The following is a 212369-nucleotide window of genomic DNA, read 5'->3' as shown; positions in this document are numbered from 1 at the left end:
AACAGCTGTTAAAATATCGGCGATACGCATTAATATTTCATCCGTACGCTTGCCAAGATAACCAGCTAAACCACCCCAAATGATACCGATAATTAAATCAATTGTTGCAGCAGCTAAACCGATAAACAACGAAATTCGTGCACCATGCCAAATTCTAGTAAACACGTCACGACCTAAGCTATCAGTGCCAAACCAATGTTCACTTGAAGGTGCTTTGTTCGCTTGGGTTAAATCATTTGTAGCATAATCATATGGGGTCAAGCTTGGACCAACCCATGCCATAATTCCGAGTATGAACAATAAAAAAATACCGAATACAGCTAATTTATTGCTTTTAAAGCGTAGCCAAACATCTTTCCAAAATGTGATGCTTTTCCCTAATTTTTCTGCTTCATGTGCTTCAGATTTTGTTCTTTCGAATAATTCTTTAGGTAAGTTTTGTTGTATCGTTTGTGATTCTTCTAATTGTTTATCCATATTAATCCCCCTTCTCTTGAGCAAGCTTAATACGAGGATCAATTAATCCATATAATATATCCACTAAAAGGATTGAAACGAGTAACAATATACTATAAAACACAGTTACACCCATAATCGTTGTATAATCACGATCTGTAATCGACCGAACGAAGTGGCTACCTAACCCAGGAATACCAAATATACTCTCGATAACGAAGCTACCTGTTAAAATCCCAGCAGTTAGTGGACCCATATAAGAAACTACAGGCATTAAAGCATTACGAATCGCATGCTTGACGACGATAACCGTATTCTTTATTCCTTTTGCTTTCGCCGTTCTTATATAATCTGAAGCTAAGACTTCAAGCATGCTTGACCTAGTAAGTCGTGCGATAAATGCCAGCGGTGTCGACGCTAAAGCAATCGCAGGTAAAACATGGTAAGAGAATGATTCAAATCTTGCGACAGGAAATACCCCTAATTTTATCGCAAACACATATTGTAGGACCGATGCCATGATAAAGCTTGGTACAGATATCCCTAATACCGCTAAAATCATTACAGAATAGTCTTGCCATTTATTATGCCTGAGAGCTGAAATAACACCGAATAGTACACCAAAAGCAAGTGCTAGAAAGATAGCCTCCAGTCCTAGTATTAACGACACAGGGAATCCTGAATTAATAAAGTCATTTACAGATTGACCTTTGTATTTAAATGATGGGCCGAAGTCCCAGCTAGCCACTGAAACTAAATAATCAAAATATTGAACATACAATGGTTGATCAAGCCCATAATATTCATTTAATTTTTGCTGGATCTCCGGTGGTGGTGGCTTTTCCGAAGTAAATGGACCTCCAGGTGCTGCCTGCATGAGAAAGAAAGTAACCGTAACAATTAACACAAGTGCTATTAACATAAAGCCTAAACGCTTTACTATATATTTAAACAAGGGTTTACACCTCCACAATATTCTGACAAAACCCTAATCGTAAAGAATGGTATACGGAGAAATTCTCCATATACCATTACTTATTAATGCTATAAAACAGCTAATGATGTACATTTAATCATTTTAAAAAATATTATTCTTCTACGAAATAAGCCCATTTATATTGTGCATCACCTAAGCCGGATACTACAACATCTTTTAAATTATCTTTTTTCACGTACTTATTTGTGTAGTAATAAATTGGCATTGCAGGCATTTCTTCCATGAAGATTTCTTCAGCTTGTTTTAACAGATCTTTACGTTTTTCTGGATCAGTTTCAGTATTAGATTGGTTTAACAAGCTTTTATACTCTTCATTTTCCCAACGAGTGTCGTTGTTGCCACCAATTTCTTTGTAGATTTCTAAGAAGTTCATTGCATCGTTGAAATCACCTAACCATCCAAGACGAGCGATTTGGAAATCACCAGCATCCATTGCATCAAGGTGAACTGCAAACTCTTGGTTTAACAATTCAACTTCTACGCCTAGATTTTTCTTCCACATATCTTGAATAGCTTGAGCAATCTTTGCATGTGCTTCAAGAGTGTTGTATGAAAGTGTTATTGAAGGTAAATCATCAACACTTGCAAAACCTTCTTCAGCTAACCCTTCCTCTAAAAGCTGTTTAGCTGTCTCAATATCAGCATCTTTAAAGTAACCTTGATCTTCAGCTTCAGGGAAGATTGTCGGTGGTATAATTCCCAATGCTGGAATTTCTCCACCTTGAGAAATATTATCTACTATCGCTTTACGATCAATTGCATACGCGAAAGCTTTACGGATTTTTGCATTATTAAATGGTGCTTCTGATGTATTAAACTTGTACCAATAAACACCAGCAATTGGATTGATTGATAAATCACCTTGTTCCTTAAGGGTTGGCAGTGCTTCTGTAGGTAAATTACCTGTTGGGTTACCAGCCCAATCTAATTCGTCATTATCAAACATCGTTAATTCAGTATTTGCATCATTAATCATTACTATTTCAATTGTTTCAAGCTTAACATTATCCGCATCCCAATAATGTTCGTTCTTTTCTAAAATGATCTTATCGTTATGTTCCCAAGTAGTCATTTTGAAAGGACCGTTTGATGTATAGTCGTCTCCAGCATCTAAAGCCCAATCAGCGTTAGCTTCTGAGATTTTGCTATTTACCGGATAGTAAGTATAAAATGCTGTTAATTCTAAGAAATAAGGTGTTGGATTTTCTAATTGAACTTCAAGTGTCTTATCATCAATTGCTTTGACACCCACTTCATCAATAGACACTTCACCTTTTGAAGCTGCTTCAGCATTTTTTACATAATATAATTGATATGCATAGTTTGCTTCGCCTGAATTAAGGACCCATTTCCATGCATATTCAAAATCATTAGCCGTTACAGGATCTCCATTTGACCATTTAGCGCCATCACGTAGAGTAAATGTATAAGTAAGTCCATCATCCGAAACTTCTATGTTTTCAGCCATAGCTTCTTCAGGGCTACCTTCTTTACCAATACGAGTCAATCCTTCAAACGTCTGTAGCAATACTGCTGAAGAAGTCGTATCTTCTGCTAAACCTGGATTTAAAGTACTAGGCTCAGAATTATTATTAATTCTTAAAGTTTGGTTTTCTGCTAAAGCAGCTTCACCAGTAGTACCCGTATCTTCTTCTTTAGCAGGTTCTTCTTCTGCTGCACCACATGCAGCTACGAACACGCTCAAAGCAAGAATCAATGTTAGAAGTAATGACTTTTTTGTCTTCTTCATGTTGTGTTTCTCTCCTTTTCATTCATTTTTCATGTTGAGTAGTTTTAAAACCACAGAATTTATTATACAATTTTTCCTCTTGCTATGCATAAATTTTGATACGATAATGATTGATATCCCTGATACATTTACCATTTGACACGAATAAATAGTTCTATATACCTATAAAATAGTTGTGCTTATATTGTTTATTTTTGTATCTTCTTCAAAAATAAACCAATGAAATGTTTCCCTATTTGTCTTCTCCTTTCTAAATATGTATTTTTTCTCATATTAAATTGAATAAAAAAGTTCATAATTCTTTTACTGCAATAAGTTTTTTACTTACTCGGATTTACAGTCTTTAGTATGCTAATTTTCTTTGTTTTTATAATATAAAGTTTGCATTTACTATTTTTTTTTTATATAATTTTGCAATACTTATAATAATGTTAAAATGCTGGTTTTTCGTGCTTTAAACTAAAGATGATTAAATGATCAAACATCTTGCTTTTTTTCTATACATAATTCATTTTGTCATCTTGACATATTCAATTGTTCATTTTTTAGGAACTTAAATATAAGGAGTAAAATGATATGAAAACAATTTTTTCAGGCATACAGCCGAGCGGATCCATCACAATAGGAAATTACATTGGAGCAATGAAACAATTTGTAGAATTGCAGCATGAGTATCAATGTTATTTCTGTATTGTGGACTTACACGCAATTACTGTACCACAGGACAGATTACAATTAAGAAACAATACTCGAAGCTTAGCAGCTCTTTATTTAGCTGTAGGCATAGATCCTCAAAAGTCCACACTGTTCATACAATCCGAAGTACCTGCACATGCTGAAGGAGGATGGATGCTCCAATGTATTGCTCATATTGGTGAGCTAGAGCGTATGACACAGTATAAAGATAAATCATCAAATCGTAATGATGGAGTTTCTGCTGGCTTACTAACGTATCCACCTCTTATGGCTGCTGATATATTATTGTATAATACTGATCTCGTTCCGGTTGGGGAGGACCAGAAGCAGCATATTGAATTAACACGTGATTTAGCCGAACGCTTTAATAAAAAATATAATGACATCTTCACCATCCCTGAAGTTCGCATATCTAAGCATGGGGCTCGTGTCATGTCACTTGTAGATCCTACAAAAAAAATGAGTAAATCTGACCCAAATTCAAAATCATTTATTACATTACTTGATGATCCAAAAACAATTGAGAAAAAAATAAAAAGTGCAGTAACTGATTCAGACGGGATCGTAAAATTTGATAAAGAACAAAAACCAGGAGTTTCAAATTTACTTACGATTTATTCCGCACTAACCGATCTACCAATCTCATCAATTGAGCAACAATATGAAGGGAAAGGTTATGGAGTATTTAAATCTGAACTAGCTGATATCGTCAAACAGTCACTAGTACCGATACAAGAAAAATATTATCATTTAATGGAATCTAGTAAATTGGACGACATATTAAATGAAGGTGCTGAAAAAGCAAATGATACAGCAAATAAAATGCTAAGAAAAATGAAAAATGCGATGGGGTTAGGTCGAAAGATAAGATAGATTAACAGATCTCTCTTTACCTCCACTCAACAAAAGGTGTGACGTATTAAGAATCTAACGTCGCGCTTTTTGTTTGCAAAAAACTAAACGATTAATCCACTTCTATTTACCTTCCACACATAAGTAATTTTTCGATATCAATAGTTCCCTTTTCATAAATAATGGTATAATTGCTATAATTGATTATTTTAAGGGGGATTTTTGTGTGCGAAAAAATAAGAACACGATGAAAATAGCAAAAAAACAGCCAAATCGTACAAAAACAAAGATAAATATACACGGAATTGGCATTAAAATAAATTTGCTATTTTTAGTGTCTATGATTACTACTGGTTTGTTACTTATATTAATTATTACACCCTACGTCACAAAAAAAATGGAAGAAAATATACAAACTCAATCATTGATGGTTGCTGAAACTCAGTTACAATCATTACAGGGCTACGTTAATACAACAGTTGAAGAAATAACACTCATGTCAGAAATGCTAAAAAACGAAACTGATCAAAATATTAGTAAAGGTTATTCTAGAATGCGCTCTTCAAATTCTAAATTTTTAGATATTTACCATATTAACGATCGTGGAAATGAAGAGTTGAGACAAGGGTATTCTATCTCACCTTCAGATCGAAGTAATGATGAAGCATATCAGAATGCTATGCAAGCAGGTCTTTTCGTTGGCAAGGTTAAAGAAAGTAACTATACATTGGGACCCGTATTTACATTAGAAGTGTCTAAAGTAGTAACAGATTTAGTAAAAAAACCGATAGGTGTTATTGGTACATACATAGATATCCGTACTGCTTGGAGGGAACTTAGAGGAACTGCATCAAATACAGACCAAAACATGTTTCTCGTGTCATCTGATGGCTTTGGAGTTGCCTCAGATGAACAATCTCAACTGGAAACCAATGATCAGGAATTGATGTCATTTCTTGATCACGAAGGTGTAAGTGATATGGTTGCAAAAGTAGAAGGGAACGAGTTTGCGGAAGATGCTTCCCTATTAAGTGGGGTCGGAGTGTTTAAAGATGAAAATGGTGATGAGCAAGTAACTTCTTATGTATATGATCATGAGCTAGGAATTGCCGTCTTTGTAGATACACCTGTGTCAATCGCTTTTGGAGTAGTAACAGAAATACGAAATGTTATAATTCTTATCATCGTTATATCACAAATTGTGATTACATTTATTGCGTTTATCTTTTCAAATCGACTTGTAAAGCCATTGAAGAAATTGATGAACGTAGCTCAGCGTATTGCAAAAGGTGACTTAACGAATACGACAAACATCATGCGTAAAGATGAGATCGGTCAATTGGCCAAGTCATTTGATGATATGATTATTAGTTTAAATGGTATAGTTAGAAATACTAAAGAAGCCTCAAACGTAACCCTTAATACATCAGAACAATTGAGACAGACAGCTAACGAAGTCGCTATCTCATCTGAACAAATTACAGCAGCCATCGATGAAATTGCACAAGGCTCAGAGTATCAGGCTGCCATTAGTCAAGAAACTGACGACAAAATAGATCAGTTTATGGAGATTGCTACTCAAATAGATAAGCAAAGAAATGAGGTTGTTACTACAGCCGAAGAAACTCAAGATACGATTGTTGATAATCAAACGATTTTGGAGGATGTCATCACTGGTGTTCAAGCATTGGCTAATGCGACAGATCAATCTTCTACTGAAGTAAAAATACTAGAAGATAGGACAAATCAAATTCGTACAATTCTTGAAACTTCAAGAGATATCGCTGATCAAACAAATTTATTAGCGTTAAACGCGAGCATTGAAGCTGCACGAGCTGGTGAGCATGGTAAAGGCTTTGCAGTTGTTGCTGATGAAGTACGAAAGCTTGCAGAAGAAAGTAGAAATGCCTCTAACAAAGTAGAAGAGATTATTTCAAGTGTGCTTGATTCCATATCGAATGTGAATAAAACAATGATACAAAGTATTGAACAAGCGCAAAAAGAAACTGAGGCAGCCGCAAAAGCAAAAACGGCTTTACTACAAATAAATGCATCGATGGATAAAGTTGTACTTACGATCAATTCTATGAATGATTTATTAGGAGAACAAAAAACAAGTGTCACTTCAATTCAAGACCATTCAAAGCAATCTTCATCTTATGCGATGGAAACAACTTCAAGTACGGAGGAAGTTGCAGCTTCAGCTACTGAAACAGCTGCTAATATGGCCACTGTTAGTGAACAAATTGAGAATTTATTGTCAATGTCACAAGAACTAAATAAATCTGTTGAACGATTTAAAGTAAAGCAAGACAACTAGAAAAATTAACGCATTCATGTGTCTTGTATAGCTCAAAAATAGTCAGTCCCGATTCGCTATATTCATATATAGGACAAGGGACTGACTATTTTTAAGTTCTCCTTCTTATCGAGCTGATTTTGGGTTAAAGGCATCTTTTAAGCCCTCTCCTATAAAATTAATAGATAAAATAGTTAACGTTAATATTGTTGCAGGAGGCACCCAAATCCATTGCTTGTTTTGAAGTGTATCCGTTTCTCTAGCAACTGACAACATATTTCCCCAACTTGGGACGGTTTGTGGAACTCCAAACCCAAGAAAGCTTAAACCTGTCTCGGCAACGATCATACTTGCAAATAAGAGCGATGCTTGAACAATAATTGTTGATGCTACATTCGGGAGCAAATGCCTTATAATAACTTTAATTGGTGAACACCCGATTGATTGTGCTGCTAAAATATACTCATTTTCTTTTTCAGCAAGTATTTTACTCCGTACTATTCTTGCAACGCCTCCCCATGCTAGTACACTAATAATACCAATCAATACCCAAACACCATTTACTTTCCCTATAAAAATAGAATTTACTACAATTACGAATACTAAAAAAGGAAAATTCAAAATAAAGTCAGTAAATCTCATTAAAGCTCCATCAACAAAACCTCCGAAATACCCTGCAATCGACCCAATAATTGTTCCTAGCAATATGATCAAAAATGTACACGACATACCAATCACTAACGATATTCTACCACCATAAAGCAAGCGAGTGAAAACGTCGCGCCCGCTTTTATCAGTTCCAAACCAATGATCTGTTGAAGGGGCAAGTCCCATCTCCCCTACATTCACTCTTGTAATATCAGCAGTCGTTACATACGGTGCTAAAAACGATATGATACATATGAAAACAAGAAAAACAGCGCTGATCATGGCAAGTTTATTCTTTAAGAATTTACGACGAGCAATGGCCCAAGGGGATTGATTCTTTCTTGCTTTTTTCACCTTGGTTGTTTGATCGGTTTCTACTTCCATACAACCATTCCTCCTACTCTACTCTAATTCGAGGATCGACTATACCGTATAAAATATCTGCTATTAAGTTCCCTATTAACGTTAATAGTGACAACATCATTACGATCGCCATCACAACTGCATAATCTCTACTATTTATAGATCCTATGAATAAATTACCTATACCTGGATAAGAAAAAATTGTTTCAGTAATAATTGCACCACCTACAAGTGCTGCAAAATCAAACCCTAAAAAGGTAACAAGCGGAATGATTGAATTTCTTAAAATATGTTTATTATAAATTGTTGATTCTTTCGTCCCCTTCGCTCTAGCTGTTCGAACAAAATCTTTTCGACTACTTTCGATAATATCATTACGTAAAAACTGCGTATACGACGCCGTACTAAATGCTCCTAGTACGATTGCGGGTAATAAGACATGATGTAATCTACTTTGCCAATATGCTAGTGTACCTTCTTCTAGACCGATCGTGACTGAACCATGTGAAGGAAACCAACCGAGTTCAAATGCAAAGAAATATATTGAGACGATAGCGGCAACAAATGAAGGAATTGCTAAAACTAAATAGTTAAAGCCACCTATCGTATGGTCAGCAATTGTATAAGGCTTTCTACCCGCATAACTTCCCATAAAAAAAGCGAGGATATACGTAATTAATAAAGAAGTAACGCCTAGCAAAATTGTATTAGGTAAACGCTCAAAAATGACTTGTTCTGCTGGAATTTTATATTTTGTAGATTTTCCAAAATCACCTTGAACAAAGTTAGTTATCCAACGCTGATACTGAACAGGAATTGGATCATTGTATCCTAGTTTTTCTCTCATTTCCTCAATATACTCTGGATTAGTATTTGACGGATCTATTTCTCCACCAAGTGGATCCCCTGGCATGAGCATTGCCAGGGAAAACACTACAAAGGAGATAAGGAGTAACATCGGTATCATGCCAAGTAATCTTCTTAGTATGAATTTAATCATCATCATTCTCCTTATCTAGCATTATTGAAAATTGTTACTCTGAAATATACCAAAGGTGAACATCATTTTGTGCACCTATTGAGTTAATATGTGTCCCTTGAAGCCTATTATTCACTGCCCATAGGTCATACAACTCCATAATTGGTAACACCGGCACTTCTTCATTAAAGAATTGCTGCCATTCTTTATAGATTTCCATGCGTTTTTCCGTATCAGTACCTACAATTTCCATATCTAATGCATCGTCTAACAGTCGGTCATTTTCAGCATCTACCCAACGAGTGTAATTGAACTTAGCATCCGACCCCCATAATGGTGATGGATCTGGGTCTGTCCCGGTATACCAACCACCATAGAAGACTTCAAGCTCTCGGTCATCATTTTCAAGCATGTCATAATATAAATTGACTTCAATTAAACCACCAGTCGCAAACTGAGCATCAAGCCCAACGTCTTGCCAATATTGAAGGATTGCTTGTGCACGTGCTTCATAAGTCGGATTACTCGTAGCATAATGTCCAAACTTAACGGTGAATTTTTCCCCAGATGGATTATCTCTCAATCCATCACCATCAACGTCAACATAACCTGCTTCATCTAGTAACTCCATTGCTTTTTCAGGACTATATTCAAATTGATTCGTTAATATGGCATTTTCAGCAGCAATCCAGTGCACAGAAGGAACGGGTCTATTAACTGGTTGTGCTAAGCCACTGAAAAATGCATCAACCCAAGCTTGACGGTCAATTGCGTACAACATCGCTTGCCGTAGTTTTTTATCCTGATATTTCTCAATATTCATGACGTTTTTATCGCCATCCCACTCTCCCATTTTGAAGCCAATATAGTAATATGATAATCCTGGTATTTCTAATAGATCGATGTTATTTAATGCTTCAACTTCGCCTAAATTTGAAGGGTGAACACCCATCATATCTACTTCGCCATTCTCAAGTAAGCCTTTCGTTAACGAGCTGTCTATCACTTTAACTACAACCCCATCTAAATATGGCCTTCCTTGATAATAGTCATCAAAGCGCTCCATCTCAACATATTCGCCAGGAACAATTTTTTTTACTTTAAATGGACCTAATCCAACTGGATTTTGACGAACCTGAGGTGATCCAGACATATCTTTCACTTCGATTCCTGCAAATTCAGTTCTATTCATTGGATATGTCCATAAATTCTCTAAATTATTGACTCGAGCCTTATCAAATGTAATTTCAATCGTATAATCGTCAATGACATTTAAGCCGCTTATATTGTCAGCTTCTCCAGCACGATATTCTTGCGCACCTACGATATCACTAACATTCACAAAACGAACTCCGTCATAGTCTGGATGTGCGATCGTTTCCAATGAAAATACCCAATCGTGAACAGTCAATTCATCTCCGTTATGCCATTTTACGCCTTGTTGGAATGTGAAAGTGTAGTTAATGTTGTCGTCTGTTGCCCAGTCAGCTATACCTGGAACGTATTGAAGATTATCGTCAACACCAATTAAATTTTCATCAAAAAAAGATAAAATATCACCGTCAACAGACCCATCATAAAAAGCAAAGTTAAATAAACCATCAAATTCTGATTCTACAGCGTACGTTGCCACTCCACCTTCAGTAGGCCCCTCTTCTACCACTTCTTCTTCATTTTCTTCTGTCACTTCTTCTTCATTTTCTTCTGTCACAGGATCCTGACTATCTCCGCTTTTTGATTCACCATCATCACCTCCGTTACACGCAGCTAGGAAAAATGAAAGTACTAATAGCAATGACATAACAGTTAACTTATGTTTTTTCACAAAAACACCCCCGAGTTATAATTTTTCCCCTAAATTCACGTTGCTTAACTTGGCTGTTTTCTTATGAGATATTGCTTTAATACAGAAAGATAGCTACATATATCGAATGGTTGATGTCATCTTGCCGTCTCTAAAATAGTTGTATATTCTTATCCTCATCTAGCTAATAAATAGTGAAAAAACGAAAAGAGCCTTTAATATAGATGACAAGCAACTGAATGTCCTTGTTTCACCTCCTTTAAAGACGGCTTCACTTGTTCGCACTCCGGCTTTGCGTGTACACAACGAGGGTGAAATGGACAGCCTGTTGGAGGATTTGCCGGACTAGGGACATCTCCATGTAAAATAATACGCTCTTTCTTTGCCATAGGGTCTGGTTGTGGAATTGCTGATATAAGTGCTTGTGTATATGGATGTAGCGGCATTGAGTATAAACTATGATTTTCACCGATTTCTACTATTCTACCTAAATACATTACTCCAATCCGGTCACTCATATGTTTCACTACACTTAAATCATGTGCAATAAATAAATAAGTTAAGTTGAAAGCACTTTGTAGTTCTTTAAGTAAATTAAGGACTTGTGATTGCACAGATACATCTAGCGCAGATACAGGCTCATCAGCTATGATAAATTTTGGCTTTAATGCTAGCGCCCTTGCGATGCCAATACGCTGCCTCTGACCACCAGAAAACTCATGGGGATATTTGAAATAACAGTCCCTAGGTAAGCCGACTTTTTCTAGCAGATTCATAACCTCATCTTTTAAATCTCTTTTAGTAATTTTAGAATAATTTCGTATAGGTTCAGAAATGATATCACCAATCATTTGTTTCGGATTTAATGACGCATATGGATCCTGAAAGATCATTTGAAAATTACGTCTTAATTTTTGTAATGAACTTCCTGCAACTTTAGTAATATCTTGTCCTTCAAATACAATACTTCCATCTGTTGGGGCTATCAACCTTAGCAACGTTCGGCCAGTTGTAGTCTTCCCACAGCCTGATTCTCCAACGAGGCCAAATGTTTCACCTCTTTTGATAGCAAATGATACATCGTCAACTGCTTTTACTTGCCCAACAGTTCTACGAAAAAACCCTCCTTTTATTGGGTAATATGTTTTTAAGTTCTTAATTTCAACTAGAGAGTTTTCATTATCCATTGCTCTTAACATGTCTTACCCTCACTTCTTTAATTGACTAGTTTCATATAGTAAACACGAAACAAAATGTGATTGATCAGTTTCTACTAACTGTGGAGCTACAACTTTGCATTGTTCTTTCACTTCTTGACAACGGTTCGCAAACCTACATCCGACATCAGGCATACGAGTAATAGAAGGAACGATCCCTTCAATAGAACCTAATTTCTCAACTACGGTATCCATTTTAGGGATGGATTCCAATAGAGCTTTTGTATATGGATGCTGTGGTTTACTAAATAACGTCTCAACGTCCGCAGATTCTACAATCTTTCCAGCATACATTACGAGTACTTCATCACACATCTCAGCAACAACACCTAAATCATGAGTAATTAATATAATTGACATATCATTTACTTCTTGAATATCCTTAAGCAATTCTAAAATTTGTGCTTGCACAGTAACATCCAAAGCCGTCGTAGGTTCATCTGCAATGAGAAGTTTTGGTTGGCATGCAATTGCCATCGCAATCATGACCCTTTGTCTCATTCCTCCTGACAATTGATGTGGATATTCATCAACCACCTTTTCCGGTCTAGAAATTCCAACGCTTTTCAAGAGGGCAATGCTTTTATCTCTTGCCATCTTCTTAGAAATCTTCAAATGATTTAACAGAACTTCCTGCACCTGGGACCCTATCGTAAAGACTGGATTTAGCGCTGTCATAGGTTCTTGAAATATCATAGTTATGTCTTTTCCTCGAATACTATTTAGCTCCTTGTCACCCATCTTCTCTATATGTTTTCCCTCAAAAAAAATCTCACCGTTAATTTTCCCGATACCCTTCGGTAACAGTGACATAATAGATAATGACATAACACTTTTTCCACAGCCTGATTCTCCAACAATACCCACAATTTGCTTTGGCTTCACAGTAAATGACACTTGATCCACAGCATTATAGTATTCTCCATCTACTTGAAAAGCTGTCTCTAAATTTCTTACTTCTAATAGTGGTGATACCGTTCTTGAATGAGAATTAATACCCATAGTACACCTCAATTTTTTTTGACTCTTTTCGGTATTTTGTGGGGTTCTTCTTATTAACTACAACAACTAGACTAAAATTTCCGATTGAATAATAGCTATAAACTCTAGTTGTATAACTGTCGATTCCAAGTTCGAAAATAGTCATTTTTTATGTGAAATTTCATAATTTTCAATTCACATTCAATATATTACAAGCATTACAAATACATTACAAAATTTAGTTATTTATCAAAAATTTGTGAGATTTATATAAGTAGAGAAGGTATAATCCACCCATTATCCTATTCTTTATTACCCATTGTTAAAGCATATTTTTCGATACAAAAATCTAGGCTCTTTTCGTAAACTTTGATAATATTATTATCGAACTAATATGAATTGTGATTTACATTGTTAGTCATCGTGGTACAGAAAAAAGTTGCCACGCACTTTAGTTGTGTACATGTTTATTTCAATTACAAAAAATAATGTGAGAAAAGCAAAATAAAAAGTAATCGGATCATAGCCCGATTACTTTGTTAATTTACTTTTGACTCTTGTTCTAGCTCCCACAATTTTTCAAAAAATGGTTGTCCTTTTATTAAGTTTTCACATAAGAGCTCATGTTTACTACTCCAGCCCGTTTTTGCTTCCTCATATAAACTATACCAAGCTTCTTTAAAAGTCATTTGTTGTATATTTTCATAATGTTGTGGTTTCCATTCAGTATACCAATATCTTATTTGTGCAGCATTTTTCGTTTGATATAGCTGATCTAAGGCCATAAACAATAGCTGTTTAAGTTGTCTTTCTTTTCTCGTTAGTCCGCTCATCAGCTCCGGTTCAAGCGAAAGAATATGGTATTCCTTTTCCTCATTATGATGAAGTTCTATCGCATATGTGTCTTGTTCTTTATCTTGGACCATTTCATATACCAATTGCTCTTGTCTTGGTATAAGCCTGCTTTTTCTTATAGGTATATGATATCCTATTGTATCAATCGCAATAATCCCTGACCCATCTGTTACAACAAAACAATACTCTAATTGTTTCCGTTCATGATTTTTCCGAATGAATGCTTTCTTATGTACATCTTCTAGCAGTTGTGCAGGTAATTCCATCAAATCATTTTCAATATAAGCATAGAGAAATGGATCAACCTTAATCAATGGAACTTGATCTAATAACTCCACACTATCGTCACTTCTCCATTCGTGAAAGTGACATACATTATATCCGTTCTCTTCACCTTCAAACCAGTTTACCCAAACATCATGAAGATACAACATACTTTTACCCCTCACTTCACTACTGTTTGTCAACAGTATAGGCAGAGTACTATAAATTTATTCCATAATTTGAAACTAATCGATGCTGTTTTTCTACTTATACATATTTTAGAAAGTAAAAGTGACCATTATCTGTTAACATAATTACTATTCTTCATTATCAAATTGTAAATAAATGCTAAGCCAAATAATACAGATTCCTATTACTAATAAATAACTTTCTACCCTTTTGCTAATAAATATGACATAGTCAATAACTCCTACACCGAGTGTGAGCAAATTCAAGTAAGCTATAATACTAATTCCCCCGGCAACACAAAGACCAAATCCTACAAGAAACAAAAACAGGCGGTACATAATTTAGCTCACACTCCTCTTATTGTTATTAACACCAAAATTATTGTCAATTGATATAAATAGTGAAAAGGTACATTTCTGTCGAATATAGCAAATAACTGTAAACGGATTAATACTTGTCCTATGGAACTTATTCATATATATGAAACGAAAATAAAAAAAAGTAGTCAAAAAAAAATCTATCACTATTAAAGTGATAGATTTTTTTAATTATCGGCTAGATTTCGGATTAAATGCATCCTTCAAGCCTTCACCCACAAAATTAATTGAAAGAATCGTTAAAGCAATTGCTAAACCTGGTGGAAGCCATATCCACCATTTATATTGTAAAACATCTGGGCTACGTGCTTCTTGAAGCATGTTACCCCAGCTCGGAGTTGTCATAGGAACACCAAAACCAAGGAAACTTAAGCCAGTTTCAACAACTATCATTACCGCCAATAAGAGTGTTGCTTGTACGATAATAATAGACATGATATTTGGAAATAAGTGCTTTCTAATAACTTTCGCTGGTGAACAACCAATTGATATTGCACTAAGAATATACTCATTTTCCTTTTCAGCTAATACTCGTCCTCGGACTATACGAGCCATACCTGTCCAGCTTAATATACTAATAACAAAAATGAGAACAGCAATACCTGATTCAATAAAAATCGCTTTCAATACGATTACAAACGGTAAGAACGGAAATATTAGAACAAAATCCGTAAATCTCATAAGTACTGAATCAACCTTACCTCCGAAAAATCCAGAAGTAGCACCAATAATTGTACCGACAATAGTAAGGATTAGCGTAATTGAAAACGCGAGTAATAATGATGTCTTTCCTCCGTGAAGAACACGGTCAAATACTTCTCTCCCAGCTTTGTCAGTACCGAACCAATGCTCAGATGATGGTTCCTGACTAAGTTGACTTGTGTTGATAATATTCGTTTCTTCCATCGGTACCGTTAACGGTTCAGCTAACATACTTACAGTAGTAATAAATAGCAAGAATATTAAGCTAATCATAGCTGGCTTATTACGTAAAAATTTTCGTCGAGCTATTGCCCACGGTGATTGATTTTTGGGACGTTTTGTTTGTGGTATAACAGAGTTTGCTTGATTTGACACTGATGGTTCCATCTTTTTCACCTCACTAACCTAAACGGATTCTCGGATCAACTATCCCATAAAGTAAATCCGCTAATAAATTACCAATTAACGCCATCATTGACAGTAGCATAGTGATTGCCATTAAAACTGAATAGTCTCGGCTATTCATCGACTCAAAAAACAAGTTACCAATGCCTGGATATGTGAAAATTGATTCAACAATGATTGCCCCACTTAATAAAGATGCGATATCAAAACCTAATAATGTTACGATCGGTATAAGAGAGTTGCGTAATATATGCTTATTATAAATAGTACTCTCTTTTGTACCTTTCGCTCTCGCTGTACGAACGTAATCTTTACGTGAGCTTTCGATAATATCATTTCGTAAAAATTGCGTATAACTAGCTGTAGACATTGCACCTAATACTAAAGCAGGTAAAATCGTATGCTTTAATTTACTCATATAATATTCCAGAGTCCCAGCTTCTACACCAGCACCGATACTACCAGTTGCCGGTACCCAGCCTAATTTAATAGCAAACACGTAAATAGCAACTAATGCCGCAACAAAACTTGGAATCGCTAAGGCAATATAATTATAGGTTGAGATAAAATAATCTCCTTTTTTATAAGGATATCTTCCTGCATGTCTCCCCATCAAAAATGACAAAACATAAGCAATTAGAAGTGCAGATATTGCGAGTAAGAGTGTGTTTGGAAAGCGAGAAAATACTAGCTCAGATACATCACGTTTATGAACAAATGAATCTCCGAAATCTCCTTGTAGAACGCCGCTTATCCAACGAAAATATTGCTCGTGAATTGGGTCATTTAAACCCATTTTTTCACGCATCTCTGCAATATATTCAGGATCAGAATTGAGCGGATCAACTTTACCCGAAAGGGCATCCCCTGGCATTAGCTTAGCCAGGGTAAATACCACTACGGAGATAAGGAAAAGTAACGGAATCATTCCTAATAGTCTACGAATCGTATATTGTAGCATGTCGGATCTCCTTATCGTACAATTTCAAATAGATTTTATTACTCTGTAACATACCATTTTTCGAAATCGAGTACGCCAAATGGTGTAACTGTTACGCCTTTTAAGCGCTTGTTAATCGCCCAAGCATCTTCACGTTGTTCAAAGAAAATAACAGGTAGCTCTTCGTTAACAAGTTTTTGCCATTCGTAATAAATCTCTTTGCGGTGCTCAAGTACATCTTTGCTTGGATCTTCTGGGAATTGGATACCAGCTTTAATTAGTTCGTCAGATTCTTCATTATACCAGCGCCACATGTTCCACTTATCAGTACTTAACCAAATACCTGACGGATCTGGATCTGTAGCTAGTCCCCAAGCACCATGGAATGTTTCAACAGATGGATCATCTGCTTCAATCGTATCATAGAATAAGTTGAAGTCTTTTAGTGCTCCACCGTTTAATTGAGCATCAAGTCCAACATTTTGCCATGCTTGTAGTACGTATTGAGCACGAATCTCAGACGTTTCTGCACCACTCATCGCGTCAAAGTTAATCGTGAATTTATTTCCTTCTGGATCTTCACGGAAGCCATCACCATCAACATCGACATAGCCAGCTTCATCTAACATTTCCATTGCTTTATCTGGATCATAATCATATGTGTTAATTTGATCATCAGGAATTTTTGCCCAAGAAACAGATGGGAAAGGAACATTTAATGGTTTTCCAAGTCCATTTCTAAAGCTATCTACAAATTCTTGTCGATTAATCGCAGTAGCCATTGCATGACGTAACGTTTTGTTTTGGAATTTCGGGTTGTCACTTACTACTACGTTGTTTTCAGTATCGTAATAACCCATATCAAAAGCGATATAGCTGTATGATAAAGCATCTACTACTTCATTCTCAAGGTTTGGTAAATCTTTAATAATCTCCCACTGGTCAGAAGGTGCTGTGATAATGTCGATCTCACCACTTTCAAGCAAACCTGAAGCTAATGCGCCATCTATTACTTTATACACAACACCATCTAATAAAGGTCTGCCATTCCAGTAATCGTCAAAACGCTCTAATTCAACCATCTCACCAGGTACGATGTTTTTCACTTTAAATGGTCCAAGACCAATTGGGTTTACACGAACTTGATCAGAATCAGGTACTTCTTTAGATGATAAATCTCCGAAATAATGTTTTGGTTCTGGTACTGTCCAGATGTTATCAACTAAGTTAACAGATGGTTCTGTTACTTTTACTTCAATTGTATAGTCATCTACTACTGTAATACCTGAAATCGTGTCAGCATTACCTGCTTGGTAATCCTCAGCACCTTCAATCATTGCTACGTTTGAAAAACGAGCTCCTTCATAAGTAGGGTCAGCAATTAAGTACCAAGCATATTCCATATCCTCAGCAGTTAACTCTTCGCCATCATGCCATTTAACACCTTGCTTTAACTTAAACGTTAACGTTAGCTTATCTTCAGAAAGCTCCCAGTCTGCTAAGTTTGGTACAGTTTGTAAGTTTACATCAGTAGCAGTTAAGCCCTCCTGCATAAACTGTAAAATTTCTGCATCATCAGTTCCTTCATAATATGCATACGATAATACACCTTTAAACGGTGATGTAAAACCGTATGTCACAATTCCGCCTTCTTTAGGACCTTCTTCTTCTGTAACTTCAGTATCGTTGGAATCAGTTTCTTCTGTGTTATTATCATCTGCTGGAGCTGAAGCGTCATCCCCGCCACCACAAGCAGCTAAGAACAATGCTAACACAAGCATTAATGAAAACAGCCATAATGATTTTTTCATAGTTCTCCCCCTAATTAATCAGTTTCGTTAATATAAGTGACATGCTACTTTATGACCTTTTTTCACCTCCTTCAAAACAGGCTTCACCTTCTGACACTCCGGTTTAGCATGGGCACAGCGTGGATGGAAAGCACAGCCTTCAGGTGGATTTGCTGGACTAGGTACGTCCCCTTCTAAAATAATGCGCTCTTTTTTCTTCCTTGGATCAGGTTCAGGAATCGCAGATAACAGCGCTTGGGTATACGGGTGTAAAGGTTCAGCATACAAGCTTTCTTTATCAGCAAGCTCTGCGATCCCACCTAAATACATAACACCAATTCTATCACTCATATGTTTCACTACACTTAAGTCATGTGCGATAAACAAATACGTTAAATCAAATTCATCTTGTAATTCTTTCAACAAGTTTAATACTTGTGACTGCACTGACACGTCAAGTGCGGACACAGGTTCATCGGCAATGATAAGCTTTGGGCGAAGTGCAAGCGCTCTAGCTATACCGACACGCTGTCTTTGTCCACCTGAAAATTCATGTGGATATTTATAGTATGCATCAGGAGGTAGCCCAACCTTCTTCAGCAAATCCATGACATCTTCTTTTAAATCTTCTTCAGAAACTTTTTTGTAATTGCGAATAGGCTCTGATACCAAACTTCCGACCATCATTGTAGGATTTAGTGAAGCATAAGGATCTTGGAAAACCATTTGGAAGTCTTTACGCATCTGTCTTAGGGATGCACCTCTTAACTTCGTAATGTCTTGTCCATCAAAAATAATCTTGCCGTCTGTCGGTTCCAACAAACGTAAAATCGTTCTACCTGTTGTTGATTTACCACATCCAGATTCTCCTACAAGCCCGAATGTTTCACCCTTCTTAATTTCAAAGGATACATCGTCAACTGCTTTAACATTGCCTATCGTTCTACGTAAAATTCCACCTTTAATAGGATAGTAAGTTTTCAAATTTACTATCTCTAGTAAACTTTCTTTTTCTTCTAAAGTTGATTGTTGGCTCATTTACTCACCTTCACCCTTTCAGTAGGAAAGCTGTTTTCATATAACAAACAAGCTACCTCATGATTAACATTATCCTCTTTCAGCTGTGGTGTTAATTCTCTACATTCTGCCATTGCTTGTGGACAACGGTCAACAAATTTACAGCCAGTTTTCGGCATATTGACTAGGGAAGGTACAATTCCTTCAATAGAACTTAACTTTTCAACTTCCTCATCTAACTTAGGAATGGAACCCATTAATAGCTTCGTGTACGGATGCTTCGGGTTGTAAAACAGTTCTTCTGCACTAGCTCTTTCAGCAATTCTACCTGCATACATAACGATTACTTCATCGCACATCTCTGCAACGACACCTAAATCATGCGTAATAAGAATGATTGACATATCATTTACTTCTTGAATTTCCTTAAGCAATTCAAGAATTTGGGCTTGTACAGTTACGTCGAGTGCAGTTGTAGGCTCATCAGCGATCAACAATTGTGGCTGACAAGCGATAGCCATTGCTATCATTACCCTTTGTCTCATTCCACCTGAAAGCTGGTGAGGATATTCTTCGACAATTTGCTCAGGTCTGGAAATTCCGACACTTTTTAATAAAGAAACACTTTTCAAGCGCGCTTCACGTTTAGAAATATTCATATGGTTAAAAAGTACTTCTTCAAGTTGAAAGCCGATTGTGAAAACTGGATTTAGTGCAGTCATCGGCTCTTGGAAAATCATAGAAATATCTTTTCCGCGAATTGTATTCATCTCATTATCATCTAAATCTTGCAATTCCTTACCTTTAAAATCAACTTGTCCACTTCTAATTTCTCCGTTGTGCTTTGGTAACAGCTTCATGATGGAAAGTGACATAACACTCTTTCCGCATCCTGATTCTCCAACAATTCCGACAATTTGCTTCGGCTTTACTGAGAATGACACATTATCAACGGCATTGTGGTATTCACCATCAATTTTAAAGGCTGTTTCTAAATTGCTCACCTTTAATAAAGGTGTTTCAGCGTTTTGACGAGAATTTGAACTCATAGTACACCTCTAATTAGTAATATATTTAATATGAATTTTTAAACATAATATTATAATAAAATATATTACAGATTCTTTACAAAATCAATATATTTTTTAAAGTTACAATATTTTCAAAATATAAAAAAAAGAAAAGTAGCTAGTATACTAGATTTTCTACTACTCCTCTTTAAGCATTTAATAATGATTAAAAGTCTGAATATTTAACGATGTCATTACTTTGGAAAGATAACAAAGTCTTTATCGCATCACCTTGATGATCTATACACGATTTCACTAATTGATATCCAACATTATAGCCTACCATTTTTGGAAAAAGTCCATGACCATATAGAAGCTGATCATGAATCCGGTGACTTCTTAACACATTCCTTTTCGGTTTTATTATTTTATTCCAATAATATTGAGCTTCATCCTGAGAGTAATAATTCGTCCATGCAGCAGCATATTTATCCCCAAGTCTTTCCCTAACAGCATTTTCAGCGAGCCCCTCTAAGATAATCGTATCCAATAGAGTATAACTGTCATCATTTTTTTTGTACTTTGATAACCTACAAACATGATTATATTCATGTGTAAATAAAGCACGAATTTCATTTTTCTCATTTTGTGGAGAGACGAATAAAAATAGCTTATCTTTAAAAGCAACACCAGATTTACCATTGTATTCGCGCAAGCCTGGATTTGATGAATCGGCTGGAAAAATGATGATCGGTACATCTTCACCCGCCCATTCTTTTTGTAAAAGTTGATGCTCTTTTTTTACAATTTCCCATACTTTATTCTCCTTGAGCTCATGTATACATTCCTTACCATTCCTTGAGGGGCGATACATTCCAAAGGAACGAAGATATGAATAGATAGACCTCTCAGATGTTCCTCCAAATAATTTTGCTAATTTTTCACACAGTTTATATGGTTCGTCGTACCATTGATCCAGCCATTCATAGGTAGATATTACAGGCATCTTTTTCACCCTTTTATTGTATGATTAATATTAACAATATGCGCTGTTTTCGCATTAATTGATGTATCTCGTATCTCGTATGAAGAATAAATAGTCTTAGAGACTATTTTCTTTATGAGATGAATGTTGTAAAACCATCAGTTTGTTAACTTTTTTAAAAAGGCTGTTTTCGCATTGGTTGTTCTATTACGTATTAAGAAATAAACACGTAATACACAACTAGAGTTCGTGACACCTTTTCTTCTGTACAACGATGGTTAACATATAAAACTTCTTTTTATGGCACTAATTTTGTAACAATGGCTACAAAATATACGAAAAGAGCCTAATCATGTTATTAATCACTTCTTAAAGAAGAATACAGTTTTCTTTTCATCATATGACAAAATGTTAATGTGAGTGCATAGGCCATATAAGCACAAAAAACTGGCATATAAAAATAGCCAGTTTTTTGGGTGATCATATTATTATTCATAACTTTTAAAGACTAATACTGCGTTATGACCCCCGAAACCTAATGAGTTACTTAACGCTACAGATACTTCCTGTTTTCTAGCTTCATTCGGAACGTAATCAAGGTCGCAATCAGGGTCAGGAGTTTCCAAGTTAATAGTCGGAGGAATGATTCCTTCCTTAATCGATAGGACTGAGAATATTGCTTCTATCCCACCTGCAGCACCTAGTAGGTGGCCTGTCATGGATTTCGTTGAGCTAATTGGTAGTTTTTCGGCATACGAACCAAACACTTCTTTAATCGCCATTGTTTCAAATTTTTCATTGTATTGTGTGCTCGTACCGTGAGCATTAATATAATCAATTTGTTCTGGTGTAAGGTCAGCATCCTCAATTGCTTGCCTCATTGCACGAACACCACCTTCTCCACCTGGTGCAGGTGCTGTAATATGATAGGCATCTCCAGTAGAACCGTAACCGACTACTTCTGCATAAATTTTTGCCCCTCTTGCTTTAGCAAACTCTAGCTCCTCTAGGACAATGATTCCAGCTCCTTCACCCATTACGAAACCATCTCGATTTTTATCAAAAGGACGGCTCGCTGTATCTGGATCTGGATTTGTTGACAACGCCGTATTAGCACAAAATCCAGCCATGGACATTTTCGTAATTGGTGCTTCCGCGCCACCTGAAACCATTACATCCGCATCTCCTCGCTGGATGACTTTAAATGCATCACCGATAGAATTCGTCCCAGTAGCACATGCTGTGACAGTACAAGAATTTATCCCTTTGGCACCGAGAGCAATTGACACTTGACCTGCTGCCATATCAGGGATAATCATCGGTACAAAAAACGGACTCACACGACGATAGCCTCGTTTTTGAAATGTTTCAAATTGATTTTCAAATGTTTCCATACCACCTATCCCAGATCCGATCCAGACACCAACTCTTGGAGCAATATCATCTGTGATTGTTAGGCTGGCATCTTTTACTGCCATCAAAGATGCAGCTAACGCAAATTGCGTAAAACGATCCATTTTTCGTGCATCTTTCTTTTCCATAAAATCTTCAGGGTTAAAGTCTGTTGCTTCACCTGCTACCTTAGCAGGATAATCATCTGGGTTCACGCGCGTAACAGTTCCAATACCCGAAACACCTTTTATTAAATTTTCCCATGTTGCTTCCACTGATGATCCAAGAGGTGTAACAGCACCTAAACCTGTAATAACAACTCTACGTTTATTCATTGTAAGCATCTCCTTTGTCCATTTATACATGAATTACTCAACATTTATTTAAATAATTTAATTTTTGTTATTTCCCCCAACGGAAAGCAATAGCTCCCCAAGTTAAACCTCCGCCAAAGCCGACCATGACGAGCAAATCATCATCTTTGATCTTACCAGCCTCTAGCTCTTCAACGATGGAAATTGGGATTGAAGCAGCTGAAGTATTCCCATATTTATGCACTGTTTTTGACATTTTTTCTTCTGGTAGTTCGAGCCTTGTTCTCGCTGATTCCATAATACGAATATTCGCTTGATGAGGAATGAGAAAGTCAACATCTTCTTTTGTCAATCCAGCTTTTTCCAATACATTGACACTAGACTCACCCATTTGCCTTACCGCAAATTTAAAGACTTCACGTCCATTCATAATGATATATTCATCTTGGTATAAATGGTTTGCACCGGTTCCATCCGCTCCTAGTTCAAAAGAAAGTAAGCCTCTACCTTCTGAAACAGGCCCCATAACGACGGCACCAGCCCCATCCCCAAATAAGACAGCCGTATTGCGATCTTCCCAGTTAGTAATCTTAGACAATTTTTCAACACCAATGACTAACACATGCTTATAAGTCCCGGTAGATATAAATTGTTTGGCGGTTACCATGCCATACATGAACCCAGCACAAGCAGCACTTATATCCATAGCGTTCGCTTTACTTGCTCCTAACCTCTCCTGAATTCTGCATGCTACTGATGGAAATGGCTGATCTGGTGTCACCGTAGCAACTAAAATCATATCTACTTCATCAGCTGTGATTTCCGCATCTTTTAACGCTTTTTCTGCAGCAAAAAATGCCATGTCTGACGTATCAATATCATCATTGGCAATTCTACGTTCCTCTATCCCTGTGCGTGTACGAATCCACTCATCAGATGTATCCATCATCTTTTCCAAATCAGCGTTTGTCAACACACGTTCGGGTAAATATCGACCAATTCCTAAAATACCTGCATTCATATGCTAATCTCCTTTTTATTAATGGCTTTTTCGCATCGATTGATGTTTTTTGTATTAAGACAAAAACACGTATACAAGAAACATGGTATCTTTTCTTCAAGACTATGGCATTCATACAAAAACTCATTTAGCTTTAACTATTTTGTAAAGATGGCAACAAGATTTATGAAAAGAGCCCTTATTAATAGTAAATATTATTACTTGGTACTAATTTTACTCCATATTGTTCCCTTTTAGCAACTTTATTGTCTCAAAAAAATGGACGTTCACCTAAGTATCATTATGATATCCGTCTACGAAATTTGTTTTAATAAAACATATGCTATAAGTAAGGTGATTTTCGCATACATTGTGGTTTGCTTATTAAGAACTTAAAAATATTTCCAAATAATTTGCGCGAAACCACTGCTAAGTTCAGGTTAGCTCCTAATTTAACTATGTTAAATTAGGAACAATAGCAGCAACAGTTACGAAATGATCCACGAGTATTAAAGCACATGAAGTGGGGTGATACTATGGAAAAAGAAGAACAACATTCGAGGGGTGCTGAAACAAGACCGGTTGATCCTTTTTCAAGGTCTTTATTCGGCCCACGAAGAGACAGAGACAGACAAACTCAAAATTTCAGAGAACAACAACCAAGTGTCAATCAGACACCACAACAACAAAATGATGAAATAGACTATGTGAAAATAATGGAACAATTGAATGATATTTATAACTCATATAATCAACTTAAACCAATGATGAAAGAGCTCACTCCGTTATTTAACTTTTTTAAAAAATCAAAAAAATGATTCAAGAATTACGAAGCTACCGCCTTTCATGAAAGAGCCTATTTACTTATTACTAAAACACCAGCAGTTTTTACTCTTATATTCACACTTTTAATTATTCAATTTGATTAGGTAGCTTCCCCGTATCTTTATAAATCTGAATATAGCTATTTATTTTTTTCTGATAAGCTTGATCTATCTTTGGGCTAAATACCCCCATGGTAATAACTTCATCCTGAAAATCGAAATATAAATTTCCTGATTCAAGCGTTCCATCGTTATACCTTTCCGCAACAAGTTCATATAATATATCAACGTTTTGAACCGTACTCGTTAACACCGTTGCCTGTCCTAAATCTGATTGATCTGAAACGTAACCAATTGCATACAGTCCATTTTCTTTCAGCCTCTCAATAACAGGAACATTAAACCCATCACCAGCAGGATAGACAACATCAACACCTTCACTAATCATTCTATCGACAACTTGTAATGCTAAGTCAATATCATTCCAATTTTGTACATATTCAACTTTTACCTCAACTTCATCGTTCGTTTGAAATAGTGCACCTTCAAAAAAACCATCTACCTCTGGCTGCCAATCAAACGCAGCTATAACCCCAACCTTATTGGATTGAGTCATTTTCCCAGCTACCATACCACCAAAAAAACCCATCGCATTTGCTTCAAAATTAAGGCTCGTTATATTTTCAATAACGGCATCACCATTAAAATATATAAAATGTATATTTGGGTATTGAGGAGCTATTTTATTAAAGTATTCCACATATTCATTCCCATGACCAAATATTAGATTTACGCCTTTGGCACTGAGGTCCTCAACTGCAACCTTTACAACAGCTTCGTTATTCATTCCTTCTTTTAAAAAAACATCTACATTAAAGTTAGACTGAATCTTTAACATCCCTTTATAACCCTTTGTCCCCCATACTTGATCATTAACTGTATCAGGTACGAGAAGACCAACATTGTTGATTTTATTGCCCTCTGAATTCTCACATCCTGCAATCATGAAAATATAAAGGAAAATGATTACTGTTAACAGCTTAGGCATTTACAGCAACTCCTTTAGCGACATAGGTGTAGTACTATTTATTCACTTCTATGTAACTAGTATACAAGCTTGAATTTATTTTACTTGATTACTATATCAAATTGATCATAGCTAACTCTTATTTTACCTTGACGTTTGCTCATTTGTAAAAGGGGAATTTTTTTACAATTACTAAATCAAATGTTTCATTATTTTTTTTGTGTGTGCTACCTGCTTCTTAATTCCTTCATCTATTGTTGTTTGTGGATAAAAATTTAATAATTTCCTTACCTTTGTCGTATCTATGATTGGGTATTTGTACTCATTTCTCAAAGATGATTCTTGTTCATAAATTAACTTATAACCATTAAACCATTCACTTTCATTACCGCTTGCAAAATGGATGATTTCGTTTGATAAATTATTTGACCCAAGAACATATAAACTATTTAATAAATCACGAATATATAAAACATCACTTGTGTCTTCATGTATAGTGGGGTGATCAGAGTGGAGATCAGTAGTTACAATCCCATGCTGAAACGCCATTTCCATAGGTTGCCACGGTCCATATAGCGTTGGTAAACGGACAATAATGTATGGAAATTCTAGATCATTTTCTTTGTTCATCACTAATATTTCTTCACGATGGTGTAATAATCCGTTCAATGATTTAGGTGTTGGTTCTGTTTCTTCATTAATTACTTGCTCATTACGATTAAACATATCAAGTGTAGATACGAGGATTAATTTACATTTGCGCTGAGCACAAAAATTAATTACTTTCGTTAATAAAGTGAGTGACTTTTCTATATACTTTTGTTGATAAAATTCACTTTTTATATGAATTGTAGGATCAAACAAGCAATAATATATCGCGGAGCTTGTGTCGATATCGCCCTTGTGAATGAAAGGTGAACCCTCTTCATGCTCAAGTAAATGAAAATTAGCATTTCTACCCAAGTGCAACATTTTTTGTTCAATAAATTTATCACACTTTTCAATTAAAGGGTTTCTCACACCAAATACTTCCATCCCTTCTTCCAGAAGGTAACAACTAAGATTGAATCCAACAAAACCCATCGCACCAAATACCATCGCCTGCTCCAATCTTTCCCCTCCTCCGACCATTTCCTCATTAATTTGATTTCACTAAACAGTATCAATTGTTACGCAATTGTTAAAAAGCCTTTTCATACAAAGGTTTATATAGTCTATACAAAAATGTTTCTTGCCTTTTTTTCTTCTATTTAAAATAACCACTTATAAATCCACTTTGCAATTCTAACTTAATAAAAGAAGCAGCGAAGTTTATTTAAATAACCACTCTAAGCAAATCTTATATTAATGCTGTTTTCGCATTGATTGTTGGTGTTCGTTATAAGATAATAGCACTTTTACATCTAGCGTTCTTGGCATTTTTTCTATTTTACATTTATTGAGCTACAAAAAACTCATCATATAATAAACAACAAATTTTCCTGTATTAAAGGACCTTTTCATTCTCTCTATAAAACCGTATGATAGATTGAGCAATGCTATTACGCTTTTCTTGTAAGTGATAAGCAAGTGTAATAGGAGCACTCATACTTTTTCTTAATTTCTCATACTTTCTACAATGGATCATTGGATTATAATAATAGTTGTCTACTGACTGCCATATTTTAATATTTGTACTATTATTTTTATACTCATGTTTAAGGTTCATTAAATGAACTTCTGCATTTTTTTCATCAATATCATGTGCTGCTGCAAATTCTTTTAAAAAACGTTTGTAAAAAAATTTGTTGTCTTTTTCCGCATTTGCCTGTGCAATTAAATCAATACATGGGTTTAATAAAACCGTAGAACGAATTTTAGCTGCATCATCCTCCATTAATTGCAAAGCTACTAAAGCTCCCATCCCTTCTGCTAAAACATGAATACGTTTATTTAAAATCTCTTTACGCATAATTATGTGATACAACCTTTTTGCTAACAATAGTGCTTTTGGACTTCCCCAATGTTCATTATATAAGTTGGAATAAAACACCGTATATCCATTGTTAGAAAATGAATCTAATAACAAACTTCTACCCATATTTTGCATCCAAAAACTCGTCTGTTGATCTACATAATGGTTTTTATCACCTATCACAAATACACCAAAACCATTCGGTTTATATGGAATATGGACAACGTTCCATTCTTTATCTAATTGTAGAAAGCGTTTTAGTTCTTCCATAGCTCCCCCGCCTCACACTAATCAAGCTGTTATTCATTCTTTACAATGTATGATTGTATTTACCAAAATGTAAGTCGTAACATCTATTTATTCTATATAATATTTATGATATGATTAACTTAAAATGCATAATAGTGGGGTGATAATATTGCGTTATTTTTGGACTTTTTTCTGGACATTTTTATTAGTACATATGGCTACTTATGTAGGCAGCTCAATGCTTGGTGCTGTATATAGCTTTACAACAGGTACCGTATTAGCTGTTGCATTTACCCTTTTTGTATATATCATTGGGGAAGCACTTCCAATCGAGCCTACTGAAAACCATTAAAGAAATTCGATTTCGTGAAAAACTTCGGAATCGATTGAATATTTAGGGCTTTTTTCGAACGTTAATTATATACGTGCTTAACTCTTATAACATAAAGCAACAATTAATGCGAAAACAGCCCTATTTAGTAAATAAAAAAGGCTTGGGATTAACCCAAGTCTTTTTTATTTTTTTCTTTTCTAAAGGCTCTTTTCATAATTTTTGTTCATACTTTAGCAAAAATAGAAGAAAAGAAACCTTGTATTCTTGACTATTTTTTAATTTTAAAAAACAGTGTTTCTATATGTCCATCAATTTACTCGGTAAAAATGAGTTACAAAATCTAACTAGCCTATAAATAATTATAGATACGTTTACAAATTCTCACTCACTACTGATGTTGATTTGTCCATTTTTTGCATCAATTTTCACATGATCATGATCGTTTATATGACCAGCAATGATTTCTTTTGCCATTAGTGTTTCTACATGTTTCTGAATAAACCTTTTTAACGGCCTCGCTCCGTATACTGGATCGAAGCCTGCTAATCCTATATATTGTTTTGCTTCCGCTGTAACTGAAATTGATATGTGCCTCTCTTTTAGTCGAACTTGCAGCTCGTTAATCAGTTTTTCAACAATTCGATTGATAGACGCTTGAGAAAGTGGTTTGAACAAAATGATATCATCAACTCGGTTAAGAAATTCCGGTCGGAAATGTCCTCGTAGTTGATCCAGAACTTGATTTTCAATAACATCATTTATTTGCCCAACCTCATCCATCCCATCTAACAGAAACTGAGACCCTATATTTGAGGTCATTATTATTACTGTATTTTTAAAATCAACTGTTCGACCTTGTGAATCTGTAATCCGTCCGTCATCTAAAAATTGTAACAATATATTGAATACTTCTGGGTGTGCTTTTTCAATTTCATCTAACAATACTACTGAATAAGGCCTTCTACGAATCGCCTCAGTTAATTGGCCCCCTTCTTCATACCCAACATAACCTGGAGGTGCACCAATAAGCCTTGAAATCGCATGCTTTTCCATATACTCAGACATATCAATTCTGACCATCTGTTCTTCACTGTCAAATAATGCTTCAGCCAATGCTTTTGCAAGCTCTGTTTTTCCTACGCCAGTTGGACCTAAAAAAATAAATGAGCCGATCGGTTTATTTGGATCTTTTATTCCTGCTCTTGCCCTTAGTACTGCATCAGCAACCAGTTCAATTGCCTTATCCTGACCAATGACCCTTTTCCCTAATATGCCTGCAAGTCTCAGTAACTTTTCCCTTTCACCTTCAACAAGCTTTGTTACTGGAATACCCGTCCACTTGCCTACAATATTTGCTATTTCTTCTTCTGTTACTTCTTCCCGTAATAAACGATTCTCTGGTTGTTGGTCATTTAACTGCTGCTCTAATAATTTATATTCCTTTTCTAATTGTGGGATTAGTCCATGTCGTAGCTCTGCAGCTTTGTTTAAATCATAATTATTTTCAGCTTCTTCAAGATCTCTTTTTGCTTTTTCAATTCGTTCTCGTAACAACTGAATATTTTGCAACCCTTCTTTTTCAAGTTGCCACTTGCCTTTCATAGCTGCAGCTTTCTCTTTTAAATCTGACAGCTCTTTTACTAAAATTTCAAGGCGGTTTTTACTAACGAAGTCCGTTTCTTTTCTTAAAGCGGCTTCTTCAATTTCAAGTTGCATCATTCTTCGAGTGACTTCATCTAATTCAGCAGGTAAAGAATCAATTTCTGTTCTTATTTTTGCACAAGCCTCATCGATAAGATCAATTGCTTTATCTGGTAAAAAGCGTTCAGATATATACCGATCAGATAATGTTGCAGCAGCAACAATTGCTCTATCATGTATGTTCACCCCATGATGAATTTCAAATCGTTCCTTCAATCCTCTTAATATGGAAATGGTATCTTCTACAGTGGGTTCATTAACAAGCACTTGCTGAAAACGACGCTCTAATGCAGGGTCTTTTTCAATATACTGGCGATGCTCATCAAGCGTTGTAGCACCAATACAATGGAGCTCACCTCTAGCTAACATCGGCTTTAGCATATTCCCAGCATCCATTGCCCCTTCTGTTTTCCCTGCACCAACAATCGTGTGCAATTCATCTATAAACAACAGAATTCTACCATCGCTTTTTTTCACTTCTTGCAATACAGCCTTTAATCTTTCTTCAAACTCTCCACGAAACTTTGCACCTGCTACAAGCGAGCTCATATCTAATGTAAAAATAGTTTTATCCTTCAAACCTTCTGGAACATCTTTACGCACGATACGTTGCGCAAGACCTTCAACAATCGCTGTTTTCCCAACACCTGGCTCTCCGATTAAGACTGGATTATTCTTTGTTTTTCTAGATAAAATTCTAATAACTCTTCGAATTTCACTATCACGACCAATTACCGGATCAACTTTCCCTAAGCGTACTTCAGCAACGAGATCACGCCCATATTTTTTTAAAGCTTCATAAGTAACCTCTGGGTTTTGACTTGTCACTCTTTGGTTCCCCCTTATCTCAGCTAAAACCTTTAATAATGAATCTCGAGTAACACGGTGTTGTATAAACAGATCCTTCATTTCTGATGATGCCTTTTTGTTTACGATAGCTAATAACAGATGTTCAATAGAAATATATTCATCTTTAAAAAAATCAGCTTCCTCTTTTGCATATATAAAAAGCTGTTGTAACTGGTGAGTTATATATACTTTACCAGCCTCAACCCCTGCTCCAATTATTTGAGGTTTCTTATGTAACAGTTCTTCTACTTGCTGTTTAATAAGTTGGATTTTAATATCTAAGTGTTGAAAAATCGTCTTTACTAGCCCATCTTCTTCATTTAAAAGTGTATACAATAGGTGAACAACATCTACCTCCTGATGATGGTTTTTAATAGCTAATGTTTGGGATGACATAACAGCCTCTTGTAGCTTTTGCGTCATATTATTTAGCTCCATCTAAATCCCCCCAAAAAAGTAGTTTGACTTTTTTTGACCTTTAATCATATTATATATGGATTCTTGTGGAAATAAAAGTATATGGCAAAAAATCTCCTTTAACATAGACGTTACAAATGTTGATTGTGTAGTCTAGTTAAAGGAGATAGTATGATATTCACACTGGTTTCTTTCGTACAAATTGTTGCTACAAGTATTAACATATGATGCGCGTGCACCTAGATTTCGTGGACATTTTTTACTTTTTAAAAATTTTGGGGCTCGGACAAAGCCCCAGCTTACTTTACATGATTAATTTACGAATAGAACCTTCGGATTTTATCAGTATTTAAGGTTTTCTTTTGTATGTCCAATGTCTATTATGATTTGATGCTTCTGGGAATGGATCTCCTGCTTTTAATCTAATCTTCTTTGGATTTTTCACATTATCCCCTGTCTCCCCTACTTCAACATATTCTCCATTATTCGGAGCTCTTTGCCCTGATCTAAAGCGATGACTTTGTCCCATCTTTCTCACTCCTTAAAACAATTTATCTCAGCAAGAGCATGAAAAGACTTTGGAAAGTTCCTTCTTTCTCATTCACACTCTTTTCCACATGCAGTATTACTATTTCCTTTTAACTACAATTTCATGTTTTCTACATATCATTTTGAAAGAATATTTCTTATTTCATGTGAATACATCTTTTATGTGACGAGCTTTTTAATTTACACAAGACCTTCTCTTGAAACTAAAAATTAGACAGTATGTGCATCATTTTCTGAAAAAATGCTATAAAAGCTAATTTACAAAGCGTTTATTGGCTATATAAGAAAATAATTACTAAGTAAAACGAAAGCAGCTCATTAAAACAACAATCTTTGTAAGAACAGCCTTTACATAGAAATTAACTCTTTACAGCCATACAGAAAGTATAGTTAAATGAATAAATAGTAGCATCAATATTGGAGGATTTTATACGTGGATTCATTTGAAAAAATATTTCTCTTACTTAAATATTTATTGTTAGGAATATTCCAAGGGTTCACAGAACCAATTCCTATTTCATCAAGCGGCCATTTATTTTTAGCAGAGACTATTTTTGGAATAAAAACTGAAGATATGTCATTCGCATTACTTGTCAATACAGCATCTCTTATCGCAGTCCTACTCATCTATAGAGAAGATTTGATTCGTTTAACAACTAATGGCATTGCATATGTTATAAAAAAAGATGAAAGTGCAAAATCAGATTTTCGTTTTATCATTTATTTAATTATCGGAACAATTCCTGCTGGAGTCATTGGTGTATTATTTGATGATTTCATTTCTTATCATTTGAAGAAAATTTATGTTCTTGGAATTGCTTTATTAATTACTGGTATCGCACTATGGACGATTCGTAATTTACGCGGGAGAAAAAATGATGCTGAGCTTACACTTAGAGATTCCATTATTGTAGGGTTTGCCCAAGCTGTTGCACTCATTCCTGGAATTAGCCGATCTGGAGCAACGATTGTTGCTGCTATGTTACTCGGCATGAAGCAAGAAACTGCGTTACGTTTTTCTTTCTTATTATATATTCCAGTCAGTACAGGTGGGATGGTATTAGGCTTTACAGATATTTTAACTGACGAGAATTTAAAAACATTAGCCATACCATATACAGTTGCCTTCTTTGCTTCACTATTTGCTTCTTACTTTTCTTTAAAGTGGTTTATGGGCATCATGGCAAGAGGAAACTTGAAATATTTTGCAATATATTGCTTTATCGTAGGAACGCTCGTAACAATTTATGCGTTATTTTAAGCTCACATACTGAAAATATAACAAACCAAAAAGAAGGTATAGAAAAACTCCCAATTAATATTATAATAGGGAGTTTTTTACTACGATGTTTATGTTAACTAACTAACTGAGTATCTCTTGCAATAATGCTTTTTGAACGTGTAAACGATTCGCAGCCTGTTCAAATACTACAGAGTGATTGCCATCTATAATTTCAGCAGTAACTTCTTCACCTCTATGTGCAGGTAGACAATGTAAAAATTTAAAGTTAGACTTAGCTTTCTTGATTAAATTTTCATTCACCTGAAATTGTTGAAACACTTGTAACCGCTCTGCCTGCTCCTTTTCTTGGCCCATACTTGCCCACACATCAGTGTAAACAAAATCAGCCATTTCTATAGCATGATATGGGTCATGAGAAATGTCAATCGAAGCCCCGCTTTCTTTAGCAAATTGAGAAGCTAGTTTAAAAATTTCACTCTCAGGTTCATATCCTTTAGGGCAAGCTATGACACAATCTAAACCTACTTTAGCCGATGCTATCATTAATGAATGGGCCACATTATTCCCGTCTCCAACGTAAACTAGTTTAACATCTTCAAAAGTTTTGTTCGTTTCATAGATTGTTAATAAGTCAGCTAATGCTTGACATGGGTGAAATTGATCTGTAAGACCATTAATGACAGGAATTTTAGCATGTAACGCTAATTCTTCAACTGTGCTATGAGCGAACGTTCTAATCATAATGGCATCTGCATATTGTGATAATACTTTTGCGGTATCTGCTATTGTTTCTCCTCTACCTAATTGTAAATCATTACTATTCAAAAATAGCGCGTGACCACCTAATTGCGTCATCCCTACTTCAAACGACACACGCGTTCGTGTTGAAGGCTTGTCAAATATCATAGCTAATGTTTGACCATCTAGTACCTTACTATGCTTACCGCTTTTACTTGCCTTCTTCAAATATAATGCAGTGTTTAATAAATACATGATTTCGTCGATATTCAATTCACTTAGTGTCAGCAAATCCATACCCTTTAATTGAATATTGGTCTTCACTTTTGGTAGAGCTGCCATTATATCACCACTTCCTGCGTTAATTTAGATTTTTCTTGCCACTCTTGTATCGAATGCATCGTAAATTTCTTGTGAGAAATTGCTGTAAAAAACGCTTTCACTGTCTCATATTGAGTGAATACTTGTTTACTATGAGCGATAGACTTTATGCGATTAGTCAATGCTTGTTTTCCTTCATTTATACTAATCACTGCTAATGCTTCTTTTTTCTTCAGCCAAACATCAATATTTACATCTTCTACTGCTATTAAACCAGCTGCTTCAATCTCGTGATATAGCGTGTCCTTTAATTCATCTTGTTCGTCATCAAGGTCAATAAATATTTCATTACTTCCTTCGTGTGACTGAAGATAAGAATGAAATGTCTTTGCGAGTGCTTCATTTATCGTTAACGCAATGCTAATCCCTTCTCCAGTAGCTTTCATTTCTGGTCCAACAGTCGGGTCGACCCCATTCAACTTGTTTATGGAAAAAACAGGGGATTTCACAGTGTAATACGGTTGATTCTCTAGTAACCCTTTGTTGCCATACAGTTGATCTAATGTATATTTCCCAAGCAATAATTTTGTCGCAATTTGTATAATAGGTATATTTGTTACCTTACTCACAATAGGAACTGTTCTACTAGCCCTTGGATTAACTTCAAGTACAAAAACATCACCTTTGTTTATGACGAATTGAATATTCATCACACCTGTGAAAGATAGCTTTTGAGCAATTCTTTCCGTATAGGCAACAATTTTGTCTCTTTCTTCTCCTGTTAAACTATATGCTGGTAAAACAGCATAACTGTCACCTGAATGAACTCCTGCTCGTTCAATATGTTCAATGATCGTTGGAATGACTATATTTTTCCCATCCGATAACACGTCAACCTCCACTTCTTTGTCAGGGATAAAGGCGTCTATTAATACCGGGTACATTCTCTGTGTTTGTTTATTCATATATTTTTTTAATTCCTGCTCTGATGAATACGTGACCATGCCCTTCCCACCAATAACGTATGAAGGTCTCAGTAAAATCGGATAACCTATTTCACGCGCTTTCTCTAATATGTCATACTCATTTAACGCTATTTTGCCAGGTACATGTGGTACATCAATTTCCGATAGAAGCTTGTAAAAAAGATCTCTGTCTTCTAACAGGTTTACTCTATGATGGGAGGTTCCAACAATTTCAACACCATAACTTTCTAACTTTTGAACAAGATTAATTGCAGTTTGACCACCAAACTGAACGATTACTTTTTCGACACCTTCTGCTTCTATAACATTTAATACATCTTCAAAGATCAATGGCTCAAAATATAAACGATCTGCTGTTTCATAATCGGTGCTTACAGTTTCTGGGTTATTGTTTATCAAAATCGTTTCATACCCTTCTTGTTGTAAGGCAAAACAAGCATGAACTGAACTATAATCAAACTCGATTCCTTGACCAATCCGTATAGGACCAGAACCAATAATGAGTACCTTTTCTTTTGAAGAAGCTGCTAGTTCGTTTTCTCCAAAATAGCTGGAATAATAATAGGCTGTTTTCGTCTTAAATTCAGCTGCACAAGTATCTACTATTTTATAAGAAGGAACAATTCCTAACGACTTTCTTTTACTTCTTACATCAAGCTCATTGACATTCCATAACAAAGCGATGTACTCATCTGAAAAGCCTTTTTCTTTCATCTGTTGCATTTCTTCTTTTGTAACGCTATTTAATGACATTTGTTTTATTTTCTGTTCAAAGTCAATTAGTTGCGAAAATATATGCAAAAAGAAATAATTAATCTTCGTATGCTCAAATATAACATCGACTGAAATTTCCCTGCGTAATAATTCAAGAATTACGAATAACCTCCTATCATCAGCTTCCTTTAGAAGTTTCAGGAGAGGTTCTGTAGCAAATTCACATAGCTCTTTTAACAACAATCCGATGCTTTCAAGTTCAAGTGATTGAATTGCTTTTTGAATGGCCCTTTCAATATTCCGGTCAAGTGCCATGACTTCTCCTGTTGCCTTCATTTGTGTACCTAATGTCCGATCCGCAGCCGGAAATTTATCAAACGGCCATCTCGGGATTTTAACCACAGTGTAATCTAAACTTGGTTCGAAGCTTGCAAAAGTATAACCAGTTACTGGATTGGTTAATTCTGCTAATGAATAGCCAACTGCGAGTTTAGCGGCTATTTTTGCAATTGGATAACCTGTAGCTTTTGATGCTAATGCAGATGAACGACTAACTCTTGGATTAACTTCTATTAAATAATATTGCTTACTGTATGGATCAAGTGCAAATTGAATATTGCACCCACCGACAATACCTAAAGCTGATATGATCTTTATAGATGCTGTTCTTAGCAATTGATATTCATTGTCAGAAATTGTTTGAGAAGGTGCAACAACGATTGAATCCCCTGTGTGTATTCCGACAGGATCAATATTTTCCATATTACAGATCGTAATACATGTTCCCGTTGAATCACGCATTACCTCATATTCTATTTCTTTAAAGCCAGCTACACTTTTCTCAATTAAACATTGAGAAATCGGGCTCGCTAATAACCCATTCGTTACGAATGACTTAAACTGTTCTTCATTGTAGGCGATACCACCACCTGTTCCTCCTAATGTATATGCAGGGCGTATAATTATGGGAAAATCCACTTTTGATGCAAAACCTAGAGCACCTTCCAACGTTGTGACAATTTCACTTTCAGGAACTGGTTCATCTAGTTTTTTCATAAGTTCACGAAATTCTTCTCGATCCTCACCCTTTTTTATCGATTCAATTGAAGTGCCTAATAAGCGAACACTATATTTTTCTAATGCACCTTCTTCATATAAGGAAAATGCAAGATTTAACCCAGTTTGACCACCTAGTGTTGCTAACAATCCATCTGGTCTTTCTTTAGCAATAATTTTTGTTACGCAGTCAACTGTTAATGGTTCAAAATAAACAACATCAGCATACAAATCATCTGTCATAATTGTTGCCGGATTGTTGTTAATTAAAATCACTCGGTACCCTTCTTCTTTTAATGCTTTACATCCTTGTGTGCCTGAATAATCGAATTCTGCTGCCTGACCAATAATAATTGGACCTGACCCAATGACTAGGATGCTTTGAATTGTTGTATCTTTAGGCATACACTTTCTCACCCCTAACCGCACAAACACTATCTATAAATTCGTCAAAGACCCATTCACTTTCAACAGGCCCTGGATTAGCCTCAGGGTGGTATTGAACTGTTAATATTGGTAACGTTTTATGTGTTACACCTTCTATCGAACGATCATTTACATTGACAAAACGTGGTTGTAATGAAGTTTCACTGAGACTATGTTCATCCACAACATAACTATGATTTTGTGATGTCATAAAAACTTTATTATTTGTTAAATCACGCACTGGTTGATTAGCACCGCGATGACCAAAAGATAACTTTAATGTATTCGCTCCAAATGTTAAGCAAACGAGCTGATGTCCTAAACAAATTGCTAAGGTCGGGTAATTAGATAATATTTTTTTTAATTCACTTATGATGTTTTCAAGTGCCTTTGGGTCTCCTGGACCATTAGATAACAATATACCATCAGGTTGAATTTCAGTAATTGTGTTATAGTTTGTATGATATGGTACGATCGTTACCATACAGCCACGTTTTATCAATTGTTCAACAATTGATTGTTTGTATCCAAAGTCTATAACTAAAATGTGTGGAAATCCCGTACCTAATGTTTGATTGTTCTTAGTAGATACTTCAGCAACAGCCAACTTTTCTTCATGTAAATGCTTTATTTTGCTAAAATGCGTATGTGGTATATGAGATATTTGTCCTAACATAGTGCCACTATCCCGAATTGTTTTGACGATGGCCCTCGTATCAATATGTGTAATTAATGGAACATTCCATTTCCTTAAATACTGTTCTAGTGTTTTCTCAGCTTCAAAATGATTTAATGATTCTTTCGCTTCGTACACAATTACTCCAGCAACATGTGGTTTGTTACTTTCAAAATCTACAGCGTTAATTCCATAGTTCCCTATTAAAGGATAAGTAAAAACAATAATTTGTCCTTTATACGAAGGATCAGTGAGAACCTCTTGGTATCCTGTCATTCCTGTAAAGAACACAACTTCACCAGATATATTAGTCGAAAGAGGTGATTTTATGTCCCCTTCGTAGACATTCCCATTCGTTAACGTTAAATATGCTTTCATGCTACACCTCTTTTTGTATTTTTATTTATTTTATTGAATTTTTATGCATTTCGGATTAAAAAAATAACCCGATAGTTATTTAGCTACCATTGTTATATCTGATACAACTTTACTAATGATATTTATTGCATAATTTATTTCATCATAGCTTACTGTAAGTGGTGGTAATAGCCGAATCACTTGTGGACCTGCTGGTAATACAAGTAGTCCTTCCTCACGGACTTTCGATATAATATCTGTAACATTGATATTACAAGCAATCCCTATCATCAATCCTTCCCCGCGAATTTCTTCTATGAAGCTTACATGCTTACAAACATCACTCAGTTTATTCTTTAAATAGACTGCTTTTTGTTCAACTTGCTGTAAAAAAACATCATCAAATATGATTTCTAATGTTGCTTTTGCTGCAGCGATAGCTATTGGATTTCCACCAAATGTTGAACCGTGAGAGCCTGGACCAAATGTATTGATTAGATTCTCAGTCCCAATCATTGCACCGATGGGTAAACCACTTCCTAACCCCTTGGCAACAGTAATAATATGTGGTGAAATACCAAATTTTTGATATGCAAACTTAGATGCCGTTCTACCAACCCCTGTTTGTACTTCGTCAACAATAAGGAGTGCTCCATACTTGTTACATAATTCCTCAACCCTTAGTAAAAAATCACGCTCAGCTGGTACAACTCCACCTTCACCTTGAACAATTTCTAGCATAATGGCTGCTACATGACTATCAATCACTTTTTCTATCGCTTCGATATCATTAAATGGTAGATAAAGAAACTCTTCTAATAAAGGTCCAAATCCATCATGAACCTTATCCTGCCCTGTAGCCGTCATCGTAGCAAATGTTCTGCCGTGAAATGACTGTTTAAATGTAATTATTCTTGATCTATTCGTATGTTTTCTTGCTAGTTTAATTGCTGCCTCATTTGCTTCAGCACCACTGTTACAGAAGAAGACTGCTGAACCGTTACTATTTTCAACAAGTAGACGTGAGACTTCTTTCTGTGAGTCAACATGAAACAAATTTGAGACGTGCCAAAATGTTTGTAATTGTTTTTCTATTGCTTGTTGAACTTTTGGATGACGGTGACCTAGATTACATACGCCTATTCCAGACACAAAATCTAGATAACTTTTGCCCATTTCATCAGTGATATGTGAACCTTCAGCTGAAGCAACATGAATGTCCCAACGCTGATAAGTAGGAAATAATGTTTCTTTCGTCATTGTAAGCTACCTCCCAATTAGAAAAGCGCAAGCGACTGTATCATCCCCGACAAGCACTGGACACATTTCACATGAAGGCGTCTTTTTTCCTTCGGTTGAAATGGCGAAGTGGTCTCGAGGGATAGGTGCTAGAGCTAGATATAGATAACCCCTGTATAGCGAATGATTCTCTGCAAAAATATTATACTTTCCATTTATTAAACACATTCTTATAATGCACTCTTTATTGATCAAGAGTTATAAAAAACTCTTACATTTTTCTTATTTTCGTTCCGTGCAACGACCCGCTGGCAGATAAGATGCTATTTTTCCCGCTGACAATCATCACTTCTTGTAGTTTGTCTGATAATGAGTGAATTGCTGCTTTGACCTTTGGAATCATACCTCCATAAATCGTCCCATCACTTATCATGCCATTAATTTGGTTTTCAGATGCTTCTTCTAAAAGAATACCATTTTGTAATATACCTGGAACGTCTGTAACAAACAATAATTGCTTTGCATTGAGTGCTTCAGCAATACTCCCTGCTGCTGAATCAGCATTAATATTGTATTTCCCCCCTTGTGAACTCATGCCTATTGGTGCAACAACTGGGATGTAGTCATCGTTAAGTAGCGTTATAAGCAAATCTACGTTTACATGATCAACTTCACCTACGTAACCTAACTTCTCAAATTCAATAGGCTTCACTAGCAACATTTGTCCATCACAACCTGATAGTCCTACAGCTTTGAGACCATATTGAGATAAATTAGTCACAAATTGTTTATTAACCTTTCCAGCTAAAGTCATTTCTACTACATCTAACACATCTTTTGTCGTTTTACGTAAGCCATCAACAAATTCCACTCGTATGTTCATTCGTGACAATAATTGGTTAATAATTTGCCCTCCACCGTGTACAATAACCACTTTCTTTCCTCGTTTTTGAAGTTCATGGAGCCCTTTAAAAAACTGTGCTGAAAGCTCTGTTATAACACTTCCTCCACATTTAATTACGATGATGTCATTACTCATCCCCATCCTCCTTACGTTCGGTAGCTTGCATTAATTTTGACGTAATCATAAGTTAAGTCACAGCCCCATGCTACTCCTTCGCCATCACCTATATTCAAATGTACCTCAATATAAATATCATTATTTGCTAAATATGCTGTTGCTCTTTCCTCGGAGAACGGCTGTGGTTGACTCGCAATTAACATCTTTATTGAACCGACCGTAATATCTACAGTATTTGGATTAACTGATGCACTACTATGTCCAATCGCCCCAATTATTCTTCCCCAGTTCGCATCATTACCGTAAATCGCTGTTTTAACAAGGTTAGAACCGACAATTTGTTTAGCCATTTCCCTTGCTTCATCGTCGTTTACTGCACCTTTCACTTTCACTTCAATAAGCTTTGTTGCTCCTTCCCCATCACGAGCAATTTGTTTAGCTAAATCTTCACAAACATGCATTAAAGCTGTGTAAAACTGCTTCCATTCAGAGTGTATTGGGGTTAATGGTTCATTATTAGCTAGCCCATTAGCCATCACAATAACCATGTCATTAGTAGATGTCTCACCATCAACAGTTATTTGATTGAATGATTGATTCGTTATTATTCGTAAAGTATTTTGTAAAATTGCTGAATCAATATTGGCATCAGTCGTAATAAATGAAAGCATAGTAGCCATGTTGGGGTGAATCATACCAGAACCTTTAGCTACTCCACCTATTGTCACTGTTTTTCCATCAATAACTGTCTGATAACATGCCTTTTTTGTAACGGTATCAGTCGTTAAAATAGCTGATTCAAAATGCTGTGCATTTTTTTTCGTTTTGTTAGGTTTAAGTTTTTTTATTCCAGAACGGATCTTATTCATTTGTAATAATTCACCTATTACTCCTGTTGAAGCTACTGCAATGAGGTGTTCTCGCATCGAAAATTGTGTAGCACATAAATGTCTCATTTCATATGCATCCTGCATACCTTGTTCACCGGTGCATGCATTGGCACAGGCGCTGTTTACAACAATAGCTTGAAGCTTGTTTTCAACTGCAATACTTTGTTGCGTAACTTTTAATGGAGGTGCTTGAAAATGACTTTGTGTATATACTGCAGCACATGTGGCTGGTACTTCACTGAGAACAATACCTAGATCATTTTTTGTGTATCTTAAACCTGCATGAACCCCATCCGTTTGAAACCCTTCAGGAGATGTTATCGTTCCTTCTGGCAATACATTAACAGTACCTACTTTTGTTTTCATATTAATCAAACTTATTCCTCCATTATTTTTTTCGTAAGAGAAAGAAAAATATATATGACATCTATGGATAAACAGGTAGTAAATCTAAGCCAGTATGTTCATCCATACCTAGTAAAATATTTAAGTTTTGAATAGCCTGACCTGCTGCTCCTTTAACTAGATTATCAATCACTGAAACAATTGTAATTCTTCCTGTTCTTTCATCATTCATCAATGCAATATCACAATAGTTTGACCCATAAACTTCCTTCGTTGATGGAAATGCATCCTTTACTCGTACAAAATAATGCTCATCATATGCACACTTATAAATATCATACAGCTCCTCCGTTTTGAGCTGTTTTTTAGGCTCAACATACATTGTCGCCATAATACCTCGAGTCATTGGAACAAGATGGGTGCTAAATGTAATTGGTTGAATGCTACCATTCCAATTAAGGAGCATTTGCTCTATTTCTGGAATATGCTGATGTTGATTTACTTTATAGATTTTTAGATTCTCATTTGTTTCAGCAAAATGAACAGCGGTAGCTAAACTTCTTCCTGCACCCGAAACACCTGATTTTGCATCAATAATGATCGATTCTTCCTTAATTAAATCCATCTGAACTAAAGGTGCTAAACCTAGTAGTACCGCCGTAGGGTAACAACCGGGATTTGCAATAATCTTAGCTTCACTAATTTTATTGCTATTCCACTCGGATAATCCATATACAGCTTCCTTGACAATTTGAGATGGAGCTGGAGTCTTGTTATACCATCTTTCATAAGTTTTATTATCTTGTAGCCGCAAATCACCTGATAAATCAATGATATGTGTATCATATTCACTGAATTGTGATGTCAATTCACTAGATACACCAGCTGGTGTTGCCATAAATACCACATCTACCTCACTACCAATTTTGTCAATATCAATACTTTCTAACTGAAATTTCAAACTTCCAGATAAATGTCCATACATCTGCCCTAATGGTAATCCATCATTAGAAGATGAATGAACAGAATGAACATTAACGACTGGATGTTGCTGCAATAAACGTAGTAGTTCTACTCCTCCATAACCTGTTGCACCGATTACAGCAGCTCTCATCTGCGATCCCCCTCTATTTCTTAGACAGCATTGATTCACTCAATTCAAAGCTACACCTCTGTCTTTGTCATGTTTTTTTGAACATCACGTAAAATTAGTTTTCATTATAATACTGAATAAATATAAAATCAATTGTATTTTTATAAATAAATTATAAAAACCATAAACTATTATATAAATACTATTAATTACGCTGTAAAAATAGAACAAACATTAAATCTACCTATTTTGTAGCTTAGTTGAATATTGACCTTATGAAATAAAAAGAGCTAACCTTTAATAGGTTAGCTCTCATTATAAATACGATATACATTTCAATGCTATTTTAGACTAACACTACAACGACTAAGAAAAAATAAACAGCATTTATAATTTCCCAGATACCTACTTTCAAAACAGAAACATTTTTTCCATAAAAGTAAAAAGCACGGACTACACTCGGTATATACGCAATAATAAACCAAGGGTAGCCACTTACAAATAATATAACTATGATTCCTAGATGGTATCCCCAAGAAAGCCAACGGTATGCATTATTTTTCTTCTCTCTTATCATTGTTTTCACATAAAATGTACTTCCTATAAAGAAGAACATTGATAGTAACAAAATACCAATAGCAACAAAATCTATCGTACCAGTCCCCCCATAATAACTAGCTACTCCACCGATGCTAAATGATGTAATTGCACTCATGTCATTTAGTAGTGCACGTTCTTGGTTTTTCTTTGCAAAATACACATTTACCACGAAAAAAGGCAACATGACGATGCCAAAATAAATAAGTTTATAATTAATAATTAATGCTACAACTAAACAAATTAGAGCTGGAAACATATAAATAAATGTCCATTTGAGATAAAATTCGCGTCGCTTTCCTTTCAAAAACATGAGCAAAGGATATGTACCTAAATAAAGTAATAGCCAGCCACCAAATAAGGGGATATGTATCATAGAAGGCTGCCCAGCAAATATTCCTACCAAAAATGGGATGAGTAACATAGCCCATGCACCGTGTTGTTTCGGAATCAAAGGTTTCATACTCGTTCACCTCACCTAAACTTTCTTAGATGTTATTATAATGAAACAACATAAAACAATAAGTGAGATAAATCACAAAGTTACAGTCCCTTCCAAGGCATCTTTGACTTTTTATTAACAATTTACAAAAATGTTGTGTATAGCCTAATTGTAAGCTCTTAAAAGGCTAGAATAACTTCTGGTCCTAGCCTTTCAATAGAGTGGTTATGATAAGGGTTGTTGTTTTCTCACGCTGAAAATAAGCGTAACTAAAGTTTCGTGACACCTTTCCGTCTATTAAGGTTGAAAATAGCAAAAAGGTTAAAGTCATGGGTAACCTTCCGATATTTTAACTTCATTAGATGAGAGTGATGTCCATGCAGCATGTTTTCCTTTGGCTGTTTTCACATTTTCGTTATAAGATTTAAGCACGTATACATTTAGCGTACGTGATAACTTTTTAATTATTGTGCACCTATACAACTCATCATACTGTCCATTTTTAGTAATGCTGTTTTTGCATTGATTGTTGATTTTCTTATTAAAAAATAGTCAACTAGCGCTTTTCTGCTGTACATAGTTGACTAACATATAAACCACTTATATAGTACTTGGTAATAATTTGATAACAATAGCAACAAAGTTTACGAAAAGAGCCTTTAAGCTAAACGAGCGTTTCAGACAACCTACCTTTAGCTAAATGATACTCATTTTGCATTTCCTCAATAATTTCAGCAACTGTTTGAGCTCTACTTATCTGACCAACTCCTTGCCCTGCTGAAAAAATATCCTTCCATGCTTTCGCATTTGTTTGGTTCATAAATGAAAAGTCAACAGTTTGTTTCTTTTCAAGTTCATTTATATCAATACCAGCATTTAAAATACTTTCCTTTAGGTAATTAGCGTATACACCACTAATGGCATCAGTATAAATAAGATCATCTACAGAAGCATCTATTAACATATCTCTATAATCTTCACTTGCAAAGCTCTCCTTTGCACTTATAAATCTCGTTCCAATGTAAGCCATGTCCATACCTAAAGCTTCAACTGCAAGAATATCACGTCCCGTCGTGATGCAACCTGCCAAGACTGTAATGCCATCCCAAAATTTTCTTACTTCTCCTGCAAAAGCAAAGCTATTAATTGTTCCAGCATGCCCTCCTGCACCTGAACATACTAGAATTAAGCCGTCAACTCCCGTTTTCGCAGCTTTGCGAGCATGAGGAATGTTACTTACATCAGCAAAGACAAGACCACCGTATTGATGAACAATTTCAACAACAGCTGACGGATTTCCAAGTGATGTAATAACAATTGGGGGCTGATATTTAGTTATTAACCGTAAGTCTTCTTCATATCGCGGATTTGTTTGATGAACGATAAAATTGACAGCCCATGGTGCAACTTTCAGTTGAGGATCTTCTTTTTTTGCAATAGCTAGCTCTGTTGAAATTTCAGCCATCCAATCTTCTAATATATCTACTGTTCTAGCATTTAATGTTGGAAACGAACCTATGACACCTAACTTACAACTTTCAATAACTAACTTTGGACTTGATATGAGAAACATTGGTGCTGAAATGACTGGTAAAGTTATATTTGTAGTCATATGTTTCGGCAGTTTTTCGTTCATTATCTTTCTCCCCTTTTTAATTCATACACTAATTACCTACCAGAAAATTGTGGTTGTCTTTTCTCAAAAAATGACGTTACTCCTTCTCTATGATCTTTCGTTGTAAAGGCAATACCTTGTGCCATAGCTTCTTCAGCTAAAATTTGATCAAAGCTTGATTCAAAACTATGGTTTAAAATTGACTTAGCCAATGCAATTGCATTTGGAGCACCTTCTGTTATTGTTTTCGCAAATTCAACTGCTCGTTCCATTAAATGTTCTGCAGATACTAATTCAAGCACAATACCATATTCAAACGCTTCTTTTGCAGTAATTTTTCGTCCTGAATACATAAGCTCCTTTGCCCTTTGTAACCCAACGGTGCGCGGTAAAAGAAACATTCCTCCCATATCAGGAACTAGACCAATTTTTGAAAAAATTTGAGAAAAAACAGCTTTCTCTGAAGCTAAAACAAAGTCACAACAAAGAGCTAAATTAAACCCTCCTCCAACTGCTAATCCATTGACAGCTGCAATAACTGGCTTTTCTAAAGCATAAATTCTTTTAAGTAAATCATGTCCCTCTATCAAATATTTACGCCCGTTCACTGCATTCAAATCTGGAAAATCAGTTACGTTCCCTCCTGAACTAAATGCACGACCAGTACCTGTCAAAATAATACTTTGCACATTTTCATCCTTCTCCGCTTTTCGAATAGTCCCTTCAAGTTCCTCAATTAAATCAAAAGACAGTGCATTTAGCTTATCAGGATTATTCAACGTAATTACAGCTGTACGATCTAGCAATTCGTATAATACTAAATTATTCATCATTTTATGTTCCTCCTTTTGTTTCTCTTATAAAACTAAGACAGTTTAAGTACTATCACAGCATGCTTCTTAGTTGAGTTTTTAACACTTTGCCAGTTGCATTTCGAGGTAGATTGGAAAGTAGCTCTATATGTTTAGGAATCTTATAATTCGCGAGCTTTCCATTACAAAATGTTGTGAAGTGTTCGATTGTCAAATTTTTGTCGGTATCATGTAGGACAATATATGCCCTAGGGACCTCACCCCATGTCTCATCTACTGCCCCAACTACGGCAACTTCTTTGATATCAGGATGCTTATATAAAACTTGTTCCACTTCTGCAGGATAAATATTTTCTCCACCACTTATAATCATATCTTTCTTTCTATCTACAATATAAATAAAACCCTCATCATCCATTCTGGCTAAATCACCTGTATAGAACCAACCATCTTTAATAGCCTTCTTCGTTTCAAGTGGCTTATTCCAATATCCAGCAAACACATTAGGGCCTTTGACTAATAATTCACCAACTTCACCATGTTCTACACGGCTTCCTAAGTCATTAACAATTTTCACTTCCGTGTGTATAGGGTTCTTACCAACTGAACCCATCTTTCGATAAGCATTTTTAGCATCTAGTAAGCTTACAAATGGAGCTGTTTCAGTTAATCCAAACCCTTCATATAACGGTACTTGTCTTTGCTGAAAAAATTCAATCACTGTGAGAGGACATGGTGCGCCACCAGAAATGCAAAATCGAAAAGATGATACATCATAGTCATTAATGAGGTTAGAATGTAAGAGAGCCATCCACATTGCAGGAACAAGAAATAGACTAGTTACTTTATAAGCTTGGATCGCATGTAGTACCTTATCTGGTTGAAAATGGTCTTGAAGAACGACAGTCCCTCCTTTATATAGTACAGGGGTCGTAAGAATATTCATCCCACCAATATGGAATAGAGGTGCCACAGTTAAAGTAATGTCATCTTCATTGAAAGCCAAAAATTGAATCGCATTAATTGCATTCCATTGTGTATTTCCGTGAGTTAACATTGCTCCTTTTGGTTTTCCAGTCGTACCAGACGTATACATCATCATATGAACATCATTTTCGCTCATTTCAAATTCAGGCTCATTCCCCAATGACTGATCTATTAAATTTTCGTAAGATAAATCTACTAAATCTGGAGAGTGACCAACATGGATGAAATAATTTAAGTCTTTTATTCTTTCACGCAATGCATTCACTGCTTGAGTCATTCTTTCATCGTAGATTAAATGACCTGCTCCAGAGTCTCGAACAATGTATTCAATTTCATCAATGCTAAGACGAAAATTTATCGGTACAAAAATAGCACCAATTTTAGCGCAAGCATACATCGTTTCCATACATTCATTTGAGTTAAAAAGGAGAGCATTAACTCTATCTCCAAATCGAACTCCTAGCTTAAGAAAACTATTAGCCAGTTTATTAACTCTAATATTTAACTCCTTATACGTGATTGTTTTATCTTTGTATATGAGAGCAGCTTGTTCAGGTCTCTGTTCACTATGATATGTTAGCCATGACCCTATTCCTTTGTTCATTGTGTTAACCCACCTTTCACTTATTTATTTATTACTTAGTCTTGTTTCGAAAAAATGTTTTTGTCAGAGTGAATGGTATTTTTTATTAAGACTTCGCGTGAGCATAGTGTTCTTGATATTGTTTTCGAATATGATGTTTCTGTATTTTTCCAGTGGATGTCATAGGTAATTCATTTACGATAACGACATCCTTAGGAACCTGGAATCCTCCTAAATATTGCTTGCAATATGCAATAATTTCTTCAGCCGTTAAATCCATTCCCTCTTTTGGAATTACAAACGCAGTCACTGCCTCACTCCAGTGCTCGTGTGGCAACCCTACAACTACTACATTTTGAACTTTAGCGTGATTAATAATTGTTTGTTCTACCTTTATAGATGCCACATTTTCTCCACCAGTTTTAATCATGTCTTTTTTTCGATCTACAAAAACCATTTGTCCCTCATCATCCCAATAACCTAAGTCTCCTGTATGATGCCAATCAAACATACGCGTTTGCTCGGTAGCTTGTTTATTATTTAAATATCCATTCATGACGTTCGGACCACGGTGGACGATTTCACCGACTTGATTTTTACTGAGGATGTTACCTTCGCCATCCATAATCACTGTATCGTTAATTAAACTACTCGTACCCCAATAAGATCCGAATCGGCGTAACTGTTCTTCTGGTTTAAAAAACATCGTACCTGGATACATTTCTGTTTGCCCAGTACCTAATAAAAAATTTGCATTCAATTCGGTTATGCCTTTTTCTAAAGTAAACTTATCCATAGGAGCCATCCCATACATACACGTTTCGAGAGATGAAAGATCATAGTGTTCTCTTTTTGGATGATGAATAATGGCTCGATACATAATAGGTAAGGCAAACATAACCGTAACCTTTTCCTCTTGGACTGTTTGCATAAAAGCCTCTGGTTCAAAAGCTTTATAAATGATATTCTTTGCCCCTATATTTATAAACGATGTAAGAAATGCATGTTGCGCACAATGAAACATCGGTAACATAATCGTTACGACATCCTCTTGCTTCAATTTGTTTTCAATAATGTTTGCTAAGCTTGATACATAGACACTCGTATGACTGATCATGACACCTTTCGGGTTTCCTGTCGTTCCACTCGTAAACATAATTTGAGCTACATCACGATCATGAATATCAACTACCGGTTCATCTGTAGATTCGTCATTGAAAGCAGCAAGAAATGCTAATTCTTCTTCTGAGGTGTTATTAAAATATAATAAGTGTTTTGCCTTTAAGCTCTCATAATCTTGCCTTAACAACGGTGCATCACCAAGGATGATCGATGCCTTCACCTCATCGAGAATATATAGCTTTTCTTGGATTGATATATGCGGGTTAATGGGTACCCATGTTAATCCTGCTTTTGCTATACCAAAAATAGCGATTACATGTTCGTAGGAATTCCCAGCAATGGTAGCTACACAATCACCTTTGTTAAATTCATTATTTAACAAATAGTTAGCAAATTGATTAACTGCATTGTCTAGTTGTTTATACGTTAACTCAACGTCACCATCAACAAGGGCTATTTTTTCAGGCACTCTGTTAGCTGTTCTTCTTAACATATCCCCAATGGCAATTCTGTTGATCTCGTTAATCATCATATGAACACCTCTTTTTTTGATATTTAAGCCATACTTATCCATAACCAGCTTGCTATTATAGAGCAGATACTTACATTTAACATAAAATATTAAAGCGCTTTCATTAACTGATCTATTAATGCCTTCATTTCTTAATTTACTAATCTACTATTTGTAGTTGCTTTGATAGAATTTCATTCATAATTTGTGTCGTACCACCTCCAATCGATTGGACTCTAGCATCTCGCCAATAACGTTGTACATCATATTCCATCATGTACCCTGCCCCACCAAAGATTTGCATAGCTTCATCACAGACCCTATTTACCATCTCTCCAGCATAAACTTTCGCAAATGTCGCTTCAGTCGTGATGTCTTTACCTTCATTGAATAAATATAACGCTCGATAAGTCATATGCTTTGCTTTTTCAATATCTACAGCCATATCAACCATTTTGTGTCGATTCACTTGAAATGCTGAAATTGGTTGATTAAATTGTATTCTTTCGGAACTATATTTCATGCTTGCCTCCAGTGCCATTTCCGCCTGAGCTACACATGCTAACGATAAGATGATTCTTTCCCATTGAAAATTTTTCATAATATAATAAAAGCCATCGTTCACTTTTCCAATTAGATTTTCTTCAGGTATTGCTACGTTTTCAAAGAATAACTCCCCAGTATCAGAGCTTCGCCAACCTAGTTTTTGCAAAGGCTTTCCAACATCGAAGCCATCCCATCCTGTTTCAACGATAAACAAGCTAATATTTTTATGCAGTGGCTCATTTCTCGTTTTGGCAGCAACTACGACATAATCGGCATTTACACCATTTGTAATGAACGTCTTTGATCCATTTAACTCATAATATCCATCTTTTTTTGTAGCAGTCGTACGCAGAGAGGAGACATCACTTCCAGCGTTTGGCTCAGTTATCCCAAGGGCTCCCACCATATCCCCAGCAATCGTAGGTTGAACATATTTTGTCTTTTGATGATCGTTACCAAAATTCAAAATAGGAGTCATGGCAATTCCAATGGAGCCTCCAATCGCAGCACCTACACCACCCGAGCCACATTTTGTTAACTCCTCAAGAAAAACGGCTTCAGTAATATAATCTAAACCTAATCCTCCATACTTCTTTGGCACTTTAATACCTAAATAACCTAGGTCTCCGATTCGCTTAAAAAGGCTGCGTGGGATTTCACCTTCCTTTTCCCACTCATTAACATAAGGCTTGACTTCCTTTTCCACAAACTTTCGAACGGTTCTACGAAATAATTTGTGTTCTTCAGTGAAGATCCAGTGAGTCATGAACAATTCACCCCCAAAAAAAATTGAAATTCAAAAAATAGCACACACCTCACCAACACATGCACTGTCGTCATTTCTGTTCGCTTCGAATGAATGACTTGAGTTAAGTTTTTCTAGACAAGTGAGCTAAAGACGTAAAAATAGTTGAAACAGCTAGAGAGGTTCGGTTCAGTAGCTAAACAGTTAGAAAAGCTTTCGATACAGCAAAACTCTTTCTTATAGCTCCATTTGCTTAGCGATAATTTCTTTCATAACCTCATCGGTTCCTCCGCCAATACGATACACTCTAGAATCACGCCAAATTCTTTGAATTTCATTTTCTAGCATATATCCGCTTCCTCCGAAAATTTGTAATGCTCGATCTGCTACCCAATGACACATTTTTGCTGATGTTAACTTTGCCATGGATATTTCTTTACTAGGTACTTCACCATTTGCAAATCTGTACGCAGTAGCATAGGTTAATTCTCTACAAAGCTCTATTTCAGTTTTCATTTCTACCAACAAGTGTGAAATGACTTGATTATTGTTAATAGTTTGATCGAATTGCTTTCTCGTTTTGGCATATTCCAGAGCTAAATTATACGCATGATCAGCCATACCGATTGCCCCAGCGGCAGCTATTAATCGCTCTCCTTGTAGTTCCCACATAATTTGTGCAAAACCTCGCCCTTCTTCCCCTAACAAGTTTTCATGTGGTACACGTACATCCTCAAATACAAATTCAGCAGTATCAGATGAGCGCATACCTACCTTGTCTAGCTTTCTACTGACAGTACAGCCAGGACGATTCGTTTCAACTAAAAACAGACTGATACCTTTATACCCTGGACTATCAGAAGTTCGTGTAACGAGTGTAATAAAATCAGCACTCGGACCATTTGTAATAAACGTTTTTGCTCCATTGATAACCCATTCGTTCCCATCTCGTTTAGCTCTCGTTTCAATAGAAGCTACATCAGATCCGTGATTTGGTTCTGTAATCCCAATTGAAGCGATTTTTTCACCTCGTAACGCTGGCTTCAAATACTTTTGTTGCTGTTCCTCTGTACCAAATTCCAATATTGGTGGAGTTGCCATATCAGTTTGAACAGCAACAGCCATTGGAAAACCACCAGCTCCACATTTCGCAAGCTCTTCAGCTAACACAATACCAGAGAAATAGTCCCAGCCTTGCCCTCCAACTTCTTCAGGGTAACGCAGTCCTAAAAATCCGAGCTCACCCATTCTTGCCATCATTTCTCTAGGAAAGCCGCCTGCTACTTCCCACTCATCTACGAAAGGAATTACTTCCTTTTGAACGAATTTTTTTATCGTCTTTCTTAACTGTTCGTGTTCATCTGAAAAATACGGTTCATACTTAATCATTACCACTCCTTTCTTAATGAAATATGTAAAGATTAGTTTTTGAGATGCTGAATTTTAAAAACGTCGATACTTCATAAATCTTGAGATATATCAATTTCTAACCTCAGTAAATTGGAACCAAAACATTTTCCGAGGTTATCTAATCGTAATGAGTTTGATCCGCCCCCATCTAAAGCATTAGTACATACAAAGTTAAGTGAGTGTATGTTTGGTAGTTCATACCTTGTTACATTTCCAAGTACTATTCCCTCAAAATGCTCCTTCACCTTTGCACTCGTTACTTGGTCAACGAGTATGTCATACCATTGTTCCTCTTTAGCAATAAGTCCTATATTTACGGTGTTGCCTTTATCACCTGAACGAGCTTGAGCTATTTCTGCAAGTAGTATCTTCGACATCCTTTACACCTCCTGAACCGTAACAGAAATCTTAGCCTCTACAAGGTGTCGAGGTATAAGCGTTGCCCACATACCAAATAGCTTTCTAGGTGGGATGTTTCCTATGTACGCCCCCATACTCGGTGGGCCATTTAAAGCAAGTGGTGGAAATAGCCTTGAAAAAGAAATGGCGTCTCTTTTAGATTTTGTACGTATGGCCATTCTAAGAAAAATCTCATTTGAATCGGTACTCACTTCTGTTGCCAAAGGACCATGTAGCGCGTTGTAACCGATGAAATCAGTTTTGATCTCATCAAATTGAAGTTTGCTCCTCTCTGCTTGAAGGCGAATAATTTCATCTGCTTTTTTCGCTTTTTCCAGTGCATTTGGCCAAGCAAAGCCAGTTATTACTTGCCCCATATAGCCATTGTCAAACCCCATAACGACTTTTAATTCAGCTGGTTTAGCTTTGCCTTTCACACCTGTGACTAAAACCTCATTTTCAGCAACTTGTTCGAGCTTCACATTCATTAAATCAACAACAACATCAGGCGTAATATATGCTGATGGATCATGGATTTCATACAGCATTTGTTCTTTCAGAGTATTTGGTGTAATAAGACCGCCGCGCTCCTTTACCTTACTGACGATAAACTCTCCATTTTCTTGACATTCAGCAATCGGATAACCTATTTCGTCCATTTGAGCAACTTCATGCCATTCACCGCTATAATTTCCCCCAGTTGATTGCGCAGAACACTCTAGTAAATGGCCCATAAACACACCACTTGCAAGCTTATCCCACTCCTGATCTCCCCAATTATATTCATATATTAAGGGTGCTAAAAATTGCGCGGTATCTGTCGTCCGTCCAGTGATTACAATATCTGCTCCTTCTTTCAATGCTTCTACGATGGGCTGTGCGCCGAGATAAGCATTTGCAAACAATACTTTATCTTTTACTGTACGAAAGGACTCATTCGTCTCAAAATGATCAAGAGAAACCCCTTGTTCTATTAAATCCTCTAAATCTTCATAAATATGATCTCCAGTGACGACAGCAACCTTTATGTTTTCAAACCTATTTTGCCTTGCAATTTGAATGACTTCTTGTTGAGCTCTTAGTGGATTCAAACCTCCCGCGTTTGTAAGGATCTTCATTCCTTGTTTCTTCACATATGGTAACAGTGCTTTCATTGATAAAGTTATATCCCTTGCATATCCTAGATGAGGATCTTTTTGTTGGTCCTTTAATAATATTGCCATCGTTAATTCTGCTAGGCAGTCAAAGCATAAATAATCGACATTACCGTGCTTTGCTGTTGCAATTGCTGATTCAATTGTATCCCCATAAAAGCCTTGAGCAGCGCCTATTCGAATTGACTTCACATAACCACCTCCCTAGTCTTCCATTTCTATAACAATATCACTTTCTTGTACAAAATCTGTTTCACTAGCTATTACTTTTTTTACTGTCCCTTCAGCTGTTGCTTCGATTGGAATTTCCATCTTCATAGATTCCATTATGATAAGAACATCACCAATTTGGACATGGTCGCCATCCTCCACTAAAACCTTCCAAACATTCCCACTTATAGGAGCTTCATAATTCACTGTTTATACCCCTTTCCAATCGGGCACTCGTTTCTCTAAAAATGCTGAAGCACCCTCTTTTAGGTCCTTGCTCTTAAAAGATACAAGCCTTAAGTTTGATAAATAATCAAAGGATTTCATAAAATCCATCTGTTCAGTCGTAAAATATGAATCTAGTGCTAGCTTTACAGCAAGTGGACTATGAGATGCTATTATTTTTGCAGTATTCCAGACTTCTTCATCTAATCTCTCTGGTTCCACAACTTGATGAACTAAATGATATTTACATGCTTCTTCAGCGGTTAACACTTCTGCCTTAAGCATCATTTCCATTACTTTACGGTTTCCTACTGCTCTTCTTACCCATGGCAAAATGACAAATGGAACAATACCTAGCTTCAGCTCTGTTAAGCCTAATTTTGCACTAGTGGATGCAATAGCTATATGGCACATTGCAACTAGACCTGTTCCACCACCAAGTGCCGCACCGTTTACAGCAGCAATCATCGGTGTTTGTACCGTTGCACCTAGTTTAAATAACTCTGTACTACTTTTTCCTTCAAAATATAATGTAGGAACATCCTTTTCAGAAGTCCGCTTAAATTCATTCAGATTTCCACCTGCTGAGAAGGATTTTCCACGCCCTGTTAAAATCATGGCTTGAACTTGTTCATCTGAGTCAGCTAGCTTTATCGCTTGGATAAGCTCTGTAACTAACTTCTCTGTTAATGGATTTCTCACTTCAGGTAGATTAAGAGTAATCGTTGCAATATGCTCTTTCACTTCGTATAAAATTGTTTGGAATTCCACTATTACACCTCTTTTCTATACTGGATGAATCGCGTTTCTCTTTTCGGGCACATGTACTTTTTTCGTTTTATATAATGCAAACCTACGAATAACTGCCGACCTTAACTCTTCAAAGCCGATTAAATCATCTATAATTAACTCTGAAGCTAGCTTATGGATATTAATATTCTCTGCATATTCCTCTCGCTTAGCTTGAACAAAAGCCTGGCGTTCTTCTTCAGGAAGCTCGAGTATTTTATTTAAATATACTGCATTTACAGCTGCCTGCGGTCCCATTACAGCTATTGATCCACTCGGCAGCGCTAACACTGCATCTGTTCCAAACGCAGGTCCAGCCATCGCATATAATCCAGCACCGTAACACTTTCTTACAACGACACAAATTTTTGAAACTGTTGCTTCTGATAATGCAGAAATCATTTTTGCACCATGCCTAATGATTCCGCTTCTTTCCACTTTTGATCCAATCATATAGCCTGGAACATCTGATAAAAACAACAGAGGAATACTATAGGCATTACAAATTTTTATAAAGCGTGCTGCTTTGTCTGGCGAATCTACAAATAAGGTGCCACCTTTTACCTTTGGTTGGTTTGCAACTAACCCAGTTACTTTTCCACCAATCCTACAAAAACCAGTTATGAGCTCTGGTGCAAATAACTTCTTATATTCAAACCAGCTATCTTCGTCAATTACTTGATTAATCAGTTCATACATATCGAAAGGAACGTTTTCATTTTGAGGAATAATTTCTTCTATCTTTCTTCCTGTTACTGGTTCTTTACTTACGCCCTCATCCGGCACTTCTTGCCAATTTTGTGGCATAAATGTTAAGTACTGCTTACATGTTTCGATCGCTTCATCTTCAGTTTGAACGAGAACATCACCAAGTCCACTCACTGAGCAATGCATTTTCGCACCACCCATATCATCCATCGTCGTTTTCTCACCGATCGCCATTTCAACCATCCTTGGAGATCCCAAATATGCTGAAGCATTTTGATCAACCATAATCACCAAATCAGAAAAAGCAGGTACATAGGCAGCACCAGCTGGTGACGGTCCAAATAAAATACATATTTGCGGTACGGATCCAGACATTTGGATTTGGTTATAAAAAACCTTTCCACCTTGTCTTTTCCCAGGAAAAACTTCCAATTGCTCAGTTATTCTAGCTCCTGCAGAATCAATAAGGTATAACATTGGTACTTGTAGTTCCATCGCTTTTTCTTGAATTCGTATATTCTTTTCGACTGATTTTGGTCCCCATGACCCTGCTTTTACTGTGGAATCGGCAGCCAAAAAACATACCGTTCTCCCGTTAATCTCACCTATACCAGTAATACATGCGTCAGCAGGTAATTCAGGTTCCTCCGCATTGGCAAATAAACCGTCCTCAACGATTGACCCCTCGTCAAATAGCTTCGATAACCTACTTCGAACGAACATTTTGCCTTTACTTGCGTTATACTGATGATATTTTTCTTTCCCACCTTTTAAAATTCTTTCTTTTTCTCTGAAATATAGTTCATAATCTTCTCTCATTAATTAGCCCCCTTATAAACAAGAAAAATAAGTAGATGGATATAAAAGAAATCCTACAAATAGCTATATGCAAATGTTGTGCCAAATAAGTAAATCAGTGAATTTGACCGATAAATATAGTGATTTAGCTCATATAATTGAATTTTTGACCTGTAAATATTGTAATTTGACCCATATAACTGAGTTTTTGACCCGTAAATATTGTAATTTGACCCATATAACTGAGTTTTTGACCCGTAAATATTGTAATTTGACCCATATAACTAAGTATTTGATCCATAAATGTGGTGTACTTAACTCATACGACGGAATTTCATACACAAATATTCCTTAGAAAATATCGATTATATATTGCTGTTAGCATCGTTACATATGTCCGTAGTAACTTACGACTGTACAGAAACCGGACAAATATGTTGAATATTCAAAAATTTTTTAATACAATTACAACATATGGAAAAGGGGGTTATCCTTATAGAAATTCGTCAAATCACTTCATTTCAATTTATCAAAGTAGTACCTACGAGCTCCGTTCGTGAAGTTCTTCAAGCTTTTTTACACTTTCGTCAGGATATCGCTTGCGTATTAAATAACAAAAAATTCGTAGGAATTGTCACCAAATATTCTCTCTATCGTTGTTTACTTGATTCAGGAGATTTAGCAAAAGAAATCACTCCCTACATAAAAAAAAACGTAGTAACACTTAATGAAAATGATAATGTATATTATGCAAAAGACTTGCTAGTGCAAGAAAATGTTGGTCATGCCATCGTTCTAAACGATCAACAAAGAGTGGTAGGCGTACTTACAAAGTCTGAACTCATTCGAGGATTAATAACAGAAAGTCAAAGCTTAACAGAACGTCTCAATTTATTAATTAATAACTTAGAAGAGTCGGTTATCTCTGTTAACTTAGATCTCACAATTACATCCGTTAACACATCTGCAACTAATATCCTTAACTATGAAAAAAACCAACTTATAAATCACTCTATAGAAGAAATCTCTCCAGCAATTTCAAATTATTTAAAATCTACAATTCAATCTAAGACCATTATTAAGCATAAGCAACTATCGATAGGTACAACATCAGTGATTGCTTCTTTTATTCCTCTGCTACAATGGCAAACAGTTACTGGGGGAATGGTAGTTTTAAAGGATATTACTGATTATGAGCAGGTTGCTAGAGATTTAGTATCTACGAAACAAAGCGCAAATTATTTTACACACATTATTTCTCGAAGTGAAAGAATGGAAGACTTAAAACAACAAGCACTAATAGCCGCACAATCATTTTCTACTATTCTAATTTCTGGAAAAAGTGGCACAGGGAAAGAATTAATAGCAGATGGTATCCATTTTTCATCAGGCAGAAAAGGGAAATTCATCAAAATTAACTGTGCAGCCATTCCTGAAGAGCTGTTAGAAGCAGAGATTTTCGGCTATACTTCTGGTGCCTTTACTGGTGCGAAAAAAGGAGGAAAACCAGGTAAATTTGAATTAGCCCATGAAGGTACCCTGTTTTTAGATGAAATAGGTGATATGCCCTTATCTCTCCAAGCAAAGCTATTACGTGTTTTACAAGAAAGAGAGTTTGAAAGAGTTGGTGGCACAAAAACGATCAAGGTTGACGTGAGAATTATAGCAGCTACAAATAAGAATTTAATTGAGTTAATAGCTAAAGGAAATTTTAGAGAAGATTTATACTATCGAATAAATGTCATTCAACTCCATATCCCTCCTTTAAATGAACGTATGGAGGATATCCCTTTACTATGTAATCACTTCATTGAAAAATGTAATGCCAAAACAAAGCGCACTATCGTTGGTATTTCAAACGGTGGCATTGAAAAGCTTCAACAATATGATTGGCCAGGCAATGTACGACAACTTGAGAATATTATTGAACGAGCTTATCACTTTACTAATACAAAATGGATTGAGCCACTACATATTCAATTTGAAGAGCTTACACACGGACTTCAACAAACACAACCTACTTTTCATAGCTTTAATAATGGATATTTTACTAATCAAAAAAATCTACTGAAAGAGTCTGAAAAATCACTGATCATTCAAGCGCTTATCCAAACAAACGGTAATCGAACTAAAGCCGCTCATTTGTTAGGAATTAGTCGCTCCACGCTTTATGAAAAAATAAAAAACTATGCTATAAAAGAGCAAACCCATTATATGTAAGAAATATCCTCCTATAATATAGTCGTAAAATTCTCGATCCAATAACCCCAGACTCATTCTTTCATGGGAGTATTGGATTTGTTTTCGTGTAGATAAAGAGCTCATTAGAAATGGTTGGAGTGTTCATTTTATATGGTTTATATATCGTTGGTCATAATCTAATTCCAACTTAACTTTCTCTTTATGATTTTTTCCATCTTTGGTTCTCCAACTAAATTCAAAAATAGTTTGCTCCATAATATCTTCAAAAGACAAGCTATTATCAGGATAAGCCCCTCCACCACCTCTTTTAATTGAGACATATTTCACAAACTGTTCCGCATCTGTTTCTCCTACACTGTGAGGTACAATGCCATCTCTAAAATAATCATATACTTTTACTTCAATTTTTCCTTCTAGTTGCTGAGGATCTCCCAGATAGGTTATTTCTTCGCTACCTTCAATTGCTCCTTTATTAGATTCCATGCAATTTGATAATCTTTCACCTCCCAATACTCACCCTTACCTGCGAGTTTAAATAGATAATTATTTTTTATAACTGTTGTTGGAAAAAAAACCTTAACACAATAAAAGGTAGCTAAGTTAGTTAAAATGACTATAATAATAAGATTTTTCCAGCTAAACTTCATCCTTCTCCCTCCTTTCCCTAATCGTTCAAAAGATGTAAAACCCCAATTATAATATTTTAATAAGCTTCGAGTACTTCTTCACTTGATGCCGTTTCAATGTCAGAAGTTATTCAGAATTCTTCACTACTTGTATCATTTTGGCTCAGTTCAACCAAAATAATTTATGGAAAGATTAAAGTAATATTAGATAGAGCAACAATACTGGCTCTACGGCTATAATCTGAGAGATTTCGTTATAAAAAATCCATTAGTATTTTTTCTCACTACATAATATATACGAATATCCTGATACACTAAAATAGATAAGTAAAATAAGATATATCTAATTATCCTTTTTCATTTTCCAACTCACTTTCTGCCCCTTTTTTAATGTACATTCCAAAATGTTCCTCTAAAACAGAGTATAGCGTATTATATATCTCTATCATTTGTACATTTTCTGAATTCTCATTATAAATGGGATAATGCTATATAAGAGAAGGTTAATCAACATAACACTTATGAAATATTGGCTAACAAAAAAGTGAGTCATCAGTCGACTCACTTTTTCTGGTGGTTAATATAATCTTTATTTTCACCCTCCGCTTACAGGTGGAATAAGTGCAACAATATCCCCTGCTTGGATGACATCATTTACTTGTGCATACTCTTCATTTATAGCAAACATTAATTGTTCTACATTTTGTAGTTCAAATTGGTCTGATAGCAATACTTTTAATTCAGCAATTGTTAGAGGTGCCTTATCTATCGTTATCGTTTCTTTACCTACCTCATCCTGCAAATGTGCAAAAAGTAAAACTTTAATCATTGATATGCTCCTCCTCAGGTTGTCCTGTTGGGTATTCATTTTGTTCCAGTTGATCTCCAATCCATTTTTCACCATTTTCCCAATGCTCTTTTTTCCAAATAGGAACAATTTGCTTTATACGTTCAATCGCATACTCATTCGCCTCATAAGCATCTTTTCTGTGAGGCGTTGATACAGCAATGACCACTGCAATGTCTGATATTTCTAACCTGCCAATTCGATGAGTGATCGCTACTGTAGCATCAGGCCATTTCTCTGTTATTTCTTCACCTATTTGTGCTAGTTTTTTTTCAGCCATCGTAACATATGATTCATATTGTAAAAATAAAGTTCGCTTTCCCTTTGTAAACTCTCTCACTGTACCGATGAAAGTAGTTACCGCTCCTGCTTCACGCCTAACTACTTTATCTATTAATTCTTGAACTCGAATTGGATCTTCAGTCACTGAAAAATTTTTATTGTCCATGTCGTCTCCTCACATTTTGTAAAATCGTCGGAATATATTTTTCTTGCTCACCAATATTGAACACCTTATATTGAAACTCATCAAATTGATGATGATCGAACCATTTTACAATAGCTAACACGTTCGTTAATTCGTTACATAAATGGATATCTTCTATCGATCGTAATAAAACGATTTTCGGAAATTGTGCTTGTTTATATCCCTCTACAAAAATGATGTCTAGGCCAAATGGATTATACATTTGTAGTAATTGCTTCAAGGAAGTTTCGTCATTTTCAATATGAATGTGAACAGTCCCTTCCCCCTCAACCCCAGTTATGACTGCACCAGCTTGCCGGTGACGATATGTGTCTTTCCCTACATCATTTGCCTTTGGTTTGCCACCGTGTCCGTGATGTTTAATTGTGCCAACCTTTAAACCTTGTTTGACTGATTCATGCACAAAGCGTTCAACTAAAGTGGTTTTCCCACTATTCTGATACCCTACTATTTGTAAAATTACTGGTGTCTTCACCACGGCCATTGACAACCTTCTTGATCTTCAAGTAACAACACGTCTACCAGCATTCCTTTTTGAAATCCTCTAGTGCCACCTGGTAACATCATTAACGCATTCGTAGAAGCTAAAGAAACAACTACATTTGATTTATCTAAACCACTCGGCGCTACAAAAACTTTTCCTTCATGGTATGACAGCTTACTCCTTACAAATCTCGTGAAAGGATTAGCTTTAGGGAAGTCTTCATTAAGCGTAGCTTGAATTTTTTGAAGGTGTGGACGTGCTGAAAATAATAGGCTCCTTATGATTGGACGAGCATATAGTTCAAAACCAACATAACAGGCTGATGGATTCCCAGATAAGCCAAATAATAGCTGACCATTTAACTGTGCAACTGAAGTCACACTGCCAGGTCGCATTGAAATTTTGTTGAAAAGGAGTTCAGCTCCTAGCTTGTTATAAATTTCTTGTATGTAATCAAAGTCTCCTACAGAAACACCGCCTGTGGTAATAAGAATATCAACATGTTGAAGTGCATTTTTCATCGCCTCGTAACATGATTGAAAATCATCCATGAGCTTTCCAAGATAAACGGCCTCTCCACCACAACGTTCTATTTGATCGCAGATCATGTAGGAATTACTATTTCGTATTTTTCCTGGCTCTAGAGGCATATCTACATCAAGTAGTTCTGACCCTGTTGCAAACACACCTACTTTTGGTTTTTTTCCTACTTTTACAGTACTATAACCAAAAGTAGCTAATAACGCTTTTATACCTGGATTTATAACATGTCCTTTTTCAACTAATACAGTACCTTTTTTTGTGTCTTCACCTTTAAAAGAAACGTTATCACCTTCTTTAAAAGGTCGCTTTATAGACATATACTTTTTTCCATCACGTTCGTATTGCTTAGTTAATTCGAGCATTACAATCGCGTCTGCAGTCGAAGGCATTCGTGCTCCGGTCATAATTCGTATCGCTTGGCCTTCTGTTAATGTCTCTGATGCTACCTGCCCGGCACCTATTTCTTCAACCACTTCAAATTCAATAAGATTATGTTGATTCGCATGTATGGAATCTACTGCTCGTATCGCAAAGCCGTCAAAAGCAGAGCGATCAAAATGTGGTACATCGTGATCTGCAACAATCGTTTCTGCAAGAAAACGACCATAGCAATCATCTATTGATACTTCTTCTATTTCACCATGCTTAGCATGTGCCATAACCTTACTAACAGCTTCTGATACTGGTGTTAATTGTCTTTTTTCCACCATAGGCCTACTCCTTTATAGTTATTTCTAACAGACTTTTATACATTCTAATTATTTACGGGTATACAACAAAAGTTTCCAACATCTTTTCTTCTTTTTAACGATAGCTTAAAGCTTGTTTAGCTGAACTCATTACATAAAATGATGACTTAAGTTGATGAAACTTTTTTAATAGAAAAGTCCTTGACCACGACTGCCAAATTACTAAATTGGTTTATTTTCTCATCCTTGTTAAATCTCCTCTAAAAGAAACCATGCTCCTCCATTATTTAACTGTATGCTCTTCTGGAGCTTGTGAAACTTCATCATGTACTGTTGAAGTATGATCACATGGAAGCTGGCAAGCACTTGAACAATTTGCACATTTTCCTTTTGAGCTACGTTTTAATGATTTTAAGAGCATGAATGCCGCATAACCGATAATCAATGTTCCAAGGACAATATTTATTACCATTTTATCACTTCCTTTAATATTTAGTCAGTGATCTATACTTACTACTATAAAAACATTTTTCCGACTTGATAAATAAGTAAAGAAATTACATAAGCTATTACTAGGGCATATCCAACTGAAAAAAGTGTCCATTTCGTCGAATTCGATTCTTTTTTTATCGTAGCTACTGTTGCAAGACAAGGTACATATAAAAGGACAAATGACATAAAGCTAATAGCGGAGATTGGTGTATAATATTCTGATAGCATGCCTTGTAAAGAGTCTGTGTTAGGCGCATAGTAAATAATATTCATCGTCGATACGACAACTTCTTTTGCAAAAAAACCTGTCATCAACGAAGCGGCAGCTTGCCATGTGCCAAATCCTAAAGGGGCAAATAAAGGAGCTATATAACCACCTATTAAAGCTAAAAAGCTATTATCCATTTGTTCAGCGACACCACTTGGTCCAAAGTATGTTAACAACCAAATAAAAACAGAACCTGCAAAAATGATTGTTCCCGCTTTTTTCAAAAATCCCTTTCCCTTCTCCCACGTACTACGTGACAATGTTAACAATTGAGGGATGCGATAAGGAGGTAGTTCCATGACGAACAGTGATTTTTCTCCTTTGAAAAATATACTAGAGAACAATTTTGCTAGCACCATCGCAACAACAATTCCTAATACATACAATGAAAATACGATGACAGCTTGATGTTTAATAAAGAACGTCCCTGCAAACAACGCATATACAGGTAATCTTGCTGAGCAAGACATTAAAGGAGTTAATAATATTGTTAACAGTCGCTCTTTCGGTTGCTCAATTGTTCTAGCTGCCATAACACCTGGAACATTACATCCGAAACCAATAATCATAGGAATAAATGCCTTTCCATTTAAACCAATTGCCTCCATTAATCTATCCATCACTACAGCTACTCTCGCTAAATATCCTGAATCTTCAAGGAATGAGATTAATAGAAACAAGATAAAAATTTGTGGTACAAATACTAATACTCCACCAACCCCTGCCACAATGCCATCAAGTACCAACGATTGAATAAACTCCGAAGCACCGATTACCTCAAGTCCATTTGCTAACAATGATGATATTGGTCCTGAAATAAAGCCATCCAACAAATCCGCTAAAGGCGAACCGAGCCAATCAAAAGTTAACATAAAAATGATATACATAAATAGTAAAAATAGTGGTAACCCGAAGTATTTATTCGTGACTATATTATCAATTAATTCCGTTGTAGTTCTTTCCTTTGTCTCAGACACTTCCATTACGTTTACTATTAAGCCACCGATAAACTGATCACGTATATGATAGATGAATTGACGTATTGTTCCACTTTCTGTAACTTTTGATATCATCTGTTCCGTTTGGTGCTTTATTTGCTCAAGTATATTTGGTTCTAAAAATTGTCTAACATAGGATTCTACTTGTTTGTTACCTTCCAAATATTGTATAGCTAACCACCGTTTTGATATGGATAAATTGTCGGGTAGTATTTCTTCAATTTGCTGAATTGCTTCTTCTAAAATAGCGCCATAATTTAATGTAAATATTCGTTCATTAGATTCATTAAGTAACGCAAGATTAGCTGTAAGTTCTTCACAGCCCATTCCAGTTCTAGCAATAATAGGAGCTACTATGACATCAAGCTTATCAGCTAATTTTTCAGCATTGATTATCAAGCCTCTTTTTTTTGCAACATCAACCATATTTAAACCGATAATGATAGGTTTCTCGAACTCTAACAACTGCACTGTTAAGTGTAAATTCCGCTTTAGTTGAGAAGCATCAACAATATTAACAATTTTTTCAAATGATGCTGTCAGCATAAAATTTGTGACAACTTCTTCATCCTTTGAAAGTGGATTTAATGAATACACTCCTGGGAGATCAATGAGCTGGCCTTGTTTATCTCTTAAGATACCAATTTTCTTCTCAACGGTCACCCCACTCCAGTTGCCAACGTATTCATATGATCCTGTCAAATTATTAAACAGTGATGTTTTTCCCGTATTAGGATTCCCGAATAGTGCAATTTGTGAGGACAATATCATCCACTCCAATCTTCGCTGCCTCATTACGTCTAATGCTTATACATTGTCCGCAGCACTCAATCAATACTGGACCTCCAAATGGCATGACACACTTTAAGCAAATATTTTCACCTTCTACGACGCCCATGTCTAATAACCGTTGCTTCACAAGATCACTTGCTAATGACAAATCAATAATTTTTGCTGTAGAGCCTTTTTTCAAGTTAGCCATGTTCATATGATATTCCTCCTGAAATAGCTGAAAAGTTCTTCATAGCTAAATTTACAAATTATTATCTTATATGATAATGATAATTCTTCTCATTGTAATTTCATCATATAATAGATTTTTTTATTTTTGTGTAATATTTGTCACAATACAGTTGCGATATTATGAAAGATGTGTGACGTCAATTGTCAATTTACCCAATTGACACCGCATTTCCTGTCCATAAAGTTACATTCAATGAAAGACCTGTGATCTCAATCACCACGCTACGCATTTGGATTGTCTATGCTATACGTAAGAATTTATTTTTTAGGCTCTTTTCGTAAACTTTGTTGCTATTATTATGAATTTAGTACCAAATATTGTTAGTCATCTCTGTACAGAAGATAAGATGCCACGACCTCTAGTTGGGTACGGTTTATTATTTAATACGAAAAACAACAACCATTGCGAAAACAGCCATCTTTATTAATGAGGAGGGAATAGAAATGCCAAATAAATTTGATGAAAACATGATTGTAGGGGAAGTTGTAGCAGAATTTCCTAAAGCTAGTGATATTTTTAAATCGTATAGGATTGATTTTTGTTGTAATGGGAATAGACCTATAAAAGAATCAGCTCTTGAAAGAAATGTTTCTACAGAAAAAATAATTGCAGAGCTAAACAAGTTATATGAAGAGAAAGAAAACGATTCAAGTTCTCAACACAACTGGAATTCAGCATCTATTACCGAACTTATCAACCGCATAATAGATAAACATCATCGTTATTTAGGAGAGGAGCTTCCACAATTAAGCCCGTATGTAACAAAAGTGATGAGGGTCCATGGACAAGCCCACCCAGAACTTATTCAAGTTCATAAGCTATTCAACACGTTAAAAGCAGATTTAGAAGAGCACCTTATGGGTGAAGAAACTGAGCTATTTCCATCATTTTTAGCGTTCGAGCACGATCCTTCTAATAGTAATCGAGACAAAATCGTCAATATTCTCGAAGCTACGAAAAATGAACATGAAACTGCAGGTGATATCTTAAAGGAACTACGTACCGTTACGAATAATTTCACGCCACCATTAGGTGCATGTAGAACGTATCAATTAGTATTTAATCGCTTAGAAGAGCTAGAATCTGATTTATTTGAACATATTCATCTAGAAAATAATATTTTATTTAATAAGATTTCATAAATTAAAACCCTCTGCCAAATTGTGTCAGAGGGTTTGTTATTGAGTTTGCTGCTTTGCATGATATGAAACCTACAGGGCTTATCTGCTTGTTTTCATAAGCCAAACCATATGAAGGTTAACAAGCGACTTTTCATCCCACTCTTCTTTGCTTGGCGGGTATGTTCAGGATACTTACCCTTTTCTTCTCACCCACCAATGTAGGACATTTCGATTTTTTCTCTCATTTTTGCTGAATGTTCAGTACGTTCATCTGAATAACGATCGTGTCGTGCTCCCCACACCTTTTTAATTTCCTCTATAATTGTTTCGCTTGATGCATTAGCGCGTAATATTTTCTTAAAATCGTGGCCCTTCGATGCGAATAAACAATTGTACATTTTCCCATCTGCTGATATACGAGCCCTTGTACAGCTAGAACAAAATGACTCTGAAACAGATGTAATGAACCCTACTTCTGTATCTGTGCCTTTGTGACGATAGCATGTTGCTACTTCGCCAAAATACCGTTGCTCCACTGGTTCTAATTCAAAGTGTTCTTCTAATTGGTGAAATATTTGTTTTTTTGTTACCACTTGATCATAATTCCAGCCATTTGTGCTACCGACATCCATAAACTCAATATAGCGAATAGGAATCTCTTCCTTTTTAAAATATTTCGCCATCGGTATGATTTGTGAATCATTTAAGCCCTTTTTAACAACCATATTAACTTTTACGATTAGGCCCTCTTTTTTAGCAGCTGCTATACCTTTTAAAACTGGTGATACACCTACAGATCTGCCGTTCATATCTTTAAAGATTTCATCTTCAATAGCATCTAAGCTTATATTTACACGCTGTAAACCAGCTTGCTTTAACTCTTTCGCATATTTTGGTAAATATATTCCGTTTGTCGTAAGAGCAATATCCTCAATCCCATCTATTAATGACAGTTGCTTAATTAAAATATGAAGATCCTTTCTAAGTAACGGTTCTCCCCCAGTTAACCTTACTTTCTTCACACCAATCTCAGCAAAGCATTTGACGAGTCTAGAAATTTCTTCAAACGTCAATAGTTCTTTCCTTTGTAAAAATGGAAAATCAGGGCCGAATATGTCTGCTGGCATGCAATATGAACAACGGAAATTACATCTGTCTGTAACTGATATTCTTATATCCCGCAAAGGGCGATGATGTTGGTCTTGAATTGATATTGCCTGATTGACCATAAGCAATCTCTCCCCCATAAATTATTTAAGTCAGTAATAGCATATTTAACCTATTATATACATATTAAAGCAAAATATATTTATAAACAATGTGATGCTTGTCACTTAAAGAAATTAACTTGTCGTATACACTTTAACTGGGAAATATTTTTTTGGAGCGATTTCTCCTATTATTACTTTATTATCTCAGTTAAGGAGGTTTTAACATGTATGTCCAGATGTTACGAAAAATAAATATATTTCAAGATTTACCAGAGCAATCATTAGCCTTTATTTCGGAAAATCTTAAATCTCAATATTTTAATAAGGGAGAGATTATCTTTTCTGAAGTCGAGGAAGCTACATCAGTTTTTTTTGTGAAATCTGGCATTGTTCGCCTCACAAAAGGAGACCAGACTGGAAAAGAGATTGTTGTTTGTTTAAAAAAAGCCGGAGATATATTTGCTGAAGCAGCGTTATTTAGCGAAGAAGGAACAAGATACCCTGCAACTTCTCAAATGCTTCAAGAGGGGGAAGTTTTATACTTAGACACGAATCATTTGCAAGTTGAATTGATGCAAAACCCAGACATAGCTGTTGAAATGATTCGTTATATGAGTCGGCAGCTACGTAGCTTTACATCAATCATAAGAGATATCGCCTTACTGGATGTATATAGTAAAACAATTTCAACATTAGATCGATTAGCAAAAGAATTTGGAAGTAAAAAAAGTAAAGGTGTTCAAATTGAACTCCCTTTAACAGTACAAGAATTTGCAAACATAATTGGAGCTACCCGTGAAAGCGTAAGCCGAGTTTTTTCAAAATTAAAAAGTGAACATATTATAGACATTGAAGAAAAGAAAATCATCATTTGTGACTGGAATCAATTTTCGACGATGTATAAACACTAATTCTTGTCGCACAGTTGAGCAATTAATATTCTCATAATTAAAATCAAGTGGAGTGCTCCTCCACCTGATTTACTCTTTAAATATGGCGTTAACCTTATTGTTGTTTTAAAATATTTTCCGTTAAATCAAGTACAGGGTTTTCAGGTGACCTCTTATTAACTTGATGCATGCTATAAATCCAGTTTTCTCCTTTTCCGTCCTCAACAGCAAATAATATTCTATTTTCATCTGAATTATATATATAATCTACGCCATTTAGGTTTCTCTTCTCTGATTGCTCTAATTCTTTATCACTCATATGCCATGTAGAGCCATTTGTACTTGAAATTATATTAATATAAACCTTTTCGTATAGTTCGTTTTTTAAGGTCATTGAAATTACAACTATGTTAGAACTTAGTTCTCCTTCTTTTGTAACAAACTCTAGACCCTTACTTTTACCCTCTTTATACATTTCTTCATATACATTTAAGAGGTTTTCTTCACTTTTAATAGTGTATTGTATTTGTCCTTTATCTAGTTCATAGGCTCCAGGAAATTCAGTTGGTAATAAGACTTTATTTTCAATAAAGTTTTTCATATTTGTATAATCAGAAAAATATGTATCATTTTTAACAGTTCGTACAGCACTTGGACCATATCTTTCGTATTGATCAATAGGTAGAAAATAAAGAGAATCACCTGGTTCAAGCGTATTTTTTAACTCATCGATTTTATCATCATATTGTTTCAAACTTGGATGATCCCACTCTTCGTTTGTAACCTCTAGCATCGTTTCACCTTTTGTATTTAACAACGACCAGCCATTTAATTTTGCAGCGACACCGACTGACGTTGTTAAAATAATGAGTAATACCGTTGTCATTAACACTAGCCTTCGGTTAACAAAGAAGCTAGTTCTTTTACTATCTTTCTTGTAAAACACAGCTTCATGTATTTGTTGTTCATTCATTGTAGGGATTTGTTCATTTTTCAATGATCGTTCAAAGTCTTCAAAGGAATGAAATTTCTTCATCTTTTATCCTCCTATTCTCGTTTGCTAGTAAATATCTTTTTAGCTTTTTCCTAGCCCGCTCATAGCATTTGCGCACTGCGGGTTGATTACTACTCATAATTTGCTCAATTTCAGTGTATGAAAGCTCCTGAACTGTTTTTAAAATAATAATCGTACGTTCTTTTGCTGATAATTCTCGTAAAGCATCTGAAATCTCTTCACTAAACTCTGTTTCATGCATTGTTGTATTATTATGAGCTAGCGGTTCATTATGAGGTTGAAATGGTGTAAATTTGATTAACCTTTGTCTTTTTATGACATTCAAACAATGATGATATGCAATTTTGTATAACCAAGCAGATAGATTGGTTTCATTGGTTATTTTATGCAAGTTATTATAAGCCTTCACGAACACTTCTTGAGTAGCATCTTCAGCATCTAGGACATTTCTAAGCATATGAAAACAATATGTATGAATCCTTTGATAATTTGTACTAATCAATTGGCTAAAATCAACGTTATAATCGTTCAATATTTTATCTTTGTTTTCTGCTACCTTTTTCAACTTCCATCCCTCCTCTTTTCTTTGATAAAGGCAATCTTCGCATTGACTGTTGTTTTTTCGTCCTTATAATTAAAAGTTATGTTCAAAGCTGTTTTAAATCTGTTTACTACATGTAAAAAACAACCGTTTGTAGCATCTTTTCATTAGCACTTACGGCAATGCTACAATACTTATTGGTATTTCTAATTTAGTGACAATGACAACTAAGTTTACGAAAAGAGCCTGATAAATAAGCGTTTCATAATTAAAACAATTTTACTCATCAATTTGTGACATTTTATGAAAAATTTTAATTAATTTTAAGTTAGAATGAATGAGGTAGTATAAATTAAGTTCAATCAAACTTTATAATACTATTATCTATGTTGTACAACATCAAAAAAAAATCATAATCCTTTCGATAACCCAGTAGAATGATAATATTTACGTTGCAGTTTTGAATGTTTTCATATTTAATAGAAGTAACAACTAATTCTTCCATAAGGTAGGTGGTAACAATAAAAACTCAACCCCAGCCTACAAAACCGACCATGTCTGTTGAGCTAAAAGAATTGTTGAATTCCTCTGAGTACACCGTGAAAGTTAACAAAGGCTCATACCTTTTTCAAGAAGGGATGGAGGCTACAGAACTTTACATCATTCGTTCCGGAAGAATACAAATTAGTAAAATTTCTGCAGATGGACGTGAACTTACATTAAGAATATGTCGACAAGATGACATCGTAGGTGAGCTTACACTTTTTACAGATGATGCAAAATATATTCTCAATGCAAAAGTGCTTGAGGATTGTGAAGTAGCTGTCATAAAAAAAGACCATCTCGAGACGCAATTTTTTCAAAATAGCCAACTTGCATTTGAATTTATGAAATGGATGAGTGATCACTTTCGGAAAACGCAAACGAAATTTCGCGATTTAGTTCTAAATGGAAAAAAAGGTGCGCTATATTCTACTCTTATTCGTATGTCAAACAGCTATGGAATTAAGAAAGAAGATGGAATTTTTATTGACTTACCTCTTACGAATCAGGAGCTGGCAAACTTTTGTGGTACAACTAGAGAAAGTGTCAATCGCATGTTAAATGACTTGCGACGTCAAAAGAAAATATCAATGAATAAAGGATTTATTACGATTCTTGATTTAGAGTTCTTAAAAACAGAAATTAATTGTGAAGAGTGCCCTGCTATTATTTGTAGTATTGATTAACTCTTCTTATTATCTTTAATGTTATTGGGGCATTCTTTTACAACTGGCAAGATACCACGAACAAGGGAACTCCAAAGGGGAGTTCCCTTGTTTTCTTTATTAATTAGTCTAGTATTTTACAAAGAAGCTGGAAACTTTAAATCTAGTTTTTCTCTTCTAACTGTATCGTTTCTCCTGGTTTTACTTCTAATTTATTTTCCACCTCGAATTTCTCAACATTTTCTTCATTATAAATGCCAGGTGCATCTGTATGAATAGGAATGACATGATCAGCATTAATCATTATTGCTGCATCTATCGCCTCCTCTACATTCATATTATCATATGTACCGTCCATACCTAATAAGGCATAATTTATATTTTTATCAGACAATAAATTCATTTCTTCTATTTTTCCAGTATCTCCTGCATGATAAACTCGCAGTCCATCAAACTCTAGTACATAACCATAGGATAAATCTATAGGATGGTGATCATTATAAGCTGCGACTGCACTAATATGAATACCTAATACCTCAATATTTTTACCAGGTAAGTCACTCTCAATCTTTTTATTTTCAAAATCGTAAAATTGTGTAATAATTTCTGTTTGATCTTTTTTCGTTACTTTTGACAAATCACTGTGATCATAATGTCCATGAGTAGATAGAATTATATCTGCTGGTTCAGAGTAATCCTCCTCATCACCTGCCCATGGATCTATGTAAATGACTTTACCATCGCTCGTTTTAATTTTCACACTGGCGTGGCCAATTACTTGAAGTGATGGAGGTCCCTCTGTAGTACTAGCATCCTCCTTACTACAGCCAAATATAAATAGTAAAGTGATTAATAAACATGCAAATATAGTAACTTTCCGCTTTGAGAACAAATACATTCCTCCTAAAATGTTAAATTTTTCACATTGATTTTACCATAAAATACATATAAATCATACTTATATTCATAATTTTCAGATTATTAATTGTTCCGCAAGCTTATTTGTTGTGATTTTTACTACGCATCATTATGGAAATTTTCATAATTTAGTGCAGCGGCTAACTTATACAAATTTTAAGATCATGATAAATAGTGAAGAGTTCTTATAAATTCCATAAAAAATTCCGAATTTACGTTACAAAATATAGGCATACTTTCTTTTTCAATTTTATTAACAGCTTTACTACGGCCGTTATTAGTAATTTCATTATTGAAGGATTTTGGTCGTTTCTCACGTAGAGAAAAAATTAAAGAACATTAAATAATCCCTTTTTCTCTACCAAAATTTAATAATGCTTCGTAAGAATCTCCAGATAGACCTAAAATTTCACAAAATGCTGGTTCAGTCTTATATCCTTTTATTTTTAGATTAATGACTTGTTCCCTTATACCTGGAAACTCTTTTAGTATAAATCTCTCTATAACCATGTGTTGGTAAGCATATTGTTGTAAAACTGGCTGAGATTGCCCAAATATTTCAAATTCAAAGCCGTGAAATATAAAATTGGCCTTGACCACTTCCAAATTTCTAATATTTTTTCTGGTGATCTTAAAATCGATTTCATTCTCATAAAGTTTTTTTACTTTATTTTCAAATCTTAGTTTATGTAAATGATCAACTTCCATAATAATGTCTAAATCAGAATCAATTACATCAACACCAATTGGTATCGTTCCACATACTACAGGATCATACTCAACTAAGTCTTTCATAATTCCTAAATTTTCTATGGCACTATATGCTTTACGCTGTTTTGCTGTTCCCATTTTTAAACTTATCAGAGAATTATACACCGCTTCCCTCCTAAAAACATGTCAATAATATTGTCGTGGTTATATACATTTCATCATGACATAACTAGAAATCAATATAAATAGCAACAAAGTCTACCGAAAAGGTCCCTTTTAGTTTATGTTTTTCTTATAAGACATTAAACATGTTTAAAATTAAGTATTCAAGCTGTTTGCTTTAGGTAAAAAAACAATAACTTAATAATACAAAGTTATATGTCGACCTGACACCTTTGATCGAATAAGAAAAAATCCTGCCAATATTTCAACAGGATTTATATTATAGCACCATCTTATAAGCTCCATCTAAAAGCTTTCAGTATTGATATTTATATTTTGACAAGTTGATCAAAGCATCCTTGTTAAAATGAGAAAATTAACGAAAAGAGCTCTTCTCACCTAATCTATTTATATATCCAGATAAAAACGATAGCATGACATGTACGCCTGCTTTGACAGTTGAATTTACTTGATCCTTATGTGGATCGAGACAAACAATATCCATTGCCTTCACTTTGTCACTTTGACCAGCAATATAAACTGCATCAAACAACTCATCTGCTCTCATCCCACCTGGTGTTGCAGCCGGTGCCCCAGGTCCAGCAGTAATATCTAGTACATCCATATCAACAGTCAAATATATTGTATCTACCTGATTACTCAGTTCATCTATTGCTCGCTTTACTACGTGTTCAATCCCTTGCTTACGTGCCTCACGTAGTGTCGTATAATTCAGCCCACACTCGTCCGCATAGTCCTTTAATGATTTCGCATTAAAGAAACCGTGAAGGCCTATATTATATACATGCTTACCTTCTACTATCTCGTTTTCAATAAGATTTCTAATTGGAGTACCGTTTGCTGGACCAAATTCATCTACATCTCGTAAATCAAAATGAGTATCAAACTGTAAAATACCTATTTTCTCATTAGGATGTGACTGCTTCCACCCTTTCACTAGCATTGCAGTAATAGAATGATCTCCACCGAGCATGATTGGGAACACATGTGGATGATGTTGACGCATTGCTACCATTGCATCGGTAATATTTTGATGACACAATGCAATGTCTGTAACATGCTGTTTGACATCACCTAAATCTACTACAGAAAGGTCCGTTAAATCAATGTCATAATCAATATTATATGTCGTAAAAGACTTCCATTCTCTGCGCATCGCCTCAGGATTCTCACTCGCGGCTGATGCACTAATTGATGATCGTGAAAGAGGTATTCCTAAAATAGAAATATCAAAGTTCTCCCACTTAACATCATGATTTACGGGTAATGTTTCAATCCATTCATGTACTTTAGGTTCTGTTATATTCTCGTTTCTATCCCAGCTAAATGGTGGTCGCTTAAGCAACGGGTACGGATAATTAGACACAAAGCTTCCCTCCATCAACGACAATTTTACCGTTTTTAATAACTGTATCAGTATGGTTCATGCCGTAATGGTATGGTAATTGCATATAATTCGGTACATCGACAATTAATATATCTGCTTTTTTACCGACCTCAATACTACCTATTTCTTGTCCTCGTTTAATCGCATGAGCAGCATTGATTGTTGCAGCACAAATGACTTCAGCAGGAGTCATGCCCATTTTTAAACAGCCTAGATTCATAATAAATGGCAATGAAACAGTAGGTGAAGACCCAGGGTTACAATCAGTAGATAAAGCTACTGGGACACCTTTATCAATCATTTTGCGCCCATTTGCAAATTCAGCCATGAGGAAAAATGCTGTTCCTGGGAGCAACACGCCTATAACATCATTTTCTGCCATCATGTCCATACCTTTTTCCGAAGCTTTAAGCAAATGGTCAGCCGATACTGCTCCAACTTCTGCTGCAGTTTCTGCTCCGCCATATGGCTCAATCTCATCTGCATGGATTTTAGGAAGTAAGCCATGTTCCAATCCAGCTTGTAAAATACGCTTTGATTGCTCCGGTGTAAACACACCGTGTTCACAAAATACGTCATTAAATTCAGCAAGTTTTGTCTGAGCAACCTTAGGGATCATTTCATTTACAACGATATCTACAAACTCATCAGGTCGATCTTTATACTCGGCAGGTACTGCATGTGCACCCATAAAAGTAGAAACAATGTCAATGACGTGATCTTCATTGAGCTGTTTTGCTACTTCAAGCTGCTTTATTTCATGCTCTAATGCTAAGCCATAGCCACTTTTCGCTTCCACAGTCGTAACACCATGAAGTAAAAACTGATCTAGTCTACGTTTACTTTCCACATATAATTGATCATGACTAGCTTCCTTCGTTGCTTTTGTCGATGCATGAATGCCACCACCAGCATTCATAATATCCATATAGCTCGCACCTTTTAGGCGCATATTAAATTCATTTTCCCGACTTCCTGCATGCACTAAATGTGTATGCGGATCTACTAAGCCAGGTAAAATCACTTTGCCTCGCGCATCAATCACTTCTGCTTCATCAATTCGATTCTTAAATTGTTCATGTAGTTGTTCATCCGTACCAACAGCTATGATTTTGTCGTTCTCCAACCAGACACTGCCGCCTTTAATTACTTCAAGGTTTTCCATTTGCTCTAACTTACGTGGATGTTCTGAACTACCTTTCAGCGTTATCACTTCATTTGCATTTCTAATAAAAAGTGGTTTCATAATTACCCTCCTCCCCTTAATCCATCATTGGAATGTGTATACCTTTTTCTTTTGCTGTCTTTTTCGCTAAATCATACCCCGCATCTGCATGACGAACAACACCCATACCAGGATCTGTCGTTAACACACGTTCAAGCCTTTTTGCAGCTTCTGGTGTTCCATCAGCAACGATGACCATACCTGCATGCAATGAATATCCCATTCCTACACCACCACCATGATGTACAGACACCCAGCTTGCACCACCGATGCTATTTATTAAGGCATTCAAAATTGGCCAATCAGCTACTGCATCACTTCCATCCATCATGCCTTCAGTTTCACGATTTGGTGAAGCTACTGAACCGGAGTCTAGATGATCACGTCCAATAACAATTGGTGCTTTCAACTCACCGCTAGCAACCATGTCATTAATAATTTTCCCAAATTTAGCGCGCTCTCCATAACCTAACCAACAAATACGAGATGGTAACCCTTGAAATTGGATTTTTTCACGAGCCATTTTAATCCAATTGCATAAATGTTTATTGTAGCTAAACTCACGTAAAATGACTTCATCCGTCTTATAAATATCTTCTGGGTCTCCTGATAAAGCAACCCATCTAAAAGGCCCTTTTCCTTCACAAAACTGTGGTCGAATATAAGCTGGTACAAAGCCAGGGAAATTAAAAGCTTTGTCCACTCCTTCATCCTTTGCTACCTGCCTAATGTTATTTCCATAGTCGAAAGTAATCGCACCTAGTTCCTGCATTGTTAACATCGCTTTTACATGTTCAGCAATACTCTTCTTAGATTCACTCTCATATGCTTTTGGATCCGCTTTACGTAACTCATCTGCCTTCTCTAGTGAATAGCCTAAAGGTATATATCCATTAATTGGATCATGTGCGGACGTTTGATCTGTTAGTACATCTGGAGTAAATCCTTTGCTAATCATTTCTGGTAATACTTCTGCAGCGTTTCCTAATAAGCCAATCGATAGTGGTTTCCCCTGTTCCTTCGCTTCACGTGCCAATTGAATAGCTTCATCAATACTTTCTGTCATTATATCTAGATAGCGTGTTTCAATGCGTCGTTGAATTCTAGTTCGATCTACCTCAATAGCAATACAAACACCTTCATTTAAAGTGACAGCTAAAGGCTGTGCTCCACCCATACCACCTAATCCGGCTGTTAGAGATATCGTTCCTTTTAGTGTACTATTGAAATGCTGGCGTCCAAGTTCAGCAAACGTTTCATATGTGCCTTGAACGATCCCTTGGCTGCCGATATATATCCAGCTTCCAGCTGTCATTTGTCCATACATCATTAAGCCTTTTTTATCAAGCTCATGGAAGTGGTCCCAATTTGCCCAAGCTGGCACAAGATTTGAGTTTGCAATTAACACTCTCGGTGCGTCCGTGTGTGTTTTAAACACCGCAACTGGTTTCCCAGATTGAACAAGCATCGTTTCATCGTCTTCTAAATTGTGTAAAGTTTTTATAATCGCATCATAGCTTTCCCAATTACGAGCAGCTTTGCCAATACCTCCATATACAACGAGATCTTCAGGTCTTTCTGCTACATCCTCATTTAAATTATTCATGAGCATTCTTAATGCTGCTTCTTGAACCCAACCTTTTGCATGTAATTCTGATCCTGTATAATTTTCAATGCTACGCTTATTTGTACTCATCATAAACACCCCATTATTCATTTCTTATGAGTAAGTATACTAGGGGAAATTTCAGAAAAATAGAACAAAACTTTGTGAAATTCAAGACGATATCAAGTTGGCATCATTAAAATAGAAGGATTTACGTGAAATAATAGTAATTTATTTTGTTATTAGTATTTTTTTTTGATTTTAGATGTATTCATCGTTTTGCCATTTTACAGATAACACATATACAAATAGGGGTTCATGTTCTTATCATCGTTTGAAAGAGTAAAGGTGCAGCAAAACTAAAGTTGTTTATTTCTTAGTGAGAAAAATCATACTATGCGAAAAACTCTTTTCGTACACTTTGTTGCTTTGTACCATTAGAGGCTGCTTTATATGTAAGTCATCATTTTGCAAAAGAAAAGATCCCCCCAACGCCAGTTGTGTATGTATTAATTATCTAATAAAACAACATGTTATGCGAAAACAGTCATTATGAAGAGTGACTATACATAGCTGTTTTCATTCAATAACATGACAGCAAAGCTCACTCACTAATACACCCGTGTTAAAACATAGACCTAATTTAAATCTATATCTTTCTCCATTCTATACTCTCTAGGAGTAACACCCATCACCTGCTTAAAAATTCTACTGAAGTAATTTGCATTTCGAAAACCAGCTTTATTTGCAACCTCTTTAATTGATAAATCTGTTTCCCATAACAATCTCTTCGCAGCGTGAACCCGAAGGTTGGTCACAAGCTGAATAAAAGATATGTTCATTTTTTTGTTAAGTAAATGGCTAAAATAGCTGGGGCTTCTACCTGTGTATTTAGCAACGTCCTCTAATGATAAATTTTGATGGTGATAATTCCTTTCAATATATGCCACGCCTAGTTCGACGACATCGTGACGTGAAGATTCTAGTTGATTTTGAGCACCATCAAATAATTGACCCGTAAACAGAATCATTTGTTGAACAGAGCGGTATAAGACTGGACTATATAAAATTTCTTCAAAAACCTTATGGTATAACTCTTCGTACACCCCTTGATCTAAATAAAACGATTTCATATATCGACGTATTTGTGCTAGTATGCTTGTTAATCTAGTTCGTACTAATCCTGGTTCGGGAAAAGGCTCTGAAATTGATAGAAAATGGCGGTACATCCATGACTTAACCATATCCTTATCCTTATTATTAAGCATATCTATCCATTCTCTTTGCTCTTGAGGAGTTAAAAAAGGGTCAATAGTATGCCATTCAACATTTTGCTTTACATGTATAAGTTGCCTGTATCCTTTAAAGTATGTTACTTGTAATGCCCCTTTTGCTTGCATGTATGCTTCGTGAAGTGACTTAATTATCCCTTGGCTATGAATAACGATAGCCATTGGTTCATTTTTTTCTTCATCCCAATCTTGAAGGAGTCGATTTCCAACTGCTTCTAACTGTTTTGTATTTTTGTTTTGAAAAACTAATACAATTAAATCACTGACAGGTAATAGTAATACATCCTCCATTACATAATAGGTTTCAAGAAATAAGCGAAGCTCAGCTAACTTATTTTGATCTTCAGTTTGTAATACCATTAAAGAATCAGCCGTTTCATTTTGGTGGTCTTGGATAAAAAGCGAACGATAAGTTGTAGTATTATACTTATTAGCTTGACGTTGTTTAGAGCTATGTTCCGCTCTTAAAACATTAACTGAACGATACAAAGTTTTCTTTAATGACTCTGGTGAATTTGGTTTTACTAATAAATCAACAGCTTGCAGCTCTATCGCTTGCTTTGCACGCTCATATGTCGCTTCGGCTGAAACAGCTATGACAATTTGTGTATATTGTTTTATCCTACTCAATAGTATGTTCCAGTGCTCTCTTGGGATCATATCAAGCTCTATGATTGTTACTTCTGGAACATCATTTTCAAGGTTGATAATAAGCTCGTCAAATGAACTAGCTAGCAATATTTGCTCAAATGAAAATGAGTTTGCCGATACTAACCAACGTATCCCTATCCTTTCATCTTGATCACGGTCTGCAATAAGTAATTTCATATGACTTCTCCTTATGTAAGTCTCTTTTTTACATTATAAGAAAACTAATTTATATGATAAAGTAATGAGAGATATATTTTTATTAAGAGAGGAGATTTAAGATGAATACATACCCAAACACAAATGCAACAATTGAGCTTATTAAAGAACTAGTATCTATTCCAAGTCCATCTGGCCATACAGACAACATCATTCAATTTATTGAAGATAAACTTACTAACATTGGGGTCGAGAATAGCCGCAATAGAAAAGGTGGACTGCTTGCAACTCTTCCTGGAACTGACGGCACGAAACATCGAATGTTAACAGCACATGTAGATACACTTGGTGCTATGGTTAAAGAAGTCAAGAGTAATGGTCGGTTAAAACTTTCGATGATCGGAGGTTTTCGGTGGAATTCTGTTGAAGGAGAGTATTGTCAAATTGAAACCTCGGACGGACGGACATATACAGGTACCATTCTGATGCATCAAACGAGCGTACATGTATATAAAAATGCTGGTGAAGCTAAACGAAATGAGGAGAATATTGAAGTTAGAATTGATGAAAAGGTAGAGAATGCAGAGGACGTTCGCTCTCTAGGTATCGAAGTTGGAGATTTTGTGTCATTTGATCCTAGAGTTGAAGTTACTTCAAGCGGGTTTATAAAATCTAGACATTTAGATGATAAAGCAAGTGTAGCTATCTTACTACAACTAATTGAACATATCAAAAAAGAAAACATACAGCTACCACATACAACACATTTTCTTATTTCCAATAACGAAGAAATTGGCTATGGTGGAAACTCTAATATTACACCTGAAACCGTTGAATATTTGGCAGTTGACATGGGAGCTATTGGAGATGGTCAAGCTTCTGATGAATATACAGTGTCTATTTGTGCGAAGGATTCTAGCGGCCCGTATCATTATGGCCTTAGAAAAAAGTTAGTTCAATTAGCTAACGATAATAATATTGACTATAAGGTTGACATATATCCTTTTTACGGATCTGATGCATCCGCAGCTATACGTTCAGGATTTGATATTGTTCACGGACTTATTGGCCCTGGTATTGAATCATCACACGCCTTTGAGCGTACCCATCAAACTTCAATAATTAATACTGAAAAGCTACTTCTTTCATATGTTCAAACAGCAACAATATGTTAAGACTTGTATAGTAGGTGGAGCTTTACTCCATCTACTCTTTTTTTTCCTTCATTTGTCGGTTAAGATTCATCCGTACATGTTTTCCTCTGTGAAAAATGGGTAGTCATTATCCGCATATGTCTGTATCAACTCTTTCATTAAACCCATATACATAACCTAAAATAGATTACACATTTTTGGAGATGAAGGATTGATGCTAAAAAAAACTGTCTTAATTATTGCATCCCATCCTGATGACGAGCTGCTTGGTTCGGGTGCAACTATAAAAAAATTAATAAATGGTGGCTATGAAGTTATTACTGTAATAACTGCTCAAGGCCGTAACAAAGAAGATGAATATATCACCAACTGCTGTATAGAAGCAAATAAAGAGTTAGGTGTAAAAGAAGTTATTTTCCTCGAGTATCCTAATTTAGAAATGGAAACTTTCCCACTTCACCTTATTAATAAGAAAATTGAAAAGTTAATTACAATATATCAACCTTGTAAAATATTCACTCACCATTATGGCGATTTAAATAAGGACCATCAAGTTACATTTCAAGCTGTTATGACTGCTGCACGTCCTATAGCTGGAAGTGCCCCAATCGACATAATTTGCTTTGAAACAGTTTCATCTACCGAATGGACTCACCATACCAATGATCAAACTTTTAAACCAAATTACTATGTTGACGTAACTGATACAATCGATAATAAATTGAATGCCCTTAAACATTACGATGTTGAAATGCGCCCTTTCCCCCACCCCCGTTCGTTTGATGGAATAAAGTTTTTAGCAAGGTATAGAGGGATGACAGTTGGTGTACATTATGCTGAGGCTTTTGAAATTATTAGGAGGATCCAACATGAAGACAATTGGTGATTTTTCAAATAAACAGATAACAATTTCCAAGTTAGCGAAACTACAAGTTCCCGCACCAGATTTACTTGCCATGATGGATCATCATTTCCAACAACAGATACTTAAGAAAGACAAGAAAGATCCATTCGAGGATTCAAATAACGACAACATTCAATCTTCAACAACATGAAACATGATGACAAATCAAACTAGAGGGCACAAAGGGGAAGTGGACATTGAGAATATTACTAACGACTTTCTGGAACTATCCTCATGTTGGAGGTTTATCTAACTATATCACTAATCTAAAACACGGCTTGGAGAATCGTGGCCATGTCGTTGAAATTACATGTCCAAACGAGTTTGATGGTTATGTAAACACAAAGAACAACATAAGTGACTATTTGTGGAAATTTTATCAACAACGCTACGGTAAAGATAAGAAGAAGTTTTTTCAGCTTGACGTTAACTTTTACACATATTTAACACATTTAAGTCAACAAAACCTTGAGGGTTATGATATTTTACACGCTCAGGATTTAGCAACTGCGTATATTTTAGGTATGCTTAATGAACATTATGAAAAACCACTACTTTATACTCCTCACGGGATTTTAAGCCTCAATAGAATAAAATTTAAAGAAGTAGACAAAGATTCACTTTCAGCAAGGTACTTTATTGAAATTGATAAAAGGGCTGTTCAATCTGCGGATAAGATTATCATCCTATCAGATCATTTCCGTGAACCGCTAAAGCAACTAGGTGCACACGATTCAAAAATGCTAACAGTTCATACAGGAATAGAAGAAAATGAAGAAATAGAGTACACCAAAGGTGCAAACCGTCATCAAACGATCATTTCTTGTATTGCTCGCCTTACTCAACGTAAGGGTCACCATATTTTGTTAGAAGCCCTAAACATGATTAAAGAGCATTTAGATCATGTAGAAATTAGGATTATTGGTGACGGTAAGACGAGAGAGGATTTAGAACAACAAGCACAACATTTACGTTTGTCAAATGTAGTGTTCTTAGGAAGTAGAGACGACATCCCTCAGCTATTAAAGGAAACGGACATTTTTGTTTTACCTACTATAAATGATAGTCTACCAATTTCTATCATTGAAGCGATGCATATGGGGTTACCTATCGTTTCATCATATGTAGGAGGAATCCCCGAATTAATTCATCATCAGAAGGAAGGTTTACTTTCAACACCAGGTGACATTGAAACACTCTCAAAGCATCTGCTACTACTTATCCAAAATCCCTCTTTAAGAAACGAACTAGGGGAAAATGCCCGCAAGTTTGCACAAGCTGAGCTAACAGTTAACGAGATGTCAAGAAAAATTGAACAGGAGTACCAATCTTTATTATAGAAAGGTAGTTGAAATATGGTTGAGCGTAAGCATCCTGCAATCGTTCTTGATTTAAGTGCAAATGGAATTGGTATTGTAAGAAGTTTAGGTAGAAAAGGAGTGGATGTATACGCCTTTGATACAGGAAAAAAATACAAAATCGGCAAAACATGTTATGCAACATGTAAGAGTTGTCCTGACCCTATTAAAGATGAAGACGGCTTGCTTACCTTCCTATTAAATTTAGGTAAGACATTTTGTTGTAAAGCTGTGCTATATGCTGGTTCAGATGATTTTCTCTATTTTATGTCAAAGCATAGAGAAATATTGTCTATGTATTATTTATTTTTATTACCTGAGCACTCAACTATTCATGCATTAATCGATAAACGTTTAACGTATGAACTAGCTACAAAGTATAATATTCCATGCCCGACAACTTTTTTTTTAGATCAGGAAGAGGAATTGGAAGATATTCTTAACAAATTAACATTTCCGTGTATTATAAAGCCTGTTTATGGACATAAGTTTCGTCAACATATTAATAAAAAAATTATCATGGTTCATAGTGCAGAAGAATTAAAAACTGTTTTTCCTTACTATCGGCAATTTGGTGAGTTAATGCTACAAGAATTTATTCCCGGTGATGACAGCACTTTTTACAAACTGGCGACTTTTCTTGATGAAGATATGAATGTAAAGGCTCTTTTCACACTACAAAAAATTCATCAATTCCCGCCAAATATGGGTACAGGTGCCCTCATTATTAGTAAAAGAGATGAAGAAATTATTGATGTTGGCTTACCATTTCTAAAAGAATTGGAGTGTAGGGGAGTAGCCATGGCCGAATTTAAAAAAGATCCCCGTGATGGTGAACTTAAGTTTATTGAGATCAATTCTAGATTATGGCTTTCTCATAGTTTAACAGAGGCTTGTGGTATAGATTTTGCTTATTTATACTACCTATACTTAACAGGTCAAGACCCTGAACCGCGATTGTATCAAATAGAAGACATTAAATGGATTTATCTTGTACGGTATTACCTTGCCTACCTCCAAAAAAGGGAATATGGTGAAATGACTTTTAATGACTTCAAGAAGGGACTATCTGGAAACAAACAATATGCACTATTCGCATGGGATGACCCGATGCCATTTTTGCGCAGTACATTTTCTCATCTTTATAATTCATGGAAAACTAAAAAACAGGAAGAAAACACATAATGGATATCGCCAACATTAAAAAGGTTTTTCAAAACACCGATTTTCATCATCAAATAAAACTTAGGTTTGGCAAATTTAAGTCATTTGTTCCTGATTCAATTCAGCAATTAAGAGCATCTGCGAAAAGTGTAATTTATAAATTAGACATCTCAACAGAATTTGGTATTCAACCAATTATTTTTAAACGTTATATAGGGTCAAAAAATAGAAATACTGTAGAAATCAATTTATATGAAAAAGCTCTCCCCTTTCTAAAAGAGTTCATGCCAACAATATACGCAACTAAATCAAATATATTTGATAACGAAACATGGATGTTAATAGAATATATTGAGCCTTTGCGTGGACGAATACCTCCTCCAAATCATTTTGACTATATCATACCAACAATTGCAAAATTACATGCCCACTCATATGAGCAAAATTTCTACGATAATATCGATTTGTTTAACCCCTGGTTTCCAACATTTCATTCGAAGAAAATGAAAACACGAAGACAAGCTAAAATACAAAAAACAAAATTGTATCTTATTGATGCGTTACACCATAAGCGCTTAAAGAAAATGATAGAACCTACGCACAGCATGATACAACAAATATTAAGTGAAAGCTCTTTATCATTTTCTGAACTAGTAAAGAATGGACAATGCATCGTACACGGTGACCTTCATTTACAAAATATATGCTGCAATCATTTTCATCAAAATACTAACAACCATATTCAAATGATTGATTGGGAATCGTCTAGATTTGCATCAGGTTGGTTTGATATCAATTTACTAGTTGAAAGATATCTTGGGTTACGTAATTCCGAGAAAAACAATGATGATAGCATTCGAAACCATTGTGTTCAATTATATACTAAGGAAATGAACAAAAGAGGAATCTCCTTTCAAGGTGACCCTATGATATTATATAAAATGTCTTATTTACAGTACGTCCTTGAAACTGGCTTACTAGTACAATTACAAAAAGAGTTTGATGGTAACAAAGGTGTATTGCTTACCTATTATCTAGACAAAGTTTTGATTTGGGGTAAAGAACTCAATTTGTATAGCTAATGCTTTTCTAGATGTTCAAACAAAACGTTCGTTAAAAAGGCACTATTCAAAAATTATAGATTGTACGAAATTGCTATCTTGTTAACGAAGAAAAGCTACAGTTAACGCTAGTTATGAAAAGAGGCCGAGCTTTAACATAGCTACATACAAAAAGGTGTATCCCACTCAAAGATATAGAGGAAGGCTACACCTACTTCAGCTTGTTATATTAAGTATTCACTGATTTTGACCGCAATGCTTTCGGTATATACACACAGAATGGTTCACTTTCTAAAAAATTTCCAGTCACTGCATACGATCTTGCACGTGAGCCACCACAAACAAAGCGGAATTCACATACACCACATTTCCCTTTAAATTTGTCTGGATTTCGCAAATCTTTGAAGATAGGAGAATTTCTATAAATATCCGCTAATGTCTTCTCTCTAATATTTCCAGCTTTGACAGGCAGTAATCCACTAGGAAATACATCACCAATATGAGATATAAAAACAAAACCATTGCCGTCATTGACACCTTTTGGTGCTCGACCTAAACCATCAATTTGACCCGTTTTTCCTTCGTTTAAGGCATCTGCATAACGAATAGCTCGATCTGTATCTTTTGCTTCTTTCATTTTCTGTTGAATAACGACACGACGATAATGTTGTGCTGCTGTTGTTTTAATATCAAACGGTACCTTTTTACTTAATTCATATAGCCAGTGAAAAATCTGTTCGTGTTGTACTGGGGATACCATATCTGACTCTTTCCCCCTTCCGGTAGGAACGAGAAAAAATACACTCCACAGGACGCATTTTAACTCTTCTACAACCTTAGCCATCTCTTCTAGCACATCAACATTGTAGCGAGAAATCACTGTATTAATTTGCACTGGAATTTCTAACTCGTGTAAATATTTTATGGCATTCATTGTTAAATCAAATGATCCTTTCGTTCCACGAAAATGATCATGTACTTCAGCAGTTGGACCGTCTAAACTAAAAGCCCACCGTGCTAAACCAACCTCTTTTGCCTTCTCAATCGCTTGTTTAGTTACATTGGGAGTGGCACTAGGTGTCATGGATACCCTTACACCTTTTTTTATCGCATAATCTGCAATATCATATACATCTTCCCTCATCAAAGGGTCTCCACCTGTAAACACCAACATTGGATTATCCATTTCATAAATCTGATCTATTAATTGTTTACCTTCCTCAAAGGATAATTCTCTAGGGTCCCGTCTAGTTTGAGCTTTTGCTCGACAATGCAAGCAGTGTAATTGACAAGCACGCGTTAATTCCCAAATGACTATAAATGGATTTTTATAAAAATCTCGATCAAACATAAGGACTACCTCCTCAACATTCATGTAAATATTGTAATTATTTTGATTTGAGTATGTATGTGATATGCATCACATATTCTTGTGGACAAATTGTGAATGGTAACTATTGAAAAAATTATTAACAAGTGAACTGAATCACACCAAACTTAATTGAAAATTATTATCATTAAATCAAAGGATATGACGAGGAGGAATAAAAAATGAACGATATAAAAGCAAAGAACATCGTTGAGTTAGATGTGAGAGAAGATATAAATAAAAAGCTTCAGCCATTTCAAAAAATAACAAATACTGTTTCTTCATTGAAAGATGATGACATTTTTATATTACACGCACCTATTAAACCTACACCGCTACTTACAATTATGAAAACAAAAGGTTTTACTTATACCGTTGAGAAGGTAGCAGCAAAGCATTGGAAAGTGACCTTCGTGCGAGGTGAGAAAAATGATTCTTGATAATAGAGGTTTAGAGCCTCCCCAACCAATGATGAGAACACTTGCAGCATTGGAAAAACTTCAAGATAACGAAGTTCTTTCAATTATTAATGATAGACGACCTATGTTCTTATATGAGCAATTGGATGAACTCAAATATACGCACCATACTAAACAGCTAGACGATGGTACTTATCAAATTGATATTAGAAGATGAAAACGGGTGATACTTTATGTTTCCAAAGCAAGCTACGACTGAAACGAATATAAAGCTTCCATTTTTATTTATTTTTTTTAGTTTATTAGCCTTTCTAGCAAGTCAATTTATTCTGGTTTTTCAAGGTGAGAATATCGTAAAAGGTTTATATAGAATACCTGAAATATGGAGTAGTGCACATTTGCTTATTCTCGGATGGGCAGTGATGGTGGCTATGGGGGCAATGTACCAACTTGTTCCTGTTGTCTTCCTTACTCCTATTTGGAGTGAACGCTTAGGCTTTCTTCAATTTTTCTTAAGTGCTATAGGAGTTTCTAGCCTGGCTTTATCATTTGTATTTGCACCTAAAACAATTCTATACAGTGGAAGTATTGCTTTATTTTCAATATTATTATTTATCTTTCAAATGTTGATGACTATGAAAAAACAAGAAAAATTTAATATACTTACATTGTTTGTTGGCAGTGCACTCATTTGCTTATTGCTTACATTAGCTTTAGGAATATTGTTAGCATATAATTTGCAGTTCGAAACAGTATTATTTCAACATATCCCACTGTTAAAAACACATATTTTATTTGGAATCACAGGCTGGTTTACTTTATTGATTTTTGGTTTTTCTTATAAAATGGTGCCGATGTTTGCTCTTGCACACGGATTTTCAATGAAATTAGCCGCTTGGGTATATAGTGCTTATGTATGCGGCTTATTTTTAACAGCATTATCTTTTTTACTAGATATTTCAACTTTATTACCAATAGGTGTCAGTGGATTATTCATTGGCTTTAGTCTATTTACAGGGCATATTTATACCATTCTAACAAAAAGAATTAAGAAGAAGCTTGATAAACCTTTTATCTTTTCATTATTAGCTATTATAAATGGGTTTTTCATTCATTTTTTTGCAATGATTATCTCTTTTTTCCCTAGTCTCCATCATTGGTTTCCAATACTTATATTACTCTATATTATCGCTTGGATTGTGTTAAGTATTATGGGATACCTATACAAAATAGTTCCGTTTTTATGGTGGACGCATCGATATAGCAAAGAGATAGGTAAAGAATCTGTTCCTACGTTAAAAGATATGATTAATGAGAAAATGAGCATACCTACTTTTCTTGCTTTTCTAATAAGCATTGTTGGAATAGCTTTATCTATTATCGTAAAGAGTGTTCCGTTATATACGATCAGTCAATTAGTAATGTTATTAACTACTGCCACCTTTTGTTTTTCAATTGGCAACGTCATTCGGAAATAAGGAGGAGATTTTAATGAGCTTAACAGAAAAAGTGTACAGTCGTCTATATGAAGTAATTGATCCGGAGTTAAACATAAATATTGTTGACCTCGGTTTGATTTATGATGTTACTATATCCACAGCTAATGATGTGTCAATTATCATGACATTAACTACCCCTGGTTGCCCTTTACACGATAGCATTGTAAATGGTGTTAAGCATGTTATCGAGCAACTGGGAGAGGTTCATACAGTTAACGTGCAACTTGTATGGGAGCCAGCATGGACACCGCAACGCATGTCACAAAGAGCATTACAAACTTTACAAGGAATATAGTGTCTGCATGTAAATAAACTCGAACTCGGTGAATCAGGTGGTAACTCTCCTCCACCTGATTGGTTGTTGAATCTTAATAGCAGGCTGTTTTCGCATTGATTGTTGCTTTTCGTTAGCACGTATATATCTAGCCTTCGTGGCATCTTTTCTACTTATACAATTATTGAGTCTCATAAAAATCGTAATTTAGTCCATTTTAAATTAAAATAGCAACTAAGTTTGCGAAAAGAGCCTTTAATAAACATGCACACAACTTGGGTTTGGGGAACTTTTCTTCTATAACATGATGACTAACATTTAAGCTACTTCTTATAGTACAAATTTGTTAAGAATAGCATCATATTGAAACTGTGATGCTAGCCATTTACCCTAACAACATTACTTTTGAAACAAGAAACAATTCCGCTCTTAGCCAAGGGCTTTTTTTCATGAATTGTTATTTTTTTCATAAGAAATAAACAAAGTTGCATCTTTCCTTCTATATATCGATGACTAATGAGTAGTAAAACAACAATTTTATCTTATAGATTAGGCGTAAAAGTAACAAAGCTAAGTCATTTTTTCGGCTAGAATAGAAAAAAGCTAAACTAATGGCAGCATAAAGAGAGATGAAGTTATTTAATCTCCACCTCTCTTACAATAATATCTAAAATATTTATACATCAGATGTATTTTACTACATGATTATCCATGAACTCCTAAAGCAATTTTTGCATATCTTGACATGCGATCTTTACTCCAAGGTGGGCTCCAAACAATACTAACTTCTGTCTCTTTTACTTCTGGTATATCCGCTAAATTTCTCTTTACATCTTCAGAAATAGTTCCTGCTAATGGGCATCCCATAGAAGTGAGAGTCATTGTAACAGTCGCAGTCCCATTATCATCTATATCAACACCATACACTAAGCCTAAATTAACAATATCAATACCTAACTCTGGATCAAGCACATTTTCAAGTGCGCCCATTATATTTTCTTCTAAAGCTTTATCCATGTTTTTCACCCTTTCGACCTACTTGAGAATCATTTTCATTATATCATATATGTACTAATTAGCAAAAAAATTACTTCTTTTCAGTACATTTTCTTATAGAAAATATGAACGATTTGTTACATTTATTGTCGCAAATACTAGCGATATGAGAATGAATTAACATCGTCAGATATTAATGAATCGTACTTGCTCTTATTATTTTTCATTTTATTACAAAATAGTGGACAAATTTTTTCCATTCAAGGTACACTTAAAACAATCGATGATTATTTTCTATTATGTAAATAGTATAATAAATGTTTTATTATGTAAGATAAATTATTTTTACAAAGGAGATATTATGAGCTTTCAACAACATTTAATTGCATTAGATTTAGACGGTACTTTATTAACTGATGATAAAAAGATTTCCTCATATACAAAAGAAATGATCATGAAGGCTCAAATGGCAGGTCATATTGTTGTTATTGCAACTGGAAGACCCTATAGAGCTAGTGAAATTTATTATAATGAGCTTAATTTAAAAACACCCATTGTTAATTTTAATGGTGCCTTCGTTCATCATCCAATCGATCACAATTGGGGATTATATCATACCCCACTTCATTTAAATACAGCGAAGGATATCGTGGAAGCTAGTGAGCAATATGATATTAAGAATATTTTAGCTGAAGTGATGGATGATATTTATTTTCATTATCATGATGAAAAGTATTTAAATATCTTTAACTTCGGCAACCCGAAAATTGAAACAGGTGACTTAAAGCAAATTTTAACTCACGACCCTACGAGTATTTTAATTCATGCAGAAGAGAGCCACGTACAAGAAATTCGTTCCTATTTATCAGATGTACATGCAGAAATGATTGATCATCGCAAATGGGGAGCACCGTGGCACATTATAGAGATTGTAAAAGCTGGATTAAATAAAGCCGTTGGTTTGAAAAAAATTGCTGACTATTATCAAATTCCTCGCAGCCGCATAATAGCTTTTGGCGATGAAGACAATGATTTAGAAATGATTGATTATGCTGGATTTGGAATTGCTATGGGAAATGCGATTGATGAATTAAAGTCCCTTGCTAAAGATATTACCACTACAAACGAACAAGATGGAGTCGGTAAGGCTTTAGCTAATATATTAAAACTTGATAACTAAATGATAATGGTTATTTAATGTTCTAACTAACATTTAAAACCCTATAACAAATGAAATTTTTTCATTTTTTGTTACCTAATGTACGTTTAAATAAAGACTTACTTGAGCACCTTGTCTTTTACCCAATCACGTCTAATAATATTTTTTACAAATAACAACAAAGTATATAATAAGAGCCTTAACCTAATCATTCATGTATATATAAACAATTGTTAGCCAAAATATAAATGATACTGACTCAATCAATCGAGTGTAGCTGAAGAGAATCCAAGTAACATTTTCAATATACACCTAGAAATCGATTTTGTTGAGTCAGTTTCTTCAGGATGATTAAAGGGGGGCTACTGATGGGTAAACGTAATAAATCCAAACGCTTCGTTCAACAAGGTGTTGACGCTGTAGAAAAACATGATGAACGGATCCCTTATCACACGACATATGCAGAGGCAGAGGAAAGGCAAAAAATTTCAAATGTTAAAGAATCATCAATTGGTGGGGCATAACGATGGGAAATCAATTATTTCAACAAGCTCGAGAAGCAGTTCAATTAGCTGAACAGGCTGCTCAATCTGAAGATGCCTTGTCAGTGGCAAAAAACGCACTGTCCTCAGCATATGCAAACTCAACGATTGCTGAAAAAAAGCAGTTAAGAGAGCTTCAAAATAGGTTAGACAATTTACAACATTAATTAATTGTTAAAATATTTATTTCGGTGTAAGGGTAGGAAATAAGCTAAAAAGTAGCTCTTGATTTCCTACCCTTTCTAATTGATTATTCTTTTCGAAATAAGCCAAAGATACCTGCTGTTTGAACAATATTAGTAAATGCATTCTCGTCGACCTTTTTGATGATTCTTTCTAAATCATACAATTCATACCTCGTGATTACGATAATCATCATTTCTTGACTTTCATTTGAAAAGCCACCCTTTGCAGGTACTGTCGTAATTCCCCTCACTAGCTTTGAGTGAATTGCCTCTTTTAGCTCATCTGCTTTTTTTGTAATGATCATCGCTGTTAGTTTTTCATGTCTAGTATGTATTGAATCAATCACTCTTGTCGCTACATATAAGGTCACTAACGTATATAGTGCGTATTCCCAACCATATAAAGAACCGGTTGTGATAATGATTACGGCATTTAATGAGAAGAAATATACACCAATAGGACGATCATTGATTTTAGATAAAACTAGCGTGATTATATCAAGACCACCTGTAGAAGCGCCATATTTCAATGTGAAACCAATCCCTACTGCTTGAATGACTCCACCAAAAACTGCATTCAATAAAATATCTTCAGAAACATGAACGATAGGTAATATTTGAAGAAAGAATGACATCGATACGACACTTAAAAAACTATACAGGGTAAACCTTTTCCCTACTTTTTTCCAACCTAGGATCGCAACTGGCACATTTAGTAAGAACAGAAAAATACCTGTTGATATTTGAAATGGTGTGAATTGTCCAGTAATGCTCGATAGTAACTGCGAAAGACCTGCAAAGCCTCCAGCATAAATATTGGCAGGAATTAAAAAGAAATTAAGTGCTAATGCATTTAATAATGCACCTAAGATGACTATTACAAACTTTTTTACTTCATGCATAATTACTATGATTCCCCTTTATAAGCTAAATTTCTACTCCCAAAACTTGAATATTCTAACGGTTCATTTTATGAAGCTGTACGTTTTATTTGTTGTTATTCTTAGTAAAATATAAACGATTAACTATATAAGTATAGTAGCTACAAATTCTAAATAAAGTGTCTTTATTAACTATTTTCACTGCTGTGATGTATTAAATTAAACATATTCTACCCAAACTTGCAATACTATAATTTCTTTTGTCATGATAAACTTATTGAGTAGGCTTAAATTTATTAATGTAGCAATTTATTTAAAGAGGTGCTTGGATGAATACAAATATTATTGCAGACAGCGGCAGTGACTTACCGCTTGATTTTTATCGGAATTCAAATGTAGATTTAGTTCCTTTATGTGTTAATGTTGATGGAACAGAATACGAAGATTTACTCTCTATCAAACCTAAGCAAGTATATGATGCGATGCGACAAGGAAAGGTAGCAAAAACATCACAAGCCAAGCCTAGCGAGCTAAGAAAACTATTCTTAAACTTAGCAAAACAGCAGAAATCATCAATTTATATCGCTTTTTCTTCTGAGCTGTCCGGCACATATCAAACAGCAATGTTAATGAGAGAGCAAGTTTTAGAAGAATATCCAAATTTTGAACTTACAATTATTGATTCAAAATGTGCTTCTTTAGGATACGGATTAATTGTAGAAAAGGCTGTAGAGCTATCAAAAACACTAGCATATCAAGATCTCATAGAAGCTATCCAGTTCCACTGTAAGCATATGGAACACATATTTACAGTTGATAACTTAGAATATTTGGCTCGCGGAGGAAGAGTTAGTAGAACCTCTGCTTTTGTAGGAGGTTTACTAAATATTAAGCCTTTATTGCATGTTGAGGATGGAAAGCTAATTCCATTAGAAAAAATTAGAGGTAACAAAAAAGTGATCAAACGTATGATTGATCTTATGAGAGAACGAGGAGTTGATTTATCGACTCAAACGATCGGTATCAGTCACGGAGATAATGAAGAGGGAGCACTATTGTTACAAGAAAAAATTAAAGATGAGTTTGGCTGCGATCAATTTTTAATAAATACAATAGGCTGTGCGATTGGAGCACATGCTGGACCAGGGACACTAGCGTTATTTTTCTTGAATGATAAGTATAGTTAATAAGCTACATACATTCTCACTAACGCGGACAAGCTAATATAGATTATAACTAAAGGCTCTTTTCCTTTCATTGTTGTTGTATTGACTGTAACGAGAAAAAATTATCCAGTTATATCGCATACCAACAGTCAATTTGAAATCAGCCGATTTAAAAGGAGTGTCTCTTTATGCCGCATACGAGTGATAATGACAAAAAAGCAAAAGATAATAATGCACTGCACCACAAACAAAATTTACAAAAAGAACAAAATCGTAAACGTGGTGAACGCCAATATTCACAGGATACAGATCATAAATAAGCATTACAAACACTGCATTACATTTCCAAATTCCAAATAAAGAGTTATTACCCAACTCTCGGAGGCTGCCCTCTGAGGGTTTTCTGTTTAAGCTAAATTAATGATAAAATTATAAAGGCTAGTAGTTATTCATAATAATCTTCTATACAGCTAGAGGTTCGCAGTATCTTTGCTTGTCAAATTTACTTAACTTGCTGTGCAAATTAAATAACAATAACATCCGTGTTTACAATATAAAAACAGCCATCACTCGATGAGTAAATGGCTGTTTTGTATGTTAGTATTTCGTTAATCAACCAGTTGCTTTACTACTTGCTGAACCAGCTTGATTCAATCTTTCAATTAATCCAGAACCAAATTCCGGAGAAACAGGATTATGTTGATCTGATAAAATACCTTCTCGTAACTCATAAGCTGTTGAACCGTGCTCAGCAAAATCTAAGCCGCCGATCTCTTCTTCACGAGATACTCTAATTGATCCAAGACGAGTCATAATGAATAGTGCAACACCTAATGTGGCAACGGTCCATACGATTACTGCTGTAATTCCTAAGGCTTGAATACCAAGTAATTGAACTCCACCACCGTAAACTAATCCTGCTTGAGTATCGAAGAAGCCAACTGCTAATGTTCCCCAAATTCCAGCAACTCCATGAACTGCGATTGCACCTACTGGATCATCAAGCTTTAACTTACGATCAATAAATTGTACTGCTTCAACTAAGATGATACCTGACACTAGGCCGATAATGATTGCACCAACTAAAGAAACGTTTGCAGTACCAGCTGTAATCCCAACTAATCCAGCTAAAGCACCATTTAAAGTTAATGAAGCATCAATTCTTTTATAGCGTAAGTTTGTGTAAAATGCAGATGCTAGAACACCGCACGATGCTGACAATAAGGTAGTTGTTACAACATGAGGTATTAATTCTGGATCAGCTGCTAAAGTACTTCCTCCGTTAAAACCAAACCAACCAAACCATAAAATGAATACACCTAGTGCCCCTAGTGGGATATTATGACCAGGAATGACATTTACTTTACCCTCAGAGTATTTGCCAATTCTTGCACCAAGAAAGAATACTGCAACTACTGCACCAAGTGCACCTGTTAAATGAACAACTGTTGATCCTGCAAAATCGACGAAACCTAATTCAGCTAACCATCCGCCATTCCAAATCCAATGTCCAACTACAGGATAAATAAAACCTGTCATTAAAATCGTAATTAATAAATAGCTAGATAGCTTAATTCTTTCTGCTACGGCTCCTGAAATAATCGTTGCACATGTAGCTGAGAAAACTGCCTGGAATAAGAAGAATCCAACGTCAGCTTCATGACCATTTAAGGCAAATCCACTTGTACCGATAAATCCACCAGCACTTGATCCGAACATAATTCCATATCCAACTAGAAAATAAAGCACTGATGCGATTGAAATCGTCAACATGTTCTTCATTAATATATTTAATGCATTTTTAGAACGTGTAAATCCACTTTCTACCATTGCAAAACCAGCATGCATAAAGAATACAAGCAACGCTGCAACCATGATCCACATCATATCCATCGATGATTGTAATGCAGTGGTGGTTGGACCCTCAGCGAAAGCAACAGACGACATGAATAAACTAATAATAAGTGTTAAAAGTGCTGTTCTTTTCATTCTTCTCAACTTAATCTCTCCCTTTCAATATTGGTTTTATCGAATTATAGTATTGCTTGCTTTCCAGTTTCACCTGTACGAATCCTAACAGCATCTTCGATAGGTATGATAAAAATTTTCCCATCTCCCACACTGTTCGTACGACATATCGATTGAATGATGTTAATGATTTCGTCTACCTTTTCGTTTTCAACGACCATTTCTACTTTAATTTTTGGTACTAATGTGATTTCAAATTTACTTCCCCTAAATACCCCTTTTTGACCTTTTTGCTTACCACATCCAGCAACCTCTGAAACAGTAAGCCCATTGACACCGATAGTTTCTAATTTATTGCGTAGATCCTGAAAGTGTTCAGGACGAAAAATCGCTTCAACTTTTTTCAATTTCATATCCCCCTCTAACCTACATGTTATATAAGTTAACGCCATCGTGTTATATTATGTATCTTATTCTAAGTGAAGTTTCAGAAAAAAGCAACAATTTTTTTGCGTTTTATGTTAGAAAATATAACATGAATTAAATTTTACAAATAAAAGCACATTCTTCTGTGAAGCATATCGCTAAAATATTGACTACCTACTACTAGTGGAGATAATCTAGTAAAGGATATATTTTATATATGATCATTTAAAATGAATAAAAGGAGTTTAATATTAATGAAAAAAAGGTTGCTCGTTTTCCTATTTATACCATTCATCCTTATACAAGGCGTATTAGTCCAAGCTGAAAATAATGAGGCTCCAACTTTGGAGGATGAAACGATCTATTATGTAATAGTGGAGAAATTCTTTAACGGTGATGTATCAAATGATCAAAAAGTTCCAAATGACGGTTACGGGGGTGACATAAAGGGCGTTATACAAAAACTCGATTATATTGAAGAAATGGGTTTTAGTACTATAATGTTATCATCCATTTTTAACGATGACTTTAGTAACGATAATGAAAATCTCACTATCAAGGAATACTATGGTACGAAAGAGGATTTAATAGCGTTAGTAGACGAAGCTCATAAACGGAATATGAAGATAATTGTAGATGTTGAAACAACAATGGAAATGCCAAATAATATTGCGGAAGCTTACATATCTTTGCAAGAAGAAACAGATATTGATGGTTATCATATATTAAATATTGGCTTGTACCCTAGTGATTTCTGGAAGGAATTTATTAACGATATCAAATCAAGCAATCAAAATTTATTCTTGCTTGCAGATGAACTAACTATAGAATCTCAACTTGAACACACGTATAACGGTATAGGCTTTGACGCAATTGTAAGTCGTTCCTATTACGAAGAAGCTTCTAGTAAATTTGTAACAATTGATCTACCACTTGATACAATTAATAATGTATTTAACGAAACAAATAACAACCAGGAACAATCCGAAACGACAGTGAAAATGATCGATAGTCCTCAAACAGATAGATTTACAAGGAAAGCCACCGCACTGGATCAATATCCCGTTACAAGAATCAAACAAGCTTTGGTTCATTTGTATACAACACCTGGGGCGCCTGTTGTATTATATGGGTCTGAAATAGCATTAGATGGTGGTAATGGAATTCCTAATCAACTACTAATGAATTTTCGAACTGAGAAAGAATTATCTGATTATATAACTAAATTAAGTGAACTTAGAAGCACACTACCTTCATTAACCTATGGAGACTTTGAAATGTTATATGAGGAAGATGGCATGCTAGTCATGAAGCGGACATATAAAGAAGAAACAGCTATTGCTGTTATCAACAATACCTCCGAAACAAAGACAGTACACATAGATACAACTACGCTTGAAGATGGAAAAGAACTTAGAGGATTATTAGCTGGAGATTTAATTAGAAGTGATGAACAGGGATACAAGGTAACTATTGACCGGGAGGAAGCAGAAATTTATGTTCTTGCTGAGAAAACCGGTGTAAATTTACCATTTATGCTAATGGTCTTTGCTGTTCCAGCCTTGTTTTTACTATTTTTATTTGTGAATAAAAAGGTCCATAACAAATAAGAGGATATTCTAAGTTCAGAAATTAACATGAGTGATTTAGACAAGCGCCTCGACGCCCAATGAATGTATTAGAAGGGCTATTCTACGAGGCGCTTTGTTCTAAAAACCTGCTTATAGAGCCATTAAAATGGCTTTTTTACTTTAACGGTAATTCATAAATTGTACATCAACTGTTAAATCAGCCTCTCGAATGGCTGTAATTACCTTTTGCAAATCATCTTTATTCTTCCCAGTAACCCTCACTTGATCATCTTGAATTTGGGTTTTAATTTTCAAACCTAGTTGTTTAATAATCGCGTTAATTTTTTTAGCATTTTCTTTATCTATTCCCTGAATAAGCTTAGCTCTTTGTCTAACAGTCCCACCTGAAGCACTTTCAACTTTACTATAGTCTAAATTTTTTATCGGAATACCCCTTTTAACCATTTTACTCACTAAAACATCCTTTAACTGATCTAGCTTGAAATCATCGTCAGACAGTAGCACAAGATCTTCTTTTTCAAGTGAGATGTTACTTTTACTTCCTTTAAAATCATAACGGTTTTGAATTTCTTTCATAGCTATATTTATTGCATTTGTTACTTCCGAAAAATCCACTTTAGACACAATATCGAACGAGCTTTCCTTCGCCATGATAACACCTCCAAAATATCTATTGAGTTTTGTCTCCATTATAGTAAAATTAAGCAATTAGGACAACTTGTGACATAATGTATATTAGTGCATACAGATATCATATACCACTTACAAAAGCTAGAAACAGGTTATAATGTAAACTATATGATAATTTTTGTAGAAAGAAGGAAACAAAGATGAACAACGTAAAAGCAGGCAACATTGTTACTCTTGTTGTAGAGAGAGAATCAGATTTTGGATTTTTTTTATCAGATGGTGAGACAAGCATTCTTCTTCATAATAGCGAAATAACTTCTGACATTCAGTTACAACAAGAAGTAGAAGTATTTTTGTATTCTGATCACCAGGGACGTATAGCAGCAACTACAACATTACCAAGTATTACATCTGAATCATACGGATGGGTAAAAGTTGTAGAAGTAAAGCAAAACCTCGGAGCATTTATAGATATTGGTATTAAAAAGGATATTCTCGTTTCAGGTGATGATTTACCACTGTTGGAAAATATTTGGCCTGAAATCGGCGATCAATTGTATTGTTCATTAAAAACTGATAATCGTGGACGATTACTTGCTAAACTCGCTACGGAAGAAATCATTGAGGAAATAATGAACACTGCTCCAAAGGAACTTTCCAACAGAAATATAAAAGGCACTATTTATCGTTCCTTAAAAGTCGGCTCATTTTTACTTACAGATGAAGGGTACCGAGGCTTTATTCATCATTCAGAGCGAAAGTCAGAACCAAGGTTAGGTGAACATGTCGAAGGTAGAGTCATTGCAGTTAAGGATGATGGAACAATTAATGTATCATTATTATCTAGAAGCCACGAAAGCATGAATGATGATTCACTAGCTATTTATAAGTATATGGAAGACCGTGGAGGAGCAATGCCTTATTCAGATAAAAGTGCACCTGAAGATATAAAACAACGGTTTCACATGAGTAAAGGTGCATTTAAAAGAGCATTAGGTAAGTTAATGAAAGATGAAAAAGTGTATCAAGAGGATGGTTGGACTTATTTTAAAAAATAAAGGCTCCTTTCGTAAACTTTGTTGCTATTTTTATTAACAATGGACAATGTGATAAGTTTTATTAGAGCTTAATAATTGTAAAAGTAGTAAAGATGCCAGTTACACTAGATGGATACGTGCTTCTATATATTAGAACGTATAGCAACATCTAATGCGAAAACAGCCAAAATAAACCATCACCTTCTGTGGTATAACAAATAGCTCTTGCACCTATCCGACCATTAATATGAAAAGGATAGGTGCAAGACCCATATATTGATTTATTAATATGATAAAGGTTTTATCGGCCAATATTGATGTTTCACAGATCTAACACTTTGCATGCGCGTCAAATTCTATGCTTTATCGATCTAACTTTGTTTACATGTTAAATTCTGTTTTTTTGGCTCTAATTTGGTGTTTTACGGGTCAATTTCGGTGTATTACGGGTCAAATACTGTAATTTCCGGGTCAATTTCGGTGTTTTACGGGTCAAATACGGCATTATACGGGTCAAATCAAGTGTTTTATCGGTCAATTCTGTATTTTAGTGGTCTAACACTTTGCATGCGCGTCAATTTCTATGCTTTATCGATCTAACTTTGTTTACATGTTAAATTCTGTTTTTTGGGTCAAGTTCGGTGTTTTACCGGTCAAATACTATAATTTTCGGGTCAAATTCGGTGTTTTATGGGTCTAATACGGCATTATACGGGTCTAATCAAGTGTTTTATTGGTCAATTCTGTATTTTAGTGGTCTAACACTTTGTTCACGCGTCAATTTCTATGCTTTATCGATCTAACTTTGTTTACATGTTAAATTCTGTTTTTTGGGTCAAGTTCGGTGTTTTACGGGTCAAATCCAGCACTTTATGGGTCTAATACTATGATTTTCGGGTCAAATCCACCATTTTATCGGTCAATTCTGGTTTTTATCCATCTATCACTTTATTTACGCATCAAACCGCTGTATTTTTTATTTATTGCCAGTTTAGCTACTCTTTTACTTGTATACCGTATTCGTTAAACCAAACGTGGATTTGAGCTAAATATGCGAGTAACTGTGGTCCAGTCATTAATTGTCCAAACCATGGAACTCGAAATGCTTTACCTTCGGAGTCAACAATTTCTTTTAATTTATCTTTATTAAAAAACTCATAAAGCACAGATGATTTATCTTCTAATATATTTTCTAACCAATTTTTCACAAGTGAACTATATAGAGGGTGGTGCGTTTTAGGATAAGGACTCTTCTTCCTATAAAGCACTTCACTTGGTAAAATCCCTTCTAATGATCTCCGTAAGATGCCTTTCTCTCTATTGCCATACATTTTCATTTCCCAAGGGATATTCCAAACGTATTCAACGAGCCTATGATCTGCAAATGGTACACGAACTTCAAGGCTAGCTCCCATACTCATGCGATCCTTACGATCTAATAATGTTGTCATAAACCATATCATGTTTAAATAAAACATCTGTCTTCGATTCGCTTCAAGTGGGTTTTCACCTTCAAGCATCGGTGTTTCTTTTACAGTTTGTTCATACTTTTCTTGAACGTAGTCTTTTAATTTTAGCTTTTTATTCCATGAATCTTGCAATAGCTCAATCCTTGCATCTAAGGAACGCATCCACGGAAATCCAGCATTTTGTAATATATCCGTGTTGTGAAACCAAGGGTAACCACCAAAAATTTCATCTGCACATTCTCCAGACAACCCAACAACAAATTGTTCTTTAATTTGTTTACAGAACCATAATAATGACGAATCGATGTCTGCCATTCCAGGTAAATCTCTTACATATACTGCTTCTGTTAAATAATTCACTAAATCCTGTTGAGAAATGACGCATCGATGATGTTGTGTTTTAAATTCAGTCGACATTTTCTCAATCCAAGGCACATCTGAATTCGGTTGGAAATCATTTGCTTGAAAGTATTTATCATTCTCTTCATAGTCTATTGAATACGTATGCAAGCTTCCTTTTCCCTCTTTTGCATACGCTAATGAAGCAAAAGCAGTGATTGCACTAGAATCTACCCCTCCAGATAAAAATGTGCATAATGGTACATCTGACACAAGCTGCCTTGTCACAGCATCTTTGAGGAGAAAGTGTACTTTTTCAGTCGTTTCATCTAATGAATCGGTATGTGGTTTACTTTTTACATTCCAATAACGCCACATTTTAATGCCTTGCTTCGAAAATACAAGCGCATGACCAGGTCGTAGCTCATTAATTTTATTAAATACACCATGACCGGGAGAACGCGACGGACCGAGACCAAAAATCTCTGCTAGCCCTTCGACTCCTAGCTCTGCTTTTACAGATGGATGTGCTAAAATGGCTTTTAATTCAGACCCAAATAATATACTAAACTCATCCATCCTATAAAATAAGGGCTTTACTCCTAAACGATCACGAGCAAGAAATACTTGTTCTTTCTTTGCATCCCATACAGCAAACGCATAGATACCATTTAAATAATCAACACACCGCTCCTCCCATTCAATATAAGCAGTTAGCAACACCTCAGTGTCAGAGTGCCCTTTAAATGTATAGCCACAAGAAGCTAACTGTTTTCTAATATCCTCAGTATTATATAGCTCTCCATTATAACAAATAGTATATGTGTTTGAATGATTGGAACGAGACATTGGTTGAATACCACCTTCAGGATCAACAACAACCAATCTTTTATGACCAAACCCCGCATGAAGTGATGTCCAAATATTCGTATCATCTGGACCTCTTTTTCTTAGTGTTTCTGTCATTTTTGATAGGGTGGTATGTTCGTTTCTTAAGTCTCTGTTATAGTCAATCCAACCTGTAATTCCACACATTTCTTACCAGCTCCTCTTCATTACTAACATGAACCATTCTTCGTATAAGCATGCTATCATTGTATGCAATTATCGTGAATTGGATGAATCGTCCTACATAAATAACAACATTATACATATTTTTATTCAACCCAATGATTCATAGTTTAAAGAGAACGAAAGTTGTCTAAACAAGATAAAGAAATACATGACTCAATTTTTTTCAAAGGCGTGTTTATAAACCTTGTTTATTTTTAAAAATGACATTTTCACAAATAGACTTTCTATGATCTTCATCGTTTTATAGAAACTAAGATACCACGATAGCCTAGTTGTATACGTATTTATTCTCAATGCACAACCGCTTGTTGTATAGTCGCTCATCAAAAAATACAACTCCATCTGTATTGGTGGAGTCAAATATAATAAAAAGTATGGTTAACACATAGTTGGAGGATTTTCTGCATGAATATACAGCATAGACTGCAATTAATAAAAGAACAACAAAGAGCATTTATAAATGGATCAATTGAATATATTGGTGATGAATGGATTTTTTTTGATGATGAAGATGATGTTGCTTCAAATTTTGAAGATATTGTTCAAGACGAGTTCGAAATATGGTTGATGGACCGTTGGCTCAAAGGAAGCATCATTGAGTCTGGAGTTGTTGAACTCTCCAAATTCACATATTTCTTACAACATGGAGATAAAGTAAGGATAAACAAGAAGCTGCTGCTTAACTACTCAGAACTATTGCAATCGCTCAATGAAGAAAGCTTTATTAGATTTATCCATTGCTTAAACCAATTGTCTTTTTCTATGTATGATTGTATTTATTCTCATAATGTATTAAGTTTTTTTGAGATGAATAATACAAATGCTGAAGGTGTAAACTTCCTCATCTTCGATAATTTGGAGACAATATGTAACGTGCAGCATCATTTCTTTAGAGGGTCTCATTCAACTGATCGTTTTGAATATACTACCAGTAGTGGGAAACGTTTACTTTCACAACATATATAAGAAATGAAAAAAGCATCTATTATAAATACAGATGCTTTTTGTTAATTACATATCTTACATATTATGTAATTGATTGTACTTAAAATATAATCTAGTATGATTACAGCCGAGTAAAATCTCCTTTTGCTGTTCTGTTCATAGAAAAGAAAAGATCCTACCTATTTAAAACTGAGTACCTTGTGGTAATGTAAACCCTAAATATAATACAACTATAAAACTGATAATTAATAATACCCAAGCAATGTTTGTTGATTTTTCTTTTGAAGAACGGACTAACACCATTTCCATTGCAGCTATAACGATAATTCCTAACGTAGCCTTCACGTGGTAAAGTCCTGGAATTTCTGCCCCACTTGAATAAAGCATACCTCCAGTTGCGATGATAAGTAAATAGAATAGGCGTAAACTCATGTGAGAAATTTTTGCCCCTTTATTACTTCCCTTTTTGTACATAGAAAATGCAACGAAGAATAGAATAAGAGCTACAACCCAAGAGGTAAGATGTGCATGTATCATTTTAATTCCTTCCTTTCTTTTTTCATCTTAGTTTGTAAAAGTTTTTAGACCTCCATCGTTATTGATGGAATCTTTCTATCAGGTAGCGTATAGTCTCTTACCTGACACGGCGATGTTCAAGTATACTAGAACAAGCTTACTCCTTCAACATCATAGCATATTTTCGACTAAAATTCTAAAATAATGAATAAAGAAAATTACATGAAGTGTTATGAAAAGAAATATTTTACATCATTTCCTCATTCATCATATGTAGAATATTGCATTATTTTGTAAAAACAAATCTTCTTTTAGCGAACGCATTCCATTTCATGTATAATCATGTATAATATACACATACTTAAGTCCTATCAATAAAATAAGATGGTGTGGGATAAATGATTCAACACATAATTGAAGAAAAAAGACAACAAATGATTGACCTTGCAGCAACATTCGGTTATACAGCAGATGAAACAGTAAAATGTAGTCAGGAATTAGATGATTTATTGAACGTGGAACAAGAAATACTAGATTCAGCTGACTTTTAACTTGGCATATGCCAAGTTTTTTTATTTAATAAACAAGATTATAATTCTTCCTCACAATAAATTAGGGTCACTCATACTATGCCTATAACAGATTGTAAAAGGGTGTTTTTTATGCCTGCTATAGTTGGTGTCGTAAATGTAACTGACATTGGGTCAAGTGCAGTTTTTCATATAGGTGACGTTTATTCAATTTCACCTATAAGCACAGCTAAAACCTTTGCTGGAGCAGGTTCATTTAATACAGGTGATTATTTATATATTAACAACACTCAAAGTGTAACTAATACGTATGATGCTGATGTAATTGATCAACCACTAGCTGCAAATCTGTAGAAATTGAATCTGAATGAATTCTCAAAAAGGTCGAGTTTTTAAAATGATGCTTAGATCTGAAGGATTTACAAATCAGGTGGGGTTGAGTCTTCACCTGATTGCTTGTTGTAAAGCTTTAAAAGTACATTTACTAAATTTGTTCTATGAAAGAGAGGAGGTGTGGGAATTTTGAACTTTTATATTAACCAAAGTATTATTATTCACCAACTAAGAGTTGATGGTGTTTCGAACTCTTCTGTGTTACAAATAGGAAGTGCTGGTAGTATTAATGCATTATCAAATTTGTATAATACCGGTGCATATACAGAACCCGCTCCCGAAGCTCAACAACCTACAGGTTTTCCAGGCACGGGACAACTTGTACCATTACAGGGACCATAAAAAAATTTTTAAATTCAAAATGGGCTAATCACCTATTTTTTTTTTTCACATATGATAAATAACAAAGCGCATGCACCTTATTTTTAGTGCGTTCCGAATATTTGAAAGGTACTTAACAATAGGCTATTTACGCATTAATAGTTGTTATTCAAACTAAGAATATACACATCTAAACTTAGTAGAAAAACATGCCAGTTGCATAGGCCGCTTTAAGCTGAATAAATTCAAAAAAAAAATAGCAACAGAGTTTAACTAAATCATGTGAATACCCTAAAGAAAGGAAGGTTTGAATGTATTTTCAAGATGAATTCTACCAGTATATGCGCCAACTTCATTCATTTGTGGAATCTCAAAATGAAAAGATTAAACAAATGGAATCAACCATAGATCAATTGCAAAATGAAGTGGAAGAGCTAAAAAACGAAAAACACACGACGATTGATAAGATTGAATACAAATTTGATCAATTAAAGGTTGAAACTCTTTCAGGAACATTAAATATTGGCTTAAACCCACAAGATTCTAATGCAATTGAAGATTTTGCAGTAACTCAAGATCAATTCCAAGTCCCACCAATCGAACAACTTCCTGAAGGTTTTTCACAACAAGTATTTAACGATGTACATTCATTTTTAGACCGGAATAGCGTTGAGCTAATTAAAAGGATTGAAAAACAACAAGATTTTGCTCTAGACGACTCATATCGACAATTCATGATTGAAGATGTAAAGAAACAAATTAACCCCCGGATAAATTATTACATCAATAAACTTACACCTGCTGATATACAAAATCCAACCCAAGCAAAAAGAAGTATGGAAAGGATCGTTTCATATGTTAAAAAAGATATTGAAAACTCATTTCTCGCTTTCATTCAACATTTTCCAAGAAACATAGGAGGAGAAGATAAATGAATTTTACTGTAACAAACCGGAATTTATGTGTAGGAGACATAAGAATGATTGGTGTATCTAGTTCTTCAGTTTTTTTAGTCGGCGACACACACTCAATAACTTTATCATCCATATTTGATACCCCACCAGAATCATTAATAATCGGCGCAGTTGCACCATTCGTTCCATTTGTTCCTACCGCGCCACCTTCAACTGCACTTTGAGGATAACAAGATGCTGCGTAGAGTATCTGTTGTTAACAAAATAAGAATTGTTGATGTGTCATTAAGCTCGGTATTTCATATTGGTGATTCTGTGTCCTTCACGCCGCTTGCTAGAATTTTTGCAGTTAGACGAGAATATCCGCTATTTTTTTCAAATGAAGGTAATTTCGAAGACGAAATTTACTCACAGGTTATCCCTAAACCACCAGACCGAGAGCCTGTTTCTGTTGCTTTTCACAACGAAAATCCAACGATACACGTACGTAACATTAGAATCATCGGGATAGCCGCTTCATCTTTAGTTCAAATAGGTTCGATTGATGAAATTGATGCCGTTGATCGTGTGAAGAACATTCGACAATTGGAAAGTAATGAGGAGAATCAATGAACATTTATAAGCGAAATGCATAACATAAATATTGAAATGACAAGTTATACATTCACACATAAATAAGATAAGGAAGATATACTACTCATTCAACATGTTGAACTAATTTGGATACTCTAATAAAGGGTGTAGTCTATGCCTTCAATCGTTGGACCCGTTAATATTAATACTGTATCTGGCGGAGTGATAAACTTTGGAGATTCCTTTTATATATCGCCGAAAACACAGGAAAAATCTTATACTGGTTCAGGTTCTTCAGTTTCAGGTAACTTCTTCATTGTAACAAACGGAATTAGCTTTACAAATACTGGTGATCCAGATTTAGTAGATCAGCCGCAAACAGCAAATGCATAGCAACTCTTGAATTTCTACGAAGAGTTGCTATGTATTTTACATGCGTATTAGATGTGACCCATCAAAGAAAAATAAGTAGCATTCATCTATTTTTCGTTGCCATATCTGTTCAAGTGCATGTCGGTATAAATCTATTTGAGTACGATAACGCTTCGTTAATATTGGTTCAGCTTCTTCAAACCCGTTTGCAAAACGACCGGTAATTGTATCAGTTTTATAATCTAGTAATACAACTCCTTGATCATCTTCAAATACACAATCAATCATTCCTTGAACAAGAACAGCCTCTTCGTCTTGTATTTGCCATTTTGGATAAGCTTCCTTCGCTGGTAACGCAAGGCTAAATGGTAACTCTCTCTTCACCATCGTAGCATTAACTAGACGTTCTCCCAACTCAGTTTGAAAAAAGTCATGGATATGTTCTATAGAAATGGCTGTTGATTGCTCTTCTGTAATGATCTCATGAACAACCATTTTAGCAAGCTGGTCTGACAATCCTTCAATCGTTATAGGCTCATGTAGTTTGATTTGCTGCATGAACAGATGCATCGCTGTTCCTCTCTCAGCAGAAGAAATTGATTTTTCTTGTAAAAATAATGGACGTTCAGCAATAGGTAGCTGTTTTTGTGCCAACAAAGATGTATGACTAAACTCATCTAATGATTCACGCATACGCTTTATTTCTGATACTGCCTGCTTAGATCGATACTTTGTAGCATCTACGTTTGGATACTCCCATGTTAAACGGTTAACCATTTGGTCCTGATATGAACTTCCTAAATCTATTGATTGGCCGTTACGAATTGCTGATAAGATTTGTTCATCTTCTATAGGATTGTTCAAATCTTGTTCTAAAAAATCAGTTGATTGTTTAATCTCTATCCGAAACTTTGCAGGATAGTCAGTTAATTCTTCGGGCAATTTATCAATGTTTTCGTCATTTCGTAAAGCTTCATTATGTCGGTGACGTATCAGTGTAGGTCCAAGCCAATCTAAATATGATTTTGCATATACCCTATCATAATCTGAAAGTAACCATTGGTGATTTAAAAGTTGACCTTGCCATTCATTAATCACCTTTGATGCTTGTTTCACAGTGCCGACCAAGAATAACTTTTCCTTGGCTCGTGTTAACGCGACATATAAAACTCTCATTTCTTCAGCAATTAGTTCCATTTTCATTTTCATTTTTAATGTTAATTGCGGAAGAGTCGGATAGCTAATCCTAAGCGAAGGGTTAATATATTTTGAAGCAAACCCCAAATTTTTATCTAACAAATACGATTTGTTTAAATCTTGTCTATTAAATTGTCTTGACAAGCCACTTACAAAAACAATTGGAAACTCCAAACCTTTACTACTGTGAATGGTCATTAAACGAACAACATCCTCTTGTTCCCCAATAGCTCTTGCCGTACCGAGATCGTCTCCACGGTCTTGCATACGATCAATAAATCGTAAAAATCGGAACAATCCTCGAAAAGAGGTTGCTTCATATTGCCTTGCCCTATCGTACAATGCCCGTAAATTTGCTTGACGTTGTTTTCCACCAGGTAAACCACCTACATAATCATAATACTGTGTTTCTCTGTATATTTTCCATATAAGATCAGAGAGTGACCCATTTCTCGCTTTCATGCGCCATGTTTGAAGACTTTCATAAAAATTACTTATCTTCTCATGTAACTCTTTTTCGTATTCATCAGGTGCACCCTTCAAAAAGCTTGTTAATGCTTCATAATAAGTACCTTTTTTCTTTTTCAAGCGAATATTTGCTAGTTCCTCCCCATTCAGTTGAACGATTGGTGAACGAAGCACAGACGCGAGTGGAATATCTTGCAAAGGATTGTCGATCACTTTAAGCAAGGATAGCATAATTGCAACTTCTGTCGCTTCAAAATAACCTGTTGATAAATTCGCGTATATTGGAATGCCTTGTTGCTTAAACTCTTCCATAATTTGAGGCGCCCATGTCATTGAACGAAGTAAAATAACGATATCTCTGTATGCAACACGACGGTTCATTTTTTTCTTGCGATCAAACACTTCAAATGGCTCATTAATAAGTTCCTTAATTTTACTAGCCATAAAACGTGCTTCTAACTGGGCTGTCTCTAACTCAACCGGATCAAAAGAATGAACACCTTCTTCTTTGGTGCTAAGATGTGTTGGTCCTTCCACATCGTCTTGATCTTTCTCAATTAACGTAAATTCTGTATCCATTTTATCATTTGATGGATAGTCAAGTGCACCTAGCTTTAATTCTGCATCACTGTTATAATCAATTTCACCTACAGATTCATTCATCAATTGCTTAAATATATAATTTGTTGCATTTAATACTTCTGAACGACTTCGGAAATTTTTCGCTAAATCGATTCGTAGACCACTTTCTTTCCCTACCGTACTGAACCGTTTGTATTTACTTAAAAATAGTAACGGTTCCGCAAGGCGGAAGCGATAAATGGATTGCTTCACATCACCTACCATAAACAAGTTACCGACATGTTCTTGATTCGTTGTAACAAATTGAATAATTGATTCTTGGACCATGTTAGTATCTTGGTATTCATCCACTAAAACCTCTTGAAATTGCTCACGATAGTCGAGAGCAGCTTCAGATGGTATGAATTCTTCGACAGCACTGTTTGTTTTCCGTAAAATTTGCAAACAATAATGTTCTAAATCTGCAAAATCTACAAGGCCTTTTCCTTGTTTGACACTCTCAAATCTTATTGCAAATTCTTTAACTAAAGTAACGAGCGTTTTTACCGTAGGCTCCATTTCTCGAATATCATTTAATAACAATTCTTGCTTACGTCTAAACAATTCATCATGAAGTTTTTCAATGATATCTCTAGCTTTCTTTCGAAGCTTTGTCACTTTTTCTATGAGTATGTCATCAAACTGATCACCACGACAAACTTTTGCTCGAGAAAACGATAAACCTTGCATTTCTTCATATAGTTCATTCCACGAACGATTCTTAGCACGATCAATGCGATTAAGCTGCTCTAAGTCATCTTCAATATTTGTTGCTCTAGGTGCAGGCCCTGACGGTTGTTTTGTAATTGTTAACGCTTGTTCTAGTAAACCTCTTGCACCTTCAAGCTGAATATTAATATCTGCTAATAAATAGTTATAGTATGGCAAGTCTTCGATAGAGGTATTTTCTGTAATCTCGTACATTTTAATGACTGAGTTTAGCCAATCATTAGGTGATGGGTGTGACCGAGAAAAATCATACATTTTTTTTATTAATACTTGCACATCAGCATCATTTCGATCATTTGAATAACAATCGACTAATTGAAAAAATTGGTCATTGTTTTCCATCCCGTAATACTCTTCAAACATATCCTCAATAACTTCTTCTCTTATGAGCTCGCCTTCCACTTCATCAGCAATGCGAAAGCTTGGATCAATATCAATTAAGTAATAGTATTTACGAATCACTTCTAAACAAAATGAGTGTAATGTTGATATAGATGCACGATTTAACAAGCTTAGTTGTTTTCGTAAGTGAAGTGAACTAGGATCTTCCTTAATCGCCTGCTCAATAGCTTCACCGATCCTACTACGCATCTCAGCGGCTGATGCATTTGTAAATGTCACAACGAGTAATCGATCAACATCAATCGGGTCTTCAATAGAAGTGATTTTTTTTATGATCCTTTCAACTAATACTGCTGTTTTCCCAGATCCCGCCGCAGCAGCAACCAATGTACTTTGTCCTTTCGCAACAATTGCTTGCCACTGCTCATCTGTCCATTGACTTTCAGTTGGTTTTGGAGGGAGATTATTAGTCATTCTCTTCAACCTCCTTACTAATTTTTTCTAAAATCCGATGATCTTTTTCATCTGATAATATTCGATATTGATTTTCTTTAAATGACTCATCAAATTGGCAGAACGGTTTATAAGAACAAAATGTACAAGGGGTTTTCTCCTTTAACTTATAAGGCGAAATTGATACATCTCCGTCCATAATATGTGTTCCTATATCAGTAAATATGTTTTTCACATGTTTACGTAAGTTTGAGAACTCCTCTGCTGAAGCTATTGATGAACCAGCATAGAAGCCACCACCTTTTTTAATACCAGCACTTACAATATCGGAACGACCAACTTCTAACGATTGATCCATTAAACGTATGGACTCTTCATCCCCAAGAAGCAAGCCCTTCATTTTAAATTGTTTCAATAACTCTTTCTCAATATCATTTGCAGCTAGCTTACCTTTTGTTTGAAGCATTGGATTATGCACATGAAAGTAAAGAACCCCAGCCGGGTTCGCTTGCTGTCCTATCCACTTTGTAGAATGGGTAATAACTATATCTAAATATGTGAGCATTTGTAGAGCTAAACCATAATAAACTTCAGCTAAATTTAACTCCTTTGCACTGGATTTATAATCAACTATTCGAAGTAATACTCCTTGTGAACCAACCGCTTTATCAACACGGTCAATCCTTCCGACTAATTCCATTTTTGTTTCATTCGGTAACTGAAACGTAATAGCAGGCAATTCTTCACCTGCTCCAAATGGTAGCTCTAAGCCAACTGGTGTAAATCCACTTGCTCTTGCGTGCTCACTTAAAACGACCGAAGCACGAATGAGCACATGCTGCAATTTACGCTTCACATAATGATGTCGATTCGAACTCAATAAAATTTCATTTTGTAATCGAGGAGCTAGTTTTTCGACAGCTTCAATAGCTAACAGCTGACATTGCTCTTGTGACAACTCTGACCAATCTACGTGTTGATTTCGAAGCTTATCAGAAATCATTTTTAACGCTGAATGAAATAATTGACCTATATCAGGTGCCTCTAAACGAAATAACTGCCTCTCCTTCAATTTTAAACCGTGTGAGGCAAAGTGCGAAAACGGGCAACCTTTGAAACGTTCCATTCGAGATACGCTTGCTTTAATTGTGTCACCATAGAGCTTTTTCGTTGTTTCAATCTTTAATGGCTGTTCTTTGTTCTCATAAAAAAGACTTTGAAATACTCTATTTCCTCTTGTTTTCCAGTAGGCATCACTAACAATAAAGTTGTATACATCCCACCAAAGTGGTTCTACAGGATATCCTTTCTTCCATGCTTGTAATTGAGTAGCAACATGAGGTAGCGTGACTGTTGGACTAGTTACAAAAGCTAGCTGCTCTTCAGCAGTTGTTAGCTCACTCGTATCACCCACAAGCACTTCTTCTTCTAACTCTGGATATAAATCCTTTATTCTATTAATTAAACTGGAAGGGATGAGTGATTTCCCCTCATCATTCGCCAAAGGATAGGAGATATACAAATATTCATTTGGAGATGACAATGCCATATATATTTGAAAAGACTCGTCTAAGAGCTGTTCCCGACCACCAGGGGCTAGCTCTACTCCTATTTCATGAAGCATTCCTCTTTCAACCTCTGATAAAACACCCTCATCTGTAGGCTTTAAAGGGATGACACCTTCATTTACCCCAAGAATAAATGACCCTTTAATATTAATATAGCGAGAACGATCAAAATGTGCGATGAGGACCTGGTCTATCGCTGGTGGCACTAGGGCAAACTGCATACTTTCTAATCCAGTCTCGATAATACTCGTAAATACATGTAATGGTAATGCCTCTTCCCCTAATACCTCTACATACTGGTCAAGTAAATCTATTACAGCCTTCCAAACCTGACTATGTTCACTACCCTCTACTAAATGCCCGTCAGCTTCAGCTTGATCTCTCATCTTTGTAAGCTTAGCAGGAATGTGAAGCTCTTCTAAAAAGGTATAAATTGCTTCACACATCTCTCGACCACATTTCGCTTTGGTAAGTCTTTTTTGCAGGCTATTTAACGATGGTACAATCATATTACGTAAATCATTTACTCTATTTTCAAATAATACATCTTCATCCGTCTTCACATATGAATCTAAATCCAGTCCCTGAAAACGGCGATACTCCCAACGTTTCTTATTCGTCCATTTATCCCCATGAATTCCGTATGCTAACACATAGTTTTCTAGATAGTCCATTTCTTCACGCAACGCATTGATATTGGCATCCTGAGGAAATAATAAATCTGTTTTTACACACCGAAATACTGCATCATAGCGCCAATTAGCTGTCACTACCTCTAAGCTCGAGCGAATTAATTCAATCAACGGATGATGGAGCATTGAACGTTTTTGATCAATAAAAAATGGGATGTGGTGATCTGTGAATACCGTATCTAGTAAATCATAATAATCATTTGAATTACGAATGAAGAGCGCTATATCACGATAACGATACCCCTCATCTCTTACGAGTCTAGTAATTTCTCTAGCGACGCCTTCCACCTCTGCTCGACGATTAACAGCTTGATATAATGTAATATTTGAACGTTGTTGAAATGGTATAGAAGGCCGAGACTCAAGTGATTGCTCTAAATGATGTAATGAAGGTTGTAAAGCATGTCTCATATTTTCGACTAAGCGAACAGGTGACTCAATGTCGATGGAAGCCTCTTTTGCTAATCGAGTAATGGTTTGATATGTCCTCCCTGTCATTCTAAATAGATGTAAATCGTGAGGGGGGTAGTCGTCATATTGTTCATCTGTAGTCAATGTAATAGAAACCCGCTTACTTGTTTTCATCATTTGTACTAGGACATCGAGCTCTTGGGGTGTATAGTTATGAAAACCATCCACATAAATATGCGCATTTTGTAAGTAAGATGATTGTGCCATTTTTTCAGCTAATAGCCTCAAATAATCTTCTGAATCAATATATTTCATTAATAGATGCGCTTCTAAATCTTGATAAATCATTTGTAAATCGTATAATTTGTCAGCTAGTACTTGTTTATTAGGTTGATCTTCCTTTAGAATCAACTGTTCATGAGTTTGTTTAAGTTCATTTGCATCTATACAATAACGCTTTAACTCTGTGAGCATTCCTTCAACATGAGTAATAAAGCCTGATTTTTCTGCTGCCTTTGAGAACACCTTCAGTTCGCTCTTCCTATGCTCAATGATCTTTCTAAGCAGCATTGATACACCTACAGTCGATAAATGGTATCTACTAATTCCCCCCGTCTCTTGAAGTACACGCCATGCAAGTCTTGAAAAACTATACACTTGAGCACGAATCATGCCTTTTATCCCTGGCCTATTAATTAATTCATACTCCGATTGAAACGTCATTTGATCCGGTACTAAGTAAATGATCGGATCTCCCATTGGATCGTTAATCAACAGTTGATGAATCTCATTTATACATGTCTGTGTCTTTCCAGAACCACTTCTTCCAATAACAAAACGAAGAGACATAAAATCTCCCCTCCCAGTAATCTTGTATACTATTTATTATTTTACTTTATTTACAATAAGATAACCACCATAGCAGGTTGTTAGCCAATGCATGTCATTAATCACTTTAACAAGGCTGCTTTCACGATGCCTGTATATTTTCCAACACTATATAATGATGAAAAAAGTATAAAACCACCAGTTATCTGTCCCTTTTTAGTTAAAGGCTCTTTTCGTAAACTTTGTTGTTATTTAAACAAAAATTACGACAGTAAAAAGAAGTCTTATATAATTATCTTTATATTGTAGAAGAAAAGATGCAACGAAGCTATTGTTGTATCCGTGTTATATCTTAGAACGACAAGCAACAATCATTGCGAAAACGGCCTAACTAAAATAACAACATAGTTAAAAAGAGTTATTTTTATCATATCTCCAAAATTCTTGAAGTGCATTGAGAAAAATCTGGTTAAACGGTTCATACTCTTCACATTTCGAAGCAGGCTGGTTATGAACAACTCTTTCAATTGTAATTAATAGTTGTTCAATAAATTGTACGAGCGTTTTGGAACCCCCTCTATTAATGACACCTTTTCGCTTCATATTAATTAATTTAGCTATTTCTTCAATTAACCCTTCTTTTGAAATTGTCGCATACATCATCTTTTGAAATTGGACAGGTGGTGGTGAGTGATGCATTTCGATCCACTTACAGCATAAAAGAGGTTGTATAATTTGAAGATATTGTTTTGCAGTGACACTTTCTTTGGACAATATGTTATGGTAATTTCTTTTCGCCATATGTAAATAATGATACATGCATTTTTTTTCAGAAAATGCATATGAAATCATTTTCCGAAAACCTTTCATTACTTGGTCATGTTCAGCATAAACAATTGATGATTGTAACCACTCAAATATGGAAGGATTTGATTTTTTGTAAAGCTGTAATGCCTTGCGAATATCCCATCCACTAATATCTAATAAATCGGATACAGGCTTGCTTATGACATCCCTCTTATGTTCAATGGACAAATACCAGTCTGTATGATGAATATAAAAAAACCTCACATCGAAATCACTATCATTCGAGTGAAGCCCCCACGCCCTGCTGCCTGCTTCACAAGCAAAAATTATTTTAACTTGTTCCTCCCTCTCGATTTGTTCTAGTTCTGATATAATTTGAGTTCGCACGGTATTAACACACCTCATTTTACGAAGTATAAATGTTATAACAATATAAGTACTGTTCTAAGAAATTAATCAATTCATGAATTAAGATTATTTTTAATTAGTTATTTTCATAAGGCTCTTTTCGTAAACTTTGTTGCTATTTTTACTAAAGGCGGACAGTAGTTAGATGAGTTTTATAACACCTCATCAATTGTAAAAGTAGATAAGATGCCAAGAACGTAAAAAGAATACGTACTTATATAGTAGAACGCAAAACAACATTCAATGAGAACACAAGCTTTAGTATACTTTAGAACTGTAAGATACACCTTTACAAATTTCACCCTTTAGAGCGATGATAAGCTATCAAGGGAGTTAGTTAATTAGCAATAATAAATACGAAAACAGCTTTCAGAAACTTTGTTGTTAATGAATTTAATGTGAACAACTAGAGGTGTTTTTATGCGATTGTCATCGCCTTTAATAAGAAAAGGTACTAAGTGCGTGCTTTGTTTGTTTCTTAGAACACAACTACTATAAAAACCTTCAACAAATACAGTGCACTTAGTAAACCTATTTTATTTATGTTCATTTGCTAGTAAACTAGTCGTCAATTCTTCACCTCTTTGTCAATAGTTCATCCATTTCATCATATTGAAGCAACAGAGCTTAAGTGTATTACTTTGTATAGAACTAAAAAAAGCCAGGTACATCACCTTGGCTTTTATTTATTCGTTTTTTGGATCGAAAGCATCTCGTAATCCATCTCCTACAAAATTAAAACATAATACTGTTATTAGAATCATTAACCCAGGAAATAATGGATACCACCATGCTTTTAACATGATCGTATAGTTTTGGGCATCTTGTAGCATATTACCCCAGCTCGGCTTCGGAGGTTGTATCCCCAAGCCTAAGTAGCTTAATGCGGCTTCGATTAATATAACCTGGCCAATGTTTAAAGTTGCCACAACAATAATTGGCCCTAGTGCGTTAGGTAATATATGCGAAAAGATAATAGTCCACGATTTTGCACCAATCGTTTTAGCAGAAAGTACAAATTCACGAGTTCTTAGCGAAAGAAACTCACCTCTTACTAAACGTGCAGTGGTCATCCACCCTGTAAAAATAAATATGAGAATTAATTTATCTACACCTGGTTGAAAGATCGTAACCAAAGTAATTAATAAGAAAATCGTAGGAATTGAAAGAAGTATATCGACAAACCTCATAAGAAATGAATCAATACGTCTACCAAAATAGCCAGCAATCGCTCCTATGAAAGTTCCAATTGTTATTGCCCCTGCAATTGATGAAAAGCCAACAAGTAATGAAACTCTACCTCCATACAATAATCTCGTAAATATATCCCTGCCAAATTTATCAGTCCCTAATAGATTCTCGCTACTCGGTGGTTTAAGCTTATCTATTAAGCTTTGTTTATTTGGGGAATATGGTGTTAAAAGTGGTGCAAATATTGCTGCAAGTATGATGATCGTAAGCACAACTGCCCCAAATACTGCGAGTTTATTTTTCAAAAATTTTCGAGCGAAAATTTTTGTATACGTATCCGGCTTTTCGTTAAGAATGGGGTTCAATAGCTGTTCTCTAGTCGGTTCAGGCATACTATTCATTTGTGACACGATAATCCCCCCCTATTTATACTCAATCCGTGGATCAAAGACCGCATATAATATGTCTGCTATCATATTACCAATAATAACTAAAACGGCAGATAAAACAGTTAATGCCATAATAACTGGATAGTCTCTTTTAAAAGCTGATTCAAAAAATAAACGACCAAGACCAGGCCAAGCAAAAACTTGTTCAACTATAACTGATCCACCGATAAATGTCGGCAGCATAACTCCAAAAATAGTAATAACTGGTGTTAAGCCGTTCCGTAAACCGTGTTTATATATAACCGTACCTCTCTTTAACCCTTTTGCCCGTGCAGTTCTCATATAGTCTTGTTTCGTTACATCAATCATACTTGAACGTGTATACCTTGTTAAACTAGCCATATCTGCTGAAGCTAACACGAATGCAGGTAATATTAAATGATGAATGCGGTCCCATAAACCTGACGGACCTGTGAGATTCGCAACACCACCGGTAGGAAACCAGCCAAGTTTTACCGAAAAAAACATAATCAAAATAAGTCCTAACCAGAAATTTGGAGTAGCAAGTCCTAAAAAAGAAGTTACAGTAATTCCATAATCTAATTTTGAATAAGGCCTCGTAGCTGAGTAAACACCTAATGGGATTGATATTAAAAACGCTAACACTGTAGCTACAAGCATTAACAATAGAGTATTAGGTAGTCTGTTCATGATCATTTCAGATACTGGAGTTCCTTTTTTTAGTAAAGATGTTCCGAAGTCTCCTTGTAACATATTTCCAACCCACTTTAAATATTGGACATGAATAGGGTCGTTCAAACCGTAATTTTCTATCATTTTTGCTTTATCAGCCGGGCTAATACTTGGGTCTATTAACAAGGCAGTAGGGTCTCCAGGAGCCATTTGGATAATGACAAAAGAAATAATTGTTATACCTAACAACAAGGGAATAGTCATGAAGAGTCTACGGACGATATATGCTAACAAGTTGCACCTCCCTCTCCTTTTCATACATAATCGCTATATCTATCATTAAAGTATTATTAAATTTTACAATTTGTATAATACTTTGCCTTCAATAATAATAAAGGGGAGGGAAGCCCACCCCTCTTTTAATAGAAATAATTATTTATTCCTGTTTTAACCACCATTTATATGGATGATATACATCAAGCCTTGAGTGGAAGGTATAATCTTGTAAGTTTGAAGGAATGGCTTGATATCTTGTAGGATAATACAAGAATGTGTAAGGTTGGTCTTCCGCAACAATTTTGTAAATTTCAGCATATGCATCCTTATATTCATCTCTATCAGTTAGTGATTTTGCTTCTTCTAATAAAATATCCAATTCAGGGTTTGAATACCAAACAAAGTTCATCCCTTGTTCTCTTTGACTTGAGTGGTAAATTTCATTTAGATCTGGGAATGTGTTTAGAAGCCAACCTAATATTAGCGCATCATAATCCCAGTTAGGAGCGGTAATGGATGTAACAAAAGCACTGAATTCCATAATATTTGGTGTTACTTCAATACCAATCTCTTCTAATTGTTGTTTTAAAATAACTGTTATATCTTCTCTAATTTTATTACCTTGGTTCGTTTTAACTTCAAATGCAAACTTTTTACCATCTTTATCTAAGAATCCATCACCATCAGTATCCTCCCATCCAGCTTCTGCTAATAATTGCTTCGCTTTTTCAGGGTCATACTCAAATACTGGAACATCATCACTATATGCCCATGATAATGGGCTTTCTGGTACGTGTGCTATTTGTCCGCCACCATTCAACACTGCTGCAATAATACCTTCACGGTCTACAGCATGCGTAAGTGCTTGACGAACTCTTTTGTCTTGAAACATCTCATTTTGTTGGTTATAAGCAATAAAGTTATACTGTAATCCAAGACCATCTTCAATGACAACGCCAGCACTATCAGCCCATCCCTTTACCGTGTCAATTTCACTTTCTGGAACAGAAGGGTAATAGTCCACATCTCCCGCTTGAAGTTGTGCTAGTAACGCATTTTGATCAGGAACAATTTTGTAAATGATCTCTTCAAGATAAGGCGCGCCTAAAAAGTAATTATCGTTCCGCACAACTTTCACGTACTCTCCGTCTCTCCACTCATCAAAAATAAAAGGTCCTGAACCAATGGGATTTTTCGTATTGAACTCATGTGAGCCTAATTCTGCAATCGGTACATCTTTTAATATATGTTCAGGTAAAACCTGGTAGTTTAATGTTGTTGGAATAAACCCTACATTTACTTCATTTAATTTAAATTCAACAGTATATTCATCGATTTTTGTAATGCTTTCTATTGATTCAAAATCTCCACCTCGCGGACCAATATATTCATCACTTATAGGAATACTGTATGTGAATACTAAGTCATCTGCGGTAAGTGGCTCACCATCATGAAACTTTACATCATCTCTAAGTGTTACAGTAACTGTTAAGCCATCTTCAGAGCTTTGAATATCTGTTGCTAAATCATATTCCACTTCAAGGTTAGGGTTAGCAATAACTGGTGAAGAGAAAATAAGATTTTGAATATCTCCACTTGAAGCATCTTGAGAGTAGATGGAATTAAATAAAGTTGGACCGCCTATAGAGCCCATAATTAACGTCCCACCAGATTGTGGTTCATTAGTTGTTGCTGGTTCTTCAGTTTCTTCTACTTCCTCTTCCTCTTCGCCTTCACCATCACTTGTTGTTACTGGATCTTTTTGCGCAGTAGATGGCTCATCTGCTTCATTTCCACACGCTGCTAAAAATAGTGCAAATACTAACATTAGACTTAATAAAAGCCAATTTGATTTACTCAATTTCACGTTTTTACTCCCCCCTAAGAATTAATTAAAGTCATGACTTGAATTATTTATTAAATCTTATCTCCCCCCTTCTAAGAATTTGTGTCCCTAAACTTATTTATATAAGTGGCATGCAACAAAATGATCTTTTTTCACTTCATTTATTTGAGGTACAATCTTGCTGCATTCATCTTTTGCTGCCGGACACCTCGTATGAAATACACAACCTGCCGGTGGATTAGCCGGGCTTGGCAAATCCCCTTGTAGAACGATTCTTTCCCTTGGAACAGCTCCCTTATTCTTTGTTACGGGTACAGCAGAAAGTAAGGCTTGTGTATATGGATGAAGTGGTTCTGAATATAAGTTGTTTTTTGGTGCTAGCTCCATTAAGTTCCCTAAGTACATTACTCCAACTCTATCGCTTATATGTCTAACAACACTTAGATCATGTGAAATAAAGATATAAGTTAAGCCAAATTCTTCTTGCAAATCCTCTAATAAGTTGATGATTTGGGCTTGTACAGATACATCTAATGCCGAAACAGCTTCATCAGCGATTATTAAATCTGGATGTAATGCAATGGCTCTGGCAATCCCAATACGTTGACGCTGTCCACCTGAAAATTCATGCGGATAACGATTGATATAGGAAGAATTTAAACCCACCTTTTCTAATAATTGACCAATATATTCATCACGTTCTTTTCCACTATACAAGTTGTGGATTTTCAAAGGTTCTCTTAATATTGAACGAAGTGTTTTTCTTGGATTTAATGAAGCATATGGGTCTTGGAATATCATTTGGATATCTTTCCGAACACTTTGCCTTAATTCATTTTCACGCATATGTGAAATATCTTGACCTTTAAATATGATTTTTCCATCTGTAGGTTCATACAGTCTAATTACTGTACGACCAATTGTAGACTTTCCACAACCAGATTCGCCGACTATGCCTATTGTTTCTCCCTTGTTAATGGAAAAACTTATCCCATCAACTGCTTTTAAGTGACCTGCTGTTCTTTGTAAAATGCCACTCTTTATAGGAAAGTGTTTTTTTAAGTTGTGTAACTGAAGTATTGGTGATGTTTGTTCGTTTTGAACCGCTTCGCTTTTTTCAACTGATGTTACACTCATACTCCTTCCTCCTCTTCTTCATGTAAAAAACAGCGTACAGATCTGGAAACTTTTTTCGTTAATAAGGGTATCTCGTTAAAGCATTGGTCAAATGCCTTTGAACAACGTGGTGCAAAACGACAGCCTTTCGGTAAGTGCTCTGGGGAGGGAACAGTCCCTTCAATTGATTGTAAGCGTGTTATTTCCCCATCTATGGAAGGTACAGAATTAATTAGACCTTCAGTATATGGGTGAAGTGGATTATCAAATAATTCCTCTACATTTGCTTCCTCAACAACTTGGCCGCAATACATCACTACAACTCTATCTGCTATATCTGAAACAACACCTAAATCATGTGTAATTAATAGAATTGAAGTGTTAAATTTTTTGCTTAAATTTCTCATTAAATCCAATATTTGCGCTTGAATAGTAACATCTAATGCAGTTGTAGGTTCGTCCGCTATTAATAACTTAGGATTACAGCTCATAGCCATTGCAATCATTACTCTTTGTCTCATCCCTCCTGATAATCTATGAGGGTATTCATCTATGATTTCAGCTGCTCGAGAAAAACCAACCATATCTAATAATTCGATTGCCTTAATTCTTGCTTCAGTCTTTGACATTTTTTGATGGTAGATTAAAACTTCTGTTATTTGTTCACCAATCTTCAACACAGGATTTAATGATGTCATCGGCTCTTGGAAAATCATTGAAATGTCATTTCCTCGCACTTTCAGCATCTCTTTTTCTGGTATTTCCACCAGATCTTTTCCATCATAAAGAATTTCACCATCCACTATTTTTCCGCCAGGACTCGGAACTAGTCTCATAATCGATAGCGATGTTATACTCTTACCTGAACCAGATTCGCCAACTAAGGCTACTGTTTCTCCTTTATTAATTTTTATATCAACCCCATCAACTGCTGGAATAGCTTTCTTTTTACGAAAGAAGTATGTCTTTAAATTTTTCACTTCCAATAACGTTGACATTTAATAGTTTCACCTTCCTACTCTAGGTAACTACAATTGCTACTTTTATACTATTCTGAGTTTTTATTTGTTATTACAATTACGTCTCTATTACAAATATTTTCTTTATTTTATTACTATAAGAGAATTCTCAATTAATTATTGACTATCGTAAGAGAACTCTTTTTTTATGCTGAAATTTCTGTTTATTGACTGATTAAAGGTTGAAATTCTATACTAAAGAATATGTACAAAAATTATTGGATTTAGACTGATTTTTAAAGAAGGCTCTTCTCGATTATTTGGTGATTGCTTTTTCTCATCACTTTGTGGAAGAAAAGTAGTATACGTATTTTAACAACCATCAAAGCGAAAACAGCCTTGAAGAAAGAGGGGTACATACATGGACAGGATCTATACGATAACCGAGTGGATTACACGGTTCTTACTACTTAATCTTTATTGGATTTTATTTTCATTAGTTGGTTTAGTTTTTTTGGGTGTATTCCCTGCGACAACCGCGATGTTCTCTATTTCCAGAAAGTGGATTAAAGGCGATATAGACATCCCTATTTTCAAGACTTTTTGGAGTTATTTTCGAAGTGATTTCTTGAAGGCAAATATGTTAGGTTTTTTACTAATTATCTTAGGATTTGGGTTATACGTAGACTTTGTATACGTGAAGTCGCTTAATAGTGCTTTAGGTATAATCTTACTTGGAAGTACATTGTTACTTACTGCATTGTTTATCATTACGATTCTAAATCTATTTCCAATATATGCTCATTATGAATTAAATATATTCCAATATATTCAACGTGCATTTTCTATAGGCATCCTACATCCGATTAGAACGATTATGATGGCACTTGGAGTAATTGGCATATACTTCATTTCAAGTGCCTTTCCAGGGTTCATCATTTTTTTCAGCGGTAGTTTATTAAGCTACTTGATCACCTGGATTGCTTCTAGAAATTTTTCAGATGTTATAGAAGGTAACTAACTTAGTACATTTAAGTTAGTTACCTATATCAATACTTGCTATTAAACTAAGAAGGTATAATCTACGATAATTAAGTAGTTATACCTTTCCATTAGCATTTCAAGAGCTGTAGCACTATTTATGCCTCTATTTTTTCTTAAACCTCGTAGTTATTTTCACATTGGGAGTAAGTATTTATAATCTCTTTATTGGCTGTTTTCGCATTGTACTACGAAAAAAATACAGATAAAAAAGCGTTCATTTAAAATGAGGTCAATTTCATAATATTATTTTTGATGTATATAGTAATCTCAATAACAACAAAAAAGGCTTCTTAAAATAATAATAGGCTTTGTCAGATACTATTTAATCTCAGGATCACCTTTCATCCTTTTTTGCTAATGAGCCTCTTTGTCTTTGACATAATCATTATGGACGTTCCTCACCGTTTTCTCATTCACTCCTATTGCTCTAGCGACGTCTATAAATTTATTCTTCAAAGTCTCCCTTTCTATAAATTTCACAAGCCTTGTCGTCATCAGTCTTTTTTGATCAACACTTTCTAAAGGTTCCCAAAAGCTTGTAAAGCATTCTTTACACTTATATCTTTTCCTGTTAATCTCTAAAATTACTTGTTTTGAACGAATAGGGATATCGACAATCATGTGTTTTCTAGTTCCATATTTATATAAGTTAGCTAAGGACAGACAATACGGACAATGTGAAGGAAGGTTCTTTTTGGTTACCTGAATAATAATATGATGTTCATTTTCGTGACCTTCTATTATATTAAACTCGCTTAATACCTTTGAATAACTCATCCGTTCTCCCTCTTATTCATGTGTATTAACCTCTTTAGAATGAGTATTTGAAAGTTTGTATAAAGGAATTAAGTATATAATGAAGAGAATACTTAACATTGCATAGGCGATCGTAAGTCCAAAGGATGCAGTCAATAGGCTTGCTATTAATGGACCAACAATCATACCAAACGAATATGCAGTATTGAAGACTGCGAATATGATACCTTGTGAAGTAACTCCGGCTTGTTCTGATATATCAGCCAATTTAGGAAGAGCTGGTGTGAGTACGATTCCAAGGCTACCACCTAACAAGGCAAGTGTGACAGCTTGATACCCGATGGATTGAGGCAGAGCATTTAACGGTAATACAACTGCAACTAGTACAATACCTAACATGACCGATTTCACATGTCCTATTTTAGTAGACAAAATCCCAATAATAGGTGCTATTATTCCATAAGCTAGTGGTGGGATAACGAAGAGTAATCCAATCATTCCTGGCGAGGCATGTAAGTTATTTGTTATGTGTATCGGTAAAGTTGGCTCAATACTCGCAAAAACTGCTGCACCTATTGCTGCGATTCCTGCGATGATAAGAATTTGTCTTTGACGAAGTATGCCAAAAGATGAGACGAACCGCTCAGATTTTGTCTCTGTTATACTCCGAAGACAAAAAAAGCTAAGAAGTGCAGTCAATAAGCTAATCCCACCTGCCACAAAAAAAGGCAACTTATATCCACCTAATTCAAAAAGCCAGCCTCCAAATAGAGGGCCAAATAATACACCAGCTGATTGGCCTGATATGGCAATTCCCATCGCTTTCCCCCGTTCTTCACTTGGGAAAACATCCGCAACAAACGCAAGCCCTGCAGACCAAGGAATTGAGGCTGCAACTCCTTGCAAAGCACGTGCAATAACAAGGAGCCACAATGATGTAGACATAGCAAATACTATTGTAGTTACCCCTAAGCCTAGTAACCCTATCGTAATCATTTTTTTCCTTCCAATTCGATCTGCCAAGGCTCCAGAAAATGGGGTAGCTATAAATAAAGCAATAGCATAACTAGCAAACAATATACCTACGAAGGATTGAGATGCTCCTAGATCAGTAGCATAAATCGGCAGAAATGGTACAACTAAACCATACATTAACATATCTGTAAATATCGCAATTGACACGATGAATAGCACTGTTTTATTTGATGTTTTTTGCTTGTTCTTTATCACTCTTTTCTCCTCCCCTCGCAAACTCGATCATGTCATTAATACATTTCAGTTGCAATTCACATTGGCTATACATATTGTCAAATATTATTTTCACTTGATGTGGTACAGACCCAAACATTTTTTCTTTCTCTGCATAGCCTGACTTCATCGTTTCATAAATATAAATGACTTCGTTTTTCTGTTTTTCTAATGATAATAATATTTCATCATTTGATATATTGTCTATAAACGTTAACGATGTATATAAAGCTGTCGGAAATACTACCGAAGATGTTGCCAATGACTCAATGAGTAAACGATTTAATTCAGCTTCTCCTTTCGTTGTAATTCTAAAAATAGACTTCGTTCTTAAGCCTGTTTGTTCAACTTTCTCTAATTCAATCTTTGCTTCTTTTTGTAGTTTTTTCAATGCATGGTAAATGGAAGCAGGTTTCACGTTTGCCCACATTTCTGTATTCGATGATTCCATCATTCGTTGAATTTCGTAACCTGACATTGGTCCATTAGATTTAAGAAGCCCAAGTACCATTGTTCGTGTCATTTAATCACTCCTTCATCTAACTAAACATTTAATACTAAATGTTTAGTATTTGTTAAACATTATAAATACACGCTATGCAAAAATAAAGATATATCTTCATTTCTACTAGATAATCCGATATATCTTTTATAAGAACAATGATCATGCTCTTATTTTTCTAGCATTTCATTCACAAAAACTTGTTCAGCCATAGAAAATGAATGATTGGTTTGATGAATAAATGATAGCGTTCTTGTGAAATGTGCTTTATTTATTGAAATCGCTACGAGTTCACCACGTTCTAATTCTTTTTCCACTATAATATGTGACAGAATGGCAATGCCAAGATTATTCAAAACCGCTTCCTTAATCCCTTGACTTGAATTAAATATGTAAGAGCGCATAATAGATAAATTCCATTCCTTGATTAAATAATCACTATATGCTCGAGTTCCAGAGCCAATCTCTCGCAATATCCAAGTTTGATTATTAAGCTGAGCTGGTAAAATATTATCTTTTGAAGCGATTGGTGATGAAGGAGATGTAACAAGAACCATTTCATCCTCTAAAAAGGGCTTTACAACAAGATCATTGTTTTCGATCTTACCTTCTATCAGCCCAATATCCAAACGAGCTTGTCTTATTAATTCTGTTATTTCTTCTGTATTTTTAATCACAACTTCAATATCAACCTCTGGGTGCGCAGATGTAAACTGCGCTAAATACTTTGGTAATAAATATTCACCAATTGTATAACTTGCTCCAATCTTTATGCTCCCACTTACAATATTACTTAAATGGTTAATTTCATCTTTCGTATTGCTATACAATGTTAAAATTTTGTTTGCGTTTCTATACAACACTTTACCAGCCTTTGTTAATTCAACATATTTTGGAGAACGATAAAGAAGCTGTTCGTTAAATTCTTCTTCTAAATTGCGTATATGTAAACTAATAGTCGGTTGTGAAAAGTTTAAATGTTCAGCAGCTCGAGAAAAGTTTTTGTACTTTGCTACTGTAACAAAAATTTTTAACGCATCAATATTCATCTCTTATCCTCACTTTCCTTTTGAACTGCTAACTTAACATGCTAGAAAATTGTAACAGCGTTTAACTTATTACAACTATACAAGATTTTGTAAAAATAAGCAGTTAAAATAAATTATGTAACTTCAGCTTTTATCATATGAAGTTAAATCGATGTACACACTTGTAGAAGAAGACTAGGCTGTTATTAGAATTTCCTATGATTATCATAATAATATCTCATTTCCCCTTTTCTTATTATCAACGTAAGATGGGGTTAAGAAATGAGGTGGTCATTTTGACATTACTGCAAGAAAATCAGCCACAAATTCACAGAAAATCGCGTATAAAGGAAAATAATAGAGCATTTATTATTGGAGTTTTTTTAACGTTTTTACTTGCAACCGTTGCTAAATTCCTATCGACTCTACCATATTTAGAAATAGTTGGTGCATTAGTCATAGCACTAATTTTAGGGATCGTGTGGCGCTTAGTTTTAGGCGTTGAACAAAATTATTCTGCTGGAATTGAATTTTCTAGCAAAAAACTACTTCGGTTAGGTATTATTATTCTTGGAATTCGTCTTAACATAAAATCAATTATTGAGATTGGGACAAATGTTCTAAGTGGCATAATAATCATTGTTATTATAACGATTATTGTAATAGTAATACTAAGTAAAAGAATGAATGTAAACAACAATATTGGGTTATTAACTGCATGTGGGACTGGGATTTGCGGGGCAGCCGCAATTGTTGCAATTGCTCCACAGATGAGAGCAAAAAATGACCAAATTACCATTAGTATTGCTATAATTGCATTATTAGGAACTTTATTTACACTTATATTTGTACTTTTTTCAGCTAAGTTGCCTTTATCAGATATACAATATGGAATATTGTCCGGTTTATCACTTCATGAGTTAGCACATGTAGTTGCTGCCGCAGATGTTCGTGGTAAATCCGCCACGGATATCGCGGTCATCATTAAGCTTACTCGTGTACTGTTATTGGTTCCTATTGCAATTATCATAGGTCACATGTATCGTATGAATAATAATAATTCAGCAGGAAACAAGCTACCATTTCCTTGGTTTATCATAGGATTTTTATCTATGAGTATGTTAAATACGTTTATTAGTATTCCTGTTCATATAAGTGATTTTCTAGTAATGATTGCGTATATTCTTATAGGAACAGCAATGGCTGCCCTCGGTCTTATGATTGATACACAGTCATTCCGTTTGTATGGGATAAAAGCTTTTATTGCAGGTTTGATTGGGACTATTTTTATGGTTGCGATCGCGTATGTCTTTGTCACAATATCAACTATGTAAGTGAGCAGGAATATTATAAAATTAACTAAATACTCCTGAAATGTCTATCAAAGAAGCCTACCTTTCACCAACTTGGTTTGAATGGAAATGACTCTCTAAAAAACATAGCCAACTAAAAAAGCAGAAACATATTGTTAAATCCAATACGTTCCTGCTTTTTATCATTAATATGATGTTAAGTTATTTTAATACCGGTTGTACGATGGCATTTTCTTTCATAACATTTGTAAACCATTTAGCACTTTCCTTCGGAATACGCTGTTGTGTTTTATAATCAACATATACCATACCAAAGCGTTTTTCATAACCAAATGCCCACTCAAAATTGTCCATAAATGACCATAAATAGTATCCCTTTAAATTCCCACCTTCTTCAATGAAGCGGTGGCATGCTTCAAGATGTGATTGAACATAGGCAATACGGTCCTTATCATCAACTACTCCTGCCACTAACTCATCTTTCATTGCAGCACCATTTTCAGCGATGTAGATTGGTAGCTCAGTATATTCAGATTGCAGACGTTTAAGTAATACATATAATGATTCAGGGTGTACTTCCCATCCCATATCTGTATGCTCACCCTCTTGTGGGATGTGATTTAGCTTTAATAGTTGGTTTTCTTCTCCAGCTGCAACAACTGATCGACTATAAAAATTGACCGCAAGAAAGTCACCTGGGTTATTTATTGTAGCTAAGTCATTTTCTTTAATAAAGTCATATTCACCAACTTCATTTTTAAACCATTCAAGCATATCAGTAGGGTACTTACCGTAAAAAATTGGATCCAAGAACCAGCGATTACTATAGCCGTCTTGTCTTTTTGTTGCTGCAATATCCTCTTCAGAATTAGTTGCAGGGTAAGCAGGCTGAAGATTTAGTACAATCCCTATTTCGCCAGGTAGGTTCATTTCTTTATATTTCTGTACTGCTAAGCCATGTGATAAAAAGATATGGTGCGAAGCAATAATCGCTTCTCTCCAATTTTGATGTCCAGGTGCATGGACACCTTCACCATATCCTAAAAATGCTGCACACCAAGGTTCATTATGTGTGAACCACATTGGTACTTCATTACCAAACTCATTGAATAGAGTAGTAGCATACTCCATATAATAATCAACTATGTTTCTATTAACCCAGCCACCTTCATCTTGAATCCATTGAGGCAAATCCCAATGATAAATAGTTAATGCAGGTTTAATATCGTATTTTTTCAACTCTGCTAATAAGCGCTTATAAAAATCTAAACCAGCTTGATTTACAACTGATTTTTGCGGGAATATTCTAGGCCATGCAACTGAAAATCGGTAATGTTTGATGCCTAAATCTGCAAGTAATTTTACATCTTCTTCAATTTTATGGTAATGATCACATGCGATATCACCGTTATCTCCATTTACAACTTTGCCAGGTACTCTACAAAAGGTATCCCAAATCGATTCTGAACGTCCGTCTTTTTCAATGGCTCCCTCAATTTGATATGAAGAAGTAGCCGTACCCCACACAAAGCCTTTAGGGAATGATTTTTGTGCTAACATAATATTCATCTCCTCTTTCATTAAACGACCTATTGTTGACATAGAAATACAAATATTTTTGTTTAGCAAAAGGTCATCTTATTGTCTATTCACCATCTTATGCAGTTTTCAGTATTCGAAAAAGAGTCTCAACATAATTTATTATAATTACAGTATTCGTTACAATTATCTTAACCCTTTACCAAAGCAACGAAACCGCTTTCGGTTTATAGTATAATTATCGACGGTTTTTATAATAATGTAAAGGTGTTTTTTAAAAAAAACACTGATATTTCAGCTTTTTTAACATGACTAAATTCACGAATTTTTTTCGTAACATCCTAAAATAGATGCGTAACAATAATTATCCTCTTATCAAAACAAACTTACCTATTTTGGTTATGTGTTAATTAGAGTTGTAACATTATTGGAAGACTAGAGTATCGTTGCTCACTTAAGTCGAAGAACTAGCGCGGACAACACAATCATTATTTTCATTTACGTAGGATGACAAACGATATTAAAACCTGCTTTTATTAAGGCTCTTTACTTTAGCTTTCTAGCTATTATTACCAAATTTGAAAGCTGGTCTCACCGTTATAATTAGAAAAGATGCCACGAACTCTATTTGAGCATCTGTTTAGAATTCTAATATAAAAAACAACAATCAATGGGAAAATAGCCTTTACTAAACAAAAAGGTAGGATGCGCTCCTACCTCACGTTATGATTTTACAGCTCCAGACATCGTACCTTCAATAATATATTTTTGAAGGAAGATATATAAGATTAATAGTGGAGCTGCCACGATTAAAATACCACATGATAGCAATGGCCAGTTATTACCATATTGTCCTTGGAAATTTAATAAACCTGCTGAAATCGACCAAAGTTTACTATCTGATAAGTAGAGGATTGGTCCTAGCAAATCGTTCCATGTTCCAATGGCAGTTAATACGATTCCTGTAGCAATAATCGGCTTCATTAATGGCATGATGACGGAAAACATGTATCGACCGTAGCCACAGCCATCAATACTTGCTGCTTCATCTAATTCCTTACTAATCGATTTAATATAACCAACAAACAAAATGAAAACGACACCAAATCCTGTTGAACGAATTAAGATGTAACCAAGTTGAGTATTATATAGCCCTGTCTCAACCATCATTCTAAATTGAGGAACAATTGGGTTTGGTAGAAACATCGACATTGTAAAAAAGATATAAAGCAATCCACTCCATTTTACATAACCTCTAGCAATTGGGAATGCAGCAAATATCGAAAAGATGATAACGATAACAGTTGAGACACCAGTATACAGTAAGGTATTCCATACGTATGTCGAGAAAGCTCCTTGTTCCCATGCATCTAAAAAGTTTTTAAAATTAAAGTTTTCTGCAATTGAGTTTGGACTAATAATAAACTCTGCATTTGTCTTAAAAGCTGTATTTACAACTAAGAGAAGTGGCACAAGATATAGTACTAGCATGATAAACACGGAGAAATAGCTTAAAAATTTTATTGATTTGGATGTTTTCATGTCTTATCCCACCTCTCTCTTTCGTAAATAATGCTGTGACACAACGACAAAAATGAGAACGATTAAAAATTGGATCATCGATAAAGCTGCTGGTAATCCTAAATCAATCGTATTACTTCTAAATGTTTCGCTGTAAACATCGAATCCTATCGTACTCGTATTAAAGTTCCCTCGTGTTAAGACGATAATGATGTCATAAGTTTGAAGTGCTCCAATAATTGATAGCAAAATATTTACTGTAAAAGCAGGAGCAATCATCGGGAAAGTAATATTTTTAAATGACTGCCAACTATTTGCACCATCAATGTAGGCTGCTTCGTATAAATCTTTTGGTACAGTCTGTAAACCAGCAAGGAAAATGAGCATTGAATAACCCATATACATCCATATTTGTACAAACATAATATACTCAAAAGCATGTTCAAAATTTCCAAAGAATGTGTCCGAATAACCAAATAAACCGTATATTTTTTGAACAGGTCCATTAATAGGGTTAAACATTAGCTGCCAAATTAGACCAACAACTGTTACCCCTAACAATACAGGAATAAAAAATACTGATCTAAAAAACTTATCACCTTTTAATTTTTGATTTAATACTAAGGCCATAAGTAAACCAACAGAGTTTTGAATAACTGTTACAACAATTGCGAAATATATAGTTCTCTGAATTGCTGCATATCTTTCTGGGGTATTCGAAGAGAAAAATATTTCTTTATAATTATCTAAACCTACAAAAGAAAACCCCTGCCCAGGTACACTAGTAACATCAGTAAATGAAAAGATTACTGTGAAAACTGAGGGACCAAATAAAAATGCAACATATAAACTTAAAGGGAGTAACAAAAAGAGATATGGATACAGTCTAGATCTCCCTTTTCCAAAAGGATACATAAGTCTCACCTCACGAGCTTCAAAAGCTAGTAGTTTTTGGGATAAATTAAGGGCCTGATTTCAGGCCCTTAATTAGCAGTAATATTTTTAATAGAAGGGCTTAGTTGCCTTCAGCGTCTTCCCATTCTTGTTGTTGAATTTCCGCTAATTCTTGAGCTGTTTCGATCGGTCCACCTGGTGCAATATATTCAGCATGAACACCTGCATTCGCAATGTGCTCACCAGCGTTTGGTCTATTGATGAATAATTGCTCATAACCAAGCTTGAACTCTTGTAAATATGGAGAGATCTCATTTACAAATTCACTGTCAGCTACTACATTTGGTTGAACTGGCAGCATTCCTGATGCATTAACAAACTCTGTGTAATTTTCTGGTTGAGAGAAGAACTCTAACCATTTAATTGCATATTCTTTATTTGGAGCATTTTCTGCTACTAAATATGTCATATCATACTTACCAGCTAAGCTTTTATTATCCTCAGCGTTGTCACTACCAGGGATTGGGAAGTATCCAAAATTCAAATCAGGAAAGTCTTTTGTTAATTCTGGTGCTTTCCATGCACCATCACCCATCATTGCTACTTGACCTGATGTAAATAATGAAGGTAATGTTGCATAATCAATTCCCATAAATCCATTGATTGCGTATCCCATCATTTGTTGAGCTTTTGTTAATACTTCTAGAGGTTTTTCATCAGTAAATTTGCTTTCACCAGTCCATAAGCCTCTGATAAACTCTAATTGATCACCTAAAATTGAAGCTTGTAAGCCTTGAACAGTGATTGCTAATGGCCACGTATCTTTACCTGCAAAAGCAAGTGGAGTAACTTCATTATCTTGTAATGTGTCTAACACGTTTATGAACTCATCCCAAGTTGTCGGAACTTCTAAACCATGATCTGCAAAAATGTCTTTGTTATAGTATAAGCCTGTAAATGCAGTTGTACCAACTGGCACACCATACACTTTACCGTCAAACATTCCACCATTTTCGATGTCAGAAGCGTTATAGTTATCTAAGAAAGATTCACCAGTTAAATCAGCGATTTGTCCAGCTTCAATCCATTGTTGCCAGTTTGGCTTTTCAGCTCCCGGCGACCACTCTTGTGGTGATAAGATAAAACCAGATAAGTTAGGGAATAGGTCAACATCTTCAGCAGCTAATCTAGATTGCATTAATTGCTTATACACGTCGTCTGATGCAGTGACTGTGTATTCAACCTCTACCTCAGGGTATTCCTCCATGAATGCTTCGTTAAGTTCTGTAATATAATCATTTACCGCTTTATTTGTCCAACCTAACATTTTTAATGTAACTTTATCTTTTTGCTCTTCTTGGTTGCTATCATTAGTAGCTGTTTCATTACTTGTACCTTCACTAGAGCCATTTGAAGCGCCATCATTACCAGAACAAGCAGCAACACTAAAAATAAGTGCAATAGCTAATGTAAACATTGCAAATTTCGAAAACACTTTCTTACTCATGTTTCTCCCCCTCAAATATAATTTGTGTATAAAATACTATGTTTTCTGCCTTCATCACTGAAAGCGGTTTCGTTACAATTTCATTATTACTCAAAAATGCCTACTTGTAAAGTGATTTTTTTAAAAAAATTATAGTAAAATTACCTACTATCTAAAAAAGAACTCTATTTATATATTAAAATAAAGAAAAAAGTCGAAAACGGTTTAGAAATCTCCAAAAGTACATTTATAGGCTCAACAGTTTAATTAAACTCAGTAACCACTATGTAAACTTTCATCAACTTGTCTATACTCTCCATCCAATTGATACACTCGTACGTAATCAATTAGGAATTGTTGAGGAAACAAAGTTGTTTCATCTGGACTACCTGGCCAATTCCCACCAACAGCTAAATTAAGCTGTATATAAAAATCACGATTAAACGGTGCCGGATAGTTAAATTTGTCATTTGCATCTGACAGTTTTGAAAACCACTTTTGTTGTTTTAAGTATAAAATACCATCAACATACCAACGTATTTCACCTGGTTCCCATACAATGGAGAAAACATGGAAATCATCTGAAAATTTCTCCTCATTTGGCAATGTAAAAAAGCCTCCTGTATGCGTCCAAGGTACACCGTAATGGATTGTTCCGTGCACAGTTCCTGGTTTATGGCCCAACAGCTCCATAATATCAATTTCTCCGGATGAAGGCCATTTCCCATACATTTCATAATCGCTTGGCATCATCCAAATGGCAGGCCAAATCCCTTGTCCTTCTGGCAATTTAGCACGAATTTCAAATTTGCCATATGTCCAGTCACCTTTACCTTCGGTTGTTAATTTGGCGGAAGTATACTCCCTTTGTTCATAGTTTTCCATATGTGCTTCAATAATTAAGTTGCCCTTCCCATCCAAACGTGCATTTTTTTGTCTTGAAGTATAAAACTGAAGTTCGTTATTACCAAAGCCATTTCCAGCTTCAATATAGTTCCATTTACTGATATCTATGTCTTCCCCATCAAACTCATCAGCCCATACTAAATCCCACTTTTCAGGAGTGATTTGGTGCTTATTTAGCTGAACTAATGCGGCTTTCACAACTTGATTCCTGTTATTTGCTTCATATACAGCTATGTATTTATTAATGCTGGCATCCACACCTGAAATATCGTCACCCGATTGATATGGATTTATGGCCATTTTCCCGGTCGGAACGAACTCCCCTTCACTTCGTTCTAAAACTTTGTCCTGTGAAATGAGTACAACCAAATGGTTACCTTTCTCAGCATTAGCAATCACTTTCGTTGAGCCATGTGTAGAGCCAGCTTCAACAGCTATCTCTAAGTTATTTATATTCATGCCTTTAGCATATCCATTGTCCAAGATCCTTAACTCCCCTCCACCGCTCAATAAATCTTTTATATAAACGAAACTTATAATGATAAACATAATAATTGCAATGAATGATATTTTTTTCATAAAAGTCCTTCTCTCGTTCATATAGCTTTTTTAAGTGGCTAAATAGAGCTTATATTACTGTGAATTCACATGAAACTGACCAAGGAAAAGCAGAACATCAATTAATGTTCTGCCAAATGAGAGCCACAAGATTTTCGAATGACAAGTTCTGGTTCGACCATTAAGTTAGTTGATTGGACATGATCTTCTATTAAATCTACTAGCATATAGGCAGCTAATTTACCTATTTTACTCTTGTCTTGCTTAATAGATGTTAATGGAGGTTCAGTGTATTTACATGCATCGATATCATCGCACCCAACAATCGCAATATCTTCTGGCACGCGCAATCCTCTTTCTTTAACAGCTCTTAGTGCTCCAAATGCCATCAAATCAGAGGCTGCAAATATTGCTCTAGGTAATGTTTTCGCTTGTAATATCTTCAGCATACATTGGTAGCCACTTTCCTCAAAATAATCTCCGTAGGTAACCCAGTCTTCATTTTCAACTAACCCAAAGTCAGCCATTTTTTTCTTAAACCCTTCCAAACGATAAGCTGTGACAGGTGAATTTTTCATTCCACCTATGAAACCTATATCTCTGTACCCCGATAAATAAAAGTGCTCTACTACCTTTTTTCCTACTTTCACATTGTTGCTCATAATATAAGAAGAACGTTTGCCATCTAATTGCAAATCAACACCAATACACGGTATCTCACTTTTAACTAAATCAAATATGGAGGATTGGATTTCTTCTCCACTAATCACAATGCAACCATCTACTTGGTAGTGACGACATCTTTCTAGATAGTTTTCGTTACCACCATTAAATTTTTCATTGGAAAAAAATAGTAAATCATATCCTAATGATCCAATAGACTTTTTAAAGGAATTCATGACCTCAATAAAAAATGGATGATTAAAATCAGCATTAACGTTACCTGCATAAATGACTCCGATAATGTTAGACGTTTGCATAGCAAGAGATCTAGCCGAATAAGATGGACGATATCCCGTCTGTTCCATAATATCGAGCACTTTTTGTCGTGTCTCTTCACCTACATCCTTATAATTATTAATAATTTTCGATACTGTTGCCGGTGAGACACCCGCCATTTTTGCAATATCTTTAATAGTTACTTTCATAGCCAGTTCCCTTTTCTAATAAGATTGTCAGTAGTACTGACATAAATAAAATCTTGAAGAAAACGTAAAAATGTTAATAAAAAGTCTAGTCTAATAAAGAAGGCTCTTTTCGTAAAATTTGTTGCTATAGTTCCCAAATGGATAGTAAAAAGATGTCGTTTTACTCATCAGTCATCGTTTTATAGAAGAGAGATGCCACGAAATCTAGTTGTATATGTGTTTATTTTTTCGTATGAAAACAACAGTCTATACGAGAACAGTCAATAAGAAAAAGCAGCATATTTGATATTAGACCAGGTTTAACATTTATTTATTTTTTCAGTTATCCTTCACCTCCGAATAGTTTCGTAAATTATATAATATTCATAAATAAATTAAGCGTTTCCATAGTTTAAGGTTAACAGTTTTTTTTATTTTGTAAAGGCTTTTTCGTTACTAATTTAGGCTTTTTCCTCTATTATTCATCCTAACTTTACGAAACAAAATTCACGAATTTTTTTCGTTTAATTTTTGTTACTTTGTAGCTATTCCAAAACTTGAATAACAATCTATTATCGTTTTTTCAGTAGCTTTATTCTATTTGATGAAAATGACTTTTAAGCATGTCCCACTGTCATAATCAATTATCAGCAAAATATAATGTAGCGTAGGCTTATCTCTTCTTATTTGACTATAAAATTTAGGAATGGAGGATTACCGTGACAAACAAACATGAGTTAGGTGCAATCATTTTACGGATCGTTTTAGGTGTTACTTTTTTTATTCATGGACTCGACAAGTTTCAAACAGGAATTGATCAGGTTTCAACTTGGTTTGACGGTATGGGTATCGCTGGTTTCTTTGCTTATGTTGTAGCTTTAGTTGAAGTAATCGGAGGTGCTGCACTCATATTAGGCTTAGGAACAAGAATTACAGGCAGTCTCCTATGCATTATTATGATTGTAGCAATATTTAAAGTAAAACTCGATGTTGGTTTTACGGGTAATGGTACTATGGCTGGCTATGAATTAGATCTTGCATTACTAGCTATGGCATTATATTTAGCGATTAATGGAAGTAAGCAATGGTCACTAGATGGTTGGTTTAGTTCATTAAAAGAGTCAAAAGTAAATAAACCATCGTAGTAAATATTATTTGAACTCAAAGTTTATTTTCAAAAATTATAGACGGATAACAGTTATGTTATGCCGTCTCTTTATTTTTGGCTATTTCCCTACTATCTGTTAGCCACATATATAATAGTACAAATTTCATAAACCTGTCATCTAACTATTCCAATGAGATTATATATACAAGAGGCTATTTATTAATCTTTGTTGTTATCGTTCCTAAACCAGAAGATAAAGAAGTCCTTTTCTCAACAGTCATCGATTTATAAAAGAATTTACACGGCGAAACTTAGTTGTGTTCGTGTTTATTTAAAAAAACGCAAAACAACTATCTATTTAATAACAGCATAATTAAAAGACTGGAGGTTTGACAATTGAAAAAGTATATCACTCTTTTATTTTGCGCTTTTTTAGTTGGAATAACGATCAATTTTCATCAATCATTCGCTTCAAGTCATTATCCAAACGATTTTAAATTGTTACAACATAATGTTTTTCTTATGCCTACTTATGCTTCCAGCTGGGGGCAAAAAGATCGAGCAACTTTTATTAGTGAGGCAGACTACATAAAAGGTCAGGATGCAATCATATTTAATGAGCTATATGATAATAACTCTTCGAAAATATTACTTAATAACATAGCGGAAGAGTACCCGTTTCAAACGCCTGTTTTAGGAAGAAGTAAAGATGGCTGGGATGAAACGCTAGGTCATTACTCAAATATAGTGCCAGAAGATGGGGGTGTTGCAATTATTTCTAAATGGCCAATTCTTGAGCAAATTCAATATGTATTTGAAGAGGGCTGTGGTGTAGATTATTTCGCTAACAAAGGATTTGTTTATGTAAAGGTTGAAAAGGAAGATGATTATTATCATATTATAGGTACTCATGCCCAAGCTGATGATACCGGCTGTGGCACTGATGAGGCAAATAGAATTCGAAAAACACAATTCCAAGAAATAGCAGAATTTATAACAGACAAGGACGTTCCCTTAGATGAGGTACTGTTTATTGGCGGTGATTTTAATGTAAACAGGTATAATGTTGATGAGTATCAGTCTTTGATTGATACTTTAAATGTCAACGAACCTACACAATTTACTGGACATAGCTCAACATTTGATCCGGAAACAAATGAAATTGTTGCCTATAAATTTCCTGATGGATATCCAAGGTATTTAGATTATATATTCTTAGAAAAAAATCATAAACAACCTGATTTTTGGACAAATGAAGTGCTTAATGTTAAATCACCAACATGGACAGCAATTATAAATAAGTACAATGAATTTTCTGATCACTACCCCGTATATGGATATTCTAATATTGAAGATAACTCTCAACAATAGTTAACATGTATATCGTTAGCATATTTAAAGCCTTCATTGTATACTTACTAAGACATTATATGTAAAAAATTATAAATGAAGGTGAAAAAATGACTGTAAAGATGAAAGTATATTCAGATTTTGTTTGTCCGTTTTGTTTCTTAGCAAAGAAACCACTTCTAGAAGCAACGAGTGGAAAAGATGTTGAAATCGAATGGATGCCATATGAACTCCGTCCAGGAAATAGCGAACCACTTAGACCAGAAAGCAATTATATTCAAACAGGATGGCAACATTCAGTAAAACCTCTTTCTGAGCGTATTGGTGTAGAAATGGTCTTACCCGAAATGTCTCCACACCCTCGAACTCATTTAACACATGAAGGGTTGCAGTTTGCAAAAGAGAGAGGTAAAGGAAATGAGTATGCTGACGCAGTCTTCCGTGCTTTTTGGCAACTTGAACAAGATATAGGTGATGTTGAGATATTAACTTCAATTGCTGAAAATGTTGGTCTTAATGCAAATGAATTCAAAGAATCACTCGTTTCAAGAAAATATGAGCAAGTTCATCAAAAGCAACTTCAACACGCTTATACAGAAGCGAATATTCGTGCAGTACCAACAATCCAAATAGGAAATCAACAGCTATCAGGTGTGCAATCATCAGACTCAATTGAACGTGCTATTAATAAACAATTAGAAACTGCTAAAACTCCTTCAACTGGGATGAATTGTAGTATAGATGGATGTGAATAGACAGTCATCTACAGTAGCTTATATAGAGCCGTACCCAATAATATCTACTTAAGATATTATTGGGTACGGCTGTTTTTACGTTGAACAGTGTTTAGCTACAAAAAAATTAACGCATGTACATGTAGTGTCTTTTCTGTTGTTTAGCACTAACGTTAAATCAAATATGCACCATAAATGAAAGGTTAGGATCAATATTAGGTTATCATCCTTCTGCTGCCCAATGTTATGTTGATAAAAATAACTCCGGTTTCTATATAATTACTTATTATGGATTGGTGATTTCTACATTACTAGAAATGGTTGCTGGAAATATCGTTTGGTTAAATAACAGATACGAATTAATTGAAGATAAACAGGAAGATTTTTAGAAAATGAAGATGATAGTGAGTGGTTGGAAAACAAAATAATGATTTCGATGTGCTTTTAAATTTGAATGACTTGTAATTCCAACCCGCTTCAGTTAACAAACTAAGCTAAAGTTTCTCATTTCTCTAAAGGAAGATCTAGGTAGAAGCTGAATAATTTTGTAATTTTTTTCAATTCGTCAAATAGTCTATCCTTTGCTAGAATAATAGTAATTTGACAAGTAGCCGATTGGATTCTTGGAATTTAGAAAGGATGTTCATAAGTGAGTTTTTCATTTATTGTCGCTGTAAGTAAAAACGGAGTAATTGGTGTAGATAACAAACTCCCTTGGAATCTATCAAATGACTTAAAATATTTTAAGAGCAAAACTACAGGCAAAAACGTGATTATGGGTAGGAAAACATTTGATTCGATTGGGAAACCTCTTCCAAACAGGGAGAATTATATTTTAACAAGAGAGAGAAATTATCAACAAGAAGGATGTCATGTCTATCATTCTATTGATGAGATCATAAAGTATTTACCCGTTGATAAAGAAAATATGGTTATCGGCGGTGGTGAAGTATATAAATTATTTAGCCCTTATGTTGATAAAATTTATTTAACTAAAGTGGATGTAATTATAGAAGGCGATACATTTTTTGAAGTCCCTAAAGGGTTCATAGTAACCGAAGAAGAAAAACATTATGATGAAAACCAGGGAATCCATTATTCCTTTGTAACAATGGAAAAAGTATAAGGATTGCTTTGTTAAATCATAATGACTCGAATACTTAAATTTCGTAAGAAAGTGGAGGAACCACAAAACAAACAGTACATTGGGGTGTACTGTAGCTTGTGGTTTTTTATTTCCATTAAACTGTATTTTGTGAAAGGTGTTGTTGGATAATGCTTTATTCCAAGAGATTTAAATTAAGCGATGCTCATGATTGGGTGGTTTTTATTCATGGTGCGGGAGGAAGTTCAACAGTATGGTATAAACAGTTAAAAGCATTTAAGGAGCACTTTAATGTACTACTGATAGATTTAAGGGGACACGGAAAGTCAAAAGATAGAGGGATCTTAAAGAGAAATTACTCTTTTTCCGATGTAAGTTTAGATATTATTGAGGTATTAAATGACTTAAACATTAAAAATGCACATTTTGTGGGAATATCATTAGGAACGATATTAATTAGAAATATTGCAGAAATTGAGCCCAATAGAGTTAAAACTATGATTTTGGGTGGTGCTGTTATACGGTTAAACACCCGTGTAAAAACCTTAATGTTCTTGGGGAATGTAGGGAAAAAAGTTGTTCCGTATATGTGGTTATATAAATTATTTGCTTGGTGTTTAATGCCTAAAAAAAGACATAAGGAATCTCGGTTGCTTTTTGTTAATCAAGCAAAGAAGCTATGTCAAAAAGAATTTGTTAAGTGGTTTAAGTTAACGAAGGATGTCGTTCCATTGTTGGTGCAGTTTGAAGAAAATGAATTGGATATTCCTACCTTGTATGTCATGGGGCAAGAAGATTATATGTTCTTACTTCCAGTAGAGGAAGTAGTGAAGAGAAGCAATCATGCGCAGCTTGAAATTATCGAGGATAGTGGTCATGTTGTGAACGTTGATCAACCAGATAAATTTAATGTAATGTCAATTAGATTCTTGAATACTCTAAAAGGTGATAATAGATATGTCGCAAGTAGATAAATAAAATATGAAGTTAATAAAGATTAGATTAGAAGCACGGGTTATAAAGCGATAGGACAACCGGGAGCAACAGAAACAAGATGGGTATTTAACTAAATCATTAATAACCTTACTCTTAGATATGAGTAAGGTTATTTACTATACATAAATTATCCTAAATAATCATATAGTACATTTCCTTTTGACACATGCTTTGAAAATTGTTAAAGAACAAATTTGTATTCTCCTATAATCAGTAATTTGCACAATCATCATGTCGCAAAAACTGAACATAAGAATTAAAGAAAACAGAATTAGATTTCTAACATTGTAGATAGAACTTTTACTTGAAGGGTGATATCGAGCTTCTCTGTTTAAATAATAATAGTCATTTTTAATTTTTTTATTCTTTTCCAAGTGGATGTAGAAATCAATACCTTATTTAAGCAAATTAAGTAAACTGCACGTAATTTACTGATAATCTTACTTTATAGTAAAACATCTGATTTATATAATCAGTTACAACTTGTGGGAACAAGTAACTCAATATAAAAAAAGAGTAACACCTCATCACAAAGTAAATGAAGGCGTTACTCTTGTTATTATTGATATTTTTGTAGAATTGACTGTAGTTTTAACGCAAGAGATAAATCTCCCTTGATTTTTAGTTGTCCCATCATGAAAGCTGATGTTGCATTCAATTTACCGTGTATCAGCTTTACTAGATTTTCACCAGATAACTGAATTGTACAAGATGGATCTTCAGCTTCACCTTCATTGTATGCTAGCTCTCCATTTGAAAATGCTACTTGATATGCCCCTTCATCTTCCCCAGATACTTGAAATTGATAAACATAATCAAGTCCTTCAATGTGTTCAGGATTTTCATTAATTTTGTCAGAAAGATTTTTCAACTCTTCTTTTACAGCCATATATTCCACCCCTTTATTAAAATACCAATATAAATACTGGTAATTTTATTGTAAATGAATACTCATTCATTTACAATAAAATTTGATTATTTCGAATTATTTTCCTAATAAAATTTTATTGTTTAATTTTGCACACTCATTATCATCTTGAAAAAATCCTGTAATCATCATAATATAGCAATATATCACGTACTATATACACACTCTTGTAATTTTATAATAAGGAGTAGACGATGGTTATTATTAGAGATGCACACCAAGACGATCTTTTGAGTATATTAAACATTTACAATCAAGCAATTGTAAATACAACTGCAACTTTTGATTTAACAGAGGAGACGCTCGAACAAAGACAACAATGGTTTTCTAAATATGGAAGTGATTATCCTCTAATTGTAGCTACGATTGAAAATAAGGTTGTAGGTTATTGTTGCCTATCAGCATTTAGAGAAAAAGCAGCTTACGCTAAAACTGTTGAATTATCAGTATATGTAGATGAAAATACGCGAGGACATGGAGTGGCCACAAAGTTAGTAAATGAAATTTTACTAAGAGCTAAACAAATAGGTTTTCATGTTATCATTTCTGGTATCACAAAAGGAAATGATAGTAGCATTAAACTTCATGAGAAATTCGGTTTTGAATTTATTGGCTCCTTTAAAGAAGTTGGTTACAAGTTTGACAGCTGGCAAGATGTATTATTTTATCAATTAATAATGGACTGAACTCCTCACGCTATTAGACTTTGGCTCATTAGAGTGGATGTCTGTTAAGTTAATTTGAGCAACATTAAAAACCGCCATTAAAACACAATGGCGGTTTCTTCATCACTTAATTTTCAGAGCTTTGACGTGCTTCCTTCAGTAATTCTTTGATTTCCTCAACTGTTTTACCTTCTGTATCAATTCCTAATTCTTCTGCTCGTTGAATTAGTCTTTGCTGGCGTTGATCTTTTAGTAACTCTTGAATTTCTTCTAGTGATTTTCCTTCTACGTCAATTCCTAGCTGCTCAGCTTTTTCTAATAACTTTGCCTCTTTCTCTTCATCACTAAGCTCATTCCATTTTTCTTGAAACTTTTCTTTGTTCATTCTTTTCCCTTTATGGGATGGAGCTTGTTCCTTCATTAATTCTATTACTTCATCCACAGTTTTTCCTTCTGTATCAATACCTAATTCTTCTGCTCGTTCGAACAGCTTTTGCTCACGTTGTTCCTTCAATAAGTCTTGGATTTCTTCTAATGATTTGCCTTCTACGTCAATTCCTAGCTGATCTGCTCGCTCTGTTAGCTTTGTCATTTTTTCTTCATCACTAAGCTCATTCCATTTTTCTTGGAACTTTTCTTTATTTATTCTTTTTCCTTTATGGTGTGGAGCTTGTTCCTTCACTAACTCTATTACTTCATCCACAGTTTTGCCTTCTGTATCAATACCTAATTCTTCTGCTCGTTCCAGCAGCTTTTGTTCACGTTGTTCCTTCAACAAGTCTTGGATTTCTTCTAATGTTTTGCCTTCTACGTCAATTCCTAGCTGCTCTGCTCGCTCTGTTAGCTTTGCCATTTTTTCTTCATCACTAAGCTCATTCCATTTTTCTTGAAACTTTTCTTTATTCATTCTTTTTCCTTTATGGTGTGGAGCTTGTTCCTTCACTAACTCTATTACTTCATCCACAGTTTTGCCTTCTGTATCAATACCTAATTCTTCTGCTCGTTCCAGCAGCTTTTGTTCACGTTGTTCCTTCAACAAGTCTTGGATTTCTTCTAATGTTTTGCCTTCTACGTCAATTCCTAGCTGCTCTGCTCGCTCTGTTAGCTTTGCCATTTTTTCTTCATCACTAAGCTCATTCCATTTTTCTTGAAAATGATCTTTATTAAAGTATTTTACGTTACTATCATATTTTGCAAAAGCACTAGTAGCACTCACTCCTCCCAATGTTATTGCTCCAGCTAAGGCTAACAAACCAATTTTCTTCATTATTAATTCTCCTCCTTCAATTGTTGGACAATTTATTTGTCACATGTTTACTATAAGCTGTCTTTGTGTCAATCATATGTCAAGGCAAATTAAACATCATTTTCTTATGCTGGTCATTGTTTGGTCATAAAAACCGTGCTAGTATATTCATAATTATTATTCGTTAATTACCAAATTTTTATTATTGAGGAGAAGAACAATGATTCGTAAATTGAAGTCTAATGACCATAAACAAGTATTTTCTTTCCTAGAAGAAGAAGCTTCATTTAACTTATTTCTTATCGGTGATATTGAAGCATTCGGATACGAACAAGACTTCCAAGATATTTGGGGAGAATTCGATGAAAACAATCAGCTAATCGCTGTTTTACTTCGTTATTACCAATACTATATTCCTTATGCCAAACATGGTTTTGATGTAGAAGGTTTTGTTCAAATTATTAAGAAACATGATAATGTACAATCTCTTTCCGGTAAGTCTGAAATCGCATGTCAGTTTGAAAATATTGAGGGCTTAAAGCTAGGAAAAAAACAAAACATGTTCTTTTGTGAATGTGTAACAGATGATCAGTTAGGAGAACTACATTTTCAATCAGAAATATCTCTAGCAACAATTGAAGATGTCGATGGGATTATTGCATTAAGAAGTGATATTGAGGAATTTGTAACACCATCAAATGCAAAAGAAATGCTTATAAACACAATGAAATCTGGTACAGGTCGCACATATGTTATGAAAAAGAATGGACAAATTATTGCCTCTGCATCAACTACGGCAGAAAATTCGATATCAGCAATGATCGTTGGTGTCTGTACTCATCAAGACTATAGAAATAGAGGCTATGCCACTGAAGTGATGAAAATGTTATGTAAAGACTTATTAAAAGAAGGAAAAACACTTTGTCTTTTTTACGATAACCCAGGCGCAGGTAGGATTTATAAAAAGCTTGGTTTTGTTGACATTGGAAAATGGGTAATGTACAGATAATCATTAGGTATTTTTCCAAAACATACATGAAAGGGTTCTCCCACAAATTGATGGGTAGAACCCTTTTTTTAGTGCTCTTCTGACCAAAATTCAGGTTTTACTGTCTGAATCTCACGTTTTACTATCTAAACTACTTCGTTTACTGCCCAAACTACTTTGTTTACTATCCAAACTACTTCTTTTACTATCCAAACTGCTTGGGTTACTATCCAAACTACTTCTTTTACTATCCAAACTGCTTCGGTTACTATCCAAACTGCTTCTTTTACTATCCAAACTACTTCTTTTACTATCCAAACTACTTCTTTTACTATCCAAACTGCTTCTTTTACTATCCAAACTGCTTCGGTTACTATCCAAACTGCTTCTTTTACTATCTAAACTGCTTCTTTTACTATCCAAACTACTTCATTTACTATCCAAACTGCTTCTTTTACTATCCAAACTACTTCGTTTACTATCCAAACTACATTGTTTACTATCCAAACTGCTTCTTTTACTATCCAAACTACTTCATTTACTATCCAAACTTAACTATTTTGTTGTAAAATAGCTTCAATTTCAGTTAATTCTTCTTCACTAAATGAAAGATGGTTAAGTGCTTTAACATTATCTTCGATTTGGGCTACGCGACTGGCACCAATCAGTGCGGAAGTCACTCGCTCATCACGTAAAGCCCAAGAAATTGCAAGTTGCGCTAAACTTTGCCCACGATTTTTGGCAATATTATTAAGTTGGACCACCATATTAACTCTTTTATCATTAATATCTTGTTCATTTAAAAATACACTTTCACTAGCAGCACGAGAATCACTAGGAATACCTTGCAAATACCTGTCAGTTAAGACACCCTGTGCCAATGGTTGGAAGATGATCGTTCCAATACCAGCTCTTTCATTAACATCTAACAACCCATGTTCAACCCAACGATTCAACATTGAATATGCTGGTTGATGAAGAACAATTGGTGTTTTTAAGTCCTTCAGTACCTCAAGTGCTTGAGATGTTTGGAGGGCATCATAATTGGATAACCCTACATACAATGCTTTTCCTTGTCGAACAATTGAATCAAGAGCCATCATCGTCTCTTCAATAGAAGTTTCAGGATCTGGACGATGTGAATAAAAGACATCTACGTAGTCTACCCCTAGTCTTTTTAAGCTTTGATCCAGGCTAGCAATTAAATATTTTCTTGATCCAAAATCACCATAAGGGCCTGGCCACATTCCGTAACCTGCCTTAGTTGAAATAATTAATTCATCTCTATAATCCTTTAATTCCGTCTGCAAAATTTTACCTAGTGTTTCTTCAGCACTCCCTGCTGGGGGACCGTAGTTGTTAGCAAGATCAAAGTGAGTAATTCCTAAATCAAATGCTCGTGTAACCATCGCTTTAGCATTATCATAATCATCAACTCCACCAAAATTATGCCATAACCCTAGCGAAACAGCAGGTAACTTCAAACCGGTCTTGCCACACCTGCGATAAATCATCGTATCGTATCTGTTTTCATTTGCTATATAATTCATCTTATCCTGCTACACAAAACAAGCTTTTCGATTCATGGGTAAGTGCTAAGACAAATGCCATTGATATTAAATGGATGAGTAGCTCATTTAGTTCGTGACACTTAATTCACATGAAATATTGAATGCTTTTATTGTTATAGCAGTCTTTCACCTGCCTTTTTAGTATCATATTTTAAATCTACTTTCAGTGTCATTATTGAAGTTTATGTATAACGAAAACGCTTTCGAATACATTATACGTTCTTTTTTTCACATACGTCAATGAAAGTATTTCCCTACAAAAAACAGGCTGACCTCATACTGGCTAGCCTGTAACAATATATAATGAATATTAGCTAAAATTTTGTTGTACACATTGGTTTTTGATCTGTAGCAAAAATTCTATTAACCGTTTCTACATAAGTTGAATCAGATATGCTCACTAATCCATAGCTAAGTAGTTGCTTAAAAGGAATAGAACCAACAAGCATTGATGTAAATTCTGAAACATGTAATGATATTTCTACGTCATACTCACTTTCTTCCATCACTTTTACTTTCCCGTCTTCAAAATATAAGATAACACTACCTTCATTTTCTTTAAGGAAGTCGTCATTAATAGTTATCTTCAATTTACAATTCGCATTATTAAAATTATGGCTACTTAACTGTTGGAATATAGCCTTCGTATTAATTACTCTATACATTATGCCTACACCTTGGACATTGCTTTCATGATACACATGGGGCATGATATGATTCGTACCGTTCCGAACGTCTTTTAGTAAGTAATGAAAATATTCATCTTGAGTATGAACAATGACTTCATTGACTTGATCCATTTGGCTATTTAGAAAGGTTAAGAGCTCTTGAAGAACTTCTGTGTTTTCATATATAATTTCTTCAATAATTAAATTATTTAGTAGAAAGTTGTTCTTATTTACTTTGTTAAATGTAAAAACAAGATAACCTCTAATTGATCCTTCTTCTTTATATCCAATAATGCTATTTCCTTCTTTTTTAAATATACTAGCTGCGTCATTGTAATTTTTCTGTATCATGCCGTGAGTCATTTTCGCGACTCTATTATAGCAGTCTAGTAACTCGGTAGTTTCAGAGGCATCAACAAATTGGAGATGCTTCTTCGACCTTCCTTTCGGAAAGCTATGGGGTTGAATTCGATATTGATTCGTTTTTGTACCATATCCAAAACCCATTTTTTTATAAAAATCTGGACGAAACGGATATAGAACTGCAAGTGGAAAGCCTTTTTCTCTAAAGTGTTGTAATGAAAAGGATATTAAATCCTTACCTATTTTTTCTTTTTTATGTAATAGATCAACGGCAACTGAGCCAATTCCACCTGCGTTTATTTGAGACGAAAATAGTGTCAGCTTGTAATCATATAATCTCATGCCACCTACAGCTTTTTGATCTTTAAATGCACCATAAAATACTTTTGAAGATTCAATACTCTGCAACTCTATAAATTTTTCTTCTAATTGCTTTATTTTGTTTACAGAAGAATCATAAAACCCCGGATACGCATTAACTGAAATTTTTGCAAAATCTCTAAAATCGACATCTATCATCTTTTTAATTTCAATCACCATACTTCCACCCCTTACAATATATTATTGATACATGTGACTTTCTGAAAATGCTCCTTTTTCACCTGCTTCCTTAATGACTTCTTATCGAACAATTTGTTGCTATTTCTTACAAACAGATGACAAGATGAGGGTTATATATTTCTGTGATTTTTTTTTGAAGAAAAGGTACTACCTTCGCTAGTTGGTCTTCATTTATTTTGTCGTAGAAAACTACAATCAATATGATAATGAACAAATGACAAAATATACCTCGTAAGCTACGAGTTTAGCTCATAGTACGAAAAGTAACAGTTAATTCGAAAGCAGCCTTTTCTTAAATTCTATTAAATAATGGAGTTCTTTATACAATAGTGGGATTATTTAACTATTTTATCATACGTCCCATAATTACTGCATTTAGAAAAGCAATTTCATCGATAGTTATATCTTGTTTCCTCGCTTTTTGATGCCATTTATTACTTGTCAAAATCCCCTTTTTATAGGAAATCTCATACGTTTTTGCGAGTTCCTCGTATTGCCATTTTTGTAGTTTCATTGAGCTTTCCTCCTCTTCTATTTTTTCACTTAAATACGCTAATGGATTGACGGCATTTGTCTTATTAAGATCCCACCTTCCTTTATGCAACTCGAAGTGTAAGTGTTGACCTGTAGATTGACCAGTATTACCCATATAACCTACATGTTCTCCTTGCTTCACGTAATCACCTTGCTTGACTTTTCGAGATCCACTACGCATATGTGCGTAAACAGTTTCCCAGATTTGTCCTTCGATATGATGAACTAAAAAGATAACTTCACCATAGCTCGTTGATATATATGATCGACTAACAGTACCTTCAGCAGCTGCAACAATAGAAACCATTCCAGATTGGGCAAAATCTACACCATAATGATCTGGCCTCTGGCTTGTACGATATGCTGACGACACACGTCCTTCACAAGGATAGATAAACAATATTGTCCCCCCCTTTCTTCATTGTAGTTATATAATCTTTATATAACTAAACTATGTAAAAAGGTCCCTCTTGGAAACTGTCATTTATCTCAGCACAATAGTCCTTTTCATCGCACATCGTAAATAGGCTACTATACTTGACTACTTGTAGATGAAAATATGTAAGAGCAATTTGACTATACGACATGTAAAAAATCTTTAAAATACAGTTGGATTATGTGATATGAACGAGGAGAGCTTAGACCAATACCAAATCTATGTCTAAGGAGAAAAAACTCATTTAATATGGATAGAAGTAGTAATAAGCAACTACACGCCTGATTGTTAAACGTGCTTAAATCATGTATTGTCCTAATATAAAGGAGGTTAAGAAGGATTGTTTTCAAACTATCAACACTGCTAAATGTTATTAGCTTATGAAATAATCGGGAATCAATCATCATTACTTTAAAACTTCTACTACCTAAACTACTTTTTTGTTCGCACAAATATTCTTCATACATCATTTAAGAGTGTAACTTATTTTATTTATAAACGTATGTAAAACCCTCAATGAGTAACAAACTCATTGAGGGTAAATTTCTAGTAAAAGTAGCCTACTATGTCAATATCATATTCGGCATTACTATCAAGTACTGTCCATGTACCGTAGTCTGGAGTCATGGTCAGTAAATATGGATTTAGCTCATCAGCCGTTACATACATTAATCCGCTATGATGAACCGACTCTGGATCCACACCTTTCGCAAATTTTGTTGCAGCAGTCCCTAATTGTACATAATCGTTATTAATAGAGAATTTTAATACACTAGCACCTATATTTTTTGCTGTAACATTAACTAGAAATGCTTTTGGTTGCTCTTTAAAATCATTTCCTTGTAGGATAACTTGCGTAGATTGCTCATCTGTTACTGTTGGAGACGCTACAGAAATTGGTGTAGTATACTGCTCATAGAACCAATCGTTATTAGAGTCATTTTCATCTGCAAAATACCCAAGTACTTTAATTGAGAATTCAGTATTATCGTCAGTATCTTTCCAACTACCTAAAGAAATGTCAACTGTTATATTAGCAGGGTCATTTTCATATGCTGGAACAAATACGATATTGCTATGCTTCGGATTATTCTCAGCACCTGGCTCAAATCCTAATGCATGTGTTGCCGAAGTACCAAGCTCTGAATAAGATGAGCCGTTTATTTTAACTCTGACTTTATTAGACGTCACCCTGTTTGCATCTACTTGTACCAGATAACCTTTTGCATGGTTTATACCCGTACTATATGATTGGGTCCCTGTCGTTGTATATGTTCGCTCATGATTATATGGCGTGAACTTAGATGAGCTTGATAAGCGATCAAAATACCCAACTACTTTTATTGAAGTACCTTCTCCAAAATAATCATTTGTTGTGCTTAATGTCAAATCAGATGCAGGTACAACAACCGTAGTATTGTGAGTTGGTCTCTCATCTGGAATACGTGTAATTAATTTAACCGAAGAAATTTTATCATTAAAATCAACTCTACTTAAATCAGGGATATCCTTAGTAACAGGTAGAAAATCTCCAGCATAGTTCGTATTATCATACGCGATTAATCCTATTTCAGGCAGCGGGTTTAATACTTTTACAGAACTAAACTGATTAGACCAATTACTACCAATATCATCCTCCCCTATGACATAGTCAGCATAATCACCTGTATAGTTTGTTCCCTCATAAAAACGGTATACTGGCCCATAGTAGAAACGAGCTGAGTCAATCGTATTATTAAATCCACGAGAACCTGTTGCGCTTCTACCTTTGTAAATAATATCTTGAAAACTACTTAAATCAGGAATCGACTCATCAATAATTGCGTAAGAGCCTTCAAAATCAGTTTCTTTATAGATGATTACTTTCGCAAGCTTATCTTCATTGTTTTCAAACTTTATTGAAGATAATGAAGATCCCATACCAAAAGGACGTAAGTCAAATATAGGTGTCAATGTGTTATTACCGTGTAGATCATCGTAGTTTTTATTATTGTAAAATTTAACTGTTGGACAATTCTGCTCACACCCTAGTTTGATAGAAGAGACATTATTATTAGTATCATATTTTGTAAGATTTTTTCCTCGTCCAATCGTATCCCACGAATGATACCAGCCACCAGACTCAGAAAAGTCACCATCATTATAAAAGTACGTATCAAGTTGATAGCTCGTATCTTCGCCTGCAAAAACTTTAAATGAAGAAGCTTTATTATTAAAATAACCAGAAATATCTTTTTGCCCGTAAATATCTATAAAATCACCAGCATAATCATTTCCACCGTTAGAAAAATCTTTCTGATCATATAGTCGAACGAACGGCTTTCCTGACTGTCCGACAATGCGGACTGACGATGCTTTATTATCCATATTAGTGCTTGAAAGATCTCGATACCCATTCACTACTGGTAAAACATTATCAACATTGCCATTTTCATATCCGTAGTAGTTATATAGAACAAGCCCTGATCCAGATTCGTCCTGTCTTAACTTAACACCACTAACCTTATTACTTCCACTATCATTACTCATATAATGAAAACCGCTTCGCAAATCTGACATTGAACTAGTTAAATCGTATATACGGTCCCCTTCATAATCCGCGTCCTCATATAACTGGTATGTTGTAGCTGCCCCTCTATATTCAATTGGGTCATCGTTGACACCTAAATAAGTTGCTTGGGCACCAATTTGTACATTATGTTTATTTGAAGTCGTTTCTGTATCTTTCACTTCAAGGACGAATGCTTCAGCAGTCGGATATTGTGACGACAGAGTATTAATATTTGAAACATCTTGGGTTTCTTGTAATGGGACATAACCTAAACCATACAATGATAAATCATACGGTCTTAAAATATACGATTCTGTTTCATTTCCATTTGCTGCAGTAACAGTTATTTTTGCATCTGCATGTGTTAAATCTATTAGCCCTGCTGAACTATCAGATTCCCAAACACCATCAAAGTCACCGTTTTCATCCTCATCTGTTAATATGAGTTCCTGTACGCCATTATTAATCGTTTTAACTGTCGCTTTGACACTCTCAATTGATGATCCATTTTCAAGAACATTTGCAACAACCTGCTTTCCTTCATCAGCATAAAGAGCATATTGTACATACGGTGTACCGTTCGGATCAGGTTTTTCAATAACAATATTCATACCAGGTCGTAATTTCGTATCAAAAATGCTTTCACCTTGTTGAAATGCATCGTAATCAGCAGATGAATCAGATGAAAAATAAACACGCCATGAATCATCAACTTCTTCACCAAAAATTCTTAATTTCTTATTCACAATTTCTGCATCGAGAACTAACACAAGTGCTTCCTCTAACGACGTATCAGGTTTAAATTGAGAATTTGAGTTATTTGGGTCATTCGCATATATTTTATAGTTATGCTCTCCAGTCGTACTACTGATAAAAGTAATATTTGCCGAAACAGCATCAATAGCTCCTTCATATAGACTCCAATTGTACTCTGTAGATGGCAATCCATTTTCTATGCGTTTCACCTTTGCCTCTATTTGGTCTGTAGAAAGAGAAATAGGCAATCCCATTTCAATCATTTTAAGTTGATCTATCGTAAGATAAATAGGTGTGTTATCTACCGACCCTACCTCTTGGTACTGTAAAGCAATAGATCCACTGCTAGGGTATGTTCCATTAGGGACAATCGTTCCAATCGTACTAGCGTTAGCTGTTTTCAATGACAGAATATCCAAATTACCAACTGTTAAAGATAGACTTGGAACGATGTCATATGCTGGCGCAGTACCTACATTTCTATATTTTACATTCCAAATACTTGTAGCAGCTTTATCTTTTTCACTCGTAGTCGCTTGGCTCCAATTTGCTGTATTCGTGCCATTTCTACCACTCGAATTTGATGTAACATCTGTAGTCTCAATATTCGTATTTAATTCCGTATATAGTTTAAGAGACGTTGATTGCTTTACCCCAAGGTCGGTAAGTGATGCTGATACTTCAAATTCTTGCGTGACTTCAGTACCAAACTTAGCTCCAGTACTGATTTTTTTACTCTCAGTCGTATCTGTTTGGGTTTGCCACCCTGTTGACCTAGATGTTCCATCTGATAGTGTAATAGTCTCTCTAGGTGTTATCTGAATATGTTCAAGATCAGCTTTTATATCTGGAAAAGCTGGAACTAATGGATGAGTTGCTGGAGCTAGAATAGCCGCATCAATTTGACCAGTTACTTCTTCCTTATCACTGTATGGATCTTGGTCTGTACTCCAGTCATATGGCGATGTAGTATATTTTAATACACCCATCTCATAATAAGCATCATCCCATTCAACTAATCCAAAGCCAGGAATATGAGTATAACCATTGATTTCCCATAAATCAGTTACTCCATCGTCATCTGTATCGTTTTCTATCACTTCCGCACTTACAACTGATGGGTTAAAAGTAATGAGACCTTTTATTTTCTGATAAGACGATAATAGCCAATCACGAAAGCTTTTTGCAGCTTTTCCTAGCGAATCGGTTAGATTATCTACTGGTTCTTCCCCTGGGTCAGGTGATTCGTCCCCTGGGTCTTCTACTGGATCAGTTGATTCCTCTCCTGCCTCTTCCCCTGGGTCAGATGATTCGTCCCCTGGTTCTTCTACTGGATCAGTTGATTCCTCTCCCGCATCTTCTGCTGGATCAGTTGATTCCTCTCCCGCATCTTCTGCTGGATCAGTTGATTCCTCTCCCGCATCTTCTGCTGGATCAGTTGATTCCTCTCCCGCATCTTCTGCTGGATCAGTTGATTCCTCTCCTGCCTCTTCTGCTGGATCAGTTGATTCCTCTCCCGCATCTTCTGCTAGATCAGTTGATTCCTCTCCTGCCTCTTCTGCTGGATCAGTTGATCCCTCTCCTGCCTCTTCTGCTAGATCAGTTGATTCCTCCCCTGCCTCTTCTGCTAGATCAGTTGATTCCTCTCCTGCCTCTTCTTGGATGGTTGGCTCATCAACTATCAAATCAACAGGGTCTAATGAATCATTACCTTCTTCACTTTGAGTTGGTGGTAATATTTGTTCTTTTGGAATAATCTCTTCTTCTTGATTCTTGCTGCTCCATTTAATTTCAAGTTCAGATAGTGCCACATCTGGATTACTATAACCTATAGTAATCTTATATTGTTGATCTGACGCTAAGTTAATTGCTTGTGGTTCAATATTTTGTCCATTAATAATTAGTACATCATCAATCCATAGTTTAATATGATCATTATCAGATGTAGTAAATGTATATTCCTCAGAGAAGCTAGGTTCGATTATACCTTCCCATTTTATCGAGTGAATATTTTTCATCTTACTTAGGAGTGGCTTAGGTATATTAAGTCTATTAATATCAAATGTTGCATTTGAATCTTCTAGGCGTATTAACAAATGATCAGAAAACTCAGCGTCAGAATAATAGGTTCCCTCCATACCATTCGTAATGATGTTTTCATCATTTACTTCTTCCCTTGAAGAAGTCTCGGATTGGGACTCGACAGTTTTAGCATAAGTTACTGGATGAGAAAATGATACTACTTGAGTCGTTAGAGCTAATGTTGTAATAATTGAGAGAAAACGTTTTTTTGATTTATTATTTCCCATTTAAAAATGCTCCTTTCTCATTTGGACTTTTGATTTGATATAATTACTTCATCCCAACCACTTAAAGAGTTACGAACAACATTTCACATTTGAAATGCACCTCCTTTAAAATAGTTTGAAAATACTACAAGTTACGTAAGTAGAATATTATAAATACACAGTCGGTTTTTATCCGACTAAGTTGATCTCTCTTGCAACTGTCACAAAAGAATCACGAGTAATGAGTTATAGCTTTGAACACATTGAGCTGGTATTTTATCTGGATCTGTTAAATAAATGACTCGTATCACTTATATAGATGCTACGATATTACTTATCTAAGTGAAAAACCGCAAAATAGAGGATAAAACAACATTTATCGCTAAAAACATGTATACTTCGTCATTTATCGACAGTTTTTAAAAAATAGCATCAATATATTTATATTATTACTATTAAAATCACTATTACTATTCTTCCATAATAAAGTCGTTAATCTAGCAAGAACTAAGGTGACACGTTCAAAACTTGAACATCAGTAAACCTGTGGAACCCTATCCTTTCCCCCCCTTATTGTAAGAAAAAAATTTAAAAGTTTTATTTCGTTCAATAAATTTACAATACTTAATCATCAGACTATACGATAAAAAAAACCTATCAACGCGATAGGCTTTTTTAGAACTTTTATCCCTTATATTTTTACTAATGACTAGGTCGATTATCTATAAAAATAATCTCTTTCAGAAAACAATAAATACACATACTTACTTTTTTTAGAAGTTTAAAACCCGCTACTCAATCCATTGCACTTTTGTTATGAAAGTTTGTGATTGTAAAAAGACACTATTTAAAATGATAGTTTGAACTAACAAATTTAGTCTTACATTTGTTAATCAATAGCAATACCCATTAAGACCTTCTTGTTCACTTTAAAATATATTATTTCACAATATGACTACTAAAGATAAAAAGATCAATCATACTCTTCTTAAACAAACTGATTATAGATTTTTGAAAGTTACAATCACTTGTTTATAAGTTTCTCAATTGTGCCCTTAAGTATAAGGAATCAAACAAAAGTTAGCAGAAGAATGGGGTATATCTATAAAAATTGACAAAAATATTATATGATTGTAAATGCTAGTTTTAATTGGGGCAAATAACCTTTTTGTAAAAATCATCACACATAGGAAGGAAACATCAGCGAAATGAAACCAATTTATTCTTTTTTATTGACATTAGTAGTGTTAGTTACTCTCGTTCAGCTAGAAGTACCAAATATATACCTATATCTGGCTATCTTCATTATTTTTATATTAGCTATTTTCTCTAATTTGTATCCCCTCTATTTGTCAAACAACGTACTGACAGTAGAGAAGAGCATTTTGAATAAAAAAAGAAATGCTTTATTTCACTTTTATTATGTTTATGCAAATCAAATTGATGATGAAATCGAAGAAGCTACCGAGCGAGTACTAAAAAAATATCAGATGCCTCATATGTATGCACTAATTAATGTCATATATGCTCTGTACAATAAAGATATCATAGCTGCTAAAAAATATGTAGATCATATTAAACCATTAAACTATCAAAATTACTATAAAGGGTTGATTTCTGTTGAGGATAATCATGTAGATTTAGCAAATGAACTTGCTAATGAAATTAAAATTGAATGGATGAAATATGCACTTCTCGCAGCAATTGAAAGGAAACATGGAAATGAAGAAGAAGCAATCAAATATGCAAAACTTTCCTATTCTTCAGCCAGAGGTTTGAATAAATATATGATTTATAAGTATGGTATAAAAGAAGGATTGTTACATGCAGACAACGCTGCATAAGATAGAGTGTTAGACCTACTTGGGGTCTAACACTCTATTTTTTAACTCTATGTATTTTAAAAGAGTTTCGCCACGAAGCTTTTAAATCGCTTAATTACATCTTGCTATAGACTCTTATAAAACAATACTCTGTCATTACCTTGACCGTCATAATTACGTTTCACATAGATGCCTTTCGTCAAAGTATCTGTTTCTTCAATTTGAAAACCCATTTTTTGATGGAATGCTATGGATGTTGTATTCACTGGTGATGTAATGCACCTAACAATTTTACATCCATGCTGTTTTACAGTAGTAAAAAACTGTTCATATAGTTTTTTGGCAAGTCCCAGTTCTCGATATTGAGGATGTACACCTACAAAGTGTATGTAGGCTTCATTTTGTTGAGATTGAGAAAGAAATCCAATTAAGAATCCAACAATCTCATTCTGCTCTTCAATAACAAAACTAGTATTTTGGAAGTGCGTAAAGAATAGCTTTGGCAACATATGATCCATTTTGCGACCATTCCACCAATCGTTCACTACAGGTATAATGGTTTGATAATCTGCTTCCTTCACGTGTCTAATCATAGTTCACACTCCTCTCATAGCAAGTTTTAATTTCATTACGTTGAACATTGATTAAACAAAAGTAAGCTAATGATGGCGATGACAATCGTTACAACAATTTGAAAACAACCACCTCTCACCAGTTCTGAAGGAGAGCCAACTTGACTACGGTTGATTCCATCATTTAGCATTCCAGTTGGGTGATTTTTCCGTTCCTTATTATATAGATCGTCCCTTTTCTGCTCACTCATTTAACCATCTGCTATCCACTTTTCTAAAGACACCTGGTAATAAAGTTTGACACTTTGTTGTATTAAACGAAGTATCTAGTGAGATTGCTCTATGTGTGGCTTCTTCTTCCGATATTTCATAAGGAATCATCATATCTTTTTGTTGATTTGTCAAGGTTTTAAAAAAAGAATAGTAACTTTCTTTTTGGTTCTAGTCCTACATGAAGAATCCCACGATATTCCTTCATCATAAGCTTTGTGATAGCTACTGCTAAATCTTCAACATGTACAAATGTTTTATAAATGTTTGACGCTCTTGTTATTTGATTTCCATTACTAATCTCATTTAATACGTATGCTACTCGATGATCCAATCGGCCTTGTGCATTTGTTCCATAGATTGGACCAGAGCGCAAAATGAGGTGGTTTTCATGTGTTCGCCTAATGATTTGTTCTCCATCAATTTTTGCATTCGTATAATGTGATAATGGGTTTCTTCCATCTAAATAAACTGCTTGATCAGCCTCTGTATAATTACCTTTACCACTTGAAAATAGCCCATCAGTAGATATATATATAAATAGTGCATCTTTATTAATAGATGTAAGAACATTGTTCAACCCTGTATGTATAAGGTCTTTTTCATTGTTTCTACTCATTAAAGGCCAAATAATTACATCTGGATGAATACGACTATACAATCTTTGTACACTTGCTTTATCATTTACATCTAATTGAATGAAATTATCTCGCCTAGTAGTTGAAGTACCGAATAAAGCTGAAGCAATGTTATTTTTCTTCAATTGTACAAATATTTCTGAGCCTAAATAACCACTTGCACCTAACACTATAATTCTCATATTTTATTCTCCCAGTTCACATTCGACTTATAGTATGTTGTCTTTTGTTGGTTAATGCTGTTATATTTTTTAGAGTTGTTATTTCAACTACACACTATCAATCTTGGTATCTTTTTCTCTTTGTCTACAACACAACTTACTTGACTGTTCATATTTAGTGAATGAATAGAGCTTTTCTTAGAGAATAATGTAGTTTCCAAGATTACTAATATATTTATAAATATTAACAATTCTTGTATTGATTGCTTCAGATATTTATTTAATAATATCGATTTGAAATGAAAGCATTGCTAATGACTGTTTTAATGATCAAAGCGTTTTAGCATCAATCGCACCTTGGAACCATCCTAAGAGATTTATCAGCAATTAAAAAACGCTTAAATATACAGGGAAAGAAGAATTCAAATTTGACATAATTAACACAACAACTCTGCTATATAGTTTCTTTTTTATTTAATTCTTGCAAATCCACCTTTGTTAACTCTAGTGCACTCCTGTTAAATGTTACTTTTGAATTTGGTAATTAATTTTGGCACAAAATATGCGACTATAGCTGATAGCATAGCAATAATATATAATGAAATGCTTGAAAAACTGCCGAATTCTACCTCTTCTGGTACATTTGTAACGCTATTCAAAGCTTGTGATAAATCCGGTTTAAATGTTGCAGTTAGAAATAGCCCTGACAATAGTTGAATCACCAAAAATAACATGAAGAAGCTTCCTAGAAAAATAATATAATTTTTCATGCGCTATTCCCTCCCGACTATTTGACCATTTTTCATTTCATGACTAAATTATATTTACGAGTTTCCATTAAATAAGTTTCAATAATAAACAATAATTGGATAAAAAAGACTAATTTTATGTAAATAGCCTTTTTCATAATGTTTGTATTTAAAGAAATAACACCTTTAACAACTAATATTCGTGGCATCTTTTCTTCTTATTAAATTGTCACCGTTGTATAAAAATCTCAGCTTGCTGGTCTAGTTTAATAATATATTAAATCATTATTTTATTTATTCGACTCAATTTGTTAGGTGCATTTTACATATTACAGCTTTGATTGCAAAGTAATCTACCTCTTCTGGTAATGCCTCTTTTAATGGTTTTAACTTCTCTGCACCTAACTCTGTTATTTTGGAGACTATTTGTTCTTCATACTCCGCTGGAATCATTCGCCCCCATTCAATTACGTTGCCTTCAGTTGCACTTCGAATGATATGATTTTGAATGGTTATTGGCGACATTGACCGCTTTTTTGCAATATCTTCAATATCTTCCCCTTCAACAAATAATTGATAGGACAATATATGACTAGGGTTTTCTGTTACTTTGTCTGTAACGTTATCATTAGATGAACCTAATGCTGATTCACTCACTCGTACCTCTGTCGGAATATCCTCTGTTGCTTCAATATCATGTTCAGCTGCATATGCTTTTATTGCTTGCAAAAATTGGGCTCCATATCTTTCAAACTTAACTTTGCCTACTCCTTTTATGCTTAGCATAGCTTGTTCATTTAGAGGTGCTTGCTCACTCATTTCTCTTAATGCACTATCCGCGAAAACGACATAAGGTGGAACACGCTCTTCAGTTGAAATATCTTTCCGAAGTGCACGCAGGCGCTCAAACAGCTCATTATGTGTTGTTAAGCGTTTTGCTTTGTGTTTTTGTTTTTTATATACTTTTTCATTTCCTTTTAATACTTGATACGCTTTATTCCCGATCATTAGCACTGGATATTGACCTTCTGTAGCAACCAAATATTGTTCAGCTACGAAGTAGTCAATCATTTCAACAATTTCTTTTTCGGAATATTTACTCAGAAGACCATATGTCGGTAGCTTATGAAATTGTTGTTCAACGACACGTTTGTTTCTAGAGCCTTTTAAAACTTGGGCTACGATCGTTTTACCAAACCGCTCATTCATGCGTTTAATACAAGAAAAAACCATTTGTGACTCTGTTGTAATATCAATCGTTTCTCTGGCATCAGTACAATTCCCGCATTTTCCACATGTTTGACCATCTGTTTCTCCAAAATATTCGAGTATGTATAGCTGTAAACAACGCTCAGTATGACAATAATCGATCATTTGTTGCAGCTTTTGATATTCATTAGCTTTCCGTTCAGGATTTAACAACGTTTGTTCTATTAAAAACTTTTGCAACTGTATGTCCTGAGGAGAAAATAATACAACACAATCGCTTTCCTCACCATCACGACCAGCACGACCGGCTTCTTGGTAATATGCTTCCATATTTTTTGGTAAATTGTAATGTAACACATAACGTACATTGGATTTATTTATTCCCATGCCAAAGGCATTTGTAGCAACCATGATACTAATATCATCGTAGATAAATTTCTCTTGCATGTCCTTTCGTTCTTGCTCTGACATCCCAGCATGATACTTTCCTATTGAAACACCACTACGTTCAAAATAGGCATAAAGCTGATCAACCTCTTTTCTCGTACCAGCATAAATAATTCCTGAAGATGCTTTATTTGCGTTAATATATTTCGTTATGTAATCACGTTTGTTTTCACCTTTGACGACTGTAAAAGAAAGATTTTCTCTAGCAAACCCTGTAACAAAAGTATTTGAAGAATCAATATGTAGTAAATTACATATATCATCTTTTACTTCTGTCGTTGCTGTCGCTGTTAATGCGATGACGACTGGTAGCTTATCTAAAGCTTGAAGAAACGTAGAAATATGCCGATAGCTAGGGCGAAAATCATGCCCCCATTGTGAAATACAGTGCGCTTCGTCAATTGCTACTAGTGAAATATGTAACCTTTGTAATAATTGTTGGAAATCAGGTGACTCTAATCTCTCAGGCGCTATATAAATGAGTTTGTAAGCCCCTTCTTGTGCTTTCGCTATTCTGTCATTTAATTCTTGTCTTGTTAACGTACTATTTATATATGTTGCTGGTATTCCAATATTAATTAAAGCATCAACTTGATCCTTCATTAAGGAGATTAACGGTGAAATAACAATTGTCACACCATCGAACATCATCGCTGGCACTTGATAACAAATTGATTTTCCTCCACCTGTAGGCATAATAGCAAGCGTATCATTCCCATTTAATACATTTTCTATGATCCCATCTTGCCCTTGCCGAAACGCTTTATAACCAAAATATTGTTTTAATACATGGGTCGCCTTTTCAAACATGACGGTGAGCTCCTTTCCTCAGTGTTATATTCTCAAATGGCTATTCCAGAATTGGTTGTTGCTTTTCACACTAAAATTCAGGCATCTCTTTTCTACTTGTAAAATCTATTAGCCCTCAATAAAACATATCATACTGTCCATCTCTAGTAATAATAGCAGCAAACTTTAAGAAAAGAGCCTTTAATAAAAATCAATATTTACGAAAAGGATCTATCAAATAAATAATAAATATCTATCTTGTATACCGTAGCTAATCCTTCCTTTCATTATAAAACAGTTATCGAAAATCTTAAACATGCTCCCCCCTGAACGAGCCAGTTAAAAAGCTTTCTACATAGGATGTTGGTTTATTTGCTAAGAAATAATTTTGTATACAGCATAGTACCTTTTCTACGTTGAGGGATACACTAAAAACTTATCACAAGGAACAAAAAAAGAACCCTCCCGAATTGGAAGATTCTTAATCACAATTTAGATAAAAGGTTTAGTTGTTCTATAACATAGCTAGCTCGTTGCCGAGATACTTAGCAATCGCACCCATCCCTGAAACATTTGCAACTGCTTCTGCATCAGCATTATAGTTTGTGTTAGTATTTACATCGTAAGTGTATATATTTCCTTTGGCATCGTTAATAAATTCGATTCCTGCAAAATGAATGTCATTGTTAGCGAGAAATTGTTCATATTTTTGAATGATCGGATCGTTAAAATTTTCTTGAATTTTAAACTTTGGTGTAGGATCGGCTGTTGTAGGGCAGAAGGCATCTCCTATTTGGCACGCGTCTGCTGGGCATAGCTCAAAGCCTTCAGACGTATCAACCCGAACAGCATAAAGAAATTTCCCTCCAACGAATTCACAACGAGTAATATACGGTTCTGGTGCCTGTATATATTCCTGCAAAAGTGTGATGCCATCGATCGATTCATCAAACTCATCGCTGTTCACGTATTGCTGTAGAGCTGCAACATTGTCAAAGAGCTGAACCCCTAGCCCTTTGCCAGCACGATTGTGCTTTGTAATAAATGGCTTTGCAAACGTACTTCCAGCTTGTAAAATATGTTCCTTGCCTACTGCAGCAATCGTATGTGGAGTGATGATGTCAAATGCTTGCAACGCGGTATATTGGGCAACTTTACTTACTTCAAGCTGAAGTGCCCGACTTGTATTAAACACTTTTCGTCCATGCTTTTCTAACCAAGACAATACAGCTGCTGTATATTCAGGAGCAAAACGGTGTCCTCTCGTATGAGAAGATGCACTCATTCGGTTATAGAAAATCCCAATCGGTGGTTCCTCGTTAAGGTTAAGTAATCCTTCATTAAGAAACCAATCTTCATAAGATAGTCCTAATTTATCGAGTTCTTTGTGTAAAGGTTCTGTCCATTCATCGTTTTCATGAATAATATATATTTTTGGCTCCATCTTAATTCCCCCATAAAATATGACTGCTGTGATATATACTCTGTTAGTACATCAGTATAACTGTAATTGATAACGATAGATAGTAAAAAGTATTAATCAAACATAAACTAGGGCAAAAGTTCGCTGAAACACATATTTCTTTAATGAGGAAGCCAAGTTCACTATTTTACCTTTATACGGATATCCTTTGTATATTTTCTAGTTGGATAATCACTAATTGTAAACACTAACGGGTTATTATAGTTTTCATTAGGGATTTCGATCACCAAGCTTTCATTAGCTTCACCCATACGGTAGCCGTTCGATAAAGGCTTATATTTTTTTCCATCTCTATCAATAAATTCCCAATCGACGCGTAATTCACCACTATAGATCTCATCTTTATCAAACGAAATAACTAGCTGTTCCACCTCATTTTTGTAGGTGGGTTCCATATAGATACGGTCATCAGGTGCTTTTACGATTTTTCTGTTTTCTACATCCACCTGAAGGTCTAATAAGTTTTTATCCAACGCTCTTATAGCTGTAAATTCGATGTATAGCTCCTTCGGTTTCTTGAAATAATTACTTTCCAGATGAAAACTCTCCCCATATTCGGTAATATTCGAGCCTGTTACTCCATGCGAAATTGAAGTAACCTCATCACCATTTTCATCAACAATTCGTAAATCTTCAAGTTCGAAGATTTTCATCGTATTGTTTTTATCATATGTCACTTGCAGTTTTAGTTGAATTGGATATACCTCGAGTGTCTCAAATGTTATTTTCTGCCCTTCGACTTCTACTGTTTTATTTATTTCGTATAGATCCTTCATATTTTCGAAAAGCGCTGTATTTACTTGAAAAGGAATACTATATTCATGTGGAAGTTCACTCATATTAGATAAGTCACCCCCCGCTTCAACGATTAGTTGGAGAATAAAACCTTCTGTAGGTACAGCTTCGTGAAAATTAAACTCAAATCGTCCGCTTATCGAATTTTCGTTCTGTTTATTTTTCAGGATGCTAGAGGAACTACTAGTAAGATAATCTTTACCTTCACTCGTTAATAAATCTGGTAAAGGGTGCAAATAATGATAGTCTTTTACATTTTCCAGTGTATAAAACATCACCATCTTGCTCTCATCAACAATAACAGCATCGATTGTGAACGTAACTCCATTTTGTTCTTCACTAGCACCAATATGTTGAATAAATTCATTTTCTACCGCTACTTGTAAGCTTTGGTCAAATTGAATGAGTTCAACTATTTTTGCTAAGCCAGGAATTGTACTCATGTAATTAGCAAAGGCAGGTGATACCCGCACTGTTGTAACGAAGGATAAAATTAAGATACAAGCACTAATGAAAGTCAGCCTCTTTCTACGATTTATTCTTCGACTCTTTGTCGCTTTATTCATCCCATTCCTTATTGATTGATCAAGGTCTTCTGGGATCGACAAATGATCATATTTATCTTTTATGTCGTAAAGAGCAGCTTCTTCTTTGTCAAAGTCTTTATTCATCATAACCACTCCTTTGCTAAGCTAACTTTTAATAGTTTTAGAGATTTATACAGCCTTGTTTTCACAGTTCCTTCAGGACATTCAAGAATGTCAGCTATTTGATCGATCGTTAAGTCATGATAGTATTTTAACTTAACAATTGTTTGTAGTTGTGGGTCTAATAATGCAATATGCTGTTCAAGGTCAATTTTCGTTAACGTTGATGACTCACTATCTTCTACACCTTTATCTACTTCCTGCAAAGAAGTCTTTTTCTTTCGACTATACTCTCTCGAACAATAATTAATCATAATGCGAGTAATCCAAGTAGTAAAAAATTGTGGTTGCCTCACCTTTCTGATCTCCTTATAGGCTCGAAAGGTCACTTCTTGCACTGCTTCTGTTGCATCGTGTTCATTTTTAAAATACGAGTATGCTATTTTATACAAGCTTATTTTATGCAAAGTAATTAATTCATAAAATGCCTCATCATCATACTTTTGTGCACGTTTTACTAGTTGTTCAAAATCCAAAGTGTCTCCTCCCCATAAACCTCTCTATAATATTAGAGCACAATAACTCCAAAATAGTTTTCTTTTTTTGACTGTTTTTCAGATTAATTTTGCTTGCCGTACTATGGTAGTAAATATAAACTAAGCGTTCGTTTCATCTTTTCCTAATTAACGATGATGTTAACTGAAGAATTGTTGCTGTCATTTTCAGTGACAATAGCAATGAAGTTTACGAAAAGACCTCTATTTGTACACATAAACACAATTCATATAAAACATGCTAATCTGTAATCACCTTCACAGACAAAGGGTCTTGTAATTTCAACAACAAATGGTTAACAGAGCGTTACAAAAAAAACATAACAAAAAACGTCAATAAGTCCAAATCCTTATCAACGTTCACATTTATGTAGTATGTATTTACTTTTAATGTATTTCAATATACTGTCATTTTGTTCTTCCTTAGAGAAATATATCTTCATGTCAATAAAAAACAGGGACAATCATTATCTAGTATATTTAGCAACAAGATTTGCGAAAGGTTCGTGGCATCTTTTCTTCAATAAAACGATGACTGTTGAGTATAACGACATCTTTACCCTCTAGTTTAGGAACTAATGCAAACAAAGTTTACGAAAAGATAGTAGGCTAAAATGTTATATCAAATTCATCCATTGGCCAGTAACGTAAATTGACCTTTCCAACAATTTGATCTCGTTTAATAAACCCAAAATGCCTCCCATCCCAACTTTTGCGACGGTTATCCCCTATAACAAATACTGAATCTTCTGGAACACTAGCTTCACCGGTAATTTCTTGTAGTGTAAAATCTCCTGTCAGTTTACCTTCAACGAGTCTTTCTTTAAATGGAAGGAGGTATGGCTCTTGAACAGGTTTATCATTAATATATAAAACGTCTTGCTTGTATTCAATTTTATCACCTGGTAAACCGATCACTCGTTTCACATAATCATCTTCACCATCTGAATGAAAGACAACGACATCAAAATGGTCTAGATCTCCTAAACGATAGCCTATTTTATTTACCATTAACATATTACCATCCTGAAGGGTAGGCATCATCGATTCACCTTCTACTACATAATTCGTAAAGAAGAATGTTCTAAAAAATGCAAAAATAATAATTCCAATACCTATAGACTTAAGCCATTCAATTCCTTCTTTTTTAATATTATTTTCTTGTTGAGGCATTGTCTATTAACTCCTTCATAACTTTTTTTAATTTTATTTTATCAGTATCAGTTTCGTGGAACAACAATCAATTTGCTGTTTGTTTAATATTAAACCTTGCTTCTAGCCTTTTCCCTACGACCCATAATATGAAAATAATAATTATAACGATAATTGATCGTACAGGCTGATGAACTAAGGCCGCAATATCATACCCAACCCAACTCATTGTAAAGATCATCACCATTTTCCCACACAATACGGCAAGAATAAATTGAGGTACACGTACGTTTGACAAGCCAGCAACAATGTTAACAGCTGCCGATGGGGTAAATGGAAAGCATAGGAGTAAAAACAATGGACCGAACCCATGTCTATCAACCCAATTCATTAAGCTTTTCACTTTAGGATGACGGCTAACAAAAGAAAAGAAGCGCTGTTGACCAAATTTTCGGACTAGAAAAAATACCGCTATTGAACCCGCACATGCACCAATCCAAGAAAAGATAAAACCGAGCCAAAGTCCAAACGCAGCCGCATTTGCCATCACAAAAACAAATAAAGGAAAAAACGGTAAAAATGCTTCAATTAAGGGCAGAAAAATTCCAGGTAGTGGTCCTAATGAGCGATATTCTTCTAATACAGATAATATATTTTCTAACGTTATAAGTTCTCTTAACGTGTCTAGGTCCATGTCTATTACTCCTCATCGTCAGATACATATTTTTTACCCACTATTTCATATATTGTACACGTATAATGTTAATTTTGGGAAATATAATATCAAACAAATGTCATTTCTACAACTATTGTGAATTATACCCTTTTCACAATTTTAGATACTTGTTTTTTTTCAAAATTTATAATAAGATATAAACCAAACATACGTTCTTTCTCCTGTAATAAACATTTTCACATTCATTATAATTTTTCATAATCACTTTTCTTCTTATTTATATCCATGTGCTAAAACTTCGTTGATTATGCTTATTTAACAGGAAAGTTTACGCAATTTCTTAAGGAAACCACGAGGAAGCATTAACTCTTCACTCGTTATATTCATACTTGAACAAGCTTTCTGAAAGGAGAAATAGTATGACGAGAATTCCAAATGAAGAACGAGCAATGATGGAGTTGGCAATTTATTTGCCTATGTTATTAATTGTTTTAAACAAAGACTTAGCAACCATTCAACAAAGTAATTTCAAACTAAAAAAGCCATACGTAACTATTATTGAGCAATCAATGAAACAAATACAAATAGATTTACGACGCATAAAGAAAGAAATGTACAAAAATGATTTAAAAGTATGTGAAGTAAACCGAGATGAAGCTTTCACAGATTTTCTATTTATTTATAAAGGGTATGAGGAACGACACAATTACTTTAATCCACGTATAAGAAATAAAGTACAGGACCTAATGATCGTATACTTGCAAGATAACAAAATTAATTCGGCCAAGCCTATTGATACGTAAGTAGGAACATTATCAATTTCAATAAATGACATAGTATGATTGCAAGTCGTTATCCACTGTCGATTAGCTTATGACAAGCAAGGTCACCTCAAATTGACATATAATTTTGACATAGCTCAGAAATATTTATCCTTTGTAAACACGCACTTAATTGGGTGTAATTAAATGTGTTACTACTGATATCATGTATGTTGCTCAGCAAATCAAGTGGAAATAAAAATCATATATACAACTTTGTATTACCGTTGTATATATGATTCGAGATTATAGTCGTTACTCCTTTTAATTTCGGTGTTTACGACTTAAGTATTGTTGTTCCTACTAAAAAATAAACACGTATTGAATTAGTGTTCGTAGCATCTTTTCACCAATAATTGCAACAAAGTTTATAAAAAGAGTCTTTCATTTAGTCATGCTTACTTTTATCTTCCATTATGTAACTATGACTAGATTTTTGCCCATTCTTTTTCTCTGGAGTTAACAAAAATGCCATTTTCCGATTATTGTTATCAATGCGGTCTGTTAATTTTGTTTGCAACTGGGCAGTACGATGTAATTGATTTTTAAATGATCTATGAGAAATAGGCAATTCAATGTTTGTTTTATTTACAAAGATTACATCAGTTTTATTTCCAGCGACTGGCTTATGATCCTGAACGTGAGGGTGTGAAATCCAAGCACATAACGATTTTTTTGGTGAGAGTGTAGGGAAGAGGTAAATCATGTTAGATGGCTCAATAGCGATGGGAGCTTTATAAGATATTCCAATAATCTTATAGGTACCCTCACGCCTTCCTCTGAAGCTTGTACCGTAATAAAAACAACTTCTTTCAACAATTTGAAGCGGCTTCATTAATACAATAAACTCCTCAGTTTCTTCTATAACTTTTGAAACTGGCCTTCCTTCATAAATATGTGGCAAGATAGACATTGTGTGCCTGTTTACCTCATAACCTTGCAAGACACCATGTGATCCATCATTCATTTCATCAACTCCTAACTATTAATGTAAACCTAAATATTTCCTTTATATAATAGCACACAAATTTGTGCATTTATTTGAATTCACAAAATATTCATAATATAAGTGATTTCTGGCATAGAAAATCACTTATATAATTTTACGAATTATTTTTTGATTGTCCTATTTCTTTTTGAGCAATATATTCATTAGCTTCTTGCTGTATAACATGCTCATTTGTTGAATCACCAGAATACTGAATTTCTGATTTAAATGGGTTATTTGAATCAAAATTTGCTGTAACCATAACTGAGGGATTAAGTGTCGTTCCCAAAGGTAATTCCGTCTCATCTTCCATCGTCGACTTCACTTTGTTGTGTTTATCCACTATACATTCCTCCATTCTAAGTTCTATACAAATAACATGTTCCATTATTGTAATTTTATTCACAATCATGTAATTTTATCTATTTTCCGAATATTTTAAATTTTTGGTTGATTTTTCACTTAATTATCCATATAATATAAAAAAGACGTAGGAGGGATTTTTAATGAGAGAAAAAAAGTCGTATACTGAAATCATGAAATCCCACGGCAAAGATCAAAAATTGCTACACGATGCTACTATGATTGATGTATACATTCAAATGGTAATAGACTCTGCTATTTATGATAGAAAAAAAGAATTACTTTTACAAAAAATTGATGCTGCTTTAGATTGCAGGAACAATGAGTTATTTATGAATCTTTCACAGGAATATAACAACTTACTAAAGCTTTCCTCATAACGATTTACTTGATCAAAAGCTACGTACTTAAATGCTGAGTACGTAGCTTTTTTTGCTGTAGTTTATAGCATCTCATCTAAAGTTTCATACAGGTCGTCTCTTTCAGTACTTAATAATTCTCTCTTCTGCTGCAATTCTAATAAATTAGTTAGTTCAAATTCTTGTTCCATTAGTTGCTCAATCTTATTAATTTCATCTTCTAATGCTTCAACTTTTATTTCTATATGCTGTACTGTTACAGTTTCTTGTTTATTAACGGATATCATTGTTTTTTTGACATAATGATTCTCACTTTTGGCTTTAGCTGGAGTTAGACTAAGTTCTTTTCTTTTTCCTTTTGCTTCATCGTAACTTCCTTCATATCTTGTTAGTCCATAGTCCTCAATCCAATAAGTGACCTTAAAGCATTTATTTAACAAATAACGGTCGTGTGATACACAAATCAGCGTCCCATCAAAATCTTCAATGGCATCTTCAAGTACCTCACGAGAGTCAATATCAAGGTGGTTTGTTGGTTCATCTAAAATGAGTACATTAAGTTGTTGCTGCATAAGTTGTGCTAAGCGCAATCGCATTCGCTCACCACCACTAAGGCTTGAGACTTTTTTAAAAACATCCTGGCCATAAAACATAAATCTAGCTAGAATGTGCCGAGCATCAGCTTGTGATATCGGTACTTCATTACAAAAGTGCTGAAGGATCGATTCTTCTTTGTTGTCATACTTAAGCTGCTGGGATAGATAACCTATTTTAACTTGATTTCCTACTTTAACAGCCCCTTCGTCTACTTGTTCATTACCTAATATCATTTTTAATAATGTTGTTTTACCGCTTCCATTATGTCCTACAATTGCCACCCTATCTCGAAATCTAACATACATTGAGGCATCGTTAAAAAGTTTTTTCCCTTCAAACTTTTTACATATTTGATCAATGACGATAACGTCCTTTCCACTTCTATCCCCCATATTAAAAGAAAGTGCCATTTTCTTTCTTTCAAGAATCGGACGTTTTAGTTTTTCCATCCTCTCAATTGCACGCTCCATATTTTTTGCTCTTTTATGCAATCCTTCATTTGGTGGATTCGCACGGTTTGCCCATTCTTTCAACCGTTTAATCGTTTCTCTCATCTTTTTAATTTTCTTCTGTTGCTCCTCATACGCTGCAAATTCAGCAAGTAATCTTTCTTCCTTTTCTTTAACAAATGCAGAGTAATTACAGTGGTACGTGGACAGTTCGCCAGCTTCCAAATCATAAATCTTTGTAACAATTTGATCTAAAAAGTATCGATCATGAGATATCACGAAAACTGTGCCTTCATATTGAGTTAAATACTGTTCAAGCCATTCCACAGCGTCTATGTCTAAATGATTGGTCGGTTCATCAAGTAATAACAGACTTGGCTGTTGTAGAATAACTAACCCAAGTCCAACTTTTGTCTTTTCACCACCACTAAGTTCATTAAACCTTTGCTCAAGCATTGCTTCAATTCCTAAACCATTAGCTACCTTCATGATCTCAGCTTCAATTTCATAGCCACCCAGGTTAGTAAATTGTTGTTGGACTGTCCCATACTCTTCTAATAACAACTCAAGTGACTGTTGGTTTTGCTCATTTGCCATAGCTCTTTCTAATTTTTTCATTTTTTGTTCCAGCTTTTTCACATGTGAAAAAGCATGTTGGAGAACATCTAATACGGTTGTACTAGCTTCAAAACTTGGAATTTGTGCAAGGTACCCAACTTTACAACCTTTCTGCAAATGAATTTCTCCACTATCAGGCTGTTCTATACCTGACAACAATTTAAAAATAGTTGTTTTTCCACTTCCATTTTGCCCTACAATTCCAATTCGCTCTCCAGTTTTTATTTCAAAGGAAATATTTTCGAATATCTGATTTCCTCCATACATTTTACTAATTTCATTTGCTGCACATACGATCATTTATAACCACTCCTTAACAAATTTTTAGACTAGCTAATGGGCCTTTATTATTTAAAGGGCTGTTTTCACATTAATTGTTACTTGTGTAATAAAATCTAATCACAATTATTACTAACGTTCGGGGCATCTTTCTTCTATTAAACGATGACTTTTGTGTAAACCAACATCTTTATCTTCTAATTAAGAACAATACCAACAAAGTTTACGAAAAGAGCCATATAAAAACACAAAAAAAGCCATAGGTAAGATTCAACTACCCATGACTTTATGAAACATAAATTTACTTAACAAGAAATCATCAATCGTACACAAATTGGCATAAGAATTTAAACAAAAAAAAGGAGAGCATGACTCTCCCCATAGTAGCCGATCAGATTTCTGTGAGAAATTTATATTAGATGGTGTTCAGATATGTTAGAAAATTAGCCAGATTTTTCGAGGCTACATTCTCCAACTGCTTTGGCATCCTTCTGAACACACACTATTAGGGTTAAGAGACCTTACATTCTGTTCAATATGATGTGTTTTCTAAAAATGGGCATACGTATCCCGTTGAAAACAACACCATGAAAAATCGCACGGCAAATATAAATATATGCTAAAAAACCATTGCGATTAATAACAGAATGTAACATCTCTACACCTCCTTATCATTTTTCAAGATGTTTTTATTGTATCAACTGAATCATAAAAATTCAAACTTTTTCTATAAATAGGACTAACTTATATCTATTACTTAATTAGGTTTCATGTCGTATACTTTATAACTGTTGTTTACTAAATGAGAGAAACCAGATGCGGTAATACGAAACATCATTGTTTATATAACGCTCTTTGCTATTGAAACTAATTGAGGATGCAACAAGTAATTGACCCAATTTTATATGAGAATAGATGCCACGAAATCTAGTTAAAAATACGGGTTAATTTACTACATACATTGTGAATAATTATTTGTAAAATATATAATTTTTAGAAAAGTGTTAAGTGTTAATGAAAAATTGATATAATTATCCTATCTATCAAAAATTTGGTGTAGGAGTTGGTATGTTCATGGATTCTCTTCATAATTTTTATCAAAAGGATTTAAAACAAAAAAACAAATTAATGTTAATAGTTGTCATCATTTCAATTATCTTAGGTACAGTCTCAAATATTTCAATGGAACAGCCCTTGTACATAACGGTAACGATGTTAGTCGGAGGTATTCTATTGATTAGTTATGGCATTGTGACACAACTTAATAGATTGAATGGAGCACATTTTTATATACCTGTTGTCACAATCGTTATAGCTGCTATGTTCTATTTTATTATTACGCAAAAAGTTTTTTTTGTATCTTTAGCATATCCGTTTTATGTGTTAATGATATCTATGATTCATGGGCGGAGAAGAACCCTTTTCCTTGGTTTTTTATTATCGTTAGGTATGATGCCAACGATGTTTATTCTTGATGACTACTTAAATATTAATATTTATGAAATTATAAATATCTCCATTTTACTCATATTAATAACTTGTATTATATTTACAGTTCAAAAAATAAATCGTAACCATATCTCCCAAGTAAAAGATAGTTTACAACAAATACAGCAAGCAGCACAAAAAGAAATGACTCAAAAACTCGAGATTGAAAAAGAGGCTGAAAAAATAAACCAAAAAATGGTTAATCAATATAATCATGCCTCCTCAACAATGACAAATAATATGGAAGTAGCTGCAGCTATACAACAACTATCATCAAGTAGTTTTACACAATCTGAAGCAATTACAACAATTGCTGAACAAATTGAACAAACGACAACTAATATTGAACAGATCTCTACAAATGCAGCTAAATTAAAAGAAAAATCAAGTGCTTCATCAGATCTTGCAGTTAATGGTGAACGAAAAATGGGCAATTTATTAGAAAACACGGTAGAATTAGACGTAGTCATGAAGGATTTAGCTGTTACATTTCGTGAATTGAACGAAAAGATTAACGAAACAAATATTTTGACTGAAGGAATTAAAGAAATAACAACAAAGACAAACCTACTAGCGTTAAATGCATCCATTGAAGCTGCAAGAGCAGGAGATTATGGCAAAGGGTTTGCAATCGTCGCCGATGAAATCCGACAATTAGCACATTTAACTGAACAGTCAACGGAGGAGATTACTAATAATTTACAAGAAGTAAATGGAAAGACAAGTGAAGCTAACCTAAGACTAAATGAGAGCTCAGAGCAGCTTAGTAAAAATGTTGACATAACGAAGGAGACAGAAAATAGCTTTCGATCCTTAAACAAAGTAGTAAATGAGTTAAACAACCAGATGATTCAATTTGAGAAGCTTGCGGATAAAGTAAACGATACATCAATTATCATCAAATCATCTACGGCTGATTTTGCTTCAACATTTGAACAAACGTCAGCAACCTTCCAGCAAATAGCATCATCCGTCGACATTCAAAAAAAGAGTAGTAAAGAGCTTGTTACATATTTAGATGACACGAAGGAAAGTTTAGAAATGATGAGAAATATGTTTAATGATGAGAAGGTTGATTAATAGGGACAAGCTTGTTTTCACATTGATTATAGTTTGTCATACTTAGAAATAAACTCATTCTAATTAGCTTACGTGGCATCTTTCCTTTTATACAATGATGACTGACAGTGTAAAACCGCTTTTTATAGTAAAAATTCAACAATAGCAACAATGTTTACAAATAGAGCCTTATAAAAGCTAAAAGACTGGCTTTGCCTCATCTTGCTGATCAATTTTTTAACAATAACCACGAAGCTTATGTAAAGAGCCTATTATTTCATAATGATCACAGGTGATTAGAAGCTCATCAAGCTGTTCTACTAAACAGAACAGCCTTTTAAAGCTAATAATATTAAGAGAGAAGGTATGAAATGAAAGTACTTGTTGTAGGTGCTAATGGTGGTACAGGACGAATAATATTACAACTACTCGGTCAGAGTGGTGAACATGACGCTGTTGCAATGATTCGTGATGACTCACAACGTGAAGACCTTATTAGTCTTGGGGCAAGCTCAACAGTTTTAGCTGATTTAGAAAAAGAGATGAGCCATGCTATCGAAGGCTGTGATGCCATCATTTTCGCAGCTGGGTCAGGCTCAAAAACTGGAGCAGATAAAACAAAACTCGTTGATGAACAAGGTGCAATTAACTTAATAAAAACAGCGGAAAGGCGTGGAGTTAACCGTTTTATCATGTTAAGTTCTGTAGGGGCTGATCTACCCGACCTTGGCCCTACTGATTCAATGAAAGTATATTTAAAATCAAAAGGGATAGCTGATGAATATTTGAGCAATAGCTCACTCGTATATACGATTGTCCGACCAGGTAGGCTTTCTTACGATGAAGGAACAGGACATATTAGCATATCCAAAAAACTAGCTGACTATTCAGGTGATATATCTAGAGAAGACGTGGCAAAAGTACTGGTAGAATGTTTAAACATTCAGAATACCTATGGGAAAACATTCGAAATTTTGTCTGGACAGACGGATATTATAGAAGCATTGCAAAACATATAATTCATTTAACATACATGTTAATTTATGCCTAAAATATTTTCTAATTCAAACATAGCTCTGAACAACAAAGACGGATGAGCTTTATGACAGTGACAACCGTATATGTTTTTACTATGTAGCTTGTTTTTCCTACTAATAAACACGCATAAAGCTAATTTGGTGGCATCTTTTCTTCTATAATATGATGATAATCACATAAGACTTTTTGTTTATATAACAACAAAGTTAACGCTAATGAAAAACACTGGCCTTTTGTGAGCCAGTGTTAATTCTTTATTTCATTTCCCCCATTTAATTTAATCCTTGACACGCTAGTTAGTTATGCATTGGTAACAAATTGTTCTTCCTCTGTTGAACCTTTTAGAGCTGTTGTTGATGATTTACCTCCTGATACAACTTGAGACACTTGATCAAAATAACCTGTACCTACTTCTCTTTGATGCTTTGTAGCAGTGTAACCATGTTTTTCATTTCCAAATTCCGCTTGCTGCAATTCGGAATATGCAGCCATTCCTCGTTCTTTGTATCCACGAGCTAACTCGAACATACTATGATTTAACGCATGGAAGCCTGCAAGTGTTACGAATTGGAACTTATAACCCATCTTCCCTAACTCTTTTTGGAATTTTGCAATCGTTTCATCATCTAGTTTTGCTTTCCAGTTAAACGAAGGCGAACAGTTGTATGCAAGAAGCTTATTTGGATATTTTTCATGAATTGCATCTGCAAACTGCTTTGCTTGCTCAAGATCAGGTGTTGATGTTTCACACCAAATTAAATCTGCATACGGAGCATATGCTAAACCTCTAGCAATCGCTTGCTCAATGCCAGGCTTCGTACGGAAGAAGCCTTCAGGTGTTCTTTCACCAGTTAAAAACGCTTTATCGTAATCATCAATATCACTAGTAATCATATCAGCTGCATCGGCATCTGTTCTTGCAATTAACAGTGTTGGCACACCCATTACGTCAGCGGCTAAACGAGCAGAGATTAAGTTACGTACAGCAGTTTGTGTTGGAAGTAGAACTTTCCCCCCTAAATGCCCACATTTCTTTTCAGATGACAGCTGATCTTCAAAATGTACTCCTGAAGCTCCAGCTTCAATCATTCCTTTCATAAGTTCGAAGACATTTAATTGACCACCAAAACCAGCTTCAGCATCAGCAACAATTGGTGCAAACCAATCAATCTGGTCATTTTCTTCTAAATGATGAATTTGGTCTGCACGTTGCAATGCCTGATTAATTCGTTTCACAACAGAAGGTACACTATTGGCTGGATATAAGCTTTGATCAGGATACATTTGTCCTGCTAAATTTGCATCAGCAGCTACTTGCCAACCACTTAAATAAATTGCTTTTAATCCTGCTTTCACTTGTTGAACAGCTTGATTACCTGTTAACGCACCTAGTGCATTAACGTAATTCTCTGTATGAATTAAATCCCATAACTTTTCTGAGCCTTTTTTTGCTAATGTATATTCAATATCAATCGAACCTCGAAGCTTAATTACTTCTTCTGCACTATAAGGTCTTTCAACCCCATTCCAACGCTTATCCATACTCCAGCTTTCTTCTAATTTTTGAATTCTTTTATTAGTCATAATCATATTCCTCCTTGTATTTTAAGTACTTTAGCTTTCCTTTTTTAACAATGACATTACAAGCTCATCTTCTTTTATATGAAGCCATTTGATGGTGATTTGTTGTGTCTTCCTTTAATAATTAGGTTTAAACAGTGATTTTTCTTCTATATAAGACGAAATGACATACCAAAACCTTTTACAGCATACCGTTATTCCACATTCTACTTACAAGGTTTTATAACCAGGTAAAGTTAAAAACTCAGTAAATTCATCATTTGAAATTAATTGTTCAAAAAGCTTGTTTGCTTCATGATATCTACCTTTTGAGAATGTCTCTTCTCCAACCTCTTGTTTAATTTTTACAAGCTCTTCTTCTTTCAACTGTTGAACAAGCTCAGAGGTGATTTTTCTTCCATCCTCGAGAATTCCTTGAGGGTGACGTATCCATTGCCAAAGTTGTGCACGAGATATTTCAGCAGTTGCTGCATCTTCCATTAAATTATGAATTGGAGCAGCACCTCTACCAGACAACCATGACTCAATATATTGAATTCCTACATTTATATTAGTCCGTACGCCACTCTCAGTAATTTTTCCATCTGGTACTGCGAGTAGCTCTGTAGCTGTGACGCAAACATCCTCCCGTTTTCTATATATTTGATTCGGTTCAGGCATTTCATTATTAAAGATTTCCATTGCAACAGGAACTAGTGCTGGATGTGCAACCCAGGTCCCATCATGACCGTCTAGCACTTCCCTCTCCTTGTCAGCTTGAACCTTTTTAAAGGCTTCTTCATTTGCTTTTGGATCGTTTTTCACTGGAATTTGTGCAGCCATACCACCAATTGCAGGTGCACTACGTCTATGACATGTCTTAATCGCAAGCAGTGAATAAGCTCTCATAAAAGGAACTGTCATCGTAACGAGAGATCGGTCAGGCAAAATCACATGTTCATAATTTCTTAATTTTTTAATATAACTAAAAATATAGTCCCAACGCCCACAATTTAACCCTGCAGAATGATCGCGTAACTCGTATAATATTTCATCCATTTCAAAAGCTGCTAATATTGTTTCGATTAATACAGTAGCTTTAATTGTCCCTCGCGGAATATTTAGTTCATCTTGAGCAAACACGAATACATCATTCCACAATCTCGCTTCTAAATGACTTTCGAGCTTGGGTAAATAAAAATATGGTCCGCTATTTCGTTCTAAAAGTAGTGTTTTAGCATTATGGAAAAAATACAATCCAAAGTCTATTAAACTAGCGGACATACTCTTGCCGCCGACTGTGACATGTCTTTCTTCTAAATGCCAACCACGGGGACGGACGAGCAACGTAGCAATTTCTTCATTCAACCTATATTTTTTACCATTTGGATTTTCGAATGTAATGGTTTTGTTCACTGCATCTCTTAGATTTATTTGTCCTTCTATACAATTTTGCCAAGTTGGAGAATTAGCATCCTCAAAATCAGCCATGAACACTTTTGCACCAGAATTTAATGCATTAATGACCATCTTTCTTTCTACAGGGCCTGTTATCTCGACTCTTCGATCCTGAAGGTCTTTAGGTATAGGAGCAATAGTCCAATCACCTTGTCGAACACCAGATGTTTCTTCCAAGAAGTCTGGCATTTCCCCAGCATCGATTTTCTGCTGCCGTTCACCTCTTTTTATTAGCAGTTCTTTTCTTCTCTCGCCAAACTGTTTCTCTAACTTTTCAATAAACATTAATGCTTCAGGTGTCAAAATTTCATCATACTGTTCATTTCTCGTACCGTGAACTTGAATACCTGACGTCTGTATCGTCATCCGTAGCTACACACCCTTCCACCTATATTGTTATAATACAGTTTTGTTTTACTAATAGTATTATATAACAGAATAGAGGAATTGCAAGGTGTTTTTTAAAAAATCTGATAATTTTACTCGTAATCTGTTTTATCAGATCAAATTCTTAAGTATTTCTTTCCACTCTTGTTATATAACGCTCGTAGCTTTTATATAGTTTGATATATAGAATTACACTCATAAACGCAAAAAATAGAATTATGCTAAAGATCCCCATAGGTGAAATCCATTCAGCTAGGAATACAGTTAATGGAGCTAAAAATCTACCGATTGTAAACTGTAATCTAGATGCTCCCATATATTTTCCTCTAGCATGCTCTGGAGCATAATCACTAACAAAATTATTTATTACTGGGGCTCTCACTATTTCTCCGAAAGTAAAAATGATTGTTAGTAAAAATAGCATCCAAATATTTGTAGAAAATCCAACTAAAAACAAGCCACCCCCAGCTAAAATTGCTGAAAGAATAAAAACGTTCCTATCATTCCAGCTTTTTAACAATTTTGTTATAGGTAAAACAAAAAACACGAACAGGACACCATTTAACACTAACATCCACGCAAAAATCTCTTTACTGTCCAGTGCTACAGACAAGTTATTCCAAACAAATAGCTTTTGAGAAGGAACATAATTAATAATATATACTGATAAATATAAGTCTAACTGCATAATCGCTATAACAGCAGAAGCTCCTCCCAGAATGTACAACAAGAAGACTTTATCGCTTAAAATCTCCCCATACCCGTTCCATTCTTCTTTAAATCCACTGGAAATTGAATTTGTATTTATTCGTTTTCTTGAGTAATTTGGCATGGTCTCGTCTATCTTTACATAAACAATAATTGAGTAAACTAACATCACAATTGTGCAAGCCCATAACAATTCGCTAAGATAGTTAAAAAAGAAAAACGATCCTAATACAGGCCCTATAACTGCACCAATATTATTAGCTGTCATAAAAGTTGCAAACACTTGTTTCCTCGCTTCTTGTGGTACTAAGTCAGCTACCATTGCATCACTAGCTGGGCCGTATATTGTACCTCCTAAGCCAATTCCAATAAACGCTAAATAATTTAACCAATACAAATCTGATATAGCAAAAATACAAAACATTATTGTTCTAATCGATGTCCCTAATAACATAGCAGCACGTCTACCTAATCTACCAGCTAGATTCCCACCAATGATAATTCCAATGATCCCTATTAAAGGGGGGATCGTCATAAGGATTCCAGCAATATTATTACCTAATGCACTTACGAAGTAATAAGTAATGAACGGGAAATACATCCAATACAGCAAATTAAATAACATTTCACCAATTAACCGAATTTTTAAGCTTGTATTCCATGTACTAATTTTAGTATAATTACTCCTTTCCATACGACCATCACCACTTTTTTAGTTACTTTATAGAAAATATAGCTAAAAATCCCAGAAAATTGTAGACTTATAAAACTGAATAATTTATACTAATAATATGAATATTATGAGGACCGTCATTTTAATTTGAGTGCAGCAAAAAAGGAACATTTATTCGTTCCATAAAAAAAGACTTTGGATAAAAGTTTTAAAATACTTTTATCCAAAGTCTTTTTTGCTATAGGCTGTTGTATTACAAACGAGTACAGCCAAATTTTATTAAACCACCAACAATATGAAAGAATGGTATGAATGAGGGTAATAATGAGTTTTTTTAAGTAAGGGGTCTTTCAAACATTTGGATTTGAAATTATCGATGAACTAGATTTCCTACTCTTCTATGGAAATGGATATGTATGATATGAAATAGAGGCACCCTCATACGCTAATGAGGGTGCCTTTATTCTAATACGTCTCACTATCATTTTTCTTGATGATTACGTTACTTGAAGAGTATCTTTATCATTTTTTTTACTAAAGTTTCTTTTCTTCATCCATTGATACAAATATATCGAAATAATTAGGGTAACTATCCCTAAAGCATGGCCTGCAATAACATCGGTAGGGTAATGCGCTGACAGTATAATGCGACTTAGACCGATTAAAAATATAAGAATACTTCCAAAGATGCCAACGAATAACTTTGCTTTGAATGATGTTACATTCACTACAATTAAATAAGTTGCAAGTCCATATGCTAACAAACCAGTCATTGCATGACCGCTCGGAAAACTGTAGCCTAATGCATCGATCGCAGGATCGATCAAAGGTCGTTCCCTTTGATAAAAATCTTTAAGCACTTTATTAAACTCATTCTGCAAAATAACCATCGTTATGAGTAAAATAATACCTTTGAAATCCCGATATCTCCATATTAACCATACTAACATTATAACTAGCATCGTGATGACACCAGGCTTATTTCCAAGCCAAGTGATATCCTTAAATAATTGGTATACAAATGACTGTGACTCTAGAACAAAGATATCTCTAATCACTGTATCAAAGGCTACTTTGCCAGACTGTTGTATGACCTCAGCAATAATAAGAAAAATGGCGACCGAGATCAAACATAAAGCAATAAATCCAATATGATAAAGGACAGGTCGTTTTGCTGTCTCTGTAGGTTGTCTATTAATCTCCATATTTATTTATCTACTCCTTTTTGACGTAATAAATGAATAGCTTTATTCGGGTAATCCGTCATTATTCCATCAGCACCTTGTTCAAGTAAATATTCTACCATGTCTAAATCATTAATTGTCCAGTATTGGACAGCAATATTTCTTTCATGTGCTGCATCAATTAATTTTTTCGTAGTAAGATCAAAAATACTTGAGTGAGTAGGTAGTTGTAGAGCTTGTTCTTTTAACGGAATAATATTTCCTAAAAATAGCTTTTGGAAAATGACATATTTTTTCGTAGTAGCACTTGCAGTACTTATAGCAACTTCTCCATTAGTAATATCGTAAAAATAATTTGCTATTTCGTCAAAGAAAGATCCTATAATTACTTTATCTTCCATTCCATATTGAAAAATAATATCAGCAAATTCATCTGCTAACTTCTTATCATTTTCTTTAATTTCTATAACCATAGGCAAATGACTATACGATTCGAACACTTCGGTTAGAGTTGGAACCGTAACGCCCTTACCTCTATAAGGAAATGAGCCATCTGGACCTACAAAATGATAGCCAGCGTCAAACGATTTCAATTCTTCAACAGAATATTCAGATACTTTACCCTCTCCATTAGTTGTTCGATCAATTGTTTCATCATGCATTACTACTACTTGTCCATCTTTTGATAGTCTCACATCAAATTCTAACATATCTACTCCGAGTGAATCAGACAGTTTGAATGCCTCTAATGTGTTTTCAGGAGCTATTCCAGCTCCTCCACGGTGAGCGATCACATCTGGCTTTCCACCTACACGCAGAAGAGTGTTACTTTCATTTTTCTTAACAGGAATGATTTGGACAATCAAAAAGAACAAAATAATTAAAGCTAGTACAATTAATAACATATTTCTTACAAACCTTCCTCTCGTTTTCCTCTTCTCAGTTACAATTTCCAAACATATTTCCCCCTTGTTTTTCTATATAAATATAGCTCAATCACAACAACAATAAGAATATTTTACACTGTTAATATTAATTTTATATTATTTAATTATATATTTATATAAAATCATGTTAATTCTTATAAAAAATGTAAGCGCTTAAAGTCATTGACTATTAACGAACTATAAAAAGATGTGGTATCTTTTCTTCTGTTCTGTAAAACGATGACAGCCTCATATAAGTTCATCCTGCTACGCTTCTTTAGCCCAGTTTTTATAGTGTAGAGAAGCGCTCCACAATTTTTCTATAATAAAATATTATATCAGATGAAGTAAGTACTTCACCTGACACTTTTCACCATCTCTGAATAAGAAATCACTTAATTTTGAAACATTTATGCTTTCTAACGTTTCTTAGTTATTTTCGCTCCTCTATATAAGCAATTCTTTCTAGTATAGTTGGATGACCATACCTAAATATTTTCACAATAAATGGAGGATTCACTTGACTAAGTCCCGCACGTGACAATTCTTGAAAAGTTTGAATAGCAGCTTCATTGTCCTTAGTCATATCAATCGCGTATACATCTGCTGTATGCTCCTGATATCTAGAAACAACGTTTTCCAATGGGCTTGCTAAAAATGTAAGCATAGAAAATACAAGTAACAACAAAGGAAGTGAATGTAGCTCGCTTAAATCACGAATATGTAGAATATCCTTCCACCTATGAATACAAAAATGTAAAATTTTACTAGTTAAATATAAGCCAATAAGAGAGAGAATTAAATAACCCGCTATCCCAAAATAAATATGCTTTTTCACATAATGACCCATTTCATGAGCCATGATAAATAAAATCTCTTGTTCGTTAAGCCTATTTAATGTAGTATCCCATAACACAATTCTTGAGTTATTCCCAATTCCAGTAACATAAGCATTCAAGGCATTTGTTTTTTCGGACATATTAACCTCAAATACGTGATCAGCAGGGATATTCGCTTGTTCTGCCATTTGTAAAATTTCTGCTTCAAGCTCTTTATTTTTTAGTTCGTAAAAATCGTTATAAAGCGGATCAATAATCACTGGTTGAACAAACATTAAAAATAAGGAAAATGGAATTGACAAGACCCACGCATAAAACCACCATCGCTTCTTTGCTTTAGTAATGAGAAAAAATAAAGCATAGGCGATCATGACTAAAAATCCAAAATCAAGCCAGAAATCAATTAATCGGTCTTTTAACCACCCTGATGTAGATTGAGTAGAAATATTGTACATTTTAGAAAAGGTGAAGCTAATCCAACTAAGTGGTAGTGTTAAAACCCCAACAAAAATAGATAACCAAAATACATAAATTGGAATTTGTGCAATTTTTCTTTTTGAAGTTATTTGCGCCCAAGTATTGAATTTGTATGATATTCCTAACACTAGTACAAATAAATAGATAATCCATTCGAATGGTAAGGAGAGAAAAAATAACAAATTTCTTATTTGTGAATACTCTTCACTCAACATAAGCTCACGTTCATTTAAGAACGTAGAAGGATCCGCTCCTGAACCCCTATACTGTATCGGAATTGATGTATCAGCCCAATAAAAAATATACATAGCTATAAATAGACCAAATAGCACATACGAAATTAACGTCCAACCTACAATTTTTCTCATGAATGTTAGATTCTCCCCCTTGTACTAAGTATAGCTTGCCTCCTTACTAATTGTAAGAAAAATCAGATAAAATTAGTACAAAAATTAGCGATAATTTTTTTGTCATACAAAATTCATGGATATAGACACATGAATATGCAATGTTCATGTATGATTAGTATGTATAGAATCGACTTAATTTATATTGTCAAATTCGAATGGCGTATTGGAGTGAAATCATGAAGAAGCTTTACATTACATTTGTCACCTTATTAGTACTCGGTATTTCATCAGGAGTATTCTACTTTTCAGTTTATAAACAATCAGGAATGGAATTTCCGGAAGACGTTGCCATGGAAACAGCTTACGGAGAGCCATTTGTATTTACTGAAATGGAACCAAAGGTACGTCTACTAGAATTTATTTACACAAATTGCCCAGATATTTGTCCAGTAACAACTTATAAAATGAAGCAACTGCGTGAAGAGTTTGAACAAGAAGGCGTCTTTGGGAATAAAGTCGAATTCATAACTATTACAATTGATCCCGCTTACGATACAAAAGAAGTGTTGCAGGAATATGGCAAAGCATTTGAATTAAAGCAAGGTGGCCCATGGTACCTTCTTCGTGGAAGTGAGGAAGATACAAAAAAAGTTGCAGAAGCGTTTGAATTCTTATATAGAGATCCTGGTGATGGACAATTTATTCATTCAGCCTATACATATTTGTTAGACGATGAAAATAACATCATTGAGATTTTTGGTATGGGAGAAGGCTTTGACAAAGAGCGTGTATTCAAAAGAATAATGCGAACTATTAATTAAGGCATGCCTTCAGTGCTTGTGGGAGATATCAGAACATCTCTCCTAGTTGTTTCTTTGTACGCATACAACAAACCATGCAAAAACAGACTATATGTAAAACCGGTGGAGAGTTAATTCCCCACCGGTTTTTATGTTAATCAAGTCTGCTATATAACGCTTATTTTACAACAAAACCGATCGATCACTTGTAAACCCTGAACCACGAATGCGCTGAAACTCTTCTAATAATTGCTCTACAGTCAATTTCTTTTTCTCTACTCCGCTAGCTTCAAAAATAATTTGACCTTTATCCATCATAATTAAGCGGTTGCCCAAGTCTAGAGCTTGTTGCATATTATGGGTGACCATCAAAGTCGTTAGCTTATTTTTTTCTACAATTTCTTTAGTTAAATTTGTGATTAATTCTGCCCTAGCAGGATCTAATGCTGCTGTATGTTCGTCTAATAACAATATTTTTGGATCCGTGAATGAAGCCATTAATAAAGACAATGCTTGACGTTCACCACCTGATAATAAGCCTACTTTTGCATTTAAGCGATCTTCTAGCCCCAAGTGAAGTGTCTCAAGCTGTTCTTTAAAAAACACCTTACGCTTTTTTGTTACACCCTTGTGTAAAGTTCTTCTTTTTGTTCTCGAAAAAGCCATTGCCAAATTCTCTTCAATCGTCATCGTCGGCGCAGTACCTGCCATTGGATCTTGAAATACTCTGCCGATATATTGAGCTCGCTTATGTTCTGGTAGATTCGTTACTTGTTGCCCATCAATAATAACCTCACCTATGTCGGGGTAAATCCTACCTGACACAACATTCATAAGCGTTGATTTCCCTGCGCCATTACTTCCTATGACCGTCACGAAATCTCCTTTATTTAATGATAACGTTATGTGATCTAATGCAATTTTTTCATCAAGCGTTCCTTCGTTAAAAACTTTGAAGATATGGTTAAAATCAAGCATCTATATCACCTCTTTATTCGCTAGTTGCTTGTGATCATTTACGAATGCTTGTAATCGCTGCTTTTTGCGTTTTTTGTCTTTACGTGATTCAAATATTTTAGGAATAATTAATGCACAGACAACTATGACTGCAGTAATTAACTTCAAATCACCTGGTTCTAAAAATTCTACACGCAAAGCAATACTTACAACAATGCGGTAAATAATTGCACCACCGATCACGGCAAATGTCGTTCGCATAATCGATTTCGTACCAAATATTGCTTCACCAATAATAACTGAGGCCAAGCCAATAATAATGATACCTATTCCCATTCCGACATCACTAAAGCCATTATATTGTGCAATAACTGCACCAGAAAAAGCGACAAGGGCATTGGATAATCCTAGTCCAACTACTGTTAAAGCATTCGTATTTGCTGAAAAGCTACGAATCATATTTTTATTGTCACCAGTGGCGCGTAGTGCAAGTCCAATCTCCGTTTGAAGAAAGCGATCTAAAATAAGTTTAATGGCAAATGTAATTATAATCATGAAAATAACAATTGCCCAAGTTTTTGGTATATACCCTGAATACCCTATTGCTCTCAACACATTGACTACACCTGTATCAAACCCTAAATTCTTCCAAAAATCTGTTAAAATTGTAACCACTGTTGTTTCATTTAACATTGGTATATTTGATCTTCCCATTATACGAAGATTAATAGAATATAATGCAATCATCATTAAAATCCCTGATAACAGCGGATTTATTTTTCCTTTCGTATGAAGCAAACCAGTGATACAACCAGCAATAAATCCCGCTAGTAAAGAAGCGATTGTAGCTATAAAAGGATTGATACCATTTACTATTAGAATTGCGGCTACGGCTGCTCCAGTTACAAAACTCCCATCAACGGTTAAGTCTGGAAAGTCTAAAATTCGAAATGATAAGTATACACCTAATGCCATAATTGCATAAATAATACCTGACTCAAATGCTCCGAATATTGCTGTAGGCATAGTATTTTCACCCTTCCAGTTAAAAAATATATTTTTTCAATAAGTTGTTATGAAAAGCGCAAGTGCCTGGTCATTCCCGACAAGTACTGAAGCCTGCGTTTTGCATGAAGGCCTTTTTTGCATTTTGATAAAATGCCGAATTGTCCTCGAGGTGATAGGCGCTGGAACTGTTCATCGATCATTATTATACAAAGAATGAGTTCTCTCAAAAATATTATACTTGCTTACCTTTCAAACAGAAAAATATGTTCCTTTCTTCTATATATAAGAAAGGAACACAATAGTAATCTATTCACTACTCTTCATTTAAATATTCAGCGATATCATCCCACTCGCTATTTATATCGATACCCATATTTTCAGCTGCTTTTTTGTTAATCTGTAATTTTAAGTTTTGTGGATACTGTACTGGTAGTTCTGAAGTTGTTTTTTCTCCTGTTAATATTTGTGCTGCCATCTCACCGGCTTCATAGCCAATATCAAAGTAGTCAAAACCGTAAGCAGCAAATCCACCATTTTCAACCGAATCAAGTTCACCAACAAACAATGGAATATCATTTTCTTCTGATACCATGATGACTGATTCTAACGCACTAACAACAGTGTTATCTGTAATAATGTATATCACATCAACATTTCCAATGAGAGATTCAGTCGCTTGCTTTACCTCAGCAGATGTTGACACAGATGCTGAGACAATTTCAAGATCTGTTCCTTTCATTGCTTCTTCCACTAGTTTAACTTGTGCATTGGAATTTTGTTCTCCAGAGTTGTATACCATCCCTACACGTTTACCTTCAAAATATTGGTCGATAAATTCAACTGTATTTGGTACTGCATTTGGATGTGTATCAGTTGTACCCGTTATATTCGTACCAGGCTTATCCATTGCTTCTACTAGCTCAGCACCAACCGGATCAGTCACAGACGTAAATACGATTGGAATTTCACTCGTTTCATTTAACACACCTTGAGCACTTGGAGTTGAGTTAGCAAAAATTAAGTCTACATTGTCTCCTACTAACTTCTCGGCTATTAAATTACTCGTATTAGGGTCACCTTGAGCAATTTGAACGTCATATTCAACCTCTAATCCCTTATCTGCTAATGCTTGCTTAAATCCATCAAACGCAGCATCTAATGAGTCATGCTCTACAATTTGTGTCACACCTATTTTATATGTTTCTCCAGCATCCCCTGTATTGGATCCACCGCTTTCGTCAGTGCCACAGCCACTCAAAATTAATACTGAAGCAAGAGTACTGCCGAGTATACCTTTCAAACTTTTTTTCATCTTTTAAAAACCCCCTTGTAAACTATTATTCTATGTTTTATTTGTTTCTTTTACACTTTTACGCTTTTATGCTTTTATGCTTCGGTGCTTTTATGCATTAAATTATACATGAATAATATAAAACATCAAGATTTTTTTTCATAATACGCAATAACTGTTCCATTTGAACAAAGAACACCGTCTATAAATGTCACACTAAATAATATATGAATATTATTAATTATCAAAAAATATTACTCATTATTTTCCGTGAAATTTAGGAGGTCGCTTCTCGGAAAATGCATGTAGAGCTTCCAATCGATCTTCGGTCGGAATTGTTACTTCATATGCTTTTCTTTCAATTTCCAGACCTGTTTGTATATCAGTATTCATCCCCTGCTTTATAGCAAATTTTGCTTGTTGTAAAGCAACAGGGCCATTTTTTAGCATTTCATTAGCAAATTGTACACTTTCGGCTATTAAATGATCTTTAGGTACAACTTTAGTAACTAAACCATACGTTAAAGCCTGTGCAGAATTTAATCTCTTAGCTGTCAAAATTAATTCTAGAGCTTTTTCTGTTCCTATTATTCGAGGTAGACGTTGTGTACCGCCAGCACCTGGTATAATAGCTAAACTCGTTTCAGTTAAGCCTAATTGTGTACCTTCAACAACGAAACGAAAATCACAAGAAAGAGCTAACTCGAGCCCACCACCAAATGCATAACCATTTATTGCAGCTATTGTCGGCTGAGGGAGTTTATCAATGTTTGTGAATAATTGACCGATTTTAGTTAAATTTCTTTTTACTTCTATGTCAGATAATGTTCTTCTCTCTTTTAAGTCTGCCCCTACTGAAAATGCCTTATCTCCTGTCCCAGTAAAAATAACAACTCTAATATCGCTACTAGCATGTATTTCTTCAATCTTTTTCTCTAGACTACATAGCAAATCGTAATTAAAGCAATTAAGAGCATCAGGACGATTTAATGTAACAGTTGCAATATGATTTTCAACATGCAATTTTACGACACTAATAAGATCACCTACTTCATTTTTTTTCATAGTTATTGTTCTAATTCTAAGTGAAATGAATAAATTCCTTTTTTTAAAGAAAAATCATTCAGAAAATTTTGTTTTTTATAGATTTATGCGCTGTTTGACAAAATATAAACACGTATACATCTAGCATTGGTGGCATCTTTTCTACATTTAAAATGATTAAGTTCTTATACAACTCATCGTAGTGTCCATTATTAGTAATGCTGTTTTCATGTTGTTTTTTCGTATTAAGAAATAAACAAGTAGTCAACTAGCATTCGTGGTACCTTTTCTTTCATACGACGATGCCCAACATATAAAACCACTTGTTATCGTACTAATTTGATAACAATAGCAACAGAGTTTAAGAAAAGAGCTTTGACAAACTATTTATATGTATAAATGTCATGAAATTGTGATACTTTTCACATTGATAGCAAAGAATTTTAGCAGTATAATTATGGTATACCGAACGTTCGATACGTTATCATTCAAATTTTTTCATGACATTATTTTATATTAAAAATTAAATAACGTAGAGGATGAGATGATTATGAATATTACCATTTGGCCACACGTAATTACTATGCCTATTTACTTTATTGTTTTAATATTCATCGTCGCTTTTTTCAGAAAACACTATAAACTAGCAGCTTATTTTTGGATTGCATCTCTATTTACATTCCCATTATGGATTCTAGGTGGAGTTGAAGGATGGTTTCGCTGGGCGAAAATATTAAGTGTCATCTTACCAACCATCATCGTTGGCTTTTCGCGTATAGCCGTTTACGAAAATAAAAAAGGTAAAATATGGAATTTTCTAAAATCAGAGCAATTTCTATGGTTTTTCTACGCCATCTTGTTTTTAAATATTATGGAAGCAACGATAAAAGATGCTACTATGGGTAATTATTTTAATGCAGCAACCGGGTTTCTCTTATGTGTCACCATACCATTCGCTCCAAAGTTTTGGAAGATTACTACTGAAAAACATGGAGATCTTATAGCTTATACGACTGCTTCTTGGAACTTTCTCTATACAACATGGAACGCTTGCTTCGTCTATGCTGAGAGTCCTGTCTATTTTGCGAGTTCATTAACTATTTTACTTGCAGCAGAGCTATACCCATTGATGAAAGGACGTCCAGAATTATATATTACTGCTCGAGTATATACACTAGCTGCACACCTGCTCTTAAGAGCAAGTTTTGATATATTCCCTATGACGATGGATTCCTCTTCTTGGTATAATCCAGAAGTATTAAAAACATGGGGCATGATTAACTTCATCTTAATCGTTCCATATGTCTTTTGGCATATGTGGCAATTACAAACTGGAAAAGCCGAAAAAAGCTTTAGACGTCAGCGTGCGGCGTAATTCCCCATCTCTATTTGAATTTTTTGAAAGCGCTTTACAAATAAAAGGTCAGACCCTAGCTAAACTGGGGCTCTGACCTTCATGCTGTTGATCTATTTGTATATGTTGCAATTAGCCTATATCTTATGTTGCTACAATTATAAGCTTGTTGTTGCTTGCTGTTTTAAAGCACGTCTTAATATTTTTCCTGTTGTGTTTTTTGGTAACTCTTCTATAAACTCTATTGAGGTAGGGATTTTATATTTTGCTAGATGCTCTATACAATAATCAAGGACTTCTTTCTCAGTAAGTTGGTTGTTTGTTGTTACTACAAAGCTTTTTACTGCCTCACCAAAGTTCGGGTCTGGAACACCAATGACCGCAGCCTCGATAATATCTGGATGATTATATAGAACCTCTTCTACTTCTCGTGGATATACATTATATCCACCTACTAGTACCATGTCTTTTTTTCTATCTACAATATAAAAATACCCCTCTTCATCCATACGTGCCAAATCACCAGTGTATAACCAGCCATCCATAATCGTATGAGCAGTTTCTTCAGGCATTTTATAATAGCCTTTCATCACATTTGGCCCACGAACAATAAGCTCACCTACTTGTCCAGGTGGAACTTCCTCACCCATTTCGTCAACTACCTTATTTTCTATATTAAAAATACTTGTACCAATAGAGCCTGGTTTTCTTGGACGATCTAGCGGATTAAAGGCAGTAACTGGCGAAGCTTCGGACAAACCGTAACCCTCTGAAACGATAACATTAAACTTTTGTTCAAAACCTTTTAACAGTGCTACTGGCATTGATGCACCACCAGAAATACAAAGACGTAAAGATGCTAAATCTTCTTTATTTCCCTCTGGATGTTGTAATAAAAAGTTATACATTGTTGGGACACCTGCAAAAACTGTCGCTTCATATGTCTTTGCAACACGAAATACTTCTTCTGGACTAAACTTTGGTAATATTATCAACGTTCCGCCATTCATAAGTGGCGCATTCAGTGCAACAGTTAGGCAAAACACATGAAACATCGGTAATGTTGTAATTACACGGTCAGTATCACTTAATTTTAAATATTGTGCTACATCTATCGCATTACTATACAAATTTTTATGAGTCAGCATTGCCCCTTTTGGTTTCCCAGTTGTTCCTGATGTATAAAGGATAACCGCTACATCATCTTCAGCTAATGTTGGACCTTCATAAGTAAAGCTTCCTAATGAGATTATCTTTGAAAACGATTTCATTTTTTCAGATGTAACAATTGCAGATAAATCAACACCCGCCTCTTTCCCTTGTGGTGTTTCACAATAAATGATATGCTCGACACCTTTCATGATAGGAAGCATAGGTTCTACTTGTGGAAGTAAAACATCAAAGGTAATAATCGCTTTAACATCCCCATTATTAACGATATAACTAATTTCATCGGCAGTATAAATAGGATTAATAGGTATAATAGTTGCTCCTACCTTCAATGCACCGTAAAGCGAAATTACAAAGTAAGGTGAATTACCTAATAAAAGTGCAATGTGATCCCCTTTGCCAATACCTAGTTTGTCTAACCCACTAGCAAACGCATTCACAGCACTATCTAGATCAGCATATGTGCTAGCTTTATCTTGAAAAATATAAGCTGGTTTTGCTGGGTATTTCTGTGCAGATTCTGACAAGCGCGAAGTTAAATTCAAAATACTCCCTCCCTATTATAATGAATGAGTAACCATTCATTTTTTCGGCATATTAATATACACTTCTATTATATTGAAATAATCTAGTTTACTCAAGGAACGAAATAAAAAATTTCTGAAATTTATTTCATTTCATTATTTTTAACTATTTCAACCCCAAACATAGCCAGTCTTTGCAAGAGTTACATTACCTTGATATAGTTTTTCAGCTTCCCTAATTAATTGTTCATGCTCACCAAAGTGGGGAAGATGTGTTAGTAAAAGTTCCTTGACTTTTGCTTTATTTGCGATATAACCAGCTTCTTCACTAGTCATGTGTCCAGCGTTCGTTCCATTTTGATTTGCATATAAATTGCTTTCACAAATAAATAAATCAGCTTGTTGAGCAAATGAAATAAATTTCTTATCAAAACTAGAGTCAGCAGTATAAACTATTGATTGATCACCTGCTTGTATTCTCATTGCATAACACATTACCGGATGAACTGTTTGAATAAAGGTAATGGAAAAAGGTCCAATGTTTATTTTTTTTTCAGGGTTATATGCAATTCCTCTTGAAATATTTTTATATGATAGCCTATCAAACTCTATTTGATCATGTGAATGTCCATAAATCGGTAGTTCCTTCAGTTCTTTCCCCATAAAACGGTGAATTAACAAAGCGTATTGTAGAGGGCCAATGTCTGCAATATGATCATGATGATAGTGAGAAAGTAAAACAGCATCTAGTTGGTCAATTTGAATAAATTTTTGAAGTTGTGATAGAACCGCACTTCCGCAATCAACTAATAATGAAAAACCTTCATGCTCAATTAAGTAACCTGACGTTGCTTCTCCTGCGGCAGGATATCCACCCCAATATCCAATTACTGTCATCTTCATCTTCATTCTTCCTTTCAAAATACTCCTATTTCATTTCATTGTACCCTTTTACACCTAAATATTACACTGGCTTACTTGAACCTGCTAGAACCTAACCGTTCTTCGTTAAATATCGTGGATACACCTAAGAGCCATTTATGATGAATGTATGCGATCAGTTTTGCCTATTTACAAGCTTTGTTACAAAACAGTTATTGACTAAACAAAACTGTTATAATACAATGTATACATAACATAATTCGGAGGGGATACGAAATGATTGAGAAAAGTAGTGACTTCTTCAAAAACTTACCACCAAAAAAATGTACTGATTGTAATAAAGAAATAGATGAACAACATGAATGCTATGGTAACATCTGTAACGATTGTCTTCATGTTAAATAATAAAATTTATAAATAATAGCCTGCTGATAACCAATCAGCAGGCTTTGTTCTATGCTCTAATATTTTTTCTTTATTTCAGGAATCAGTTGAATAGACTCTCCACTTGAAATTCCAAGATTTGTTCATTATGATTGTGCAGCATTTGCTCCATATTTACGCTTAAACTGCATTACAAAATATAATAGCGTTCCTAATGACATCAATACAATGAACATTAAGAGGATTGTTGCATTTTGCCACATAAATCCATAATTACCGCTTGATATTACTGCCTTCAACCCTGAAACTGTATAGGTCATTGGTAATAATGTATTAAACGGTTGTAATACATCTGGAATTACTTCTAACGGGAACGTTCCGGCACTAGTTGTTAATTGCAAAATTAAAATAACTATTGCTAAGAAGCGTCCTGGATCATTAAAGCAAGTCACTAAAAACTGAATCAATGTGATAAAGGTGACACTAGTTAGAATGCTAAACAAGATAAATAATGGGACACTTTTCACTTCAAGACCTAAGCCATATAATAGCACTGCATCGGCTATTAGCGCTTGAATTATACCAACTATAACCAGTACTCCAAATTTACTAATAAACCAACTAAACGGATTTTTTGGGGCTGCGACCGTTTCACGTAAAGGAAATACAATCGACAAGAGCAATGCCCCCACAAACAACCCTAAACTTAAGAAGTATGGCGCAAACCCTGTTCCATAGTTTGGTACTTCATTCATTTTCTTTTCTTCGACTGTAACTGGGTCTGCGAACATATTATACATATCATCGTTACCTGATATTTCCGATGTCTCTGTGGAGGCATCAGTTAATTTCGTAGAAAGTTCATTCGTTCCGTCAGAAAGCTCTCCAAACCCATCAATTAATTCTATAGATCCATCTGCTAATTGACTAGCTCCATCTTCTAGCGCCAAAGAGCCAGTTGCTAATTCATCTATACCAGCTGATAATTTATTACTACCGTCTAGTAAATTGCCAGTACCTACTTGTGCCTCTGTAATCTTTTCTCCGAATAATTGAAGCCCTCCTACAAGTTGATCTTGACCATCTAACAGTTTAGTAGCACCATCAACTAGTAGCTGTTGCCCTTCAGCCAACTCGATTATTCCAGTTTGTAACGCAAGTTGTCCTTGATGAAGCTTATTCATTTCTGTTGAAAGTACTGTTGCACCACCATTGATTTCGTCAGCAGCAACCGTTAACTGTTCTAATCCACCATTTACTTCTTTACTTCCATCTATTAAGCTCGCCATTGTTACTTTAAGTTGTTCCTTTTGTTCTTCAGGTAACGAATCCAACATTGGTTGAATAACTTCATTTAGTTGTTCAATACCGTTTGACAACTCGGTTGACCCAGCTGCAGTTTGTTCTGCTGCTTGCTTCCATTGTTCTATTGATCCAATTAACTGTTGGGTCCCTTCATTTAACTGTAAGGATCCATCTGTTAATTGAGGAATAGAAGACTGAGCTGTTTCCACTCCCTGTAGTGATTGTTGCAAACCATTTGACAATTGTTCTGTACCAGTTTGAGCTTCAAAAGCTCCAGCTAACAATTCTTCCTGGCCTGTCTTCATTTCCTCAAATCCATCTTTTAAAGCTGTTACGCCATCAACTAATTCTTTTGAACCATTATTTGATGCTTGTAACCCTTCCTTAAATGTAATTGTATTGCTTGCTAGCCTTGCTAAATTTTCTTGCAACGTAATTGCACCATCGTTTAGCTCGGTAACTCCATCATCAATCTTACTTGCACCATCACTAGCCTCTGTTAAACCATCTGCTAATTCATCAACATTGTCAAATAAGCTTTCTGCGAATGTTGCACTAATTTCATTCGCTAGCTCAGCTTTAATTTTTTCAATTGCAGATTCTCCAATTTGTCCAGCAAGAAAGTTATAACTTTCATTCGGTATATATTTAAGCTCTAGTTTGGTAGGGTTATCTTCTAACAATGTTGTAGCACGCTCAGAAAAATCTGCTGGAATTTCAACCATCATATAATAATCTAGATTGTCTAACCCTTCTTGAGCTACATTTTTATCGACAAAATCCCATCCAAAACCTTCATTATCTTTTAATTGATCTACTAGATCATCTCCTATGTGCAGTTCTTCATCATTATACTCTGTTCCAGTATCTTGATTTACAACTGCTACAGGTAAGCGATCCATTTGATCGTATGGATCCCAGAAAGCCCATAAAAACATCCCACTATATAACAGCGGAATAAACATTAACACAATGATTGGAACAATGAGTTTCTTGTTCGTTACCATCGCTTTTAGTTCTTGAATTAACAATGATATTCCTCTCATAGTATCCCCCTAGTAACATTTGACTGTTTTGTTCATTTAGTCAATAATGGTGAAAAATTTAAGGATCATCTAATTGATAATCCCTCTAAGAAATAGAGCTCGAATAAGTGTAATATTTGTTCCTTACCTAAAGGTTCGTGATTTTTTTCCCAATCAAAAATTAATGCAATATACAATTTCAAAAAAATAAATGCAGTCATTTCTGGATCACAATTTCTCATTTCTTTTTTATCTATTGCAACGATGATTTTCTGTTTAATAAATCCAATAATAGCATCTTCAAGTTTAACCATAGCTTCTTGAACAGCAGGTGTACCAATCTGATTTTCCTCTTCAATTAACTTGATCATCAGTTGATGTCTCTTTCTAAATTCTAATATTTTGTATAAAGCTCTGTGCGCATTCTCGTAGAAACGTAATGTTGGATCAATTGCTTCTTCTGCAGCCTCTTTCATTTCGGCAATTAATGAAGATGTTATTTCGTCAAATAACTCTTCTTTATTTTTAAAGAATGTATATATCGTACCTTTCCCAACGTTAGCGAGCTTTGCGACTTGATCCATTGTTGTTGCTTTATACCCAAACAGAGAAAAAGATTTTGTCGCTGCTTCTATTATTAGTTGTTTTCGATCTTTAGCCACTACTACACCTCATTCCACAACTGACCAAATGGACATTTTAGTCATTTAGTATGAAAATACTATAACACAAGGCCAAAACCTTGATCAATACTTTTGGTATCAATTTTATAAAAACAGTTTTTTCTAAAAACTGCAAACGTATTCACACCTTCAGTCTGTAGATGTATGAAAGTTCCTTTTCGTATCGGCTTAAATTCGTAGCAATCATTCAATATAAATACCGATTTATTCCAATTGTTTATACGTTATGCTTAAGGCAAGGCTCATTTCATTACTATTTAAGGCATTAGGCAAGTTGTTCATTATATCCAGTTCACATTCGCTTTCAAAAAGTCGAGATAGATATAACAAACCATTGTTAACTACATGTAGTATGCTTCGTACGGAAACCACCATTTGTACGAAAACAGTCTAATGTAAATAAAGGAGGAATACAGATGAACATGAATCATTATTTACAAAGAATAGGTATACACTCCCTCACCGGTGAAAAAGAACAAGACTTGAGAAGCTTACAACGACAACACCTATACACAGTTCCATTTGAAAATTTAGATGTCATAAACAGCGTACCCATAAAGCTTAATTTAACTAATATCTATCATAAAATCGTGAATAATGAACGAGGTGGCTTTTGTTATGAATTAAATGGCTTATTTAATTGGCTACTAGAGAAGCTCGACTACAAAGTAACGATGATTTCAGCAACAATATCGACTGGGAAAAATCAGTGGTATAAAGCAAATAGCCATTTAACGAATTTAGTAACTATTAATGAACGCGATTATTTGGTAGATGTGGGCTGCGGGGATACAGTCCGTTCACCAATACTATTAACCGGAGAAATTGTTGAGGATATTAGTGGAAAGTACCGCATACAAGCTGTTGACGATATATTTTTTGATTTACAAAAGCACATGAATAATGAATGGAATACACAATTCCGCTTTAGCAAAACACCAAGAGAATATGACTTCTTTAATGAGATATGTCATTGGAATCAAACTAATCCACAATCTAAATTCACACAGCAGACAATCGTTACAATTGCAACCCCTAATGGCCGAGTAACGGTAACTGATGAGCACATCATTATAACTAATGATGATCAGAAGTCAAAACAAGCTTACTCAACAAGCGAATTTAACACGATCTTAAATTACTATTTTGATATTAATTGATAGGACACCTTTGATCTTTATTATCGACCTTAGGGGGAATTGATTATGAACGATAAACCTGCTGTACCTATTTTAGCTGGAGTAATAGGTGCTGTATTGGGTGGCCTTAGTTTTTTATTTTTAAAAAATGTCGTAAGCATGACTACTCCATTAAATATTTTATCGATAAGATTTACGATTGCTTTTCTAGTAATCGCACTCCTTGTTTTAAGCAAAGCTGTAAAAATTCAATATTACAATAAACCAATACTTCCTCTTATTTTATTTTCAACCATCCATCCAGTACTCGCATTTTTGTTGCAAACGTATGGCATGAAGTATACAACTTCAAGTGAAGCGGGAGTTATAACAGCACTTGTTCCTATTATCGTCATGATATTAGCTTCTGTGTTATTGAAGGAACGAACTAACATTACGCAAAAAACTTCTATTTTGCTATCTGTCGGTGGAGTAACATACATTACTTTAATGAAAGGACTTGAAACTGATGGAAATCTTGTTGGTATCACACTCATCGTTTTATCCGCCCTTTCAATGGCACTATACACAGTATTAATCAGAGAAATTGCTAAACAATTCACAGCTATGGAAATCACCTTTGCGATGATGGGTATTGGTATGGTTATTTTTAATATCCTCCTATTTTTGTCACCTGAAAGGATAGATTACTCCATGTTATTAAATACAAGCTTTTTGTTTTCAATTTTGTATCTAGCTATAATATCTTCTCTACTTGGAGCTATGTTAAAAAACTACGCTTATGCTCGAATGAAAGCCTCTCAAGCAGGTGTATTTATGAATCTAGCTACTATTGTAAGTATTATTGCAGGCGTATTTATTTTGAATGAACCATTTTACAGCTACCACCTGATAGGTTCAATACTGATAATCTTAGGGGTTGTTGGTGTTCATCTACAAAGAGTTAATCTCAAAAGGTTTTTTTAAAATAAAAAAAGACAAAAGAAAAGTGAAAAGCTCAATACCTAATCGGTAATAAGCAACTTGAACATCGGTGAATCGAGTATGTAGCTACTTCGTCTGTTTAGGCTCTTTTCATAAACTTTGTTGCTATTATTTCTAAAATGGACAGTTTGATGAGTTTTAGGAGAATTCAATAATTATAAAAGTAGAAAAGATGCCACGAACGCTAGATATATACGTGCTTAACCTTAGAACGAAAAGCAACAACCAATGCGAAAACAGCCTTTGTTTAACACCTATAGAATCGAGGATGTATATAAAAAAAGAGGCTAACTATAATGATATGCTCCCCTTAAGGTAGACAGATTAAAAAATAAAATCTGATTACCTTAAGGGGGCTTTTTTATGTCCAATAAATTTTTCTCTATTGAATTTAAACATGAAGTGGTGAGGGCATATAACAACGAAAACTTCACTCTAAAAGAGCTAACAACAATGTACCAAATTCCTAAAAATACTATTTATAAATGGGTAGAGCGATTTGAGAAAAGTGGAATTGATGGATTAATTGACTCTAAAACATGGAAAAACTACTCCAAAGAATTAAAGGAAGCTGCAGTTAAAGATTATTTGTCAGGGGAATACTCTCAACGTGAGGTTGTTCGTAAATATGAAATTTCAAGTTGTTCCGTCCTTGAGAAATGGGTTTACAAGTATAATAGTCATAGTGAATTAAAAGATACGAAACAAGGAAGGACAAGGACTATGACTAACAGAAGAGATACGACTTGGGAAGAACGGATACAAATTGTAATGGACTGTTTAGGGAATGGCAAAGATTATCAAACAACAGCTGAGACCTACAAGGTCTCTTATCAACAGGTGTACCAATGGGTTAAGAAGTATGAAAATGGTGGAGATGAAGGACTTAAAGATAAACGTGGAAAAAAGAAAGAAGAAGTAAAGCTAACTCCAGAAGAGAAGATTAAACTCCAGATGAAAAAGCTAGAAAGAGAAAATGAGCGCTTACGTGCGGAAAATTTATTCTTAAAAAAGTTAGAGGAAATCGAAAGGAGGCGAAAGTAAGCTGCATTCGATATGAAGACAAGTATATTGCCATTCAGGAACTTAATGAAAGCAAAGACCTGAGTATTCTATTGCTTTGTGAAGTGGCAGGTATAACAAGAGGTGCTTACTATAAGTGGCTAAAACGGAAGCCTTCGGCACAAGAACTTCAGAACGAAGAGATTATTAAAGAAATGATGGTTCTACATAAGAAGGTCGATGGGATATATGGATATCGTCGAATGACGTTAAATATCAATCGGAAATTTGAAGAGAACTTTAATTACAAACGTATTTATAGACTAATGAAGGTAGCCTGCATACAGTCTGTCATTCGAAGAAAGAAAAATTCTTATAAGAGCTCTACTCCTCAACATGTCGCAGAAAATGTGTTAAATCGCGAATTCACGGCAGAAAAACCGAATGAAAAATGGGTAACGGACGTAACGGAATTTAAATATGGAGTATCAAAGAAAGCTTATTTAAGTGCTATTCTCGATCTATATGATGGCTCAATTATTAGTTATGTTTTAGGGAATTCGAATAATAACCTTCTTGTGTTTAATACTCTTGACCGAGCGATAGACCAACTGAACGGGGATTATCCACTAATACATAGTGACCGAGGATTTCAGTACACATCTAAAGGGTTTAAACGAAAAATAGATGCCGCTAAGATGACACAAAGTATGTCGCGAGTAGGTCGATGCATTGATAATGGACCGATGGAATCTTTTTGGGGAGCACTAAAATGTGAGAAGTATTATTTAAATAAATATGAGAACTTTGAAGAATTATCTCAAGCCATAGAAGACTATATACATTTTTATAATTACGATAGGTACCAAAAACGATTAAATGGCCTTAGCCCTATGGAATATAGAGCTAAAGCCGCTTAAGTGACTTTTTATTATTTCCGCTGTCTACTAGACAGGGGGCAGTTCATAATTAGTTAACCTCTACTAGTTCTTTTGAATGCGTTTGGATATATTCTAAAACTTTCTTAACTGCCTCTTCTCCTTGATCTATACAATCTGGGATACCTAAGCCTTCGAACGAGCTTCCTGCTAAAAATACGCCGGGTAATTCCTTCTCCATTACTTCCTTCACATTCTCCACTCGTTCTTTATGCCCAACAGTGTATTGAGGCATTGATTTTTTCCATCGAGTTATAATAGAAAACTCTGGATCGCTAGTAATATTCATTGTTTTATTTAAGTCTTCCAAAACAACCTTTATGATCTCGTCATCCGTTTGATCAACAATTGCTTCATCTCCAGCTCTACCTACATAGCACCGTAACAGGATTTTTCCTTTTGGTGTTGTATGTGGCCATTTCTTATGTGTCCAAGTACATGCAGTGATGGTATAATCACTATTTCTTGAAACAACAAACCCTGTACCATCTATGTCTTTGTTGATTGCCGACTGCGGAAATGCAAGTGCAACTGTAGCAACTGAAGTTGATGGCATATTCTTAAATTGGTCAAAAAACGAATAATCAGCAAGAATGTTTTGGGTAATTTCATGTGGTGTTGTAAGAACAACCGTATCAGCTATTATTTGCTCACCATTACTTAAATGAACGATATATTCATCATTTACCTTTTCTAACTTGATCACACTTGTGTTCTTTAATACTGAACCAGTATCTAACTTCTCCTCAACTGCTTCAACTAATGATTGTAAACCAGTTGAAACAGTTAAGAACATTCCTTTTGCTTTACCCTTTTCAGCATTTTTCGCTTTTCGCGGTGTCATACTCTTCATTCCGACTATTAAACTACCATGCTTTTGTTCAACTTGATAAAATTGCGGAAAAGTTGATAATAAGCTCAGTTTGTCGATATCACCTGCATATATACCTGACAGTAATGGCTCTATTAAATTTTCTACAACTTCATCACCTAAACGTCTGCGGAAAAACTGTCCTAATGATTGATCACCAACTACTTTTGATTTAGGTAATACAAAATCAGCTGCTGCTCTAATTTTACCGAATGGCGAAAACAGCCCTGTTGTAACAAATGGAGCAATTTGTGTAGGAATTCCCATAATGGAGCCGCCTGGCATCGGGTGTAAGTTCCCTTTTACTTGTACAAAAGATTGTCCGGTAGAATTATTTACTAGTTTATCCCCTAGTCCCACCTCTGTTGCAAGTCTTGATGCACTTCTCTTTCTTTCTAAAAAAGAATCTGGTCCCTTCTCAACAACAAAGCCATCTCGTTCGGCTGTTTGAATCTTTCCTCCCAGATGATTGGAGGATTCTATTAACGTACATGCTAAAGAAATCCCTTTCTCTCTTGCTTCCTTTTGCAAGTAATATGCTGTTGTTACTCCAGTGATACCACCACCAATTACGACAGTCCTTCTCTTCACATTACTCACTTGCACATCGCCTTCTTTATTATAGTTTTTTATTATCTAATTCTTTTAACACAACTGAAGCCATTGCATCTATGAAATCTGAGTTCGTATTTGGCATTTCAGGACGGTAGTATGTTGCATTCAATTCATCAGTAACCATTTTACATTCAATGTCATTATCATATAATACTTCCAAATGATCGGAGACAAACCCAACAGGTATATATACGAATGTCTTATACCCTTGTTCTTTATACAGCTGTCTAGTTAAATCTTGTACGTCTGGTCCTAACCACGGTTCAGGCGTATTACCAGCACTCTGCCAGCCGATTACATAGTCAGAAATCTCCGCATTCGTTGAAATTAAATCAGCTGTTTGCTGTAATTGCTGCAAGTAAGGGTCACCATTAGCAAGGATTTTTTCAGGTAAACTATGAGCTGATACTATAAGTACAGCATTATTCCGTTGCTCATCAGACATTTTATGATAAGTTTCTGTCACCTTTTCCACCCAATAATTGACAAATTTAGGCTCATCATACCAACTTTCAATTGCATGAATGTTTGGTCCACCTAGTTTATCAGCAGCTTCCTTAGCCCTACCATTATAAGATTTAACACTGAAAGTTGAAAAGTGCGGCGCTAAAACAATGCTAACTGCTTCTTCAATTCCGTCGTCTTTCATTTGTTTCACAGCATCTTCAACAAATGGCTCAATATGCTTTAAGCCAAGATAAGGTTTAAATTCTATCTCCTGCTGAATATCATTTAAATGTGAAGCAAGCTTAGCTGCTTGTTCTTGGGTAATTTTAGCGAGTGGAGAAATTCCACCAATTGCTTGATATCGTTCTCTAAGATCCTCAAGCATATCTATAGTTGGTTTTCTTCCACGTCGGATATGAGTATAATATCTTTCTATATCTTCCTCATTGTATGGTGTCCCATAGGCCATAACGAGCAAACCCATTTGTTTCTTCATAATTTTATTGCCCCCTTTTAATCTCTAAGCCAATATACCCCTTCTACATCTTTGTTACTTGTTTAATGAATAATCATGGATAAATGCAGTAAGACGTTTTAAAGTTTCGGGTTGAACTTCCGGAAATACCCCATGACCGAGATTAAAAATATAACCAGGTAACTCCATACCTTGATCTAATATTGCTTTAGTTCGTTCTTCAATGACATCCCACGGTGCGAGTAAAATTGCTGGGTCAAGGTTTCCTTGTACTGGTTTATGAATACCTATAGACCTAGCTTCTTTTATCGGAAGTCGCCAATCTAAACCTACAACATTTAACGGTAAATCATGCCATTCTTTAGCTAAATGGCTTGCACCAACACCAAACATAATTAATGGAACTTGCTCTTCACTTAGTTCTGAAAAAATTCGATTCATTATTGGTTTAATAAAATAACGATAATCTGCAACATTTAATGCTCCAACCCATGAATCAAATATTTGTATCGCACTAGCACCTGCATTAATTTGTGATTTTACATATGTAATAACCATGTCTCCTAACTTGTCCATTAAAGCAAACCAAGCAGTTGGTTCTGCATACATAAAGGCTTTCGTCTTATTGTAATTTTTCGACGGACCTCCCTCAATCATATAGCTAGCAAGTGTAAATGGTGCTCCCGAAAAACTAATTAGTGGTACATTTAATTGTTCTGTAGTCAATAATTTAATTGTATCAAGAACATATGGTACATCAGCTTCCGGATTTATTTTCCCTAGATTTTCAACATCGTTTAATGAACGTATCGGATTCGATATAACTGGTCCAATACCTGATTTAATTTCTACGTCAACCCCCATTGCCGGAAGAGGGGTCATAATATCTTTATATAAAATTGCTGCATCAACATTATATTGCTCAACTGGAAGTCTCGTCACATAAGCACAAAGTTCTGGTTGATGAGTAATGTCAAAAAGCGAGTATTTTTCTTTTATCTTTCTGTATTCTGGTTGTGAGCGCCCTGCTTGACGCATGTACCAAACAGGCACGTAATCTGTCTTTTCACCTCTACATGCCTTCAAAAACGTATCATTTATAATTGTGTTGTTTGCCATAAAGCCCATCCTTTCATTATTCCACCTAAATATCATATAAGAACTCTTATTTCCAATCAAATGATACATATTATTATACAAAACAATACACTGATAGTAGTATGTATATCTTGTGAACGTTTTCTTTTATTCAATATGAAGACTTGGCTGTAGCCAAGTCTATCGTTTTATTTATACAAGCCCTCATCATAAATTTTGTTATCATATTAACTTAAAAAGGACACCTAGGCGTAGTATGAATGTAATTTCTCTCCTTTTTTTAGAAGGAAAGATCCTCAAAATCTTATTGATTGGATTTCTTACTACGCAAAATATAACAAAGAATGCGAAAATATCGTTGTACAAAAACACTATTAACTATAACTGTTTATACTATACTTGTATATATAACATTTGAAAATGTCAATAAATTGACCATAAATAACATGATTACTCATCAAATGTAAAGAATTGTGGCTTAACATTATTAGAGGGACTCCCCTCTTCACCTGTAATCGGATTATAAGGAACGACCTGATAATTAGGTATCGAAAAAATATTGACAGATGAAATAGCAAAGTTTCCTTTTCCTGTAACCGTACCTATAAGTGTTGCTTTATTATTTTTCTTTTCATAAATTCGATACTTGATTCTTTTATCCTCGGCAGGTGTCCATTCTAGATTTACAGAAAAAAAACCATATGGTTTGAAAGAGAGTTGTGCAAATAAATCATTTATCTCTTTTAATCGGATTGGTTGTTCTAGATCCTTTACTTGCTCAGGAATTTGAAAAGCTAAATGTTTACTTTCAGATGTCTCTTCTATAATTTTTTTAAATAATAGGGTTGGCTGACTACTACCTTTTGTTAAATAATGAGATTTATCTGTCTTGTCATACCCCATCCACAATGCGCCAACAACTGTAGGTGTATACCCTACAAACCACGCATCTTTTGTCGCATCTTCAACTGGCTCGTACGATGTCGAACCAGTTTTTCCAGCTAAAGCCCCTGAGTATTTTCCCATTTGTGCTGTTCCTTCGCGAACGACCCCCTCTAGCATGCGAGTCATATACCAAGCTGTTTGCTTAGAAAATACACGTTTTTCTTCTTTATTAAATTTACCAATCACCCGATTATTACGGTCTTCTATTTTTGTTATAAAGTGAGGTTCAATGACTTTACCACCTTCAGCAAATGCGCGGTAAACTTTTGTTAAATCAATAGGAGAAACTCCTTCCTCTAATCCTCCAAGTGCCATTGCAAGACCTTTATCTTTTATAGGAATTCCAGCTTTTTCTAAATATTCTTTTCCATAATCGATACCTAAGTTATTTAACGCCCATACTGCAGGAGCATTTGCAGATTCAATAATAGCATCATACATCGTTATTTTATCTTTATAAACATCGTTGTAATTATGCGGTTCATAATCACCATATTGTAGCAGTTGATCAACTAATAATGAGTAAGGATCAAATTCTTCTTTCTCAAGTGCAGGACCGTATACGACTATGGGCTTAAATGTAGAACCAGGCTGCCTTTTTACGATTGCACGATTCAAGCCCTTTTGTACATAGTTACGACCACCAATACAAGCAATGATCCCCCCTGTTTTATTATCCATTAAGACAAAAGCGCCTTCAACATTTTCATCTGTACCAGCAAAATTACTTGAGTCTTGGAAGAACTCATAAGCCTTTTGTTGTACAGTCGCATCTAAGGGCACAGTAATTTTGTATCCACCCTTTAATAATTCGTTATTCGTCAGTCCATATCTTTCTTCCGCTTCCTTGACTACTAAATCTATATAAGATAATAAATACATATTTTCATTCATTTGATTAATATCTAACGCTAACGTTCTACCTTGATAACGAACTGCATCCTCGGGTGTAATATACCCTTTTCTTTCCATCAAACTTAAAACAAGATTTCTCCGATCAAAGCTTTTCTCTGGCTGTAGTATAGGGGAATAATTAGTTGGAGCTTTTGGTATCGCAGCTAATAACGCTCCTTGTTCTACAGTTAGTTCAGACACATGTTTGTTAAAATATAATTGGGAAGCAGCTTCAATCCCATAAGCACCGTGCCCAAAATATATTTGGTTCAAATACATTTCTAGCAGTTCTTGTTTACTATATTTTTTTTCTAAATTAAGGGCGATAATTACTTCTTTTGTTTTTCGTAGCCACGTTTTTTCATTGGAAAGGAAGATGTTTTTAGCGAGCTGTTGTGTTATCGTACTTCCTCCCTCCACCTTCTTTCCTTCAGTAATATCTCTATATAATGCCCTCATAATGGCTCTTAAATCAACTCCATGATGATTATAGAAACGTTCATCCTCCACTGATATAAATGCCTGCTGTACATGTTTAGGAATGTCTTGGATAGAGACCAATTCTCTGTTCTCTATAAAAAGCTTTGCAATTAACTCATCCTCCTCACTTACTAATGTTGAAGCAGAGTTCATCACAAGCTTTTTTTCATCAACTACATAATCTCCAGCATATATTATAAATAAATATGCAACTAATCCGACAAAAAAAGTAAAAAATATAATTACACTTGCTTTACCAATCACTTTAAGCACGTAACATCACCTCCAAATGACGCATGATAAAACTGACAACTTGATAGCGACCTCGACAGTACAGCTATACTATATTGAATTATTCATTCATGCAACTATTAATTATTATTCATGTAAATGTTTCACAATATGTAAAAAGATTAAGCTCTTTTTGTAAAGTTTGTTGTTATTCTTAAAAGCTCTTTTCGTAAATTTTGTTGTGTTCAAGATGTCGTTTAACAAGAAAAGATACCTGGAAATCTAGTTGTTAAGTATGAAACTTAATACGCAAAACAACAATGAATGGGGAAAGAGCCTAAGAATAAGCGCTTTGTCCTGCATGACACAATTTATACTTACCCACTTGTCCTAGGATATTGTTACTAATATACCTCGATCTCCAAGCCTCTCGAGTTGTTTCGCTTCAATCTATAAAGACAAAAAGTCCTTCATGACTTGATGCTCCAAACTTGTCGAGGGGAGTCACTGATGACGATATTCACCGTTGCTCACAGGGTGTTGGAAGAATTTATATTAAAATTGACTTCGCTTTTCTAAATAAGTTAACAATTTTTTCAATTTTATGGATTGGGACAATGGGAGAAATTGTTATAATGATAGTGAGGTGATGAATGATGAAAATTTATCTGACACATGGTACTTATCATTATTTAAAAACCAAAAAAGATGAGTTTTCTAACGAGCTAATCGTTCTCATGCAAAACGAAGATCAAACTTTATTATTACATGAAACCAACCGAAATTGTGTCTTTTACGAACCTCGAAAATATGAGGTTCTAGATTCAGAAGGTAGCTTCCCACTAAAAGGCTATGTTGTTATGAATCACGTTCCAGTATCAGAGGAAGGAAGACCTGTCTTTGAATATAGATTTAGCAAGCGCCCCGGTCTTATTGACAAAGAACCTGGGTTTATTGCGATGCGTATTTTAAGGCCAATGAACAGCGATACATATATCATTATTACAGTATGGCATAATAAACAAAGCTACCAAAATTGGCAAAAGTCCAACGCATACGAAAAAACTCATGAAAAAAGAGGAACTCTGGAAGGCGTTGATCACTACAAATCGTTTTTCCCTCGACCTTCTTATTTAAAAACCTATTTCATCACTGACGAAGATTTATCATAATCCCTAAGTTTCATTAATTATTTATTCATGTATGCACATAGAAAAATAAAGCTTTTCTCGTAACCATTGTTGCTATTGTTATCTAAATACGTACTATAATAAGTTGTTTTATATTGTTAGTCATTGTTGTACAAAAGAAAAGATGCCACGAACTCTAGTTGTGTACGTGTTTTCTTCTTAATATGAAAAACTACAATCAATGCAAAAACAGCCAAAATAAAAAACCAGATGGTATAGATGCCACCTGGTTTTATCTTTTTTTTACTACTAAATTCAATTAATATTTAGTATACGTAAACGAAATCCGTTCATCGCAGTTTCACCTAGCTGGTTAAGAAGTTGAAAGTTAGCAAAAGCCCCAACGACCGCTCCAACTCCAGGGACAATTTGCATCATTTTTATTAAATCAATATGGTCTCGATATTCTTGCTGAAATTTTCTCCAATCCAATTCAATGAGTTCATTTTTTTTCTCATTCCAGTTCGCAATAATCATAAATGTTTCTTTTCTATGCTTATCACTTGAGAACGCTAATTGAAATAAATATAACAAAAATAAACGCTCTTCATATTTTTTTACATCATACCCATATAATGTAGCAATTTCAAACAATAACTTCATTTTAATAGACAGTAATAAAGGGAAATCAGCAAGACCTAGCAATATCCCTCCCATGCCGGTTCCAGCCCCTTCAACTGCTGCTGTACGTTTATAGGACTTAATTTTTTCTTTAATTAACAAATCTTTTTCTTGTAACGTAAGATGAGACACCTCATGACCTTTCGTTGTAAAATCTGAACCAACAAGCGTTCCTTTGACAAGTTTTTTTATACTTTCTGTAATCATTTCATGAGCTTGCTCAGGGATCATTTGATTCACTTTGTACTGGGCTTTTTTTGTCACCCTAGTGAAAATTGGTGGTCGCTGTAACATTTTTTTACGCCATTGAATTAGCTCATTTAACACTTTACGCTCATATGTGTTCATTCATCATACTCCTCTGAACCTAGACGTATTTATAACTTTTTCAGCCTACTTTTAACATAAATATTTATAAACACATAACTAAAAACTATCCCACAAACGAAAGCTAAAAATGCAATAAATACTTTACCTATAAATAGTATGACGATAGCAAATATACTAGCTTGTATAATTAACAATATATGTAGCAGTTGTAAGAATGCTTTTTCCCTCACCGCTTTTTGAATCGGATACAAGCCAAGCCAAATTTTCATTGAAAAATGTCGCCATAAGGTCATAAGTTGAAAACCGGTAAGATATAAAAATAAAACAACAATGACGAGCATTCCATAGCTTAAAGGCAACATTACAAGTAAAAGAATCCCTATAATAAGTAATCGGATAAATAAACCAAAATAATCACTTGATCGTAAAAAAGCCCTCGCGAATAAGTGAGTAAAAGTAGCATCTTGTGAAAAAGGTAACCTCTTCAATGTCCAATCTAGCCACTTTCGTCTCTTAACTTGTATTTTCAATTGAGGGACGTCTGTGAACAAATTAGCAATGCGGTAAAACGTCATCATCCTTTTCGATTCTAGTTCAATTAAGTGATCCCATTTCAATCGTTTAGAAGATGTTAGCTTTCTAAAATAAAAGTAAAGGCCAAACATAATAACAATGATTAAAACAGGATAAAGGTAGTTGGCTTTAATAATGACAAAATAGACAAAGGAAAAAGAAATGAGAAAACGAATGATAAAATCAACAATGTGAACTTCTTTTTCAACAAAATATTGTACTGCCCACTCTATTAACATATTCCAAACCTTTAATATTAACAATAGCACTAGTAATAGAAGGAGGCTTGTCGCTCCTCTTCCAGACATCGTTAAATATAGAGGTGCAAGACCTGCTACGACCAAAATAACAATGTAGCTTTGTAAGGTAAAGCTGTACAAAAATGACCGATAAAAATATGCTGACATCTTTGTTTCCATTGGTAATAGGAATACAATGTCTGCTTGCTTTAAAAAAGTTTGTATTGGGCTTTTCGTGATTACTACAGCTAATATAATTGACATGACTATCGCATACGGAAAATGGGGTGAGAGTGTCTCAAGCCACTGCTGATAATAATAAGCACCTGCCCCAATGCTAAAAATTAAAACAAATGCTAAATGTTGATTAAATATATAACGGAGGTATCTCCCCGTTTCTTTTCTATGTTGTGCAAATCGCTGATTCCAAATCTTTTTTGCCTCATTCATCTGACTCTGCTTCCTTTGTCAATTGGATATAAAGATCATCAAGTGTAGCATCTGGAGCTTGAAATTCTTTCCGCAGCTCATTCAAGGTCCCTTTCGCTCGTACTTTACCATTATGTAAAATAACAAATGAATCACAGTATCGTTCAGCAGTTGCTAAAATATGGGTTGACATTAAAATACCTGCGCCATTTTCTTTCATCGTATTCATTAACTCTAATAGTGACTGGATGCCCAATGGATCTAATCCGACAAAAGGTTCATCAATAATATAGAGCGACGGCTCAACTAAAAACGCACACATAATCATTACCTTTTGCTTCATTCCTTTTGAAAAATGTGCAGGAAACCACTTCAACTTCTTTTCCATTCTAAATTCTTTTAGCAATGGTACTAGCCTCTCTTCAAAAGTTTCCTTTGTGAGACCATAAGCCATCGCAGTTAATTCTAGATGTTCTCTTAACGTGAGTTCTTCATATAAAATAGGCATTTCGGGAATGAAGCTATATTGCGCCCGATATTCTTCAGAGTCTTCTATCATGGTCTTTCCATTTATTTTAATTGTTCCGTTTCTCACATCCATTAACCCAATGATATGTTTAATCGTAGTACTTTTCCCAGCACCATTTAAACCGATTAACCCAACTATTTCATTACTATTTACCTCAAAAGATACATCATTAATGACAGGTCTTTTCGTATATCCGCCTGTCACACCGTTCAATTCAAGTAATGCCATTGTACATCTCCTTAAGTTTATAAAATTAACTATACTTAAGTATATTTTACCAAACAAAAAGAAAAAGAAACAATAATAAAGCAGAAGTGCCTTGAGCATTCCCGACAAGCACTGGAGTGAAATCACGTGAAGGCGCTATTTGCCTTCAGGGAATTTGACGAAGTGACCTCGAGGGAATAGGCGCTGGAGCTAGAAAATAATAAAAGCGTAAGTGCCTTGATCATTCCCGACAAGCACTGGAGTGAAATCACGTGAAGGCGCTATTTGCCTTCAGGGAATTTGACGAAGTGACCTCGAGGGAATAGGTGCTGGAGCTAGAAAATAATAAAAGCGTAAGTGCCTTGATCATTCCCCACAAGCACTGGAGTGAAGGTGCTGCCTTTGAAAAACATCTTTAAATATATTTCCATCCATTTTTTACTAGTAAATAAAAAATTATTTTTTGTGTATATTGTTTTAAGCATTGGGTATTCTAAATTTTGAAGAGAGGGAAAGGTGTTAGCTAAGAAATTGAACTCCCGCTTTTCTAGTGGTGATTCAATCTAAAGGAATGAGGTGTCTGTGAAAGACAACTTTCTATGTTAGACACTGGACCTATTAGTTGCTTTTAATGACGTTTGTCAAAGAGGGGATGGTCATCTTGAACGAAGTGAGTTAACGACGTTCAAAGACTACATTCATAATGAGGTGTTTACAGAAGGCAATTTAGTCTTTGCATCTAATTAAAGATCCCTTACTTCAATGTAGGGTGTAATCACTTAGAATGCTCATCTTGAACAATCATTCTCACTTTTAAACACATCATTCATAAAACAAATGAGGTGTTTACGAAAGACACATTAGCTTTTTCACAACGTATTCAAAGCAAAACACAATATCCCTCATCTTCAAATCAGGATGCAACCTAAAAGGTTGTATCCTGTTTCTATTTCCAAACAAATATATGGTAAAATATAAAGAAATGTGCAAGCGACTTGACCATCCTCAAATGCATATGAAAGTGCTTTTTACCTTTTATGAAATGGTAAAGTGACCTCTAGGGTGCAGCTAACCCACAAATACGCTTGCTTGTCTCTGATCAACAAAATTAATGGAGGGGTAAGAACATGTCTGATTGCATTTTTTGCAAAATAATTAATGGTGAAATTCCTAGCGCAAAAGTTTTTGAGAATGAACACGTTATAGCAATACTTGATATTAGCCAAGTCACAAAAGGGCATACACTAGTTATTCCGAAAGTACATAAAGAAAATATTTTTGATTTAACACCTGACATTGCTAGAAACATATTTGAAGTAGTCCCAAAGATAGCTAATTCGATTAAAGAACAATTTCAACCTCTCGGATTAAATCTGCTTAACAACAACGGTGAAATTGCAGGACAAACAGTATTTCATTACCACATGCATATTATCCCTCGCTATGGAAAAGGTGACGGCTTTGGGGCAGCATGGAAGCCACATGGAAATGAATATAGTCAAGAGGATTTACAACAAATTGCACGTACCATCGCCTCTAACATACAATGATGTCTGTTAAGTAAGTCAAAAAGGGAAACAACTTTCTAATTAGACAGAGCTAATAACATATGTTGTATTTTCTACAATGGCTGTTTTCACATTGATTGTTGTTTTTCGTACTAAGAAAAATTATTGAGTTCTCATAAAACTCAGCATTCTTACATTATTAGTAACAATAACAACAAAGTTTACGAAAAGAGCCAAACTATAGTTTATCTTCGCATTAGTGTTGCTTTTCGTTTTGAGTTATAAACACGTAAACTGTCACCTTCGTGGCATCTTTTCTACTTTTACAATTATTGAGTTCTCATAAAACTCAGCATTCCGACATTATTAGTAACAATAACAGAGTTTACGAAAAGAGCCTCTACAATTTAACAAGGTAATTAGCTACCATAATCTACCCTATATAGGATATTCTATTTAGGACAGATTATGGTTTTTATTATAAAAAGGCTCATTGTGTAACGCTGTTTTCGCATTGATTGTCTTTATTATTGGAAATAAACACTCATACAACTAGAGTTCGTGGTCTCTTTTGTTCTGAAACATGATAACTAACATCTAGAGCCAGTTCCTATGGTACAAATTTGGTGATAATTGCAACAAAGTTTGCGAAAAGAGTCTTACATAAATATTGCTGCTTTTATCTACAAGATTCCACGATATGCAATTCTATAAATTTGTCATATTGTTCTCAAATTGTATTTAAACCTCATTCATCATGTGAATAACAACAACCGATTCAAAGCAGCCATTATATACACTAGTCGCTAAACTTTCTGATCATTGAACGAACTGGAGTTATTTCTGATATTTTCAACCAATCATCGTGATCAAAGAAATCTTCATACTGAGAAAGAAA

The 212369-nt window shown here is 34.8% G+C and carries 182 protein-coding genes and 1 pseudogene (1 of these 183 only partly in view); 56 read left to right on the top strand and 127 right to left on the bottom strand.

Annotation, left to right across the window (positions count from 1 at the left end):
* From SLH48_RS11455 to SLH48_RS11445, 3 genes are all read right to left on the bottom strand, one after another.
* Positions 1 to 477 (bottom strand): ABC transporter permease (locus tag SLH48_RS11455; RefSeq protein ID WP_320258252.1); only part of this gene is annotated, 477 nt, incomplete at its 3' end.
* A 1-nt stretch (position 478) separates the two neighbouring features.
* A complete protein-coding gene (locus SLH48_RS11450) occupies positions 479 to 1411 on the bottom strand; it encodes an ABC transporter permease (RefSeq protein ID WP_320258251.1) in 933 nt (310 codons plus the stop codon).
* Positions 1412 to 1544: 133 nt separating this feature from the next.
* On the bottom strand, positions 1545 to 3203 hold the full coding sequence (locus SLH48_RS11445; protein ID WP_320258250.1) for a peptide ABC transporter substrate-binding protein: 1659 nt from the start codon (positions 3201 to 3203) through the stop codon (positions 1545 to 1547).
* A 576-nt stretch (positions 3204 to 3779) separates the two neighbouring features.
* On the opposite strand from SLH48_RS11445, the gene trpS reads away from it, so the two are divergent.
* Positions 3780 to 4772 carry a tryptophan--tRNA ligase gene (trpS, locus tag SLH48_RS11440; protein WP_320258249.1) on the top strand — a complete coding sequence of 331 codons (993 nt, stop codon included), beginning with the start codon at positions 3780 to 3782 and terminating at the stop codon, positions 4770 to 4772.
* Positions 4773 to 4977: 205 nt separating this feature from the next.
* On the top strand, positions 4978 to 7071 hold the full coding sequence (locus SLH48_RS11435; RefSeq protein ID WP_320258248.1) for a methyl-accepting chemotaxis protein: 2094 nt from the start codon (positions 4978 to 4980) through the stop codon (positions 7069 to 7071).
* Positions 7072 to 7176: 105 nt separating this feature from the next.
* Here the strand turns inward: SLH48_RS11435 and opp4C (SLH48_RS11430) are convergent, their stop codons facing one another.
* The 14 genes from opp4C (SLH48_RS11430) to SLH48_RS11365 form a co-directional block, all read right to left on the bottom strand.
* On the bottom strand, positions 7177 to 8082 hold the full coding sequence (gene opp4C / locus SLH48_RS11430) for an oligopeptide ABC transporter permease (protein WP_320258247.1): 906 nt from the start codon (positions 8080 to 8082) through the stop codon (positions 7177 to 7179).
* A 13-nt stretch (positions 8083 to 8095) separates the two neighbouring features.
* The gene (gene opp4B, locus SLH48_RS11425; RefSeq protein WP_214482610.1) at positions 8096 to 9061 is read right to left on the bottom strand and encodes an oligopeptide ABC transporter permease; all 966 of its coding nucleotides are present in this window, start codon (positions 9059 to 9061) and stop codon (positions 8096 to 8098) included.
* Between the two features lie 34 nt (positions 9062 to 9095).
* Positions 9096 to 10865: an oligopeptide ABC transporter substrate-binding protein gene (gene opp4A, locus SLH48_RS11420; protein WP_320258246.1), complete on the bottom strand. Its 1770-nt coding sequence runs from the start codon at positions 10863 to 10865 to the stop codon at positions 9096 to 9098.
* Positions 10866 to 11059: 194 nt separating this feature from the next.
* The gene (locus tag SLH48_RS11415; protein WP_320258245.1) at positions 11060 to 12043 is read right to left on the bottom strand and encodes an ABC transporter ATP-binding protein; all 984 of its coding nucleotides are present in this window, start codon (positions 12041 to 12043) and stop codon (positions 11060 to 11062) included.
* Positions 12044 to 12052: 9 nt separating this feature from the next.
* Positions 12053 to 13063 (bottom strand): ABC transporter ATP-binding protein, encoded by a 1011-nt coding sequence (locus SLH48_RS11410; protein WP_320258244.1) that lies wholly within the window; start codon positions 13061 to 13063, stop codon positions 12053 to 12055.
* 518 nt (positions 13064 to 13581) lie between these two features.
* The gene (locus SLH48_RS11405) at positions 13582 to 14331 is read right to left on the bottom strand and encodes a YjbA family protein (RefSeq protein ID WP_320258243.1); all 750 of its coding nucleotides are present in this window, start codon (positions 14329 to 14331) and stop codon (positions 13582 to 13584) included.
* A gap of 567 nt (positions 14332 to 14898) precedes the next feature.
* Entirely contained in the window at positions 14899 to 15816 is a 918-nt protein-coding gene (opp4C, locus tag SLH48_RS11400) for an oligopeptide ABC transporter permease (protein ID WP_320258242.1), read from the bottom strand.
* 13 nt (positions 15817 to 15829) lie between these two features.
* Positions 15830 to 16795, bottom strand: coding sequence for an oligopeptide ABC transporter permease (opp4B, locus tag SLH48_RS11395; protein WP_214482604.1), 966 nt, complete (start codon positions 16793 to 16795; stop codon positions 15830 to 15832).
* Positions 16796 to 16833: 38 nt separating this feature from the next.
* A complete protein-coding gene (opp4A, locus tag SLH48_RS11390) occupies positions 16834 to 18585 on the bottom strand; it encodes an oligopeptide ABC transporter substrate-binding protein (RefSeq protein WP_320258241.1) in 1752 nt (583 codons plus the stop codon).
* A gap of 27 nt (positions 18586 to 18612) precedes the next feature.
* Positions 18613 to 19602: an ABC transporter ATP-binding protein gene (locus SLH48_RS11385; RefSeq protein ID WP_320258240.1), complete on the bottom strand. Its 990-nt coding sequence runs from the start codon at positions 19600 to 19602 to the stop codon at positions 18613 to 18615.
* A complete protein-coding gene (locus tag SLH48_RS11380; protein WP_320258239.1) occupies positions 19599 to 20630 on the bottom strand; it encodes an ABC transporter ATP-binding protein in 1032 nt (343 codons plus the stop codon). Before SLH48_RS11380 ends, SLH48_RS11385 begins: the two co-directional genes overlap by 4 nt.
* A gap of 187 nt (positions 20631 to 20817) precedes the next feature.
* Entirely contained in the window at positions 20818 to 21597 is a 780-nt protein-coding gene (locus tag SLH48_RS11375) for a DUF2268 domain-containing protein (RefSeq protein ID WP_320258238.1), read from the bottom strand.
* Between the two features lie 467 nt (positions 21598 to 22064).
* Positions 22065 to 23303, bottom strand: a complete 1239-nt coding sequence (gene fabF, locus SLH48_RS11370; protein ID WP_320258237.1) for a beta-ketoacyl-ACP synthase II — start codon at positions 23301 to 23303, stop codon at positions 22065 to 22067.
* 67 nt (positions 23304 to 23370) lie between these two features.
* On the bottom strand, positions 23371 to 24303 hold the full coding sequence (locus tag SLH48_RS11365; RefSeq protein WP_214482598.1) for a beta-ketoacyl-ACP synthase III: 933 nt from the start codon (positions 24301 to 24303) through the stop codon (positions 23371 to 23373).
* Between the two features lie 515 nt (positions 24304 to 24818).
* Here SLH48_RS11365 and SLH48_RS11360 point away from each other — a divergent pair.
* Complete coding sequence (locus SLH48_RS11360) at positions 24819 to 25100, top strand: hypothetical protein (RefSeq protein WP_320258236.1); 282 nt, start codon at positions 24819 to 24821, stop codon at positions 25098 to 25100.
* A 94-nt stretch (positions 25101 to 25194) separates the two neighbouring features.
* On the opposite strand, the gene SLH48_RS11355 is transcribed toward SLH48_RS11360, so the two are convergent.
* From SLH48_RS11355 to SLH48_RS11345, 3 genes are all read right to left on the bottom strand, one after another.
* Entirely contained in the window at positions 25195 to 26154 is a 960-nt protein-coding gene (locus SLH48_RS11355) for a BMP family ABC transporter substrate-binding protein (protein ID WP_320258235.1), read from the bottom strand.
* Positions 26155 to 26325: 171 nt separating this feature from the next.
* Positions 26326 to 27243 (bottom strand): NAD(P)-dependent oxidoreductase, encoded by a 918-nt coding sequence (locus SLH48_RS11350; protein WP_320258234.1) that lies wholly within the window; start codon positions 27241 to 27243, stop codon positions 26326 to 26328.
* 376 nt (positions 27244 to 27619) lie between these two features.
* Positions 27620 to 28357 (bottom strand): hypothetical protein, encoded by a 738-nt coding sequence (locus SLH48_RS11345; RefSeq protein WP_320258233.1) that lies wholly within the window; start codon positions 28355 to 28357, stop codon positions 27620 to 27622.
* A 148-nt stretch (positions 28358 to 28505) separates the two neighbouring features.
* Here SLH48_RS11345 and SLH48_RS11340 point away from each other — a divergent pair, with 148 nt between their 5' ends.
* The gene (locus SLH48_RS11340; RefSeq protein WP_214482594.1) at positions 28506 to 28688 is read left to right on the top strand and encodes a YjzD family protein; all 183 of its coding nucleotides are present in this window, start codon (positions 28506 to 28508) and stop codon (positions 28686 to 28688) included.
* A gap of 363 nt (positions 28689 to 29051) precedes the next feature.
* On the opposite strand, the gene clpB is transcribed toward SLH48_RS11340, so the two are convergent.
* Positions 29052 to 31658, bottom strand: coding sequence for an ATP-dependent chaperone ClpB (clpB, locus tag SLH48_RS11335; protein ID WP_320258232.1), 2607 nt, complete (start codon positions 31656 to 31658; stop codon positions 29052 to 29054).
* A gap of 328 nt (positions 31659 to 31986) precedes the next feature.
* On the bottom strand, positions 31987 to 32166 hold the full coding sequence (locus SLH48_RS11330; protein WP_320258231.1) for a YjzC family protein: 180 nt from the start codon (positions 32164 to 32166) through the stop codon (positions 31987 to 31989).
* Between the two features lie 453 nt (positions 32167 to 32619).
* Between SLH48_RS11330 and SLH48_RS11325 the strand changes: the two genes are divergently transcribed.
* Positions 32620 to 33447, top strand: a complete 828-nt coding sequence (locus SLH48_RS11325; protein ID WP_320258230.1) for an undecaprenyl-diphosphate phosphatase — start codon at positions 32620 to 32622, stop codon at positions 33445 to 33447.
* A 102-nt stretch (positions 33448 to 33549) separates the two neighbouring features.
* On the opposite strand, the gene argF is transcribed toward SLH48_RS11325, so the two are convergent.
* The 19 genes from argF to SLH48_RS11230 all read right to left on the bottom strand — a co-directional run bounded on the left by argF (position 33550) and on the right by SLH48_RS11230 (position 56965).
* Entirely contained in the window at positions 33550 to 34509 is a 960-nt protein-coding gene (gene argF / locus SLH48_RS11320) for an ornithine carbamoyltransferase (RefSeq protein WP_320258229.1), read from the bottom strand.
* Positions 34509 to 37649, bottom strand: coding sequence for a carbamoyl phosphate synthase large subunit (locus SLH48_RS11315; RefSeq protein ID WP_320258228.1), 3141 nt, complete (start codon positions 37647 to 37649; stop codon positions 34509 to 34511). The genes argF and SLH48_RS11315 overlap by 1 nt, the downstream gene beginning before the upstream one ends.
* The gene (locus tag SLH48_RS11310) at positions 37642 to 38724 is read right to left on the bottom strand and encodes a carbamoyl phosphate synthase small subunit (RefSeq protein ID WP_320258227.1); all 1083 of its coding nucleotides are present in this window, start codon (positions 38722 to 38724) and stop codon (positions 37642 to 37644) included. Before SLH48_RS11310 ends, SLH48_RS11315 begins: the two co-directional genes overlap by 8 nt.
* A 75-nt stretch (positions 38725 to 38799) precedes the next feature.
* Positions 38800 to 39963 carry an acetylornithine transaminase gene (locus tag SLH48_RS11305; protein WP_320258226.1) on the bottom strand — a complete coding sequence of 388 codons (1164 nt, stop codon included), beginning with the start codon at positions 39961 to 39963 and terminating at the stop codon, positions 38800 to 38802.
* A gap of 250 nt (positions 39964 to 40213) precedes the next feature.
* Positions 40214 to 40981 (bottom strand): acetylglutamate kinase, encoded by a 768-nt coding sequence (argB, locus tag SLH48_RS11300; RefSeq protein WP_413785408.1) that lies wholly within the window; start codon positions 40979 to 40981, stop codon positions 40214 to 40216.
* A gap of 11 nt (positions 40982 to 40992) precedes the next feature.
* Positions 40993 to 42219 carry a bifunctional ornithine acetyltransferase/N-acetylglutamate synthase gene (gene argJ / locus SLH48_RS11295; RefSeq protein WP_320258259.1) on the bottom strand — a complete coding sequence of 409 codons (1227 nt, stop codon included), beginning with the start codon at positions 42217 to 42219 and terminating at the stop codon, positions 40993 to 40995.
* Between the two features lie 61 nt (positions 42220 to 42280).
* Complete coding sequence (argC, locus tag SLH48_RS11290) at positions 42281 to 43312, bottom strand: N-acetyl-gamma-glutamyl-phosphate reductase (RefSeq protein ID WP_320258224.1); 1032 nt, start codon at positions 43310 to 43312, stop codon at positions 42281 to 42283.
* 325 nt (positions 43313 to 43637) lie between these two features.
* Positions 43638 to 44351 carry a YwiC-like family protein gene (locus SLH48_RS11285; protein ID WP_214482584.1) on the bottom strand — a complete coding sequence of 238 codons (714 nt, stop codon included), beginning with the start codon at positions 44349 to 44351 and terminating at the stop codon, positions 43638 to 43640.
* 643 nt (positions 44352 to 44994) lie between these two features.
* Complete coding sequence (locus SLH48_RS11280; RefSeq protein WP_214482583.1) at positions 44995 to 45966, bottom strand: NAD(P)H-dependent flavin oxidoreductase; 972 nt, start codon at positions 45964 to 45966, stop codon at positions 44995 to 44997.
* A gap of 32 nt (positions 45967 to 45998) precedes the next feature.
* Entirely contained in the window at positions 45999 to 46778 is a 780-nt protein-coding gene (locus tag SLH48_RS11275) for an enoyl-CoA hydratase/isomerase family protein (RefSeq protein ID WP_320258223.1), read from the bottom strand.
* A gap of 52 nt (positions 46779 to 46830) precedes the next feature.
* On the bottom strand, positions 46831 to 48348 hold the full coding sequence (menE, locus tag SLH48_RS11270) for an o-succinylbenzoate--CoA ligase (protein ID WP_320258222.1): 1518 nt from the start codon (positions 48346 to 48348) through the stop codon (positions 46831 to 46833).
* An 85-nt stretch (positions 48349 to 48433) separates the two neighbouring features.
* Positions 48434 to 49981 carry an AMP-binding protein gene (locus tag SLH48_RS11265; protein ID WP_320258221.1) on the bottom strand — a complete coding sequence of 516 codons (1548 nt, stop codon included), beginning with the start codon at positions 49979 to 49981 and terminating at the stop codon, positions 48434 to 48436.
* 139 nt (positions 49982 to 50120) lie between these two features.
* Positions 50121 to 51272, bottom strand: coding sequence for an acyl-CoA dehydrogenase family protein (locus SLH48_RS11260; protein ID WP_320258220.1), 1152 nt, complete (start codon positions 51270 to 51272; stop codon positions 50121 to 50123).
* A 216-nt stretch (positions 51273 to 51488) separates the two neighbouring features.
* On the bottom strand, positions 51489 to 52640 hold the full coding sequence (locus tag SLH48_RS11255; protein WP_320258219.1) for an acyl-CoA dehydrogenase family protein: 1152 nt from the start codon (positions 52638 to 52640) through the stop codon (positions 51489 to 51491).
* A 71-nt stretch (positions 52641 to 52711) separates the two neighbouring features.
* A complete protein-coding gene (locus SLH48_RS11250) occupies positions 52712 to 53038 on the bottom strand; it encodes a hypothetical protein (RefSeq protein WP_320258218.1) in 327 nt (108 codons plus the stop codon).
* Between the two features lie 3 nt (positions 53039 to 53041).
* On the bottom strand, positions 53042 to 54406 hold the full coding sequence (locus SLH48_RS11245; RefSeq protein ID WP_320258217.1) for an acyclic terpene utilization AtuA family protein: 1365 nt from the start codon (positions 54404 to 54406) through the stop codon (positions 53042 to 53044).
* Between the two features lie 12 nt (positions 54407 to 54418).
* On the bottom strand, positions 54419 to 54631 hold the full coding sequence (locus tag SLH48_RS11240) for an acetyl-CoA carboxylase biotin carboxyl carrier protein subunit (RefSeq protein WP_320258216.1): 213 nt from the start codon (positions 54629 to 54631) through the stop codon (positions 54419 to 54421).
* A 3-nt stretch (positions 54632 to 54634) separates the two neighbouring features.
* Positions 54635 to 55420: an enoyl-CoA hydratase/isomerase family protein gene (locus tag SLH48_RS11235; protein ID WP_320258215.1), complete on the bottom strand. Its 786-nt coding sequence runs from the start codon at positions 55418 to 55420 to the stop codon at positions 54635 to 54637.
* 15 nt (positions 55421 to 55435) lie between these two features.
* Positions 55436 to 56965: an acyl-CoA carboxylase subunit beta gene (locus SLH48_RS11230; RefSeq protein WP_320258214.1), complete on the bottom strand. Its 1530-nt coding sequence runs from the start codon at positions 56963 to 56965 to the stop codon at positions 55436 to 55438.
* 453 nt (positions 56966 to 57418) lie between these two features.
* On the opposite strand from SLH48_RS11230, the gene SLH48_RS11225 reads away from it, so the two are divergent.
* The gene (locus tag SLH48_RS11225; RefSeq protein ID WP_320258213.1) at positions 57419 to 59164 is read left to right on the top strand and encodes a sigma 54-interacting transcriptional regulator; all 1746 of its coding nucleotides are present in this window, start codon (positions 57419 to 57421) and stop codon (positions 59162 to 59164) included.
* Positions 59165 to 59287: 123 nt separating this feature from the next.
* Here SLH48_RS11225 and SLH48_RS11220 read toward each other — a convergent pair whose 3' ends face one another.
* From SLH48_RS11220 to SLH48_RS11180, 9 genes are all read right to left on the bottom strand, one after another.
* Complete coding sequence (locus SLH48_RS11220; RefSeq protein ID WP_320258212.1) at positions 59288 to 59629, bottom strand: hypothetical protein; 342 nt, start codon at positions 59627 to 59629, stop codon at positions 59288 to 59290.
* Positions 59587 to 59793, bottom strand: a complete 207-nt coding sequence (locus tag SLH48_RS11215; RefSeq protein WP_320258211.1) for a hypothetical protein — start codon at positions 59791 to 59793, stop codon at positions 59587 to 59589. Before SLH48_RS11215 ends, SLH48_RS11220 begins: the two co-directional genes overlap by 43 nt.
* 574 nt (positions 59794 to 60367) lie before the next feature.
* A complete protein-coding gene (gene moaD, locus SLH48_RS11210) occupies positions 60368 to 60601 on the bottom strand; it encodes a molybdopterin converting factor subunit 1 (RefSeq protein WP_214482566.1) in 234 nt (77 codons plus the stop codon).
* On the bottom strand, positions 60594 to 61067 hold the full coding sequence (locus tag SLH48_RS11205) for a molybdenum cofactor biosynthesis protein MoaE (RefSeq protein WP_320258210.1): 474 nt from the start codon (positions 61065 to 61067) through the stop codon (positions 60594 to 60596). Before SLH48_RS11205 ends, moaD begins: the two co-directional genes overlap by 8 nt.
* Positions 61057 to 61590 (bottom strand): molybdopterin-guanine dinucleotide biosynthesis protein B, encoded by a 534-nt coding sequence (gene mobB, locus SLH48_RS11200; protein ID WP_320258209.1) that lies wholly within the window; start codon positions 61588 to 61590, stop codon positions 61057 to 61059. The genes SLH48_RS11205 and mobB overlap by 11 nt, the downstream gene beginning before the upstream one ends.
* Positions 61578 to 62843 (bottom strand): gephyrin-like molybdotransferase Glp, encoded by a 1266-nt coding sequence (gene glp / locus SLH48_RS11195; protein ID WP_320258208.1) that lies wholly within the window; start codon positions 62841 to 62843, stop codon positions 61578 to 61580. The genes mobB and glp overlap by 13 nt, the downstream gene beginning before the upstream one ends.
* Positions 62844 to 63105: 262 nt before the next feature.
* A complete protein-coding gene (locus tag SLH48_RS11190; RefSeq protein WP_320258207.1) occupies positions 63106 to 63294 on the bottom strand; it encodes a FeoB-associated Cys-rich membrane protein in 189 nt (62 codons plus the stop codon).
* Positions 63295 to 63338: 44 nt separating this feature from the next.
* Positions 63339 to 65351 carry a ferrous iron transport protein B gene (feoB, locus tag SLH48_RS11185; RefSeq protein WP_320258258.1) on the bottom strand — a complete coding sequence of 671 codons (2013 nt, stop codon included), beginning with the start codon at positions 65349 to 65351 and terminating at the stop codon, positions 63339 to 63341.
* Entirely contained in the window at positions 65311 to 65568 is a 258-nt protein-coding gene (locus SLH48_RS11180) for a FeoA family protein (protein WP_320258206.1), read from the bottom strand. Before SLH48_RS11180 ends, feoB begins: the two co-directional genes overlap by 41 nt.
* A gap of 479 nt (positions 65569 to 66047) precedes the next feature.
* On the opposite strand from SLH48_RS11180, the gene ric reads away from it, so the two are divergent.
* The gene (gene ric, locus SLH48_RS11175; protein WP_320258205.1) at positions 66048 to 66746 is read left to right on the top strand and encodes an iron-sulfur cluster repair di-iron protein; all 699 of its coding nucleotides are present in this window, start codon (positions 66048 to 66050) and stop codon (positions 66744 to 66746) included.
* Positions 66747 to 66931: 185 nt separating this feature from the next.
* Here the strand turns inward: ric and moaA are convergent, their stop codons facing one another.
* On the bottom strand, positions 66932 to 67954 hold the full coding sequence (gene moaA / locus SLH48_RS11170) for a GTP 3',8-cyclase MoaA (RefSeq protein ID WP_320258204.1): 1023 nt from the start codon (positions 67952 to 67954) through the stop codon (positions 66932 to 66934).
* A 206-nt stretch (positions 67955 to 68160) separates the two neighbouring features.
* Here moaA and SLH48_RS11165 point away from each other — a divergent pair, with 206 nt between their 5' ends.
* Positions 68161 to 68847, top strand: a complete 687-nt coding sequence (locus tag SLH48_RS11165; RefSeq protein WP_214482558.1) for a Crp/Fnr family transcriptional regulator — start codon at positions 68161 to 68163, stop codon at positions 68845 to 68847.
* 94 nt (positions 68848 to 68941) lie between these two features.
* On the opposite strand, the gene SLH48_RS11160 is transcribed toward SLH48_RS11165, so the two are convergent.
* The gene (locus SLH48_RS11160) at positions 68942 to 69862 is read right to left on the bottom strand and encodes a hypothetical protein (protein WP_320258203.1); all 921 of its coding nucleotides are present in this window, start codon (positions 69860 to 69862) and stop codon (positions 68942 to 68944) included.
* Positions 69840 to 70406: an RNA polymerase sigma factor gene (locus SLH48_RS11155; protein WP_320258202.1), complete on the bottom strand. Its 567-nt coding sequence runs from the start codon at positions 70404 to 70406 to the stop codon at positions 69840 to 69842. The genes SLH48_RS11160 and SLH48_RS11155 overlap by 23 nt, the downstream gene beginning before the upstream one ends.
* A 530-nt stretch (positions 70407 to 70936) precedes the next feature.
* Here SLH48_RS11155 and SLH48_RS11150 point away from each other — a divergent pair.
* Positions 70937 to 71611, top strand: a complete 675-nt coding sequence (locus tag SLH48_RS11150) for a Crp/Fnr family transcriptional regulator (protein ID WP_214482551.1) — start codon at positions 70937 to 70939, stop codon at positions 71609 to 71611.
* A gap of 142 nt (positions 71612 to 71753) precedes the next feature.
* Here SLH48_RS11150 and SLH48_RS11145 read toward each other — a convergent pair whose 3' ends face one another.
* The 6 genes from SLH48_RS11145 to SLH48_RS11120 all read right to left on the bottom strand — a co-directional run bounded on the left by SLH48_RS11145 (position 71754) and on the right by SLH48_RS11120 (position 79740).
* Positions 71754 to 72482, bottom strand: coding sequence for an MBL fold metallo-hydrolase (locus SLH48_RS11145; RefSeq protein WP_320258201.1), 729 nt, complete (start codon positions 72480 to 72482; stop codon positions 71754 to 71756).
* Between the two features lie 365 nt (positions 72483 to 72847).
* Complete coding sequence (locus SLH48_RS11140) at positions 72848 to 73384, bottom strand: DUF4269 domain-containing protein (protein WP_320258200.1); 537 nt, start codon at positions 73382 to 73384, stop codon at positions 72848 to 72850.
* A gap of 373 nt (positions 73385 to 73757) precedes the next feature.
* Positions 73758 to 74783 (bottom strand): agmatinase family protein, encoded by a 1026-nt coding sequence (locus tag SLH48_RS11135; RefSeq protein WP_413785407.1) that lies wholly within the window; start codon positions 74781 to 74783, stop codon positions 73758 to 73760.
* Positions 74761 to 76035, bottom strand: a complete 1275-nt coding sequence (gene hutI, locus SLH48_RS11130) for an imidazolonepropionase (RefSeq protein WP_320258198.1) — start codon at positions 76033 to 76035, stop codon at positions 74761 to 74763. Before hutI ends, SLH48_RS11135 begins: the two co-directional genes overlap by 23 nt.
* 16 nt (positions 76036 to 76051) lie before the next feature.
* Positions 76052 to 77710 (bottom strand): urocanate hydratase, encoded by a 1659-nt coding sequence (gene hutU / locus SLH48_RS11125; RefSeq protein ID WP_410624977.1) that lies wholly within the window; start codon positions 77708 to 77710, stop codon positions 76052 to 76054.
* 548 nt (positions 77711 to 78258) lie between these two features.
* The gene (locus SLH48_RS11120; protein ID WP_214482541.1) at positions 78259 to 79740 is read right to left on the bottom strand and encodes a helix-turn-helix domain-containing protein; all 1482 of its coding nucleotides are present in this window, start codon (positions 79738 to 79740) and stop codon (positions 78259 to 78261) included.
* A gap of 101 nt (positions 79741 to 79841) precedes the next feature.
* Here SLH48_RS11120 and SLH48_RS11115 point away from each other — a divergent pair, with 101 nt between their 5' ends.
* The 6 genes from SLH48_RS11115 (at position 79842) to SLH48_RS11090 (ending at position 85381) form a co-directional block, all read left to right on the top strand.
* Complete coding sequence (locus SLH48_RS11115) at positions 79842 to 80894, top strand: M42 family metallopeptidase (RefSeq protein ID WP_320258196.1); 1053 nt, start codon at positions 79842 to 79844, stop codon at positions 80892 to 80894.
* 193 nt (positions 80895 to 81087) lie between these two features.
* Complete coding sequence (locus SLH48_RS11110; protein WP_320258257.1) at positions 81088 to 81759, top strand: PIG-L deacetylase family protein; 672 nt, start codon at positions 81088 to 81090, stop codon at positions 81757 to 81759.
* Positions 81743 to 81928: a hypothetical protein gene (locus SLH48_RS11105; protein WP_214482533.1), complete on the top strand. Its 186-nt coding sequence runs from the start codon at positions 81743 to 81745 to the stop codon at positions 81926 to 81928. The genes SLH48_RS11110 and SLH48_RS11105 overlap by 17 nt, the downstream gene beginning before the upstream one ends.
* Before the next feature lie 46 nt (positions 81929 to 81974).
* Positions 81975 to 83117, top strand: a complete 1143-nt coding sequence (locus tag SLH48_RS11100; RefSeq protein ID WP_320258195.1) for a glycosyltransferase family 4 protein — start codon at positions 81975 to 81977, stop codon at positions 83115 to 83117.
* A gap of 15 nt (positions 83118 to 83132) precedes the next feature.
* Entirely contained in the window at positions 83133 to 84320 is a 1188-nt protein-coding gene (locus SLH48_RS11095; RefSeq protein WP_320258194.1) for a carbamoyl-phosphate synthase, read from the top strand.
* On the top strand, positions 84320 to 85381 hold the full coding sequence (locus SLH48_RS11090; RefSeq protein WP_320258193.1) for an oxidoreductase family protein: 1062 nt from the start codon (positions 84320 to 84322) through the stop codon (positions 85379 to 85381). The genes SLH48_RS11095 and SLH48_RS11090 overlap by 1 nt, the downstream gene beginning before the upstream one ends.
* A 208-nt stretch (positions 85382 to 85589) precedes the next feature.
* Here the strand turns inward: SLH48_RS11090 and SLH48_RS11085 are convergent, their stop codons facing one another.
* Positions 85590 to 86711 carry a TIGR04053 family radical SAM/SPASM domain-containing protein gene (locus tag SLH48_RS11085; RefSeq protein WP_320258192.1) on the bottom strand — a complete coding sequence of 374 codons (1122 nt, stop codon included), beginning with the start codon at positions 86709 to 86711 and terminating at the stop codon, positions 85590 to 85592.
* A 200-nt stretch (positions 86712 to 86911) separates the two neighbouring features.
* Here SLH48_RS11085 and SLH48_RS11080 point away from each other — a divergent pair, with 200 nt between their 5' ends.
* Genes SLH48_RS11080 through SLH48_RS11065 form a run of 4 tightly spaced genes read left to right on the top strand, consistent with a single transcriptional unit; the run spans position 86912 to position 88942 of the window.
* Positions 86912 to 87169, top strand: coding sequence for a DUF2249 domain-containing protein (locus SLH48_RS11080; RefSeq protein ID WP_320258191.1), 258 nt, complete (start codon positions 86912 to 86914; stop codon positions 87167 to 87169).
* On the top strand, positions 87159 to 87365 hold the full coding sequence (locus SLH48_RS11075; protein WP_214482519.1) for a DUF2249 domain-containing protein: 207 nt from the start codon (positions 87159 to 87161) through the stop codon (positions 87363 to 87365). Before SLH48_RS11080 ends, SLH48_RS11075 begins: the two co-directional genes overlap by 11 nt.
* 16 nt (positions 87366 to 87381) lie before the next feature.
* Positions 87382 to 88626, top strand: a complete 1245-nt coding sequence (locus SLH48_RS11070) for a hypothetical protein (RefSeq protein ID WP_320258190.1) — start codon at positions 87382 to 87384, stop codon at positions 88624 to 88626.
* Positions 88627 to 88639: 13 nt separating this feature from the next.
* Positions 88640 to 88942, top strand: a complete 303-nt coding sequence (locus tag SLH48_RS11065) for a metal-sulfur cluster assembly factor (protein WP_214482514.1) — start codon at positions 88640 to 88642, stop codon at positions 88940 to 88942.
* Positions 88943 to 89626: 684 nt separating this feature from the next.
* On the opposite strand, the gene SLH48_RS11060 is transcribed toward SLH48_RS11065, so the two are convergent.
* A complete protein-coding gene (locus SLH48_RS11060) occupies positions 89627 to 89938 on the bottom strand; it encodes a metal-sulfur cluster assembly factor (RefSeq protein ID WP_320208185.1) in 312 nt (103 codons plus the stop codon).
* A gap of 340 nt (positions 89939 to 90278) precedes the next feature.
* On the opposite strand from SLH48_RS11060, the gene SLH48_RS11055 reads away from it, so the two are divergent.
* From SLH48_RS11055 to SLH48_RS11045, 3 genes are all read left to right on the top strand, one after another.
* Positions 90279 to 91097 carry a Cof-type HAD-IIB family hydrolase gene (locus SLH48_RS11055; protein ID WP_320258189.1) on the top strand — a complete coding sequence of 273 codons (819 nt, stop codon included), beginning with the start codon at positions 90279 to 90281 and terminating at the stop codon, positions 91095 to 91097.
* Between the two features lie 347 nt (positions 91098 to 91444).
* Positions 91445 to 91600 carry a hypothetical protein gene (locus tag SLH48_RS11050; protein ID WP_214482509.1) on the top strand — a complete coding sequence of 52 codons (156 nt, stop codon included), beginning with the start codon at positions 91445 to 91447 and terminating at the stop codon, positions 91598 to 91600.
* A 2-nt stretch (positions 91601 to 91602) separates the two neighbouring features.
* Positions 91603 to 91785, top strand: a complete 183-nt coding sequence (locus tag SLH48_RS11045) for a DUF3813 domain-containing protein (RefSeq protein WP_320258188.1) — start codon at positions 91603 to 91605, stop codon at positions 91783 to 91785.
* A gap of 83 nt (positions 91786 to 91868) precedes the next feature.
* On the opposite strand, the gene SLH48_RS11040 is transcribed toward SLH48_RS11045, so the two are convergent.
* Positions 91869 to 92705 (bottom strand): YitT family protein, encoded by an 837-nt coding sequence (locus SLH48_RS11040; RefSeq protein ID WP_320208188.1) that lies wholly within the window; start codon positions 92703 to 92705, stop codon positions 91869 to 91871.
* 308 nt (positions 92706 to 93013) lie between these two features.
* On the opposite strand from SLH48_RS11040, the gene SLH48_RS11035 reads away from it, so the two are divergent.
* Complete coding sequence (locus SLH48_RS11035) at positions 93014 to 93871, top strand: DegV family protein (RefSeq protein ID WP_320208189.1); 858 nt, start codon at positions 93014 to 93016, stop codon at positions 93869 to 93871.
* 167 nt (positions 93872 to 94038) lie between these two features.
* A complete protein-coding gene (locus SLH48_RS11030) occupies positions 94039 to 94170 on the top strand; it encodes a DUF3941 domain-containing protein (protein ID WP_214482502.1) in 132 nt (43 codons plus the stop codon).
* 292 nt (positions 94171 to 94462) lie between these two features.
* On the opposite strand, the gene SLH48_RS11025 is transcribed toward SLH48_RS11030, so the two are convergent.
* Positions 94463 to 95839: an ammonium transporter gene (locus tag SLH48_RS11025; RefSeq protein WP_214482624.1), complete on the bottom strand. Its 1377-nt coding sequence runs from the start codon at positions 95837 to 95839 to the stop codon at positions 94463 to 94465.
* Between the two features lie 44 nt (positions 95840 to 95883).
* Entirely contained in the window at positions 95884 to 96225 is a 342-nt protein-coding gene (locus SLH48_RS11020; protein WP_214482501.1) for a P-II family nitrogen regulator, read from the bottom strand.
* 273 nt (positions 96226 to 96498) lie between these two features.
* On the opposite strand from SLH48_RS11020, the gene SLH48_RS11015 reads away from it, so the two are divergent.
* Positions 96499 to 97854: an alpha-amylase family glycosyl hydrolase gene (locus tag SLH48_RS11015; protein WP_320258187.1), complete on the top strand. Its 1356-nt coding sequence runs from the start codon at positions 96499 to 96501 to the stop codon at positions 97852 to 97854.
* A gap of 141 nt (positions 97855 to 97995) precedes the next feature.
* On the opposite strand, the gene SLH48_RS11010 is transcribed toward SLH48_RS11015, so the two are convergent.
* Positions 97996 to 98487, bottom strand: coding sequence for a YajQ family cyclic di-GMP-binding protein (locus SLH48_RS11010; protein WP_320258186.1), 492 nt, complete (start codon positions 98485 to 98487; stop codon positions 97996 to 97998).
* Between the two features lie 179 nt (positions 98488 to 98666).
* Here SLH48_RS11010 and SLH48_RS11005 point away from each other — a divergent pair, with 179 nt between their 5' ends.
* Positions 98667 to 99524, top strand: coding sequence for a S1 RNA-binding domain-containing protein (locus SLH48_RS11005; RefSeq protein ID WP_320258185.1), 858 nt, complete (start codon positions 98667 to 98669; stop codon positions 99522 to 99524).
* Positions 99525 to 100498: 974 nt separating this feature from the next.
* On the opposite strand, the gene asnB is transcribed toward SLH48_RS11005, so the two are convergent.
* Entirely contained in the window at positions 100499 to 102346 is a 1848-nt protein-coding gene (gene asnB / locus SLH48_RS11000) for an asparagine synthase (glutamine-hydrolyzing) (RefSeq protein ID WP_320258184.1), read from the bottom strand.
* 444 nt (positions 102347 to 102790) lie between these two features.
* Between asnB and SLH48_RS10995 the strand changes: the two genes are divergently transcribed.
* Positions 102791 to 103351 carry a DUF2777 family protein gene (locus SLH48_RS10995; protein WP_214482492.1) on the top strand — a complete coding sequence of 187 codons (561 nt, stop codon included), beginning with the start codon at positions 102791 to 102793 and terminating at the stop codon, positions 103349 to 103351.
* 162 nt (positions 103352 to 103513) lie between these two features.
* Here the strand turns inward: SLH48_RS10995 and SLH48_RS10990 are convergent, their stop codons facing one another.
* Entirely contained in the window at positions 103514 to 103867 is a 354-nt protein-coding gene (locus tag SLH48_RS10990) for a YisL family protein (RefSeq protein ID WP_320258183.1), read from the bottom strand.
* Between the two features lie 377 nt (positions 103868 to 104244).
* Here SLH48_RS10990 and SLH48_RS10985 point away from each other — a divergent pair, with 377 nt between their 5' ends.
* From SLH48_RS10985 to SLH48_RS10955, 7 genes are all read left to right on the top strand, one after another.
* Complete coding sequence (locus SLH48_RS10985) at positions 104245 to 104397, top strand: aspartyl-phosphate phosphatase Spo0E family protein (protein ID WP_214482490.1); 153 nt, start codon at positions 104245 to 104247, stop codon at positions 104395 to 104397.
* 111 nt (positions 104398 to 104508) lie between these two features.
* Complete coding sequence (locus SLH48_RS10980) at positions 104509 to 104730, top strand: spore germination protein (protein ID WP_214482489.1); 222 nt, start codon at positions 104509 to 104511, stop codon at positions 104728 to 104730.
* A gap of 168 nt (positions 104731 to 104898) precedes the next feature.
* Positions 104899 to 105111, top strand: a complete 213-nt coding sequence (locus SLH48_RS10975; RefSeq protein ID WP_214482488.1) for a spore germination protein GerPB — start codon at positions 104899 to 104901, stop codon at positions 105109 to 105111.
* 290 nt (positions 105112 to 105401) lie between these two features.
* Positions 105402 to 106025, top strand: a complete 624-nt coding sequence (gerPC, locus tag SLH48_RS10970; RefSeq protein WP_320258182.1) for a spore germination protein GerPC — start codon at positions 105402 to 105404, stop codon at positions 106023 to 106025.
* Positions 106022 to 106228, top strand: a complete 207-nt coding sequence (locus SLH48_RS10965; RefSeq protein ID WP_320208199.1) for a spore gernimation protein GerPD — start codon at positions 106022 to 106024, stop codon at positions 106226 to 106228. The genes gerPC and SLH48_RS10965 overlap by 4 nt, the downstream gene beginning before the upstream one ends.
* A gap of 10 nt (positions 106229 to 106238) precedes the next feature.
* Positions 106239 to 106616 (top strand): spore germination protein GerPE, encoded by a 378-nt coding sequence (locus SLH48_RS10960; protein ID WP_320258181.1) that lies wholly within the window; start codon positions 106239 to 106241, stop codon positions 106614 to 106616.
* A gap of 135 nt (positions 106617 to 106751) precedes the next feature.
* Entirely contained in the window at positions 106752 to 106970 is a 219-nt protein-coding gene (locus SLH48_RS10955) for a spore germination protein (protein ID WP_214482484.1), read from the top strand.
* Positions 106971 to 107006: 36 nt separating this feature from the next.
* On the opposite strand, the gene addA is transcribed toward SLH48_RS10955, so the two are convergent.
* From addA to SLH48_RS10915, 8 genes are all read right to left on the bottom strand, one after another.
* Positions 107007 to 110780 carry a helicase-exonuclease AddAB subunit AddA gene (addA, locus tag SLH48_RS10950; RefSeq protein ID WP_320258180.1) on the bottom strand — a complete coding sequence of 1258 codons (3774 nt, stop codon included), beginning with the start codon at positions 110778 to 110780 and terminating at the stop codon, positions 107007 to 107009.
* A complete protein-coding gene (gene addB / locus SLH48_RS10945; RefSeq protein WP_320258179.1) occupies positions 110773 to 114279 on the bottom strand; it encodes a helicase-exonuclease AddAB subunit AddB in 3507 nt (1168 codons plus the stop codon). Before addB ends, addA begins: the two co-directional genes overlap by 8 nt.
* Before the next feature lie 387 nt (positions 114280 to 114666).
* Complete coding sequence (locus tag SLH48_RS10940; protein WP_320258178.1) at positions 114667 to 115452, bottom strand: nucleotidyltransferase domain-containing protein; 786 nt, start codon at positions 115450 to 115452, stop codon at positions 114667 to 114669.
* 707 nt (positions 115453 to 116159) lie between these two features.
* Entirely contained in the window at positions 116160 to 117065 is a 906-nt protein-coding gene (gene opp4C / locus SLH48_RS10935; RefSeq protein ID WP_320258256.1) for an oligopeptide ABC transporter permease, read from the bottom strand.
* 21 nt (positions 117066 to 117086) lie between these two features.
* Positions 117087 to 118040 carry an ABC transporter permease gene (locus tag SLH48_RS10930; protein ID WP_214482480.1) on the bottom strand — a complete coding sequence of 318 codons (954 nt, stop codon included), beginning with the start codon at positions 118038 to 118040 and terminating at the stop codon, positions 117087 to 117089.
* A 142-nt stretch (positions 118041 to 118182) separates the two neighbouring features.
* Entirely contained in the window at positions 118183 to 119889 is a 1707-nt protein-coding gene (locus SLH48_RS10925; protein ID WP_320258177.1) for a peptide-binding protein, read from the bottom strand.
* Between the two features lie 93 nt (positions 119890 to 119982).
* Positions 119983 to 121005 (bottom strand): dipeptide ABC transporter ATP-binding protein, encoded by a 1023-nt coding sequence (locus SLH48_RS10920; protein ID WP_320258176.1) that lies wholly within the window; start codon positions 121003 to 121005, stop codon positions 119983 to 119985.
* A complete protein-coding gene (locus tag SLH48_RS10915; RefSeq protein ID WP_320258175.1) occupies positions 121002 to 121982 on the bottom strand; it encodes an ABC transporter ATP-binding protein in 981 nt (326 codons plus the stop codon). The genes SLH48_RS10920 and SLH48_RS10915 overlap by 4 nt, the downstream gene beginning before the upstream one ends.
* Positions 121983 to 122364: 382 nt before the next feature.
* Here SLH48_RS10915 and SLH48_RS10910 point away from each other — a divergent pair, with 382 nt between their 5' ends.
* Complete coding sequence (locus tag SLH48_RS10910) at positions 122365 to 122964, top strand: YesL family protein (protein ID WP_320258174.1); 600 nt, start codon at positions 122365 to 122367, stop codon at positions 122962 to 122964.
* A 377-nt stretch (positions 122965 to 123341) separates the two neighbouring features.
* Here SLH48_RS10910 and SLH48_RS10905 read toward each other — a convergent pair whose 3' ends face one another.
* The 4 genes from SLH48_RS10905 to SLH48_RS10890 all read right to left on the bottom strand — a co-directional run bounded on the left by SLH48_RS10905 (position 123342) and on the right by SLH48_RS10890 (position 126542).
* Positions 123342 to 123764 (bottom strand): transposase family protein, encoded by a 423-nt coding sequence (locus tag SLH48_RS10905; protein WP_320258173.1) that lies wholly within the window; start codon positions 123762 to 123764, stop codon positions 123342 to 123344.
* A gap of 12 nt (positions 123765 to 123776) precedes the next feature.
* Positions 123777 to 124973 carry an MFS transporter gene (locus tag SLH48_RS10900; protein WP_320258172.1) on the bottom strand — a complete coding sequence of 399 codons (1197 nt, stop codon included), beginning with the start codon at positions 124971 to 124973 and terminating at the stop codon, positions 123777 to 123779.
* Positions 124942 to 125514: a PadR family transcriptional regulator gene (locus SLH48_RS10895; protein WP_320258171.1), complete on the bottom strand. Its 573-nt coding sequence runs from the start codon at positions 125512 to 125514 to the stop codon at positions 124942 to 124944. Before SLH48_RS10895 ends, SLH48_RS10900 begins: the two co-directional genes overlap by 32 nt.
* Positions 125515 to 125663: 149 nt before the next feature.
* Positions 125664 to 126542 carry a LysR family transcriptional regulator gene (locus SLH48_RS10890; protein ID WP_214482472.1) on the bottom strand — a complete coding sequence of 293 codons (879 nt, stop codon included), beginning with the start codon at positions 126540 to 126542 and terminating at the stop codon, positions 125664 to 125666.
* A 275-nt stretch (positions 126543 to 126817) separates the two neighbouring features.
* Here SLH48_RS10890 and SLH48_RS10885 point away from each other — a divergent pair, with 275 nt between their 5' ends.
* Entirely contained in the window at positions 126818 to 127855 is a 1038-nt protein-coding gene (locus SLH48_RS10885; RefSeq protein ID WP_320258170.1) for a YeiH family protein, read from the top strand.
* A gap of 180 nt (positions 127856 to 128035) precedes the next feature.
* On the opposite strand, the gene SLH48_RS10880 is transcribed toward SLH48_RS10885, so the two are convergent.
* The 6 genes from SLH48_RS10880 to SLH48_RS10855 form a co-directional block, all read right to left on the bottom strand.
* Complete coding sequence (locus tag SLH48_RS10880) at positions 128036 to 129394, bottom strand: GH1 family beta-glucosidase (protein WP_320258169.1); 1359 nt, start codon at positions 129392 to 129394, stop codon at positions 128036 to 128038.
* Between the two features lie 702 nt (positions 129395 to 130096).
* The gene (locus SLH48_RS10875) at positions 130097 to 130915 is read right to left on the bottom strand and encodes a carbohydrate ABC transporter permease (RefSeq protein ID WP_320258168.1); all 819 of its coding nucleotides are present in this window, start codon (positions 130913 to 130915) and stop codon (positions 130097 to 130099) included.
* 3 nt (positions 130916 to 130918) lie between these two features.
* Entirely contained in the window at positions 130919 to 131809 is an 891-nt protein-coding gene (locus SLH48_RS10870; protein ID WP_214482469.1) for a carbohydrate ABC transporter permease, read from the bottom strand.
* 100 nt (positions 131810 to 131909) lie between these two features.
* Complete coding sequence (locus SLH48_RS10865; protein WP_320258167.1) at positions 131910 to 133295, bottom strand: ABC transporter substrate-binding protein; 1386 nt, start codon at positions 133293 to 133295, stop codon at positions 131910 to 131912.
* A 252-nt stretch (positions 133296 to 133547) separates the two neighbouring features.
* On the bottom strand, positions 133548 to 134759 hold the full coding sequence (locus tag SLH48_RS10860) for a family 16 glycosylhydrolase (RefSeq protein WP_320258166.1): 1212 nt from the start codon (positions 134757 to 134759) through the stop codon (positions 133548 to 133550).
* Positions 134760 to 134860: 101 nt separating this feature from the next.
* Positions 134861 to 135886: a LacI family DNA-binding transcriptional regulator gene (locus SLH48_RS10855; protein ID WP_214482466.1), complete on the bottom strand. Its 1026-nt coding sequence runs from the start codon at positions 135884 to 135886 to the stop codon at positions 134861 to 134863.
* A gap of 698 nt (positions 135887 to 136584) precedes the next feature.
* Between SLH48_RS10855 and SLH48_RS10850 the strand changes: the two genes are divergently transcribed.
* From SLH48_RS10850 to SLH48_RS10830, 5 genes are all read left to right on the top strand, one after another.
* Positions 136585 to 137010 (top strand): DoxX family protein, encoded by a 426-nt coding sequence (locus tag SLH48_RS10850; RefSeq protein WP_214482465.1) that lies wholly within the window; start codon positions 136585 to 136587, stop codon positions 137008 to 137010.
* Between the two features lie 359 nt (positions 137011 to 137369).
* Positions 137370 to 138344 (top strand): sphingomyelin phosphodiesterase, encoded by a 975-nt coding sequence (gene sph / locus SLH48_RS10845; RefSeq protein ID WP_320258165.1) that lies wholly within the window; start codon positions 137370 to 137372, stop codon positions 138342 to 138344.
* Between the two features lie 89 nt (positions 138345 to 138433).
* Positions 138434 to 139078, top strand: coding sequence for a DsbA family oxidoreductase (locus SLH48_RS10840; protein WP_320258164.1), 645 nt, complete (start codon positions 138434 to 138436; stop codon positions 139076 to 139078).
* A gap of 628 nt (positions 139079 to 139706) precedes the next feature.
* The gene (locus SLH48_RS10835) at positions 139707 to 140183 is read left to right on the top strand and encodes a dihydrofolate reductase (protein WP_320258163.1); all 477 of its coding nucleotides are present in this window, start codon (positions 139707 to 139709) and stop codon (positions 140181 to 140183) included.
* 149 nt (positions 140184 to 140332) lie between these two features.
* A complete protein-coding gene (locus tag SLH48_RS10830; RefSeq protein WP_320258162.1) occupies positions 140333 to 141136 on the top strand; it encodes an alpha/beta hydrolase in 804 nt (267 codons plus the stop codon).
* Positions 141137 to 141717: 581 nt separating this feature from the next.
* On the opposite strand, the gene SLH48_RS10825 is transcribed toward SLH48_RS10830, so the two are convergent.
* A complete protein-coding gene (locus SLH48_RS10825) occupies positions 141718 to 142047 on the bottom strand; it encodes an SCP2 sterol-binding domain-containing protein (protein ID WP_214482460.1) in 330 nt (109 codons plus the stop codon).
* 233 nt (positions 142048 to 142280) lie between these two features.
* Here SLH48_RS10825 and SLH48_RS10820 point away from each other — a divergent pair, with 233 nt between their 5' ends.
* Positions 142281 to 142772: an N-acetyltransferase family protein gene (locus tag SLH48_RS10820; protein WP_320258161.1), complete on the top strand. Its 492-nt coding sequence runs from the start codon at positions 142281 to 142283 to the stop codon at positions 142770 to 142772.
* A 106-nt stretch (positions 142773 to 142878) separates the two neighbouring features.
* Here the strand turns inward: SLH48_RS10820 and SLH48_RS10815 are convergent, their stop codons facing one another.
* Positions 142879 to 144018: a hypothetical protein gene (locus SLH48_RS10815; protein WP_320258160.1), complete on the bottom strand. Its 1140-nt coding sequence runs from the start codon at positions 144016 to 144018 to the stop codon at positions 142879 to 142881.
* 199 nt (positions 144019 to 144217) lie between these two features.
* On the opposite strand from SLH48_RS10815, the gene SLH48_RS10810 reads away from it, so the two are divergent.
* A complete protein-coding gene (locus SLH48_RS10810; protein ID WP_320258159.1) occupies positions 144218 to 145006 on the top strand; it encodes a GNAT family N-acetyltransferase in 789 nt (262 codons plus the stop codon).
* A 530-nt stretch (positions 145007 to 145536) separates the two neighbouring features.
* Here the strand turns inward: SLH48_RS10810 and mgrA are convergent.
* The 4 genes and pseudogenes from mgrA to SLH48_RS10790 all read right to left on the bottom strand — a co-directional run bounded on the left by mgrA (position 145537) and on the right by SLH48_RS10790 (position 154734).
* Positions 145537 to 146535: an L-glyceraldehyde 3-phosphate reductase gene (gene mgrA / locus SLH48_RS10805; protein ID WP_320258158.1), complete on the bottom strand. Its 999-nt coding sequence runs from the start codon at positions 146533 to 146535 to the stop codon at positions 145537 to 145539.
* Positions 146536 to 146870: 335 nt separating this feature from the next.
* Positions 146871 to 148127: an enhanced intracellular survival protein Eis gene (eis, locus tag SLH48_RS10800; RefSeq protein WP_320258157.1), complete on the bottom strand. Its 1257-nt coding sequence runs from the start codon at positions 148125 to 148127 to the stop codon at positions 146871 to 146873.
* A 559-nt stretch (positions 148128 to 148686) separates the two neighbouring features.
* A pseudogene (locus SLH48_RS10795) lies at positions 148687 to 149085 on the bottom strand (M23 family metallopeptidase); the annotation flags it as partial.
* 579 nt (positions 149086 to 149664) lie between these two features.
* Positions 149665 to 154734 (bottom strand): binary toxin-like calcium binding domain-containing protein, encoded by a 5070-nt coding sequence (locus tag SLH48_RS10790; RefSeq protein ID WP_320258156.1) that lies wholly within the window; start codon positions 154732 to 154734, stop codon positions 149665 to 149667.
* Between the two features lie 1187 nt (positions 154735 to 155921).
* On the opposite strand from SLH48_RS10790, the gene SLH48_RS10785 reads away from it, so the two are divergent.
* Positions 155922 to 156557 carry a hypothetical protein gene (locus SLH48_RS10785; protein WP_320258155.1) on the top strand — a complete coding sequence of 212 codons (636 nt, stop codon included), beginning with the start codon at positions 155922 to 155924 and terminating at the stop codon, positions 156555 to 156557.
* Between the two features lie 104 nt (positions 156558 to 156661).
* Here the strand turns inward: SLH48_RS10785 and SLH48_RS10780 are convergent, their stop codons facing one another.
* The 10 genes from SLH48_RS10780 to SLH48_RS10735 all read right to left on the bottom strand — a co-directional run bounded on the left by SLH48_RS10780 (position 156662) and on the right by SLH48_RS10735 (position 166696).
* Entirely contained in the window at positions 156662 to 157129 is a 468-nt protein-coding gene (locus tag SLH48_RS10780; RefSeq protein ID WP_320258154.1) for a GNAT family N-acetyltransferase, read from the bottom strand.
* A 35-nt stretch (positions 157130 to 157164) separates the two neighbouring features.
* A complete protein-coding gene (locus SLH48_RS10775) occupies positions 157165 to 157359 on the bottom strand; it encodes a DUF6366 family protein (protein ID WP_320258153.1) in 195 nt (64 codons plus the stop codon).
* Between the two features lie 158 nt (positions 157360 to 157517).
* Positions 157518 to 158198: a sugar nucleotide-binding protein gene (locus SLH48_RS10770; protein ID WP_320258152.1), complete on the bottom strand. Its 681-nt coding sequence runs from the start codon at positions 158196 to 158198 to the stop codon at positions 157518 to 157520.
* 497 nt (positions 158199 to 158695) lie between these two features.
* The gene (locus SLH48_RS10765) at positions 158696 to 158947 is read right to left on the bottom strand and encodes a hypothetical protein (protein ID WP_320258151.1); all 252 of its coding nucleotides are present in this window, start codon (positions 158945 to 158947) and stop codon (positions 158696 to 158698) included.
* Positions 158948 to 159229: 282 nt separating this feature from the next.
* The gene (gene recQ, locus SLH48_RS10760) at positions 159230 to 161392 is read right to left on the bottom strand and encodes a DNA helicase RecQ (RefSeq protein WP_320258150.1); all 2163 of its coding nucleotides are present in this window, start codon (positions 161390 to 161392) and stop codon (positions 159230 to 159232) included.
* 493 nt (positions 161393 to 161885) lie between these two features.
* Positions 161886 to 162815 carry an alpha-L-glutamate ligase gene (locus SLH48_RS10755; RefSeq protein ID WP_320258149.1) on the bottom strand — a complete coding sequence of 310 codons (930 nt, stop codon included), beginning with the start codon at positions 162813 to 162815 and terminating at the stop codon, positions 161886 to 161888.
* A 161-nt stretch (positions 162816 to 162976) separates the two neighbouring features.
* A complete protein-coding gene (locus SLH48_RS10750; protein WP_320258148.1) occupies positions 162977 to 164320 on the bottom strand; it encodes a DUF4179 domain-containing protein in 1344 nt (447 codons plus the stop codon).
* A complete protein-coding gene (locus SLH48_RS10745; protein WP_320258147.1) occupies positions 164320 to 164832 on the bottom strand; it encodes a sigma-70 family RNA polymerase sigma factor in 513 nt (170 codons plus the stop codon). The genes SLH48_RS10750 and SLH48_RS10745 overlap by 1 nt, the downstream gene beginning before the upstream one ends.
* Positions 164833 to 165459: 627 nt before the next feature.
* The gene (gene lepB / locus SLH48_RS10740; protein WP_320258146.1) at positions 165460 to 166023 is read right to left on the bottom strand and encodes a signal peptidase I; all 564 of its coding nucleotides are present in this window, start codon (positions 166021 to 166023) and stop codon (positions 165460 to 165462) included.
* 67 nt (positions 166024 to 166090) lie between these two features.
* Positions 166091 to 166696, bottom strand: coding sequence for a TVP38/TMEM64 family protein (locus SLH48_RS10735; protein ID WP_214482442.1), 606 nt, complete (start codon positions 166694 to 166696; stop codon positions 166091 to 166093).
* Positions 166697 to 167097: 401 nt separating this feature from the next.
* Here SLH48_RS10735 and SLH48_RS10730 point away from each other — a divergent pair, with 401 nt between their 5' ends.
* Positions 167098 to 167481 carry a hypothetical protein gene (locus tag SLH48_RS10730; RefSeq protein WP_214482441.1) on the top strand — a complete coding sequence of 128 codons (384 nt, stop codon included), beginning with the start codon at positions 167098 to 167100 and terminating at the stop codon, positions 167479 to 167481.
* Between the two features lie 406 nt (positions 167482 to 167887).
* Here SLH48_RS10730 and SLH48_RS10725 read toward each other — a convergent pair whose 3' ends face one another.
* Entirely contained in the window at positions 167888 to 168466 is a 579-nt protein-coding gene (locus SLH48_RS10725) for a competence protein ComK (protein ID WP_214482440.1), read from the bottom strand.
* 136 nt (positions 168467 to 168602) lie between these two features.
* Entirely contained in the window at positions 168603 to 168830 is a 228-nt protein-coding gene (locus tag SLH48_RS10720; protein ID WP_320258145.1) for a hypothetical protein, read from the bottom strand.
* Between the two features lie 163 nt (positions 168831 to 168993).
* On the opposite strand from SLH48_RS10720, the gene SLH48_RS10715 reads away from it, so the two are divergent.
* Entirely contained in the window at positions 168994 to 169230 is a 237-nt protein-coding gene (locus tag SLH48_RS10715) for an IDEAL domain-containing protein (RefSeq protein ID WP_214482438.1), read from the top strand.
* A 62-nt stretch (positions 169231 to 169292) separates the two neighbouring features.
* On the opposite strand, the gene abc-f is transcribed toward SLH48_RS10715, so the two are convergent.
* Entirely contained in the window at positions 169293 to 171173 is a 1881-nt protein-coding gene (abc-f, locus tag SLH48_RS10710) for a ribosomal protection-like ABC-F family protein (protein ID WP_320258144.1), read from the bottom strand.
* Between the two features lie 500 nt (positions 171174 to 171673).
* Positions 171674 to 171808: an RAxF-45 family protein gene (locus SLH48_RS10705; protein ID WP_284730449.1), complete on the bottom strand. Its 135-nt coding sequence runs from the start codon at positions 171806 to 171808 to the stop codon at positions 171674 to 171676.
* Between the two features lie 418 nt (positions 171809 to 172226).
* Here SLH48_RS10705 and SLH48_RS10700 point away from each other — a divergent pair, with 418 nt between their 5' ends.
* Together SLH48_RS10700 and SLH48_RS10695 are read left to right on the top strand one after the other, a co-directional pair.
* The gene (locus SLH48_RS10700; RefSeq protein ID WP_320258143.1) at positions 172227 to 173720 is read left to right on the top strand and encodes a methyl-accepting chemotaxis protein; all 1494 of its coding nucleotides are present in this window, start codon (positions 172227 to 172229) and stop codon (positions 173718 to 173720) included.
* Positions 173721 to 174070: 350 nt separating this feature from the next.
* Entirely contained in the window at positions 174071 to 174718 is a 648-nt protein-coding gene (locus SLH48_RS10695; protein ID WP_320258142.1) for an SDR family oxidoreductase, read from the top strand.
* Between the two features lie 319 nt (positions 174719 to 175037).
* Here the strand turns inward: SLH48_RS10695 and aceA are convergent, their stop codons facing one another.
* The 6 genes from aceA to SLH48_RS10665 all read right to left on the bottom strand — a co-directional run bounded on the left by aceA (position 175038) and on the right by SLH48_RS10665 (position 183317).
* Positions 175038 to 176321, bottom strand: coding sequence for an isocitrate lyase (aceA, locus tag SLH48_RS10690; protein WP_320258141.1), 1284 nt, complete (start codon positions 176319 to 176321; stop codon positions 175038 to 175040).
* 207 nt (positions 176322 to 176528) lie between these two features.
* Positions 176529 to 178121, bottom strand: a complete 1593-nt coding sequence (gene aceB, locus SLH48_RS10685; RefSeq protein WP_320258140.1) for a malate synthase A — start codon at positions 178119 to 178121, stop codon at positions 176529 to 176531.
* Between the two features lie 145 nt (positions 178122 to 178266).
* A complete protein-coding gene (locus SLH48_RS10680; RefSeq protein WP_320258139.1) occupies positions 178267 to 179544 on the bottom strand; it encodes an MFS transporter in 1278 nt (425 codons plus the stop codon).
* Between the two features lie 476 nt (positions 179545 to 180020).
* Positions 180021 to 180728 (bottom strand): phosphatase PAP2 family protein, encoded by a 708-nt coding sequence (locus SLH48_RS10675; protein WP_320258138.1) that lies wholly within the window; start codon positions 180726 to 180728, stop codon positions 180021 to 180023.
* Positions 180729 to 180730: 2 nt separating this feature from the next.
* On the bottom strand, positions 180731 to 181663 hold the full coding sequence (locus SLH48_RS10670; protein WP_320258137.1) for a glycerophosphodiester phosphodiesterase: 933 nt from the start codon (positions 181661 to 181663) through the stop codon (positions 180731 to 180733).
* A 403-nt stretch (positions 181664 to 182066) separates the two neighbouring features.
* Entirely contained in the window at positions 182067 to 183317 is a 1251-nt protein-coding gene (locus SLH48_RS10665; protein ID WP_320258136.1) for a M48 family metallopeptidase, read from the bottom strand.
* A gap of 218 nt (positions 183318 to 183535) precedes the next feature.
* Here SLH48_RS10665 and SLH48_RS10660 point away from each other — a divergent pair, with 218 nt between their 5' ends.
* The gene (locus SLH48_RS10660) at positions 183536 to 184120 is read left to right on the top strand and encodes an SCO family protein (protein WP_320258135.1); all 585 of its coding nucleotides are present in this window, start codon (positions 183536 to 183538) and stop codon (positions 184118 to 184120) included.
* Positions 184121 to 184282: 162 nt separating this feature from the next.
* On the opposite strand, the gene SLH48_RS10655 is transcribed toward SLH48_RS10660, so the two are convergent.
* The 4 genes from SLH48_RS10655 to SLH48_RS10640 form a co-directional block, all read right to left on the bottom strand.
* Positions 184283 to 185077 (bottom strand): ABC transporter ATP-binding protein, encoded by a 795-nt coding sequence (locus SLH48_RS10655; protein WP_214482427.1) that lies wholly within the window; start codon positions 185075 to 185077, stop codon positions 184283 to 184285.
* The gene (locus SLH48_RS10650; protein ID WP_320258134.1) at positions 185078 to 186082 is read right to left on the bottom strand and encodes an ABC transporter permease subunit; all 1005 of its coding nucleotides are present in this window, start codon (positions 186080 to 186082) and stop codon (positions 185078 to 185080) included. It abuts the gene before it with no gap.
* Positions 186083 to 186377: 295 nt separating this feature from the next.
* The gene (locus SLH48_RS10645; RefSeq protein WP_320258133.1) at positions 186378 to 187376 is read right to left on the bottom strand and encodes an ABC transporter substrate-binding protein; all 999 of its coding nucleotides are present in this window, start codon (positions 187374 to 187376) and stop codon (positions 186378 to 186380) included.
* 240 nt (positions 187377 to 187616) lie between these two features.
* Positions 187617 to 188393, bottom strand: a complete 777-nt coding sequence (locus SLH48_RS10640; protein ID WP_413785410.1) for an enoyl-CoA hydratase-related protein — start codon at positions 188391 to 188393, stop codon at positions 187617 to 187619.
* 556 nt (positions 188394 to 188949) lie between these two features.
* Between SLH48_RS10640 and SLH48_RS10635 the strand changes: the two genes are divergently transcribed.
* Positions 188950 to 189774 (top strand): hypothetical protein, encoded by an 825-nt coding sequence (locus SLH48_RS10635; RefSeq protein WP_320258131.1) that lies wholly within the window; start codon positions 188950 to 188952, stop codon positions 189772 to 189774.
* A 137-nt stretch (positions 189775 to 189911) separates the two neighbouring features.
* On the opposite strand, the gene SLH48_RS10630 is transcribed toward SLH48_RS10635, so the two are convergent.
* Complete coding sequence (locus tag SLH48_RS10630; protein ID WP_320258130.1) at positions 189912 to 191468, bottom strand: fatty acid--CoA ligase family protein; 1557 nt, start codon at positions 191466 to 191468, stop codon at positions 189912 to 189914.
* 150 nt (positions 191469 to 191618) lie between these two features.
* Positions 191619 to 192350 (bottom strand): MBL fold metallo-hydrolase, encoded by a 732-nt coding sequence (locus SLH48_RS10625; RefSeq protein WP_320258129.1) that lies wholly within the window; start codon positions 192348 to 192350, stop codon positions 191619 to 191621.
* 255 nt (positions 192351 to 192605) lie between these two features.
* Between SLH48_RS10625 and yhfH the strand changes: the two genes are divergently transcribed.
* Complete coding sequence (gene yhfH, locus SLH48_RS10620; RefSeq protein WP_214482421.1) at positions 192606 to 192734, top strand: protein YhfH; 129 nt, start codon at positions 192606 to 192608, stop codon at positions 192732 to 192734.
* A gap of 125 nt (positions 192735 to 192859) precedes the next feature.
* On the opposite strand, the gene SLH48_RS10615 is transcribed toward yhfH, so the two are convergent.
* A complete protein-coding gene (locus SLH48_RS10615) occupies positions 192860 to 195064 on the bottom strand; it encodes a YhgE/Pip domain-containing protein (RefSeq protein WP_320258128.1) in 2205 nt (734 codons plus the stop codon).
* A 65-nt stretch (positions 195065 to 195129) separates the two neighbouring features.
* Entirely contained in the window at positions 195130 to 195705 is a 576-nt protein-coding gene (locus SLH48_RS10610; protein ID WP_320258127.1) for a helix-turn-helix domain-containing protein, read from the bottom strand.
* Positions 195706 to 196142: 437 nt separating this feature from the next.
* Here SLH48_RS10610 and SLH48_RS10605 point away from each other — a divergent pair, with 437 nt between their 5' ends.
* The 3 genes from SLH48_RS10605 to SLH48_RS10595 all read left to right on the top strand — a co-directional run bounded on the left by SLH48_RS10605 (position 196143) and on the right by SLH48_RS10595 (position 199771).
* Positions 196143 to 196886: an arylamine N-acetyltransferase family protein gene (locus SLH48_RS10605; RefSeq protein ID WP_320258126.1), complete on the top strand. Its 744-nt coding sequence runs from the start codon at positions 196143 to 196145 to the stop codon at positions 196884 to 196886.
* A gap of 45 nt (positions 196887 to 196931) precedes the next feature.
* Complete coding sequence (locus SLH48_RS10600) at positions 196932 to 197831, top strand: DMT family transporter (RefSeq protein ID WP_320258125.1); 900 nt, start codon at positions 196932 to 196934, stop codon at positions 197829 to 197831.
* A 381-nt stretch (positions 197832 to 198212) separates the two neighbouring features.
* Positions 198213 to 199771 (top strand): IS3 family transposase gene (locus tag SLH48_RS10595; RefSeq protein WP_320258124.1). Its coding sequence is split into 2 segments (ribosomal slippage): positions 198213 to 198855 and positions 198855 to 199771, totalling 1560 coding nucleotides; the frame shifts between segments, so codons are not numbered across the junction.
* Between the two features lie 49 nt (positions 199772 to 199820).
* Here the strand turns inward: SLH48_RS10595 and hemY are convergent.
* From hemY to SLH48_RS10575, 4 genes are all read right to left on the bottom strand, one after another.
* A complete protein-coding gene (gene hemY, locus SLH48_RS10590) occupies positions 199821 to 201251 on the bottom strand; it encodes a protoporphyrinogen oxidase (RefSeq protein ID WP_320258255.1) in 1431 nt (476 codons plus the stop codon).
* Between the two features lie 28 nt (positions 201252 to 201279).
* Positions 201280 to 202221, bottom strand: coding sequence for a ferrochelatase (gene hemH, locus SLH48_RS10585; protein WP_320258254.1), 942 nt, complete (start codon positions 202219 to 202221; stop codon positions 201280 to 201282).
* 51 nt (positions 202222 to 202272) lie between these two features.
* Positions 202273 to 203316: a uroporphyrinogen decarboxylase gene (gene hemE, locus SLH48_RS10580; RefSeq protein WP_214482416.1), complete on the bottom strand. Its 1044-nt coding sequence runs from the start codon at positions 203314 to 203316 to the stop codon at positions 202273 to 202275.
* 429 nt (positions 203317 to 203745) lie between these two features.
* Positions 203746 to 205887, bottom strand: a complete 2142-nt coding sequence (locus SLH48_RS10575; protein WP_320258123.1) for a PBP1A family penicillin-binding protein — start codon at positions 205885 to 205887, stop codon at positions 203746 to 203748.
* Positions 205888 to 206498: 611 nt separating this feature from the next.
* Here SLH48_RS10575 and SLH48_RS10570 point away from each other — a divergent pair.
* Complete coding sequence (locus SLH48_RS10570) at positions 206499 to 207017, top strand: antibiotic biosynthesis monooxygenase (protein ID WP_320258122.1); 519 nt, start codon at positions 206499 to 206501, stop codon at positions 207015 to 207017.
* 273 nt (positions 207018 to 207290) lie between these two features.
* Here SLH48_RS10570 and SLH48_RS10565 read toward each other — a convergent pair whose 3' ends face one another.
* From SLH48_RS10565 to SLH48_RS10555, 3 genes are read right to left on the bottom strand one after another with little or no spacing between them, the layout of a single operon-like run.
* Positions 207291 to 208004: an EcsC family protein gene (locus SLH48_RS10565; RefSeq protein ID WP_214484884.1), complete on the bottom strand. Its 714-nt coding sequence runs from the start codon at positions 208002 to 208004 to the stop codon at positions 207291 to 207293.
* Positions 208005 to 208033: 29 nt separating this feature from the next.
* Entirely contained in the window at positions 208034 to 209248 is a 1215-nt protein-coding gene (locus SLH48_RS10560) for an ABC transporter permease (protein ID WP_320258121.1), read from the bottom strand.
* On the bottom strand, positions 209241 to 209984 hold the full coding sequence (locus SLH48_RS10555) for an ABC transporter ATP-binding protein (RefSeq protein ID WP_320258120.1): 744 nt from the start codon (positions 209982 to 209984) through the stop codon (positions 209241 to 209243). Before SLH48_RS10555 ends, SLH48_RS10560 begins: the two co-directional genes overlap by 8 nt.
* 1106 nt (positions 209985 to 211090) lie before the next feature.
* Between SLH48_RS10555 and SLH48_RS10550 the strand changes: the two genes are divergently transcribed.
* Entirely contained in the window at positions 211091 to 211513 is a 423-nt protein-coding gene (locus SLH48_RS10550; protein WP_214484881.1) for an HIT family protein, read from the top strand.
* Between the two features lie 757 nt (positions 211514 to 212270).
* On the opposite strand, the gene SLH48_RS10545 is transcribed toward SLH48_RS10550, so the two are convergent.
* On the bottom strand, positions 212271 to 212369 hold the end of the coding sequence (locus tag SLH48_RS10545) for a hypothetical protein (RefSeq protein WP_320258119.1). The gene runs 792 nt beyond the window's last position; 99 of the gene's 891 nt are visible here — the last part of the coding sequence; its start codon lies off the right edge, out of view; the stop codon is at positions 212271 to 212273.

The organism is Cytobacillus sp. IB215316, assembly GCF_033963865.1.
Lineage (GTDB): Bacteria > Bacillota > Bacilli > Bacillales > SM2101 > Nanhaiella > Nanhaiella sioensis.
Note: the sequence above shows the minus strand (reverse complement) of the source record. Positions and strands in the feature narration are given on the sequence as shown.

Bases quoted from the DNA above. Each gene is read 5' to 3' on its own strand.
- SLH48_RS11445 (WP_320258250.1), bottom strand. From the start codon at position 3,203: ATGAAGAAGACAAAAAAGTCATTACTTCTAACATTGATTCTTGCTTTG.
- trpS (WP_320258249.1), top strand. From the start codon at position 3,780: ATGAAAACAATTTTTTCAGGCATACAGCCGAGCGGATCCATCACAATA.
- opp4C (WP_320258247.1), bottom strand. From the start codon at position 8,082: ATGGAAGTAGAAACCGATCAAACAACCAAGGTGAAAAAAGCAAGAAAG.
- opp4B (WP_214482610.1), bottom strand. From the start codon at position 9,061: ATGATTAAATTCATACTAAGAAGATTACTTGGCATGATACCGATGTTA.
- SLH48_RS11415 (WP_320258245.1), bottom strand. From the start codon at position 12,043: ATGTTAAGAGCAATGGATAATGAAAACTCTCTAGTTGAAATTAAGAAC.
- SLH48_RS11410 (WP_320258244.1), bottom strand. From the start codon at position 13,063: ATGGGTATTAATTCTCATTCAAGAACGGTATCACCACTATTAGAAGTA.
- SLH48_RS11405 (WP_320258243.1), bottom strand. From the start codon at position 14,331: ATGTTGTATCTTCATGATGTTTGGGTAAACTGGTTTGAAGGTGAAGAG.
- opp4C (WP_320258242.1), bottom strand. From the start codon at position 15,816: ATGGAACCATCAGTGTCAAATCAAGCAAACTCTGTTATACCACAAACA.
- opp4B (WP_214482604.1), bottom strand. From the start codon at position 16,795: ATGCTACAATATACGATTCGTAGACTATTAGGAATGATTCCGTTACTT.
- opp4A (WP_320258241.1), bottom strand. From the start codon at position 18,585: ATGAAAAAATCATTATGGCTGTTTTCATTAATGCTTGTGTTAGCATTG.
- SLH48_RS11385 (WP_320258240.1), bottom strand. From the start codon at position 19,602: ATGAGCCAACAATCAACTTTAGAAGAAAAAGAAAGTTTACTAGAGATA.
- SLH48_RS11380 (WP_320258239.1), bottom strand. From the start codon at position 20,630: ATGAGTTCAAATTCTCGTCAAAACGCTGAAACACCTTTATTAAAGGTG.
- SLH48_RS11375 (WP_320258238.1), bottom strand. From the start codon at position 21,597: ATGCCTGTAATATCTACCTATGAATGGCTGGATCAATGGTACGACGAA.
- fabF (WP_320258237.1), bottom strand. From the start codon at position 23,303: ATGAATAAACGTAGAGTTGTTATTACAGGTTTAGGTGCTGTTACACCT.
- SLH48_RS11365 (WP_214482598.1), bottom strand. From the start codon at position 24,303: ATGAATGCAGGTATTTTAGGAATTGGTCGATATTTACCCGAACGTGTG.
- SLH48_RS11360 (WP_320258236.1), top strand. From the start codon at position 24,819: ATGGAAAAAGAAGAACAACATTCGAGGGGTGCTGAAACAAGACCGGTT.
- SLH48_RS11355 (WP_320258235.1), bottom strand. From the start codon at position 26,154: ATGCCTAAGCTGTTAACAGTAATCATTTTCCTTTATATTTTCATGATT.
- SLH48_RS11345 (WP_320258233.1), bottom strand. From the start codon at position 28,357: ATGGAAGAACTAAAACGCTTTCTACAATTAGATAAAGAATGGAACGTT.
- clpB (WP_320258232.1), bottom strand. From the start codon at position 31,658: ATGGAGCTAAATAATATGACGCAAAAGCTACAAGAGGCTGTTATGTCA.
- SLH48_RS11330 (WP_320258231.1), bottom strand. From the start codon at position 32,166: ATGGGACAAAGTCATCGCTTTAGATCAGGGCAAAGAGCTCCGAATAAT.
- argF (WP_320258229.1), bottom strand. From the start codon at position 34,509: ATGGCAGCTCTACCAAAAGTGAAGACCAATATTCAATTAAAGGGTATG.
- SLH48_RS11315 (WP_320258228.1), bottom strand. From the start codon at position 37,649: ATGCCTAAAGATACAACAATTCAAAGCATCCTAGTCATTGGGTCAGGT.
- SLH48_RS11310 (WP_320258227.1), bottom strand. From the start codon at position 38,724: ATGAAAGCATATTTAACGTTAACGAATGGGAATGTCTACGAAGGGGAC.
- SLH48_RS11305 (WP_320258226.1), bottom strand. From the start codon at position 39,963: ATGACGAAAGAAACATTATTTCCTACTTATCAGCGTTGGGACATTCAT.
- argB (WP_413785408.1), bottom strand. From the start codon at position 40,981: ATGAGTAATGACATCATCGTAATTAAATGTGGAGGAAGTGTTATAACA.
- argJ (WP_320258259.1), bottom strand. From the start codon at position 42,219: ATGAAAACAAAAGTAGGTACTGTTAATGTATTGCCAGAAGGAACGATA.
- argC (WP_320258224.1), bottom strand. From the start codon at position 43,312: ATGAGAGCTGCTGTAATCGGTGCAACAGGTTATGGAGGAGTAGAACTA.
- SLH48_RS11285 (WP_214482584.1), bottom strand. From the start codon at position 44,351: ATGAAACCTTTGATTCCGAAACAACACGGTGCATGGGCTATGTTACTC.
- SLH48_RS11280 (WP_214482583.1), bottom strand. From the start codon at position 45,966: ATGAACGAAAAACTGCCGAAACATATGACTACAAATATAACTTTACCA.
- SLH48_RS11275 (WP_320258223.1), bottom strand. From the start codon at position 46,778: ATGATGAATAATTTAGTATTATACGAATTGCTAGATCGTACAGCTGTA.
- menE (WP_320258222.1), bottom strand. From the start codon at position 48,348: ATGAACAAAGGAATAGGGTCATGGCTAACATATCATAGTGAACAGAGA.
- SLH48_RS11265 (WP_320258221.1), bottom strand. From the start codon at position 49,981: ATGATGATTAACGAGATCAACAGAATTGCCATTGGGGATATGTTAAGA.
- SLH48_RS11260 (WP_320258220.1), bottom strand. From the start codon at position 51,272: ATGACTCACTGGATCTTCACTGAAGAACACAAATTATTTCGTAGAACC.
- SLH48_RS11255 (WP_320258219.1), bottom strand. From the start codon at position 52,640: ATGATTAAGTATGAACCGTATTTTTCAGATGAACACGAACAGTTAAGA.
- SLH48_RS11250 (WP_320258218.1), bottom strand. From the start codon at position 53,038: ATGTCGAAGATACTACTTGCAGAAATAGCTCAAGCTCGTTCAGGTGAT.
- SLH48_RS11230 (WP_320258214.1), bottom strand. From the start codon at position 56,965: ATGAGAGAAGATTATGAACTATATTTCAGAGAAAAAGAAAGAATTTTA.
- SLH48_RS11225 (WP_320258213.1), top strand. From the start codon at position 57,419: ATGGAAAAGGGGGTTATCCTTATAGAAATTCGTCAAATCACTTCATTT.
- SLH48_RS11220 (WP_320258212.1), bottom strand. From the start codon at position 59,629: ATGGAATCTAATAAAGGAGCAATTGAAGGTAGCGAAGAAATAACCTAT.
- SLH48_RS11215 (WP_320258211.1), bottom strand. From the start codon at position 59,793: ATGAAGTTTAGCTGGAAAAATCTTATTATTATAGTCATTTTAACTAAC.
- moaD (WP_214482566.1), bottom strand. From the start codon at position 60,601: ATGATTAAAGTTTTACTTTTTGCACATTTGCAGGATGAGGTAGGTAAA.
- SLH48_RS11205 (WP_320258210.1), bottom strand. From the start codon at position 61,067: ATGGACAATAAAAATTTTTCAGTGACTGAAGATCCAATTCGAGTTCAA.
- mobB (WP_320258209.1), bottom strand. From the start codon at position 61,590: ATGGCCGTGGTGAAGACACCAGTAATTTTACAAATAGTAGGGTATCAG.
- glp (WP_320258208.1), bottom strand. From the start codon at position 62,843: ATGGTGGAAAAAAGACAATTAACACCAGTATCAGAAGCTGTTAGTAAG.
- SLH48_RS11190 (WP_320258207.1), bottom strand. From the start codon at position 63,294: ATGGTAATAAATATTGTCCTTGGAACATTGATTATCGGTTATGCGGCA.
- feoB (WP_320258258.1), bottom strand. From the start codon at position 65,351: ATGATATTGTCCTCACAAATTGCACTATTCGGGAATCCTAATACGGGA.
- SLH48_RS11180 (WP_320258206.1), bottom strand. From the start codon at position 65,568: ATGAACATGGCTAACTTGAAAAAAGGCTCTACAGCAAAAATTATTGAT.
- ric (WP_320258205.1), top strand. From the start codon at position 66,048: ATGCCAAATAAATTTGATGAAAACATGATTGTAGGGGAAGTTGTAGCA.
- moaA (WP_320258204.1), bottom strand. From the start codon at position 67,954: ATGGTCAATCAGGCAATATCAATTCAAGACCAACATCATCGCCCTTTG.
- SLH48_RS11165 (WP_214482558.1), top strand. From the start codon at position 68,161: ATGTATGTCCAGATGTTACGAAAAATAAATATATTTCAAGATTTACCA.
- SLH48_RS11160 (WP_320258203.1), bottom strand. From the start codon at position 69,862: ATGAAGAAATTTCATTCCTTTGAAGACTTTGAACGATCATTGAAAAAT.
- SLH48_RS11150 (WP_214482551.1), top strand. From the start codon at position 70,937: ATGTCTGTTGAGCTAAAAGAATTGTTGAATTCCTCTGAGTACACCGTG.
- SLH48_RS11135 (WP_413785407.1), bottom strand. From the start codon at position 74,783: ATGGAGGGAAGCTTTGTGTCTAATTATCCGTACCCGTTGCTTAAGCGA.
- hutI (WP_320258198.1), bottom strand. From the start codon at position 76,035: ATGAAACCACTTTTTATTAGAAATGCAAATGAAGTGATAACGCTGAAA.
- hutU (WP_410624977.1), bottom strand. From the start codon at position 77,710: ATGAGTACAAATAAGCGTAGCATTGAAAATTATACAGGATCAGAATTA.
- SLH48_RS11120 (WP_214482541.1), bottom strand. From the start codon at position 79,740: ATGAAATTACTTATTGCAGACCGTGATCAAGATGAAAGGATAGGGATA.
- SLH48_RS11115 (WP_320258196.1), top strand. From the start codon at position 79,842: ATGAATACATACCCAAACACAAATGCAACAATTGAGCTTATTAAAGAA.
- SLH48_RS11110 (WP_320258257.1), top strand. From the start codon at position 81,088: ATGCTAAAAAAAACTGTCTTAATTATTGCATCCCATCCTGATGACGAG.
- SLH48_RS11105 (WP_214482533.1), top strand. From the start codon at position 81,743: ATGAAGACAATTGGTGATTTTTCAAATAAACAGATAACAATTTCCAAG.
- SLH48_RS11095 (WP_320258194.1), top strand. From the start codon at position 83,133: ATGGTTGAGCGTAAGCATCCTGCAATCGTTCTTGATTTAAGTGCAAAT.
- SLH48_RS11090 (WP_320258193.1), top strand. From the start codon at position 84,320: ATGGATATCGCCAACATTAAAAAGGTTTTTCAAAACACCGATTTTCAT.
- SLH48_RS11085 (WP_320258192.1), bottom strand. From the start codon at position 86,711: ATGTTTGATCGAGATTTTTATAAAAATCCATTTATAGTCATTTGGGAA.
- SLH48_RS11080 (WP_320258191.1), top strand. From the start codon at position 86,912: ATGAACGATATAAAAGCAAAGAACATCGTTGAGTTAGATGTGAGAGAA.
- SLH48_RS11075 (WP_214482519.1), top strand. From the start codon at position 87,159: ATGATTCTTGATAATAGAGGTTTAGAGCCTCCCCAACCAATGATGAGA.
- SLH48_RS11070 (WP_320258190.1), top strand. From the start codon at position 87,382: ATGTTTCCAAAGCAAGCTACGACTGAAACGAATATAAAGCTTCCATTT.
- SLH48_RS11065 (WP_214482514.1), top strand. From the start codon at position 88,640: ATGAGCTTAACAGAAAAAGTGTACAGTCGTCTATATGAAGTAATTGAT.
- SLH48_RS11060 (WP_320208185.1), bottom strand. From the start codon at position 89,938: ATGGATAAAGCTTTAGAAGAAAATATAATGGGCGCACTTGAAAATGTG.
- SLH48_RS11055 (WP_320258189.1), top strand. From the start codon at position 90,279: ATGAGCTTTCAACAACATTTAATTGCATTAGATTTAGACGGTACTTTA.
- SLH48_RS11050 (WP_214482509.1), top strand. From the start codon at position 91,445: ATGGGTAAACGTAATAAATCCAAACGCTTCGTTCAACAAGGTGTTGAC.
- SLH48_RS11045 (WP_320258188.1), top strand. From the start codon at position 91,603: ATGGGAAATCAATTATTTCAACAAGCTCGAGAAGCAGTTCAATTAGCT.
- SLH48_RS11040 (WP_320208188.1), bottom strand. From the start codon at position 92,705: ATGCATGAAGTAAAAAAGTTTGTAATAGTCATCTTAGGTGCATTATTA.
- SLH48_RS11035 (WP_320208189.1), top strand. From the start codon at position 93,014: ATGAATACAAATATTATTGCAGACAGCGGCAGTGACTTACCGCTTGAT.
- SLH48_RS11030 (WP_214482502.1), top strand. From the start codon at position 94,039: ATGCCGCATACGAGTGATAATGACAAAAAAGCAAAAGATAATAATGCA.
- SLH48_RS11025 (WP_214482624.1), bottom strand. From the start codon at position 95,839: ATGAAAAGAACAGCACTTTTAACACTTATTATTAGTTTATTCATGTCG.
- SLH48_RS11015 (WP_320258187.1), top strand. From the start codon at position 96,499: ATGAAAAAAAGGTTGCTCGTTTTCCTATTTATACCATTCATCCTTATA.
- SLH48_RS11010 (WP_320258186.1), bottom strand. From the start codon at position 98,487: ATGGCGAAGGAAAGCTCGTTCGATATTGTGTCTAAAGTGGATTTTTCG.
- SLH48_RS11005 (WP_320258185.1), top strand. From the start codon at position 98,667: ATGAACAACGTAAAAGCAGGCAACATTGTTACTCTTGTTGTAGAGAGA.
- asnB (WP_320258184.1), bottom strand. From the start codon at position 102,346: ATGTGTGGAATTACAGGTTGGATTGACTATAACAGAGACTTAAGAAAC.
- SLH48_RS10995 (WP_214482492.1), top strand. From the start codon at position 102,791: ATGAATATACAGCATAGACTGCAATTAATAAAAGAACAACAAAGAGCA.
- SLH48_RS10990 (WP_320258183.1), bottom strand. From the start codon at position 103,867: ATGATACATGCACATCTTACCTCTTGGGTTGTAGCTCTTATTCTATTC.
- SLH48_RS10985 (WP_214482490.1), top strand. From the start codon at position 104,245: ATGATTCAACACATAATTGAAGAAAAAAGACAACAAATGATTGACCTT.
- SLH48_RS10980 (WP_214482489.1), top strand. From the start codon at position 104,509: ATGCCTGCTATAGTTGGTGTCGTAAATGTAACTGACATTGGGTCAAGT.
- gerPC (WP_320258182.1), top strand. From the start codon at position 105,402: ATGTATTTTCAAGATGAATTCTACCAGTATATGCGCCAACTTCATTCA.
- SLH48_RS10965 (WP_320208199.1), top strand. From the start codon at position 106,022: ATGAATTTTACTGTAACAAACCGGAATTTATGTGTAGGAGACATAAGA.
- SLH48_RS10960 (WP_320258181.1), top strand. From the start codon at position 106,239: ATGCTGCGTAGAGTATCTGTTGTTAACAAAATAAGAATTGTTGATGTG.
- SLH48_RS10955 (WP_214482484.1), top strand. From the start codon at position 106,752: ATGCCTTCAATCGTTGGACCCGTTAATATTAATACTGTATCTGGCGGA.
- addA (WP_320258180.1), bottom strand. From the start codon at position 110,780: ATGACTAATAATCTCCCTCCAAAACCAACTGAAAGTCAATGGACAGAT.
- addB (WP_320258179.1), bottom strand. From the start codon at position 114,279: ATGTCTCTTCGTTTTGTTATTGGAAGAAGTGGTTCTGGAAAGACACAG.
- opp4C (WP_320258256.1), bottom strand. From the start codon at position 117,065: ATGAATAGTATGCCTGAACCGACTAGAGAACAGCTATTGAACCCCATT.
- SLH48_RS10920 (WP_320258176.1), bottom strand. From the start codon at position 121,005: ATGAGTGTAACATCAGTTGAAAAAAGCGAAGCGGTTCAAAACGAACAA.
- SLH48_RS10915 (WP_320258175.1), bottom strand. From the start codon at position 121,982: ATGTCAACGTTATTGGAAGTGAAAAATTTAAAGACATACTTCTTTCGT.
- SLH48_RS10910 (WP_320258174.1), top strand. From the start codon at position 122,365: ATGGACAGGATCTATACGATAACCGAGTGGATTACACGGTTCTTACTA.
- SLH48_RS10905 (WP_320258173.1), bottom strand. From the start codon at position 123,764: ATGAGTTATTCAAAGGTATTAAGCGAGTTTAATATAATAGAAGGTCAC.
- SLH48_RS10895 (WP_320258171.1), bottom strand. From the start codon at position 125,514: ATGACACGAACAATGGTACTTGGGCTTCTTAAATCTAATGGACCAATG.
- SLH48_RS10890 (WP_214482472.1), bottom strand. From the start codon at position 126,542: ATGAATATTGATGCGTTAAAAATTTTTGTTACAGTAGCAAAGTACAAA.
- SLH48_RS10880 (WP_320258169.1), bottom strand. From the start codon at position 129,394: ATGTTAGCACAAAAATCATTCCCTAAAGGCTTTGTGTGGGGTACGGCT.
- SLH48_RS10875 (WP_320258168.1), bottom strand. From the start codon at position 130,915: ATGAAAACATCCAAATCAATAAAATTTTTAAGCTATTTCTCCGTGTTT.
- SLH48_RS10870 (WP_214482469.1), bottom strand. From the start codon at position 131,809: ATGTATCCTTTTGGAAAAGGGAGATCTAGACTGTATCCATATCTCTTT.
- SLH48_RS10865 (WP_320258167.1), bottom strand. From the start codon at position 133,295: ATGAGTAAGAAAGTGTTTTCGAAATTTGCAATGTTTACATTAGCTATT.
- SLH48_RS10860 (WP_320258166.1), bottom strand. From the start codon at position 134,759: ATGAAAAAAATATCATTCATTGCAATTATTATGTTTATCATTATAAGT.
- SLH48_RS10855 (WP_214482466.1), bottom strand. From the start codon at position 135,886: ATGAAAGTAACTATTAAAGATATTGCAAAAATGGCGGGTGTCTCACCG.
- SLH48_RS10840 (WP_320258164.1), top strand. From the start codon at position 138,434: ATGACTGTAAAGATGAAAGTATATTCAGATTTTGTTTGTCCGTTTTGT.
- SLH48_RS10830 (WP_320258162.1), top strand. From the start codon at position 140,333: ATGCTTTATTCCAAGAGATTTAAATTAAGCGATGCTCATGATTGGGTG.
- SLH48_RS10825 (WP_214482460.1), bottom strand. From the start codon at position 142,047: ATGGCTGTAAAAGAAGAGTTGAAAAATCTTTCTGACAAAATTAATGAA.
- SLH48_RS10820 (WP_320258161.1), top strand. From the start codon at position 142,281: ATGGTTATTATTAGAGATGCACACCAAGACGATCTTTTGAGTATATTA.
- SLH48_RS10815 (WP_320258160.1), bottom strand. From the start codon at position 144,018: ATGAAGAAAATTGGTTTGTTAGCCTTAGCTGGAGCAATAACATTGGGA.
- SLH48_RS10810 (WP_320258159.1), top strand. From the start codon at position 144,218: ATGATTCGTAAATTGAAGTCTAATGACCATAAACAAGTATTTTCTTTC.
- mgrA (WP_320258158.1), bottom strand. From the start codon at position 146,535: ATGAATTATATAGCAAATGAAAACAGATACGATACGATGATTTATCGC.
- eis (WP_320258157.1), bottom strand. From the start codon at position 148,127: ATGGTGATTGAAATTAAAAAGATGATAGATGTCGATTTTAGAGATTTT.
- SLH48_RS10790 (WP_320258156.1), bottom strand. From the start codon at position 154,734: ATGGGAAATAATAAATCAAAAAAACGTTTTCTCTCAATTATTACAACA.
- SLH48_RS10785 (WP_320258155.1), top strand. From the start codon at position 155,922: ATGAAACCAATTTATTCTTTTTTATTGACATTAGTAGTGTTAGTTACT.
- SLH48_RS10780 (WP_320258154.1), bottom strand. From the start codon at position 157,129: ATGATTAGACACGTGAAGGAAGCAGATTATCAAACCATTATACCTGTA.
- SLH48_RS10775 (WP_320258153.1), bottom strand. From the start codon at position 157,359: ATGAGTGAGCAGAAAAGGGACGATCTATATAATAAGGAACGGAAAAAT.
- SLH48_RS10770 (WP_320258152.1), bottom strand. From the start codon at position 158,198: ATGAGAATTATAGTGTTAGGTGCAAGTGGTTATTTAGGCTCAGAAATA.
- SLH48_RS10765 (WP_320258151.1), bottom strand. From the start codon at position 158,947: ATGAAAAATTATATTATTTTTCTAGGAAGCTTCTTCATGTTATTTTTG.
- recQ (WP_320258150.1), bottom strand. From the start codon at position 161,392: ATGTTTGAAAAGGCGACCCATGTATTAAAACAATATTTTGGTTATAAA.
- SLH48_RS10755 (WP_320258149.1), bottom strand. From the start codon at position 162,815: ATGGAGCCAAAAATATATATTATTCATGAAAACGATGAATGGACAGAA.
- SLH48_RS10750 (WP_320258148.1), bottom strand. From the start codon at position 164,320: ATGAATAAAGACTTTGACAAAGAAGAAGCTGCTCTTTACGACATAAAA.
- lepB (WP_320258146.1), bottom strand. From the start codon at position 166,023: ATGCCTCAACAAGAAAATAATATTAAAAAAGAAGGAATTGAATGGCTT.
- SLH48_RS10735 (WP_214482442.1), bottom strand. From the start codon at position 166,696: ATGGACCTAGACACGTTAAGAGAACTTATAACGTTAGAAAATATATTA.
- SLH48_RS10730 (WP_214482441.1), top strand. From the start codon at position 167,098: ATGACGAGAATTCCAAATGAAGAACGAGCAATGATGGAGTTGGCAATT.
- SLH48_RS10725 (WP_214482440.1), bottom strand. From the start codon at position 168,466: ATGAATGATGGATCACATGGTGTCTTGCAAGGTTATGAGGTAAACAGG.
- SLH48_RS10715 (WP_214482438.1), top strand. From the start codon at position 168,994: ATGAGAGAAAAAAAGTCGTATACTGAAATCATGAAATCCCACGGCAAA.
- abc-f (WP_320258144.1), bottom strand. From the start codon at position 171,173: ATGATCGTATGTGCAGCAAATGAAATTAGTAAAATGTATGGAGGAAAT.
- SLH48_RS10705 (WP_284730449.1), bottom strand. From the start codon at position 171,808: ATGTTACATTCTGTTATTAATCGCAATGGTTTTTTAGCATATATTTAT.
- SLH48_RS10700 (WP_320258143.1), top strand. From the start codon at position 172,227: ATGGATTCTCTTCATAATTTTTATCAAAAGGATTTAAAACAAAAAAAC.
- SLH48_RS10695 (WP_320258142.1), top strand. From the start codon at position 174,071: ATGAAAGTACTTGTTGTAGGTGCTAATGGTGGTACAGGACGAATAATA.
- aceA (WP_320258141.1), bottom strand. From the start codon at position 176,321: ATGACTAATAAAAGAATTCAAAAATTAGAAGAAAGCTGGAGTATGGAT.
- aceB (WP_320258140.1), bottom strand. From the start codon at position 178,121: ATGACGATACAGACGTCAGGTATTCAAGTTCACGGTACGAGAAATGAA.
- SLH48_RS10680 (WP_320258139.1), bottom strand. From the start codon at position 179,544: ATGGAAAGGAGTAATTATACTAAAATTAGTACATGGAATACAAGCTTA.
- SLH48_RS10675 (WP_320258138.1), bottom strand. From the start codon at position 180,728: ATGGAGATTAATAGACAACCTACAGAGACAGCAAAACGACCTGTCCTT.
- SLH48_RS10665 (WP_320258136.1), bottom strand. From the start codon at position 183,317: ATGAGAAAAATTGTAGGTTGGACGTTAATTTCGTATGTGCTATTTGGT.
- SLH48_RS10660 (WP_320258135.1), top strand. From the start codon at position 183,536: ATGAAGAAGCTTTACATTACATTTGTCACCTTATTAGTACTCGGTATT.
- SLH48_RS10655 (WP_214482427.1), bottom strand. From the start codon at position 185,077: ATGCTTGATTTTAACCATATCTTCAAAGTTTTTAACGAAGGAACGCTT.
- SLH48_RS10650 (WP_320258134.1), bottom strand. From the start codon at position 186,082: ATGCCTACAGCAATATTCGGAGCATTTGAGTCAGGTATTATTTATGCA.
- SLH48_RS10645 (WP_320258133.1), bottom strand. From the start codon at position 187,376: ATGAAAAAAAGTTTGAAAGGTATACTCGGCAGTACTCTTGCTTCAGTA.
- SLH48_RS10635 (WP_320258131.1), top strand. From the start codon at position 188,950: ATGAATATTACCATTTGGCCACACGTAATTACTATGCCTATTTACTTT.
- SLH48_RS10625 (WP_320258129.1), bottom strand. From the start codon at position 192,350: ATGAAGATGACAGTAATTGGATATTGGGGTGGATATCCTGCCGCAGGA.
- yhfH (WP_214482421.1), top strand. From the start codon at position 192,606: ATGATTGAGAAAAGTAGTGACTTCTTCAAAAACTTACCACCAAAAAAA.
- SLH48_RS10615 (WP_320258128.1), bottom strand. From the start codon at position 195,064: ATGAGAGGAATATCATTGTTAATTCAAGAACTAAAAGCGATGGTAACG.
- SLH48_RS10605 (WP_320258126.1), top strand. From the start codon at position 196,143: ATGAACATGAATCATTATTTACAAAGAATAGGTATACACTCCCTCACC.
- SLH48_RS10600 (WP_320258125.1), top strand. From the start codon at position 196,932: ATGAACGATAAACCTGCTGTACCTATTTTAGCTGGAGTAATAGGTGCT.
- hemE (WP_214482416.1), bottom strand. From the start codon at position 203,316: ATGGCAAACAACACAATTATAAATGATACGTTTTTGAAGGCATGTAGA.
- SLH48_RS10570 (WP_320258122.1), top strand. From the start codon at position 206,499: ATGATGAAAATTTATCTGACACATGGTACTTATCATTATTTAAAAACC.
- SLH48_RS10565 (WP_214484884.1), bottom strand. From the start codon at position 208,004: ATGAACACATATGAGCGTAAAGTGTTAAATGAGCTAATTCAATGGCGT.
- SLH48_RS10560 (WP_320258121.1), bottom strand. From the start codon at position 209,248: ATGAATGAGGCAAAAAAGATTTGGAATCAGCGATTTGCACAACATAGA.
- SLH48_RS10555 (WP_320258120.1), bottom strand. From the start codon at position 209,984: ATGGCATTACTTGAATTGAACGGTGTGACAGGCGGATATACGAAAAGA.
- SLH48_RS10550 (WP_214484881.1), top strand. From the start codon at position 211,091: ATGTCTGATTGCATTTTTTGCAAAATAATTAATGGTGAAATTCCTAGC.